Below are 228,288 nucleotides of genomic sequence, written 5' to 3' on the forward strand. Positions count from 1 at the left end.
TGACGGTGCGGACGCCGTAGCGATCGTTCCCGACCCGCGGCGCAGACTTCCCGGACGGGGTGCCTGGCTGCACCCCCTATCGGCTTGTCTGCGCACTGCGGTCCGGCGCCGAGCGATCGGCAGAGCACTACGAGTGTCCGGACATCTGGATATCTCAGCCGTGGAGCAACACCTCGAGAACAGGCACGAGCACTCATGAGCACACCGTGAAGTACCAACGATGAACGTCCATCGGAGTTAACCCGAGGTCGTGCGGGTCCCCGTCAGCAGACGGGAGGCACTGCTCGACCTCTCAGTGAGGAGAGCAGTGGCAGGCAAGGCCCGCGTGCACGAGTTGGCCAAAGAACTCGGTGTCACGAGCAAAGAACTACTCGCGAAGCTCAAGGAGCAGGGCGAGTTCGTGAAGTCGGCTTCGTCGACGGTGGAGGCACCCGTCGCGCGCCGGCTCCGCGAATCATTGGCGCCGAAATCCGCGCCGGCGAAATCCGACCGGTCCAACGGCGGTAAACCCGCGGCCCGTCCGGGCCCGGCGACCGCCGCCAAACCCGGCGTCCCGGGGCCGCGTCCCGGCCCCCGTACCCCGGCACCCGCGGAATCCGCTCCGGCCGCCGAGGCCGCCGCACCGGCGTCCGACGTCGCCAAATCCGCCGGTCCGCGCCCGGGTCCCGCGGCGAAGCCCGGTCCGGCCCCGGCCCCGGCCCGGGAAGCGGCGCAGGCGCCCGCGGCCAAACCGGCCACCCCCGGTGCGCGCCCCGGCCCCGGCGCCCCGCGTCCGGGTCAGCCCCGGGCGGGCGCACCCGGCCAGGCTCCGGCCCGTCCCGGTCCCAAGCCCGGTCCCAAGACCCCGCGCGTCGGTAACAACCCCTTCTCGTCGGCGCCCGAGCGTGAGCGGCCGAGCCCGCGCCCGCAGCCCGGCCCCCGTCCGACTCCCGGTCAGGGCGGTCCCCGCCCGGGTCCGGCCCAGGGCGGTCCCCGTCCCGGTCAGGGCGGTGCCCCGCGTCCCGGCCAGAACGCTCCGCGTCCCGGCCCGGGTGGTCCCCGGCCCGCGGCCGCGCAGGGCGGTCCCCGTCCCGGTGGCCCGCGGCCGAGCCCGAACTCGATGCCGCCGCGTCCGACCCCCGGCGCGATGCCGCAGCGTTCGGCCCGTCCGGGCCCGGCCGCCGGTGGCGGTCGTCCGGGTCGTCCCGGTGGCGGTCCCGGTGGCGGCGGTCGTCCCGGTGGCGGCGGTGGCGGCTACCGCGGTGGCGGTGGCGCACCCGCGGGTACCGGAGCTCCCGCCGGTGGCGGCGGTTTCCGGGGTCGTCCCGGTGGCGGCGGTCGTCCGGGTGGTCCCGGTGGCCGCGGTGGCGCGGCCGGTGCGTTCGGTCGTCCCGGTGGTGCGCCCCGGCGTGGTCGCAAGTCGAAGCGGCAGAAGCGCCAGGAATACGATTCGATGCAGGCCCCGTCGGTCGGCGGCGTGCGGCTGCCCCGCGGCAACGGTGAGGTGATCCGCCTCGCCCGTGGCGCGTCGCTGTCCGATTTCGCGGAGAAGATCGACGCGAACCCGGCCGCCTTGGTACAGGCCCTGTTCAACCTGGGTGAAATGGTCACCGCGACCCAGTCGGTCAACGACGAGACCCTGGAGCTGCTCGGCGGCGAGATGAACTACGTCGTGCACGTGGTCAGCCCCGAGGACGAGGACCGTGAGCTGCTGGAATCCTTCGACCTGACCTACGGTGAGGACGAGGGCGGCGAGGAAGACCTCGAACAGCGTCCGCCGGTGGTCACCGTCATGGGCCACGTCGACCACGGTAAGACCCGACTGCTGGACACCATCCGTAAGGCCAACGTCCGCGAGGGCGAGGCCGGCGGTATCACCCAGCACATCGGCGCCTACCAGGTGCCGACGCACCTCGGTGACCAGGAACGCCTGATCACCTTCATCGACACCCCGGGTCACGAGGCGTTCACCGCCATGCGTGCCCGTGGTGCGAAGGCCACCGATATCGCGATCCTGGTGGTCGCCGCCGACGACGGCGTCATGCCGCAGACGGTGGAGGCCATCAACCACGCGCAGGCGGCCGACGTGCCGATCGTGGTGGCGGTCAACAAGATCGACAAGGAAGGCGCGAACCCGGAGAAGATCCGGCAGCAGCTGACCGAATACAACCTGGTGGCCGAGGAGTACGGCGGCGACACCATGTTCGTCGACATCTCCGCCAAACAGGGCACCAATATCGACGCCCTGCTCGAGGCCGTGCTGCTCACCGCGGACGCCGCCCTGGACCTGCGGGCCAATCCGGAGCAGGACGCGCAGGGTGTGGCCATCGAAGCGCATCTGGACCGCGGTCGCGGCCCGGTCGCCACGGTGCTCATCCAGCGCGGCACGCTGCGGGTCGGCGATTCGATCGTGGCGGGCGACGCCTACGGTCGTGTCCGCCGGATGGTCGACGAGCACGGCGCCGATGTCGAGGCGGCACTGCCGTCGCGGCCGGTGCAGGTGATCGGTTTCACCTCGGTACCCGGTGCCGGTGACAACCTGCTCGTGGTCGACGAGGACCGGATCGCCCGTCAGATCGCAGACCGGCGCAACGCGCGCAAGCGCAACGCGCTGGCCGCGCGCAGCCGGAAGCGGATCAGCCTGGAAGATCTGGATGCCGCGCTCAAGGAGACCAGCGAACTCAACCTGATCCTCAAGGGCGACAACTCCGGTACCGTCGAGGCGCTGGAAGAGGCCCTGCTCGGAATCCAGGTCGACGACGAGGTGCGCCTGCGGGTCATCGACCGCGGTGTCGGTGGTGTCACCGAGACCAACGTCAACCTGGCCTCGGCCTCGAACGCGATCATCATCGGGTTCAACGTCCGCGCGGAGGGCAAGGCGACCGAGCTGGCCAACCGCGAAGGCGTGGACATCCGGTACTACTCGGTGATCTACCAGGCCATCGACGAGATCGAGAGCGCGCTCAAGGGCATGCTCAAGCCGGTCTACGAAGAGGTGGAGCTGGGCCGCGCCGAGATCCGGGCGATCTTCCGTTCGTCGAAGATCGGTCTCATCGCCGGTTGCATGGTGACCTCGGGCATCGTCAAACGCAATGCCAAGGCCCGCCTGCTGCGCGACAACGTGGTGGTCGCCGAATCCACGACGATCAACTCGCTGCGCCGGGAGAAGGACGACGCCACCGAGGTCCGCGAAGGCTTCGAATGCGGTATGACGCTGACCTACTCCGATATCAAGGAAGGCGACATCATCGAGGCCTACGAGTTGCGCGAGAAGCCGCGCGACTGATTCGTGCCCGGGCCGGGCGGATCACCGCCCGGCCCGATCAACGGTTCCGGGACGACCGGCCCCGGGTCGCCGTCAGCGGCGGCCCGGCCGGATCGTGCCGCCGTGCCAACTGGGAGGTTGCGTGTACCTGGGTGCACTCGAATTCGACATCCTGCTGGGTGACGTGCACTCGTTGAAGGAGAAGCGCTCGGTGATCAAGCCGATCCTGGCCGAACTCCAGCGCTTCGGGGTGAGCACCGCCGAGGCGGGTGATCACGACCGCTACCGCCGCACGCTGCTGGGTGTGGCCATGGTGTCGGCCGGAATGGACCATCTGACCACCGTGCTCGATCGATGCGAACGGCACGTCGCCGCGCGTCCGGAGTTACAGTTGCTGGCAGTACGCCGGCGCGTCTTCGGACCCGAGGACTGACCGGCCGCGAGTGATATCAGCGGTGGCCCGGTTCGCACTGCGCATGGATTCCGTGAACCGCCCACCGTCGCTGAACAGGGAAAGGAGCGGCCATGGTGGATCAAGCCAGGGCACGCCGGCTCGCCAAACGAATCTCGGCGATCGTGGCCACCGCGATCGAATACGAGATCAAGGATCCGCGGTTGCGTTTCGTCACCGTCACCGATGCGAAGGTGACCGGCGATCTGCACGACGCGACCATCTACTACACGGTGATGGGGGAAACCGTCGAAGCGGACCCCGACTACGCCGCCGCGGCCGCCGGTCTGGAGAAGGCCAAGGGGGTACTGCGGTCGAAGGTCGGGGCCGGGACGGGTGTGAAGTTCACCCCCACGCTGTCCTTCGTCCTCGATACCGTGCCCGACGCGGCCCGTCAGATGGAGGATCTGCTGGCCCGGGCCCGGGCCGCCGACGACGAGGTCGCCCGGGTGGCCGCCACCGCCACTCCGGCGGGCGAGGCGGATCCGTACAAGACCCGCGACGAAGACGACTGAGCCGCGGCCGCTATGACCACAACCGGTGCCGCGGTGGAGTACACCTCGGCTGTACGGGCGCTCGACGCTGCCCGCTCGGTGACCATCCTCTGCCACGTCCAGCCCGACGCCGACACCCTCGGTAGCGGGCTGGCCCTGGCTCAGGTTCTCCACCGGCGCGGCGTTCCGGTGCGGGTGTCGTTCGCCGACCCGGCCGAACCGGCCGCCGGGCTACGCACCTTGCCCGGAACGCACTATCTGGTGCCGCCGGATCGGGTGCCCGCCGAGGTCGATCTGCTGGTGACCGTGGATTGCGGCAGTACCGGCCGGCTGGGCGGGCTCGCCGACCGCCTCGCCGGGGCCGCGACCACTCTCGTGATCGACCACCATCGGTCCAACACCCGGTTCGGTGCGATCAACCTGATCGATCCGGACGCGGTGTCGACCGCCAGCGTGATCACCGCCCTGCTGGACGCGTGGGGGGAACCGATCGACGCCGATATCGCGCACTGCCTGTTCGCGGGCCTGGCCACCGACAGCGGATCCTTCCGCTGGGTCACTCCGGGTACGCACGCGCTGGCCGAGCGGCTGCTGGCCACCGGTATCGACGGCGCCGCCATCACCCGGACCCTGATGGACACCCATCCGTTCGCCTGGCTGCGGATGCTGTCGACGGTGCTGGCGTCGGCCCGGCTGGACCGGGAGGCACACGACGGCACCGGGCTGGTGGCCGCGTTCGTGCTGGCCAGCGATCTGGCCGGAGTGCGCCAGGAAGAGGCGGAAAGCGTCGTCGATATCGTGCGCGCGACCGCGGAGGCGGGTATCGCGGCGGTGTTCAAGGAGGCCAGGCCCACCGACGAGCGCCGGCGCTGGACGGTATCGCTGCGTTCCAAGGACAGCGGTCCGGGCACCGACGACGGCGCCGATGTCGCGGAGGTCGCGACGGGCCTGGGCGGTGGTGGGCATCGCTATGCGGCCGGGTACACCACGTTCGGGGAGCCGGAGGAAATCCTGGCGCAGTTGCGGGCGGCCCTCGGATAGCGTGCCGGCCGGGCGGGAGATCCGGCCGCGGTGGTGAGAACGGAGTGTACGGGGTGCCCACGAAGGTGACGGCGGCGCCGGCGGTCGAGGCGGGTCCGCGCCGGATTCTGGGTATCGCGCTACCGACGCTCGGCGTCCTGGTCGCCGAGCCCATCTATCTGCTGTTCGACCTCGCGGTGGTCGGCCGGCTCGGTGCGCTCGCGCTGGCCGGACTGGCCGTCGGCGGATTGATCCTGGCCCAGGTCAGCTCGCAACTGACGTTCCTCGCCTACGGCACCACCGCGCGTTCGTCGCGCCGCCACGGCGCGGGCGACGATGCGGCCGCGGTCGAGGAGGGGGTGCAGGCGAGCTGGCTCGCGGGCGGGATCGGGATCGTGATCGTCCTGGTCGTGCAGATCGCGGCGGTGCCGATCACGGGTGCGATCGCCGGTGACGCCGAGATCGCGGCGGAGGCGCTGGCCTGGGTCCGGATCGCGCTGTTCGGTGTGCCGTTGATCCTGCTGTCGATGGCGGGTAACGGCTGGATGCGCGGTGTGCAGCAGACGCGGCGGCCGCTGGCCTACGTGGTGGCCGGGCTGGCGCTGTCGGCGGTGCTGTGCCCGCTGCTGGTCCACGGCCTGGCCGGAATGCCGCGGATGGGTCTGCCGGGGTCGGCGGTGGCGAATGTGGTGGGTCAGGCGGTGACCGGGGCGCTCTTCCTGACCGCGCTGGTGCGGGCGCGGGTGCCGCTGGCACCGCGGCTGCCGGTGATGAAGGCGCAACTGGTGCTCGGCCGGGATCTGATCGTGCGCAGTCTCGCCTTCCAGACCTGTTTCGTTTCGGCCGCGGCGGTGGCGTCGCGGTTCGGCGCGCCGTCGGTGGCCGCGCATCAGCTGGTACTGCAGCTGTGGAACTTCCTCACACTCACACTGGATTCGCTGGCCATCGCGGCACAGACGCTGGTGGGAGCGGCGCTGGGCGCTCGCGACGGTACCGGGGCCCGGGCGCTGGCGCGCCGGGTGACGGCGTGGTCGGAGGTTTTCGCGCTGGGGCTGGCCGCGGTGTTCGCGGCCGGTGCGACGGTGATCCCGCCCCTGTTCACCCAGGACGCGGCCGTCCTCGACCGGACCGGGGTCGTGTGGTGGTTCTTCGTCGCGATGATCCCGGTGGCCGGTGTGGTTTTCGCGCTGGACGGGGTTCTGCTCGGCGCCGGTGACGCGGCCTATCTGCGGACCACCACGCTGGGCGCGGCGCTGCTGGGCTTCCTGCCCGCGATCTGGCTCTCGCTGGCCTTCGACTGGGGTATCGGCGGAATCTGGTGCGGGTTGATCGCGTTCATGCTGTTGCGCCTGGCGGCGGTGAGCGGCCGGGCGCTGTCGGGGCGCTGGGTCCGGACCGGGGCCGATATCCCGGCCTGACCGCGCCGGGTCCGGCGCCGCGCGGTACGTCCGTGCCGGATACGGCACACGATATGCGAAGGTGGGTGTGGTGATTCCCAAACTGATGGCGGTGAGCGATATCCACGTCGGTCACCAGGGCAACAAGCCGGTGGTCGAGGATATCCACCCCGATTCCCCGGAGGACTGGCTGATCGTGGCCGGTGACGTCGCCGAACGCAGCGACGATATCCGGTGGGCGCTGAAGCTGCTGCGCGAGCGGTTCGCCAATGTGATCTGGGTGCCCGGTAACCACGAGCTGTGGACCACGTCCAAGGATCCGGTGCAGATGCACGGGGTCGCGCGCTACGACTATCTGGTGTCGCTGTGCCGTGACCTCGATGTGGTGACACCCGAGGACCCGTTCCCGGTGTGGACCGGCGCGGGCGCCGAGGCGTACGGCGGCGCGGTGACCCTGGCCCCGCTGTTCCTGCTCTACGACTACACCTTCCGGCCGCCGGAGGCGCGGACCAAGGCCGAGGGCCTGGCCATCGCCCGCGACCGCAATGTCGTGGCGACCGACGAGTTCCTGCTGTCCCCGGACCCCTACCTGACCCGCGACGCCTGGTGCGAGGCGCGGCTGCGCTACACCCGGCGCCGGCTCGACAGTCTGCCCGAGAACACCCCGCTGGTCCTGATCAACCACTTCCCGCTGGTCCGCGAACCCACCGAGATGCTCTGGTACCCGGAGTTCGCGCTGTGGTGCGGTACCGAGCACACCGCCGATTGGCACACCCGCTACCGCACGGTCTGCGCCGTCTACGGTCATCTGCACATTCCGCGTACCACCTACTACGACGACGTCCGGTTCGAGGAGGTCTCGCTGGGCTATCCGCGTGAATGGCAGAAGCGTGGCAAACCCGACCGGCTGCTGCGCCAGATCCTGCCCGACCCCCAGTACGCGCCCGGCGACCTGAACGAATGGGGCGGGCATTTCGAGGTGACTCCCGAGATGGCCGCGGCCGCCGCCGAGATGCGCGCCAAGGCGGAGCGCCGCCGCGGGATCGGCTGAGGTCGCGTGCGTGGGCACCCAGTAGGCTCGGCGACGATGATCGAGACAATCCTGCCCGCCGACGTCGCCTCCGCCGAGTTGCTCGACTACCCGGAGGACTTGTTACCGCACCCCGCGGAGGAACACCTGATCGCGAAATCGGTGGAGAAGCGGCGGCGCGACTTCATCGGCGCCCGGCACTGCGCCCGGCAGGCGCTCACCCAGCTCGGGGAGCCGGTGGTGGCGATCGGCAAGGGCGAGCGGGGCGCACCGGTCTGGCCGCGCGGGATCGTCGGCAGCCTCACCCACTGCGACGGCTTCCGCGGCGCGGCGCTGGCGCACCGGCTGCGGTACCGGTCGATCGGAATCGACGCCGAACCGCACGACACGCTGCCGGAGGGGGTCCTGGATTCGGTGAGCCTGCCCGCCGAACGGGAATGGCTGCGCACCGGCGATTCCGGCCTGCATCTGGACCGGTTGCTGTTCTGTGCCAAGGAGGCCACCTACAAGGCGTGGTTCCCGTTGACCGCGCGCTGGCTCGGTTTCGAGGACGCGCACATCACCTTCACCGTCGAGGAGTCCGGTGCCGGAACCGGTGCGGGCACCTTCCGGTCCGAGCTGCTGGTGCCCGGGCACACCGAGGACGGCGGTCTCCCGCTGACCTCCTTCGACGGCCGCTGGCTGATCACCGGCGGATTCATCCTCACCGCGATCGCGCACGGCTGATGGGCGATATCCTGGGCGGTCTGCTGATCGTCGACAAACCGGGCGGCCCGACCAGCCACGATATGGTCTCGCGGGCCCGGAAACTGCTGCGTACGAAGAAGGTCGGCCATGCCGGAACCCTGGATCCGATGGCGACCGGGGTGCTGGTGCTCGGCGTGGAACGCGCCACCAAACTGCTGGGGCTGCTGACCCTGACCACCAAGTCCTATACCGCGACCATCCGGCTGGGCCGGTCCACCACCACCGACGACGCCGAGGGCGAGGAACTGGCCACCACCGCGGCCGGGCATATCACCGATACGGAGATCGCCGCCGGGGTCGCCGCGCTCACCGGTGAGATCCAGCAGGTACCGGCGACCGTGAGCGCCATCAAGGTCGACGGCGAACGCGCCTACGCCCGGCATCGCGCGGGCGAGGAAGTGAAACTCGCGGCGCGCCCGGTGACGGTGTCGCGGTTCGATGTCCTGGCCAGGCGGGATCTCCCCGAAGAGGGAATGGTCGACCTGGACGTGGTGGTCGAATGCTCCTCGGGGACCTATGTGCGCGCGCTGGCCCGGGATCTGGGCGCGGCGCTCGGGGTGGGCGGCCATCTGACCGCGCTGCGGCGGACCCGGGTGGGTCCCTTCACTCTCGACCATGCGCGCACGCTCGACGAACTCGCCGAAAATCCGGCGCCGAGCCTGGATATCGACAGCGCGATCCGGTTGTGCTTCCCGTCCCGGACCATCGATTCCGCCGAGGCCGCCGCACTCCGGGACGGACGCTGGCTGGAACCGGCCGGGTTCTCGGGTGTGTACGGGGCGCTGACCGAAGGCGGGCAGGCGATCGCCCTGTTACAGGAGAAGGGCAACCGCGCGGCGCCGGTGCTGGTGGTGCGGCCGCGCGGTCTCATCGACTGATCAGCCGGACACGGGTTCCTCCGCGAAACGGGCGCTCAGGCGCTGTACCGCGTCGGTCATATGGTCGCGCAGCAGGGTGTGTGCCCGATGCGGCGCGGCCGCGCCGATCGCTTCGCGCAGCGCGACGTGTTCGTCGGCCTGGACCCGCAGATCGGGATAGGTGGTCTGCAGGGCGCCCAGGCACATCCGGGTCTCGATCAGCAGGGTCCGCGCCGCCCGCACCAGCCGCGCGCTGCCCGCCGAGGCCACCAGGGCTTCGTGGAACTTCTGGTCGGCGTCGGAGACCCCGACCGCGTCACCCGCGAGGGCGTGTTCCTGCATCGCGGTGACGCCGGGACCCAGCGCCTCGTAGGCGATTTCGCGGCGGCCGTCGAGGATCAGCGCCAGCGCGCCGCCCTCGATCGCGGTCCGGGCGCGGTAGATATCGACGACATCGGCCAGGGTGAGCTCGATGACGAAGATGCCGCGATTGCGGATGCTGTGCAGCAGTCCTTCCGATACCAGCCGCTGCATGGCCTCGCGGACCGGGCCGCGCGAGACCCCGAACTGTGCCGCCAGATCCGCCTCACCCAGCTGGGCGCCGGGTTCCAGCCCACCGCGCATGATCGCCTCGCGCAGCGAATCCGCGATCATCTCGGCGGTGGAGCGTTGATTGACCGGTTCGAAATCAACTACCGACATGCTGGAACCTTTCCGCGAACAGCGCCCCCAGCGCCGGTACCGCCGGGGTGGCGCCGACCAGCCGCAACCCCTCCCAGATGGTGACCTGGTTGGCGGTGAGAACGGGTTTGCCCAGTGCCGCCTCCAGCCGGGGCAGTACCTCGAGGGTGTGCATGGCGGTATCGGGGATCAGCAGGGCCTCGGCATCGGGATGGTCGTTGGCGATCGCGAGTTCCAGCACCTGCTCGGGGTTCAGGGTGCCGACCTCGGCGGCCGTATCGATACCGGCGCTGCGGAACGCCACCACCGAGATACCGGCGTCGGTGAGGAAATCGGCGAACAGGCGGGCCACATCCTCGGGATAGCTGGCGGCCACGGCCACCCGCCGTACGCCCAGGGCACGAGCCGCGGCCACGAAGGCGAAACTCGTACTCGACGCCGGGACTCCGGCGGCCTCGGACAACCCCCGGACCTGTTCGCGGGCGCCCTCGGGGCCGTAGACGAAACTCCCCGAGGTACAGGCCCACACCACCGCGTCGGGGGACTGCGGGGCCAGTTGCGTGGCGCCCAGGCGCAGCTTCTCCGGGCTGCCCAGATCCAGGAGTTCCGGGACGGCGTGCAGATCGGTGCCGTAGATATGGGTCACCGGCAGCCGGGCGCCGAGCAGCGCCTCGGCCCGCGGGTAGTCGTCCTCGGCCGCGTGGTCGGGGTAGATGAAACCGATGGTCGGTACCGGCATGGGCGCTCCGTTTCCGTACTGGGTGTCGTTGGGGGACTTCATATCTCAGAACACCTCCAGCAGCCACCGGCCGGGGCCCATCATGGGCAGTTTCATCCGCCCCAGACAGGCCCACATGGTGAGCTGGTTGGCCGTCAGGATCGGTTTGCCCAGCATCTTCTCCAGCGGTTCGATGATGTCGTAGGTGGGCAGGTTGGTGCAGCTGACGAAGATCGCCTCGGCGCTGGGATCGTCGGCGCCCAGGATGCGTTCGGCGATGGTGCGGTAGTTCACCTTCCAGATACCGCCGCCCAGACCCAGATGCTCGGACCGGACCACCGTGCAGCCCGCTTCATCGAGGAAGTCGCGCAATTTGCCGGTGAGCAGTTCGTCGTAGGGCGTCATCACCGAGATGCGCTCGATATTGAGATGCCGGACCGCCTCGAGCAGTGCGCCGGAGGTGGTGACGGCGTTCGCGGCGCCGGCCCGGCAGATGGTGTCGCACAGCGATCGCTCGTACTCGATACCTTTGATGAAACTGCCGGAGTTGCAGAGATACGCGACGACCTCGGGTTCCACATGCAGCACATTGCGGGTCGCGGCGGTGAGGTGTACCGCATCGGAAACCAGTTCGGCCATGGCCAGCGATACCGGTACGGGCTCATAGGGTGTGCGCGCCAGATGCAGGCTCACCTCGAGCGGTACCCAGCGCCAGAGCTCGCGCTCCAGAGCCAGGTCGAACGGTGCGATGACACCGATGCCCCGTTGGGCTACCGGACCCTCCATATCGGGAAAATCGAACTCCACTGTGGCCCCTCTCGCACTCAGCCGGGAAGACCTCCGAGAACGATCGGATTGTTGACAATCATACGATGTGATCATACTGTGTCAATATGAAATCGGGCCCCATTGTCACCGTGCTGCACAGTGACCAGCTGCCCGATCCGGCGCTCATGTCGCCGGTCAGTGCGCGGGCCACGGTGCGGTATACGGATTCCGCCGGTCTGGCGGCAGCGCTCCCGGGCGCGGATGTGCTGTTCGTCTACGACTTCCACAGCGACGCGGTTCCCGGCGCCTGGTACGCCGCGGACTCGGTGCGCTGGGTGCATATCGGCGCCACCGGCGTGGATTCGGTGATGTTTCCCGAACTGCGCGCCGCCGAGGTGGTACTCACCAACACCCGCGGTGTCTTCGATACCGCCATCGCCGAATACGTCCTCGGCCAGATTTTGGATTTCGCCAAGGATTTCACCGGATCCACCCGGCTGCAACAGCAGCGGATCTGGCGGCACCGCGAATCCGAGCGGATCGCGGGCGCCACCGCGCTCATCGTCGGCACCGGATCGATCGGCCGTGCCGTCGCCGGTCTGCTGCGCGCCGCGGGTATGCAGGTCCGGGCGATCGGCCGCCGGGCCCGCACCGGCGACCCCGATTTCGGTACGGTCGCCACCGATCTGCACGCCGAACTCCCCGGCGCCGACTACGTGGTCGCGATCGCCCCGCTCACCGACCGGACCCGGCATATGTTCGGCGCCGAGGCATTCGGGGCCATGAAACCCCATGCCCGGTTCATCAATGTCGGCCGCGGTGAGCTGGTGGTCACCGACGATCTCGTCACCGCGCTGGAGTCCGGATCGATCGCGGGCGCGGCGCTCGATGTGGTGGATCCGGAACCGCTACCGCCCGGCCATCCGCTGTGGGGGCTGCCGAACGCGCATATCACCCCGCATAATTCGGGTGACTTCGCCGGCTGGCGGGCCGATATCGTCACCACATTCACCACCAATTTCGACCACTGGCTGGCCGGCCGGCCGCTGGACAACGTCGTCGACAAGACGCTGGGGTACGTGCCCCGCTGAAGGAGGGCCGCAGATGAACCAGCCAGAGACCCCGCAGACCACCGACCCGGCCGCCATGACCGCGGTCGAGCTCGTGTCCGCCTACGCCGCCGGGACGCTGTCCCCGGTCGAGGCGACCGAGGCGGTGCTCGAGGCCATCACCGCGCGCGACGGCGATGTCAACGCCTTCTGCCTGGTGGACCCCGATCGGGCACTGGTGCAGGCCAAGGATTCCGAGGCGCGCTGGCAGTCCGGTCATGTCCGCGGCCTGCTCGACGGTGTGCCGATCTCGATCAAGGACATCTTCCTCACCGAGGACTGGCCCACCCGGCGCGGTTCGCTCAGTATCGACCCCGACGGGCCCTGGCCGGTGGACAGCCCGGTCGCCGCCCGGGTCCGGGAGGACGGGATGGTGATGGTCGGTAAGACCACCACCCCCGAAATCGCCTGGAAGGCGGTCACCGACAGCCCGCTCACCGGGGTCACGCGCAATCCGGTCGACCCCACCCGGACGGCGGGCGGCTCCTCCGGCGGCAGTGCGGCGGCGGTGGCGGCCGGAATGGGCCCGGTATCGGTCGGAACCGACGGTGGCGGCAGTATCCGGATTCCCGCGTCCTTCTGCGGCATCGTCGGATTCAAGCCCACCCACGGCCGGATCCCGCTGTACCCGGCCAGCCCGTTCGGGCCGCTGGCGCATGCCGGGCCGATGACGCGGACCGTCGAGGACGCCGCGCTGCTGATGGATATCCTCGCCCTGCCCGATCCCCGCGACCCCACCTCGCTCGCGCCCACCCCGACCACCTTCCGGGGCGAGATGCAGCGCGAGGTCCGCGGCGTGACGGCGGCCTATTCGCCGACCCTGGGCTTCGTGACACCCGATCCCGAGGTCGAAGCCCTGGTGTCCGCGGCGGTGGAAGCCCTGGACGCGGCGGGGCTGCGGATCTCCGCCGCCGACCCGGGATTCGCCGATCCGCGTGCGGCCTTCGACGTCCTGTGGGCGGCCGGGGCGGCCGCCATGCTCGCGGCCTTCCCGCCCGGCTCCCGCGAAAAGGCCGATCCCGGGCTGCGGCAGGTCTGGGAGTACGGCGAGACGGTGAGCGCCACGGAATACCTCGACGCCCGTGCCGTCGCCGCCCAGGTCGGTATCACCATGGGCACCTTCCACACCGCCTACGACCTGCTCATCACCCCCACGGTCCCGATTCCCGCCTTCGCCGCCGGATATGACGTCCCGCCCGGCAGCGGGATGAGCGGCTGGCCGGAATGGACGCCCTACACCTACCCGTTCAACCTCACCCAGCAGCCGGCCCTGAGCATCCCGGCCGGAGTCACCGGCGAAGGGTTGCCGGTGGGGTTGCAGATCATCGGCCCGCGCCATTCCGACGACCTCGTCCTGGCGGTCGGTCGTTTCGCGGAGGCGGTCCTGGCCGCCCGCTGACCGGGACTGCGGCAGGCGGCCCGAAACCGGATCGCCGCCCCGTCGATTCCGGGTTACGGTGGGGCCGGATCGGTTCGATGGGGGAGCGATATGACCCGGCAGGGGCACCGCAGGGCTGCCGTCCTCACCTGCACGTCGGCGACGTTTCTGGTGAACGTCGACAACACCTCGTTCGGTGTCGCGCTACCGGCGGTCGCCCGGGACCTGAGCGCGACACCGGGCCGGGCCACATGGTTCGTCACCGCCTATGTCCTGACCCTCGCGGCCGGTGTGACGCTCGCCGGTGCGCTGGGCGACCGGTATTCGAAGAAATATGTGCTGCTCGGCGGCCTGGGTATCTACGTGGTGGGCAGTATCTGCACGGGCGCGTCCACTACCGCCGAACTCTTCATCGCCTCGCGGGTCCTCGCGGGTCTGGGCGCCGCCGCACTGGTTCCGATGGGGTTGGCACTTGTCCGGGAACTCTCCGCCACCCCGGAACGGTTACGCGCGAACACCGCGCTGTGGGGTGCGGTCGTCGGACTGGGAATGGCCTGCGGGCCGCTGATCGGCGGAGCGGCCGTCACCTTCGGAACGTGGCAGCTCATTCCCGTGCTCAGTGCCGCACTCGGCATCGTGTTCCTGGTCGCCGGTACCGCGCTGCTGCCCGCGGCGCGCGGCGACGGTACGGCGTCCGTCGATCTGCGTGGGCAACTGCTGCTCGGCGCCGCCATGGTGGGCTTCGTGTACGGGGCCACCGCGGGCGGTCGCGGGGATCCGGTCGGCTGTGCGGCCGGTTTCGCGGTCTTCGTGCCGACCGTGGTCGGTCTCGCCGTCCACCTGCGCCGATCCGCCGATCCGGTCGTGCCCACGGCGGCGCGGCGGTCGCCTCGCTACCGGCTCGGGCTGACCAGCGGCGTGGCCAACTACGCGTGCCTCGGCGCGATGATCCTCGCCGCCTCGATCCTGCTGCAGGATTACGGCGGCCTGTCCGCGGTCGCCGCCGGTTCGGTGATCGTCACGCTGGCAGTCGCCACCTCCGTGGGCGGCTGGTTGTCCACCCGGATCCTGGTCGTGGGCACGCCCGGCGGGGCCCTGGTCTTCGCCGGTGCCGCCATCACCGTGGGTGCTCTGACGGGCTGGACCGGGACCGTCCTGCTGGATCCCGGTGTGCTGCCGGTGATCACCGCCCTCGCGCTCGGCGTAGCCGGTGTCGGCATGGGTGTGGGCAACAGTGCCACCAACCTGATCTCCATGACCGGGCTCGCGCCGGCGCATTCCGGGCGGGCGGGCGCGTTCGCCTCGGCGGCCCGCCAGCTCGGTCAGGCGATAGGAATCAGCGCCGTCTCCGTGGCCGTCGCCGCCCATGCGCTCGACGCCCGGCTCTGGGCCGCGGCGCCCTGGCTGGTGGCGGTGGTGGGCGCGCTCGCTTTGATCGGCATCGGCGCCGGGATACGCGGTAACGAATCCGCCGGTACGGGCTGATCGGGTCGGCCGGTAGTCCGGAGCCGGGGAGGCGTCTCCACAGTGCGGGCCCGAGCCCCGGTGAGCAGGGGCGGGCGGGCGTGCCGCGACACGCGGATTTCGGTGGAGGGGCGGCCCGGGGTTCTGCAAGAGTTGGGTGCATGGCCCTGTTCACCAGTGAAGCGCCCGCGTCGTTCGTCTCGTTCGACGGAACCACGATCCGGTACCGGCGGGTCGGGGCGGGTGCTCCGGTGATCATGGTCCACGGGTCCGGCGGCGGACTGCATTCCTGGGAACCGGTCGCCGAGCGGCTCGCGGAGCGGTTCGAGTTGTGGTTGCCGGCGCGGCGCGGCTACGCGCCCAGCGGGCCCGGGCGCTCGCCCAAGCATTACTCCGACGAGGTCCGTGATCTCGGGGCGCTCATCGAGCTGATCGGGTTGCCGGCGCATCTGGTCGGGATGTCCTACGGCGCCACGGTCGCCCTGCACGCGGCCGCGAGCGGGGTGCCGGTCCGGTCGCTGGCGCTGTGGGAGCCGCCGCTGTACGCGGCGGGGACCGAGCTCGCGCCGGTGCTGAGGCGGTTCGAGGAACTGGCCGGGAACGGCGACCGGGGGCGGGCGACGCGGTTGCTGGCCGAGAAGGTGGCGCGGGTGCCGGCCGCGATGCTGGACGCGGCCGGCGACGCCGAACCGCCCGCGGACGAACCCGACGATTCCTACGGCTGGAGCCGCGACCTCGAATCCATGATCGCCGATACCACCTATCTCGACCGGTGGTCCGCGGTGACGACGCCGACGCTGCTCATGCGCGGCGCCGACACCTGGGAACCGATGCCGGAGACCGTCGAACGGCTCGCGACGGTGCTGCCGCGCGCGACCCTGCGCACCTTCCCCGGCCAGTCGCATTTCGCGCCGTCGCTGATACCCGCCGAGGTGGCCGCGGTGCTGGCCGGCTTCCTCGGCTGAGCGGATCAGGCGCGGGCGAAGGCCAGGGTCTCTCCGGCGACGCCGTGGATCCACAGCGTGTTGCAGGCGGTGGCGAGTTCGTCGAGACCGTCCTCGATGGTGGCGAAGACATTGCCGGGAACCCAGCCCACATCGCCGTTGAGAAGCAGGTTGTTGCGACCGTAGAACAGCGCCAGATCGGTGGCGCCCTGGGCGTGATGGGCGGCCGAGCCGGGTTCGTAGCCGTAGGCCGGGTTGCCGATCTCCCACGGTTCGAAATCGAACAGGCACACGTCGCCGGGGATCGGGGTCACGGTGGGGTTCTCCCGGTGCGGGGCGGCGGTGATCCGGGGTACGAGGGTGTAGAGCTCGTTGCGGGCGTATTTGGCGTGGAAGGCGTCGCCCTCCTGGGGGAGGGCGTCCCAGACCGCGGCGCAGGTGCCGGGGGCCTGCTCGTCGAGCAGGCGGGCCCGGCAGGTGATACCGGCCTTGGTGAGGGTGATCGTCATATAGCGGGCCATGTATCCGTCCTGGTGGTCGTACGGGGGCGACCGGCGTGATCCGCCGGTCGCCCGAGGGTGGCCGGGAGTCGCGGGGCCGGGATCACTGCCCCAGTTCCGCGAGCACCTCCGACCAGATGGCCAGGGCATCGGCGACCTGGGTTTCGGAGACGACGAGCGGCGGGATCATCCGCACCGTGTTCATATGCGCGCCGCAGGTCAGCAGCAGCAGACCCTTGGCGGCCGCGAGTTGCTGGGCCGCGGTGGCGGTCTCACGGTCGGCCTCGCCGTCCGGGGTGGTGAATTCGGCGCCGACCAGCAGTCCCAGGCCCCGGGTGTCGCCGATGGCCTTGGATTCCGCGGCCCGGACGCCGGCCAGCAGCTGCTCACCGCGGACCCGGGCGTTCTCGACCAGCCCCTCGGATTCGATGACGTCCAGTGTGGCGAGAGCGGCCGCGCAGGCCACGGCGTTACCGCCGTAGGTGCCGCCCTGCGAACCGGGCCAGGCGCGGCTCATCAGCTCGGCCGACGCCGCGATACCGGAGATCGGGAAACCGCTGGCCAAGCCCTTGGCCATGGTGATCACATCCGGCCGGACATCGAAATGCTGGTGGCCGAAGTACTTACCGGTGCGGCCGAATCCGGTCTGGATCTCGTCGAAGATCAGCACGATGCCGTGCCGGTCGGCGCGTTCGCGCAGGCCCTGGAAGAACGTCGTGTTGCCGGGGATGTAGCCGCCCTCGCCGAGCAGCGGTTCCACGATGAAGGCGGCGGTTTCCGCGGGGGAGGTGAGGGTGGCGAAGATGTAGTCCAGTTCGCGCAGCGCGAAGGAGGTCGCCTCGGCCTCGGTCCAGCCGTAGCGGTAGGCGGTGGGGAAGGGCGCCACGTGCACGCCGCCCATCAGCGGGCTGAAACCGGCCGAGAAACGGGTGCCGGACGTGGTCATGGTGGCGGCGGCGACGGTGCGTCCGTGGAATCCGCCGTGGAAGACGATCACATTGGGCCGTCCGGTGGCCTGCCGGGCCAGCCGCAGCGACGCCTCCACCGCCTCACTGCCGGAGTTGGCGTAGAACACCGAATCCAGCCCTTCGGGCAAGACCGTGCCGAGCCGTTCGGTCAGTTCCAGCATCGGCTTGTGCATCACCGTCGTGTACTGGCCGTGGATCAGTTTCGCGACCTGCGCCTGGGCGGCCTCGACCACCCGGGGATGGCAGTGACCGGTGCTGGTCACGCCGATGCCGGCGGTGAAGTCGAGGTACCGGCGGCCGTCGACGTCGTAGAGATAGCAGCCGGAGCCGTGATCCACGGTGACCGGGGTGGCCTGCTTCAGGAGCGGGGAAAGTTCGGCCATGGGGTGCGCCTCCCGGGACGGTCGGTGCGGCGATGCGGACCGACGAGTATGCGGAATCGAGCAATCAAATTGTCGGATTGTTGACAATATAGATAGCACGTCGGCCCGGGTCCGGGCAATGCCCCACACCGCTACTCCGGCGCGTCCGGCCGGGAATCGCCCGCGCGGGTCCGGCCGGTGCCGCGGGCGGACGGCTCAGTACCGCAGCCAGATGGCCTCGGCGGCGATACTGCCCAGATCCGTCGAGACGTCGTCACGGCCGATCCGGACCGCGATGGTGCCGGCGAAATCGCGGCGCTCCACCACCACGATCTGGGTGTCCAGGGCGATTCCCACCGAATCGAAATAGCGCAGCATCTCCGGATCGGAATCGGAGATCCGGGCCACCCGGCCGGTGTCCCCGGCATCGAAATCGATCAGCCGGCGCGCTTCCGGGGTGGGTACCGCGCCGTCCACCGAGGGGATCGGATCACCGTGCGGATCGCGATCCGGGAAGCCGAGTTTCGCGTCGATCCGCGCCATCAGCAGATCCGAGACCGCGTGTTCGAGGATCTCCGCCTCGTCGTGCACCTCGTCCCAGCCGTACCCGAGTTCGCTCACCAGGAACGTCTCGATCAGCCGGTGCCGGCGCACCATCGCGATCGCGGCGCGGCGGCCCTCCTCGGTCAAGGTGATCGAGCCGTAGCGAGCATGTTCCACCAGGCCCTGGTCCGACAGTTTGCGGACCGCCTCCGACACCGTGGAGGCCGAAACGCCGATCCGCTCGGCCAGGAGTTTGGTGCTCACCCGTTCCTGTGACCACTCCTGCGCTGTCCAGATGACCTTCAGATAGTCCTGGGCCACCGATGACAGGCCCGGAGCGGCGGATTCCCCGGGGTCGGCGAGTTCCCGTCGGGTGGTGACATCTCGTTTTCCGGGCACATCCACGAGCTTAGGCATTCGCGTGGCGATCCACATATCGCGCCACCTCGGGGAAACCCGGTGTTCTCCACTTCGTAGCGCCCCGGCTCACCGATCCCACCCGAATACGGTGCGGGCGCTTGTTTGCGTAGGCTTGTCGTCTGTGCAGAGGTGGCGAAGTCTCGACGACGTACCCGCGGACTGGGGGCGGTGCGTTCTCACGATCGGCGTGTTCGACGGTGTTCATCGCGGGCACGCGCAATTGATAAGCCGGGCGGTGAAGTCGGCTGCCGCGCGTGACGTCCCGGCCGTGCTGATGACCTTCGATCCGCATCCGATGGAGGTGATCCGGCCCGGTTCGCATCCCGCGCAGCTCACCACGCTCACCCGGCGCGCCGAGCTCGCCGAGCAACTCGGCGTCGATGTCTTCTGCGTGATGCCCTTCACCCACGATTTCATGAAGCTGACGCCTTCCGAGTACGTGCACAACCTCCTGGTGGAACGGCTGCACGTCTCCGAGGTGGTCGTCGGCGACAACTTCACCTTCGGCAAGAAGGCCGCGGGCACCGTGGCCACCATGCGGGAACTGGGCGGGCGATTCGGTTTCGAGGTCGACGCGGTGACCCTGCTCGGTGAGCACGCGGTCACGTTCTCCTCCACCTATATCCGGGCCTGTGTCGATGCCGGTGATATGGCCGCCGCGGCGGACGCGCTGGGCCGGCCGCACCGGGTCGAGGGTGTCGTGGTGCACGGCGACGGGCGCGGTAAGGCGCTGGGTTTCCCCACCGCCAACGTCGCGCCGCCGATGCATGCCGCGATCCCCGCCGACGGGGTCTACGCGGGCTGGTTCACCGTGCTCGGACCCGGGCCGAGTATCGGCACCGTCACCCCGGGCGAACCGGCCATGGCCGCGATATCGGTCGGCACCAATCCGACCTTCTCGGGCCGCGCCCGAACCGTGGAGGCCTACGTCCTGGACCGCGAGGCCGATCTGTACGGCCAGCACGTCGCGGTGGATTTCGTGGACCACCTGCGCGGAATGCAGAAGTTCGATTCGATCGACGATCTGATCGGCGCCATGGGCCGGGATGTGGACGCCGCCCGCAAGGTCCTCGATACCGGACGCTAGTTCCCCCGCCCGAGGGTGCGGGAACAGGTCGGGTAAGGTGTCTCCCCGGGTCTGCTGCGGTCCGCGGCGGCGCCCACCCCGGATCACCCGGCGTGATCATCGGATTTCCCCGCTGTTCGGCGAATCTCCGGTGTTCCCGGCCGTCCGGGCACCTTACGCGCGGAACTGAGAAACAGGAGTGGATGCCCCATGGCGCTGACCACCGATCAGAAGAAGACGATTCTCGCCGAATACGGTCTGCACGAGACCGACACCGGTTCGCCGGAGGCGCAGATCGCGCTGCTGACCAAGCGGATCTCCGATATCACCGAGCATCTCAAGCAGCACAAGCACGATCACCACACCCGTCACGGCCTGATGGCGCTGATCGGCCGCCGCAAGCGGCTGTCGAAGTACCTCGCGGCCAAGGACATCAACCGGTACCGCAGCCTGATCGAACGCCTGGGCCTGCGGCGCTGACATCGTGAACACGCCCGGTTCCGTGAGCCGGGCGGCAGGCATGCCGGCGGGGCGCATACAATCGCCTCGTCGGCATTTTCGTGTACGGGGGAGACCGGTGCACGAGGTCGACACAACAGCCGTAACCACCCGCGCTCGTGGCGTCGGTCTTCGGTAGTGGCTTTTCGGCCCGGACGACACCGCCGGAGAGCTTCGATCGATGACCGCCTCCGCGTCGTCGCCGGATCCAAGGGGATTCCGGCCGGGTGTACGCGCCGCAGCTCGAATACGGACACCGCTGACCCACGCCGGTCACCGCGGTTCCGCCCTCGCGCCGCGTCCATACCTGGTACGGCTGACGCAGCCGGATCGCGCCATCGTCGCGGCGGTCCGGCGAGACGAGAGGTTGAGAACAGAGAATGACAGAAACCACCGAACGCTCGAAGAGCTCGGCCATCGAGGTCGAACCGGGTGTTTTCGAATCCGTCGCGCTGATCGACAACGGCGCGTTCGGCACCCGCACCATTCGTTTCGAAACGGGCCGGCTCGCGAAACAGGCCGCGGGTTCGGTCGTCGCCTATCTGGACGACGAGACCATGCTGCTGTCGGCGACCACCGCCGGTAAGCACCCGAAGGACCAGTTCGACTTCTTCCCGCTCACCGTGGACGTGGAAGAGCGTATGTACGCCGCGGGCCGGATCCCGGGCTCCTTCTTCCGCCGGGAGGGCCGCCCCTCCACCGACGCCATCCTGACCTGCCGCCTGATCGACCGGCCGCTGCGTCCCTCGTTCGTCGACGGGCTGCGCAACGAGATCCAGGTCGTGGTGACGGTGCTGAGCCTGGATCCCAAGGATCTCTACGACGTGGTCGCGATCAACGCGGCCTCGGCCTCCACCCAGTTCGCCGGCCTGCCGTTCTCCGGCCCGGTCGGCGGTGTGCGGGTCGCGCTGATCAACGATCCGGCGGTCGGCACCCCGGCGGGTGGCCAGTGGGTCGCGTTCCCGACCAACGACCAGCTGGAGAAGGCCGTCTTCGATATGGTCGTGGCCGGCCGGGTCACCGACAGCGGTGACGTCGCGATCATGATGGTCGAGGCCGAGGCCACCGAGAACGTGCTCGAACACCTCGACGCCGGTGCGCAGGCGCCCACCGAGGCGGTCGTGGCCGAGGGCCTCGAGGCCGCCAAGCCGTTCATCGCCCGGCTCTGCCGCGCGCAGCAGGATCTGGCCGAACTGGCCGCCAAGCCCACCGAGGACTTCCCCCTCTTCCCGCCGTACGCCGAGGACGCCTACGCCGCCGTCGAGGAGGCCGCCAAGGCTCCGCTGTCGGAGGCGCTGAGCATCGCCGGTAAGCAGGAGCGCGAGGAGAAGATCGACGAGATCAAGCTCGATGTGCTCTCGCGTCTGGGCGCCTCGTTCGAAGGCCGCGAGAAGGAACTGGGCGCGGCGTTCCGGTCGGTCACCAAGAAGCTGGTCCGTCAGCGCATCCTCACCGACGGCTTCCGTATCGACGGTCGCGGGCTGGCCGATATCCGGGCCCTGTCCGCCGAGGTCGCCGTGGTGCCGCGGGCGCACGGTTCGGCGCTGTTCGAGCGTGGCGAAACCCAGATCATGGGCGTGACCACCCTCGATATGGTGAAGATGGCGCAGCAGGTCGACTCGCTCGGCCCGGAAACCTCCAAGCGCTATATGCACCACTACAACTTCCCGCCGTACTCGACCGGTGAGACCGGCCGGGTCGGTTCGCCCAAGCGCCGCGAGATCGGCCACGGCGCGCTGGCCGAGCGGGCGCTGGTTCCGGTGCTGCCGAGCCAGGAGGAGTTCCCCTACGCGATCCGCCAGGTGTCCGAGGCGTTGGGCTCCAACGGTTCCACCTCCATGGGGTCGGTCTGCGCGTCCACCCTGTCGCTGCTCAACGCCGGTGTGCCGCTGAAGGCGCCGGTCGCGGGTATCGCGATGGGCCTGGTGTCGGACACCGTCACCAACGAGGCGGGCGCCGAAGAGGTCCGCTACGTGGCGCTGACCGATATCCTCGGCGCCGAGGACGCGTTCGGCGATATGGACTTCAAGGTCGCCGGCACCCGTGAGTTCGTCACCGCGCTGCAGCTGGACACCAAGCTCGACGGTATTCCGTCGCAGGTGCTGGCGGGTGCGCTCGGCCAGGCCCACGACGCCCGGACCACCATCCTGGACGTGATGGCCGAGGCCATCGCCACCCCGGACGAGATGAGCCCGTACGCGCCGCGGGTCACCGCGATCAAGATCCCGGTCGACAAGATCGGCGAGGTGATCGGGCCCAAGGGCAAGGTCATCAACCAGATCACCGAGGACACCGGCGCCAATATCTCCATCGAGGACGACGGCACCGTGTTCGTCGGGGCCACCGACGGACCGTCCGCGCAGGCCGCGATCGACGCGATCAACGCCATCGCCAACCCGCAGCTGCCCAAGGTGGGCGAGCGTTTCCTGGGCACCGTGGTCAAGACCACCGCCTTCGGCGCGTTCGTCTCGCTGCTGCCGGGTCGCGACGGTCTGGTCCACATCTCCAAGCTCGGCAACGGCAAGCGCGTCGCCAAGGTGGAGGACGTGGTGAACGTCGGCGACAAACTGCGGGTCGAGATCGCCGATATCGACAACCGCGGCAAGATCTCGCTGGTTCCGGTCGACGAGAGCGCCGAAGAGAAGACCGACAACGCGCCCGCCGCTGCGGACGCCGCGGCGACCGAGTAGTACTGGTCTGTGTGACGGAGCAGAACACGACGGCCCCCCTGCGCCCGAGCGGCCAGGGGGGTTCGTCATCGCAGTGGCGGATCGGCGAAACCGTCGATATCGACAACGGGGTGCGGCGCACCGTCCTGCCCGGCGGTCTGCGCGTGGTGACCGAGCAGGTCCCGGGGGTGCGGTCGGCATCCGTGGGTGTGTGGGTCGGGGTCGGTTCTCGTGACGAGGGGCCGACCGTGGCCGGCGCGGCGCATTTCCTGGAGCATCTGCTGTTCAAGGCCACGCCGACCCGTTCGGCCCTGGATATCGCCGAGGCCATGGACGCCGTCGGCGGTGAACTCAACGCGTTCACCGCCAAGGAGCAGACCTGCTACTACGCACATGTGGTGGACGAGGATCTACCGCTGGCGGTGGACCTGGTCTCCGATGTGGTGCTCAACGGGCTGTGCCGCGCGGTGGACGTGGACGTCGAACGCCAGGTGGTGCTCGAGGAGATCGCGATGCGCGACGACGATCCGGAGGATCTGGTCGGCGACGCGTTCCTCACCGCCCTGTTCGGCGACCATCCGATCGGGCGACCCATCATCGGTTCCGTCGAATCCATCGAGGGGATGCGCGCGGGACAGTTGCGGTCGTTCCACCAGCGCCGCTACACGCCCGACCGGATGGTGGTGGCGGTCGCCGGGAACATCGAGCACGAGCACACCGTCGAACTCGTGCACCGGGCGGTCGCCGACCGGCTCGACCCCGTGGCCTTGCCCGCCCCGCGCCGGGAGGGCCGGTTCCGTACCCGGAGCGCTCCGGAGCTGAGCTGGAGCCACCGCGACAGCGAACAGGCGCATCTGGTCTTCGGGGTGCGCGCCTACGGCCGGCACGAGGGGCAGCGCCGCTGGCCGCTCTCGGTGCTGAACACGGTGATCGGCGGTGGGCTGAGTTCGCGGCTGTTCCAGCGGATCCGGGAGGAACGCGGACTGGCCTATTCGGTGTACTCGAGCGTGGACACCTTCGCCGATACCGGTGCCTTCTCGGTGTATCTGGGTTGCCAGCCGGAGAACCTCAACGAGGTGACGGAGCTGGCGCGCGGGGTGCTCGAGGAGGTCGCCGCCGACGGCATCACCGATGCCGAATGCGCCCGGGCCAAGGGCTCGTTACGCGGCGGACTCGTGCTGGGGCTCGAGGATTCGGCGTCCCGGATGAACCGGATCGGCCGCAGCGAACTCAGCTACGGCAACCACCGGTCGGTGTCGGAGACCCTGGCCCGGATCGACGCGGTCACCACCGACGAGGTCGGCGAGATCGCGCGCTCACTGCTGGCGCGCCCGTTCGCGGCCTCGGTCGCCGGACCGTACCGGCGTCGTCGTGATCTGCCCGCCGCGGTGGGCCGGCTGGTCGGCGCCTGATCCGGGACGCCGGGCCCGGCCGGGAGATGCTGTGGGCCGGGCGGGGCGCTCAGTCCCGGTGGGCCCGGTTCGCGGCGTCGACGATCGAGGGCAGCAGGCCGGGTAGCGCGTCGTCGAGTTCGGCGGCGCGCAGGCGCTGGCAGGTCTGGCCCTCGATCATCAGCCGCTCGGTGACGCCGGCCTCCCGCAGGATCTTGAAATGGTGGGTGGCCGTGGACTTGTTGACGCCGTCGTAGAGCGCGGCGCAGCGTACCGCGGTACCGGCGTTGCTCAGCCGGCGCACCATCTCCAGGCGTACGGGGTCGTGGAGCGCGGCGAGAACGGCGGGGAGTGCGGCCACGGGAAACACCTCGGTGGCGGTGGTGTCCGTCATAGTGCCTCGTTCGGGTTTGATGTTCGTCGTACCGTGCGATACCGTCGATCCGGTTGGATACTCATCAAACCTACCTGATCGGGGCGCGGATGACAGCGACTGTGGCAGTACCGGACCGAACCGTGCAGTCCTGGGCATACGCCTTGGTACTGGCGGCCACCGGCGTCGCGCTCGGGGTCTCGGGCGTCCCGGCCCCGCTGTACGGCATCTACGAACGAGAATGGCATCTCTCGCCGCTCACCACCACCGTCGTCTTCGCGGTCTACGCCGTCGCGGCGCTGGTGGCGGTGCTGGTCTCCGGCCGAATCTCCGACGTGGTCGGCCGTAAACCGGTGCTACTGGGCGCCTTCGCCACGATGATCGCGGGGCTGGTCGTCTTCGTCTTCGCCGAAACGGTGCCCATGCTGGTATTGGCGCGGGCCATGCACGGCCTGGCGGTCGGGGCCACCGTCGTGGCGGGCGCCGCGGCCCTGCTGGACCTGCGACCCGAACGGGGCGCGCGATCGGGTCAGCTCACCGGTGTCGCCTTCAATGTCGGGATGGCGGTGGCGATTCTGGGGTCGGCCCTGCTCGCCCAGTACGCGCCCGATCCGCTGCGCACGCCCTACGTCGTCATCAGCGTGATCTGCCTGATCGTGGGCGCCGCGGTCCTCGCCCTGCGGGAGCCGCACGCCGCCCGGGTCGCCGGCCGGATCAAGATCGCCCGACCGGCGGTCCCCGCCGAGATCCGCGGTGACTTCTGGTTCTCCGCCCTCGGCGTGATGGCGGCCTGGTCGGTCCTCGGTGTACTGCTCTCCCTCTATCCGTCGCTGGCCGCGGAGCAGACCGGTATCCACAACCTCGTCTTCGGCGGTGTGGTCGTCGCGTCCACGGCATTGTCGGCGGCGCTGGTGCAACTGTTCGCGACCCGGATCCCGGCCCGGACCGCCGCGATCCTCGGCGATATCGGGATGGCCATCGCCCTGCTGCTCACCATTCCGGCGCTGGCCACCCACAGCTGGATCGCTGTCGTGGGCATCGGTGTCGTCCTCGGCGCCACCTTCGGGCTCGGCTTCGGCGGATCGCTGCGCCACCTGTCGAATGTGGTCCCCGAACACAAGCGCGGGGAGACGATGTCGGCGTACTACCTGGCCGCCTACACGGCGATGGCGTTGCCCACGGTGATCGCCGGCTGGGCCGCCACGACCTGGGGCCTGAGCACGGTATTCCCGTGGTTCATCGGCGCGGTGGCGTTCTCGTGCCTCACTGCCGCCGGACTCGGCCTGCGCCGGGGCGCCCCGGCCGGTGCGGCCCGGGCCTGAACCGGGCCGGGTGGCGGATCGCTCCGCCACCCGGACGCGTCACTGCGGCCAACCCCCATAGGGGACGGTGATCAACTCCATGTAATGACCGCTGGGGTCGAGGAAGTACACCCCGCGGCCGCCGTCGTTGTGATTGATCTCGCCCGCGGCGCGCTGCTGCGGATCGGCCCAGTGCTCGATTCCGTAGCGCTGGATCTTGGCGTACGCGGCATCGAACTCGGCCTCCGAGACCAGGAAGGCGTAGTGCTGGCCCTGGATCTCGGTGATATGCGGGGGGACGTTCGCGAAATCGAAGGTGACCCCGTTCGCGGTGGGCAGCGGAATGAACGGTCCCCACGGGGCGCCCGGTTCCACGCCCAGGATATCGGCCCAGAACTCGGCCGATTCCCGGTTGTCACGACAGCCGACAATGGTGTGGTTGAACTGGATGGACAAAGGAATATCTCCTCGGATCGTGACGGTCCCGACCCCGGGCTCGGTACAAGGCGGCCAACGGGAGCACCGTCACGGCGAACCAGCATAGTCCGATCCGGATCATGCCCGCGTTCCGTGGTGGGCATAGCGTGGTCGGCATGAGAATCCGTGGAGCAGTCCTGGAACGGATCGGCGCGCCGGCGCCGTACGCCGAATCAGCGCCGATCACCATCGGTGAACTCGAACTCGCCGACCCCGGCCCCGGCGAACTGCTCGTACGGATCGAAGCCGCCGGACTGTGCCACTCCGACCTGTCCGTCGTCGACGGCAACCGGGTCCGGCCGGTGCCGATGCTGCTCGGCCACGAAGCCGCCGGGAGGGTCGAACAGGCCGGTCCGGGCACCGATCTGCCGGTCGGCCAACGCGTGGTGATGACCTTCCTGCCCCGGTGCGGCGACTGCCCCGGCTGCGCCTCGGGCGGCCGCACCCCCTGCGTACCCGGCAGCGCCGCCAACAACGAGGGCGAACTGCTCGGCGGCGGGCGCCGGCTGCGCCGCGACGGCGGCGAGGTCCATCACCACCTCGGAGTGTCCGGATTCGCCACCCACGCCGTCGTGGACCGGCGCTCGGTCGTCCCCGTCGACGACGATGTACCGCCGGAGATCGCGGCCGTGCTCGGCTGCGCCGTACTCACCGGCGGCGGGGCGCTGCTCAACTCGGCCCGGCCCGCCGCCACCGACCGGGTGATGGTCGTCGGCCTCGGCGGTGTGGGCATGGCGGCGGTGCTGGTGGCGGTGTCACTCGGTGTGCGCGAGGTGATCGCCGTCGATACCGTCCCCGAAAAGCTGACGCTCGCCCGGGAACTCGGCGCGACCGGCGCCTTCACCCCGGGTGATATCGCCGAGCACGGTATCGCGGCGGAGGTGGTGGTCGAGGCCGTGGGTTCGGCGCGCGCGTTCGAGAGCGCGGTGGCGGCCACGGCGCCGGGCGGGACCACGGTGACGGTCGGACTGCCCGCACCCGAGGCCCGGGCGAGTATCTCGCCACTCGGGCTGGTCGCGCAGGGCCGTTCGATCGTCGGGAGCTACCTCGGCTCGGCGGTTCCCTCGCGGGATATCCCCGAATATGTCCGGATGTGGCGGGACGGGCGATTGCCGGTGGAGAAGCTGATCTCGTCGCATATCGGGCTGGAGCAGATCAACGACGCGATGGATCGATTGGCGGCGGGGCACGCGCTACGGCAGGTCATCATCTTTTGAAATATTGGAGCAGCTCCGCTGCTCGAGGTTCGGCCCTCTTGTGCGTCTGCTGTCGGCCCTCGAGACTCGCGGCTGCGCGCATGCGCTTCGAGGGCCGACAGCAGACGCGGGCCGAACCCTTTCAGGTGCTTGTCCGGCCCTCGCGTGGTGATGGGGGTGCGGGGGTTAGGCTCGGTTCCGATCATCCGGCGACAGGTAGGAGTGGTGTGGTGACGGCGCCGATTCGGGTTGGTGTGCTGGGGGCGCGGGGCAAGGTCGGGCAGGCCATCTGCGCGGCGGTCGAGGCGGCTTCCGATCTGGAGTTGGTGGCGGCGGTGGACAAGGACGATCCGCTGACCGGTTTCACCGAGTCCGGAACCCAGGTGGTCGTCGATTTCACCCATCCGGATGTGGTGATGGGCAATCTGCGCTTCCTGGTGGAGAACGGGATCCACGCGGTCGTCGGTACCACCGGGTTCGACGATTCCCGGCTGGACCAGGTGCGGGGCTGGCTCGCGGACCGGCCGGAGGCCGGGGTGCTGATCGCGCCGAACTTCGCGATCGGCGCGGTGCTGTCGATGCGGTTCGCCGAACAGGCGGCGCGCTTCTTCGAATCGGTCGAGGTGATCGAGCTGCATCATCCGAACAAGGCCGACGCGCCGTCGGGTACCGCCTACCGGACGGCGGGCCTCATCGCCGAGGCGCGTAAGCAGGCCGGGGCCGGGCCGATCCCGGACGCCACCAGTACCGAACTCGAGGGGGCCCGCGGCGCCGAGGTCGACGGTGTGCGGGTGCATTCGATACGGCTGGCCGGACTGGTCGCCCATCAGGAGGTGCTGTTCGGCACCCAGGGCGAAACGCTCACCATCCGGCACGATTCGATCGACCGCTCGTCGTTCGCGCCGGGAGTTCTGCTCGGAGTGCGCCGCATCGGGCAGGTGCCGGGACTGACCGTCGGACTCGACCCGTTCCTCGATCTGTGAACGAATCCGCGGGCGGAGCGGGCGAGCCGGAGCAGGACCGGTCGTCGCTGAAGATCATCGCGCTGGTGGCCGCGCTGGTCCTGGCGCTGATCTTCTACTTTCTGTGGCTGGGCCGGATCGCCGTCGCCCTGATCATCTCCGGTGACCTCGCGGCGATCGGTCTCGGGATCGGGGTGCTGATCCTGCCGCTGCTCGGAGTGTGGATGGTGTGGTCCACCATCCGTTCGGCGCTGGACCATCAGCGGCTGTCCCGCCGGATCCGCGACGAGGGCCTGGAATTGGACGTTTCCGGGCTGCCTCGCCGGCCGTCCGGGCGGATCGAGCGGGCCGCGGCCGATGAGCTGTTCGCGACGGTGCGCGCGGAATGGGAGGCCGATCCGGACAACTGGCGGGTCTCCTACCGGCTGGCCCGCGCCTACGATTACGCGGGCGACCGGGGCCGGGCGCGGGAGACGATGCGTCGCGCGGTGGAGCTGGAGCGGCACGAGCGGGGTTAGGCTCGGCGCTGTGCCCAGGTTGCTGATCATCCATCACACGCCGTCGCCGTTCATGCAGGCGATGTTCGAGGCCGTGCTGTCCGGTGCGACCGACCCCGAGATCGAGGGTGTGGAGGTCGTGCGCCGCGCGGCGCTGGCCGTCACGCCGGCCGATGTGCTGGAGGCCGACGGGTACGTCCTCGGCTCCCCGGCGAATCTCGGGTACATGAGCGGCGCCCTCAAGCATGCGTTCGATCTCGTCTACTACCCCTGCCTCGATTCGACGCGCGGGCGTCCGTTCGGCCTGTACCTGCACGGTAACGAGGGCACCGAGGGCGCGGAGAAGGGCGTCACCGCCATTACGACCGGGCTGGGGTGGGTGAAGGCGGCCGACTACGTGACGGTTTCGGCCGGCCCGGCCAAGGACGACCTCGAAGCCTGCTGGGAACTCGGCGCGACCGTGGCCGCACAGCTGATGCCGTAGCGCGCGGCCGCGGTCGGCGGTACGGGTGAGCCGTCAGACCGGTCGTCGCTGCACGGCGTCGGCGACCACCGACGTCACGAACTTCTCGACTGCCGCCGCGGTCGGCGGCCCGGGGTCGCGGTCGGTGAACAGGAGATGCCCGCCACCGACCAGCGAGAGGGTGAGCGATTCGATATCCGCATCCGCGGCGAGGCGGCCGAGCTCGCGCTCGGTGGTCAGATAGGTCGAGATCGCGGTCGTCGCCTCGGCGAGGATCGCCATCCCGCCGCCGGGGCGGGCCTGCCGCAGCCGGGCGCGCAACTCGTCGCGGAAGGTGATGAGCGGGATGATCGCCAGCGGGACCGGACCGAACAACCCGGTGAGCGCGCGGGTCAGGTTGGCGGCCACCGTCTCGCTGCCGGCGGCGGCATCCAGCGCGCTCGCCTGCGCCGCGAGTTGCGCGGCCCGATCGAGTACGAGCTCGGCGAGGAAGGCGTCGAAATCGGTGAAATGCCGGTGCAGAACACCTTTGGCGCAGCCGGCCTCCTCGGTGACGGCCCGGCTGGTCAGCCCGTTCGGGCCGTCGCGCAGCAGGACGCGGTCGGCGGCGTCGAACAGCTGCTGCCGCGCGTCGTGCAGGTGTACACCGGTCGGCACTCGCACATCCTTTCCCGCGTGATCCACTGTGATCTTTGCGCAGTGGGCAAGCGCCCATTACAGTGGGCGCATGCCCATTTTACCGCGTGAGCAGTCGGATCCCACCCCCGCGCGTCCGGGGTCCGAGCAGATGGCCACGGCGTTCGGTGTGGACGCGCAGCGCTACGACCGGGCGCGACCCGGCTATCCCGACGCGCTGATCGCAGGGATCCTCGCCGGCGCTCCGGCGGCGGAGGTGCTCGACATCGGCTGCGGTACCGGTATCGCGGCCCGGCAGCTGCGGGCCGCGGGATGCGCGGTGCTCGGCGTCGAACCCGATGCGCGGATGGCCGGGTTCGCGCGGGACAGCGGCGTGGAGGTCGAGGTGGCGACCTTCGAGGCGTGGGAGCCGGGCGACCGGATGTTCGATGTGGTCGTCGCCGCCCAGTCGTGGCATTGGGTGGATCCGGTCGCCGGCACCGCGAAGGCGGCCGGACTGCTGCGCCCCGGGGGCCGGCTGGCGATCTTCGGCCACGTCTACGAGCCGCCGCCCGAGGTGGCGGAGCCGTTCGCGGCCGCCTTCGAGCGGGCGGCGCCGGACTCCCCGTTCAGCGGCCAACCGGCTCGGCGTCCACTCGCGCTCTACCGGGCGGGATACGAGAGATTCGCCGAGCGGATCCGCGAGACCGGGCTGTTCGACGAGCCCGAGCACCGGCGATTCGACTGGCAGCGGTCCTATACGCGCGACCGATGGCTCGAACTGCTTCCCACCACCGGCGGACTCACCCGCCTCCGGCCCGACCAGCTGGCCGAGATCCTGGACGCGACCGGGGACGCCATCGACGCGCTGGGCGGCTCCTTCTCGATGAGCTACACCACGCTGGCCGTTTCCGCCACCCGTCGCCACCCCGGAATCAGGGGCTGACCATCGCGTCCGCGGCCCGCCATACTCTGTGGGCAGAGATTGGTTGTGCCCGAGGGGAGTTGTGAGGTGACCGAGAGCGTCGCGGAGATGGGTGTGCCCCGCCGGATCGGGCTGGTGGAGGACCACGAATCGGTGGCGATGGGAGTGGCCGCGATGCTCGGGCCGCAGACCGACCTGAATCTGGTGGCGACCGCGGGGACGGTCGCCGAGCTACTGGCGCACCCGGATTGCCGTGTCGACGGTGTACCGGCCCTGGATCTGGCGGTGCTCGATCTTCGGCTCGCCGATGATTCCGCCCCCGAGGACAATGTGCGGACCCTGCGCGACAACGGGATCGAGGTCCTGGTGTTCACCGGCGCCGAGAACGCCTACCTGGTGCGTTCCGCGGCCCGGGCCGGCGTCCTGGGCGTGGTGCGGAAATCGGAGGATGTGGCCGCGGTGGTCGCCGCGGTGCGTTCCGCGGCATCCGGGGAACAGGTGGTGACCACCGATTGGGCCGCCGCGATCGACGGTGATCCCCAATTGTCCAGGGTGGGGCTGAGTCCGCGGCAGGAAGAGGTGCTCACCCTGTACGCGTCGGGGGAGAAGGCGTCGCGGGTCGCGCGGCTGACCGGTCTGTCCGAGCAGACCGTCAACGACTATCTGGGCCGGATCCGGCAGAAGTACTCCGATGCCGGACGCCCGGCGCCCACCAAAACCGATCTGTACAAGCGGGCGGTCGAGGACGGCTGGCTGCCCGTGCCCGAACATCGCCGGTCATGAACGCGACGTCTGTGGCGGGAGCCGCGGACACGGTGGCCGGGCCGGCGTCGCGGCTCGCCGCGGCCGTGCGGCGGCCGCTGCCGCGGTGGTCCCGGATCCGGGCCGTCCGGTACCGCGACTCCGGCCCCGAATCGGCCGCCGACCGGATCGTCCGCCGGTTCGGGCTGGTCATCGGGCTGGTGGGGACCAGCGCCGGGGTGCTGGAACTGCCGGAGATCGTCATCCAGCACCGCCATATCCCGTTGGTGTGGACACTGATCACCGTGCCGGTGGCCTTCGGCATGCTGCCGGTCCTGGCCGTCGTGTCGCTGGTCGCGGGGCCTCGGTTGATCCGGGCCGTCGCCGCGGCGGCCGCGCTGGGCTATCTCACCGCGATGGCGCTGGTGATGGTGTTCTACTACGAGGTGGCGGAGGCGCCCGGGCCGATCTGGGCGCATCGGCTGATCACCGTGGGGGTGCTGGCCGCGGCGCTGGGCTGGCGGCCGTGGCCGGCCGGTATCTATCTCGTGGTGGCCTGCGCGATTCCCGGCGCCGCCCTCTTCGTCATGTTCGATGACACCTCCCTGTTCCATGCCGTGGACAATTTCGCCCGGCACGCCGGACTGTGTGTGCTGTTCCTCTGGTGCGTCGTCTACGCCCGGGCGGCGGGCGTCCGGGTGGACCGGGAGTCGGCGATCGAGGGTGAACGCGCGGCGGCGGTGGCGGGAACGGCCGCGCGGGAACGGGAGCGGGCCCGTTTCGCCGCGCTCATCCACGACGCGGTGCTCTCGACACTGCTCGACGCCTCCCGGGGCGCCGCCGCCTCACCGGTCCTGCGCGAACAGGCCGGACGCACGCTGGACCGGCTGGACGCCACCCGGGTCGCCGACAGCGACACCGACCACCTGGACGCGCGTTCGGTGATCGGGTTCCTGCGGTCGGCGGTGCACGAGGTGAACACCGGTATCGAGTTCGCGGCCCGCCGCGACGGGAACGGCGGTGATCTCCGGATGCCGGTGGAAGCGGCCGGCACCCTGGCCGCGGCGCTGGCCGAGGCCGCCCGGAACAGCCTGCGCCACGCCTGCGTTCCGGGACGCCCGGTACGGCGGGTGGTGACGGTGACGGTGGGAGCGGGTGGTCTGCGGGTGGTGATGCGTGACGACGGCGCCGGATTCGACCGCGCGGCGGTGCCGGCCGACCGGCTCGGGATCGCGGTGAGCATTCTGGGCCGGATGCGGCAACTGCCCGGCGGCGCCGGTTTCGTGGAATCGGAACCGGGGGAGGGTACGACGGTCACGCTGATGTGGGGCAGTGCCGGGGGAGGTGGCCATGCCTGACGACGACGCCGATATCGAGCTGCGGGCGCTGCTGGGTATGCGTGGCCGGGCCGGCTGGGTGTTCATGGCGGGACTCGCCGCGACGATCACGCTGTACATGGTTCCGCCGTTCCACGATGTGCCGACCGCGCAGGCGGCCGTCGCGTTCGCGCTCGTCCTGGGCGCCGGTGCGATCCTGCTGCTGGTCCCGGGTGATCCGCTGCCCTGGCCCGCCACGGCGGCGGTGCTCGCGGCGGGACCGCTCTCGGTGGTGCTGACCCACCTGAACTTCGCCGACGACGCCCTGCGGCAGCCGTGGGCGGCCTTCGCCGCGTCGTATGTGCTGGGGGTGCTGGTCCTGCGCGGGCGGATCGGCGCGGCCTGGGCCGGGGCCGCGGCCGTCACCGCGACCCTCGCGGTCGTCGATATCGTCCTGGGGATCGCGCTGGGATCGGTATTCGTCTCGATCATCGCGCTGGCCACACTGGTCGGGGCCTCGGTGTGCGCGCTGATCCTGCGACCGACCCAGCGTTCCCTGCGCTGGCTGCACGACGAGGCCGCCATGCGCGCGGCCGCCGAGGCCACCATGGACGCCGAACATGCCGAGCGGATCCGTCAGCTGGCCCGGCTGGACAAGGTGGCCCGGCCGATGCTCGAACGGATCGCGCGCGGTGTCGAACTCACCCCGGCCGAACGGGAGGAGTGCCGGTTGCTCGAGGCCGAACTGCGGGACGGCCTGCGCGCGCCGCAACTGGTCACCGATCAGCTCGGCAGTGCGGCCCGCGGCGCACGCTCGCGGGGCGTGGAGGTGCTGCTGCTGGACGACGGTGGCTTCGCCGGGGCCACCGCCGCCGTTCGCGCGGAGGTGGTGCGGCTCGCCGCCCGCGAACTGGATGCCGCCAACGCCGGCGCGGTCACGGTGCGGGTGCTGCCTCCCGGCCGGCGGTATATCGCGACCGTGCTGGCCAGCGGTCCCGGCGGCGACCGGCGTATCGAGATCACCGCCACCGGTGAGGTTCTGGTGTCGGTCTGAGCCGGGGGAGCGGTCAGACCGACTCGTCGCCCTTCGCCGTGCCGCCGTGCTCGCCGCCCTTACCGCCGTAGCCGCCACTCCGGCCGCCGCTGTAGCCGCCGTAGCCGCCGCGCATCTGATCGCGCAGTGCCCCGGAGACGACGCCCGACATCCACGAGTTCAGCGATTGCCCGCTCTGCGCCGCGGCCTCCTCGGCCCGCGATTTCACCTGTTCGACCAATCGCAGGGTGACGCGGCTGATATCGCCGGTCATCTCCTCGAAACTGGGGGTGTCGCCGGAGGCGGCCCGGCTCACGTCGACGGTCGCCTCCGTCCCGTGCAGTGAGACACGCACGGTGCGGTCGCCGAGTTCGGCGGTGACGGCATCGGCGAGTTCGGTCAGTGCCGAGAGCAGGGCCAGCCGGGCCGAGTTCTCCACGGCGGTCGCGAGCGCCTCGGCCGTGGCCTGCGTTTTCTCGTCGCCGAGCGCTGCGGCGGACACCAGGTCGGCGCGGATCCGGTCGGTATAGCGGTTCAAGTCCATGGCATCAGTGTGGCGTCAGATCTGACGTCTTTCAAGGAATTGTTGACACCGGAATGAAGTAATCGTGACGTCTGGGCCGCTTCCGGCGGCGGAGAACACAGACGAGGGTGTCGAGGCACGCCCCGTGACCGGGTAGCCTTTCTGACCATGACGAACGGTGAATCGATGCCTCCGGTCTCGAGCGCGTCCGGCACAGTAGGTGTCGCGATGGTGACCCCCTTCAGCGCCGAGGGCAAGCTCGACATAGACACCGGCGTCGCCCTGGCACACCGTCTGGTCGACCGGGGAGTCGACCTGCTGGCGATCTCCGGCACCACCGGCGAATCGCCCACCACCACCGAATCGGAGAAGGCGGACCTGCTGCGCGCCGTCGTCGACGCGGTCGGCAACCGCGCCACCGTGATCGCCGGCGCCGGCACCTACGACACCGCCCACTCCATCGAACTGGCCCGCAACGCCCAGCGCGCGGGCGCGCACGGCCTGCTGGTCGTCACCCCGTACTACTCGCGGCCCACCCAGGAAGGGTTGTTCGCCCACTTCACGGCGGTCGCCGACGCCACCGACCTCCCGGTGACCCTCTACGACATCCCACCCAGATCGGTGGTCCCGATCGCCTCCGATACGATCCGGCGCCTCGCCGAGCATCCGCGCATCGTCGCCGTGAAGGACGCCAAAGGCGATCTGAACGCGGGCGCGGCGCTCATCGCCGAAACCGATCTCGCCTTCTACTCCGGCGACGATATGTTGAACCTGCCGTGGCTGGCGATGGGTGCCGTCGGATTCATCAGCGTGATCGGGCATCTGGTGCCCGAGCGGCTGCGCGAGATGGTCGACGCCTACACCGCCGGTGATGTGGTGCGCGCCCGCGATATCAACACCAGCCTGCTGTGGCTCAATGCCGCGATGGCCCGGCTCGGTGGCGTCGCGATGACGAAGGGCGGTCTGCGGTTGCTCGGTGTGGAGGTCGGCGAACCGCGGTTGCCGCAGGTGATGCCGAGTCCCGAACAACTCGAGGATCTGGCCGCCGATCTGCGTGCCGCCGGGGTTCTCGAATGAGCGAACCCACTGCCCGCCGTCCCCGCCGCTCCGCGCGCCGCGACGCCGGAGCTCCCGCTCCCGCACCCGAGCCGCAGGCCGAACCGGCACCGCCGCCGGCCGCCGAACCGGTGCGCCCCCCGGTCGAGGCCGCCGCGCCGCCCGCTCCGGAACCGGCCGTGGAAACCGCTGCCGCCCCGGAGAATCGCGCCGCCAAGGAACGTCCGCGCCGCGGCCGTGGTGGCCGTCAGGGCGGTCGTGGCCGGGCGGAATCCGCGCGCTCGGCGCCCGCGGTCACCCCGGAATCCGTGGCCCAGGACCGGCTCGGGCTACCGCCGAAACTCCCCCGCCAGGGTCTCCGGGTTTTCGCGCTCGGTGGTATCGGCGAAATCGGCCGCAATATGACCGTGTTCGAGTTCGGCGGGAAACTGCTCGTCGTCGACTGCGGGGTGCTGTTCCCGGAGGACCAGCAGCCCGGTGTGGACCTGATCCTGCCCGATTTCCGGCCGATCGAGGACCGCATCGACGATGTGGCCGCGGTGGTCCTCACCCACGGGCACGAGGACCATATCGGCGCCGTGCCGTTCCTGCTGCGGCTGCGCCCCGATATCCCCGTGGTCGGCTCCAAATTCACGCTCGCGCTGGTCGCCGCGAAATGCCGGGAACACCGGCTGCATCCGCGCCTGATCGAGGTCACCGAGGGGGAGCGCACCGAGCACGGTCCGTTCGACTGCGAGTACTTCGCGGTCAACCACTCGATTCCCGATGCGCTGGCGGTGGCCATCCGCACCCCGGCCGGAACCGTGCTGCACACCGGCGACATCAAACTCGACCAGCTGCCGCTCGACGGCCGCCTCACCGACCTCGCCGGTTTCTCGCGTCTCGGTGACGAGGGTGTGGACCTGTTCCTGGTGGACTCCACCAATGCCGAGGTACCCGGTTTCGTCACCCCGGAGCGGGAGATCGGCGGCGTCCTGGACACCGTGATCGGCAAGGCCCGCAACAGGGTCATCGTCGCCTCGTTCGCCAGCCATGTGCACCGGATCCAGCAGGTCGTGGATGTGGCGCAGAAGTACGGCCGCCGGGTGTGCTTCGTCGGCCGGTCCATGGTGCGCAATATGCAGATCGCCCAGGATCTGGGATACCTGACGGTGCCGGACGGGCTGGTGGTCGATCTCGACCAGGCCGCCACCCTGCCCGGCGACAAACTGGTGCTCATCTCCACCGGCTCGCAGGGCGAACCGCTCTCGGCGCTGTCGCGGATGGCGCGCGGCGATCACCGCCAGATCCATATCCGCGCCGACGATCTCGTGGTGCTGGCGTCCTCGCTCATCCCGGGTAACGAGAACTCGGTGTTCACCGTCGTCAACGGGCTCGCCCGGCTGGGCGCCACGGTGATCACCCAGCAGAACGCGAAGGTCCACGTCTCCGGGCACGCCTCGGCCGGGGAACTGCTCTACCTGTACAACGCGGTCCGCCCGACCAACGCCATGCCCGTCCACGGCGAATGGCGGCATCTGCGCGCCAACGCGGCCCTGGCGGTCGCCACCGGCGTGCCCGAGGACCGGGTGGTGCTCGCCGAAGACGGTGTGGTGGTGGATCTGGTCGACGGAATCGCCTCGATCGTCGGACGGGTGCCGGTCGGCCATGTGTATGTCGACGGTCTCTCGGTCGGCGATGTCGGCGAGTCCACGCTGTCGGACCGGCTGGTGCTGGGCGAGGGCGGGTTCATCGCCATCACCGTCGCCATCGACACCACCACCGGTAAGGCGGTGAGCCCGCCGGAGGTGAGCGGTCGTGGGTTCTCCGACGACCCCACCGCGCTGGCGGCGGCGGCCGAACTCGTGGAGGCCGAACTGCTGCGGCTGGCCGGCGAGGGCGTCACCGATACCCATCGCATCGCGCAGGCCGTCCGGCGCATGGTGGGCCGCTGGGTCGCCGAGACCTACCGTCGCCGGCCCATGATCGTGCCGACCGTGCTCGGCGTCTGACACCTGCCGGTCCGCGGGGGAAACCACTCGGCCCGGAGACGAAAAAGAACCGCCGGCGGGCCTTCGGGCCCGCCGGCGGTTCTCTCGGTGCCTACGCGTGGATCAGGAGTCGGCCTGGCAGGCCGCCGAATCCAGCTGCGCGGATTTCACGATATTGCAGGCGAATCCGTGCGCGATCTTCCACTGATCGCCCTCGGCCACGAAGTCGACCGTCGCGTTCTCCACCGGGGCGCCGCCGATGGTGACATCGGCGTCGGCGGTCACCTTGCCGTCGACGGGATCGCCGACATTGGTGATCTTGACGGTGACCTCGTTCTTCTTCGCCGCCTCGACCAGCTTGTCGACCAGCTGCGGATCCTGTTCGGCGTCTTCGATCCAGGCCAGCTTCTCGTCCTCGCCGACCGAGCCGTCGAGTGCCCGGTTGATCTTGTCGTTGAGTTCCTCGGCGGTGGGCTTGGGCAGGTTCGGCGCCGGAGTGGTGGTGGGCGCCTTGCCCTCTTCCCGGCCGTCCTGGGTCTTCCCCGATTCGAACTCCGCGGCCGCCTCGGTGGTGGTGGCGGAGCCGGTCGAGGTCTCCTCGGTGGACGAGCAGGCGGTGAAGGTGAGGGCGGCGGCGGCCATCGTCACGGCGGCCACGACCCGGATTGGACGGATTTTCACAGTTCTGATTCCCCTACGAGTGTTGTCGGCGAATTCGGCGCCGGCCGGTCGGTCTGGACGGTACGAACTCACAGGTCGTAGCCGGAAGTGCAGTTCCAGTGTTCGATGTAGGCGTTGCCCGGGTTGTTGGCCAGCGCCTCCGAACGCGCCGCCGACCGAGTGGCGCCGGAGCCGTAGCTGAGCCAGTTGTCCGAAACCGCCAGTGCGCCACAGCCGTTGCGCCAGGAGATCTTGGCGACGCAATCGCCCGCCGCGCAGCTGTCCACCGCGGCCTGCTCGGCCTCGGAGTAGCTGTCGTAGTCGTAGGACCACCCGTAGTTGCCGGTCGACACCGAGACCGCGATAGCGCCGTAGTAGCTGTTGTACTGGGCGTGCGCGGGTGTCACCGAGGCGGCGAGCAACGAACCGATGGTCGCCACCAGAACGGCGGCAACGGTGAGCATCTTCTTCAAAGGTGTTCCCATCTGTGATTTTAGGTCCACGACCCTATGGACCGAGTGACAAAGTACAGAGCACTTCTGTCGCAGAGCAACCGGTTCGGTGTTCGGCGCCTCCCCTGCGGCCGGGTCTCGGCTAGATTCATCGTGTGAACATGGCTCAGCGTGAACGCCGTGCACTGGTCGAATCGATGCGGGACGCCGGCCCCGAGGCCGGCACCCTGTGCGGGCAGTGGACGGTACGAGATCTGGCCGCGCATCTGGTGGTACGGGAGCGTCGTCCCGACGCCGCTCCGGGCATCATGGTGCGTGCGTTCGCCGGATATCTCGAGAGAGTGCAGAACAAGGCCGCGCAGCGGCCGTTTCCCGATCTGCTCGAACAGGTGCGCACCGGTCCACCGTGGTGGTCGCCGCTGCGTCCGGTGGACGCCGTCGCCAATCTGAGCGAGATGTTCGTCCACCACGAGGATGTGCGCCGCGCGCGGCCCGGCTGGGAGCCGCGGGAGCTGTCCGCCGAGGACCAGCGCAGCCTGTGGGCGACACTGCGGCGGATGGCCAAGCTGGCGTACCGCAAATCGCCGGTCCCGGTGGAACTCACGACACCGGACGGCGACAGCGTGCGGGTCGGCGGCGGCGACGGTCCGGCGGTGACCCTGACCGGGCCTCCCGCCGAATTACTGCTGCACGCCTTCGGACGCGAGCAGGTCCGGATCGAGAGCGCCGGCGATCCCGATGCGGTGCGCACGGTGCTCGAACTCGACCGTTCGATCTGAGCCCGGGCGGGCTCCGCCGGGCCGGTTCCGGACTCGTGGACGGCGGCGATTCGGGCCATCGTCACGGCCGGTACCAGTGTTGCGGATGGTCCTGATGGGGTTGTTGCGGCTAGCCTGAGCCCATGGCAGGTAAGTCCCGCGGCACGACCACACCGGGTGCGCGGGCGGGATCGGCTCGGGGGCGGACGACCGCGGCGCGTTCTCGTTCGGGCAGTTCGCGCCAGGCGGCGAGTTCGGCACGGGCAGGTGGTGCGCCCCGCAAGACCACCCGGAAAGCGGCCCCCGGGCCCGCGGCGGGGGCCCGGGCCCGGCGCCCGGCCCGGCGGCCCGCGCCGGCCCGGCGCTCCGATACCGCACCCCTGGCCGTCTTCGGCCGGATGGTCACCGGCGGCTGGACGATGGCCGCGCGCGGGCTCGGCGCCACCACCCGGGCCCTGAGCCGGGCCGGGGATATCGAGCACGGGCACCGGCGGGACGGGATCGCCCTCGGCCTGATCGCGGCGAGCGCGGTGATCGCGGCCGCGGTCTGGCTGTCGGCCGGGGGACCGATCGGGCACTGGGTGGAGGGCATCATCCGGGCGATCACCGGGTCGGCGTCGGCGGTGCTGCCGTTCGTGGCCTCCGGGATCGCGGTGGTGCTGATGCGCACCGAACCCGATCCCGAGATCAGGCCCCGGCTGGTGCTCGGCGGTCTGCTCATGGGCCTGCCCTTCCTCGGGCTCTGGCATATCGCCGACGGCGCGCCGTCGGATGCCGCGGGCCGCGCCGACGCCGCGGGTTTCACCGGTTTCGTGCTGGGCGGCCCACTCACCGACGGGCTCACGGCGTGGCTGTCGGTACCGATTCTGCTGTTGGCGATGGTGTTCGGTCTGCTGCTGGTCACCGGCACCACGGTGCGGGAGGCACCGCAGCGGCTGCGCGAGTTCTTCGGTGCGCCGCCCCTCGCCGACGATCCGGACTATCGCGACGGCTACGACCCCGTGGACGAATTCGATTCCGGGTCCGGTGCTTCGCCGACCAGGTCACGCCGGCGTAGACGGTCGCCGGCGGAGAACTACCCGGCCGACGAGTTCGGCGGGCCCGGCGCGGACGGCGGTCCGGGCGAGCCGCCCCTGCGCGAGGCCAAACCGATCGCCGCGGCGCCCGAACCCGAGGGCCCGCCGGCCCGGCGTGCCCGCAAATCCGCCGCTCCCGCGCCGATCGATCAGACTCCGCCGCCCCCGCCGGAACCGGAGTTCGTCGCCGACCGCGCCCCCGAGGGCGACTACACCTTGCCGCCGATGAACCTGCTCGTCGACGGCGATCCGCCGCGTAAACGCAGCGCCGCCAACGAATCGATGATCGAGGCGATCACCGAGGTCCTGGTGCAGTTCAAAATCGACGCGGCGGTGACCGGATTCGTGCGGGGCCCGACGGTCACCCGCTACGAGGTGGAGCTCGGGCCCGGGGTGAAGGTCGAGAAGATCACCGCGCTGACCCGCAATATCGCCTATGCCGTGGCCACCGAGAACGTGCGCTTGCTTGCGCCGATCCCGGGGAAATCCGCGGTCGGTATCGAGGTGCCCAACTCCGATCGCGAACTGGTGCGGCTGGCCGACGTACTCAAGGCTCCGGCCACTCGTAACGACCACCATCCGCTGGTGATCGGGCTCGGCAAGAACATCGAGGGCGAATTCGTCGCGGCGAATCTGGCCAAGATGCCGCATCTGCTGGTGGCCGGTTCCACCGGTTCCGGTAAATCGAGTTTCGTGAACTCGATGCTGGTCTCGCTGCTGCAGCGGGCCACGCCGGACGAGGTCCGGATGATCCTGATCGATCCGAAGATGGTGGAGCTGACCCCCTACGAGGGCATCCCGCATCTCATCACGCCCATCATCACCCAGCCGAAGAAGGCCGCCGCGGCGCTGTCCTGGCTGGTCGAGGAGATGGAACAGCGGTACCAGGACATGCAGGCCAGCAAGGTCCGCCATATCGACGATTTCAACCGGAAGGTGAAATCCGGGGCCATCACCACGCCGCTGGGCAGCGAGCGGGTCTACCGTCCCTATCCCTACATCCTGGCCATCGTCGACGAACTCGCCGATCTCATGATGACCGCGCCGCGCGATGTCGAGGACGCCATCGTCCGGATCACCCAGAAGGCGCGCGCCGCCGGTATCCACCTGGTGCTGGCGACCCAGCGGCCGTCGGTGGATGTGGTGACCGGGCTGATCAAGACCAATGTGCCCTCCCGCCTGGCCTTCGCGACCTCCTCGCTCACCGACTCCCGCGTGATCCTCGATCAGCCCGGCGCCGAGAAGCTCATCGGAATGGGCGACGGCCTCTTCCTGCCGATGGGCGCGGGTAAACCGACCCGGCTGCAGGGCGCGTTCATCGGCGACGACGAGATCCACGGAGTGGTCGAGTTCACCAAGAACCAGGCCGAACCGGACTACACCGAGGGTGTCACCGCCGCCAAGGCCGGGGAGAAGAAGGATGTCGATCCGGATATCGGCGAAGACCTGGACGTTTTCCTGCAGGCCGTGGAACTCGTGGTCACCTCGCAGTTCGGGTCGACCTCGATGCTGCAGCGCAAACTGCGGGTCGGGTTCGCCAAGGCCGGGAGGCTGATGGATCTGATGGAGACGCGCGGCGTCGTGGGGCCCAGCGAGGGGTCCAAGGCGCGCGATGTGCTGATCAAACCCGACGAGCTGGACGGTCTGCTGTGGTCGATCCGCGGCGGCGGGGACGAACCGCCGCCCGAATCCGGCGGAGCGTGACGCGCGGCACTCGGGAGGCGGCCGGGCGAGGCCCGGATATGCGACGATGTTCGGCGACCACCCCCGCGGCCCGAAGGAATCGGGCATATCGGGCATGATTAGGAGCATGACTCGTACTGCTGATCGGAACGCCGCATGCAGGTAAGCGCTCTCGTGTGGGGGATCACCATCGTGGTGATCCTCGGCCTGTTCGTTTTCGACTTCTTCGCCCATGTGCGGACACCGCACGAGCCCACGTTCCGTGAGTCCGGCTTCTGGTCCGCGGTGTACATCGGCCTGGCCCTGGCCTTCGGTGGTGTGATCGCCTGGAACTGGGGCGGAACCTTCGCCGGCGAGTACTACGCCGGTTTCGTCACCGAGAAAGCGCTCTCGGTGGACAACCTGTTCATCTTCCTGATCATCATGTCCACCTTCGCGGTGCCCCGGATCTACCAGCAGAAGGTGCTGCTGATCGGCATCGTGGTGGCGCTGGCGATGCGCGGCGTGTTCATCGCCGTGGGCGCCGCGGCGATCAGCGCCTTCAGCTGGGTGTTCTATCTGTTCGGCCTGTTCCTGGTCTACACCGCGGTGAAACTGCTGCGGGAGAGCGGCCACGAGGTCGAGGAGGAGCAGAAACGCGACAGTCGTATCGTCCGGCTCACCAAGCGGCTGGTGCCGACGACCGAGACCTACGACGGCGACAAACTGATCACCCGTATCGACGGCCGGCGCGCGGTGACCCCGATGCTGCTGGCCCTGCTGGCCATCGGCTTCGCCGATCTGCTGTTCGCGCTCGATTCGATTCCGGCGATCTACGGCCTCACCGAGGAGCCCTACATCGTCTTCACCGCCAACGCCTTCGCGTTGATGGGGCTGCGCCAGCTGTACTTCCTGATCGGCGGGCTGCTGGACCGCCTGGTGTACCTGTCCTACGGATTGGCCGCGATCCTGGCCTTCATCGGCGTGAAACTCGTCCTGCACGCCCTGCACGAGAACACCCTGCCGTTCATCAACGGCGGCGAACATGTGAGCGTCCCGGAGATCTCGACCGGTCTGTCGCTGTCGGTGATCCTCGGCATCCTGGTCGTCGCGACGGTGGCCAGCCTGCTGAAGACCCGCGGCCGCGCCAAGCCGGAGCCCGCGTCCGGCCCGCAGGAGTGAGCCGGCGGTACCGGCCGGGCCGCGCCCGGCCGGTACCCGCGCCGGTCAGTCGCTGAAGGCGCCCATCACGGGTTGCCACGCGACCGCCCGGACCGCGTCGATGAGGCCCTCTTCGGCGAACGGATCCCGGCGCAGCAGGTCGTCGAGATCCCCGGCGTCCGGGGCCCGGAAAAGCAGCAGGGCGCCGGAACCGTCCGGGTACGGTCCGCTACTGAGCAGTTGCCCGGCCGCGAGGCGCTCGGCCAGCCAGGCCCGATGCCGCGGGCGGTGGGCGTCGCGCTCGGTGATCGTGACGTCGGAATAGGTGTAGTGGACTGCGAAGATCGGCACGGGACGACTCTAGTGCGCGGATCGCCGCGGCCGGTGCGCCAGGGGACGGCCGCGATTCCCGGGATGGGATCAGAGGGTGAGCAGCATCCTGGTGTTGCCGAGAGTGTTCGGTTTCACATAACTGAGATCGAGGAACTCGGCGACACCGGTGTCGTAGGACCGGCACATCTCCGCGTACACCTCGGCGGTCACCGGGGTGCCGTCGATCTCGGCGAATCCGTGCCGGGCGAAGAACTCCACCTCGAAGGTCAGTACGAACAGCCGGCTCAGCTCCAGCTCCCGGGCCACTTCGACGAGATGCTCGACGATGAGCTTGCCCACACCGTGACCCTTCACATCCGGCAGCACCGCCACCGTGCGCACCTCGCCGAGGTCGGCCCACAGCACATGCAGCGCACCACAGCCCACGACCCGGTCGCCCAGTTCGGCGATCCAGAACTCCTGCACCGATTCGTACAGGTTGACGAGGTTCTTCTCCAGCAGGATGCGACCGGCGTACACGTCGACCAGCGATTTGATCGCCGGAACGTCGGAGGTGCGGGCGCGTCGCACCCGCACGGCGGCGGTCTGCGTACCGGGCGCTGCGCTGGTCGGACCACCCACTGGTCCCCGTGAGGTCATGGGGTGCACAGTAGTCGGCCGCGCTACCGATAGGCTGAGTGTGTGCCGCACATCCCGTTCTCCCGCTCGACCCCGCGCGCCCGTCGCCGCGCGTCGGCGCAGAGGCGGCCATGAGCGTGCACCCCGAGGAGATGGACCGGCGATTGGCCGCGCCCGCGTCGTTACGCGGCGGCCTGGCCCCGGCACCGGCGGAATCGGCGGTCCCGCTGCTCAATATCGCCAATATCCTCACCATGGTCCGGATCGCGCTGGTGCCGCTGTTCGTCCTGGCGCTCTTCGCCGGCGGCGGGCACCAGACCGGGTGGCGGATCGCCGCGACCGCGTTGTTCGCGGTCGCGGCCGTGACCGACCGGTTCGACGGTCAGCTCGCCCGCAAATACGGGCTGGTCACCGATTTCGGCAAACTGGCCGACCCCATCGCCGACAAGGCGCTGATCGGGTCCGCCCTGATCGGGCTATCGCTGCTCGGTGACCTGCCGTGGTGGATGACGGTGGTCATCTGTGCCCGCGAGATCGGTGTCACGCTGTTGCGGCTGGCGGTGGTGCGCCGCGGGGTGATCCCGGCCGGACGGGGCGGCAAGGTCAAGACACTGGTGCAGTCGGTGGCGATCGGTGTGCTGCTGCTCCCGTTGTCCGGCGGGTTCGCGACCGCGGGAATGGTGCTGATGTGGATCGCGTTGGTGCTCACCGTGGTCACCGGATTGGACTACGTGGGCCAGGCCGCCCGGCTCTGGCTCGCCGGACCACACCGCAACCGCGGATGACCGGCGACCACGCCGGCCCGCTGACCGCGCCGACGGCCGCGGCCGAACTGGTGGCCGCGCTGCGCGAATGCGGGCAGACGGTGGCGACCGCGGAATCGCTCACGGCGGGGCTGGTCTCGGCCACGATCGCCGGGGTGCCCGGCGCGAGCACGGTGTTGCGCGGGGGACTGGTCGTCTACGCGACCGATCTCAAACATCGCCTCGCCGGGGTCGACGAGCAGGTGCTGGCGGCCGAGGGCCCCGTGGCGGCGAGCACCGCCGAGCAGCTCGCGGTGGGAGCGCGGTCGCGCTGTATCGCCGACTGGGGTCTGGCGCTCACCGGGGTCGCCGGTCCCGATCCGCAGGACGGGATCGAGGTCGGCACGGTGTTCCTCGGGCTGGCCGGTCCCGGCCATACCGAGGTGATGCGGTTGAAACTCACCGGCGACCGGTGGAATATCAGGTTCACAGCGACGCGGACCGCGGTACAGGAACTGCTGCGGTGCGTGCGGGGCGTAACACCCACCGGGTGAGCGATTCCGCGTCCGGCCCGGGAACCTCCGGGGCGGGTTCCGACGTTGTGCGAAGAGAGAACCGCGTGCGTGCCGTGGGCTGCGGCATACCAGGGCGACGAGCCTACCGGGAGAAGGAGAACTCGATGACGCTGCTGCGAGAAGCGATCGGGGACAGTCTGCGGCGTGCGCGCCTCGCCCAGAGCCGGACCCTACGCGAAGTATCCACCTCGGCCCGGGTCAGCCTGGGTTACCTCTCCGAGGTCGAGCGGGGACGCAAGGAGGCCTCCAGCGAATTGCTGGCAGCCATCTGCGAAGCCCTCGATGTCCCGCTCGCGCGGGTGCTGTGGGATGTCGGCACCGCCATCGCCGCCGAGGATCCCGCGGTGACGGGCGCTCCCGCTCCCGCGGCCGCCGAACCCGCTCCCGCCCCGGCCGAACCGGCGGCGCCTGCCGAACCCGCCGCCGCCGTGGCGTCCGCGTCCGCGCGGACCCAGGTGGACGGGGATACGCGGATCGTCATCCCCGCGCCCAAGAACGGTCCGTTGGTGCTGGTCGAAGCGGCCTGATCGGTGATAGCCGGCGTATACCGGATCGTGACAATGCGCGTGACGCGCCGGAGCGGATAGATTCGTAGGAGGCGTACCTCCACGTCCGCTCCGGCCGTGCGTCGTGCGTCGGCGCGGGCCGCCCCCGGGCGAGACGCGGCGTCGTTCGGTAGCCGGTGCCGGGCGTCGCATGGTGGAGGATAGGCATATACGAGTGCGTGACGGTCGCGCACTCCGAGTCGCCCAGGCGGCACAGCAGATGGAGGCGGGATCAACCGATGGCTAATCCGTTTACGAAGGCCTGGAAATATCTGATGGCCCTCTTCGACTCCAAGATCGAGGAGCACGCGGATCCGAAGGTCCAGATTCAGCAGGCTATCGAAGAAGCTCAGCGCCAGCACCAGGCCCTGTCCCAGCAGGCCGCCTCGGTGATCGGGAACCAGCGTCAGCTGGAGATGAAACTCAACCGGCAACTCGACGAGGTCGAGAAGCTCAACGCCAACGCGCGCCAGGCCGTCGTCCTCGCCGACCAGGCCAACGCGGCCGGCGATACCGAGAAGGCGATCCAGTACACGAACGCCGCCGAGGCCTTCGCCGCGCAGCTGGTGACCGCCGAACAGTCGGTGGAAGACCTCAAGGTTCTGCACGACCAGTCGCTGCAGGCCGCCTCCCAGGCCAAGAAGGCGGTCGAGCAGAACGCCATGCTGCTGCAGCAGAAGGTCGCCGAGCGCACCAAACTGCTCAGCCAGCTCGAACAGGCCAAGATGCAGGAGCAGGTCAGCGCCTCCCTGCAGCAGATGGACAGCACCCTGTCCGCACCGGGCAGCGTCCCGAGCCTGGACGCGGTGCGGGAGAAGATCGAACGCCGCTACGCCACCGCGCTGGGATCGGCCGAACTCGCCCAGAACACCGTCCAGGGGCGCATGCTGGAGGTCCAGCAGGCCAGCGTCCAGATGGCCGGGCACAGCCGGCTCGAGCAGATCCGGGCCTCCATGCGCGGCGATTCGCTGCCCGCCGGTAGTGACAACTCCGCCATCGACGCCGGTAAATCCGCGGCCGAACCGGCCCAGCCCCAACCCCAGATGAACAAAGGCCAGACCGCACAGCAGTAGCGGCTCCACAAGAGTTCGGCGAGGACAGCGATGAAGTCTGACAGGCCCCGATTCCCGACCGGGTCCCGGGAATTCACCCAGGCCTGGACGGATCTGCCGCCCCAGGCGGCCGCCGTCGCCGGAACTCTGCGCGAAGCCGGGGAGAACGCCCTCGTCGCGGTCCGCCGGTGGGCGGACCCGCGCGAACGTGAACTCCGCAGGCGCCGTCGCGCCCGGCGGCGCAGTATCGGGCTGGGCACCGCCTCCGGGCTCACGACCGCCGGCGCCGTCGGCCTGGTGATCCTGTCCGCTCCCGCCTGGGCGGTACTGGTTCTCGGCGGGGGTGCGGTCGCCCTGGTCACCGGCGCGGCCCTGAGTACCCGGCGCTATCTGCAATTGCGCCGCGCCCCGCTGCCCATGGCCGGTCATATGCCCCGCAAACTCCCCGCCGCCCGGTCGGCCGCCCGTCCCGCCATGGCACGGCTGGCCCGGGCGGAACGCGCGCTGCACGAGGTGGCCGGTCAGATCGCGCGTTCGCGCCGGCTCCCCGCCGACGAACTCGAGGACCTGGTGGCCACCGCCGCGTCGGGCTCCGCCGCACTCACCGCCCTGGCCACCGATATCGCCACCATGGAGGGCGCCATCCGGGCGCTGAGCGGTGGCGCGGCCGATCTCGCCGATACCGCCGACGTCCACCGGCTCGATGAGAACCTGAGGTCGATCGTGGCCCGGCTCGACAGCGGCGTCACCGAATACGAACAGGTGGTGGCCGCGGCCACCCGGGTGCTGGCCGTCGACGAAACGGGTGCGCTGCGCTACCGGTTCGACGGTATCGTCGCCGATCTCCGCCATGCCGCGGATCGGATGGACGGCTGGGCCCAGGCGCTCACCGAACTCGCCGACCGCGCCCCCGAGGGGCTGCTCCCACCGGCCGCCGGCCGCACGCAGTGGCCGCAACCGATACCGGAGGCCGTGCGCCGTCAGGCTCGTTCCTGACGTCTCGGGGATAACCCTGATCTTCCCCGGATATCGCTTCTCACCTGGTGATTTCCCGATGCGGCGGTGTCATGCTCGAAGCAGGCACAACCGCTGGGAGGCAAAATGCTGTGGAAGATCATCGGCGTCGTCGCCGTCGTCTGGATCGCACTGGCAGTGATCGGCGCCCTGATCAAAGGCCTGTTCCCGATCCTCGTGATCAGTGCCGTCGTCTTCGGCCTGTATCTGCTCTACAAGGCGATTTCGGGTTCGGACGACAACACCGTCACCAAGGTCTGACCGCGCCGCGATGCGGGCATGCTTCCCCTCGGGCGCCGGGTGCGCCACGATGATCGCATGACGAGCATGCCGCATCTTCCCGAGGACTGGCAGCGCGCGCTGGTCATCGTCGCGCACCCCGACGATATCGAGTACGGGGTCGCCGCGGCGGTGGCCCGCTGGACCGGCCAGGGCAAAGACGTCCGGTACGTACTGGCCACCTCCGGGGAGGCCGGTATCGCCGGACTGCCGCCCGCCGAATCCGGGCCGCTGCGGGAAGCCGAGGAACGCGCGTCGGCGGCGGTCGTGGGCGTACGCGAGGTCGAATTCCTCGGCTATCCGGACGGGCGGATCGAAGCCGGCCTGCCACTGCGCCGCGATCTGGCCGCCGCGATCCGCCGGCATCGCCCGGAACTGGTGGTACTGGCCCATTTCGGGCCCACCTGGGCGCCCGGCTTCGTCAACAGTGCCGACCACCGCGCGGTCGGCCGGGCCGGGCTCGACGCGGTCTCCGACGCGGGCAACGAATGGATCTTCCCCGAGATCGCCGATCTCGCGCCGTGGACGGCGCGCTGGGCCGCCGTCGCGGTACCCACGGGAGCCACTCACGGCGTGGATGTCACCGATACCGTCGACCGGGCACAGGCGTCACTGGCCGAACATCGCCGATACCTGGAGGTCCTGAGCCCGGAACCCGTGGCGGACCAGGCGCGGGCGGTGGTCGAGATGACCACCGCGCCGGTCACCGGTTTCCCCGCCGCACGAGCGGTCGGATTCGAGCTCTTCACGTTCTGAGATTTTGGAGGCGCTCCGCGCCTCGAGGGTGGGGCCCTGACATCCCGGTTCTTCACTCCCGGCGGTCGGTCGCTGCGCTCCCTCCCTCTGGTCGCTCCAGAACCGGGCGGGCCCCACCGGGGCGGGATGCGACCATCGGGATAAGGACGCGGGATCCCCGCATGAGGCACCCGCAGGCCGTAGCCACGGTCCGGTGCCGGCGTCACCACCGGGTTCCGATCCGGACCGGGCGCATCCAGTGGATGGGCCACCCCTCGGTCCCGAGTCCCGCGAGGCCCGGAAAGGGTTCGGCCCGCGTCTGCTGTCAGCGCTCGAAGCGCATGTGGCGAAGCCACGAGTCTCGAGCGCTGACAGCAGACGCTCAGGAGGGCCGAACCTCGAGCAGCGGAGCTGCTCCAAGATTCGAGCCCGGTGTGCGCGTGCGTGCGGGGTGCGTGGCAGGCTGAGCGGATGCGAGTGGCTGTCGTCGCCGGTCCCGATCCGGGTCATGCCTTTCCCGCTATCGCGCTGTGCCTGCGGTTTCTGGAGGCGGGCGACGAGCCGGTCCTGTTCACCGGTCCCCGCTGGTTCGATGCCGCGCGGGCGGCGGGGATCGGGGTGCGCCGGCTGAAGGGGCTGGCGCCGCGGCCGATCGACGACGACGCCGACGCGGGAGCGCGGATTCATCAACGGGCCGCGTATATCTCGACCGAGATCCTTCCCGAACTCGGCGCGATGCTGCCGGAACTGGTTGTCTCGGATGTGCTCACCGCCGGTGGCGGGATGGCCGCCGAACGGTTGCGGGTGCCGTGGGTGGAGCTGTCTCCCCATCCGCTCTATCTCCCGTCGAAGGGCCTGCCGCCCATCGGGAGCGGGCTGGCGCCGGGGACCGGGGTGCGGGGCCGGGTCCGGGATTCGGTGCTGCGGACCTTCACCGCGCGGGCGGTGCGCACCGGGGAGCGGCAACGGGAGATGGCGCGGGCCGGTGTGGGTTTGCCCGCGGCGGATCCGGGACCGGCCGCCCGGCTCATCGCGACCCTGCCCGCATTGGAGGTGGACCGCCCGGATTGGCCGGTGGAGGCCGAGGTGATCGGGCCGCTGCTGTGGGAGCCCACCGATCGGCGGCTGGCATTGCCGCCCGGCGACGGACCGCTGGTGATGGTGGCGCCGTCCACCGCTCATACGGGGGTGGCGGGAATGGCCGAGACGGTGCTGACCGCCTTGGAGGGCACCGGGGTCCGGGCGGCGGTGTCGATGCTCGATGAACCGCCGGATCCTTTGCCGCCGTGGGCGACCGCGGGACTCGGGCGCCAGGACGAACTGCTGCGGCACGCCGCCGTGGTGGTCGGTGGCGGTGGGCACGGCCTGCTGGCGAAATCACTGTCCGCCGGGGTGCCGGTGGTCACTGTGCCCGGCGGTGGCGACCAGTGGGAACTGGCCAATCGCGCGGCCCGTCAGGGATCGTCGCTGCTGGTCCGCCCGCTGACCGCGGAGTCGGTTCGCGACGCGGTCCTGCGGGTGCTGGACGAGCCCGGGTTCACGGCGGCGGCGCGCTCGGCGGCCGCGGGGCTCGCGGGTTCGGCCGATCCGGTGGCGATCTGCCATCGTGTGCTGGACTCGGTGCGGGCGCACTGACCGCGCCGCCCCGGGTCACGGTGGGGCGGGTATCTTGTGCACGGTGCGGTTGACGGAATTCCAGGAACTCTTGCACACCGAATTCGGCGTGGCGCGGGGTGACACTCTGCTCAGCGATCACGTCATCCTCGCTCTCGACAGCCGGACCGGTGCTGCCGCAATCGAAGCCGGGGTGGATCCGCGCGAGGTCTGGCGCGCGCTGTGCGCCGAATTCGACGTCCCGCGTTCGCGGTGGTGAGCCGGGCGGTTCAGCCTCGGCGCTCCTGGTGGGGCGCGGCCTCGGCGACGCGCGGGCGCGTGGCTTGACTCGAACACCTGTTCGTCTAGGCTGAGGCCCGAACTTGTCGGTGCCGCCCTCTACTGTGGGCGCCAACCACACCAACCACCCACCCGGTGAAAAGGGGAGACACAATGGCGCCACAGCCCTACGACCGCGACAAGGCCCTCGAACTCGCGCTCGCGCAGGTCGAGAAGAGTTTCGGCAAGGGCGCGGTGATGCGCCTCGGGGAAGAGGCCCGCCAGCCGGTATCGGTGATCCCGACCGGTTCCATCGCCCTCGATGTCGCTCTCGGTATCGGCGGTCTGCCCCGCGGCCGGATCGTGGAGGTCTACGGCCCGGAATCCTCGGGTAAGACCACCGTCGCGCTGCACGCGGTCGCCAACGCGCAGGCGCTCGGCGGCGTGGCCGCGTTCATCGATGCCGAGCACGCCCTCGATCCCGACTACGCCGCCAAACTCGGTGTCGATACCGATGCCCTGCTGGTCTCCCAGCCGGATACCGGTGAGCAGGCCCTGGAGATCGCCGATATGCTCGTGCGCTCCGGCGCCATCGACATCATCGTCATCGACTCGGTTGCCGCCCTGGTGCCCCGCGCCGAGATCGAGGGCGAGATGGGCGACAGCCATGTCGGCCTGCAGGCCCGCCTGATGAGCCAGGCGCTGCGGAAGATGACCAGTGCCCTGAACAACTCCGGTACCACCGCCATCTTCATCAACCAGTTGCGCGAGAAGATCGGCGTCATGTTCGGTTCCCCCGAAACCACCACCGGTGGTAAGGCGCTGAAGTTCTACGCGTCCGTGCGGCTGGATGTGCGCCGGATCGAGACGCTGAAGGACGGCAGTGACGCGGTGGGCAACCGGACCCGGGTCAAGGTGGTGAAGAACAAGGTTTCGCCGCCGTTCAAACAGGCCGAGTTCGATATCCTCTACGGCCACGGCATCTCCAAGGAGGGGTCGCTGATCGATATGGGTGTGGAGCACGGGTTCATTCGCAAGTCCGGCTCCTGGTACACCTACGAGGGCGATCAGCTCGGGCAGGGTAAGGAGAACGCTCGCAAATTCCTGCTGGAGAACATCGATATCCGGGATGAGGTCGAGAAGAAGATCAAGGAGAAGCTGGGGATCGGCGCGGATGTGACCGCGACGGAGGAGACCCCGGCCGATTTCTGACCCGGTGAACGAACGCGCAGCCGCCCGCCCCGGCGAGCCCGATCCGGTGGCGCAGGTGCGGCGGCGTCTCGAGGAACTCCTGGCCGCCGGTGGGAGAGTTACCGGTACCGCCCGGGGTACCCGGCCGGACGAGTCCGATCCGCAGCGGACTCGTCCGGCCGGCGCCCGGGAAACGGATTCCGGTTCGGGAAGCGGACGGCCTGCCCGCCGGCAGCGGGGCGTGGGCGGTCCGAGTGGCGAGGAGCCGGGCGGAACCGTCGAGCAGGCCAAGGAGGCGTGCCTGCGGTTACTGGCGGTCCGGGCGCGGAGCCGGGCCGAGCTCGCCCAGCGGTTGGTCACGAAGGGCTACTCGGCCGATGTGGCCGAGGGGGCCCTCGAACGATTGGCCGAGGTCGGTCTGATCGACGACGCCGATTTCGCCCGGCAGTGGGTGCGGGAGCGGCACGGTTTCTCCGGGAAGGGTAAACGGGCGCTGGCCCAGGAGCTGCGCCGCAAAGGTGTGGCCCCTGAGGACGCCGAGGCCGCGCTGGACACCGTCACACCGGATGACGAGTACGACCGCGCCACCGAACTGGTCCGGCGCAAACTGCGGACCCTGCCCGCGGGCCTGGACCGGGAGAAGGCGCTGCGCCGGCTCGTCGGTATGCTCGCTCGCCGCGGCTACGGCCATCAGGTGGCGTATTCGGTGGTCACGACCGAGTGGGACGCGGCGAATCCCGGCGCCACCGTCGACGAACCTCCCCCCGTCGACTGACGGTATCTCTCCGGAAGACCTCGTCCGGCAGCCCCGGGGTGAGTGAGCAGCGCCTTCGGCCGTCGACTTTGCCCGGCACCGTCGATATCCGTGCGGCCGATCGCGTCGGCAGCCGGGAGCCCGGCGTCCGGACAGCACAGTGGCCCGGAGCGACTGCTCCGGGCCACCGTGCTGTGTGGACTACCCGCCGGACCTACTTGCGCAGATCCAGGCCGGGCGCGGCATCGGCGACGACCGAATCCGCCGCCACCACCGCACCGCCGCGTTTGCGGCGACCGGCGCGCAGCCGCTTCTCCAGCCAGGTGGCGGTCGTGGAGAGCAGCACGTTGAGCACGATCATGATGATCGCGACCACGATGAGCGCCGGGATGGTGTTCGATTCGGCGGCGCCGAGCTGCTGGGCACTGCGCACGACCTCCTCGTAGGTGATCACGTAACCGAGCGCCGAATCCTTCAGGGCCACCACCATCTGCGAGATGAGCGCCGGCAGCATGGCGGTGATCGCCTGGGGGAGCAGGATGAGCCGCATCAGCTGGCCCTTGCGCAACCCCAGCGCCACACCCGCCTCGGTCTGCCCTTTCGGCAGCGACAGGATCCCGGCACGCACGATCTCGGCGATCACCGATCCGTTGTAGATCGTCAGCGCGGTCACCACCGCGGCCAGCGCCAGATACTCCGAATCGAACAGGTCGTATTCGGAATACAGCGCGAACAGGAAGATCATCAGGATCAGCACCGGAATGGCGCGGGCGACCTCGACGACGGTACCGGCCGTCCAGCGCACCCACGCGTGGTCCGACAGCCGCGCGATACCGAAGGCCATACCCAGGATCAGCGCGAAGACGATCGACAGCACGGCCGCGACGATCGTGCCGCGCAGACCCGGCAGGATATAGGTGCTCCAGACCGCGCCGTCCAGGAAGGGTTCCCATTTCTCGGCGGTGAACTGGCCCTTGTCCGCGAACCCGCGGTAGACGAACCACCCGGCGGCGATCGCCGCGACCAGGATGACGACCGAGTAGATCAGATTGCGGATCTTGGCGACCGGGCCGGGCGCGTCGTAGAGAACAGATGCCTCGCGCGTCATCGTGCCACCTCGAATCGTTTGGCCAGGGAGCCGAACAGCAGTCCGGCCGGCAGCGTCAGGATCACGAAACCGAGCGTGAAGATGGCGCCGATGGACAGCAGCGCCGCCTCGGTCTCGATCATGTTCTTCATCAGGAACGAGGCCTCGGCCACGCTGATCGCGGAGGCGACCGTCGTGTTCTTGGTCAGCGCGATGAACACGCTGCCCAGCGGGGCGATCACGGAGCGGAATGCCTGGGGCAGCACGATGATCCGCAGGTTCTGCAGGAAGCTGAGACCCAGCGACCGTCCCGCCTCGGATTGTCCCAGCGGTACGGTGTTGATGCCGGCGCGTAGTGATTCACAGACGAAGGCCGCCGTGTACACGCTCAATCCGATGACCGCCCAGCGGAAGTTGTTGTCGGCCAGCGACGTCGGACCTTCGGAGGCCAGATTCATCCCGAGCGTGGAGTACAGACCCAGCGAGCAGAACACCAGGATCAGGGTGAGCGGGGTATTGCGGAACACGGTGACATAGGCCGTGCCGGCCCACCGCGCCACCGGAACCGGCGAGACCCGCATCCCTGCCACGATCGTGCCCAGCACGAGCGCCCCCAGCGTGGACAGCAGGGTGAGTTTGATGGTCATCCAGAATGCCTCGAGCAACTGGGTGTCGTATTCCGAGATCAAATCGAACACAGTGGTTACGCGCCTCCGATTGGCGGATTGGGCCGATCGCGGGTCCGGGCCGGTATCCGGCCCGGACCCGCGGTGCGGTGGGTCAGTACCGGTCCACCTTCGGGGCCTCCGGGGTCTCGTAGCTCGCGGCCTTGCCGACCACGTCCTGGAAGGCGGTCGCCCAGGCGCCCGAGGAGATCATCTCCTCGATCGCGTCGTTGATCTTGTCGCGGGTCTCCTTATCACCCTTCTTCACGCCGATGCCGTAGTTCTCCGTGGTGAACGGCTCGCCCACGACCTTGTACTTGCCGGGGGACTGCGAGGCGTAACCGGCGAGGATGATGTCGTCGGTCGTCACGGCCGCCACCGCGCCGCTGTTGAGGCCCTCGAGGCACAGCGAGTAGGTGTCGTAGGTCTGCAGCTGGGTGTCGGGGTACTTCTTCTGGATGTTCTGCGCGGGCGTCGAGCCGGTCACCGAGCAGACGGTCTTCCCGGCCAGATCGTCCGGACCCTTGATCTCGTTGTTGTCGGCACGGACGAGCAGGCTCTGCCCGGCGACGTAGTACGGCCCGGCGAAATCGACCTTCTCCTTACGGGAGTCGGTGATCGAATAGGTGGCGACGACGAAATCGACCTGACCGTTCTCGATCAGGGTTTCGCGCTGCGCGGACGGAGCTTCCTTGAAGGTGATGGCATCGGGCTGGACGCCGAGTTTGGAAGCCACGTATTTGGCCACCTCGACATCGAACCCGCTGTAGGTGTTGTCGGTGTTACGCAGGCCCAGCCCGGGCTGATCGTATTTGATGCCGATGGTGAGCTCGCCCTCCTGGGCGTTCTCCAGCGCGGTCTTATCGCTACCTCCGCCGCAGGCCGCGGTGGTGGCCACGGTGGCGACTACGGCGACCGCACCGACCGCGAGGCGGAATGCTCGGTTGATCCTCATCGATTTCCTTCCCTCATCTCGATGGCGCTGTGCCATCGCGTGTGCCTGTGCCCGGACGGGCGGATGCGCCGGCGCCCGACCGGGGGTCGCGGGCCGGGCGACGGCTCAGTGGCTCAGGATCTTGCCGAGGAAATCCTTGGCGCGATCGGATTCGGGCGCACTGAAGAACGTCTCCGGATCGGTGTCCTCCACGACCTGCCCGTCGGCCATGAACAGGACCCGGTCCCCGGCGCGCCGGGCGAAACCCATCTCGTGGGTGACCACCAGCATGGTCATCCCCTCCTTGGCGAGCGACACCATGACCTCGAGGACCTCGTTCACCATCTCGGGATCGAGGGCCGAGGTCGGCTCGTCGAACAGCATCACCTTCGGGCTCATCGCCAGCGCCCGGGCGATCGCCACGCGCTGCTGCTGGCCGCCCGAGAGCTGCGCCGGGTACTTGTCGGCCTGGTTCGCGATACCGACCCGGTCGAGCAACTCCATGGCCCGGGTCCGGGCCTCGTCCTTCTTGGTCCCGCGCACCTTGATCGGCGCGAGCATCACGTTCTCGACGATCGTCTTGTGGGCGAAGAGGTTGAACGATTGGAACACCATGCCGACATCGGCGCGCAGGGCGGCCAGTGCCTTGCCCTCGGCGGGCAGCTTGACGCCGTCGACCAGGATTTCCCCGGAGTCGATGGGTTCGAGACGGTTGATCGTGCGGCACAGCGTCGACTTGCCGGAGCCGGACGGGCCGAGCACGATGACGACCTGCCCGCGGGGCACCTCGAGATTGATATCGCGCAGTACATGCAGGGCACCGAAGTGTTTGTCGACGGCGCGTACAGAGATCATCGGTGGCACGGCGTTATTGCCGGCTGCTTCGGGCGCGTCGGCATCGGTGGCGTCGATCATGAACCAAACCTTATGCCGGTTTTCCCGGATTTGCGGACCTTCCGGCGACACGCCTATACGCCACACCGCACGGATATCCGGGTTTAACCCGATGATCATTTAGCGTAACGGGTTCGCTCCGATGCGATTTGCCCGCTTTCGGGGTATTCCCCGGCGGCGCCGGATCGCGGCACCGAAAACCGTAGGATAGCCGTTCGCCGAGTGACGGGGCGCACAGACACGACGCGGCCCAGGTCGCGGCGGGTACCCGGGAGCGCCGATCTGCCGGAACCGGTCCGGACGGCGGCCCGTACCCTGGACGCGTGGATTCGATCGGACAGGTAGCGTCGCCCATTCGGTTCGAGCCGGCCGGCGCGCGCAGTTACGAGGTCCGCACCTTCGGTTGCCAGATGAACGTGCACGATTCCGAACGCTTGTCCGGCCTGCTCGAGGATGCGGGCTATACGAGGGCCGCGCCCGGGGCGACGGCCGACCTGGTCGTCTTCAACACCTGCGCGGTGCGGGAGAACGCCGACAACAAGTTGTACGGCACCCTGGGCCACCTCGCGCCGGTCAAGGCGTCGCGGCCGGGTATGCAGATCGCTGTCGGCGGCTGCCTGGCGCAGAAGGACCGCGACACCGTGGTGCGCAAGGCGCCGTGGGTGGACGTGGTGTTCGGGACGCACAATCTCGGTGCGCTGCCGGTACTGCTGGAGCGGGCCCGTCACAACGACGAGGCGCAGGTCGAGATCCTCGAGTCGCTGGAGGCGTTCCCCTCGACCCTGCCCGCCCGGCGGGAGTCGGCGTACGCGGGCTGGGTGTCGATCTCGGTCGGCTGCAACAACACGTGCACCTTCTGCATCGTGCCGTCGCTGCGCGGAAAAGAGGTCGATCGGCGTCCCGGCGATATTCTCGCCGAGGTACAGGCCCTGGTGGAGCAGGGCGTTGTGGAGGTCACGCTGCTGGGGCAGAACGTCAACGCCTACGGGGCGTCGTTCGCCGATCCCGATCAGCCACGCGACCGCGGCGCCTTCGCGAAACTGCTGCGCGCCTGCGGCGGGATCGACGGGCTGGAACGGGTCCGCTTCACCTCGCCGCATCCGGCCGAGTTCACCGACGATGTCATCGAGGCGATGGCGCAGACCCCCAATGTCTGCCCGCAACTGCATATGCCGCTGCAGTCCGGTTCGGACCGGGTGCTGAAAGCGATGCGCCGCTCGTACCGCAAGGCCCGCTTCCTGGGCATCATCGAGAAGGTCCGGGCGGCCATGCCGCATGCGGCGATCACCACCGATATCATCGTCGGCTTTCCGGGCGAGACCGAGGAGGATTTCCAGGACACCCTGGACGTGGTGCGGCAGGCCCGGTTCACCAGCGCCTTCACCTTCCAGTACTCACCCCGGCCCGGGACACCGGCGGCCGAGATGGCCGATCAGGTGCCCAAGGAGGTCGTTCAGCAGCGCTACGACCGGCTGATCGCCCTGCAGGAGCAGATCTGCCTGGACGCCAACCACGATCTGGTGGGCGCCGAGGTGGAACTGCTGGTGGCCGCGGGCGCCGGGAAGAAGAACGCCGCCACGGCCCGGATGAGCGGGCGCGCCCGCGACGGCCGGCTGGTGCATTTCCGGCCCGAGGGCGCCGCCGAGGCGATCCGGCCCGGCGATCTGGTGACGGTGCGGGTGACCGGCGCCGCGCCGCATCACCTGGTCGCCGACTCCGGCGTCCGCGCGCACCGGCGTACCCGGGCCGGTGACGCGCACGAGGCCGGAACCACCCCGAAAACCGCTCCCATCGGCGTGGGGCTCGGTCTGCCGCGGATCGGAGCGCCCGAACCGGAGCCGGTCGCGGCCTCGGGGTGCGCTTCGGGATGCGGGATATGACGACCCCCGCGGGGGACAGTGCGGACCGCGAGCCCGAGCACGATCCGGAAGCCGAGAACGCGGCGGACCCGGGTGCGACAGACTCCCCCGCCGGTGGGCGCGCGGCCGCCGGTCCGGCATCGGCCGGCGGGAGCAGCGGTGCCGGATCAGCCGCGGGAGACCGCGCGAACGAATCAGCCGATGGAAACGAGGACGATGTGAACCCGGCCGAGGCCACCGAGAAATTCGAGGAGTTCCGCGACGATCTGGACGCGGTGGAGCGCCGGATCGCGGGTGAGATCGATCCCGGAGTGCGGGCCATGGTGGTGGCGGGTGCGGTGTTCGTGCTGCTGCTCTCGCTGGTCCTGCCCCATGCCGGCGGCGCCCGGGGATTCGACGTGCTGCTCGGATCGGAGGCGGCCACCGCCGAGCACATCGGTCTGCCGTCGCGGATATTCGTCTGGTTCGTACTGCTGTTCGGAATCGGGTTCTCGCTGCTGGCGCTGATGACCCGGCGCTGGGTACTGGCCTGGATCGCGGTCGCGGGCTCGGCGATCGCGAGCGCCTTCGGAGTCTTCTCGATCTGGCATCGGCAGACCCCCGGCCTCAACAACTACATCGGTGCGGGTCCGGGAATCGGTCTCGTACTCGGCACCCTCGCGATCATGGTGCTCACCTTCCACTGGGTGAAGGTGGTGTGGAGTCGTACCGCGGTCCAGCTGGCCGCCGAGGAACAGCGGCGAATCGCTGCCGCTCGGGAGGAAGAGCGACAGCGCCGCCATCGGCTCGGCGAGGACTGATCGGCGCCTGCCACCGGGGGCACCCGCGGCAGGCGGAACCGGCGCTCAGAGGTTGCTGACCGCGCCCTCCGCGGCCTCGGCCCACTCCCGCCACTGTTTCGCCTGTTCGAGGGCGCGTTCCGCGTCCCGGGTCTTCCCGGCCGCGGTGGCCTTGGCCGCCTGCTCCTCGAACTGGGCGACCCGTTCGCGGAACTGCGCGGCGCGGGCCAGCGCCTCGGGGTCGGTGCGGCGCCACTGGGCGTCGGCGGCCTGGCGCACCCGCTTCTCCACCGCGCGCAGCCGCGCCTCCAGGTCGTGCATCCGCTCGCGCGGGACCTTACCGATCGCGTCCCAGCGTTCCTGCAGGTCACGCAGTGCCGCGCGGGCGCCCTCGAGATCGGAATCCGGGTCGATGGCGGATTCGTAGCTGCCGAGCAGTTCCTCTTTGGCCGTCGCGTTATCGGCGAACTCCGCGTCGCGTTCGGAAGCGGCGGCGTTGCGGGCCGCGAAGAAGACGTCCTGGGCGCTCTTGAACCGGCGCCACAGCGCCTCGTCGGCTTCGCGCGGGGCGCGGCCGGCGTTCTTCCACTCGACCAGCAGTTCCCGGAACACCGCGGCGGTACCGGGCCAATCGGTGGATCCGGAGAGTTCCTCGGCCCGGACGCACAGTTCTTCCTTGCGGACCTTGGCGGCCGCGCGCTCCCGGTCGAGTTCGGCGAAATGGGCTCCGCGCCGCCGGTTGAAGGCCTCGCGGGCCTTGGAATAGCGCCGCCACAGGGCGTCGTCGACCTTCCGATCGACCCCGCGGATCGTCTTCCACTCGTCGAGGATCTCGCGCAACCGGTCGCCCGCGGCCTTCCACTGGGTGGATTCGGCGGCGATCTCCTCGGCTTCGGCGGCGAGCGTCTCCTTACGCTCGGTGTGCTCGTGCCGGGTGCGCTCCTTCTCCTCTTTCGCGTGCGCGGCCGCTTCGTCGGAATGTTCGGCGATGGCGCGCAGCCGGGTGGTCAGCCCATCGATATCGCCGATCACCGCCGCGGTGGGCAGCGTTTCGGCGAGCGCGACCGCGGCGGCCTTGGTCTTGCGGGCATCGGTCCCGGCGGCGAGCCGGGCCTCGAGCAGCGCGACCTCGGTGGCCAGATCGTCGAACCGGCGGCCGAAATGGGCCAGGCCCTCCGCGGCGTCCCCGGCCTGCCAGGATCCGACGACCCGTTCGCCGTCGGCCGTTTTCACCCAGGCCGTGCCGTCCTCGTCGACGCGGCCCCACCGAGCGGGGTCGGTGGCGGTGGGTACCACCACGGGATGCGGATGCTCGGTGGCCGGAGTCGCCGATTTCATCGCCGCGGGGGAGGGGTGCATATCGCCGGGTTTGGGACGGTTACGGGGTTTCGGAGCGGTGGACGGGCGACCGGGAGTCCCCGGGCCGGGTTTGGCGGTTCCGTTGCTGTGGGTCATTGCTCCTCGTCCCTGCCGCGCGTCACGGCTGCCTGGTTTACGCGCTGCGCATTCTGGCTATGCTCTGCTCATTCTGGCTACGCCCGCTCATTCTGGCTACGTCTGCCCGTTCTGACCAACCTGTTCACCGCCGTACCCGCCGAGCCGGCCGCCGCGAACGCCCTCCGGTGGCGGTACCGCCGCGATCCGGGCGTACCCGCTACCGAACGGGTGGCATAGGGCCGGACCTGCGGTTCCGGACCCGCTGCGACCTGGTCCGGGTACTTCGCACCCTAGCAATTGCGACCCGGTTTCCGGGAGAGACACTCGTAGCTCGTCCACGACGGCGACGCCGGCGGGCGTACCGGCCGGGTCCGGGCCGGGCGGTCACGGGCTACGGTTGACTGCGTGTTCTGTCTTGCGGCCCTCGTCCCCTCGCCGCCCGTTCTGGTTCCCGAGCTGTGCGGCTCGGCGGCGGGCGTGGATTCCGCGCCGGAGGCGACCCTCAGCGCGCTGCGGTCGGAGGTACTCGGGGTGGGCGCGGCGCTGGCCGAGGCGGCGTCGGAGTGGACCGTGCTGGGTGTCGGCGGGTCCGATCGGGTCTACGACGCCGATACCGTGGGCACCTTCCGGGGATTCGGCCGCGATGTGACGGTATCGCTGGGCGGTCCGGGGACCGGATCGAGACGTCCGGATCCGGAGGTACCGCTGGCGGTGCTGGTCGCGGGCTGGTTGCGGGGCGCGGTGGCGCCGCACGCGACGGCCCGTGCCCAGGTGATCGCGGCCGGCGGCCCGGCGCAGCACTGCGCCGAGATCGGCGCGAAACTGCGGGCCGAACTCGACGCGGTGGACGAACCCCAGGGTGTGCTCGTCGTCGCCGACGGCGCCGCGACCCTGTCGCAGGCCGCGCCGGGGTACTTCGACCCGCGAGCGGCGGCCACCCAGTCCGAACTCGAGCGGGCGCTCGCCGCCGGTGACCACGCCGCCCTGCTGGCACTCGATCCCGATCTCTGCGCCGATCTCATGGTGTCCGGCCGGGCCGCGTATCAGGCACTGGCCGGTTTCTTCGCCGCCGATACCGCGGCGCCCGCGGTGGTCGAGCGCTACCGCGACGCGCCGTTCGGTGTCGGCTACTACGCCGGGCTGTGGCGGCCCGGGGGCGGACAGCGGTGACCGGGCCGCTCCGCCCGGTCGCGGTGGTCGGGCCCACGGCCACCGGCAAATCGGATCTCGCCCTCGATCTGGCCGAGCATCTCGACGGCGAGATCGTGAACATCGACGCGATGCAGCTCTACCGGGGGATGGATATCGGGACCGCGAAGCTGGCGCCGGAGCAGCGGCGCGGGATCCCCCATCATCAGCTCGACGTCCTGGCGGTCACCGAGACCGCCACCGTCGCGGCCTATCAGGCCGCCGCCTCGCGGGATGTCGAGGCGATCATGGCCCGTGGGCGGGTACCGGTCGTGGTCGGCGGTTCGATGATGTACGTCCAGGCCCTCCTCGACGACTGGGAGTTCCCGGCGACCGATCCGCTGGTCCGGGCGCGCTGGGAGGAACTGCTGGCCGGTCGGGGTGTCGCGGCGGTGCACGAGGCGCTGCGCCGGGCCGATCCGGTCGCCGCGGCCACCATCCTGCCGACCGACGGCCGGCGGATGGTGCGGGCGCTGGAGGTCGTCGAACTCACCGGGAAACCCTTCGCCGCGTCCGCCCCGGTGATCGGTGAGCCGCGCTGGGGAACCCGTATTCTCGGCGTGGATCGCGATACCGACGACCTGGACCGGCGGATCGCCGCGCGCACCGAGGCGATGTTCGGCGCCGGGCTGGTGGGGGAGGTCCGCGCGCTGATCGACCAGGGGCTGCGCCGTGGGCAGACCGCGCGGCGGGCGATCGGGTACGCCCAGGTGCTCGCGCACCTCGACGACGAGTACGGTCTGCCGGAAGCACAGGAGCGGACATTCATCGGGACGCGCCGGTACGTGCGACGGCAGCGCTCCTGGTTCCGGCGCGACCGGCGGGTGCGCTGGGTCGACGGTGCCGCCCCGGACGCGGCCCGCATCGCGCTGTCGCTGCTCACCGACGAGTCCGGCCCGCTCCTGCCCGGTCCCGCAGCGAAGGAGCGAACCCGGCCGTGACCCGGCAGATCCACAGTCGCAATGCCGCCGTCCAGGTATGGACGGCCTATCTGGACAACCGCACCAAACGGCACCGCGACCGGCGGTTCCTGGTGCACGGAGTCCGCCCGATCACCCAGGCCCTGGCCCACGGATGGCCGCTGGAGACCCTGCTGTACCGGCTGGGTGAGCCGGAACTGTCCGGCTGGGCGCGCGAAATCCTCGATACGGCGGAGGTCCCGGCGGTCGGGCTGGCGCCGGAGTTGATGGCGGATCTGGGGGAGAAGACCGGCGGTGCGCCCGAACTGGTGGCGGTCGCCGAACACGGTGCCGCGGATCTGGCGGCCTACGAGGCCGGTGAGCCGGGAGAGGCTCCGGTCGTGGTGGTGTTCGATCGCCCGAATTCGCCGGGCAATCTGGGCACGCTGATCCGCTCCGCGGACGCGTTCGGCGCGTCGGCGGTGGTGGTCACCGGGCACGGGGCCGACCAGTACGACCCGCGGTGCGTGCGGGCCTCGACCGGATCGCTGTTCGCGGTACCGGTTCTGCGGGCGGCCGGACCCGACGAGGTGCTGGCCTTCCGCGACCGGCAGGTCGCCCGGGGTATTCCGACACAGGTGGTCGGTACCGACGAACGGGGCGCCCGGGCGATCTTCGATCATGATCTGATCGATGCCACGATTCTGGTGGTCGGCAACGAGACCGCCGGGATGAGTGCCGCGTGGCTCGCGGCCTGCGATGAGACGGTCACCGTCCCGATGGGAGGCAGCGCCAGTTCGCTGGGCGCGCCCTCGGCGGCGGCGGTGGCGCTCTACGAAATTTCCCGGCAGCGCCGGACGTTTGCCAGATGAGACGAGCCCGGCCGCGCCGCGCGGCCGGCCCCAGACGGAAGAGCGAGGACTTGGCGGGCACCAGTACCGAGACAGCGGTCGAATTCACCAAGGGTCACGGCACCCAGAACGATTTCGTGCTGCTTGCCGACCCCGGGGTCCGGCTCGAGCTGACCGCGTCCCGGGTGGCCGCGCTGTGTGACCGGCGCCGCGGCCTGGGCGCCGACGGTGTGCTGCGAGTGGCGCGGGCCGGTGCGCTGGTCGACGCCGGGGTCCTGCCCGGGCTGCCCGCGGGCGTGGGCTCCGGCGATTGGTTCATGGACTACCGCAACGCCGACGGGTCGATCGCCGAGATGTGCGGGAACGGTGTCCGCGTGTTCGCCCACTACCTGCGGGCCCGCGGTCTCACCGCCGAGGACCGGTTCGTGGTGGGCAGCCGCGCCGGCGGCCGCCCGGTCGTGGTGCACTCCGCCGGGCAGGTGCACGGGGAGGTCACCGTGGATATGGGACCGGTGCGGGTGCTGGGCGAATCCACCGCGACGCTGGCCGGATGGGGTCATCCGGGACTGGGGATCGATGTCGGCAATCCGCATCTGGCCTGTGTGGACAGCACGCTCACGGCGGAATCGCTGGGCAAACTCGATCTGACGGTCCCGCCCGGCTTCGACCCCGATATGTTCCCGCGTGGGGTCAACGTCGAGATCCTCACCGGTCTCGACGCCGACGGCGCGGTGGATATGCGGGTGTACGAACGCGGTGTCGGGGAGACCCGCTCGTGCGGGACCGGGACGGTCGCCGCGGCGGCCGCCGCGCTGGCCGCGACCGGTTTCCCGCTGGCGACGGGCACCGGTGAGGTGACGGTCCGGGTTCCCGGCGGACAGGTCCGGGTGGGGTTGAGCGCGGGCGCGGCCTGGTTGCGCGGCCCGTCCGAACTGGTGGCCGACGGCAGTCTCGCGGCCGACTGGTGGAACGCCGGATAAGGCCGCGAGCGGGAAATTCACATGCGCCGACCAGCGCATCGGTGGCAGCATGGATGGTGTATGAGAAAAACTGACATTTCCGGGACCGGCGAACGGTCCCCCGAATCGTTCGACGCCGAATCGTTCGATACGGAATCGTCCGATACCGATTCCTTCGACGGCGCCGACGATACCTTCGCGGCCACCGGGAGGCGCGCCGCGAACGGAACCGGCCCCCTCGTGCGCCGCGGCGGCTGGTCCTCCGATCCCACCACCGGTGAACTCCAGCTCGACGACCGCAGCGCACTGCGCCGTATCGCCGGTCTGTCCACCGAGCTCACCGATATCACCGAGGTCGAGTACCGGCAGCTGCGCCTGGAGCGGGTGGTACTCGTGGGCGTCTGGACCGAGGGCAGCGTGGCGCGCGCCGAGGCGAGTATGGCCGAATTGGCCCGGCTCGCCGAGACCGCGGGTTCGGAGGTGCTCGAGGCGCTCATCCAGCGCCGCGACCGCCCCGACCCGGCGACCTATATCGGGTCCGGCAAGGCCGAGGAGTTGCGTGCGGTGGTGCTGTCCACCGGTGCGGATACCGTCATCTGCGACGGTGAGCTCACACCCGCGCAGCTGACCGCGCTGGAGAAGGTCGTCAAGGTCAAGGTGGTCGACCGGACCGCGCTCATCCTCGATATCTTCGCCCAGCACGCCACCTCCCGTGAGGGCAAGGCGCAGGTCGCGCTGGCGCAGATGGAGTACATGCTGCCGCGGCTGCGCGGCTGGGGTGAGTCGATGTCGCGGCAGGCCGGTGGCCGGGCGGGCAGCAACGGCGGTGTGGGTCTGCGCGGACCGGGTGAGACCAAGATCGAGACCGACCGTCGCCGGATCCGCGAGCGGATGGCCAAACTGCGGCGTGAGATCCGCGAGATGAAAACCGCCCGCGACACCAAACGCGCGCGCCGCACCTCCAGCGGAGTGCCGGCGGTCGCGATCGTCGGGTACACCAACGCCGGTAAATCGAGCCTGATGAACGCGCTCACCGGCTCCGGGGTGCTGGTGCAGGACGCCCTGTTCGCCACCCTGGACCCCACCACCCGCCGGGCCGAACTCGAGGACGGCCGGGAAGTGGTGTTCACCGATACCGTCGGGTTCGTCCGGCATCTGCCGACGCAGCTGGTCGAGGCGTTCCGCTCCACCCTGGAGGAGGTCACCGGAGCCGATCTGCTGCTGCACGTGGTGGACGGCACCGATGCCCTGCCCGCCGAGCAGATCAAGGCGGTGCGCGAGGTGATCACCGATGTGGTGCGTGAATCCGGAGCCCCGGCGCCGCCCGAACTCCTGGTCGTCAACAAGATCGACGAGATCGATCCGGTGGAGCTGACCCGGTTGCGCGCGCTGCTGCCGGACGCGGAATTCGTCTCCGCCCACAAGGATCTCGGGATCGATCGGTTGCGCACGCGGCTCGACGAGGTGCTCGGCGGCCTGGACGTCGAGGTGAGCGTGCTGCTGCCGTACACCCGTGGCGATCTGCTCGCCCGTATCCACGCCGACGGCCGGATCTCGCAATCCGAGCACACCGAGAGCGGAACCCGGGTTCACGCGCGGGTGCCCCGGTCGCTGGCGGCGGCGCTGGCCGCATACGCCCACGCGGGAGCGGTCGAGGCGTAGCGGTTACCGGCACAATTCGGCGGGGCTAACACTGGTCGCAAAAGTGTGGGACTTCGCATAACCCGGTGTTGCATTCCTTCGGTTCGATTCACAATTGGAATGAATCGACTACAGGAGGGTTTTATGTCACATTCGGGCGACCGCCCCACCGTCGATCCCGATCGGCAGCGCAGGGATCTGCCGGATCGGATCGAGCTGAGCGACGGCGCACCCCTGGAGGTGCGGCTCGGCCCGGTCGATCTACGGGTCCTCGAAGCGGCGTTGGCCCCGCTCCGCACCTGGAGCGACCCCCGGTTCTTCGGTCTGGACAATATTCCGGACTCCGGCCCCGTGCTCCTGGTCGCGAACCACAATCTGCTCGGCCTGATCGACGCGCCCCTGTTGTTGCCGGAGGTCCTGCGCAGCCGCGGGCGGCTGATCCGCGGGCTGGCCGAGAACCTGCTCATCCGGGTTCCCGGGGTGCGGCATTTCCTGCACTACTACGGTTCGGTGCGCGGCACGCGCGAGAACTGCCGGACCCTGCTCGAGCGGGGTGAGGTGGTGCTGGTGTTCCCCGGCGGCGGCCGCGAGGCGATCCGCCGTAAGGGCGAGAAGTACGCGCTGCGCTGGGAGGGTCGCACGGGTTTCGCCAGGATGGCGATCGAATGCGGTGCCCCCGTCGTACCGGTGGCCATGATCGGCATCGACGACGCCTACGACATCGTCGCGGATAAGGACGATGTGCTGCTGCGCCCGCTGCGCGCGCTGGTCGAGGCGCTGGGGATCCACACCGAACTCACACCGCCGCTGGTGCGCGGCGTGGGTCTCACGCCGATCCCGCGACCCGAACGGTTCTATTTCTCGGCCGGAGCCCCGATCGACCCGGAGCCGTGGCGCGATACCACCGATATCGACGAGGCCTCGGGCCAGTTCGCGCAGGTGGTGGAGAAGGCGCTGCGCGAGGAACTGACCTATCTCTTCGCCGAACGGGACCGCGACCGCGGCCGCACGCTCTCGGGCCGGCTGCGCGAACTGCTCCCGGTCTGAGCGGGCCACCACGGCGACGGTGAATGGCCAGGCAGTGTCGATGCGTCGTCCAGAATAGGAACACCAGCCAATTCCCGGTGTGAAGTGAACAAGGATTCGCACGCCGGGTACGGTGGGTCACAGCGGCGGGCCGGCGCGGCCCCGTCCGAAGTGTTCACTAGGAGGTTGGTGTGGAGCGCACACTGTTCGAACCCGAGCACGAGCTGTTCCGGGAGTCGTACCGCAAGTTTCTCGCGACGAACGTGGCGCCGTTCCACGACCAGTGGGCGGAGCAGGGCGTCGTCGACCGTGCCGTCTGGACCGAGGCCGGTAAACAGGGCTTCCTCGGTATGCAGATGCCGGAGGAGTACGGCGGCGGCGGGGTGCGGGATTTCCGCTACAACGCCATCATCAACGAGGAGGCCGTGCGCGGTCAGTACTCGGGTCTGGGTTTCAGCCTGCACAACGATGTCATCGCGCCGTACCTGCTGGAACTGGCCAACGACGAGCAGAAGCAGCGCTGGCTCCCGAAGTTCTGTTCCGGTGAGCTCATCACCGCCATCGCGATGACCGAACCGGGGACCGGTTCGGATCTGCAGGGCATCAAGACCCGCGCGGTGCGCGACGGCGACGACTGGGTCCTCAACGGCGCCAAGACCTTCATCACCAACGGCATCAACTCCGATATCGTGATCGTGGTCGCCCAGACCGACCCCGATGCCGGCGCACTGGGTTTCAGCCTGCTGGTCGTCGAGCGGGGAATGCCCGGGTTCGAACGCGGCCGCAACCTCGACAAGCTGGGCCTGAAGGCGCAGGACACCGCCGAACTCAGCTTCACCGATGTCCGGGTGCCCGCCGCCAACCTGCTCGGCGAGGAGGGCAAGGGCTTCATCCACCTGATGCAGAACCTGCCGCAGGAGCGGCTGTCCATCGCCGTGATGGCCGCCGCCGCGATGGAGTCCTGCCTGGACACCACCTGTCAGTACGTGCGCGACCGCAAGGCTTTCGGCAAACCGATCGGCGCTCTGCAGAACACGCGTTTCGTGCTGGCCGAACTGGCCACCAAGACCACCGCCGTGCGGGTGCTGGTCGACCGCTGCATCTCCGAGCTCAACGCCGGCACCCTGACCGCCGAGGACGCGGCCATGGCCAAATGGTGGAGCACCGAGGAACAGGTCGACCTGATCGACCGCTGCCTGCAGCTGCACGGCGGCTACGGCTACATGCGTGAATACCCGATCGCGCAGGCCTATCTCGACGCGCGGGTGCAGACCATCTACGGCGGTACCACCGAGATCATGAAGGAGATCATCGGGCGCAGCCTGAAGCTGTCCTGATCGAGCATTCCGAGATCTCGCCACGGGCGGGGCATCCCGAGCGGATGTCCCGCCCGTGGTGTCCGCGGGGGAGCCGCAGTGTCCGGGTGCGGCCGGATGTGACCGAGTAGTGTTTCTTTCGACCGCCGCGGCGGCCCGGGCAGCGCTACTGTCTGCGCTATGGCAAGGGGACCCGACCGGTGGATCGTCGGTCGATCGGATGAGCTGAACCGGTTGCGCGGGCTGGTCGCGGGGGTCCGCAACGGGCTGGGCAAGGCGATGCTGCTGCAGGGCGATCCGGGTATCGGGAAAACAGTCCTCGTTCAGGCCACCGCCGGGGCGGCGCACGATTTCCGCGTGCTGCGGTCGCCCGGTTTCGAGGCGGAGCGGTCACTGCCGTACGCGGGTCTGCACCGGCTGCTGCGCCATTGCGAGGCCGAGTCGAAGCAACTGCCGGAGCCGCAGCAGGAGGCGTTGCGGGTCGCCGTCGGAGCACAGGCGGGGGCACCGCCGGATCTGTTCCTGGTCGGGCTCGCGGTCCTCGGGCTCCTGGCGGCGGTGAGCGCGGAGCAGCCGGTGCTGTGCGCGGTCGACGACGCGCAGTGGATGGACCGGGAGACGCTGACCGTGCTGGGATTCGTGGCGCGCAGGTTGCACGCCGAGGCGGTTCTCATGGTGTTCGCGGCCCGCGACGACGACGAGGTCGATGTGCACCTCGCCGGAATACCGGTGACCCGGGTCGAGGAACTCGAGCGTCCGGCCGCCATCGAACTGCTCACCACCCGGCTCGACGCGCCGCTGGATCCGCGCACGGCGGCCCAGGTCGTGGATATGATCGGCGGAAACCCGCTGGCTCTCGCGGATCTCGCGCACGAACTGGGCGCCCGCAAGCTCACCGATTCGTCGATGATCGCCACCCGCCTGCCCGCCGGCCGGCATCTGGAGCGACTGTACCGGCGCCGGGTGGACGCGTTACCCGACGACGCCCGGCAGTGGCTGTTGATCGCGGCCGCGGAGTCCACCGGTGACCTCACCCTGGTCGATCGCGCCGCGGCTGTTCTCGACGTGGAGGCCCGGGCCGGTGAGGCGGCGGATCTGGCGGGACTGGTGGTGGTCGAGGGCGGTGTCTCGTTCCGGCATCCGCTGGTACGGGCCGCGGTCTACGGGGCCGCGCCACCGGCGGCCCGGCGGCGGGTGCACGCGGCGCTGGCCCGGGCCGCCGATGCGCTGGCCCTGCCCGACCTCGAAGCGCTGCACGCGGCGCAGGCCATCACCCGTCCGGATTCGGCGGTGGCACAACGCCTCTACGACGCGGCGACCCGGGCCGGCCTGCGCGGCGGACTGCTGTCGCGGGCGGGCCTGCTGTCGCAATCGGCGACACTCACCGAGGAGCCCGCGGTGCGCGACAGCCGGCTGCTGGACGCGGCCGAGGACGCCGCCGAAGCCGGGGCCGGCCGGTTCGCGCTGGATCTGCTCGGCCGGATCTCCGAACCCGATCGGCTCGATCCCGTACCGGCCGGCCGGGCGCTGGCGTTGCGGGCCTCGCTGGCCGAGTTCCTCGCCGATGCCGAAGGCATACCGCTGGCGCCCGCGCAACTGGCCGCCGCGGCGGATCTGTTCCGTGGGCGCGACCCGGTCCGCGAAAAACTGGCGCTGGTGCGGGCTCTCGACGTGATGCAGAGCACCGAGCGGCTCATCCGCGGGATCACCGTGCCCGAACTCGGCCGGCGCGCGCGGCTGGCGGTGGGGCCGGGAGACGAGATCGCCGATCGCGTTCTCGCCGCCATGGCGGCGCTCGTACTCGATCCCTATCCGGATGCGGTGGCGCCGATGCGCGCGGCCGTCGAGGCCCTCGGCGCCCTCGACGACGCTCAGGTGCCACGGTTCGGGACATCCGGTGTGATCCTCGCGACCGCGCTCTGGGACGACCGGGCCCGCAACCGCTGGCTCGAGCGCTGCGCGCGCGTGGCCGTGCGGCTCGGGGCGCTCCGGACACTGGACAGCGTCCTGTGGGTGCGCTCGCTGACCGAGCTCGACGGTGGTGATGTGACCGCGGCCGGCCGGATGATCGAGTGGGTCCGCGAATCCCGGCAGGCCCTCGGCTACCCGGCCGAGCATGTGGTCAACGGGGCCTATCTGGCCTGGACCGGGGCAGCGGTCGATACCGTCGAATTCGTCGCCGAGGCCGGCTGGGCGGCCGGGTTCGCGGGAGTGCACACTTCCACGATCACCGCATTGGCGAGCCGGGACAACGCCGAGGGGCGCTACGACGCGGCGTTCGCGCGGCTCGTTCCGTTCGAGGCCGACGGCTGGCTGCAGGTCGGTCCGCATCAGCTCCCCGATTTCGTCGAGGCGGCGGTGCGCAGCGACCGGATGGCCGATGCCGAACGCGCCACCGCGCGGCTGGGCGTGATCGCCGCGGCGGGCGGCACCGGCTGGGCGGTGGGGGTGACGGCTCGCTGCCGGGCGCTGCTCGCACCCGATTCCGCCGCCGAATCCCACTACACCGCGGCCGTACAGACGCTCGCCGGCGCCGAATCGCCGATCGACCTCTACCGTGCCCATCTCCTGTACGGCGAATGGCTCCGCCGGCGCCGCAGGCGGCGTGACGCCCGCGAACAGTTGCATACCGCGCATCAGGGTTTCGTCCGCACCGGCGCCCTCGCCTTCGCCGAACGCGCCCGGCGCGAGCTGGCGGCGCTCGGTGAGACACCCGTGGAACCCGTGGCCGCCGGAGTATCGCTGACGCCGCAGGAAGCCGAGGTGGCCGCGCTGGCGGCGGCGGGGCGCACCAACGCCGAGATCGGCGCGGCGCTGTTCATCAGCCCCAACACCGTGGATTACCACCTGCGCAAGGTCTTCCGGAAGCTGGGGATCACCTCGCGGCGGCAGCTGCGGGACGGCCCCGCCGGAGGCGGCCCGGGAGATTCCGCCGGTGGCCGAGAGGTCCGGCGGTAGGGACTACGTGCCGCACGTGGTCCGCCGCGGGCCGGGATCGCGCACCGTAGAGGGTGCGAGCCCGGCGAGAGGAGACCACGGTGCCCTATGTGACCACCGAGGACGGCACCCGGATCCACTACAAGGACTGGGGTCCGGTCGGCGGTGCGCCAGTGCTGCTCAGCCACGGCTGGCCGCTCAACGCCGACGCCTGGGACGCGACCGCTCGCGCGCTGGCCGCCCGTGACCACCGCGTGGTCGCCCACGACCGCCGCGGGCACGGGCGATCGTCGCAACCCTGGCACGGCAACGAGATGGACACCTACGCCGACGACCTCGCCACCCTGATCGAAGCCCTGGACCTGACCGGCGTCACCCTGGTCGGGCACTCCACCGGTGGCGGCGAGATCGTGCGCTATCTGTCACGGCACGGCGGGGAGCGGGTGGCGGCGCTGGTGCTGGTGTCCGCGGTGCCACCGTTCATGCTTCGCACCGCCGACAATCCCGGCGGTCTGCCGGCGGCGGTCTTCGACGAATTGCGGGCCGGCGAAGCGGCCGACCGGGCCCAGCTGTACCGGGATCTGGCCGACGGCCCCTTCTTCGGACACAACCGGCGCGGCGATATCTCGCAGGGCGTGCGGGACGCGTTCTGGCAGCAGGGAATGGCCTGCGGGCATCACGCCGCGTTCGAATGTATCGCCGCGTTCTCCGCCACCGATTTCCACGCCGACCTCGCCGCGATCGACGTGCCGACCCTGGTGATCCACGGCGACGACGACCAGATCGTGCCCTTCGCCGTCGGCGGGCAGCGCACCGCCGCCCTGGTTCCGGGCGCGGCGCTCATCCGCTACGAGGGCGGAGCCCACGGCCTGCCCGATACCGAACGCCGGCGCCTGCACGCCGACCTGTTCGCCTTCATCGACTCCTGACCGCCCGCCGGACCCGACAACGAGGACAACACCATGAACCGGACTTCCGCCCCCGACACCATCGTTCTGGTCCACGGCCTGTGGGTCACTCCACGCAGCTGGGAGAACTGGGTGCGTTACTACACCGAGAAGGGCTTCACCGTGCTCGCCCCGGGATATCCGGGTTTCGAGATCGAGGTCGAGGAACTGCGCGCGCGGCCGGAGATCATCGCGAATCTCACCGTCCCGCAGACCGTCGACCACCTGGCGGCGGTGATCGAGGCGCTGCCGCGGCCGCCGATCATCATGGGACATTCCTTCGGCGGCACGCTGACCCAGTTGCTGCTGGCCCGCGGCCTCGGCGCGGCCGGAGTCGTGGTCGATTCCGCGCCCACCGAGGGCGTGCTGGTCAATCCGCCGTCGCAGCTGAAATCGCTGTTCCCCATTCTCAAACACTGGTCGAACCGGCACCGTGCGGCCGGGTTCACACCGGAGGAATGGCACTACTCGTTCACCAACACCCTCGACCGCGCCGAATCCGACCGGATCCACGACCGCTATCACATTCCCGCGCCCGGTAACTGGGTCTGGTCCTACGGCGTCTTCGCCAATTTCACTCCGGGACATCAAGAGACCTGGGTCGACTATTCGGCCGACCGCGCGCCGCTGCTGTTCGTGGCCGGCGGTGCGGACCACATCATGCCGCCCTCGGTCAACCGGGCCAACGCCAAGAAGTACCGGAAATCTCCGGCCCGCACGGATTTTCACGAGTTTCCCGGACGTTCGCACTGGACCTGCGCCGAACCGGGCTGGGAAGCCGTCGCCGACTACGCCCTGGAGTGGGCGCTGCGGGCCGCGGCCACGAGTTCCACCCCCGTCGATTGACCACCGACCATCACAACAGGAGACCTCCGATGTCGAAGAACCAGCCACGCTCCCGGCTGAATCGCGCTCTGGTGAGCGCGGCCCTCGCTTGCGGGATGCTCGTCCCGGCCGTGGCCGCCGCGGATCCGTCTTCGCCCACGATCGTGCTGGTGCACGGCGCGTTCGCCGATGCCACCAGCTGGGACGCGGTCGCCGCGGAGCTGCGCTCACGCGGTTACCCGGTGGTGGCGGTGGACAACCCGCTGCGCGGTCCACGCCACGACGCTGCCGCCGTGAGCAGCGCGCTGGGCGGAATCGACGGGCCCGTGGTGCTGGTCGGGCACAGTTACGGCGGTGTGGTGATCACCAACGTCCACGATGAGAAGGTTCGGGCCAACGTCTACATCGCCGCCTTCGCGCCCGATGAGGGCGAGTTCGTCCAGGGGCTGCTGAATCCGCTGCAGTTCCCCGGAAGCCGGCTGCTGCCGCCGGCACTGCAACTGCGGGTGGTCGACGAACCGGCCGGACCGGCCGGGCGGAATGTGGACGGCTACATCGCCGAACCCTATTTCCGCGATATCTTCGCTCAGGATGTCGACCCGGCGACAGCGGCGCAGATGTTCCGGCACCAGCGGTCGGCGGCGCTGGTCGCCAATCTGGAACCGTCGGGCCCGCCGTCCTGGGCGCGGCGACCGAGCTGGTACCTGGTCTCCGGTCAGGACAATGTCATTCCGGCCGCCGCCCAGCGGTTCATGGCGGCGCGGGCCGCGGCGGGGACCACCCGGGAGATCCCGGCCTCGCACGCCTCGCCGGTATCGCAGCCCGATCCGGTAGCCGACACCATCGTGGCAGCGGTGTCCGCGGTCGACTGAACCCGCCGAACAGCGCGCGGCGCCCGGCAACCGGGTCGCGCTACCGGCCGTCCGTGACCCGGAGACACGGACAGGGGCACGTTCCCGGTGGAACGTGCCCCTGTCCCGAGGTGGCGCGGTGCGCGCCGGATCAGGCGTTGACCCGGAAATCCTCGGTCTGCTTGCGATCGAAATACGCGCGCGTTTCGCGGTACACCAGCGGAGAAAGGATCAGCAGGCCGATGAGGTTCGGCAATGCCATGAGCCCGTTGGCGACATCGGAGAAGGTCCAGACGGTGTCGAGTTCGGTGGTGGCGCCCAGGTAGACGACGGCGATGAACACGATCCGGTACGGCAGCACCAGGGCGGTGCCGAACAGGAACTCGATACAGCGGTCGCCGTAGTAGGACCACCCCAGCACCGTCGAGAACGCGAAGAAGATGACGCTGATCGTGACGATGACGCTGCCCCAGGTGCCGGGGAGCGCCTCGGCGAAGGCGTTCGCGGTGTAGGTGGCCGGAGACGCGTCGGTTTTCCACACACCGGTGGTCACGATGACCAGGCCTGTGAACGACACCACCACCAGTGTGTCGATGAAGGTCTGGGTCATGGACACCAGCGCCTGCCGCACCGGATGGCTGGTGGACGCGGCCGCGGCGGCGATACCACCGGTGCCCAGGCCCGACTCGTTGGAGAAGATCCCGCGGGCCACACCGTACTGAATCGCCGCGGCCACGCCCGCGCCGACGAAACCGCCGGTTGCGGCGGTGCCGGTGAACGCGTCGCCCACGATCTCGCCGATCGCGGCGGGTAGATCATCGATCCGGAAGATCAGCACCGCGAGCGCGCCCAGGATGTAGAGCACGATCATGACCGGGACGAAGATACTGGCGACCCGGCCGATGCCCTTGATCCCACCGAGGATGACCGCCGCGGCCAGTACGGTGATGATGAGTCCGGTGATCCAGGTCTGCAGACCCCATTCGGATTCGACATTCATCGCCACGGTGTTGGCCTGCGTCATATTGCCGATACCGAACGACGCGATCACACCGGCGACGGCGAAGAAACCACCCAGGAAGATTCCGACCGGGCCCTTGATGCCCTGCCGCAGATAGTGCATGGGACCGCCGGCCTGCTTACCGTCGGCGTCGGTCTTGCGGAAGCGCACACCGAGGAAGGCCTCGCTGTACTTGGTGGCCATACCGACCAGGCCGGTCACCCACATCCAGAACACCGCGCCGGGTCCACCGAGTGAGATCGCGGTGGCGACACCGGCGATATTGCCGACACCCACGGTGGCGGCCAGCGCGGTGGACAGCGCCTGGTAGTGGGAGATATCGCCTTCGGCGTCGGCATCACTGCGATCGAGGAAGCCGAGCCGGAATGCCAGCGCGAATCTGCGGAACTGTATACCGCGCAGTAACGCGGTCAGATACAGACCGGTCAGCAGGAGCAACGGGATAAGCAACCAGGGGCCCCAGATGAAATCACTGGCGCTGCCGAGGAACTCGTCCATAGGGAAAAAACCGCCTCAGGTACGGACCGCAGCCGGCGCGGCCCCGCGGTCTCCGGGTCACCGGCGGGGGTGCCGGTGACATTCCGGTTGGCATTCAACCACCACCGCCGGGAACATGTGCGATGAGCCACCTCCGTAGATTCTGACGGATATGTCAGACCCTCCGGCACACCCCGTGGTGTGGTGAGACCGGGCAAACCGTCGGCGGGCGTCCGGCGGCCGGACGCCCGCGCCGGTCACACCGTGCCGGGACCGGTGACGAGCGGCAGGTCGAGGGTGGTCCGGATACCCGGCTTCGCCGCGATGACCGCGGGTACCGCGTTGACCACCCGCATCGCCGTGGCTACCAGTCCCGCGTGATTGTGATCCCCGTTATCGCTGGAAAGACACAGATCCAGGGCGTAGTTCGGTTCCCCGGTGATCTTCACCCGGTAGGACCCGCCCTCCTGGGCCGGTTGCGGCCAGTGCGGCGCCATATCGGCGCGCAGCCGGGTGATGTGCTCGAGGACGGTGACCACCCGGTCGCCGACCATCCCGCGCACCTCGAACCGCACCCCGGCGGTGGTCCCGGCCGCGATCGGGCCCGCCGCGATCTCGAAATCCTCCGGTGCCGGGATCCGTTCGTGGGTCTCGGTCACCGCGTCGAGCTCGATACCGAGCCCGGCCGCCAGCTGGCGCACCACACTGCCCCACGCGAGCGAGAGCACCCCGGGCTGTAGCAGCATCGGCGTCTCGTCCAGCGGTTTGCCGAAGCCCATGATGTCGAACATGACGGCCGCGTTGTCGTAGGTCGCGTAGTCGAGGATTTCCATACAGCGGATCTCGTCGACCCGCGCGCAGGTGCCCGCCAGCGCGAGCGGAAGCAGATCGTTGGCGAATCCGGGATCGATGCCGTTGACGAAAATCGACGCGCCGCCCGCCTCCGCGGCCTCCTCGATCGGGTCGAGGAGATCGGCCGGCAGCACCTGCCAGGGATACTGCAGGAACACCGGCGCGCTGGCCGCCACGTTCACCCCGGCGCCCAGGATCTCGCGCAGATCGGCGAGGGCCTCCATGAGCCGGTTGTCGGCCATCGCGGTGTACACCACACAGTCCGGTCGCAGCGCGAGCAGTGCGGCGCTGTCGGTGGTGGCGGCGATACCGGTCCGGGTATCGAGTCCGGCGAGTTCGCCCGCGTCGCGGCCTTCTTTGTCCGGGTTGGACACCTTCACGCCGACGAGTTCCAGCCGGGGATCGCCGATGATCCCGGCCAGGGCATGGACGCCGACATTGCCGGTGCCCCAGTGCACGACACGGTAGGTCATGGTTGTCTCCTCACAGATCCGGGATCGGGATATCGAGATTCGGAGCGATGAGGCCGCCGTCGACCTCGATCACCTTGCCGGTGAGGTAGCCCCCGGCGGGGGAGGCGAGGAACAGCGCGGCGGCCGCGATCTCGGCCGGGTCCCCGAGCCGGCGCAGCGGAGTCGCCTGTTCCACAGCGGTGCGCATGGCCTCGTCGCCGGCGACGATCTCGAGCGCGGAGGTCGCGATCGAGCCCGGCGCGATGGCGTTCACCCGGATCCGGGGCGAGAGATCCATGGCCGCCAGCCGGGTGTAGTGCGCCAGTGCCGCCTTGGCGGTGCCGTAGGCGGCGAACCCGCGGCCCGGCATCCGGCCCACGGCCGAGGTGATGTTGATGATCGAACCGCCGCCGGCGGTCTCCAGCATCAACGGCACCGCGGCGCGGATCAGCGCGTGCGCGTTGGCGACGTTGAAGCCGAACGCGTCGGTCAGGCGGCGGGGTGAGGCGTCCAGCAGCGGGGTGGGCATGGCGCCGCCCACATTGTTCACCACGATGTCGAGGCGGCCCAGTTCCGCGACCGCGGTCGCCGCCAGCGCGGCACAGGCCTCGGCGTCGGCGAGATCGGCGACCACGATATGGGCGCGCCGGCCCAGGTCCCGGATCTGCTGGGCGACCTTCTCGAGGTCGGATTCGGTGCGGGCCGCGATGAGGACATCCGCACCCGCCTCCGCGAATCCGACGGCGATCGCGGCGCCGAGGCCGCGTCCGGCGCCCGTGACCACGGCGACCCGGTCATCGAGGCGGAACCGGTCCAGAATCATGGTTCTCCTGACGTCGTCTATGCTCGTGTCGACTATTCGACGAGATTTCAACGAATAGTCGATGCAGTGTAGGTGCCGGTGGCGCGGCCGACAAGGGAGGTGCCGAAGATGACGAAATCGGGATCCCCGCCGACCCGCCGGGTCGTCTCGGTGGTCGAACTGATCGCGGGATCCGACCGGCCGCTGACCGTGTCGGAGATCGCGGACCGGCTGTCGCTGGCCCGGGCGACGGTAACCGCGGTACTCCACGAACTGTGCGCGACGGAATGGCTGGTCCGCGACGCCGGGCTCGGCTACGGACGCGGGCCGGCGCTGAACCGGCTCGCCGATATCGCCGCGTTCGGGGCCGTGCCGGCGGCGGGCGCCGAACTGTCCGCACTGGGCGAGGCCGCGGGCTGCGGCGCGACGCTGAGCAGGGTGGCCGACGGCAGACTCACGGTCGTCGCGAAGCACTACGCGAAAGAACGGATCATCCCCGGACTCCCGGTCGGCCAATCGATCCCGCTGTCCTATCCCGCCGGGGCCGCGGTCATGGCGTTCCGCGAACCCGCCGAGCGCGCACGCTGGCTGGGATCGGACGACCGGGGTGCCGGTGCGGAGGAGCTACTCGATTTCGTCGCCACGCGCGGTTTCGCCATGTTCCGGCCCGGGGACGACGATGCCGGCCTGGTCGATGTGCTCACCGAATTGCTGGGCGCACTGGGCGCCGAACTACTGCAACCCGCGTTGCGCGCCAAGGTGCTGCGTCAGCTGGGACGGCTCACCTCGCGCGCGTACACCGCGGCCGAGATCGAGGCACCGTATCCGCTGCCGGTCAGTTATGTGTCCGCGCCCGTGTTCGACGGGCCCGACGCACCCTATGAATTACAGCTCGGGCCGCTACGCGCGGAGGTCGGGCCCGCGGACCGGGCGCGCTATATCGAGATCGTCCGCACCGGTGCGCAGGCGATCTCGGCCGCCCTGCAGTCGGGGGTGAGGACCCGTCATTCCGATCCGGGTGCGCGGAGTTCGGCGGCCAGCGAATCGGGTGTCCAGTACCCGGACGCACCCGGACGACTGGCGAGGTAGCCCGCGACCTCCCGCAGCGAAAAGCCGTGGGCCCCGCGCAAACCTGTCGCGATCTGGCGGAGATAGGCGGGGGCGGGCGGATTCCCGCGCAGATCGCGCCACCCCCAGGGCGCGGTGAAGGTCAGGATGGGAATGTCCTCGAAGACTCCCGGGCAGATCAGGGTTTCGTAACGGCCGGGCCCCAGCCGGCTGCGGCCGGTGCGCACGGCCTCGGTGAGATCCGGATCCGCTCCCGGGGCGCGATACATCTCCTGCGCGAGGAGATCGCCGAACTGGGCACGGGTGAGCAGGTACCCGCGCACCGGGGTGCGGGCGGGAACGCCGGGATCGTAGAACGCGCGGCCGCCGGTCCAGATCGCGGATTCCGTGGCGAAATAGAGCAGCCCCGGCACAGTGAGCGCGACCGACCGGGCGGGCGGGGTCCGGTCCCGGAATCCGCTCGCGGCAGCCCCGCCGCCCGGTCCGGGCCGGGCGGCGTGTGGTGGCGGGGCCGGGTGGGTTCCCGCGGCCGTCGCGGGGACGGTGCCGTCGACGTAACAACGCAGGCGTTCGGGGTTCGCGTTGGAGCCGTACGCCGCGTACCACACCAGCTCCGGGCCCGCGGCGGTCGTGGACGTGCGCCGCGAGGATCTCCGCTCGTCGTAGGCGACCATGGTTTCCCCGTCCCGAACCGGAATCCGGCCGTGCCCGCGGGCACCGCTCAGATCTTGCGGATCACCGTGACGACCTTGCCGAGAATGCGCGCGTCGTTACCGGGGATCGGTTCGAAGAGCGGATTGTGCGGCATCAGCCAGACATCGCCGCCGCTGCGCTTGAACGTTTTCACGGTCGCCTCGCCGTCCAGCATGGCCGCCACGATATCGCCGTTGTCCGCCACATTCTGCTGGCGTACGACCACCCAGTCGCCGTCGCAGATCGCCGCGTCGACCATCGACTCGCCGACGACCTTCAACAGGAACAGTGATCCGTCGCCGACGAGTTCACGGGGGAGCGGGAACACATCCTCGACGGCCTGCTCGGCCAGGATCGGCCCACCGGCCGCGATCCGTCCCAGCACCGGCACATAGGTGGGTACGGGCTGATCGGTCTCGGGGGTGGCGTCACCGGCGTCGGCACCGTCGGCGGGGGCCAGGGTGGTGACCGAGCGCACCGCCTCGTCCATGCCCCGGACATCCACGGCGCGGGGCCGGTTGGGGTCACGGCGTAGATACCCCTTGCGCTCGAGAGTGCGCAATTGATGGGCCACCGACGAGGTGGAGTTCAGGCCCACCGCGTCGCCGATCTCACGGATGCTCGGCGGGTAGCCGCGCAGGCTCACCGACGACCGGATGACATCGAGCACCTTGCGCTGGCGCACGGTGAGATCCGCACCGCCTGCCACCGATTCGGTGCCGGGACCGGCCCCGTCACCCGTATCGTCTGATCGGCTCACCACATCCGCCTTTCTCGTCGGTATCCGGCCACGCCGCCCGGGCGATCCGGGCAGTGCCGTCCATTCGCCCGAAGGCGCCCTGACCTGCCCTGCCCGAACGTCGTGTCGTGCAGTGAATCTAGTCGGCCGTTCCCGATCTATCAAACATCTGTTCGAGGTATGTCCGGCGTTGCTACTGACATTATCCCTCTCGCGTGGTAGAAATCGAACATCAGTTCGTCGAACATTTGATCGAATACCGGAACGCCGAACGCCCCGGTATCGAAGCCGCCCTTGGTTTCCGCGACCGTCCATTACCGCGACCGACCAGCACGGAGGTCCCACCGATGAACACTGCGATCAGCCCGAACCGCACCGGCGCGTGGGAAGACGCCGCCGCCCGGACAACACCTGTTCCGATCCCGCCGGGGGAGACCGGAACGGGATGTCCGGGCGACGGCGGGCTGCCGGTGCCGGCCCCGCCGCGACGTCGCGCTCCCGGCCCCTGCACCGCCACGGTGTCGCGGGCCACCGAGCGCGGCGTCCGGCGGGCCGTACCGGTCCGGGATATCGCGCCGCGCCGGGGTCCGGCGGTCGATCCGCACTCGTACCGTCCGTCGCCCGACGAATGGGTCGAGCGGGCGCGGGTCGGGTGGGCGGCGGTCGCGTCCACCGCGGTCCTCACCGCGGCGGTGGTCGTGCTGTTCCTCGCCCTGGCCCACCTGCGAGCGCCCGAACCGCCGGCTCCGGTCCCGGTCCCGCCCGGAATTCCGGCCGCCGAGGTGCCGCCCGGAGCGGCCGGCGGACCCGGGAGCCGATGACGTGGCGGCCGCCGCCGCGCCCGGACCAGGGGTGAGGGCAACCACCGCACACCCCGTGCCGGTATCCTCGACGTGTTATGCACAGGAGCCGGTGCCCGCCGCCGGTTCATCCGGTACCGGCCCACCCGGTACCCGCGCTCGCCGGACCCGCGACCGGCGCAGGTTCGGCCGCGAGCGTTCGCAGCGACGAAGGACCCCGGATGCACTGCCCGTACTGCCGACACCCCGACTCGCGGGTCGTCGATTCGCGACTGGCCGACGAGGGCGCCGCCATTCGCCGCAGACGCGCCTGCCCGGAATGCGGGCGGCGGTTCACCACGGTGGAGACGGCCATTCTGTCGGTGGTCAAACGCAGCGGGGTGACCGAACCGTTCAGCCGGGAGAAGGTCATCCGTGGGGTCCGCCGGGCCTGTCAGGGCCGGGAGGTCGACGACGACGCGCTGAACCTGCTCGCGCAGCAGGTGGAGGACGCGGTCCGGGCGAAGGGGGCGCCCGAGGTGCCCAGCCATGAGGTCGGGCTGGCGATCCTCGGCCCGCTACGCGAACTGGACGAGGTGGCGTACCTGCGTTTCGCGTCGGTGTATCGATCGTTCACCTCGGCAGCGGATTTCGAACGCGAGATCCAGGATATGCGGCAGGCCCGCGCCGCCGTCGGCGCCGGCGACTGAGCGCGGATCCGGTCGCCTCCTCCGGACCCGGTGACCGGGCGCCCGATCCACTTCCGCCCGCCCCCGCGTGATCACCTGCGGATGGCGGCGATCGCCTTCTCGATCCGCTTCCGCGAGACGGGCTGCGGTGTGCCCAGCTTCTGGGCGAACAGGCTCACCCGTAATTCCTGCAGCATCCACCAGATCTCGGTGATATCCGGTGCCCGCCGCCGCGAGTCGGGCACAGCGGAGAGCAGCCGGTCGTAGGCGGCCGCCGCGGCGTCGACCTCGACCATGGCCTGCCGGTCACGGGTCGCCGAGCCGGGCAGGGCCGCGAGCCGGGCCGCCGCCGCGCGGAGATAGCGCGGTAGTTCGCGCAGACGCGCCGGTCCCCATGCGGAGACGAAACCGTCGAAGACGAGGTCCGTGATCTGCTCGCGTACGTCTTCGGCGATATCGGCTTCCCGGGTCCGTGTCAGCGCGGAGGACACCTCGTGGGCGGCGGCGAGGGCCGGCACCACCAGGCGCAGGATCCGGACGACCACGTCGTTGAATTTCGGTCGCACCTTCTCCACCAGGCGCGCGAACTCGGCGGGCTCGCGCACCGGCCCGCCCGCCGCGGTGATCAGCTGATCGGCGGCGGCGGCCCGGCAGTCCTCGATCAGCGCGTCCACCGAGCCGTACGGGTTCTGGCTCAGCACCAGCCGGTCGGCCGGGGACAAGGTCGCGGTGACCGCGCGTACCGAGGTGGGCACAGCCGCCAGCACGAGGGCGCGGGTGCCGGCCCGCATGGCGCGCGCCTGCTCGGCGGGTGATTTCAGCACCCGGACCGCCACACCGCCGCTCTCCGGGACCAGCGCCGGATAACCCGTGATGGTCTGTCCGCCGACCTCCCGGCGCACCGCCGGGGCCAGGCTGCCCAGAGATTCGGAGGTCCAGACCGTGGCCGGGGCCCGCTCGGCGCCCGCGGTGGCCGCCGCGACCGACGCCGAGACCTGGTCCGACAGCCGGGTTCGCAGCTGGGCGAGACTTTTGCCGGTGGCCAGCACCCGATCGTCCTCACCGATCACGGCGAAGGTCATCCGCAGATGGTCCGGGAGCGCGGCCGGATCCAGATCCCCGGGCGCGATCGGAGTGGCCGCGAGGCGGGTCAGTTCCCGGGCCAGCCCGGTTCGTAACGGTTCCGCCCGCGGGGTGAGCGTCCGCAGTGCCGCCGCCGCGAAGTCCGGTGCCGGGACCACCGCCCGCCGCACCTGCTTGGGCAGGGTCTTGATCAGGGCCGCCGCCAGTTCGGCGCGCAGACCGGGCACCAGCCAGTCGAATCCGACGGCTTTGACATGAGCGAGCTGGGCGACCGGAATACGCACCGTCACACCGTCGTCGGCCTGCCCGGGCTCGAACTGATAGGTGAGCGGGAACGAGAGTTCGCCCTGGCGCCAAGTATCGGGGAACGCCGCGGGATCCAGACCGCCCGCGCCGTCGTTGACGACGGTCTCGGTGGTGAAGTCGAGCTGGTGCGGGTCCTGGCGGCGGGCGGTCTTCCACCAGCTGTCGAAATGGCGGACCGAGACGATCCCGGCGGGCACCCGGCGGTCGTAGAACTCGAAGAGCACCTCGTCGTCGACCAGGATGTCGCGGCGGCGGGCACGATGCTCGAGGTCGGCGATATCGTCGAGCAGCGCGCGATTGTGGTGGAAGAAATCGTGCCGCGTCTGCCACTCGCCCTGTACCAGGGCATGCCGCAGAAACAACTCGCGCGACGTTTCCGGATCGATGGCGCCGTAGTCCACCGGCCGCCCGGTCACCAGCGGTACGCCGTAGAGCGTCACCCGCTCGTAGGCGCGCGCGGCGCCGCGCTTGGCCGACCAATGGGGTTCGGAGTACACGCGTTTGACCAGATCGCCGGCGAGCCGCTCCGCCCATTCGGGTTCGATCCGGGCCGCCATCCGGCCCCAGAGCCGCGAGGTCTCCACGAGTTCGGCCGCCATCACCCAGCGCGGCGGTTTCTTGGCCAGCGCGGAGCCCGGGAAGATCATGAACTTCGCGTTGCGCGCCCCCAGGAACTCACGGGATTCCGCCTCCCGGACCCCGATATGCGAGAGCATGCCCGAGAGCAGCGCCTGGTGGATCGCCGTGGCGTCCCACGGGTCGGTATCGGGGGTCATCTCCTCGACCGGCCGGGGGGTGGCGCGGCGCGGGGGCGTGCTGCCGCCGTCCGGCTGCGCACGGGCCGGACCGCGGCCCCGGCGGCGGCGCGGCGCGGGCGGCGCGGTATCGGAGCCGGTGTCCGGCGTGGAGGTGGGTCCCGCCCCGGCCTCGTGCAGCGACCAGCCCATGCCCTTGGTGATGGTGCGGAGCTGACCGTAGAGATCCTGCCATTCGCGGATCCGCAGGTAGTGCAGGAATTCCTCGCGGCACATCCGCCGGAAACGATTGGCCGACAGCGCCTGCCGCTGCCCGGACAGGTACTCCCACAATCGCAGATAGGCCAGGAAGTCCGAGTGGGGTACGACGAACCGGGCGTGCCGGGCGTCGGCCGCCTGTTGCTGATCGGCGGGGCGTTCCCGGACGTCCTGGATCGACAGGGCGGCCACGATCACCAGCACATCGGCCAGGCAGCCGGTGCGATGCGCTTCGACCAGCATCCGCCCCATCCGTGGATCCACCGGCAGCCGGGCCATCTCCCGGCCGGCAGGGGTGAGCGTATGCCCGGAATTCGCGCCCCGCCGCCTGCCCTGCCCGGGTGCCGGCGCCTGCTCCTCGCCCGCAGGCCCGTCCGTGCCGGGCTCGTCGGTTCCCGCCGGCCCGGGTTCCGCGGCGGCCGCGCGGCAGGCCAGTGCGCCCAGTTCCTCGAGCAATGCCACACCGTCGCGAACGGCCCGGTTGTCGGGCGCCTCGACGAAGGGGAACCGCTCGATCTCGCCCAGACCCAGCGCGGTCATCTGCAGGATCACCGCCGCGAGGTTGGTGCGCAGGATCTCGGGGTCGGTGAACGCCGGACGGCTGTCGAAGTCGTCCTCGGAGTAGAGGCGGATACAGATACCGTCCGCCACGCGGCCGCACCGGCCGGACCGCTGCCGGGCCGAGGCCTGCGAGATCGGTTCGATCGGCAGCCGCTGCACCTTGGTCCGCATGGAGTACCGGGAGATCCGGGCGGTGCCGGGATCGACGACGTAGCGGATACCCGGCACGGTGAGCGAGGTTTCGGCGACATTGGTGGCCAGCACCACGCGCCGACCGGTGTGCGGGGCGAACACCCGGTGCTGTTCGGCGGCCGAGAGCCGCGCGTACAGCGGCAGGATCTCGGTGCGCGGCAGTTTCAGGTCGGCGAGCGCGTCGGCGGTATCGCGGATCTCCCGCTCGCCGGACAGGAAGACCAGTACATCGCCGTCACCCTCGGCGAACAGTTCGGTCACCGCGGCGCAGATGGCGTCCACCGGATCCCGGTCCACGACGCGTTCGTCCTCGTCGTCCTCGTCGTCCTCGACGCCGGGCGCCGGGAGCGCCAGCGGGCGGTAGCGGAGTTCGACCGGATAGGACCGGCCCGATACCTCGACGATCGGCGCGGGCTCGCCCGCCGCGTCGGCGAAATGCCGGGCGAACAGTTCCGGGTCGATGGTCGCGGAGGTGATGACGATCTTGAGATCCGGCCGGCGCGGCAGCAACTGCCTGAGGTAGCCCAGCAGGAAGTCGATATTGAGACTGCGTTCGTGCGCCTCGTCGATGATGATCGTGTCGTAGGCGCGCAGCAGCCGGTCGCGCTGGATCTCGGCCAGCAGGATGCCGTCGGTCATCAGTTTGACCAGGGTGTGCTCGGCGGCATGATCGGTGAAGCGCACCGTGTATCCGACGGCGTCGCCCAGTTCGGTGTCCAGTTCCGTGGCGATCCGTTCCGCGACGGTGCGCGCGGCCAGCCGGCGCGGCTGGGTGTGGCCGATCGCGCCACGGATTCCCCGGCCCAGTTCGAGGCAGATCTTGGGAATCTGGGTGGTCTTACCCGATCCGGTCTCGCCGGCGACGATCACCACCTGGTGGGCAGCGATGGCCGCGGCGATATCGTCGCGGCGGCCCGTTACGGGCAGTTGCTCGGGGTAGGTGATCGCCGGTACCGCGGCGCGGCGTGCCGCGATACGGGCCTCGGCGGCGGTGATCTCGGATTCGATCCGGGTCAGGTCGCCACCGCGCTCCCGATCCAGCTGCCGGCCGAGCCGGTGTTCGTCGCGGAGGGTGAGAGAGGCCAGCCGGTCGCGGAGCTCCCGGTGGGTGACTGCGGTCCTGGTCATTGCGTCGACCAGCCTAACGAAAGCCGGACCTCATCCGGGTTCCGGCCTGGGCCGATCCGCGGAGGGGGACCTCGGCGCCACCGCGCCGCGGGGCGAAGCGACGGCGGCGCGGCACGACTCGTGCGAGGATGGTGGGGTTGCGTCCTTCCGCGAAAGGCTGTGTGGCATGGCCGGATTCGACGTGGACCAGGCGGCGGTCCGGGCTCTGGTCGCGGCCGCCTTCGTGGTCGCGGCAGTGGTTGTACTGACCCGGGTCGGAGTATCGCAGCCGGTCCCGGCGCCCGGGCGGGCCCGCGCAACGGCCTGCGCCGACAGCGGTGATCACGAATCCGACGCGGCGCATCTGCTCATGTGCGCGGTGATGGTGGTCATGCTTCTGTTCCCGCAGCAGATGAACGCGCATGCGATGCAGGGTGTGCTGCTCGCGATGACCCTGGTATTCGGGGTCCTGCTGCTCGACCGGGTGGCGCGCCGGTGCCGGGTGGGTGAACCGGGGGTCCGGATCGCGGCCCTGGGGTATCACCTGGTCGCCGTGCTGGTGATGCTGTCCGCCATGTCCGGCCACTCCGCGGCGGGGCACGGCGAAGGTCACGCCGCCGGGTGGCAGCTGATCTTCGTCGCTGTTTTCCTGATCGACGCGGTGCTCGTGGTCGTGGCGGCCCACGGTGACCGCGGATGGCCCGCCCATCCCGCCACCCGGGGCGGTTCGCCGGTCGCGGTGCTGCCGCATCTGGTGATGGACCTGGGGATGGCCTATATGGTTTTCGTCGCCGTCGCGGCCTGAGTCCGGGCGGTGGCGCCCGGGACCCGCCCGCGGTGCACCGTCGAGATCCGCACCTCGCGTGGGCCGAGAGCCGCACGCAGCGACTCGGCCACCGCGGCGGCGCTGTCGGCCGCGGCGCCGCAGGTGAACACATCGACGAAGATGTCACCGGATTCCGGATAGGTGTGCAGTGAGGCATGCGATTCGGCCAGCAGCGCCAGCACCGTGACCCCGTGCGGTTCGAACCGTTTGCTCACCATCTCGCACAGTGTCACCCCCGCGCCGGTCAGCGCCGTACGCAGCGCGGCCTCCAGGCGCTCGAGATCGTCGCACAGCGCACTGTCCACGCCGCCGAATTCGGCCAGCACATGCCGACCGGAGAACTCCGCTGTCACGACCCCACCCTCGCTCATCGCCGCGGCGCTCATCCCGAGATCACCGTGACTTCGTCGAACACCACTTCGCCGGCCGCATCGGATTCGGCGAGATCCACTGTCGCCAGTATCGCCCACCCGTGGTCACCGGCCGGATCGTCGAGGACCTGGCGGACCTGCCAGAAACCGGGACGCGGTTCCACCCGGAACAGTTGCGGTCCGCGGGCGTCGGGTCCGGTGCCGATCGTGTCGTATTCATCGAAGTACGGTGCGAGGTCGGCTTCCCAGTCCGGCCCCGGCGACAGCTCCGCCAGATCGTCCCAGCGGCGCCGCGCCGCCAGTTCCACCCGCCGGAACAGCGCATTGCGCACAGTGACCCGGAACGCGCGCTCGTTGGCGGTGATCGGCCGGACACTCTCGGCGCCGAAGGCGACCTGCTCCTGGTCGGATTCCGCGCCGGCCCCGGTGAGCTGCTCCCATTCGTCGAGCAGGCTGGAATCCACCTGCCGGACGAGTTCCCCGAGCCATTCGGTGAGATCGTCGAGTTCCTCGGTGCGGGCCGCCTCGGGCACGGTGCGACGCAGTGCCCGGTAGGCGTCGGCGAGGTAGCGCAGCACCACGCCCTCCGAGCGGGCCAGCTCGTAGTAGGAGATCAGCTCGGTGAAGGTCATCGCGCGTTCGACCATGTCGCGGACCACCGATTTCGGCGCGGGCGAGAACTCCGACAGCCAGGGGTGCCCGGCACGATAGGTTTCGTAGGCGCCCTCGATCAGCTCCGCCAGCGGTTTCGGCCAGGTGATCTCCTCGAGCCGTTCCATCCGCTCGTCGTATTCGATTCCCTCGGCCTTCATCTCGGCGACGGCCTCGCCGCGGGCCTTGTGCTGCTGGGCCATCAGCAGTTGCCGGGGATCCTCGAGGGTCGCCTCGATCAGCGACACCATATCGAGCGCGTAGCCGGGAGCGTCGATATCGAGCAGTTCGAACGCAGCCAGCGCGAACGGCGACAGCGGCTGATCCAGTGCGAAATCACGCTGGAGATCGACGGTCAGCCGGGCGTAGCGGCCCTGATCATCGGGTTCGGCCAGTTGCTGGACCACCCCGGCGTCACGGAGGGCGCGGTAGAGGCGGACCGCTCGCACGATGTGGCGGCGCTGGGCGGGGCGCGGTTCGTGGTTGTCCTCGAGCAGATGCCGCATCGCGGTGAAACAGTTGCCCGGGCGGGCGATCACATTGAGCAGCATGGCGTTGGTCACCGCGAATCGCGACACCATCGGCTCCGGTGCGGCGGTCACCAGCCGGTCGAAGGTCTCCTCGCTCCAGGAGACGAATCCCTCGGGTGGTTTGCGCCGCTGCACTTTCCGCTGCTTCTTCGGGTCGTCACCGGCCTTGGCCAGCAACCGGGCATTCTCGACCTCGTGCTCGGGCGCCTGCACCACCACGGTTCCCATGGTGTCGTAACCGGCCCGCCCGGCGCGTCCGGCGATCTGGTGGAACTCACGGGCCTTGAGCCGGCGGGTGCGCACACCGTCGAATTTGGTGAGCCCGGTCAGCAGCACGGTCCGGATCGGGACATTGATCCCGACACCGAGCGTATCGGTACCGCACACCACTTTCAGCAGGCCGTCCTGGGCGAGGCGCTCCACGAGCCGCCGGTATTTCGGCAGCATCCCGGCGTGGTGCACACCGATCCCGTGCCGGATCAGACGCGACAGGGTCCGGCCGAAGCCCGAGGTGAAACGGAATTCCCCGATGGCCTCGGCGATCGCGTCCTTCTCCGCGCGACTCGCGAAATTCGCGCTGGTGAGCGCCTGCGCTCGTTCCAGCGCCGCGGCCTGGGTGAAATGCACGACGTACACCGGGGCCTGATGGGTGGTCACCAGTTCGGTCAGAGTCTCGGTGATCGGCGTCCGCACGTAGGAGAAGTTCAGCGGCACCGGACGTTCGGTACCCGCCACCACCGCGGCGGCCCGGCCGGTGCGCCGCCGCAGATCCGCGGCGAAGAAGTCGACTTCGCCGAGAGTCGCCGACATGAGCAGGAATTGCGCCCCGGGCAGTTCGAGCAGGGGAACCTGCCAGGCCCAGCCGCGGTCGGGGTCGGCGTAGAAATGGAACTCGTCCATCACCACCTGCCCGATATCGGCCGCCGGGCCCTCGCGCAGGGCGAGGTTGGCCAGGATCTCGGCGGTGGCGCAGATGATCGGCGCGGTCGGATTCACCGCGGCGTCGCCGGTGACCATGCCGACCCGCTCGGCCCCGAACACATCGCAGAGAGCGAAGAACTTCTCACTGACCAGCGCCTTGATCGGCGCGGTGTAGTAGGTGCGGCGGCCCGAGGTGAGCGCGAACAGATGAGCCCCCACCGCGACCAGGGATTTTCCCGAACCGGTGGGGGTGGACAGGATGACGTGCGATCCGGAGGCCAGCTCCATGAGCGCCTCGTCCTGCGCCGGATACAGCGGCGTTCCCTGCTCGGCGGCCCATGCTCCGAACGACTCGTACAGTGCGTCGGCGTCGGTTCCCGGTATCTCGAGCAGTTCGGTCAGATCCACCCCGGACACCCTACGTCGTGCCCGGCGCGGAGCACCGGCACGGTGCGACCGCGCCGCGCGGGGACTCGCTCAGCCGCGCTCGTCGTCGTCGCCGGAGTAGCCGCCCTGTTCGGCCAGGAACCGTTCGAACTCGGCACCGAGTTCGTCGCCGCTGGGCAGTTCGCCCTCGCCGACCAGCAGGCTGGACTGGCGCTCCTGGGCGGTGACGAAGGTGTCGTACTGACGCTCCAGCGCATGCACCACGGTCTCGACCTCGGCATTGCCCGCGATGTGCTCGTTGACCTGCTCCCGGACCCGGGCAGCGGCCTCACCGAGCGCGGCCAGCGGCAGTTCGAGCCCGGCGTTCTCACCGAGATGTTCGAGCAGGGTCTGCGCGGCCTCCGGATACGAGGTCTGCGCCAGGTAGTGCGGGACGTGCACCGAGAATCCGAGTGATTCGTGACCGTGCTGCGCCATCCGGTATTCCAGCAGGGTCGAGGCGCTGGCGGGTACCTGCAGCTCACCCGGCCAGCGCTGATTGTCCGGGATCAGGTCACGATTCGAGGAATGGGCCGTCACCCCCAGCGGGCGGGTGTGCGGGATGGCCATGGGGATGGCGCTCAGGCCGATACTGCGGCGCACGCCGAGCTGTTCGGACAGCAACCGCACCGCGGTGGTGAATTTCTCCCAGCGCAGATCGGGTTCGGTCCCGGCGAGCAGCAGGAACGGCGTTCCCGCCGTATCGCGCAGCGCCCACAGGTTCAACTCGGGCTCGGCGTAGTCGGAGAAATGATCGGATTTGAACGTCATCAGCGGCCGGCGGGAGCGGTAGTCGAGCAGTTCGTCGACGTCGAACGAGGCGACCAGCTCGCCCTCCAGGCTTTCGCGCAGGTGCTCGGTGGCCAATCGCACGGCGTGCCCGGCATCGGAGTAGCCCTCCAGACCGTGTACCAGGACCGGCCCCGAGCCGTCGTCGGACGACAACTGCGGAGCGGGGAACTCCAGTTCGTACATTCGCGACTCGTAGTCCATCGCGTACTCCTTCCTGCGCGATCCGTCGGCGGGCCGATCGAGCAACACTGCTTGTCACTGCCGCGCCGCGAGCCGCGAATCACACTCCATTGTCCCCCATGACGAAGAACGGCCACACGCGGCCGCGCATCGGCTCTCTGTCGTGTCAACAGCGGTCACCGGTACCGAATTCCCGGTCCGGCCGGTCCGCGTACAGCGGCGGGGTGGTACGCGGTCCGTCGGTATGCACCGGGAGTCTGGCACAGGTATGGATCCGATGTACCGGAATTTCTCCGGCCGGGGGGCACGGTATCGGCCTCACCTTCCGGAGTACCCGATCCCATCCACAGTTTCACGGTTATCCACAGACTTGTCGCACGCCGGCGTTTGCCCTGTTCACCGCACAGCTGCGGGTGCCCCGGCAGCGCATGCTGGCGCCATGACACCCGCTGCGCCGTCCGCTCGCCCCGATCTCGCCGCCGACACCCGGTCCGGGTCCGGCGAAATCTCCTCTCCCGTACCCCGCCGGACCGCTCCCACCTCGGCGGGACGCCCCTGCCCGACCCTGCGGGCGCTGAGAGCCGGGACGTCGCCCCCGGCGGCGCCGCCCGTACCGTCCGGGACCGGAAGCAGGCCCGCGGCCGCCGCCCGCCCGGCGCTGCCGCGCTGCGCCGATCGGGCCGGGAGCGGCTACGAACGGCCGGGGTCCACCCGCCTCGACGATCCCGGTGATCTCATCGCCGCCGTGCCCGCCATGCTGGGATTCGAACCGCAACGTTCCCTCGTCGTGGCAGTCCTGTGCACCGCGCCGGGCTCTCCCGCGAATTCCGTCGTCGACCTCGTCGTGCGCTTCGATCTCCGGCACCCCGAACGGCCGGGCGAACCCTGTGACTCCGAGACCGTGGCCGCCGCGGCGGCCCGGGTCTGTGCCCGTCCCGGTGTGACCGGGGCGCTGGCCGTGGTCGTAGACGACCAGGTCGCGCCACCCGAGGCTGCGCGCCGGCACCGGATCGCGGTCCTCGACGAGCTGGAAGGGCGCCTGGCCGCCCACGCCGTGCCGATCCGGGGCTCCTGGGCGGTCCGGGCGATCCGTGCCGGTGAACCGTGGTGGAGTCTGACGGGACCGGACCGGGGCCGGGTCGCGGATCCGGCTACCTCGGTCCTCACCCTGGACCGGGTGTTCGGCGGGCGTCCCATCCGGGGCAGCCGGGCCGAACTCAGCGCGCTGATCAGTGCGGACGCCGTATTGCGGGAACTGGTCTCGGTGGAACTTCCCGGGGCCAGGTCACGTGCCAAGGACCGGTTCGCGGCGGCGGCGCGGCGCGAGGATCCGGCGGGTTTCCTGCGCGGTGAACTGAGCACGGTCCTGTGGTTGATCTCCCAGGCCGAGTCCGGGGAGCAACCGGATGCCCGGGAGCTCGCGGATATCGCGGTGGCGTTGCGGGACACCCGGATACGCGACTGCATGTTCGCCCTCGCCGCAACCGTCCACGCCGATGCGGCCGAACAGGTGTGGATCCGGTTGACGCGGGGCCTCGAAAGCGCCGACCGCGCCGAATCGGCCACCCTGCTGGGGTATTTCGCCTACGTGCGCGGGGACGGGCCGTTCGCCGGGATAGCCCTCGACGCCGCCGTGGACGCCGATCCCCGCCATCCGATGGCGACGCTGCTGCATACCGCGCTGGAAGCGGGTATGCGGCCGCAGCGATTGCGCGATCTCGCGCGCTGCGGCCGCGATACCGCCGCCGATCTCGGTGTGGATCTGGAGTCGCTGTGGTGAGCTCCGATGCCGCCGGGTCAGCGGGCGCTGTGCGCGCGGGACCCGAGACCCTGCAGATAGCTCCAGGCCGTGGAGACGATCTCGTCGAGATCGTTGTGCTTGGGTCGCCAGCCGAGGTCGTCGACGGCGCGCCGGCTGGACGCGATCAGCACGGCCGGATCACCCGCACGGCGTGGCGCGTCCACCGCGGCGATGGGCCCGCCGGTGACCCGTTCGCACGCCGAGATCACCTCGCGTACCGAGAAGCCCGTACCGCTGCCGAGGTTGAACACCCGGTGGGTGCCCGCCTCCGCGGATTCCAGCGCCAGCAGATGAGCCTGGGCGAGATCCAGGATATGGATGTAGTCGCGCACCGCGGTGCCGTCCGGGGTCGGCCAATCGGTGCCGAATACCGAGATGGAATCCCGATGTCCGGCGGCGACCTGGAGTACCAGCGGGATCAGATGGGTTTCCACCACCCGGTTCTCACCGAGCCCGCCGTAGGCGCCCGCGACGTTGAAGTACCGCAGGCTGGTGGCCGCCAGGCCGTGCGCGACCGAATACGACGTGATCGCGTGGTCGATCGCCAGTTTCGAGGCGCCGTAGGGGTTGGTGGGGCGCGCCGGCGCGTCCTCGGTGATCGGGACCTGTTCCGGTTCGCCGTAGACCGCCGCGGTGGAGGAGAACACGAGCCGTGGCGTCCCGGTCTCGCGCATCGCCTCGAGCAGCGTGAGTGTTTTCACCACATTGCCGTGCCAGTATTTCTCGGGCCGCTGGACGGATTCACCGACCAGCGATTGCGCGGCGAAATGCAGAACGCCGTCGAATTTCCGCCCGCGCAACAGGCCCGGTGCGGTATCGGCGATATCGCCTTCGACGAATTCGACGCCCGCGGGCACTCCGTCGGCGTTGCCGGTCGAGAGGTCGTCGAGGACCACCACCTCATGGCCCTGCTCACGCAGCACCAGCGCGCATACCCCGCCGACATATCCGGCTCCGCCGGTCACCAGAAGTTTCACGGCTCAGACCAGCTTGACCTGGACGGCGTGGGCCATTTCGTCGGGCAGTTCGAAACCCCCCGAGTGGCCCGGCACGGTGATGACCACGGTGCCCGGTTTGCTCTCCACGGTCACCCTGGCGTCCGGCACCACACCGGCCTCCCGCAGCCGCCCGATCACCTCGGGATCGGTCTGGATATGTTCCGCCAGCCGGCGGACGACCACCGCGTGGGTGCGGCCCTGGGGCAGCTCGGACAACCGCTTCAACGGCTCCTCGAGCAGACCGGAGGCGGAGATCCCCAGTTCGTCGAGGCCGGGGATGGGGTTGCCGTAGGGGGAGGTGGTGGGGTGGTTGAGCACCTCGACCAGGCGCCGCTCCACATCCTCGCTCATCACATGTTCCCAGCGGCAGGCCTCGGCGTGCACGTTCTGCCAGTCCAGCCCGATGATATCGACCAGCAGCCGCTCGGCCAGGCGATGTTTGCGCATCACCGCCACCGCCATGCTGCGGCCCTTCTCGGTGAGTTCGAGGTGCCGGTCGCCCGCAACCAGCAGCAGGCCGTCGCGCTCCATCCGTGCCACGGTCTGGCTGACAGTGGGCCCGCTCTGCTCGAGACGCTCGGCGATCCGGGCGCGCAGGGGCACCACGCCCTCCTCCTCGAGGTCGTAGATGGTACGGAGATACATCTCCGTGGTGTCGACCAGATCCTTCACTGTTGCCCCTTCGTCGGCACGAATTCTACCTGCGCACCAGCGACCCCGGTCGGACGGAGCGAGTCGCGTGACGCGTTGGGAATACTGTTGGCGCGCGGCCCGGCGCCGCTTCGCACATACATGTATTTCTACTGCATGACAACGTCCGATGGGGTGTCACCCTTCCCGTTACGGTTGCGATCATGGCCACTTCACCACCGGAGCGAAATCCCGATTCCGGACACGCGGGCAGCGTTGTGTGGACGGAACGGTTCCTGGACTACTCCTGGACCCCCGAGCATCCGATGAAACCGGTGCGGCTGAGCTACACCATGGCCCTGGCGAATGCGCTGGGGGTACTCGACGGCGTGGAGCCGCTGCGGCCCGATCCCGCCGGCGATGCCGAGTTGCTGCGCGTGCACACCGCCGACTACATCGACGCGGTCCGGCACGCCGAACCGCCGCGTCTTCCGGGCGAGCCGCCCGCCGACCCGCCCTACGGGCTGGGGTCCGCGGACAATCCGGTGTTCCCGCGGATGCACGAGGCCGCGTCGGTGATCGTGGGCGGCACCCTGGCCGGGGCGCGGGCCATCGCCTCCGGAGCGACCCGCCGGGCGGTGAGTATCGGCGGTGGTATGCATCACGCCATGCCCGGACGGGCCGCCGGTTTCTGCGTGTACAACGACGTCGCGGTGGCCATCTCGTGGCTGCTGGACCACGGTTTCGACCGGATTGCCTATATCGACGTGGATGTCCACCACGGCGACGGTGTCCAGCACGCCTTCTACCGTGACCCGCGGGTCCTGACCGTTTCGATTCACCAGCATCCGGCGACGTTGTGGCCGAACACCGGATGGCCCGAGGAGACCGGCAGCGGGCCCGGCGACGGGACGGCGATCAATCTGCCGGTATTGCCCGGCACCCGGGACCCGCAGTGGCTGCGCGCCTTCCACGCGGTGGTGCCCGGTGCGGTCGAGGCGTTCCGGCCGCAGGTGGTGATCAGCCAGTGCGGGGTGGACACCCATCGCGAGGATCCGCTCGCCGATCTCGAACTCGGGATCGAGGGGCAGCGGGCCGCGTTCGCGGCGATGCGCGATCTGGCCGACCGCTGTGCCGAGGGCCGGTGGCTGGCCGTGGGCGGCGGCGGGTACGGGCTGGTCCGGGTGGTGCCCAGAGCCTGGACCCATCTGCTGGCCGTCGCCCTGGACCGCCCGGTGGACCCGGCGACCCCGATACCGCAGGATTGGATCGATCTCGTGCAGACCGACAGACCGCGGGTATCGCCACCACGCACGATGGGCGACGGTGTGGACATCACGTTCCGGCGCTGGGACGGTCCGGGCGGCACCGCGGACACCGGGGATGCCCGATTCGACCGTGCCCAGCGCGCGATCGATACGGCCGTTCTCGCCACCCGCCGGGCATGCTTCGGCCCGCTCGGCCTCGACTCGGAGGACCCGCGTGACTGAACCGGCCGACAGCGTCCCCGACGATCCGGCGCCCGCGCCCCAGCACTGGCACGCCGATGTCCTGGCCTCCGATGGCGGCGTGGTCCGGTTGCGCCCCCTCACTCCGGCCGACGCCGACGAACTGCAGCGGTTCCACACCGCCCTGTCCGAGCGCACCCGGTATCTCCGCTATTTCGGCCCCTACCCGCGGATATCGCCCAAGGATCTGTACCGCACCACCCATCTCGACTATCGCGACCGGGTGGGCCTGGCGATCGTGCTGGGGGATTCGATCATCGCCGTGGGCCGCTACGAACTGCTCGACCGGACCGGTTCCCGCGCGGCCGAGGTCGCCTTCGTGGTCGCCGACGAACACCAGGGCCGCGGGCTGGGCTCGATCCTGCTCGAACATCTGGCCGGCGCCGCGGCGGAGAACCGGATCGAGACCTTCGTCGCGGAGGTGCTGGCCGAGAACGTCGTCATGGTGACGGTGTTCCGGGAGGCCGGTTACCAGGTGGAACGCAGCCGGGACGGATCGGTGCTGCACCTGGAGTTCGCCATCGATCCGACCGAGGCGCTGCGTTCGGTCCGCGATGCCCGCGAACGTGCCTCCGAGGCGCGCAGCGTGGGGAACCTGCTGGCTCCCGATTCGGTGGCGGTGATCGGTGCCACGCCCAGCACCGGCCGGGTCGGCGGTGTGGTGCTGGCCAATCTGCTGGACGGGTCGTTCCAGGGTGCGGTGTACCCGGTGAACCCGGGTCGCCGCTCGGTTCGCGGAGTGCACGCCTACTCCACCGTGCGCGATATCCCCGACGAGGTGGATCTGGCGGTGGTCGCCGTACCCGCGGACGCGATCGGATCGGTTCTCGACGATTGCATGGCCAAAGGCGTCAAGGGCCTGCTCGTACTGTCGGCCGGATTCGGTGAGACCGGGGAACCCGGGCTGGTGGCCGAGGCCGATCTCGTCGCCGCGGCCCGGGGGCACGGGATGCGGGTCGTGGGGCCCAGTGCGCTGGGAATCGCCAACACCGATCCGGCGGTCGGGCTCAACGCGACCCTGGCCACGCTGCTGCCGGGCCGCGGACGGATCGGCTTCTTCTGCCAGTCGGGCCCGCTCGGGGTGGCGATCCTGGCGGAGGCGGCGGCCCGCAACCTGGGACTGTCGACGTTCGTCTCCGCCGGTAACCGTGCCGATGTCTCCGGTAACGACCTGCTGCAGTACTGGGATACCGATCCGGCCACCGATGTGATCCTGCTGTACCTGGAGAGCTTCGGTAACCCGCGGAAATTCTCGCGTATCGCTCGCCGGGTGGCCCGGCACAAGCCGATCGTCGCGGTCAGCCCGAGCCGGCTCGCCGCCCGCGGGGTCTCGGCCGGTGAACTGGATCGGTCCATCGTCCGGGATCTGTTCGCCCAATCCGGCATCGTCCAGGCGGATTCGATCTCGGAGATGTTCGACTGCGCGGCGCTGCTGGGTTATCAGCCGCTGCCCCGGGGCCCGCGGCCCGCGGTGGTCGGCAACAGCACGGCACTAAACTGGCTCACCTCGGACGCCGCGCGCAGCGAAGGCCTGAGCGTGCTGGAACCGGTTGATCTGGGCCCGCAGGCCACGCCCGCGGACTACCTCACCGCGGTGACGGCCGCGCTGCGGTCCGAGGACAGCGACGCGGTGATCGTCATCTTCGCGCCACCCATCCCGCTCCCGCAGACGGGGTACGCGGAAGCGATCCGGGCGGCCGTGGCCTCGGTCGAGGAGCCCAAACCGGTACTCACCACCTTCGCCAGCGGCGACGGTATCCCGAACCTGCTGGCCGTGCGCGGGCCGGGCGCGGCGGCCGTCCGCGGGTCCATCCCGTCGTTTCCCGATCCGGCCCGCGCGGTCCGGGCACTGGCCCGGGTGCACCGGTACGCCCGCTGGCGGGACCTTCCGGTATCCGTGACCGGCGACGGGGCGCAGGAACACGGGCGGCCCGCGGGTATCGATACGGCTCGCGCGGTCGCGCTGATGGGGCAGTGGTCGTCCGATCCGGCCGGTCGCCGCCTCAGTGACGACGAAACCGTCGCCCTGCTCGGCTGCTACGGCATCTCGGTGGTGGAGTTCCGCGCGGTCCACGATGCCGAGGCCGCGGTGGCCGCGGCCGAGGAACTCGGATACCCGGTGGCGGCGAAGGCGACGAACGAAGCCTGGCGGCGCCGCCCGGATATGAGCTGGGTACGCCTGGATCTGTGGCGACCCGAGGCGGTACGGCAGGCCTACCGGGATCTGGTGGAGCTGTGCGGGGATCCGCTGCTGCATATCCAGCGGATGGCGCCGAAAGGCGTCGGTTGTGTGGTGAAGGTGCAGGACGATCCGGCGTTCGGCTCGGTGATCGAATTCGGGCTCTCCGGGCCGATCATCGAATTGCTCGGCGACCGCGCCTATCGAGCGCTACCGCTCTCGCGGCGTGAGGCCGCCGCGCTGATCGACGCGCCCCGCGCCGCGCCGCTGCTGAGCGGTACCCCGGCGAGCCCGCGGGTGGACAAGGACGCCCTCATCGAACTGACGCAACGTATTTCGGCCATGTTCGACGATCTGCCCGATTTGCGGGAACTGGCCTGTGAACCCGTCCTGGCGGCACCGGAATCGGCCGCGATCCTGTACGCACGAGCCCGGATAGGCCCGCAGCCGAGCCGTTTCGACACCGGGCCGCGCCGCCTCGGGTGAGCGGCGGCGCGCGCCTCCGGAGCCTGTCGGGTGGGCAAGGCCGGAAACGGTGTCGCACAGGGGTGCCGAGACGTGGACGCCGGCCGGCGGCGCTGCCCGGATGAGGGACGGGCGCGCCGGCCGACCGGCGAGGGTGACCCGGAAAGGTCACCGGTTCAGGGGGTTTCGGATGATGCGGCGGCCGGGCGAAGCTCCTGCCGCCGATGCCCACCCGGGGCATGGCCGATATCGGCGCGATCCGCGGTCGTGGCGGACAGCGCGCCGCCCGCTCGGCGACGGGCGGCTCTCGGGGTAGCGGGTGGGATCAGCTGGCGTAGGCGCGCAGGCGGTCGGCCCGCTCGCCCTTGCGGAGCTTGGACATGACCTCGCGCTCGATCTGGCGGACTCGTTCGCGGGACAGACCGAACAGCTTGCCGATCTGGTCCAGTGTGCGCGGCTGCCCGTCGTCGAGTCCGAACCGCAGCCGGATGACCTGCTGTTCGCGCTCGTCGAGGGTGTTCAGCACACTGCGCACATCGTGGTGCAGCAGGCCGGCGATCACGGCGCTCTCGGCCGAGGTGGCCTCGGAGTCCTCGATGAAATCGCCCAGCGGGGCCTCTTCGTCGTTGCCCACCGGCATATCCAGGCTCACCGGATCGCGGCTGTGGTCCAAGAGGTCGGCGATCTTCTCCACCGCGATACCGGATTCCCGCGCGAGTTCCTCGTCGGTGGCTTCCCGGCCCAGCTGCTGATGCAGCTCCCGCTTGATCCGGGCCAGCTTGTTCACCTGCTCCACGAGGTGGACGGGGAGCCGGATGGTGCGGCTCTGATCGGCCATACCGCGGGTGATCGCCTGGCGGATCCACCAGGTGGCATAGGTGGAGAACTTGAAGCCCTTGGCGTAGTCGAACTTCTCCATCGCCCGGATGAGACCCAGATTTCCCTCCTGGATGAGATCCAGCAGGGGCATACCGCGGCCCGTGTACCGCTTGGCGAGCGAGACGACCAGGCGCAGGTTGGCCTCCAGCAGGTGCGATCGCGCCGCTTGGCCCTCGCGGACGACGATCGCCAGATCACGCTTGCGGGTCGCCGACAGTCGCTTGCCGGTTTCCAGCAGGTGCTGGGCATAGAGACCCGCCTCGATGCGCTTGGCCAGTTCGACTTCGTCGGCAGCCGTGAGCAGTGCGGTCCGTCCGATCCCGTTCAGGTACACGCGTACCAGGTCGGCGGCGGGGCTCTGAGCGTCGAGGTCCGTATCACTGGGGCGCACACGAGTGGTGGCGGGGCTTGTCATGACTTGCCTCCTGTCGGTGGTGTCTCACTCCGAACAACGGACCCGACATAGGGAAAGTTCCCTCGCCGGGCGCGGATAAACCGCTCTGAACTGCGGTTATCGCCATGGCGTTCTGAGAAGTTCCTGAGAACGAGAACCCATCCACCGACCCGGAAACCCGGGTGTCGCGCGGTCGGCTCCTAGGCGGGACGCACCAGCCCGTGCCGTACGAGACCGGTGACCACCCCCAGCGCCGCCTCGGCGAACTCCGGATCCGCCTCGTCGGATCCCTGGGACAGTGCCAGCAGTTCGATCAGTTCGTACAACGGCAGCCCGTCCGGCCGCATTCCCGCCAGCAGGGAGACGGTGGTCTCGTCCACCTCGTGCTGCCAGCGCGGTCCGTCACCGCGGTGGAGGCGGGCGATCCGCTGGTCCCAGCCCCGCTCGCCCGGCAGCGAGACCCGTTCGAGCGCGGTCGCCGGATCCACCCGGTAGCGGGAGCCGAAGGCCACCGACGGATCCGCCGCGACCCGGCGTAACCAGGCGGAACGCTCGAAATAGTCGAGGGCCTCCGCGCCGAGCGGATCGTCGAAACCGTGGGTGAGGTCTTCGGCCAGCAGTTCCGTGGGCCCGTCGTGGGCGCGCAGGTACACGAACCCGAACCCGATACCGGTGACCCCTTCCTCGTCGAAGGCCCGTAACCAGGTTTCCGCCCGGTCCTGGGAGTCCGGACTGCGCGGATCGGCGCCGGCGTCGCGCAGCCAGGTGCCGACATAGAGCGCGGGGTCGGCGACATCACGCTGGACGACCCAGGCGTCCACCCCGTGGTCCGGCAGCCATCCCGAGACCCGCTGCCGCCAGTCCTGGTCCTCCAGGTGCACCCACGCGGCGAGCATCGCGGCGGTGCCGCCGGGGGCCAGCAGCTCCGGTGTGCGCGAGATCACGAGCTCGCTGGCGCCGTCGAGGGCCAGGCCGGAATCGCGGTAGGTGTGTTCGATACGGGCCGGTCCGACGACGAACGGCGGGTTGGCCACCACTCGATCGAAACGGCGCCCGGCCACCGGCTCGAACCACGATCCTTCGACCAGTTCGATCTCCAGGTCGTTGAGGGCGGCGGTGGCCTGCGCCAGCCACAGAGCCCGGGGATTGACGTCCGTGGCGGTCACCGTATCGGCGTAGGACGCGGCGTGCACGGCCTGGACACCGCAGCCGGTGCCGAGATCCAGCACCGAACCGGTCCGGCCGGTGGGGGTCGCGCGCAACAGCGAGAGGGACGCGTGCCCCACACCGAGCACATGGTCCTCGGTCAATACTCGCCGCTGCATCGAATCGTCGAGGTCGGACAGGATCCAGCGGGTACCGGCGCCGATATCGACGGGTCGCAGATCGAGCGCGGCGCGGAGCCGGCCGCCGTCGCGGGCGAGCAGCCCGGCGGCCACCGCGTCGTCGATCTCTACCGGGGCGAGTGCCGCGGTGACCTCGGATTCGCCGAGGGCGTCGCCGAGGAGCAGCAGGCGGATCAGGATTCCGAGATCGCCGGCCGAACGGGCGGCCCGGCGGGCGGGGACCGGTTCGCCGCGGCCCAGTGCGCTGTGCGCGTCGGGACCGAGCGCCTCGAGCAGGGAGTCGGTGTCGTAGCCCACCCTGGTCAGCGCGGTGCGCAGCGCCGGGCAGAGTGCGGTGAGCGGGGAGACGGTGGTCGATCCGTAGGCGGGCACAGCCGTACTCTGCCACCTCGTGGCCGGGGGTCCGCTGTCCCGTACCGGTGGCAGGGGCGCTGCGCCCCGTACGCCCGTGGGTGGATCGGAGCCCTCAACCGTCGATGGTGTCGTTGCGGCGTTGCTCGAGTGCGGGACGTGGCCGGTCCCAGCGGCTGGGCTCGTTCTTGTCACGCGGTGGGCGGTCGTTGGCGATGAGGACCGCGACCCAGGGCAGCGGTACCGACGCCGCCATGATCAGGAGGGCGACCAGGCCGTTCCCGAACACCGAATAGGCCACGCCGGCCAGGATCAGCGCCGGGATGCGGAAGGCCATGATGATCGTGTACCGCCGCACCCGGGCCCGGTGCTGATCTTGGAACGACGGGGCGGCCTCGGTGATGAGGGCCGCGTGCCTGGCGTCGTCACCGGGGAAATAACCGCGCGCGGAGGAGCGGGCCGGCCGCGGTGTTCGCTGCTGTGCACCGAGATCGCTCGCACCGGCGTCGAGGTGCTCCGGGCCGCGCCCGGAGTCTTCGCCGTGCTGCTGCATACCTTCGAGTCTTGCACTCCCCGGTCCCCGGCGCACACCCCGGTCCGGGCTCGCGGGCGGGTGATCTCGCGGGCGCGACGGCGCGATGGGGCATCATGGAACGCGTGAGTACCGATACTCTGGTTCGCCCCGATACGACCACCGACGAGACGACCGGTGACGACACCCCGAAGTTCTTCCACTATGTGAAGAAGGACAAGATCGCCGAGAGTGCCGTGATGGGCACGATGGTGGTCGCGCTGTGCGGTGAGGTCTTCCCGGTGACCCGCTCGGCCAAACCGGGTTCGCCGGTGTGCCCGGAGTGCAAGAAGGTCTACGAGCAGCTCCGCAAGGGCGACTGAACACCCCGCCCCCGCCGGGCGGTCAATTCCGGGGTAGCGGCACCGGCGTACCACCGGTGCCGTCGCCGCGTGTGCCCATACCGCGGGTCCTGCCGTGGCGATGCGGAGGGATCCGGTGCGCGCCGCTCTCGGGCGGCTCGCCGTCCTCGTCGCTCTCCGGTGTGCTGCGGCGTTTCGCCAGCCAGGCCTTGAACTGCTCGAACCGGGTGGCCCGGGCCGGCCAGAACTCCTGCACCGCGGCGTTGAACTCGGCGCCCAGGATCACCGCGAAGCCCAGGAAGAACGTGAACAGCAGAAATGCGATCGGCGTGGCCAGCGCGCCGTAACCGACGCCCGTCCGGGTCACCAGCGCCAGATACCGCCGCAGGATCTCGCTGGCCGCCATGAAGAACACGCCCGCCAGCAGCGCCCCCCAGAACAGCCGGTGGTAGGGCAGCGAACTGTGCAGCGCCAGCTTGTACAGCATCGCCAGCGCGACGATGAGCAGCAGACCCACGGCCGGGTAGTAGAACGTATCGATCAACCGCAGCCCGGGTTCGCGCCAGCCTTCCGGGAGGATCCGGCCGATGAGCACCGGACCCAGCGCGACCAGCGGCAGGATGAACACCGCCGCGATCAGGAACTGGATGTAGAGCAGTAACGCGAACACCCGCTGCCAGACCGGATTGCGCGCGTCCTGCTGATCGTGGGCCTCCACGATCGCGTCCACGAAGGTCGCCATCGCCGAGGAACCGGCCCACAGCGACAAGACGAAACCCACCGAGACGATCGCGGCGCGGCCCTGCCCGAGGACGTCCTGGACCGTCGGCTGGATGAGATCGGTGACCACGCTGGAACTGAACAGGTTCCGGCTGAAGGTCAGGGTTTTCGCTTCGACGATCTCGACGGTGTCGGGCCCGAACAGCCGCCCGGCGTAGCCGAGCCCGCCGAGCAATCCGAAAAGTAGCGGTACCAGCGACAATGTCTGCCAGAACGCGGCTGCCGCGGATTTGCCGAAAATCGAGTCGCCCCAGGATTTGACGGCGACCCGGACGATCAGGGCCCAGGTCCGTCGCAGGGCGCGCCGGGGCCACGCCGAACCCGACGGGTCCGTGCCGGGTTCACGTCCGTAGCTGTGCATGATGTGTCCAGCATCGCGCACCCGGGCACCGAGCGCCGAGGCAAGGGGCAACGTGTCGGCGGGCGACAGGTGAATCCCGGGTTATCCGGCCGCCCACGCCGGGGGTGTGACACCCGTCGCGACGGCCGCGCCGGTTTGGCGCGAGCGCCGCCACGGCCGCTAGTGTTTGTCTCCGTGACCGATGCGAGCGGTGCCATTGCGACGGAGGTTCCGGGCGCTGCGCTGCGCGCCTGGCAGCGCCGCGCGATCACCCGTTACCTGGCGACCAAACCCCGCGATTTCCTCGCTGTGGCGACCCCTGGCGCCGGTAAGACCACCTTCGCGCTGCGGGTGGCCGCGGAATTGCTGGCCGACCGCACCGTCGATCAGATCACCGTGGTGGCCCCCACCGAACACCTGAAACACCAGTGGGCGCAGTCGGGGGCGCGGTCGGGTATCGCGCTGGACTCCAACTTCTCCAACAGCACCGGGGGGACCTCCGGTGATTATCACGGTGTGGTCGTCACCTACGCCCAGGTGGCCGCGCATCCGTTCAAACACCGGGTGCGGACCGAGAACCGGCGCACCCTGGTGATCCTGGACGAGATCCATCACGCCGGCGATGCCAAGAGCTGGGGCGACGCCGTGGCGGAGGCGTTCGGCGACGCCACCCGGCGCCTCGCGCTGACCGGTACGCCGTTCCGCAGCGACGACAGCCAGATACCGTTCATCACCTACGAACCGGACGAAGCCGGTCTGCCGCGTTCGCGCGCCGATCACAGCTACGGCTATTCCGAGGCACTCGCCGACGGTGTGGTGCGGCCGGTGGTGTTCCTGGCGTATTCGGGTGAGGCGCACTGGCGCGACAGCGCGGGCGAGGAGTACACCGCCCGCCTGGGTGAGCCGCTGAACGCCGAACAGACGGCGCGGGCCTGGCGCACCGCGCTCGACCCGGCGGGGGACTGGATCTACGCGGTACTGCGCGCGGCCGATATGCGGCTGGCGCAGTTGCGTGAGGCCGGTATGCCCGATGCCGGAGGGCTGGTGATCGCCTCCGATCAGGAGCGCGCCCGTGCCTACGCGGAGTTGATCGAACATCTGACCGGGAACAAACCGGTGGTGGTGTTGTCCGACGATCCCACCTCCTCGGCGCGGATCGCGGAGTTCAGCACCGGGAACCAGCCGTGGATGGTCGCGGTGCGGATGGTCTCCGAGGGCGTGGACGTGCCGCGGCTGGCGGTCGGGGTGTACGCCACCAGCGCCTCGACGCCGCTGTATTTCGCCCAGGTCATCGGCCGTTTCGTGCGCGCGCGGCGGCCCGGGGAGACCGCCAGCGTATTCCTGCCGTCGGTTCCGGTGCTGCTGGATCTGGCCGCTCAGCTCGAACTGCAGCGCGATCATGTGATCGGTAAACCGCACCGGGAGAAGGACGGGCTCGACGACGAGCTGCTGAACGAGGCCAACAAACAGCAGGACGAGCCCGGCGAGGAGGAGAAGCGGTTCGTCCCGCTGGCCGCCGACGCCGAACTGGATCAGGTGATCTACGACGGTTCGTCCTTCGGTACCGCGACCTTCGCCGGTAGTGCGGAAGAGGCCGACTACCTCGGCATTCCCGGTCTGCTCGATGCCGAGCAGATGCGCGCGCTGCTGCGGGAACGGCAGGCCCGCCAGATCGCCGACCGGTCCGCCCCGGATCCGGCTCCCGTACCGCCCCCGGCGGCGGCCGGCGGTGCCGCCGAGCGGGTCGCGGCCGCCGATAAGCTCGGCGAGTTGCGCCGCGAACTGAACAGCCTGGTCGCCATGCACCACCACCGCACGGGTAAACCGCACGGGGTGATCCACGGGGAGTTGCGCCGGCAGTGCGGAGGTCCGCCCACCGCGCTGGCCACGGCCGATCAGCTGGGCGACCGGATCGCGGCCCTGCGCCGGATGTAGCCGTCCGGACGAATACCATGGGACCGGCCACGATCCGGCGCTTCCGGTGCGGTGTGCGCCGCCCCGCAGGGTTACCCGCCGCTATCGGGGCGGCCGGTTCGCGACGCCCGGCGCCGGGCTCGGGAGCGGGCGCGCTCGTAGGCGCCGCGCAGCAGGCCCCGCACCGTCTCCGCCGTCCGTGGCCCGGGTTCCACCACCGCGAGCCAGCCCAGGCTCCCGTACACCGGGTGGGCCAGCACCGTATCGATCCGAGCGAAATCGTCGTCGCCCGCCTCCCGGGGCGCCCGGCCCGTCCATTCGGTGAAGACCTCGGCGCCTGCGGCGATGTTCACCCGGAAGGCGCCCGGCCGGTCCAGGTCCGATCGTTCGTCGCCGGGGTAGTTCTTGGTGACGACGGTGGCGAAGGGCTGGGTGCCGGCGGGGATCGCGCCGCCGGGGGAGTAGTAGCAGAACACGTCACCCCAGGCGAGTTCCGGGGTGCCGTCGCCGGGGCCGGGACGCTGGACGAGTACGCCGTCGAGGCCGTCGAGGTATTCGATGATTTCGTCGATGGTCATGGGTTCCAGCGTTACATTGAAGTGCTTGTGGAGACTTCTACCCATTCCGGCCCCGATGAGGCTTCTAGAAGTCGCAACTCGGCGGTACTGCGGACCGCGGAGGTGGCGCGGCTGAGCGGGTACTCGGTGCAGCAGATCCGCAATCTCGAACGCGACGGTGTCCTGCCCCAGGCGCCGCGGACGGACTCGGGCTACCGCGTCTACCGGCAGGCGCATGTGTGGGCGGCCCGCGCGTACCGGGCCCTGGCGGCCGGTACCGATCCGGTGCGGGCCAAGACGATCATGCGTGCGGTCTGGGCCGAGGACCCGTCCCTGCTACCGGCGCTGTTCGACGCCGCCCACGCCGGACTGGACCGGGAACGTCGCGATACCGCGGCCGCCCGCGCCGCGGCCCGGGCCATCGCCGGCGAACAGGTCGGCGCGATCCGGGCCGCGGATTCGATGACCATCTCCGAGCTGGCGCAGGCCCTCGGGGTACGTACCTCGACGCTGCGGCACTGGGACGCCGTGGGCCTGGTCGTCGCCCGGCGCGCCGCCCCGGGCCGGGCACGCCACTATCTGCCCGGCGAGGTCCGGCTCGCCCGTCTGGTCCGCGCGCTGCGGCAGGCGGGCTACGGGATCGAGACCCTGCGCGATCTGATCCCGCAACTCGCCGGCGCGCCCGGCTGGGCCGGGATCGAGGCCGCCCTGACCGCCCGCGACGCCGGGATCGACGCCCGGTCCCGGGCGCTGCTGCAGGCGGCGGCCGCTCTCGGCGCCTTGTTCGCGGCGCAGACCTAGCGCCGGTCAGATCTCGAAATACCAGGCGGGGTCGACGGCTTCGAGCGGTATCCAGCGCGGCGCTTCGGCCGGGTCATCCACCGCGGCGGCCGGGCGCGATCGATAGCCCTGGAGATCGAGCCCGAAGTGCGGATTCTCGTCGACCCGGCGCGCGAGTTCGTAGAAGGTGGCCAGCACGTGGACGCAGTGCGCGCTGCGCGCGGTGCACGAGCAGTCGATCGCGCCGGGGCGCGGCGCCACCGGTATCCCCTCGGCCACTGCCGCGGCGTGCATCTCGTCGGTGAGTGCGGCCGGATCGCCGCCGAGGAGTGTGGTGAGCGCGGTGACCACCGTCCGGTCGAAGGGCGTGAATTCGATATGGGTCACCGAGGCGTGCCCGCCGCGGTGGATATGCGCCTTCACGATCGTGCCCTCCGTCTCGGCCCGGACACCGTTGTTGCGGGCGATACTGCGCGCCCGGGGCAGTAGTGGTTCGGGGCGGGTGCGGCGGATCGGCTCGGCCAGCCGGACCCAATCCATACCCCACCGGGTGTAACCGAATTCGTTGTCCGCCATCAGTTCCCCCTCTTGCGGCGCAGGACCTCCAGCAGCCGCTCGTCGTCCAGGCGGGCCAGTTCGGCGATCCCGTTGCCGTCGCCGAGATCGGTGAGCGCCGATTTCCGCCGCTGCATGGCGGCGATATGTTCCTCCACGGTGGTGGCCGAGGTGAGGGTGGTGACCGTGACGGTCCGGGTCTGCCCGATCCGGTGCACCCGGTCGGAGGCCTGCGCTTCGACGGCCGGGTTCCACCAGCGATCGAAATGGATCACATCCGCGGCGCGGGTGAGTGTGAGCCCGGTTCCGGCGGCACGCAGGCTGAGCACCAGTACCGGGGGGCCGCCGGGGGATTGGAAATCGTCGACGATCGCCGTGCGTTCGGTGGGAGTGAGCCCGCCGTGGAAGAACGGGGTGGTGAGCCCGAACCGTTCGGAGAGATGGCGTACGAGCAGTTCACCGGTGGCCCGGTACTGGGTGAAGATCAGGGTCGGCGATTCGTTGTCGAGGTTGCCGGCCACGATATCGGCGCACAGATCGAGTTTGCCGGAGCGACCGGCGAGTTCGCCGAGGTCCTCCCCGTCGATGAGACCCGGGTGATTGCACACCTGTTTGAGCGCGGTCAGCGCCGCCAGCACGCGGGCCTGGCGTTGCGCGCCGGAACCGAAGCCCTCCTGCGCCGGCCGCTCGAGCAGCCGGTCGTAGAGCCGCTCCTGCTCCGTGGTGAGATCGCACAGCAGATCGGTGTGGATCTTCGGCGGAAGCGAGGCGGCGACCTGGGTTTTACGGCGTGCCAGCAGAACCGGTTCGACGGCGTCGCGCAGCCGGGCCGCCGCCGCGGCCGAGCCCTGTTCGATGGGTTTGACGAAGCGGCGGCGGAATTGGGCGCGGTGCCCGAAGATCGCGGGCGCCACGAAGTGCAGCAACGCCCACAGCTCGTCGAGATGGTTCTCCACCGGTGTCCCGGTGAGCGCGACCACGGCATTCGCGGACAACGCTCGCGCCGCCGCCGAGACCTGGGTGCGCGGATTCTTCAGCGCCTGTGCTTCGTCGCAGACCACGGTGGTCCAGGTGGTGTCCTTCAGCAGCGCGCCGTGCAGTCGCAGGGTCGGATAGCCGGTGACGACCACCGTCGCGGGGCCGGTGTCGAGGTCGCCGCCGCGCCACGCCACCGCGCGCAGGCCCGGAGCGAAGCGGGAGATCTCGCGAACCCAGTTGCCCACCAGCGAGGTCGGGCACACCACGAGTTGCGGCCCGTGCTCCGCTCTGCCGAGCAGCAGTCCGATGGCCTGCACCGTTTTACCCAGACCCATCTCATCGGCCAGTACGGCGCCGCCGTGCCGTGCCACTGTCGCGCGCAGCCAGCCGATCCCGCGAGCCTGGTAGGGGCGCAGGTCGGCGTGTAACCCGGTGCGCAGGCCGGCCGCGACCTCGGTGGTGTCCCCGAGCACCGAGAGCACGTGGTCGCCGGCGAGCACCGCCGTGCCCTGGGCGTTCGGGACCGCGTGGGCGGCCACCGGCAACGGTCCCGGTTCGCCGTCGAGCACCCGGCGCCAAGCGAGGGTGGAGTTTCCGGGATCGGCCACCGGCAGCCCGGCGAAATCGTCGGGCGTCACCAGCGCGCAGGCGACATCGGCGACTCGCAGGCCGGCACTGCCGGTACGGAGTTGGGCGAGTGTGCCGCCCGGTACGACGAGTGGCACGGTGGCCGGGACACCGGCCCCGTGCGGCGCCGGGCCCGGTTCCCGGCCGGACCAGGTCCACAATGCGAACATATGCCGGTCGGGCAGATAGGTGGTCTCGGTGGTCGGCAGGGTGCACCCCTCAGGAATATCGTATGGCGTACGGAGTAATATTCGAACGCGTACGGTACCGGATTTGTTCCGGGCCGTCTCACGCGGAACCGGAGGGAGACCCATGATCGACGGCCGATATCGCCGCGGCCGGTTGCTTCCGAGGTCGTCGGACCCCGATACAACCCGGATCGAGCGGCCGGGATCGGATCCCGCCGTCCGCGGGGACGGCGCGGTCTCCGGTGGCCTCCGGTGAGCCGGGACGGCGATCCCGCGCGCGCACTCCTCGAACTGCTGTGGCGCCACGAACTGCCCCCGCGCCGCCCTGCGCGCGGCCCGCGGCAGACGGTGAGCGTGGACGCGGTGGTCGCGGCCGCGATCGGGCTGGCCGACCGCGAGGGCTACGCGGGAGTCTCGGTGCGCGCGGTCGCCGCCGAACTCGGTTTGCGGCCGATGAGCCTCTACACCTATGTCCCCACCAAGGAGGCCCTCACGGCCCTGATGGTGGATGCCGTGGCCGAGGACGACGCCGCGTTGCCCACGGCGCCCGCACCTGCCCGGGACCGCCTGGCGGCCGTGGCGCGGCAGGTCCGCGACGAGTACCTGACCCATCCCTGGCTGTTCGAGGTGCCCGCCTGGCGGATGGTGCTCGGACCCGGCCGGATGCGCCGCTACGAACGCCAGCTGGCGGCCGTCGAGGGGATCGGCCTCGACGATCCGGATATGGACCGGGCGCTCGCCGTACTGACGCAGTTCGCGACCGGTAACGCGCGCACCGCGCTCGCCGCCGCGCGCAGCGCCCGGGAACAGTCCGACGCCGAATGGTGGGAGACCTACGGCCCGCTGCTGACCCGTGTCATGCCCGCCGCCGATTTCCCGCTCGCCTCCCGGGTGGGGGCCGTGGTGGGAGAGCTCTACCAGGCGCCGGGCGATCCCGACGGTGAGTTCGAGTACGGCCTCGAACGCCTGATCGCGGCGATTCTGCCCGGTCCGCCGCCGACCGGTCACTGAGGCGCCGGGCGCGACGAAAGTGGCGGGCGACCGGAGACCGGTCGCCCGCCAGAAAGCGGATTCAGTTGTTCGATTCTGTTGTGTCGGACGCCTGGACGGGTCAGAGGGCGGGAGCGGACTCCGTATCGATGACGGCGTCGAGCTCACGCAGTCGGTCCATATGTTCGTTCGCGTGATGCTGGCAGAAGAGCAACTCGCCACCTGCGGGCAGAACAGCACGAACACGCGCAGCCGCCCCGCAACGATCGCAGCGATCGACCGCGGTCAGTGGGGTGCTGGTCAGGGTTCCTGGCATGACTCCTCCGTCCTGGCTTCCGGCACAAGACCGTTCACCTGGTGTGAGGCCCGTGGTCACTCCGCGGGCTCGCTTCCGCTACTTCCCAGCAGTGGTGTAACTACTCTGTCAGACGTTCGGAGCATCGGCTTTGTTCCCGTTGGGGAATCGGTGTGTTTTCCCTAACACGACCAGCGGTTTCCGCCTGTGGCGAACACCGCGGGCCGGGTGGGGGATACCACCGCCTCCGCTACCGAACCGGCTGTCGAGTTGTGTATCGGAGGTTACCCGTGCCCAGTGACACTCACACCCTTGTTCACCTCTGTACTCCCGGTGAGTGGGCTACAGCACAACAACTGGGCGCCCATCGCCCGTCGTCGCTGGTATCGCAGGGGTTCGTGCACCTGTCGACCCCGCGGCAGGTGCACCTGCCCGCCAACCGGCTGTACGCGGACCGCGACGATATGGTGCTGCTGCGCCTGGACCCCACCCGGCTCGGTGCGCCGGTCCGGTGGGAGCCCGGGGTGCCGGGCGACGATCCCGATATGCGTTTTCCCCATCTGTACGGCCCGCTGCCGGTCGCGGCCGTCCTGGCCGTGCACGACTACCGGCCGGGCCCCGACGGGCGCTACGCCGCGCTTGCGGACTGAACCGAGCCTATCGCCCGCCGGGCGTCTCCTCGCGCCGGTCCTCCAGTTCGCGGGCGAGGATGGCGGCCTGGACGCGGGACCGGATGCCGAGTTTCGTCAGCACCCGCGAGACGTGTGTTTTCACCGTGGTCTCGCTGATGAACAGGCGGCCGGCGATCTGGGCGTTGGACAGGCCGCCGCCCAGGCAGTCGAATACCTCTCGTTCCCGGGCGGTGAGGTCGGCCAGGCCGCTGGGCGGCGCGGGCCGGGCGGTCGCGCCGGTTCCGGCGAATGCGTCGATCACCGCGCGGGTGACTTCCGGGGCGAGCACCCCCTCGCCGGCGGCCACCGCGCGGACCGCGGCGATCAGGGCCGGTCCGGAGGCCGATTTCAGCACGAATCCGGCGGCTCCGGCCCGGAGGCTGCCGAAAACGTATTCATCGAGGTCGAATGTGGTGAGCACCAGCACCCGGGCCAGATCGCCGCCGGTGATCCGCCCGGTGGCGGTGATACCGTCGACGCCGGGCATCCGGACATCCATCAGGACCACATCCGGCCGCAGGGCCCGCGTCTGGGCCAGGGCGACCTCGCCGTCGGCCGCCTCACCGACGACCTCGATATCGCCGGTGGTTTCCAGGATCATCCGCAGTCCGGCCCTGATGGCGGCGTGATCGTCGGCGATCAGCACCCGTATCGTCATCGCGTCTCTCCCGCGGCGACGGCGAGCGGCAGTCGCGCCCGCACCCACCAGGTGCCCGATTCCGGCCCGGCCCGGAAAGTGCCGCCCAATGCCGCCGCCCGTTCGCCCATATTGGCCAGCCCCCGGCGGGAACCGGCGCCGGGATCGGGCGCGGCCGGGGTGGCCGGGAGCGTATTGCGTACCGCGAGAACGAGTTCCCCGGCCTCGGTGGTCACATCGATCCCCACCTCCGCACCCGGCGCGTGCTTCATCGCGTTGGTCACCGCCTCCTGGATGATCCGGTAGGCGGCCTGATCGATGGCTCCCGGTGGGGCGCCGGGGCCGGTGTCCTGATGGAACCGGACCTGGACGCCGGCCTGGCGGGCGGCGGTGACCAGCCGGGACAGCTGGGCGAGCCGCCCGGGTGCGGTGGTGTCGGCGGCATCGTCGTCGCGGCGCAGCAGGCCGATCATGGTGCGCATCTCCTGGAGGGCGTCGACGCTGTTGGCGCGGATCGAGGTGAGGATCCCGGTGAGACGCGGATCGGTGCCCGAGCCGTCGACCCCGGCCAGGGCCGCCTCCGACTGCAGGGCGATGGCGGACAGATGCCCGGCGATGACATCGTGCAGATCGCGGGCCATGGCCTTGCGTTCGTCGGCCACCGCCGCCCGGCGGTCCAGCTGTGCCACCAGGGACAGGGCCCGGCCACGGGCCCGTTCGGCCTCCGCGGTCTCCTTGTGGGCGCGCACCGTCAGACCCCACCACAGCGACGTGCCGACGAAGGCCGCGGCCATGACGAGCGCCAGGATCATCACGCGCCAGCTACCGGTGATCGCCAGTGCCACTCCGGCCACGATCGCGGACAGCGTCAACCAGGCGACCACCGCCCCCTGCATCTGCCGCCGGGTGCCGTAGACGACGGCGGCATAGATCAGATCGGTGTAGACGAGCCAGACCGGCAGGGTGGGCCCCAGCGACAGATCCAGTGCCAGCGGCAGCAGACCGGCGAGCATGGCCGCCACCGGGGCGCGGCGGCGGATGAACAGCACCGCGCAGGCCAGCGCGAGCACCACCAGCCGGACCGGGATCGGGACCGACGGCGTGTCGTCGGAGACGAACAGCATATGGAACCCGGCCAGGTACAGCAGCGTGCCGAACAGGAACCATCCGGCCGCGACGACGGCATCGCGCGCCGTCGCCGATAACGCCGACCACCGCTGCATCACCCCATCTCAGCACACGTCCGGCGGGCCGGCGTCCATCGAAATGATGAGGCCGCCGCCCGGATTCCGGTCCGGCGCCGCGGCCGCTGCCGGTGGGGCCCGGCCGGACGCGCCACGGCCCCTGCACACCTCGGGATCCGCGGGGATCCGGATATGTGCAGGGGCCGTGGCGCGAACGCGGGACCTCTAGTCGAGATAGTCGCGCAGAACCTGCGACCGGCTGGGATGGCGCAGTTTGCTCATCGTCTTGGATTCGATCTGGCGGATCCGTTCGCGGGTGACCCCGTACACCTGGCCGATCTCGTCCAGGGTGCGCGGCTGGCCGTCGGTGAGCCCGAACCGCAGCCGCACCACGCCCGCCTCACGTTCGGACAGGGTCTCCAGCACCGACTGCAACTGATCCTGCAGCAGGGTGAAGCTCACCGCGTCGACCGCGACGACGGCCTCGGAATCCTCGATGAAATCGCCGAGCTGGCTGTCGCCCTCGTCGCCGATGGTCTGATCCAGCGAAATGGGCTCCCGGGCGTACTGCTGGATCTCCAGCACCTTCTCCGGGGTGATGTCCATTTCCTTGGCCAGCTCTTCCGGGGTGGGCTCACGGCCCAGGTCCTGGAGCAGCTCACGCTGTATCCGGCCCAGCTTGTTGATGACCTCGACCATATGCACCGGGATCCGGATGGTGCGGGCCTGGTCGGCCATGGCCCGGGTGATGGCCTGCCGGATCCACCAGGTGGCGTAGGTGGAGAACTTGTAGCCCTTGGTGTAGTCGAACTTCTCGACCGCGCGGATCAGGCCGAGGTTGCCTTCCTGGATGAGGTCCAGGAACGCCATTCCGCGGCCGGTGTAGCGCTTGGCCAGCGACACCACGAGCCGCAGGTTCGCCTCGAGCAGATGATTCTTGGCGCGGTTGCCGTCGCGGATGATCCAGTTGAAATCGCGGCGGGTGGCGACCGGAAGCTTCTCGCCGGCCTCGGTGAACTCACGCATCTTCTCGGCGGCGTAGAGCCCGGCCTCGATCCGCTTGGCGAGCTCCACCTCCTCCTCGGCGTTGAGCAGCGCGACCTTGCCGATCTGCTTGAGGTAGGCGCGCACCGAATCGGCGGAGGCGGTGAGTTCGGCGTCCTTACGGGCCTGCCGCAGCGCCTCGGACTCTTCTTCGTCCCAGACGAAATCGCCGGAGGCCTTGTCCGCCGCGGTCGGCTCGGAGGTGCCGTCGGCGGCCTCGCCCTCGGCCTCTGGCTCCTCGGCGACCTCGGCGTCGGCGACCAGTTCGTCGCCTTCGTCGGTGAGATCGTCCTCGGAGACCTCCAGATCGCCGAGGTCCGCGACATCCAGCGAATCCTCGTCGAGCTGCTCTTCGCCCGAACCTGGGGCGCCGGCGCTGCCCGCCTTCTTGGCCGGAGCTTTCTTGGCCGGGGCCTTTTTGGCGGTGGCCTTCTTGGCCGGAGCCTTTTTGGCAGCGGCCTTCTTCGCCGGAGCCTTTTTGGCAGCGGCTTTCCGGGCCGGGCGTGCCGCGGGAACTTCCGTGGCCTCGGCGTCGGCCGATTCGGCTGTCTGACGGGTATTCGTGGCTACCACGTACGCCCTTTCGTGACGGTCTCGTGCGGCGTCACGCCAGAGTAGTATTCCGGCGGAGCGGTCTGTCGGGTTTACCGGCTAAAACGCCGGTCGGGTGTCCGGCTCACCGCCGGGTCCTTCCATTGTAACGATCCGACCAGTGTGCCCTTGCCCGTGGCGCGGAGAACCTCAGGGGGTGATTCCGGCGTCGACAGCCATGGCGGCGCCCACGATACCCGCCGTGTTCTTCAAGGTCGCGGGGACCACGCGGGTGCGGTTGGTGAGCAGCGGAATCCACTGGTCGGCGTCGCGGCTGATCCCGCCGCCGGCGACGAACACGGTCGGCCAGAACAGGTCCTCCAGGCCCGAGAGCACGGTGCTGACCCGGGCCGCCCACTCCGGATAGGTCAGATCCTCGCGTTCCTTGATCGAGGCGGCCGCGCGGTGCTCGGTCTCCATTCCGCCGATCTCGAGATGCCCGAGTTCGGTGTTGGGTACCAGCGAGCCGTTGTTGAGCAGCGCCGATCCGATACCGGTCCCGAAGGTCAGCAGCAGCACCAGCCCGTGGATATGGGCCGCCGCCCCGTACCGGTCCTCGGCCAGCCCGGCCGCGTCGGCGTCGTTGAGCACGGTGACGTCCCGGCCGCCCAGCGCCGCGGCGAACAGCGCCCGGGCGTCGGTGCCGATCCAGGATTTGTCGACGTTGGCCGCGGTATGGGCGACCCCGTCCAGGACCACGCACGGCAGGGTGACGCCCACGGGCCCGTCCCACCCCGCCTGCGTCACGAGCTCCGCCGCCGCCGCGGCGACCGCGTCCGGTGTGGACGGTCGCGGGGTCGCGATCTTGATGCGCTCGTAGACGAGCTCTCCGGTGTCCAGATCGACCGCGGCGCCCTTGACGCCGCTGCCGCCGATATCGATACCGAACGCGTGCCGTCCACCGGACATGCGGGTTCCCTCGTTCCCTGTGCTGGCCTGATGTCGTCGTACGCCGGTTCGCCGGGTCGCGGCGGCCGGGGCCGCGCGAGATGTGCCGAAACGACGCTGTTGCCTCCCACCCGGTTTCGCGCGGCCGGCCCGGGGCACGGCCCGCCGGTGTGGTGTGCACGACAAGCGTAATGGCCGGGCCCGGCCACCCCGATCGCAGGATCTGTGCTGCGATGGGAGATGTGCCGGAATCGACGTGGTCCCTCACCGCTGCCTCTGAACCCGCTCCCGCCGACGCCGCGCTGCTGCGCCGCATCTCGACCCATCTGGCCGGAACAGCCGCCGCCCATGTGCGGGCGCGGCGCCCCGAGGTGTTCGGCCCGGACGGCGCCGGCGACCGGGCGGTCCGCACCAAGAGCACCCCGACCGATCCGGTGACCGTGGTCGATACCGAGACCGAGCAGATGATCCGCGACGAACTGGCCCGGCTGCGGCCCGGTGATCACATCCTCGGCGAGGAGGGCGGCGGCGATCTCACCGCGGCCGGCGACGACGAGGTGGTGTGGGTGGTGGACCCCATCGACGGCACGGTGAATTTCCTCTACGGGATCCCCGCCTACGCGGTGTCGGTGGCCGCGGTGCGCGGTGGACGGCCGGTGGCGGGCGCGGTGGCCGATGTGGCCGCCTCGACGCTGTACGCCGCGGGTTCCGGTCTCGGGGCCGCCCGTATCGGCCCGTCGGGCCGGGATGTGGCGCTGCGGTGCAATCCCGTGCGGGACGCGGGCCTGGCCCTGGTCGCCACCGGTTTCGGGTACGGCGTGCAGCGCCGCACCCGGCAGGCGGCGTGTGTCGCCGAGCTGCTGCCGCATATCCGCGATATCCGCCGTATCGGCGCGGCGGCGCTGGATCTCTGCATGGTCGCCGAGGGCCGGGTGGACGCCCACTACGAGCACGGTCTCAACCCCTGGGACTGGGCGGCCGGGGCGCTGATCGCCGCCGAGGCGGGCGCGATGGTGCGGCTACCGCCGATGTCGGATACCGGCGCCGCGGGCACGCTCGTGGTGGCGGCGGCGCCGGGGATCGGGGCGGAGCTGTTCGCGCTCCTGGACCGCCTCGGCGTGTCGGAGCCGATCCCCGAGCCCTGAGCCCTGAGACCCGGTCCCCGGGTCCGGTGCGCCGGGAACTCGCGTCAGCAGCGGGCGACGCGGGCGGCCTCGAGCATATCGATGTCGATATCGGGGTTCTCCCCGCTCACCGGGTTGCGCAGCGACCGCAGGACTTCTTCGCCGTCGTTGTTGGGCGCCAGATCGCCGCCGAACAGCGAACCGAGCACCAGGTCGACGGTGTCGTCCTCGCGTTTGTCCTCGACGAGCTCCGCGCACGGCATGGCCAGCTGGACGGCGGCGGCGACCGAGCGCCCGTTCTCGCCGAACCGGATCTGCCCGGTGCATTCGAGATCGCCGTTGGCGTATACCGGATCGTTACCGAACGGTTCGCCGGGCGCACTGCCGAAACCGAGGTCGCCGAGCTGCGCCGCCACATGTGCGGCCTGCCCGCGCTGGCCGTTGGCGTTGAGCACCCGGACCGCGGTATCGGCCATCGCCGCGGGCTCCACATCCTCGAACCGGCTCGATCCCACCCGCTGGCCCGGCAGCGGCTGCGGGCCCGCCTTCGGATCGGTGGCCGGGCTCGGCGAATTGCAGGCCATCGGCGTGTAATCGTCGTCGTTGGTGGTCAGCGCCTTGATCCAGAGCCCGCCACAGAGCACGGCGAGCACAACGACCAAGATCAGCCAGGGGCGCATCCGTCGGCGCGGAAAGGGACGGCCGTTGTCGTCCGTCCGGCTGCCTTCGGTGATCAGAGAAACCACGTCGACACTGTACGGAACCGAGCCGGTGGCGCGCGCATTACCCGGTCGGCTCCGGCCGCGTTGTCCGGGCGGTTGCGGTGGGTGGGACGACACGTATCGATTTGCGGGCGGTTTCGACACGGGCGGGTTTCGATTGCGACATTTTCCACACCGTCCGCTATTGTCTGCCCGCCCAGACCGAAACATCCATGAGTAAATCGGCGTTCGGTCGCGGGAACAAGCAGGGCAACTCACGCGTTGTCCGGACGCTAACGGCGATGAGTCCCCAGGATTCGCGCTGATAGAGGACCGGTGCGGGTGTGAAGTGCACCACCGGCGGGGCGGCGGCCGCGGTCGAACCAGACGGCGTGCGCCGATCCGGATATACGGAGTAAGGACGAGGGGAAGACGACATGGCAACCGACTATGACGCACCGAGGCGTACCGAATCCGACGATGTGTCGGAGGATTCGCTGGAGGAGCTGAAGGCGCGTCGCAACGAAGCCCAGTCCGCCGTCGTGGATGTCGACGAATCCGATACCGCGGAGTCGTTCGAACTCCCCGGCGCGGACCTGTCCGAGGAAGTGCTCAGCGTTCGGGTGATCCCGAAACAGGCCGACGAGTTCACCTGTTCGAGCTGCTTCCTCGTACATCACCGCAGCCGTCTGGCCAGTGAGGCCGGCGGTCGGATGATCTGCATGGACTGCGCGGCCTGAGCGGCGCGTGAGGTCATTCCGCGCTCGGGATCCCGAGCGCGGCCAGGACCTCCCTGGGCCGGCGCGTACTGACCAGCCAGTACGGCGTCGGGTCATCGGGATCGTCGAGCACCAGCAGCACCATGGTCCCGATCCACGGCCGATGCTGGACGTAGGCCGCGGGATCGAGCTGGCGGCCCAGCGCCGCGCTCTTGGCGCCCCGGCCGACGACCGTCGCCCGGGCGACGAACGACACCGGTAGATGGGCGCGGTCCACCCGCAGTTCGGGAGTGCCGGAGGTATCCGGCGCGACCTCGACGCGGTGCCGGCTCATCCAGAACAGCACCCAGACCGGCACCGGGAACAGCAGCACATAGGGCAGCCAGGCCCGCAGCCCCGGAGCTCCCATATGGATCTCCGCGGCGAGCAGACCGGCGAGCGCGAAACCCACCGGCCACCACCACAGCGGCACCCAGAGGCGCTCGCGATACGCGGTCGGCTCGGGCCGGACGCGGGACTCGGTTTCGCTGTTTCGGGGCTGGTCGGACACGACTCAACACTAAGCGACACCCGGCTCGCGCCTGCGCGTAGGCTGGTCGGACGTGAACGCACTCTCACCGATACCACTGCTCCGGCTGGACCCCGGAATCCCCGTGCCGACGCGCGCCCACGACGGCGATGCGGGCGTGGATCTGTGCACCGCCGAGGACGTGGTCCTGGAACCGGGGGAACGAGTCCTGGTCGGCACCGGTATCGCGGTCGCGCTGCCGGTCGGCACCGTCGGTCTCGTCCATCCACGGTCCGGGCTGGCCGCGAAGGCCGGCCTCTCCGTGGTGAACGCACCGGGAACCATCGACGCCGGGTACCGGGGTGAGATCAAGGTCTGCCTGATCAACCACGATCCGCGCACGGCGATCGAACTGCGCCGCGGCGACCGGATCGCGCAGCTGCTGGTGCAGCGGGTGGAGCTGGTCGATTTCGTGGAGGTGGACCGGCTCGACGATTCGGACCGCGGCGCCGGCGGTCACGGATCCAGTGGGGGACACGCGAGTTTGACGCCGGGCGGTGCGGACACCGCGGACGGCAAGGAGGCCTGACATGTTCGGACGACGGAAATCGGGCGGGCGCAGATCCGACGAGGATCGGTACGACACCGGTGAGTACCGCACCGGTGAGTACGAGGAATACGACGAGGGCGGATATCACCGGGCGGAATACGACGAGTCCTACGAGGACCAGGCGTATGCCGTCGACTACGACGAGAGCTACGACGACGGATACGGCGGCGCGGCCTACAGCGACGCCTACGACGCGGCCATCGACGATCCCGATACCGAACCGCATCGGCGCGGTCCCTACGACTACGACGATGTGGCCGAGGTCCTGGAGAATTTCACCGATACCCGCCTCGATCTGGGCTCGGTGATCGTCCCGGTGCCGCCGGGTGGGCAGCTGCAGGTGGAGATGACCCCGCAGGGCACCCCGCAGGCGGTCCATCTGGCCACCGAGCACGGGCGGATCACCGTCGCCGCCTACGCCGCGCCGAAATCCAAGGGACAGTGGCGCACCGTCGCCGCCGACCTCGCGGAATCGCTGCGCAAGGACAACGCCCGGGTCTCGGTCGAGAAGGGTCCGTGGGGCCGGGAACTGGTGGCGGCCACCGAGGGCGCCGATCTGCGTTTCATCGGGGTGGACGGCTATCGCTGGATGATCCGGCTGGTCGCGGCGGGGCCTTCGGGTTCCACGGCGGCGGGCAGCCCGCTGGTCGCCGCGGCGCGCCAGGTCCTGAGCGAGACGATCATCCGCCGCGGTACCGACGCGCTCCCGGTACGGGAACCGTTGCCGGTGGTGCTGCCCCAGCAGTTGGCCGATCAGCTGACCGCCGCGCACCAGCAGCAGCAACAACAGCAGGCCCAGCAGCAGGCCACCGCCTCGCAGCCGCCCCGGCCGATGCAGACGCCCGCGGTGCTGCCGCCCCAGCAGCCGCAGCAGCCCCGCCGTGGTGCCGAGGGGTCGGCGATGCAGCAACTGGGCCGGGGCTGAGCCCCCGGGCGGGGCGATATCGGTCACGGACCGCGACCGTGGTCGCCCGCCATCCGGGTGGGCGACCACGGTGGCCGGTCTAGCGCAGCCCCAGCCGTCCTATGACGCCCGGATCGGCGCCGAGCTCGTCGAGCGTGATCTCGGTGAGCACCGAGTGCGGCGCCCGCCCCGCCCATTCCCGTCCCACCGCGACCGGATGCACCGGATCGTCGATGGCCGCGATGACGGCGAGCGGGGCCGCCAGCGACTCCAGCACCGCCGCGTCGGGCCATTTGTACTGCGCGGCCTCCTCCAGGGCGGCCGGCAGTCCCGGCCACTGTCCGCGCCAGGACCTGGTCAGCGCGTCGGCGAGCCAGCCCGGGCTGCTGCCGCGCATCCGCTCGATCACCGGTTCCAGGCCCTCCGCGCGCAGCTGCGCCGCCGTCACCGAGGCGCTGAGGGTCGCGGGGCAGTGCGCGATATCGGGACCCGTCCAGGCCGGTAGCGCGGCGACCACGCCGCTCACCTCGGACCGATCCCGGCCGGCCGCCCATTCGACGGCCACCGCGGCGCCCAGGGAGATCCCGGCAGCCAGTACCGGCCCCCGTGCCAGGGCCGCGTCCAGCGCCGCGCGGCAGCTGTCGATCACCCCGGCGGGATCGGGGTCCACGGCGATCAGATCCAGCTCCAGCGCGGTACAGGCGGGGCCGAACGCGCGGCGGGCGAAATGCGCATCCGAGCCGGTCCCGGGCAGGGCGACGACAACGGCCGGGGGTGGGGAATCGAACACCGGACCGAGCGTAGCGGTGCCGCCGGTACCCATCTACAGTGGCGGGTACGGCCACAGCCGGGTCGTGGCAAGGAACTTCGGACGGTATGTGATCCATATCGTCCGCGCACAGGAGAGCAAGCGATGTCTTCCTCGGCAGGAAGAAAAGCGGGCGACAAGTCCGCAACCGGATATTTTCGCCGGCTCGGTCGCAGGCTGACCGAGGATATCGATCAGCTCGACGCCGAGGAGCTGGCGGAGAAGGCCGACGCCTCGGGCGCCTGCCGGGTCTCGGACTGCCGTCGCGGCGAAGAAGCGACGATGCTGGGCCGGTTGCGCAGTGTCGACTCGTGTACGCAGTCGGCGGGCGCGAGCGTGCAGGCGGAGTTCTTCGACGGGACCGACGCCATCACACTGGTGTGGATCGGCCGGCGGCGGATTCCCGGTATCGAATCGGGACGGCGCATCATGGTTCGCGGGCGCATCGGTGAGCGCGAAGGCCGTAAGGTGATCTTCAACCCCTACTACGAATTGCGCGGAAACAGCTGACGTATGCCATCGAGCGACGAGTACGTAACCCGGCCGCTGCCGCGCGCCGCGACCGTTCCGGAGCGGACGGCCGGTGACGCCCCCGCCGACCCCGATACCGCCGACGAGGAACGCCCCGAACCCGCCGAGCGGACCATGCTGGAACAACTGGGTGGTTTCTCGGGGCTGATCTACTCGACGCTGCCCGTCCTGGTCTTCGTGCCCGTCAACACCCTGTTCGGCCTGGCGGCCGCGATCTGGTCGGCGCTCGGCGTGGCGGCCGCGATCCTGCTCTGGCGCCTGGTGCGGCGCGAACCCATCCAGCCGGCCGTCTCCGGGTTCGTGGGTGTGGGGATCTGCGCGCTCATCGCCTGGCGGGTCGGCGAGGCCAAGGGTTTCTTCCTGTTCGGGATCTACACGAGCCTGATCTACGGGGCCGCGTTCCTCATCTCCATCCTGGTCCGGCGGCCGCTGGTCGGTGTGGTGTGGGGATTCCTCAACGGGCACGGCGGCGACTGGCGTGAGGACCCCCGGGTGGTCCGTCTCTACGATGTGGCCACCGTGGCCTGGGTGCTGGTCTTCGGCGCCCGCTACCTGGTCCAGAATCATCTCTACGACACCGACAGCACCGGCTGGCTGGCCGCCGCCCGTATCGGGATGGGCTGGCCGCTCACCGCGCTGGCGCTGGTGGTGACGGTCTGGGCGGTGCGCCGGGCGGGGCATCTGCCGGCCCGTTCCGGCGGCCGGCACTCCGCCGAATCCGCCTGACCCCGTGGGCGCCAGGGTGGGAAATGACCCACCCTTTGGTGTCTATCACCGCGCCGCCGTTCATCGGACGATCGTTGTACGAAGACGATCTTCCGAGAGGACTGGCGAATGCGAACCGATACCCACACCCACGCCCGGGCCGAGCGGGGCCGTGACAACCCGGTGTTGTCCCAGAGCCGCCGCGTCTGCGCCGAACTCGACACCCTGGTGGGCCCGGCGGCCGCGGGTGATCGCGCGGCGGTGTCCGAAATCCTGCGGCTGGTGCAGCCGCTGGTCCAGCGGTACTGCCGCACCCGGCTCGGGAACACCGCCCATCTGCACGTCACCGCCGACGATGTCGCGCAGGAGGTGCTGATCGCGACCGTGAACGCCATTCCGCGCTATCGCGATCAGGGCAAATCGTTCCTGGCGTTCGTGTACGGGATCGCGGCCAACAAGGTCTCCGACGCCTTCCGCGGCGCGCAGGCCGATTTCGCGTACCCGATGGCCGAGGTCCCGGAACCGGTCAGCACCGCGGCGGGCCCGGAGGAGTGGGCGCTGGCCGCGGAACGGGGGGCCGTGGCCCGCGAACTGATGCAGCAGCTGAACCCGGTGCACCGCGAGGTCCTGGTGATGCGGATCGTGCTCGGCTGGAGCGCCGCCGAAACCGCGGCCGCGATCGGCACCAGTGCCGGCGTCGTCCGGGTCATGCAGTACCGGGCGCTGAACAAGCTGCGGGCGCGGGCGCGGGCCGAGCAGCCCGTCGCCGCGTGAGCGCACCGGGTGACGGATCTGCCGGGTGCTGTCGGAGGGTCAGTATTCGGCGTCCTGTGACGGCGTGAGCCCCGGAGTGGGCGCCGCCGGCGGGACCGTACCGTGCCGGGCGAGGATCACGCGGAGTTCCTCCTCGGCTTCGCTGGACGCGACGAACAGCAGTTCGTCGTCGCCTTCGAACGGGTCGTCGGGCTGCGGCACGATGACCCGGCCGCCGCGCAGGATGGTGACCAGCGCCGTATCGCGGGGGAGGGTGAGGTTGCGGACGGGTTTTCCGGCCAGCGTGGTGTCCGGCGGCAGGGTGACCTCGACCAGATTCGCCTGGCCCTGCCGCAGCGTCATCAGCCGCACCAGGTCGCCCACCGTGACGGCTTCCTCCACCAGTGAGGCGAGCAGGCGCGGGGTGGAGACCGCCACATCGACACCCCAGGATTCGTCGAACAGCCATTCGTTGCGGGGATCGTTCACCCGGGCCACCACCCGCCGGACCCCGAACTCGGTTTTCGCCAGCAGGCTGTGCACCAGGTTGGCCTTGTCGTCGCCGGTGGCGGCGATGACGACCTCGTAGTCCTGCAGACCGGCGTCCTCGAGCAACTGCAGCTCGCACGCGTCGGCATGCACCCAGATCGCGTCCGGCACCGAATCGCGGTCGATATGGTCGAGCTGGCGTTCGAGGAGCATGATGTCGTGCCCGGACCGCAACAGTTCGCGGGCGATGGAGCGGCCGACGGCCCCGGCTCCGGCGATGGCCACTTTCATGATCAGTCCTTGCTCGCGGGGGGTTTGGCGGCCAGCGCGACCGCTTCGCCGGCCGAACCCGAGGTCGCGGCCACATAGACGATGTCGTCGGCCTGCACCACGGTTCGGGCATCGGGTAATACGCCCTGCCCGAATCTGATGACAAATGCCACACGGGCGCCGGTGGCGCTCTCGAGGTCTTCGACCGTGCGCCCGTACCAGTCCTCGTGCAGGATCAACTGGGCGACCGCGACCGTTCCGGTGGGATCGCGCCAGGTGGTGGTACCGGCATCGCCGATGAGGGTGTGCAGGAACCGGTCGGTGGTCCAGGGCACGGTGGCGATGGTGGGGATGCCCAGCCGCTCGTAGACGGCGGCGCGTTTGGCGTCGTAGATACGCGCCACGACCCGCTCGATCCCGAACATCTCCCGGGCCACCCGGGCGGAGATGATGTTGGAGTTGTCCCCGGACGACACCGCCGCGAAGGCCCCGGCCCGCTCGATTCCCGCCCGGCGCAGCACATCGCGGTCGAATCCGACGCCCACGACCTTCGTACCGGGGAAATCGGTACCCAACCGCCGGAACGCGTCCGGATTCCGGTCGATCACGGCGACCTCATGACCTATCCGGACCAGGGCGCGGGCCAGCGACGCGCCCACGCGCCCGCATCCCATGATCACCACGTACACCGCGAACCTCGCTCCTGACTCGGTGTGCCCTAGGGCAAGTGAAACAGCCGTGTGGCCGTCGCGAAAGCGAACCGTACCCGCTGGTCCTCGCCCTCAGCCACGTTCCCCCCAGTAGGTGCGGTCAAACCCCGGCTCGAGGTGACGCCTCGCAGCGCGGCGGGACCCGGGGGCTTATGCTCCGTCCGGTGTCGAAGTTGACGACCGCCACCAAGCGCCTGGTGCTGGGGCGGCCATTCCGTAGTGATTCGCTGGGCCACACTCTGCTGCCCAAGCGGATCGCCCTGCCGGTGTTCGCATCGGATGCGATGTCCTCGGTCGCCTACGCGCCCGAGGAGATCTTCCTCGTGCTGTCGGTATCGGGATTGGCCGGTTACGCCTACGCCCCCTGGCTCGGCCTGGCCGTCGCGGTCGTCCTGGTCATCGTGGTCACGAGCTACCGGCAGAACGTGCACGCCTATCCGTCGGGCGGCGGCGATTTCGAGGTGGTCACCACGAACCTCGGCCCCACCGCCGGGTTGACGGTGGGCAGCGCGCTGCTGGTCGACTACGTGCTCACGGTGGCGGTCTCGATCTCGTCGGCCGCGTCCACCATCGGCTCCGCGATCCCGTTCATCGCCACCCACAAGGTGCTGTTCGCGGTCGCCGCGATCGCGCTCATCACCGCGATGAACCTGCGCGGGGTGCGGGAGTCGGGCCGGATGTTCGCGCTGCTGTCCTACGCCTTCCTGTTCGGCATGTTCACCATGCTCGCGTGGGGTCTCATCCGGATCTTCGTGCTGGGCGACGAGGTGCGCGCGGAATCGGCGTCCTTCGAACTGCGCGCCGAGGAGGAGCATCTGGCGGGGCTGGCGCTGATCTTCCTGCTCGCCCGCGCCTTCTCCTCCGGCTGCGCGGCGCTCACCGGCGTCGAGGCGATAAGCAACGGCGTCCCGGCCTTCCGCAAACCCAAATCACGCAATGCCGCGACGACGCTGCTGATGCTGGGCGCGATCGCCATCGTGCTGCTGCTCGGCATGATCGTGCTCGCCCGGCAGGCGCACGTGGTGTTCGCCGAACATCCCGAACAGCTCGTCGGCGCGCCCGAGGGATATCACCAGAAAACCCTCATCGCCCAGATTGCGCACGCCGTGTTCAGCGGATTCACGCCCGGGTTCTACTTCGTCGCGGTCGTGACCGCGGTAATCCTCGTGCTCGCCGCCAACACCGCGTTCAACGGCTTCCCGGTGCTGGGCTCGGTGCTGGCCCAGGCGCGGTTCCTGCCCCGGCAGCTGCACACCCGCGGCGACCGGCTCGCGTTCAGCAACGGGATCCTGTTCCTGGCCGTCGGCGCGATCGCCTTCGTGGTGGCGTTCGACGCCGAGGTGACCCGGCTGATCCAGCTCTACATCATCGGCGTGTTCGTCTCGTTCACCCTGAGCCAGACCGGCATGCTGCGGCATTGGAGCCGGCTGCTGCGGCAGGAGACCGATCCGGGCGAACGGCGGCGGATGATGCGCTCGCGCGCGATCAACGCGCTCGGACTGGTGGCCACCGGGGCGGTGCTGGTGATCGTGCTGATCACGAAATTCTTCGCGGGCGCCTGGATCGCCATCGTCACCATGGCGGTGATCTTCGTGATCATGAAGATGATCCACCACCACTACAACTCGGTGGCCCGGGAGCTGGAAGAGCACGAATGGGACGGGGTGCTGCCGAGCCGGACCCATTCGATCGTGCTGGTGTCGAAGCTGCATCTGCCGACCCGGCGGGCGCTGGCCTACGCGCGGGCGGGCCGCCCGGACACGCTGGAGGCGATCACTGTGAACGTCGACGAGGACGATACCCGCGCCCTGGTCCGGGACTGGGAGAACAGTGACACCCCGGTTCCGTTGAAGGTGATCGAATCGCCCTACCGCGAGATCACCAAACCGGTGCTCGACTACGTGAAACGGGTGCGCAAGGACGCCCCCCGCGATGTGGTGACCGTGTTCATTCCCGAATACGTGGTCGGTCACTGGTGGGAGCAGGTCCTGCACAATCAGAGCGCGCTGCGGCTGAAGGGCCGGTTGCTGTTCGAACCGGGGGTCATGGTGACCAGCGTGCCGTGGCAGCTGAGTTCCTCGGCCGGGGCCCGCGCGGCGGGTGAGCCCGCGGCTCCGGGCGCGGTACGCCGTGGGTACGGCGACAATGGGTAGCGCCGGATTGCCCGCCCGCCGGTGTGCCCGAGGCGGCCGCCGATGACGTCGTGGCGGGACCGGACGCTCGAGGTCCGGCTGGGTGCTCCGGGCCACGGTGGCTTCTGTGTGGCCCGGTACGAGGGGCGGGTGGTGTTCGTCCGCCACGGTCTGCCCGGTGAGCTGGTCCTGGCCCGGGTGACCGAGGATCGCGGCGGAGCCTTCTGCCGTGCGGACGCGGTGGAGATCGTGGAGGCGTCACCGGACCGGGTGCCGTCGGCGTGCCCCGTCTCGGGGCCCGGCGGGGCGGGTTGCTGTGATTTCGCCTTCGCCACTCCCGCGGCGCAACGGAATATGAAGGCCCTGGTGGTCGCGGAGCAACTGCGGCGTATCGCCGGGATCGAGCGCGAGGTCGAGGTCGAGCCCATTCCGGGGTCCGACGGCGCCGCCGGTGGCTGGCGGACCAGGATCCGGCTGGTCGTGGACGCCGACGGCCGGGCCGGCGTGCACCGCTACCGCAGTGCCGGGATCGTGGCCGATCTGCGTTGCCCGCAACCGGTGGCCGGCGCGCTGGACGGTATCGCGCAGCGTCGCTGGACCCCCGGCGCCGATCTGGTGATCGCGGTCGACGACGAGGGCACCCGGCATATCGTCGAACTCGCGCCCCCGGTCGCCGGCACCACGCCGCGCGCGGACCGTTCCGGCGGCGGCCGCCGCCGCGGGCCCGACGGGCGTCCCGGAGGCCGGCCCACCGCCGCCCGCGGACCGCGCGCGACGGCCGGCGCCGGCGTGGACCGCGACGAGAACGAAGCCCGGGGCGCCGATACCCAGCGCCGCCGTACCGCGGCGCGCCGCGCGGCGTCGCATACCGCCCGCGACGAATGGGTGATCGAGGGCAGCGGCCGCGCGGTGCAGACCGTGGCCGGTCGTCGCTGGGAGGTCTCGGCCGCGGGGTTCTGGCAGGCGCATCGCGGCGCCGCGCAATGCTATTCGGATCTGGTCGCGCACTGGGCGCGGCCCGACGCGGGCGCCTCCGCCTGGGATCTGTACGCCGGTGCCGGGGTGTTCGCCGCCCGCCTGGCCGAGCGGACCGGCCCCGCGGGCTCGGTCCTGGCCGTCGAATCCGCGGCCGGCGCGGTGGCCGACGGTCATGCCGCGCTGACCGATCTGCCCTGGCTGACTCTGCGCGGTGGCCGCGTGGAGCGCTGGACGGCGCAGCAGCACGGTCCGCGGCCCCAGGTCGTGGTGCTCGACCCGCCTCGCGCGGGTGCCGGAAAGCCCGTGGTCGGGGCGGTGACGGCCGCCGGGCCGGATCGGATCGTGCATATCGGCTGCGATCCGGCCGCCTTCGCCCGCGATCTGCGGTTATACCTCGACGCCGGCTATCACCTGGGCGGATTACGGGCCTTCGACGCGTTCCCGGCGACCCATCACGTCGAATGTGTGGCGCTGCTGCAACGCTGAGCCGTGAGGCGCCCCGGATCAGTCCAGTTGCCAGGTGACCCGCAGGGTCGCTGCGACTTCCTGTTCGCCTGGTTCGACCGGTACCGCCGCGGGCGCCGACGCCGCCACCATCCGGACGCCGCCCGATTCCGGGGGCCGGTACGCGGGTCCGGCGGTGTTCTCCGTGATCTCCAGCACGGGACCGAGGTCGCGGGCGGCCCGGCGGGCGTACTGGCGGGCCTTGTCCAGGGCGTGGTCCCAGGCCGCGTCGCGGGCCCGGGTCAGCACGCGTTCCCGGTCGGCGAAGGTGTGGCGCAACCCGCCGAGGCGGGCGTCGTCGCCCCCGGCGGCCACGGCGTGCGCGATCACCTCGGCGGGGTCGGTGCCCGCGGTGTCCGGTGTGCCGGGCGGTCGCTGGGGGAGCGTGAGGTCGAGGGCGGTGGTCGCGATATAGCCGGTGATCCGGGAGACGCCGTCCTGCCACGCCGTATCCGAGCGCACCGACAGCACGCCGGTGGCGATATCGGTATCGGGCACCCCGTCGCCGCGCAGGGCGGCCGTGATCGCCACCACCCGCCGCCCGGCCTGTTCGTAGGCCAGTCCGACCGTGCTCGCCCGGCATTCCACCCCGATGGACACCACCAGCCTGTCCGGGGTCGCACGTACCGTACCCTCGCCGAACACGGTCACCGTCGCGGTCTGCTGCCCGCCCATCCGGACCTCCTCGCGTCGTTGTCACGGCGTGCGCCGATGCGCCGCCGCGCCGGGCGGCCGGGGAACACGGTTCGCGCGGCGCCCGCCACTCACCTTAGGCTGGAGCGATACACCGGACCGCGGATCCGGCCCGCGGCGGCGGTATCCATCGCACACCACTCGGGTGGTGTCCATCGCACGCCGCCCGGGTGGTGCAGTCGGCCGCGGCTCATAGACTGGTCGGATCAACTGCGCTATCCGGAGGGAGCGAATCAGGTGGGAGTGCTTTCCCGGGTCGATACGCCCGAAGACGTGCGTCGGCTGTCGGTACCGCAACTGCGGGAACTGGCGGCCGAGATCCGCGAGTTCCTGGTGCACAAGGTGGCCGTCACCGGTGGGCACCTGGGACCCAACCTCGGAGTGGTGGAACTCACCCTGGCGTTGCACCGGGTTTTCGATTCACCCGCCGACCCGTTGATCTTCGACACCGGGCACCAGGCCTATGTCCACAAGATCGTGACCGGTCGCAAGGACCAGTTCGACACCCTGCGCCGCAAGGACGGGCTGTCCGGTTATCCCAGCCGTGCCGAGAGCGAGCACGACTGGGTCGAATCCTCACACGCGTCGGCGTCGCTGTCCTATGCCGACGGCCTGGCCAAGGCTTTCGCGCTGACCGGGCAGGACCGCCATGTCGTCGCGGTGGTCGGCGACGGCGCGCTCACCGGTGGGATGTGCTGGGAGGCGCTGAACAATATCGCCGCCGGTCCCGACCGGTCGGTGGTGATCGTGGTCAACGACAACGGCCGCTCCTACGCGCCGACCATCGGTGGCCTGGCCGAGCGGCTCACCGCGCTGCGGACCCAGCCCGCCTACGAACATATGCTCGACACCGGCCGCCGGATCCTGAAAAGCATTCCGCGCGTCGGCGATTCCGCGTATTCGATGGTCCACGCCGTGAAGGCGGGCATCAAGGACGCGGTGAGCCCGCAGGAACTGTTCAGCGATCTCGGGCTCAAATACGTCGGGCCGGTGGACGGCCACGATCCGGTGGCCCTGGAATCGGCACTGCGCCACGCCAAGGATTTCGGCGGGCCGGTGGTGGTGCACGCGGTCACGCAGAAGGGCCACGGCTACGAACCGGCCGAGAACCATGTGGCCGATCAGATGCACGCCTGCGGCCCCATCGACCCTCTCACCGGTGAATCCGTGAGCAAGGGCGGTGCGGCGAGCTGGACCTCGGTGTTCTCCGCCGAGCTCATCGCCCACGCCGAACGCCGCGACGATATCGTCGCGATCACCGCCGCCATGCCCGGGCCCACCGGGCTGTCCGCCTTCGGCGAGCGATTCCCGGACCGGTTGTTCGATGTGGGTATCGCCGAACAGCACGCCCTGGCCTCGGCGTCCGGGCTGGCGCTGGGCGGGCTGCATCCCGTGGTGGCGATCTACTCGACCTTCCTCAACCGCGCGTTCGACCAGCTGCTGATGGATGTGGCGCTGCTGAAGCAGCCGGTCACCCTGGTCCTGGACCGCGCCGGGATCACGGGCGCCGACGGCGCCAGCCACAACGGTATGTGGGATCTGTCGCTGCTCGGCATCGTGCCCGGGATGCGGGTGGCCGCCCCCCGGGACGCGACCACGCTCGCCGAGGAACTGTCCGAGGCGCTCGCGGTGAACGACGGGCCGACGGCCCTGCGGTTCCCGAAGGACAGTGTGGGCGCGGATATCCGGGCGCTGGAACGGCTGGACGGGGTGGATGTCCTGTGGCTGCCGGACCGCGAGGGTCCGTCGGCGCGTACGCAGCACGGGGATGTGCTGATCGTGGCGGTCGGCGCGCTCGTGCCGGCCGCGCTGCAGGCCGCGGAACTACTGGAGGCCGAACAGATCACCGCCACCGTCATCGATCCGCGCTGGGTGCTGCCGGTTTCGGACACCATCGTCAAACTGGCGGAGAACTACCGGCTGGTGGTCACGCTCGAGGACAGCGGTCTGCACGGCGGGATCGGCTCCTCGGTCTCGGCCCGGCTGCGCGGCGCCGGACTGGATACGCCGACCCGGGATATCGGTATCCCGCAGGAGTTCCTCGACCACGGCAGTATTCCGCAGGTCCGCCAGGAACTCGGGCTGACGGCCCCCGATATCGCCCGCCGCATCACCGGCTGGCTCGACGCCCGCTGACCGTCGCGGCGCTATCCGGCCGGAGGGTCGGGTAGCGCCGCGGCCAGCGGACCGGCGGTGAGTTCGCGCTGCCAGGGCCGGGCTCCGTGCGCTTCGAGGAATGTCTCCACCGCGGCGGCCGATTCCGGCGCGTCGTCCGGTCCGGGGCCGTAGTCGGGCAGGCCGTCCCAGCACAGGCGGCGTACCAGGTCGGGCGCGAGCAGATTCTCCACCGGGATGTTCACCTTCTCGGAGATCTGCGCCATCACCGCGCGCGCTCGCGACAGCCGGGCCGCGGCCACCGGATCCCGCCGTTCCCAGCGGTTCACCGGCGGCGGCCCGTCATAGGGCTGGCTCATCCGCGGCAGCTCGTCATCGGGCAGAGCGCGGGCGCGTTCCACCGCGCCGAGCCATTCCCGCGAGTACCGGCGCTGGCGAGGTCCCCCGAACACCGGTAACTCGCGCAGTTGTCCGAGGGATTTCGGATCGGCGCCGGCGGCGGCGACGATCGCGGAATCGGGCAGGATGCGGGACGGGGCGATATCCCGGCTGCGGGCCAGGGCGTCGCGGGTGGTCCACAGTTCCCGCACGGTCGCCAGCTGACGGGCCTTGCGCAGCGTGTGGATCCCGGAGGTGCGCCGCCAGCGGTCCGGTTTCGGCGCCGACGGCTCGGCGCGGCGGATATGTTCGAATTCCTGGGCGGCCCATTCGGTTTTGCCCTGGTCGGCCAGCGAGGCGGCGACGGCGTCGCGTAGCTCGGGCAGGAGTTCGACATCCAGCGCCGCGTAGTTGAGCCAGGCCTCGGGTAGCGGCCGGGTGGACCAGTCGGCGGCGCCGTGCCCCTTGCGCAGCGCCCGGCCGAGCAGTTGCTCCACCATCGCGGCCAGGCCGACCCGGGGGAAGCCGGCGAGCCGGCCGCCCAGTTCGGTATCGAACAGGGTCGCCGGACGCAGCCCGAGTTCGGCCAGCCCGGGCAGATCCTGATCCGCGGAATGCAGAATCCATTCGAGGGAATTGATCACGGCCGCCAGCGGTTCCAGGGCATCGGTCACCGGGATCGGGTCGATCAGGACGGTTCCGGCGCCCACCCGCCGCAGCTGGATCAGATAGGCCCGGGGCGAATACCGGAAACCCGACGCCCGTTCGGCGTCGACAGCGAGTGGGCCGGTACCGGCCGCCAGCCGCGCCGCGGCGGCGGCCACCTCGTCCGGCGTCCGGCAGACCGGGGGAATGCCCTCGGCCGGAGCCAGCAGCGGGACCGCGTCGGGTACCGCGGGGTCGCCGGTATCGGGCACGGGGTCCGCCTGCGCGCCCCGTGTGCCCTGGTCGGCCGCGGCGGTGCCGCGGTCCGGGTGACCACCGGACAGGTGGTCGGGCTCCTCTACTACCGGCATAAAGGGCCACTCTACGTGGCCGGAGCTAGCGCCGACGGTCAACCACGGTCGGTCCTGGTGGACTCCGAGGGTCGTAGATCGGTGATACCCGCAGGTGGCAGGCCCGCCGCATAGGCCAGCACTTCGCCGAACGCCTCCACATGGGGACCCATCTCGGTGCTGCGGGCCGTCCAGGAGGCGCGCAACTCCAGCTGGTGCGCCCGGGGCGGACCCGCGATATCGCCGTAGCGCACCGAACTGGTGGAGGTCACCGTGCCGCCGAGTGCCGTGAACGGCACCTCCCGCGACTCCAGCGCGTCGGCCAGCCAGCTCCACGCGACCTCCGGCAGCAGCGGATCGGCCGCCAGCGCACCGTCGATATCGGCCTGGATATAGGCGACCAGGCGGAACACCCCGTGCCAGGCCTCGTCGCCGTTGGGGTCGTGTAAGAGGATCAGCCGTCCGAACGCGTCACCGTCGGAATCGATCGGCACCACCGAGGAGTCCTCGTGGATCACCTCGGCGCCGAGTGCGTACGAGTAGGGCGCGAGGCGCTGCGGCGGCCGGATCGGGGCCAGCTCGATCCGCGGGTGCACAGACGCGGCGCCCATCGCCGAAACGGCGGCACGAAACGATGCGGGTTCGTCGCCGGGCCCATCGTCCGGTGCGCCGTCGCGGATATCGAGCGGTGTCACGGGGAATGACGGTAGACCTGTCGCACCCGGGGAGCGCGGAGGCGCGCCGGGCGACCGTTGTTGCTGGATGATCGGGTCCCGTCGTGGTAAACACCGCGCAACCCGCCGCCGGCGGCCGCCGGATCGCCCGTGAGGTGGCGCCGGGCGTGCGCGCCGTGCCCGCCGGCGCCGCATACGATGGCTGGTGATGAGCACTTATACGCGCCGCCGGTTGTCCGATGCCCCGTTCCTGGCCGCCGCCTCCGGCGCCACCCCGGCCCGGCGGCCGGTGTGGTTCATGCGCCAGGCCGGGCGGTCGTTGCCGGAGTACCGGGAGCTCCGGGCCGGGATCGGCATGCTGCAGTCGTGTTTCGATCCGGAACTGCTCTGTGAGATCACGCTGCAACCCGTGCGCCGCCACGGTGTCGACGCCGCGATCCTGTTCTCCGATATCGTCGTCCCGCTCAAGGCGGCCGGGATCGATCTCGATATCGCTCCCGGGGTGGGGCCGGTGATCGCCTCCCCGATCCGTACCGCCGCCGATGTCGCCGCGCTGCCGCGGCTGCGCCCCGAGGAAGTGGGCGCGGTGACCGACGGGGTGCGGCTGCTGGTGGACGAACTCGGGCAGACGCCGCTCATCGGATTCGCGGGCGCGCCGTTCACGCTGGCGTCCTATCTGGTCGAAGGCGGGCCCAGTAAGCACCACGAGCGCACCAAGGCCATGATGTACGGCGATCCGGACGCCTGGCACGCGCTGCTCGGTGCGCTCACCGATATCACCATCGTCTTCCTGCGCGCGCAGCTCGAGGCCGGCGTGGACGCCGTCCAGCTGTTCGATTCCTGGGCAGGTGCGCTGTCGCTGGCCGATTACCGGCGCTACGTGCTGCCCCATTCCGAGCGGGTATTCGCCGAGGTCGCCGATTCCGGAGTTCCCCGCATCCATTTCGGGGTCGGCACCGGGGAACTGCTGGGCGCGATGGGCGAGGCCGGCGCCGATGTGGTCGGGGTGGACTGGCGGGTACCGCTCACCGAGGCCGTCCGCCGGGTCGGTCCCGGAAAGGCGTTGCAGGGCAATCTCGATCCCGCCGTACTCTTCGCGGGGAGCGCGGTGGTGGAGGCCGAGGCGCGGCGGATCGCCGGGGAGGCCGACGACGCACTCACCCTGGGAGCGACCGGGCATATCTTCAACCTCGGGCACGGAGTCCTGCCCGAGACCGATCCGGGTGTGCTCACGGCCCTGGTGGAACTCATCCACGAACTCTGAGCGCACTCCCGCGGCCGCGCCCCGGCCGGCCGGGGATACGGTCGGGGTATGAGAATCGCGGTGGTCGGCGGGGGTATCAGCGGACTCGTCACGGCGTACCGGCTGCGCCGGCTGCTCGGCGAACGGGTCCGCCCGACGGTGATCGAGGGCCGCGACCGGGTCGGCGGTGTCCTGCACACGGTGCCGATCGCGGGGGAGCCGGTCGATCTGGGCGCCGAGGCGTTCGTCGGGCGGCGGCCCGAGGTTCCGGCGCTGCTGCGCGAACTCGGAATCGCCGATCAACTCGTGCATCCCGCCGGATTGCGCCCGCTGCTCTGGGCCGGCGGCCGGGCGCATCCGCTGCCGGAGCGGACGCTGATGGGTATCCCCACCGGACCCGATTCGGTCGCCGGGCTGGTCGACGCGGACACTCTCGCGCGGATCGCGGCCGAACCCACCCGGCCCCTGGACTGGCGGCCCGGCGCCGATATCGACGTCCAATCCCTGGTCGCCGACCGGTTCGGGGCCCAGACGGTGGCGCGCAGCGTCGATCCGCTGCTGGGCGGCGTGTACGCGAGCAGCGCCCGGTCGATCGGTCTGCGGGCGGCCCTGCCCACGGTGGCGGCGGCCCTGGACCGGGGCGCCACCAGCCTCACCGCCGCGGTATCGGCCGTACTGCCACCGCCCTCGGACGCCCCGGTGTTCGGCGCGCTCCGGGACGGCTACGGTGCCCTGCTGCGCGCACTGGCCGCGGGTGCGGAGGCCGAGACCGTGCGCGATACCCCGGTGACCGCCCTGCACCGGATCCCCGGCGGGTGGCGAGTCGATCCGGTCGGCGAATTCGACGCCGTGGTCCTGGCCACTCCGGCGCCGGTGACGGCCCGGCTGCTGGCCGATATCGCGCCCGCCGCGGCGGCCGCGGCCGGGGCGATCGAACTCTCGTCCTCGGCGCTGGTCGCCCTGGAACTGCCGAAGGATACGGCGTTGCCGGAGAACTCCGGGATCCTGGTGGCCACCGGAGAGGAGTTGCGCGCCAAGGCGTTCACGCTGTCCAGCCGTAAATGGACGCATCTGGCGGCGCGCGGGACGGCATTGGTACGGGTGTCGTTCGGGCGGTTCGGCGACGATTCCACGCTGCGCCGGGCCGACGCCGAACTCGTCGCCGCGGCCACCGCCGATCTGGCCACCGTCACCGATACGCCGATCGAGCCGTTGTCGGCCGTGGTCCAGCGCTGGCCGGGCGGTCTGGCCCAGTACGCCCCGGGCCATACCGAGCGGGTCGCCGCCATCGAGACCGCGCTGGGCGATATCGAGGACCTCGCGGTCACCGGCGCGTACCTCCACGGTGTCGGGGTGCCGGCCTGCGTCGCGTCGGCGAGTGCGGCCGCCGGCCGGATCGCGGCCGCGGCCACGACGCGGGCCTGAGCCGCACCGGCCCGGTTTCCCGCGCACCGGGTTGCCCGACCTCCGGATCGGTCGCACCGGGCGAGTGGCACGATGGGAGCATGGCGCGACTCGATTACCAGGCTCTCAACTCCACCATTCGCTATCTGATGTTCTCGGTCTACCGGGTGCGGCCCGGTGTGCTCGGTGACGACCGGGCGGCGGCGATCAAGGAGGCGAAGGCGTTCTTCGACGGGCTCGCCGACCGGGACGTGGTGGTGCGCGGCGTCTACGACGTGGCGGGGATGCGGGCCGACGCCGATTTCATGGTGTGGACCCACGCGGAACGGGTGGAGGATCTGCAGGCCGCGTACGCCGATTTCCGGCGGACCACCGAACTGGGCCGGGCGACCGAACCGGTGTGGAGCAATGTGGCGCTGCACCGTCCGGCGGAGTTCAACAAGAGCCATGTCCCGGCGTTCCTGGCGGGGGAGGACCCCGGCAACTACATCTGCGTGTATCCGTTCGTGCGGTCCTACGAGTGGTATCTGCTGCCCGACGACGAGCGGCGCAAGATGCTCGCCGACCACGGCAAGCAGGCGCGCGGCTATGCGGATGTCCGCGCCAACACCGTCGCCTCCTTCGCCCTCGGCGACTACGAGTGGATTCTCGCGTTCGAGGCGCCGGAACTGCACCGGATCGTGGATCTGATGCGTGATCTGCGTGCCACCGAGGCCCGGATGCACGTCCGGGAGGAGACGCCGTTCTACACCGGCCCGCGGGTCGATATCGATCAGCTGGTCGCCGCGCTGCCCTGAGAAACGGGAACAGGTATCCGCCCGGTAGGCAACCCCCGGAAATCGGGGCATGCATACCGGGCGGTCTTTATGTAACGTACCGCTCGGCGAACGGAGGACTCACTCCGCTGAGCTGGTCGAGGGGTGCAGCCGCAGTGAGATCGAGTTGATGCAGTACCGCTTGTCCGTGGGCGTCGGATACCCCTCGCCCTCGAAGACGTGGCCGAGGTGGCTGTGGCAATTCGCGCACAGCACTTCGACCCGCCGCATCCCCAGCGAATCGTCGGCACGCAGGATCACCGCGTCCGAGTCCGCCGGGTCGAAGAACGACGGCCACCCGCAGTGCGATTCGAACTTCTCCGAACTGCGGAACAGTTCCGCGCCGCAGGCCCGGCAGCTGTAGACGCCCTCGGTCTTCGTATCGGTGTACTCGCCGGTGAACGGCCGCTCGGTGCCCGCTTCACGGAGCACCGCGTATTCCCGGGGGTCCAGTTTCGCCCGCCATTCCTGCGGGGTGAGCTGGATCTTCGGGGCAGGCAGGGAGGTATGGGTCGCGTCCGTCTCGGAACTCATGCCTCCACGCTAATACGTTCCGGGTGTTCCGTCGCGTATCAGCTACGCACCACCTGCGTCTCGGCGATGCGGGCGCCGGCGGGTTCCGGGGTGCGATCGGGTTCGGGCGCGGGCGGCGGGACGGGCGTGGTCGCGGGTTCCGCGATACCGGTGCCGGTATCGCGCGAGTCCGGCGCCGAGGCCATCCAGACCGGGTCCAGATTCGGCAGCCGGCCCTCGCGCCGGGCGCTCAGGTACCGGTCGCCCAGGACACAGAACACCACGATCAGCAGCAGACCCCAGCCGAAGGTGATGCGCAGGTATTCCAGGTTGCGCCCGATATCGGGCCAGCGGTCCGACAGCCATTTGTCGTAGGACAGGAACCCGAATATCGCCAGCCAGGCCGGCCAGTTGCGCAGCACGGAGTTGCGCAGCACCACCGACATCAGGAACGGGAACAGCATCATCGAGTAGTACATCTGGCCCAGCGAGGCCAGCAGCCACGACGCGGTGAGCAGGATGCCCGAGGCGGTGGTCACGAAGAACAGCTCGTCCTCGCGGTAGTACCGGTACAGGATCCACAGCGACACCAGCACCAGCACCGCCATCGAGAGCCGGATCCCCCAGGTGAGCCAGGGCGGCAGGCCGTAGTACTCGGCGTTACCGGGAATCGCGCTGTTGAAGTAGTCGCGCGTTTCGAACAGGTACGGCAGGGTCCGGGTGAAGAACCGTTCCGGATCCTTCGACAGCGGCCAGGCGGCCGCGGTGAGCAGGACGGGCACGGCGACCGCCGTGGTGACCACGTTCCACTGCTTACGGACCAGCGCGATCAATATCAGCGGGGCCAGTGTCGGTTTGACCGCGATACTCAGGCCCAGCACCACACCGGCCCACAGGTCTCTTCGTTGCAGTAGCAGGATCAGGAACAGCATCTCCGCGAGCAACAGGCAGCCGTTGACATTGGTGAACACCAGTGTGTTTATCACCGTCTCGGACATGAACATCGCCAGCAGCAGCACCGGGGCCGCGATCGAACGCAGCGTGTAGTTGAACAACCGCAGCAGCAGATACCAGGCGAGCAGGATCGCCACCGCGTTGAGCAGGATGAACAGCCAGCGCGACTTCTCGTAGTCGATCACCGCGATCGGAGCGATCAGCAGGGTCCCGCTGGGCGGGTACAGATAGTGCGGATCGACCGATTCGAAATTCGCCGTGTACACCTCGCGCCCGTTGAGGAAATCCAGCGAGGCCTGGTAGACGGGCTTGTAGTCGTCGGTCACGAAACCGTTGACAGCCTTGATGAACACCCGGTTCAGCACGGTCATGACCGCCAGCGGCCAGAGCGCGAACCGGATCACGTCGGCGGTGGTTCGAGCGGTGCGGGGCTCGAGCTGTCGAAGGAACACCACGGCACGGTACACCGGATGGTGCCGTGGTGTTGCCGGGACCCACCCTCGACGCGCCGGTCAGACGCCCCTCCGGGGCCGCCGTGACCGCCGCGCGGCCGGCCCGGATCACGCCGGGCAGGCGGTCCCGTCACCGGGCAGCCGGCCGTCGGCGAAGTAGTCGACGAGTGCGGTCTGGGCGCAACCGGAATGGGTGCTGACCGGATGTCCCCACCCCTGCCAGGTCATGGTCGCCGTCCGCGCACCGGCTTTGCCCAGAGCGCCGGTGACCGAGGCCTGGGCGGCCCCCGTGACCGGGTCTCCGGCGCCGGTCAGCACCAGAACGGGCAGTTCCAGTTTCTCCAGCGCGGGCGGCGCCTCGGTCACCGGCCACGCCGAGCAGACCAGCATGGACAGGGCGGCGGCCCGGCCGAACGCGGGATATTTCTGCGCCCAGATACCGGTGAGGTCGGTGACCTGCGGTCCGGGCGGCGGCTGCGGTGCGTCGGTGCAGCCGTTGACGAACTGCCCGTCGCCGGCGGTGGCCGTCTCCTGCGCGTCGGCGAGCGCCTTCAACCGGCCCGTATCGCCGCGCCCGGCCGCGGCGAGGGCGTCGGACAGCTCGGCGATCCGGGTGGACTGATCGGCGCGCGGGCTGCCGAGGAACCCGGTGACGGCGGTACGGACGGCGTTTGCCGAGAGGTCGCCCAGCTGCCCGTCGGAGGCCTTCTGCATCAGCTGCGTCACGGCCGTGCGCGGATCCGGTCCGAGTGAACAGGCGGTGCCGGCGCACTGCTGGGCGAAGGCCGTCAGTGCGGCCTCCGCGCCCTGGACCGCGGTCTCACCGCGGGTGACCGCGTCCACGCCGACCGGGGCCGGGGCGTCCAGTGCCAGCCGGGCGAGCCGGTCGCCGTATTTGCGGGCGTATTCCATCGCGACCGCGGAGCCGCTGCCGGTGCCCAGCAGGGAGATGTGGTCGACGTCCCATTCCCGGCGCAGCTGCTCGATATCGTCGGCGGCGTGCGGGGCGTCGAAGGTGCCGTCGTAGGGCTGCAGGAAATCGCGGCACGCGATGGTGCCGTTGCGCGACAGATCCGCCATGGCGGTCACGGGGTTGCCCCCGGGGGCGAATTGGCCGTTGTCCTGGAGACCGGTGCGGATATCGGCGGGCAGGCAGTCGATCGCCTGGGAACTGCCGATACCGCGCCGATCCACCGCGACCAGCGGATGCGCGGTGAGCAGCGCACTCGCCGGTCCGGTGACCAGGCCCGCGAGGGTGGCGGTGGAGGAGCGGTCGACCCCGGAGGTCAGCACGACCGGGGGCGCGTCCGCCGGGGTCTGCGGCAGGCGCGCGCGCAGCGCGCCGGTCCGGAAGTTGCCGAGAACCGTACCGGCGGTGTCGATCGGCGTGGAGAAATCCGCGCATTCGAGAACCAGGCCCGCTGGTCCCGGACCCAGGCCCAGCGCGTCGAAGGTCTCCCGGGCGCATTCGCGCCAGGGCAGATCCTTTTTCGGTACCTGCGCCGCCGGGGGCGGCGGGACCTGGGCCGAGGTGGCGGAATCGCCTGGTACAGGCGGACGTTCGACGGCGACGTGCGGGCGGTCCGAGGGACCCGCGCCGCATCCGGCGATCATGATCAAGAGTGCCGAGGCCGGCACCACTGCCCGAGTCCAGCGCATGCGATACACCCTGCCAGGTCCGGATCGGCTTCGCCTGAGCGGGACGCCGTCGCGGGCCGCCGCCCGGGGCGCGGGCTCCTCGCCGCGGCCGGTGATCACGATTTCACCCAGCGGGTCAGCACCGTTCCGTCGGTGTCGAACAGCACGTGCGCGGGTGTCATCCGCCAGGCGAATTCCTCGTGCGATACCGAGATCCGCCGTGCCGCGCCACCGGTGAGCAGCGGCGCGGTGGTCAGGCACAACTCGTCGACCAGCCCCGCGCCGGCCAGCGACCCGAACAGCTGCGGTCCGCCCTCGCACAGTATCCGGCGCAGTCCGCGGCGGGCCAGGGCCTCCGGAACGGCCCGCGGGTCGATCACGGTCTCGCCCACTTCGATCACCTCCGCGCCGGCGGCGGCGAGGGCTTCCCGGCGTTCGGCGGGCGCCGCCGCGGTGGTCAGGACGAGGGTGGGTGTGCGTGCGGTGGTGAGCACCCGATGACCCGGGTCCACCGCGGCCGTGGCGGTCACGATCGCGATCGGAGGCGGCGTGCCGTCGGGGTGGCCGCCGATTCCGCGCTCCGACAGCGCGCGGCGGCGCGCCGGATCGGTCTGCGCGCCGCCGTAGTTCTCCGCGCGTACGGTGCCCGCGCCGACCAGCACCACATCGGCGAGATCGCGCAGCAGATGGAAGACCTGTTTGTCCGCCGGCGACCCCAGCGCCTCGGTGACACCCCCGGACCCGGTGGCCGCGCCGTCGATGGTGGATACGAAATTCACCCGTAGCCAACCGGCTTCCCGGCCGGTGGGATAGGCGTACAGGGCGGCGAGGGCGTCGGGATCGAGGTCTGTGAGCTGGATCGCATCGGGGCTACGCTGCATAACAGAAGCTCATATCACGTCATTAGGCTGCTTCCATGCCAGATCGCCTCGTCGACCGCCGCCCGGAGGTCCCCGCCGACCAGTTGGTCGCCCAGATGGTGCCCCCGCCCATGTTCGACGAGGTCGGCTTCGACACCTACATCCCCGACCCCAACGAGCCCAGCCAGGCCGCGGCGGTCGGCTCCGCCCGCACCTTCGCCGAGAAGGTCGCGGCCATCCACAAGGCGACGCACAAGAAGTCGTTCTTCGGCAAGAAGAAACCCACCCAGGGCGCGGGCCTGTACCTCGACGGCGGGTTCGGCGTCGGCAAGACCCACCTGCTCGCCTCGATCTTCCACGGAGCGCCCGCGCCGAAATCCTTCGGCACCTTCGGGGAGCTCACCAACCTGGTCGGGGCGCTGGGCTTCGCCAACGCCGTCGAGCGGCTGTCGGCCAACAGCGTGCTGTGCATCGACGAGTTCGAGCTCGACGATCCCGGTGACACCATGCTGGTCTCCCGGTTGCTGACCGAACTGTCCGCCCACGGCGTCTCCGTCGCGGCCACTTCCAACACCCTGCCCGGACAGCTCGGGGAGGGCCGGTTCGCCGCCCAGGACTTCCTGCGCGAGATCAAGAAACTCGGCTCGATCTTCGACACCGTGCGCGTCGACGGCCCGGACTACCGGCACCGCGATCTGCCTCCGGCGCCGGAACCCAGCAGTCCCGAACAGCTCACCGAACGCGCGGCGGCGACCCCCGGCGCGACCCTGGACCATTTCGACGCCCTGCTCACGCATCTGGCCACGCTGCATCCATCGAAATACGGTTCCCTCATCGACGGGGTCCGCGCGGTGTTCGTCTCCGATGTGCACCCCGTCACCGACCAGGCCGTCGCGCTGCGCCTGGTCGTCCTGGCCGACCGCCTCTACGACGCCGGGACCCCGGTCACCGTATCGGGCGCCAAACTCGACGAGATCTTCTCGCGGGAGATGCTCGACGGTGGCTACCGCAAGAAGTACCTGCGCGCCATCTCCCGCCTGCTGGCGCTGTCGCGGTTCGAGGTTCCGGCATGAGGAGTGCCCGGTGGTAGCCACCGTCGCGCCGCGGCGCGCTTTCCGGGTTGACCGGGCGGGCGCGGATTGGTTTGCTGGACCGGGCACGCCACGGTCGCGGTGCCGTCGAACACCGAGGGGAGTCCGGTCATGATCCATCGTTCGGCGCGCGTTCCCGCCGCGGTCCTCACCGGGGTGCTGGTGGCGCTCGGTCCTGTCACCGCGGCCGCACCCGCCGCGCCACCGGCCGCCACGGACGCACCGGCGGTCGACCGGTCCCTGCATCTCACCGGGGCGCCCAATGCCCGCGACGTCGGCGGCTATCGCACCGTCGACGGGCGCACCGTCCGTACCGGTGTCGTCTACCGCACCGATCAGCTGATGAATCTCACCCCCGCGGATCTGGACGAACTGAACCGGCGCGGCGTCCGCGTGGTCGACGATCTGCGGACCGTGTACGAGCGCGCGCTCGGCCCCGACCGCCTGCCGGCCGGCGCCCGCGCCAACTGGTACGACGTGATCGGCGCGGCCCCGCTGCCGGAACTGATGTCCACCCTCGCCGGCGGTACCGACCTGTACCGCGCGTTCATCACCGCGCCCGGCGCCGACCGCGCGGTGGCCGCGGTGCTGCGCGATATCGCCACGATTCCCGACGGCCAGGCGGTGGTCTTCCACTGCACGGCGGGTAAGGACCGCACGGGCTGGGTCGCGGCGGTGCTGCTCACCCTCCTGGGCGTCGATCGCGACACCGTCACCGAGGACTATCTGCTGTCCAACCACTATCGCGCCGCCGCCCCCGGTGATCCGATGGCCGGTGTGCAGCGCGAATGGCTGGACGGTGCGTTCGATCAGGTGACGGCGAGCTACGGCACCTTCGACCGCTACGTGAGCGAGGGGCTGGGCCTGAGCGCCGACGAGGTGCAGACCCTGCGCCAGCGGATGCTGGGCTGATCCCCGCCGCCGGGCCGATCCGCCGGAGTCAGAACGCCAGGCGCATCACGTAGTCGTGGTGCACTTGGCGGCCGACGGTGAAGGTCCGCGTGCCCACCTGTTCGAGGCCGAATTTCGCGTAGAAGCGCTGCGCGCGCACGTTCTCCTGGTTGACGCCCAGCCAGATCCCGGCGTAGCCCGCGCCCTGGGCCCGTTCCAGGGCGGCCTGCATGAGCGCGTTGGCCACACCCGTTCCGTGGTGGCCGGGGAGCACGTACATCTTGCTGATCTCGAGTACCGGGTCCAGCGCGACCGCGGCGGCGATCGCCGGATCGCCGGGTGTATCCCCGTGCAGGATCGCATAGCCCACGATCTCGCCGTCGGCGACGGCCTTGAGCACCGTCCGGGACGGATCGGACAGATACTCGCCGAACCGTTCCCCGGACAGGACGTCCGCCAGGAACACCTCGATATCGTCGAGATCGGCGTCCGGTGGGCAGGCCAGCGGAAATGTGGCCGCGGCGACATCGCTGAGCGCCTCGGCGTCCCACAGCCCGGCCCGGTCCACGGTGACAGTGGTCATAGCACCAATGAGACCACAGCGGCCCGCACGGCAGTGCCGCAGATGCGCCATCGCCCGGTGATGTCCGCAGGTCGGGCCACCGCCGCGGTGGTGTCCGCGCCGAACCCGCGGGCCGCTACCGGGTTTCACCCGACCTGCGCCGATGCAGTCGAGAAGGGCTCCGGCTTTGCCTCCGGACGCATCCGACGTAATCTCTCGCCCATGAGGAGCGGGAACCGCATCGCAATCGTCGGTGCGGGTATCGCGGGTCTTGTCTGCGCGAAGGTCCTGACTGAGGATGGGTTCGCGGTCGAGGTGTTCGATCGTGCCCCCGATATCGGCGGCGTGTGGAGCGAGACCCGCCGTTACCCGGGCTTACGGGCGCAGAGCAGCAAGAACACCTACCACTTCTCCGACCATCCGATGCCGGCCGACTACCCCCGGGTGCTCGACGGTGCGCGGATGCAGGAGTATCTGGCGAGCTATGTGCGCGCCTTCGGCCTGACCGACAAGCTCCGGCTGCGTACCGAAGTGGTGGCGGCCGATCCGGTCGAGGGCGGCTGGCTGCTGGAGATCCGCGATATCGACGGCGTGCACCGGACATCCTGCGATCACCTGGTGATCGCCAACGGCGTCTTCAGCGACCCCGAGGTCCCGGAGTTCGCCGGCGCCGCCGAATTCGCGCGCGCCGGTGGCCAGCTGGGTCATTCGACCCAGTTCCTGGACGTCGAGGCGGTGCGGGACCGGTCGGTCGTGGTGGTCGGGTACGGTGTCGCGGCCTGTGATCTGGCCACCGAGATCAGCCGGGTGGCCGCGGGGACCACCGTGGTGGCCCGGCGGCTGATGTGGAAGATGCCGCGCCGGCCGGCGGCCGGTCTCGATGCCGAGCGGCTGCTGCTCACCCGGACCGGCGCCGCCCATTTCCGCCATCCCGAACCCGGCCGGTTCGAACGGCTGCTGAACGGGCCCGGACGCTCCTTCCGGGACAGCAATCTGGATCTCGTCGAGGCACTGGTCGCCGAACGGTCCGGGGCGGCGGAGCTGGGCCTGGTGCCCGGCAGCCGGTTCGAGCAGGCGCCCGAGGCCGCGTTCGGCCTGGCCACCGACGGTTTCGCCCAGCAGGTGCGCGACGGTCGCATCACCGTCCGGGGGCAGACCCGGGTGGCCGGCCTGGGCGGCGACGCCTCCGGGCCGTACGCCGAACTCTCCGACGGGCAGCGGGTGCGCGCGGATATCGTCGTCTGCGCCACCGGTTTCCAGCAACGGGTGCCGTTCCTGACACCGTATGTGCAGCGGCAACTCACCGACGACCACGGCAATTTCCGGCTGTACCGGCAGATCCTGCCGTTGGACGTACCGCATCTGACCTTCGCCGGATACAACTCGTCGCTGCTCAGCGCGGTCGGCGCGGAGGTCGGGGCGCACTGGACCGCCGCGCTGCTCACCGGCGCGCTGACCCTGCCGCCCGACGAGACGATGACCGAGCGCATCGACGCCCGGCTGCGCTGGCTCGACGAACACACCGGCGGCCATCACGCGCACGGGTGCGCGGTGACCCCGTACGCCATCCGTGAGATCGACGAACTGCTGGCCGACCTCGGGGTCCGGCTGTCCGCCGGCGCCCGGGCCGCGCAATGGGTGCGGCCGGTGCGGCCGGGCGACTACAAGGTGCTGTCCCGCCGCAAACGGGGTCCGGTCGGTCCCGCCTACCGGCGGGCCGCCGCCCCCGCGAAAACCGCGGAGGCGAACACCCCCGAGACCGCGCAGCCCGCGCCGGCGGGGGAGCAGCGGCCGGCGGTCGAGGTGCCCGCGGATTCGCCCACGGTGCAGATACCGGGTGCGATCGCCGCGAATGCCGCCGTGCAGACCAAGATCCTGCCCGCCCCCGGCGCCACTGCCGAGACCCGCCCGGTGGAACAGGCACCACGTCCCGCCGGGCCGCCCGCGCAGCCCATCCGGCCGCCGGCGCCACCGGCCGCTCCGCCGGCCCCCCACGCGGCCACACCACCCGCTCCCGCGAGCGCGGGCCGCGCGGCCGCGGAATCGGCCGCCGCCGCCGCGGAGGCCGCCCGCCGGGCCGCGGCCGAGCAGCGGGCCGCCGGTATCGCCGCGCGGTCCAACAGCCCGACCGTGCGTATCGATATGCGTTCGGGAGTGCCGGAGATGCCGCCGACCGAACCGCTCCCGGAAGCCGGACCGTCCGCGAGCCCCGAGCCGGGCACCGCACCGGCCGGGAACGGGCCCGCCGCGCAGGGGGAACAAAAGCCCGCCCCGGGCACCCCGGTGAACGATCCGGGCGCGGTCACCGAACCGGAACTGTCGGCGGCGCCTTCCGGCGCCGTCACGGAGCCCGCGGAATCGCCGGACGGTACCGCCGAAGAAGCTCCGGGTAGCTCGGACACCTCGGGTCGTGCCGAAACGGCTGTCGATACAGCGGACTCCACGGACGACCCGAACCGGGTACCGGCCGAGCCGTCCTCCCGGAACGGGACGAACGGGACACCGGACCCCGCCGGGAATGCCGACCCCGCGCCGGCCGGCACACCCGATCCCGCGTCGTCGTCACCGTCGAGCGCTTCGGGAGCCGAATCTTCGGCAGCCGAGTCCATCACGGCGCCTACGCCGGAATCCCAGAGCTCGCCGGGGTCCGCCACGGAACGGTCCGCCGACTCCGCGGGGGACTCCGATTCCGGATCCGCGCAGGACGCCGAGGGACAGGGCACCGGCACGGCACGGCCGGATACCGGCGCGGACGCGGCGTCCGAGGAGTCGGCCGAGACCACCGGCGCCGCCCGGCGAACCTGATTCCGGCGTGCCGGATCTGGACCTGAACCTGCTGGTCGCCCTGCACGCGTTACTGGAGACCAACAGCGTCACCCTCGCCGCCGAACGGCTCAACACCTCGCCGCCCGCCATGAGCCGCACCCTGGGCCGGCTGCGGCGCGTGTACGACGATCCGCTGCTGGTTCGCGCCGGTCGGCAGCTGGTGCCCACGCCGCGCGCTCTCGAACTCCGATTCGAGGTGGGCGCGCTGGTCGAGCAGGGGCGGGCGCTGCTGGCGAAACCCGACACCGTCGACCCGACCGCCCTGGTGCGCGGTTTCGCCCTGCAGGTGGACGACGCGGTGCTACCCGAACTCGCGGCCCGGCTGCTCGCCGAGGTCCGCACCCGGGCCCCCGGGGTGACCCTGCGCTTCGTTCCGCCCGATCCGGCCGGTTCGGTGAGCGGGCTGCGGGACGGACGCGTGGACGTCGAGGTGGGTGTGATCGCGCGCGCGGACCCGCAGACCCGGGTGGAACGCGTTCGCGGCGACCGGCTCCTCGGCGTGGCCGCCCCGGGCCATCCGCTGGTCACCGAGCGCGTCACCGTCGCCGCCTACGCCGCCGCCGCGCATATCAGCGTCTCGGCGCGCGGGATCGCCCGCGGGCCCATCGACGACCGGCTCGCCCTGCACGGCCGGACCCGGCGGGTGGTGGCCACCGTCCCGGACCTCACCACGGCGTTGCTCGCGGCGCGGTCCGGGGAGGTCGTATGCCCGGCGCCGGCGGTCGTCGCAAAGACGACGCTGCCCGCGCTCGGCCTGTGTTCGTTCGAGATCCCGCTGCCGCTGCCGGAGGTGACCATTTCGCTGGCCTGGCATCCCCGCAATACGCCCGATCCGGGTCATGCCTGGCTGCGCACACTCCTGCGGGGCGCGCTCGCGGTGCCGGATCCGGTGACCGGGACAGTCGGCGGCGAGAAGGTTCGGCGGGTCCCACTTGGGTAACTGCTGGGCAGATTCCTGGCGGTGACCGGTGTCTGTGGCGCACCCTGGAATGTGTCGGTCGGTGCCGGGGCCGACATGGTGTACGGGTTAGATGGGTGGTCGCATGCAGACGAAGCGGCGGGCTGAAATACGGTGTGGGCGCCGGACGATGCTGTCCGATCTGGGGATTTCCGATGCTCCGGTGACCACGGATCCGGTCGAGGAGGAAGCCACCCCCGGCTACGGTTGCCGCTGTACCCGCTGTGTCGATTCGCAGTGGAACGCACAGCGACTGAAGTACTGGCTGGCGAGCCGGCTGCTCGCCTTCGGGGCGGACGAGGCCGTCGTGGATCACCGCGTGGGCCCGATGACCGTGGACGTCTGGTGGCGGCGCGGCGGTGAACAATTCGCCATCGAGGTGCGCACCGGCCCACTGACCCAGCAACTCGCGCAAGACCATACCGATCGGCTGAAAGCGCTGGGCTGTTCCACGGTGCTGTGGTTGTGCGCACCGGGTTTCTGGGTGTCCCAGTTGCCGGCGCTCGGTATCGCGGATCTGTCGCCCGAGTCGTGTGAGTACCGGGCGGTGCACGGGATATTGGAACAGGGGCCGACCGGGCTGGTGGTGCCGGACGAGCGCCCCTACGAGCTGCGGGAATTCCTGCGGCAGTGGGTTGCGGGTGAGGTCGCGTGGGGTTATCGCGACCATTTCAGGAAGGGATGGGCAGCGGTGACCGACTGGGAGAAGCACACCCGGACCCAGGCGCTGATGCTCGAACAGCAGCGCCAGGAGTTGATGCAGCAGCGGACCGCGCTGGCGGTGGCCCGGCAATCGGTGCGGGAGAAGAAACGCCAGCTCGCCAAGGCGCATGCGCGGGTGGAGCGCACCGCGCAGCGGGCGCGGGAGCAGGCGGAGTCGGTGGCCGAGGTGGGCCGCCGGATCGCGGATCAGGAGCGGGTGCACCGCGCGTTGGAGGACACCATCCGCCGGTTGCACAAGACGATCGACAATTGGCAGGTGATCACGGTTTTCGTCATGCTGCTGCTGGCCACGTTCATCGCCGCCACCATGTTCGTCAAACCCTGATCGCGGGGCCGGCCGCCGTCAGGAGGCGGCGGTCAGCCGGAACGGCGCACGGTCCCAGCGCCATTCGTTGCGGACCGTGAGCGCGATCAGGTCGAGCAGGTCGAGCCCGGTGTCGTCGCGCAGGCTCCGGATGTCCGGGCGCCGGACCGGGCCTTTGGCGAGCAGTGTGGTCAGCCGTGTCTCGATCGCGGCGGGGACCGGGTGCGCGGCGAGTTCCCGTTCCCCGACGGCGCTGCCGGTCCACAGCAGCCAGCCCCACCCGTTCTCGTGTGCCCAGGCCCGCGCGGCGGCCGATTTCGCCCGGTTGACGTGGAAACCGAGATGTCCCAGCGGCTGCACATCGATCAATACCCGGCGGCCGTCGCCCAGTTCGGCGACCAGGGTGGGGAAATGCAGGCGTTCCTCACCGTCGACCCGATAGCCGACGGCGTCGGGATATTCCTGGAAGGTGTGAATCCGGTCGTCGGTGTCGAGCAGCCGCATCAGCCGCGCCTCGAGCCCGGAATCGAAGCCGATATCGCGGCCGGGCTTGTGCAGATAGAACCGGCCGCGGCCGTCGTCGTCGAGGTCGAAGGCCCGGGCCGCGACCGTGGGAATCGGCGCCGCCGTCCCGGCTCCCGGCCAGTCGATCTTGTGCGGCCACGGGGCCGGCGGCCCGGCCGGTGTGTCCTCGCGCAACCGGGACAGCAGATGGTTGGTCTTCTTGCGCCATGCCACCACCCGCTGGGTGACGAAACCCGCCACCCGTTTGGCATCGGCCGCGGAATGCCCCGCCAGCCGCAATTTCAAGTACGAAAGGTCGTTGACCGCGAGATCGGTATCGGTGGCGTAGGTTTCGGCCAGCAGCGCGCGGGTGAGCACCGTATCCCGGGTGCCGACGGCGTAGCGCCGGGCGAACTCCGGCACCGGCAACCGCCCCGCCTGCGCGGTATGCCGCAGGAGTTCGCCCACCGCCTTGGTATGCAGCTGACGGGCCCGGTCGCGGGAGAAATCCCAGCGCGCGCCGATCCGGGTGAGGGTTTCGGGCCGGTCACCGGAGACTCCCAGCCGCAGCCGGAGAATCGTCGCGGCCCGTTCCCGGTCCACGGCGTAGTCGTCGATCAGCTCCGCCAGCACCTGCGCGCAATCCTCGGGACCGAACGACAGATGGTCGCGCAGATCGTCGGGGAAGGAATCGGCGGACGGCTCGTCGTACGCGGTGTCACGCGCTGGCTCCGTCTGCACTCATACCCCCTGTCGGGACCCGGATGCTGGATCGGCTCGAGTTCGTGTCGGCCAGCATAGCCGGGGCACCCGACAGGTTTTCCCCGCACGCGGGCCCGGTCCGCGCGACCCCCACCCGGGGCGGACCCCGCGGCGCTCCCCGTGTGCTCTAATGAACATTGCCGAGAGTTTGCTGATGTGGGGATCGGCCGGATCGACGCCGGCCGAAGCCCCGGCCAGGGCAGCCGCCGGACACGGAGGAACCGGGTCCGGCGGTATGTCGTCGAGATCGACCGAGGTGGAGGCGGCGTGCTGCATACCGATATCCCGACCCGGGATGAGATCAAAACCCTCGCGGAAGCCGGCGGCGACTGGTGTGTCTCGATCTACACACCCACCGAGTCCGACCTCGCCGACCCCGATCAGGACCGGATCGCCTTCTCGAATCAGGCCCGGCAGGTTCTCGAATCGGTCACCGACCCCGAGGCGCGCGCCGCCCTGGACGAGGAGTTCGACGTCCATATCGACGACGCCATGTTCTGGCGGTTCCAGTCGCGCACGCTGGTGGTACTGGCCACCCCGGGCCGCATTCGCACCTATCGGGTGCCCAACCGGCTGCCCGCCTCCGAGACGGTGGGCGACCGGTTCGATCTCACGCCGCTGCTGCGTGCCGTGACCTTCCCCCAGACCGCCTTCGTCCTCGCGCTGGCCGAGGGCGGGGTGCGGCTGGTGGAGATCACCCCCGACCGCCCGGCCCGGACAGTGCCGGTTCCCGGGTTGCCCACCAGTGCCGCCGATCACGCCGGGAAGGCGCGCCTGGGCGACCGCGCCCCCAAACGCCGCGTCCAAGGCGACGAAGGCCGGAAGATGCGCCAGCGGCAGTACGCCCGGGCCATCGACGCCGAACTGCGTGACCTGCTCACCGGCCGCGATGTTCCACTGATCCTGGCCGCGACCGAGCCGATCGACGCATTGTTCCGGAGCGTGAACAGCTACCCCAACCTGCTCGGCGAGAGCATCCCCGGAAATCCCGAGCAGGTCTCCGACGCCGAACTCGCCGCCCGCTCCCGGGAGATCCTGGACCGCCACTACGCGGCCCAGCTGGCCGAACTGGTGGAGTTGCTGGAACTGCGCCGCGGGGAGGGCCGGGCCGCCACCGACCTCTCCGACCTCGCGCGCGCCGCGTCCGCGGGCGCCGTCGATACGCTGCTGGTCGATATGGAGGCCTCGGTCCCCGGCACGGTCTCCGCCGCCGGAGCGGTCGCGTTCGGTGAACCCGCGACCGACGGGCAAACCGGCGTCCTCGACGAGATCACCCGCCGGGTCCTGCTGACCGGCGGTCGCGTGCTCGCCGTCCGCGCCACCGATCTCCCCGGCGACGCGCAGGCGGCGGGCCTGCTCCGCTACGCGCTGTAGGTCAGGGTCGGCCACTCGCTGTCATCAACACACACGACGTCCGGGCCCTGCGAATCTCATCGGGTCAACGCTGTTGCGCGATAACGAGATCGAACCGGTAGTCGCGTCCCTGCCCGATTACCCTTGTCGAGTGCCCGACGATCGACCGCCCGACCGCTCGTTACGCCTCATGTCCGATTACTGCTGCGTCTGGCCGCTGTGGCGCACCGACGGGCCCACGGACAGTAGGTCGCTCGGCCTGTCCGGGGAACTGGACCGAGATTTGCGCGCGTGGCAGGAGCATTTCGAAAGGTTGTTCCGGTATGACACCGGCTGGTCGTCGCCGGCAGCGGCCCGCGCCTACGAGCAGAGTGGCCGGGCTCTCCTGGGACGGCTGAGTACCGAACTGCCGGATCATTACATCGAACTCGATCTGTGGCCGGTGGACGGAGGCTTCGTGCCGGGCCGGGAAGAAGTTCCCGAGGTGCCGCGGACAGAGAACTCGACGGAACATCGCACGTGACCCGGCGCTGTCGGTGACCGCGTTCATCCCGTGATGCGCCGGGCCGGGACGAGCACCTACCTGCTACGCGAGCTCGTCGAGTTCGCCGGGTAGGTGTCGCGGAAGGCTTCGCGGACCGTTGCGGCGTCGACCCGGTCGCGGTCCTCGATCCGGGCGACGACTTCGGACACGCGCCAGTAGTTCGAGGGCACCAACCGACCCGAGGTCACGGCGGCGAGCGCTACGTCTGCCGCCTCCTCCGGCTTATCGGCGGCGGTGAGCGCCAGACCCAGGTCCAGGTTCGCCGACGCGATCCGGCGCGGCCTGACAGACGTCGAACCGGTGAGGTCCGCGAGCACGTTCCGGGCGTAGGATTCGGCGGCCGGGTCACCGAGCCATGACAACGTCGTCGCGACATAGGCGTCCGACTTCGCCGGGTCATACCGAAAGTGATGTTCCGGCCGGTCCGGGGTGTGCAGGCCCGACACCAGTCCGGCGACCTTGCGCAGCGCGCCGTATGTGCCCGTGCTGTCTCCCAGTCGCGCCAGCGCGCGCCCCTCCTGCGCGGTGGCCTGTATGTACGCGGAACCGTCCTCGGGCGCGATGGCTTGCGCGGCGCGCGACAGTTCGGCCGCCACGGCGAAACGACCGTCCGTGAGTTGCTGCCACGCTCGCGTCTCCAAGCACCACGCCGATATTTCGCGGTGCTCCGTTTCCTCGGCGAGGTTCCATGCGAGGTGTCCGCGTGCTGCTGCTGCGGGTAGCTCGCCGATGTCGATATGGCACGTACTTGCCAGCAGCGACAGCCACCCCACCGTGACGAGTAACCGGCGGTGCTGGGTCAGTGTCTTCTTACCGTCCATCAACCGCGCGGCATAGCCGAGATGCCGGCGAATCCTCACCAGTAGCTCACCCGGTGGTGTGGTCGGATAGCTCGCCGCGAGATCATCGACCGCCATTTCCAGACGGTCGAGGGTGTCGCCACCTACGTCGGACGCGGCGACGCGCTGAAACCATTCCGTCGCCGCCTGCTTGCCGTCCTCCTGTTCGGTGAACATGAGCGAACCCGGTCCGAGAACCGCGACATCGGCGGCGATATGTTCGGGACGTATCCGGCGCTGTCCGGTCTCCAGCATTGTGGGGCTCCCGCTGTTCGTGCTGGTGCCGGCCGTTGTTCTGCCAGTTCCCGGCGAGCGACCCGCCGGGCGAGATAGCCACAGCGGCAACGACTGCCGGACCCGGCGCGGCTCCCGCCCTCGGTGACTCGCCACTCACAAGGACTTCCCTCGCGTCTCCAGGCGCGACCGCCGCGCGACCGGGGCCGACCTCAGACGGTGACGTCGAGTCGTGCGGCGAGTGCCCGTGATTCGCGCTCGTTGAGCCTGCCACCGTGAGTGATCAGTTCGGCCGCGAGCGAGCGGGCCAGCGGGTGGCATTTCATGGATTCTTCGCTGATAACGGTGCCGGTGCGCAGTGCGCCGAGGGTGCCGAGCCAGTCCCGCTGCTGGGCGTACGCGCGGGAAAGTTCCAGCCATAGCCGGGCCCGGCGGTCGATCGATGGCACCGCATCCGGGTCCACAGCGCCCGCCGCGTCCAAGGCGTTGCCGGATTTACGGAGGTCGACCTGTACGGATACGGCGCTGATCTCGGTGTTCGCGACGCCGAACAGTGTCCAGGGGTGAGTCGATCCGGTGGGCAGTGCCCGGGCCATCCCCATCGCCTGATCGATGGCGCGTAGTGCATCGCCTTCGCGGCCGATACGGGCCGCCGTGATCGCGCCGTGCAGTTGGCAGGCACCCCAGAGCGCTTGTGCGTCTCGGTCGCCGTCCATATGCGGTTCGAGTAGCGCGGCGGCTTCGGATGCGAGGCGATACGCGTCTTCCTCGCGGCCTGTCGAGCGCCAGACGTTGCCGAGTACCCATGAAGCGGATGCGAGCGTTATCGGGTCGTCGGCGATCTCGGCGGCCGACATGCACCGATCGGCGGCGAGCCACAACAGCGGCGCGTCCGCCACCCACGCGAGTACTTGCTCGGAGAGCGCGTAGGCACCCGACAGCGCGGCCGCGGCGGCGCGTCGGTCGGGTCCATCGAGGGTACGTAGCGCGCGGCGGCCGTCGCGGATCAGTTCGGGCAGCATCGCGCCCGCATCGGCACGCGGCGTCACCGATGTGTGCCACAACCGCCACGCGCGTTCGACCCGTGCGGCGAGTTCGGCGGTGTCGACCGGTGACGGCGACGGGGTGAGATCGACCCCCTCGATCGCCTCGCGGATAGCCGGGACGACGGGATGCCCGGCGCGGCGGGACACGCCCACCAGCAACTCGTGGTCGCCGGTGATCTCGGTCAGGTCTCGCACACCGAGGGCCTGCCCGATCCGCAGCAGCATATCCAGTGCCGGCGGACGTTGGAGGCGACCCTTTTCGACATCGCGTAGCCAGTCTTCGGAACGGCCGACCAGACCGGCGACGACCGCGCGGGTTCGTCCGGTGCGGGTGCGGATGTTCTGGATGCGCTCGCCTATCACGCGTGCGGCGAGTTCGTCAGGGGTCGGCATAGCGGCCTGCCTTCTTCGCGGGATCGGTCCACTCCGTGGATGAACTCGGGCCTGTCGGCCGGGCGACGTTCTCCGCGAAGGGGTCATCCCAGGATAGAGCCGCTGGTGAGGTCCCACCAGCGCCTCCGGTAGGGGGAATCCCCCTACCTCGCAAGGTGGTTCGCTTCCACCGGTATCGCAGGTGCGCAGGGTTCAGGATCCTCTCCGCCACCGCCGCCGGGTCGACGCGATTGTCCTCGGCGGCGGTGGCAACCACATGAACGCAGGGGACAGAGGCAGGGGACACTCGATGCGACAGCGGCCAACCGCACTCGGATACGTCGATCTGGATGCCAGTACCTCGGTGATATGGGACCGGGCGCAGGTCCAGCGCTTGGCGCGCCATCTCGGTTACCTCGTGATCTGGCCCGACCTCGCGTCTGTGCTCCCGCTGTTCGACCAGGTCCGTGCGGCCGATGTGGACGCGGTGGTCATGCCCGGCCCGCACCACCTCGGTCCGGTCGAGTTGAACCGGGTCATGAGCGTCGCCGATGTGGAAACGGTGCTACCGCGGTTGTCCTTTGCCCGATGGTTCATCGCAGGGGTGGGCGATTGATCACCCTGGGGTTCGTGGTGGCGGCCGGACTGCCGCTGGCCGTCCTGGTAGCTGCGATCGTGTGGCCGGAACCTACGGCTCCGCAGGCGGAGGCCGAGCGAGATACCAACGAGGAGGGGCCTTATCATTCTCGCGTTGGCGTAGACCCGATCGACTCGCTATGAGTGCGGCGCTGTCAGAACAGAAAAGGCGCTTCCCGAGATTTCTCGAAAAGCGCCTTCGAACTGTATTGCCGTGGTGCGCGATACTGGGATTGAACCAGTGACCTCTTCCGTGTCAGGGAAGCGCTCTCCCGCTGAGCTAATCGCGCGAGGTGGAGACGGGAATCGAACCCGTGTGCACGGCTTTGCAGGCCGTTGCCTCACCACTCGGCCACTCCACCGCGCAAAGGGGGGAAGGCATACAATGCGCCTGGCCCTACCTCTCGAGCGGATGACGGGATTCGAACCCGCGACCCTCACCTTGGCAAGGTGATGCGCTACCAGCTGCGCTACATCCGCATTTCGCATCCCCGGGGGCTGTTGTGTCCTCCGTGGTGCGAGACAGAACATTAGCCCACCTTCGGCGAAACCTACAAATCGCCTGGTAGTGGCGGGTAAACAACACGCTTGTCATTTGCGGTCGCCGATGTGGGCGCAAGTGACGGTGATCGTCGCCATGTTGGGTAGCGGGCGAGCCGCACCCTCGAGGCGGGGCCCCGAAGTCCGTATCGGCTGCGACGGGATTCGGAGACTGCGCTCCCGGGAAGAGATGACAAGAGGGTGATTTGGTGGCGGATGGGTGGTGCGTGTTAAGGTTCCTACTCGTTCGGAGGGTATCGAAGAAGCCTCCCGGACGGTTCACCTCGGTCCCATAGCTCAGCGGGAGAGCGTCCGCCTCACACGCGGAAGGTCGCTGGTTCGAAACCAGCTGGGACCACGCCGATCCCCCTGACATATCACCTGGTCAGGGGGATTTTTGATGCCGGGTCCGATTGTGTGGAAGGTCCGGAATCGACCGCCGCGTACCGCCGAGATCCGGTGCGAGTTGCACGTATCTTGCACGGGGAGGTGCCACGGGATGGCCCTGCCGGGTGGTGGCATGCGCATTGGTGGGGCCGGCTACCCGCCTGCCCCGATTGGGCTGCTCTTCCCGCGTAGGGGCTCCGCGGTCAAGGGTGGCGAAGCTATCAGCGGAGCGACGCCGTAGGTGCCCTCGAGGGCGGAGGGGGCGTGGGAACATAATGCAGGCCAGTACTCGGCGGGGCCGGCGACCGGTAGGTCGCTATTTGTTGCCCTCGGGCCACACCGAGACGCCGTCGCGTTTCAGGTGGTCGGGAAAGAGTTGTGTTCGGTGCTCTAGATCGGCATGAACCCACAGCTCTGAGAGTCCTTCGGAGAACAGACTCACTTCGATGACAACGTCTGTGGCGTGCTCGAAGTCGACCGTCATGGTCTCGTGCGGTTTGAGAGTCACATCGTCCCCGTAGGGCTCGACTCGCCACTGCCGGTCCTGCTCGTCGTAGTTGTGCACCTCGTACCGGATCATCGGCGTAGCCGGTTTGCGCTGAAGCCTCGTTCGGGCTGGTCGATCATGTCGAGATTCTTGCAGACCGTCGGTGGTGTCGTGGTTCGACCGATGCTCGGTACACCGGATTCTGGAATTCGGCCGGGCGACTATCCGCGCAATCGGATCGGCTACCGGAATTCCCGGACCACTTCGATGCGGCCCACGAGGTGGCGGTTGAACTCTTCGAGTTCTTCGGCGGGCACCCACAGTTCGAGGATTGTCTGCCCGCCTGCCTGGCGTATGGGATACCTCGCCGCGAATTCGGCATCGATCAGGAACCGGGTCACGTAGCCGACGCCCGAGGCCGCGACATTCCAGTCTCGGGCGATACGTATCGCGTAGTCCTCGTTCAGCACCGGGTAGAAGATCGGCTGATCGGGCAGCCGGGGCGGCCACGCGGTCCACCCCGATGCCTCCACCAGCGCCAGCTCCTCCGGGCCGGTGGGGCGCCACAGGGTCAGTGTCTCGCGTTCATCCATCGCTGTTCCTCGGCAGTTCGGCTCGGCGAATCATGCCCTGTCCGAGTAGCGAGCGGCCAGTCCTTATTCGCGGGCTGCCGGGCGGTCGTGTTCTCGGCGGCCGCGCGGCGGGTGAACGTCTGCGAGACGCTAGAGGCGTCCGTCCAGCCGGAGTCCGGGATGGACCCAATCGGGTGATCGGCGTTCTTTGAAGGCCCGGAAGCCTTCGACCGATTCCGGTGCGCCGAGGCTCGACTGCATGCCGATGCGGTCGTAGAGGCCGAGGTAGTTGTCCAGGCCGGCTTTGACCACCGCGCGCGCGTTCGGTGCGGTGCGGGCGCATTGGGCGAGGACTTCGCGGGCGGTGTCGGCCAGCGCGTCGTGGGCGACGACGCGGGCGATCATGCCCCAGTCCAGTGCCTCGTGCGCGGTCAATGTGCGGCCGGTGAACATGAGGTCGCGGGTGCGCACCGGTCCGATCAGCCGGGCGAGCATCTGGCTGTAGTAGGTGTCGGCGATCCCGCGGTAGAGCTCCGGCACCCGGAACGTGGCGCGTTCGCTCACCACCGACATATCGGAGCACAGCGCGATCTGCAGTCCGCCGCCCTGGCACAACCCGTTCACGGCCGCCACCACCGGTTTCGCGGACTGGCGCAGGGTATCGAACGGGAGTGCGTCCATGCCCAGCGCCGAGCCGAAGGTCATCCAGTTGTCCGTGCCGCCGCCGCCCATATCGCCGCCGGGTGCGAACACATCGCCGGTGCCGGTGATCAGCAGGCCCGCCAGATCGGGGTCGCGCCCGACCAGGGTGACCGCGTATCTGATGCCGAAATACATGGCCGGTGTCATCGCGTTACGTGCCTCGGGCCGGTCGAGCGTGCAGATACCGAGCGGGCCTTCGCGGGTGAACCGGAGGTAGGGCGTTCCCAGCCAGTCTCCGTCCGGTGGGCGCGGGCCGGGTGGTGGGGTCGGGGTGTCGGTCATCGGATCTCTTTCGTGCGAGGCTTTTCGGAGCGGCCGGAAGCGGGCTACTACATCCCGGCCAGGATGTCTTCGGCGAACCGTTCGATGGGCTCGCGGTATCGGTCGGCGGACTCGCCGGTGCCTGTCGAGACGGCTCCGGCTCCGGCCCACGGACTGCACATCATCGCGGTGACGCCGAGGTCCTCGGCGCGTTTGAACAGATCGACCGATGGCGGTTCGCGCAGCGCCAGCATGATCTCGAACGGCTCGTTCTCGCGGCCGTATTCGCGGCGCAGCGCGCGCAGCGTCGCCACCCTTTCTGTCGCTTCCTCCCAGGTGTAGGCACTGCCGACCCACCCGTCACACAAACGGGTCGCGCGCCGCAGGGCCGCCTCCGATTCGCCGCCGCACATGATCGGTACCGGTGCCGGCGGATGCGGTTCGATCATCAATTCCGGTATCCGGTAGTGCTCCCCGCTCCACTGCACCCAGCCTCCGCGCCACAGCGCGGGCAGCGCTTCGATCATCTCGTCGAGCCGCCGGCCGCGAGTGGTGAAATCCTGGCCCAGCAATTCGAACTCTTCTCGCATCCACCCGGCGCCGACCGTCAGCGCCACTCGGCCGCCGGCGATGACCGCGGCCGTGGCCACCTGTTTGGCGACCTCCAGCAGGGGGCGGGCCGGGGCGATGTAGACGGCATTGGTGAACCGGATGCGGTCCGTCACCGCCGCCATCGCCCCGATCTGTATCCAGGAGTCGGGCCACGCGGTCTCGGGTGCCCACATCGGCACGCCCGTCGGTGAGGGATACGGGGAAGTCAGCGCGCGCGGATAGATCAGGTGATCGGAGACCACGATCCCGTCGAATCCGGCCTCGTCCAGCATTCCGGCCACTCGAATCGAATCCGCGGTCGGCATGAAGGCCGTACCGGTCCAGAACTCCACGGCGGCGCCTACCGCGGCCGGTTCCGCGGCGGATCGGTGAACCAGATGTCCACGGCGGGGGCGTATCGGTGCAGCAGCCCGGTGATCTCGAGTTCGTCGCCGAGGCGTTGCAGGTACATGATCGATCCCGTCCCGAGCGTCCGTCCGGGACCGGCGGATACGTCGACCCGATTCGCCCGCTGTCCGTTCGGCGCGGCCGTCCGCGGGACCGAGCCGATGGTGAAAATGTGGTTTCTCCTTTGGAGAATATCCCTCTCTTCGGGAGTTGGTGGTAGTTCCGCGGGACTGTCGCCGGTTCCCCGGTCAGCCCGGGCAGGTGCCGGGTGGGCGCCGGCCGGCCAGTACCGCGGTGACGAATTCGCGGGTGTCGGCCAGTGCGGCGGGAATGGTCGCGCGGTGGTCCTGCCCTTCGTAGACCCGGTAACCGAGGTCGGTTCCTTTTCGGCACAGGGTGTCCACGAGTGCGTCCGTGCTCGGTTTGCCGACCAAGGTGTCGGCTGTGCCCTGGGCGATCATCACCGGGACCTCGGGGGCGGTGCCGGACGGATCCTGGGCCTTCAGGTAGGTGGTCAGCGGGGCGAAATCGGCGCCGGGAGCGAAGATCTCGGTGGGCGGGACCGGGGGCACCTCGCGGATCTGGGCCAGGCAGCCGGTGCGGGCGGCCTGCACCAGGGGTTCGGCGGCGGGAGTGAAGAGCCGGGCGGGGTCGACGGCGGGTTCGGCGGCTTGGGCGCCCAGGACGATCAGCGGGACGAACGCCGCGGCCGCCTCGGCGCCGGGGCTGCCGCTGTCGACGAATTCGACCATCCGGGCCAGGTCGATACCGCCGGGGGCGATGGCCACCGCGCCTTTCAAAGACAACTCGGGCTGCCGGGCGCGGGCGTATTGCGCGGTGAACAGTGCCGCCTGGCCGCCCTGGCTGTGGCCGGCGACGACCCAGTCGCGGCCGATGCCACGGTCGGCGGAGCGGGCCGCGCGCACGATATCGGTGACCGTGTTCGCCTCGCTTATCCCGTGGATATAGGGGTGCCCGCCGGGGGTTCCCAGGCCCTGATAGTCGGTCTGGGCCACGGCGTAGCCGCGCTGGACCCAGGTGTCGAGAATCTCGGTGACCTGGCCCAGATAGTCGTGGACCGGGCCGGTGGCGGTATCCCGTGACGGGGCGCACGGATCGGCGTAGCCGGTGGTTCCGTGGGCCCAGCTGAGCACCGGCCATCCACCGGGAGGTGGTGGCGTCGCGGGAATCGCGACCGTGCCCGAGACCACGATGGGGCGGCCGTGCGCGTCGCTGGACGTATAGGTGATCAGGTCGGTCCGGGCGGCGCTCGGCAGTGCCGCGGCGGTTGTCAGCGGTTGTGCGGTGAGCAGTTTGCCACCGGCCGCGGGACCGGGATGCGGGGGACCGGCGGCCGAGGTGCCGGACGCGCCGGCGGCGCACAGGACCGCGGTCGCGAGGGCGGTGACGGCCGCGCGCAGGCGGCGGGAGGGGCGGCGTTCGAACATGTTCGGCTCCTGGTCAGGCGGTTACCCGGGCGGCCGCGCCGGCATCGACCGGGACGACGGTGCCGGTGATATGAGCGCTCTTCTCGTCGGCGAGGAACAGCACCGCGCGGGTGACCTCCTCCGGCTCGAGGAATGCCACCGGCTGGGCATGGAGTGCGGCGAATACGGGCTCGACGTCCGCGCGGCCCGGACGTTCGAGGTCGGGGCGCATCCGCGCGTAGAGCGCCTCGTTGTGCACCATCGGAGTCGAGATATTGCCGGGCGCCACGACATTCGCGGTGACGCCGTGCGGCGCGAACTCGAGTGCGGCGGCCTTCGTCATACCGATCACGCCCCATTTGGTCGCGCTGTAGGCGGCCATCCCGGGGGCCGCCGAACGTCCCATCATCGAGCTGACGGTGACCACCCGCCCGTAGCCCGCGGCGATCATGGCGGGGGCCACCGCGGCGACGGTGTTGAAGACGCCGGTCAGATTGGTCGAGATCACTTCGTCCCAGAGTTCCGCGGAGATCTGCGGCACGGCCGCCGCCGCCGACACTCCGGCGTTCGCGATGGCGATATCGATGCGACCGAACTCGTCGATACCCCGGGCGACCAGCGCTTCCATCGCCGCGCGGTCCCCGGTATCGGCCTGCAGGGCCAGGCATCGCCGGCCGCGCTCTTCGACCAGGCGGACCGTTTCCGCCATATCCGCCGGTGTCGCGAGTGGGTAGGCGACGACCGGGCTGTCCGCGCAGCGGTCGCAGAGCACGATATCGGCGCCCTGTTCGGCGAGCGCCACCGCGTGGGCCCGGCCTTGACCGCGCGCACCTCCGGTGATCAGGGCGATGCGGCCGGCGAATGCGTTCACGAGAGATCACTCATTTCGAGGTCGGCGGGATCGGTCCAATATTCGACCGATGCGGTAGATTGTGGTGGCGGTCACGGTACCGCCGGCGCTGCCGTGGGGTCAACGGCGGCGGTGGTGTCGCAGCGGAGCGGCCCACATGAGGTGGTCGATATTTCAACCGACGCGGTAGAGGCGCATCGGCGATCCGCTAGGGTGGCCGGAATGGCCGATCACGCAGTGGACCGATCGGGCGGCGGCCGGAGCGCCTCGCCGCCCACCGCCCGCGTGGTCGAGCTCCTGGATTTCCTGGTGCGGTACGAGGGTGAGCCGCTGGGCCTGTCGGAATTGGCGCGGCGCTGTGCCATGAGCAAGCCGACCTGCCTCGGGATTCTCACCGAGCTCACCGCCCGCGACTACCTGCGCTGCGACTCCGGGACGAAGACCTACCGGCTGGGGCCGGCGCTGGTCACCGCGGGCCGCGCCGCGCAACGTGATTTCGCCCCCGAGCCCGTCGTCTCCGAACGGCTCACGCGGCTGAGCCGGCGGTTCGGCGTCATGTGCGTGGCGTCGGGGCGGGTCGGCGACGAATTCATGGTTCTCGATGTCGCCACCCCGCAGGGGGTCCGCGCGCCGGTCGGCGTCGGGCAGATCTTCCCCTTCGCGCTGCCCACCGCACTGATGTACGCGCTGTGGCAGTCCGACGACGCACTGGAACGGCAGGCGCGCGACGGGCACGCGTGGCTGGCGGGTATCGAATTCGGCGAACTGCGGAGGATGGCGGTCGAATGCCGCACCACCGGGTATCTGGCCGAGAATCTGACACCCCAGCTCGAACGGGTTTATCGCCTGCTGGGCGGGGCCGGCGCCCGCGAGGTCTCCCCCGAACTGCGCGCCCTGATCACCGAACTGCTGGCCGGAATGGGGAGCCGGCGGCTGCTGCTGCACGACGAAGTGCAGGGCGGCGGACCGGATTCGGTGCATCGGGTCGGTGTGGTCGCCGCCCCCACCTTCGGGGCCGACGGGCAGCAATCGCTGCTGCTCGCCCTGAGCGTCCAGTCGGACCTCACGGCATCCGAGATCGCCGAGCGTGGGACGGCCCTGAAAACCGCCGCGGGAGAGCTCACCGCCGAACTCGGAGGTCGCAACCCGCGCGGTTGAGTCGCGCCGGGCGGTCCGGCGCGCACTGGCCCGCCGCCCGCGGGATGGTTAGGGTGCCCGGTATGGCCACCTCGACCACGCCCGCTGTTCCGCCCTTTCATCTGGCGATCCCGGTCGTCGATATCGAGGCCGCCCGGGATTTCTACGGAAATGTGCTCGGCTTCCCCCGGGGCCGTTCCGCGCAGAAGTGGACCGATTGGAACGTGCGGGGTCACCAGGTCGTGACCCATGAGGTCGGCGGTGATTCCGGAACCGCCGTCCGCGGCACCAGCCCCGTCGACGGGCACGAGGTCCCGGTGCCGCACTTCGGGCTGGTCCTGTCCGTGGACGAGTTCCAGGAGCTGGCCGCGCGGCTGCGCGACGCCGGAACCGAATTCGTGATCGAGCCCTATGTCCGTTTCGCGGGCGAGCCGGGCGAGCAGTGGACGATGTTCTTCCTCGATCCGTCGGGAAACGCGCTGGAATTCAAGGCATTCCGCGATATCGGCCAACTGTTCGCCGGCTGACCGGCGCGGCCGGCCGGGGTGTGACCCCGCGGGCGGCCGGGTCGCGCGCCCGATCGGTCCTACTGGTGAGTAGGGGCCGGTTCCGGACGCGGATCCGGGGGATAGGCTCGGATCCGCACCGGATAGCGCCCGGGCCGGTGTGCCGAACACGGCGTGCAGGGCAGAGGAGTTGTCATGACCGAGGCCCGCGCGCTGCCGGAGACCGCCGTATCGGCACCGAGCGCAGATCCCGAATCCCCCACGGTCCGGATGCGCCGGCGGCTGGAGCGACTCATCGGCATCGCCGCCACCGAGGGAAACGCGCTGGTGGCACTGCGCAACGGCGACGAGATCTTCCCGGCGATGCTGGAAGCGGTGCACGGCGCGCGCCACACCATCGACATGATGACCTTCGTGTACTGGCAGGGCGATATCGCCCGCACGTTCGCCCACGCCCTCGCGGAGAGGGCCGAGGCCGGAGTGCGGGTGCGGCTGCTGCTGGACGGATTCGGCAGCCGCTCGATCGAGAAGGATCTGCTGGTGCGGATGGAACGCGCCGGTGTCCAGGTGGTCTGGTTTCGCAAACCCCTGTACCTGTCTCCCCTGAAACAGAATCATCGATGCCACCGCAAGGCGCTGGTGGTCGATGAGCGGACCGCCTTCACCGGTGGGGTGGGAATCGCCGAGGAGTGGTGCGGGGACGCGCGTAACGAGCGGGAATGGCGCGATACCCATGTGCGGGTCGAAGGCCCGGCCGTGGACGGGATCGCGGCGGCGTTCGCGCAGAACTGGGCCGAATGCCACGACGAACTGTTCGACGAACGCGACCGTTTCACTCCGCAGCGCAACCGCGGCTCGGCGATCGTCCAGGTGGTCCGGGGGTCGGCGAGTTTCGGCTGGCAGGATATGCAGACCCTGCTGCGGGTGGTCATCGAATCCGCCGAGCAGCGGCTGCGGCTGACCACGGCCTATTTCGCACCGGACGCCTACTTCATCGACCTGATCTGCGCGGCCGCCCGGCGCGGGGTGCGGGTCGAGATCATGCTTCCCGGCCCTCACACCGACCAGCGGGTGTGTCAGCTGGCCGGACAGCATTTCTACAACGACCTGCTCGCGTGCGGGGTGCGGATCTACCAGTACCAGCCGACGATGATGCACGCGAAGGTCATCACCGTGGACGGTATGGCGGCCCTGGTGGGTTCGACCAACTTCAACCGGCGGTCGCTGGATCACGACGAAGAGGTCATGCTCGCGGTACTGGACGAACGGTTCACCGCCTCGCTCGACGCGCACTTCGACGACGACAGGGCGTCCGCCGAGGCCATCGTGGAGTCGCGCTGGCACCGTCGCCCGGTCACCCAGCGGCTCCGGGAACTCGTCGTCCGCCCGATCCGTCGCTTCCTCTGACCTCGGCGGAGACTCCCGCGGCGGCGGCCGCTGCCCGCTCGCGCGACCCGGTGACCGTGTCGGCGGCGGACACGCCGGGCCCGATGTGCGAGACGCGGATGGTCTGGGTAACAATGCCGCTCGGTCGTCGATACGACGATGTTCGTGTTCGTGTTCGTGCACAGATGGGATAACTCTCGCCTGGCCGAGTGACGGGGCCGCGGGCGAGCGTCGACTGAAGGCGGTCCGATGCTCTACCGAAATATCGTGCTCGTATTCATGATCTGCGTGGCGTCGGTCTCCGTATCCGCGGTCCGATCCGCGCCCGCCCGCGCCGAGGGGCCGGAACTACCGGCGCCGACCGGGCAGTACGCGGTCGGCCGCACGGATACCACCGTGGCGGCGCCGGACCGGGAAATCCCTGTCTCGGTGTGGTATCCGGCCGCCGAGGCGGGACGTCCCGCTCCCTATATTCCCGCGTCCCGGGTGAACGTGGCCGGTATCGCCGGGCGCGCCGCGCAGTGGCTCTACACCCCGGCCGCGGCCGGGCCGATGGTCACCGCGACGGTCCCCGCCGCGCTGGACGCCACTCCCGCCGCGCTGCCGTCGCTGCCGGTGGTGGTCTGGTCGCCGGGGCTCGGGACGCCGCGCTGGCTGGCATCGGGTCTGGCCAGCGATCTCGCGTCCCACGGGTACGCCGTGGTGGCGCTGGATCATCCGGGCGAGACACCCGGAGCCGAGGCGTCCGGGCGGGTGGTCCGCGGTGAGATTCCCAGCGGGGATCCGGCGTATCTGCGTACCGCGCTGGCGCACCGGGTGGAGGAGGTGCGGCTGGTCCTCGACGGCCTCGGCGCGCTCCCGCTGATCGGCGCCCATCTGGATACCACGCGCATCGCCCTGGCCGGGCATTCCTACGGCGGCCAGACCGCGGTATCGGTGGCCGCCGACGATCCGCGGATCCGCACCGCGATCGTGCTGGACGGCAGCGCCGGCTGGGACGAGGTGGCCGAGGTGCCGCCCATGCCGCATCCGGTGCTGCTGCTGGCATCGGGAAATATGGTGCACGCCAGCTGGACCGGCACCGACGCGGTGATCGGCACCATCGCCGGGGCCGGCCACTACACGGCGACGGATCTGCCGGTGTTCGGCGGCAGCGAGGAACTGTGCGGGCGGATCGACGCCGCGCACGCGGCGACGCTCACCCGTTCGGTGGTGTCGGCGTGGCTGGATCGTCATCTGCTCGGCGGTGATTCGGCGATGCCGGAGGACGATCCGCTGTTGCGCTGGCGGGTTCGCTGAGCGCGGTGGTGAAGGGCGGGGGCGTGCGTACCCGCAGTGGTGGCAGCGCGCCCTCGAACCGTTCGATCTCCACCAGGCAGCTGTTCGCGGAGGGACCCTGGGTCAGGGAACTGGTCCCGATATCGTTGGTGACGGTATTCGGGTTGCCGTGGACATCCAGTGACAGCGGATCGGCGGGGTCCAGAGGGTCGTACCAGGCTCCGGTCGCTATCTGCGCGACACCCGGCCGGAGGGCGTCGGAGATCCGCAGGCCGGCCAGCAGCGCCCCGCGGTCGTTGAAGACCCGCACGATATCGCCGTCGCGCAGCCCGCGTGCCGCGGCGTCGGCGGGATTCATCCGCAGCGGTTCGCGGCCCCGGATCTTCGACTCCTGGCTGGTGACGCCGAAATCGAGCTGGCTGTGCAGCCGGGTCGCCGGCTGATGCGAGAGCAGGTGGAGCGGAAAGCGTCGCGTGAGTGCCGCGCCGAGCCACTCGCGGGGCGGATACCAGGCCGGATGCCCGGCGCAGTCGGCGAGGCCGAAACCGGCGACGGTGGCGGAGAACAGTTCGATCCGGCCCGACGGGGTGGCCAGCGGATAGCGGTCGGGGTCGGCGCGGAACCGGTCCAGCACATGGGTGCTTTCCCGCAGGTACGGCCCGAGGTCGATCGGGGGACCGTCGCGGAAGGTCGCGTAATCGGGCAGCGTGACTCCGGCGGCGGCCGCGTCGGCGACCGTGGTGTCCCAGAGGTGCGCGACCCATTCGCGTTCGTCGCGGCCTTCGGTGAAACGCGGTCCGAAACCGAGCCGTCCGGCCAGGCCGGCGAACACGGCGTGATCGGAACGGGCCTGTCCGTAGGGCGGCAGGGCGCGGCGCATCGGCGTCAGCCACTGGTCCTGGCGGGCGGCGGCGAAATCCTCGCGTTCCTGGGCCGCCGTGACGGGCAGCACGATATCGGCGAACCGGGCGGTGGAGGTCCAGCCGATCTCGTGCACGATCACCGTGCGGGGCCGTGACCAGGCCCGCCGCAACCGGTTGAGATCCTGATGGTGGTGGAAGGGATTGCCGCCCGCCCAATAGATCAGGTCGATCTCGGGATAGGTGAGCGTGCGGCCGTTGTAATCGAAACTCGCGCCGGGGTTTTCGAGCATCTCGGTGAGACGCGCCACCGGAACGATATCGGTGACCGGGTTTCCCGGTTGCGGGACCGCGGCGACCTCGAAGGGCGGGTAGCCGCGCTGCGTCTCGTTGGTCAGGCCCACACCCGAGCCCATGAGCACGCCGCCGCCGGGCAGCCCGATATAGCCGAGAGCGCAGGCCAGGGCCCAGCCGGCCCAATAGGTCTGTTCGCCGTGCTCGGCGCGCTGCAGGGCGTACGGCAGTCCGATGAGGCAGCGTTGCCGCGCCAGCTGCCGGGCCAGGGCGCGGATCTCGTCCGCGGGAACCTCCGACAGCGCGGCGGCCCACTCGGGAGTTTTGGGTTCACCGTCCACCCGTCCGGTCAGGTAGTCGGCGAACCGGTCGAATCCGGTGCAGTACCGATCGAGGAACGCGCGGTCGTGCAGATCCTCGGTGACCAGGGTGTGGGTCAGGGCCAGCATGATCGCGACATCGCTGTGCGGGCGGCAGGGGATCCAGCGGGCCTCCAGATCCGCGTGCGCGTCGTCGCGGACGGGTCCGATATGGACGAACTCGACTCCGGCGCGGCGCAGCGCGGACAGCCGCTCCCGGCGCGGATGCGCGCCGATCCCACCGGGATTGACCTGGGTGTTGCGCTGGGCGCCGCCGCCGAAGAGAACGACCCGGGCGCAGTGCCGCGCGATATCCTCGGTACCGGGAGTCTGGCGCGCCGCGAAATAGGCGTTCATGCCGAGGATATGGGGAACGAGGACCTCGGCCGCGGCGAACGAATAGGTGTCGACCGAGGCGGTGTAGCCCCCGAACATCTGCAGGAAACGGTGGATCTGCCCCTGCGCGTGGTGGAAACGGCCCGCGCTGGCCCAGCCGTAGGACCCGCCGTAGATCGCGCGGTTCCCGCCGGTGGCCCGCGCCGCGCGCAGGGCTTCGGCGGCGATATCGAGCGCCTCGTCCCATTCGACCTCGACGAACGGTTCGCGGCCGCGCAGGCGGGGGTCGGCGGCGGCGCGGTCGCGGTAATAGCCGAGGCGGACGGCGGGCCGGGCGATGCGGTGGTCGGGGTCCTGGACCGCGGCCAGCGACCGGCCGATGGGGGAGGGATGCGGGTCGCGTGGGTCGGGAGTGACCGAGAGACGGCCGTCGGCGGCGGTACCCAGATGGAAATTTCCCCAGTGCGTGGCGGTGGGCCGCGTTGTCGTCATCGTCGTTCCTTTCCGGCGGCCCGGCGTCGATGGGTGGCCGGTGCGCGGGGGCGCGGACCGGCAGCCCGCCGGGCGTACCCGACCATTCTCCTGATCGGAACCGTAGGCGGCGGCCGAGTCGGCCGCGTCACCCCGCCGGGGGTGGGGCGTCCACGCGGCCGCGGGCGTTGCTATCTTGAACGACGTTCAAGCCGGTTGTTGCGAAGGATGGCGTCATGAACGGTGTCGAGGATTCGCGGGCGCCGAGGACCCGCATCACGGCGCGGGATATGGCGCAGATCGCGGTCTTCGCCGCGCTGATCGCCGCGCTGGGATTGCCGGGCGCGATCACAGTGGGCTTCAGCGGGGTGCCGATCACCGTGCAGACGCTCGGGGTGATCCTCGCGGGAGCGGTGCTGGGACCGCGTAAGGGCACGGCGGCCGTCGCGGTGTTCATCGCGCTCACACTCATCGGCCTGCCGCTGCTGTCCGGCGGGCGCACCGGGCTCACCGCGCTGGCGGGTCCGAGCGCCGGATACCTGGTCGGGTGGATTCCGGCCGCCTTCGTCATCGGCCTGCTGACCGCCCGGATCCTGCCGAAGTATCCGCCGGCGCCCGCGCTGGCGATCAACGCACTCGGCGGTCTGGTGATCATCTACCTCTTCGGGACCCTGGGCCTGATACTGCGCACCGACCTCGGACTGTGGGAGGCGATCAGCGCGAACGGCGCCTTCGTCCCGGGTGATCTGCTGAAGGTCGTCGTGGCCACCGTGGTCGCCAAGGGCGTGCATCGCGCGTATCCGGGGTTGATCGGTGGTTAGCCGGGAACTCGGCGGCGCCGCCGACGACCCGGCCCTCGACCTGGACGACCGCACCCTCACCTACCGCGAACTCGATCGCGAGATCGCCCGCGCCGAACCCACCGGCGGCCGCTACGACGTCTCCGAGCTGCCCCCGGGCGAAGCGCTGATCCGGGTCTGCGCCGCCGCGCGCCGGGGCCTGGCGGTGACCGTCGAGAACCCGGCGGCCCGCCCGCACCGGCCCGATACCCCGCCGGCCGGGGCGTTCCTGCTGGTCGCCACCTCCGGTTCCACCGGCCGCCCCCGGCCGCTCGCCCGGACCGCCGCCTCCTGGTACGACAGCTTCCCCGAGTTCACCGAGATCACCGGAGTGACCGGTACCGACCGGGTCCTGCTGACGGGCCCGCTGCACGCCACCATGCATCTGTTCGGCGCGCTGCACGCGCTGTGGCGCGGCGCCTGCGTCACCGACGACCCGTCCCGGGCCACCGTGGTCCACGCGGTACCGGCCGTACTCCGCGAGATCGTCGACAGCGCCCCGTTCCTGCGCACCGCCGTGCTGGCGGGGATCGCCCCCGATCCGGGGGCGCTGCGGGCGGCCCGTCACCTCCGGGTGGTCGAGTACTACGGATCCTCCGAGGTCTCACTGGTCGCCGCGCGGCTGGTCCCGGAACCGCTACGGCTGCTGAACGGAGTGGAGGCGCGGATCCGCGCGGGACTGCTCGAGGTCCGCTCCCCGTACACGGTGCTCGGCGCGCCCGAATGGTTCGGCGTGGGCGATCTCGCCGAACTCGGTGACCGCGGCGAGTTGCGGGTGCACGGCCGGGGCGAAGCGGTGATCAATGTCGGCGGCACCACCGTCGTCGCCGAGGACGTGGAACGCACGATCGCCGGGATCGACGGGGTGGTCGCGGTGGCCGTGATCGGGTCCGCGCACGCCGTATTCGGTGAAACGGTGACGGCGGCAGTACATCTGGACGGTATCGAGGTGGCCGAGGTACGGCGCCGGGCCCGCCGGATCCTGGCGAAGGAGGCGATGCCGCGGCGCTGGGTGACCGTCGGCGAACTGCCGGTCACGGCCGCCGGGAAACTCGCGCGCGGCCGGTTGAGAGAGTTGCTGGCATGACCCCGGTTCCCGTATTCGTCGCCGCCCGGCGGACCCCTGTCGGCACCGCCGGTCACGGGCTCGCCGCGCTCACCGTCCCGGATCTGGCGGCGCCCGTGCTGCGGACCGTCGCCGCGACGCTGCGTGAGGCGGGAGTAGAGGCCCCGGTCGACGATGTGGTTCTGGGCAACTGCCTGGGTCCCGGTGGCGACCCGGCCCGCATCGCGGCATTGCAGGCGGGGCTGGGAACCGCGGTGCCCGGAGTGACCGTCGACCGGCAGTGCGGTTCCGGGCTGGACGCGGTGATGCAGGCGGCCCTGCGGATCCGCAGCGGCTGGGACGATCTGATCCTGGCGGGCGGCGCCGAATCGGCCAGTACCGCGCCCTGGCGTTTCTGGCCGCCGGCCGGCGACGCCGAACCGGTGCGCTACACCCGCGCCCCTTTCGCGCCGGACGGTTTTCCCGACCCCGATATGGGGGTGGCCGCGGACGATCTCGCCCGGATCCGCGGTATCGGGCGGGACCGGCAGGACGAGTACGCGGCGCGTTCGCACTCCCGCGCGGCGGCCGCCGATTTCGCGGCGGAGATCGTACCCGTGGGCGGGCTGACGCGGGATCAGCGCATCCGGCCGGGAATGACGGCGGCGCGCCTGGCGCGCCTGCGGCCGAGTTTCGGCGCCGGCGGCACGGCGACGGCCGGTAATTCCTGCGGGATCTCCGACGGTGCCGCCTTCGTCGCGGTGACCACCGAGCGGGCGGCCGCCGCGGCCGGGCTACCGGCCCTGCGCATCGCCGGCTGCGCGGTGGCGGGTTCGGATCCGGCGCTGCCCGGACTGGGGCCCGTGCCCGCGATCCGCGCGGTACTGCGCCAGGCGGACCGCCGGGTGGACGATCTCGGCGTCGTGGAGATCACCGAGGCGTTCGCGTCGGTGGTGCTGGCGGTCGCCGACGAACTCGGCCTGGACGAGGACCTGATCTGCCCCGACGGCGGGGCGATCGCGATGGGTCATCCGTGGGGCGCCTCGGGGGCGGTGCTGCTGGTGCGGCTGGCCGCCCGGATGCTGCGCCCGGACGGTCCGGAGCTGGGGCTGGCGGCCTGCGCCATCGGCGGCGGGCAGGGTATCGCGGTACTGGTGGAGCGGGTGCGATGAGCGAAATCGTCTTCGACGGCGTGAATCACGCGTTCGGCGCCCGGCGGGTGCTGCGCGATATCGATCTGCGGATCACCGAACGCCGGGTCGGGATCATCGGCGCCAACGGGTCGGGGAAATCCACGCTGGCCCGGATGATCAACGGGCTGCTGACCCCGGCTTCGGGCACCGTCACCGTGGACGGCCTGGATGTGGCCCGTAAGGGCGGCCGGGTGCGCCGCAAGGTGGGCTTCGTGTTCACCGACCCCGACACCCAGATCGTCATGCCGACCGTCGCCGAGGATCTGGCCTTCTCGTTGCGCCGCAGCGGATTGGGCAAACCGGAGATCGCGGGCCGCGTCCAGGAGATCCTGGATCGCTTCGGACTGGCCGGGCACGCCGACCACCCCTCCCACCTGCTGTCGGGCGGTCAGAAGCAGTTGCTGGCGCTCGGCGCGGTGCTCATCCGGCGACCCGAAGTGATCGTCGCCGACGAGCCCACCACGCTGCTGGACCTGCGCAACGCGCGCCGGATCGCCGATGCGCTGGATTCGGTCGACCAGCAGGTCATCGTGGTGACCCACCAGCTGCCGCTGCTGGACGGTTTCGAACGGGTCATCGTGATCGACGACGGGGCAGTGGCCTTCGACGGTGCGCCGGCCGCGGCGGTACCCGCCTACCGGGAGCTGATCGAGTGATCGGTCTCTACCGCGCCGGGAATTCGCCCGTGCACCGGATACCGGCGGGCGGGAAACTGCTGCTGCTCCTGGTGAGCATCGTGGCGGCGACAGTGTTCGTCCGGACGCCGGCGCAGCTGGGAGTCGTCGCCGCGGTGGCGGCCGGGCTGTTCGCGCTGGCCCGGATCCCGTGGCGCGTCGCCCTGGCCCAGCTCCGCCCGGTGGTGTGGATGCTGGCGTTCATCGCGGTGTTCCAGGTACTGACGACGTCCCCGGCCCGGGCGGTCGTGGTGTGCGGTCTGCTGCTGGTCTCGGTGGCGCTGGCGGCGCTGGTCACCCTCACGACCCGGGTCACCGAGCTGCTCGACGCGGTGACCCGCGCGCTCGGCCCGCTGCGGCGGATCGGCGTGAACCCGGAGCGGGTGGGGTTGCTGCTGACGCTGGCGATCCGCTGTGTGCCGTTACTCGCCGAGATCGTGCGGGAGGTCGCCGACGCCCGGCGGGCCCGCGGCGTGCAGTGGTCGATGACCGCGCTGGTGACCCCCGTGCTCGTGCGGTCGCTGCGGACCGCCGACGCGATGGGCGAGGCGCTGGTGGCCCGCGGGGTCGACGATGAGTGAGCTGCTCGCCGAGCGCATCGCGCGCGGCGCCGCCAGCCATCCCGGCCTGACGGCGGTGCTCGCGACCGGCGCCGAGATCGACTATCGCCGGTTCTGGGACCGGGTCACGCGGGCCGCCGCGGGGCTGTCCGGGATGACCCGGGTGGCGGTACTGCCCTCCTCCGATATCGGCTCACTGATCGCTGTGGTCGCGGCGATGCGGGCCGGGGTGAGCGTCGTCCTGCTGCACCGGCACCTGGTGCCGGACCAGTTGCGCCTGGTGCTGGCACGGACCCGGCCCGGGGCCGTGGTCGGCGCGCCCGGCGGGCAGCGCCGGCTCCGCCATCTGGGCTTCTCCGGGGCGCTGCGCACCGCCGCGGACCTGGAGGCGGCGGGCACGCCCGGCCGCGCCGGCCCGGACTCCGAACTGCTGGTCGGGGTCACCTCCGGGACCACCGGCGAACCCAAACTCTTCGTCCGCGATCAGGCTTCCTGGGCCGCGACCCTGGATCGTTCCGACGCCACCTTCGATATCGCCGCCGGCGACCGGGTCGCGGTGCCCGGTGTCCTCGACCACACCCATTTCCTCTACGGCGCCCTGCACGCCCTCACCCGGGGCGCGACCGCCGATCTACGGCCGGCCACCGAATCGCTGCGCGACGGCGCGACCCACCTGTATTCGGTGCCCACCATCGCCTGGGACGTGGTGCGGTCGGCGACCGGACCGATCCCCGGGGTGCGAGAGGTGCTGTCCTCGGCCGCGCGCTGGCCCGCGAACGGCCGCGCCGCGCTCCAGGAGGTGCTGCCGGATGCCCGGCTGACCCATTTCTACGGCGCCTCGGAGCTGAGTTTCGTCTCCTTCGACCGGGGGCCGGGCGCGGGCGGCCCGGACGCGGCGGGGGAACTGTTCGACGGGGTGGACGTGCGGATCCGCGACGGGCTGGTGCATGTGCGCAGCGATATGGTCTTCCGCGGTTATCTCGGCGCGGAAGGGGTGGTGGACGGGCCGGTCGGCGGATGGGTGACGGTGGGTGACCGCGGTGCGCTCGACGGCCGGAGCCTGCGGCTGTTCGGCCGGGAGAGCGAAGTACTCATCCGCGGCGGGCTCAATGTCGAACCGGCCGCGGTGGAAGCCGCGCTCACCGCGATTCCGGGTGTGACCGAAGCCGCCTGTGTGGGGATCGCCGACGACCGGTGGGGGCAGATTCCGGTGGCGGCCGTCGTGGTGGGGCCCGGCGCGCCGGATACCGACGAGATACGGCGGCGGTTGCGCGCGACCTTGCCGGCGCCCAGCGTCCCGGCCCGGATCCGGCTGCTGGACCGGCTCCCGCGTACCGCGCGCGGCAAACTCGATCGCCCCGCGCTGATCGAGCGGATCGGCGGGGAGAACCTCCCGGACCGGTGAGAATGCCGCGGAGCTACTCGCCGCGCCGGTCGGTGGGTTCGCTCGCCGCGGCGGATCGGCCGGGCAGTGGATGGGCGAGGAAACCGTCGGCGAAGTACTGCATGGAACCGCAACCGTCACAACGGTATGCGTGCTGATGGAACAGTTCCTGACCCCACTCCGCGGGGTGGTCGGTGAGAATACCGGCCACCCCGGTGATGAAGCCGTGGGCGCCGAGGTAGGTGCGCTCCCGGGAGCACCAGGGACAGGTGAGATCGACCGCCGCGCGCCGGCGGCGGATCTCGTTGTCCTGCCGGTCGATTCGTTCGCGTGCCCGATCGATGTACTGCCGGGCCTGCTCCAGTGTCAGCTGTTCGGATCTCCCGAGATGATCGTCGTATCCGCCCGCGGAGGTCCGCAGCCGGGCGAATTCCGCGGCCGACCGTCGCACCTCCCGGGTACCGCCGAGTCCACCGTGGCTCCGGAAGCTGATCTCGGCGCGGGAAATGCCTTCCGGCAGACCGGCCGTCAATTTCACGCGTTTGGGATCGTCGGCGTCCGGCCGCGACTCGATTCCCCGTTCCGACACACCCGGAACAATACCGCCGCCGAACGTTTCCGGGGCGGTTGCCGAGGCGGCGTCCGGGCGCCGGGTGCGCCTGTGACGCAGCCCGGATCCGGCACTGCGTGGTGGCCGCGGTCCCGTCGCCGACCGTGGTGGGTGTGCGATGACATGGGCCACATTTTCGGTGTGCGGGTTATCGAATCCGCTGGTCAATGACCATATCTGTCGGATGACCGGTCACCGCCGCGCGGAAGGTCCGGACCAGTGGGAACTGTGCGTGCGCCCGTTCGGCGGGCGCGCGCGGCCGCCGGTGTTATCCGGCAGTGACACGTTGCGGTTATGTAGCGATTGTCGTTTTCGTCTCAGAACACCTGTTGCCAAGTTTGGGTAGTTCTTTACTATAAGAGGAGTTGACGATCGACGTTCCGGGCAGTCGGAACACAGCTGGCCACCGGGTTCCGGCCATGCGTTCAGATGTCGGTCGTCGGCTCGTAATCTTTTGCTCTGCAGCGTTTTCCAGCGGTGTTCGAGCTCTACCCAACCGGACGGCGTGGTTCCGGACCGGCTATCACCAGCAGTGGAGGTGCCCTCTCAGGTTTTGCTTATCCTTTACCAATACTATGGCGAAGGTTTAATGCTCGGCCCGTTGCCGTGCCGAGGACCTACTTCACCGCGAGATGCCGGTTCGCGGTCTGTGCCCGACTGGACATATTGATCGTCAACCGACCTCGGCCCCGCCGAGTCGGCGAAGGAGAACGATGGCAACCAAGAGTCCGAATGCCCCTGTGTCACAACCTGGTTCGGACCCCGCTGAAAACCCGGCCGGGTCCGGATCCAGAACACGTCTGACCTCGATCCTGCGCCACGACGTGCCGGCATCGATCGTGGTCTTCCTCGTCGCCCTACCGCTGTCGATCGGTATCGCGATCGCCTCCGGCGCCCCCGTGGCGGCCGGTCTCATCGCCGCCGTCATCGGCGGTATCGTCGCCGGTTCCCTCGGCGGCTCCGTCCTCCAGGTCAGCGGTCCGGCCGCTGGCCTCACCGTGATCGTCGCCGAATCGATCAACCAATTCGGCTGGCGGGTCACCTGTTTCATCGTGGTGGCCGCGGGCGTCCTGCAGATCCTGTTCGGATTGAGCCGCATCGCGCGCGCCGCGCTCGCGGTGGCGCCGGTGGTGGTGCACGCGATGCTCGCGGGTATCGGTGTCACCATCGCGCTGCAGCAGCTGCACGTACTGCTCGGCGGCGAATCCAACAGCACCGCCTGGTCCAACATCACCGAACTGCCCGCCCAGATCATGGCCGTGCACGGTCCCGCCGCGGTGCTGGGCGTCCTGGTCATCGCCATCATGCTGGGCTGGAAATACCTGCCCGAACGGGTGAAGGTGGTGCCGGGAGCGCTCGCCGCGATCGTGGCGGCCACCCTGGTCTCCCTGCTGTTCTCGATGGACGTCAAACGGGTCACCATCGACGGTTCGCTGTTCGACGCCATCGGCCTGCCCGAACTGCCCCGCAGCGACTGGGCCGGCGTGGCGATCATGATCCTGACCTTCGCGCTCATCGCCAGCGTCGAGAGTCTGCTGTCGGCGGTGGCCATCGACAAGATGCACACCGGCCCGCGGGCCGATTTCGACCGCGAGATGATCGGCCAGGGCTCGGCGAATGTGCTGTCGGGTCTGCTCGGCGGACTTCCGGTGACCGGTGTCATCGTGCGGAGTTCCACCAATGTGGCGGCGGGTGCGCGCAGCCGTGCCTCGGCCGTCCTGCACGGTGTCTGGCTGCTGGTCTTCTCGGTCGCCCTGGTCTCGCTCGTGGAGCAGATCCCGCTGGCGGCCCTCGCCGGTCTGCTGATCGTCATCGGTGTCCAGCTGGTGAAGATCGCCCATATCCGGCTCGCCCACCGCACCGGCGATCTCCTGGTCTACGCGGTGACCCTGGCCGCGGTGGTGTTCCTCAACCTGCTCGAGGGTGTTCTCATCGGTCTCGCGCTGGCCTTCGCCCTGCTGATCTGGCGGGTGGTGCGGGTCACGGTCGATGCCGAACAGCTCGGTGGCACCGATCGCTGGCTGGTGCGGATCGACGGTTCGTGCACCTTCCTGTCGCTGCCGAAACTGTCGACCACCTTCGCGAAGGTGCCGCAGGGTGCGCCGGTGACGGTGGAGATGACTGTGGATTTCCTCGATCACGCCGCCTTCGACGCCATCACCGACTGGACCCGCCAGCACGAGAGCAACGGGGGGACGGTCGATTTCGTGGAGATCGGCACCGCCCGGATGGAGCACGCCGAAACGGCTCCGCCGTCCCGCAGTACCGGCCGGGTGGTGCTCGACGATGTCCTCGGCCCGTGGCGGTTCGGGCGCAACGGTTCCGACGAGCGCACCGAATCCGGTGGCGATCCGCTGGTGAGCGGTATCGCGGCCTACCACCGCAGCCACGCCCATGTGATGCGCCCGCATCTGGACGAGCTGCGGAACGGGCAGGACCCCGATTCGTTCTTCCTGACCTGCTCGGATTCGCGGATCGTGCCCAATGTGATCACCAACAGCGGCCCGGGCGACCTGTTCACCGTGCGCAACGTCGGCAACCTGGTGCCCGAACACGGTGACGCGTCGGTCGAGGCGGCGCTGGTGTTCGCGCTGGAGAAGCTGAACGTCCGCTCGGTGGTGGTGTGCGGGCATTCGTCCTGCGGGGCGATGGGCGCGCTGCACTCCGGTGAATCGGCCGGGCCGGGAATCGACCGCTGGCTCGAACACGGCCGGCCCAGCCTGGCGCGCTACCGGGCCGGGCACGCGGTCGGGCGGGCCGCCGAAGCCGCCGGCTACGGCGCGGTGGAGCAGCTGAGCATGGTCAATATCGCGGTGCAGCTGGAGAACCTGCGGCGCCATCCGGCGGTGGCGCGGGCCATCGAGGAACGCGGGATCACCGTCTCCGGTCTGTTCTTCGATATCGCCAGTGCCCGGGTCCTCGAGGTGCGCGTCGACGGTATCGCGCCCATCGAGGAGAACGAGGGCCTGATGGAGCAGCTGCAGCAGCGGGAAACGGCATCCGCGGGGAAGTGACCGCCCGGCCGCTGTGGCCGGCGCCCGCCGGTCACAGCGGCCGGAACGGTGTCTGCTCGTAGGCTGGTTCTCGTGGAGAACCGTTCCGATACCGTCGACGACAGCCCCGGTGCGCAGACCGCCGGAGGTGATGAGTCCGGAGAGGGCAGTACGGAGGGCCGGTCGGCGCCGCATTTCTGGCGCGCCTACCGGGACCGGATCGCGCGCCGCCCTACGCTCGAACTCGTCTACCGGGTCGGGGTGGCGGTGATCGGCACCGCGGTATTCGTCGTGGGTGTGATCACCATTCCGTTCCCCGGCCCCGGCTGGGCCCTGGTATTCGCCGGTATCGGCATTCTGGCCACCGAATTCGCGGTGGCCAGACGCGCGCTGGTGTGGTTGCGGGACAAATACCGCCGCGGGATGGCCTGGTACATCTCGCGCGGGCCGCTGATGCAGGTCCTGGCGTTCCTGGCGACCTGCGCGGTGGTCGTGGCCACGCTGTGGGTGCTCGGAACGTTCGGATTGGTCGGCGACTGGATCGGAGTCGAATGGCAGTTGTTGCGCAGTCCCCTGATGTCGTGAACGTACGGGGGCGGATGCTCGTCGACGACGCGTGGCTGGCCGCGCGGATCGCGGATCTCAACGCCTCCTGGCGGACCGATTCGACGCGGGTGGGCGCCACGCTGTGGTGGTGTATGACGGCCTCCGCACTGGTCGAACAGGTGGTGGGGGCGCTGGCGCGCCGGCGGCCCATCCCGGAACCCACGCTGGACCGGCTGGAGTTGCGGCTGCGCGCGGACGGGTCGGTCGAGCGGGTCGCCCTGCGACCCGGCGCGGACGGAGTGGGGCACACCGAAGGGTCCGCCGGGACCGGGGCCGAAACGGCGGAGGTCGCGGTGGCGCTGCGGGCGACCCTCGGCGCGGTGATCGACCGGCTCGCCGCCGTCTCCGGGGTGCGCGAACCCGCGCTGTGGGCGGTGGTCACCGATGTGATCGCCAGCTGGGCGGTCGATGCCGGGGAGCCCGCGGTCGGGCGGCGGCTGGCCGACGCGATGGGTTCCGGACTCCCCGAGCCCCGGTTCGTCGAGGTCGCCGGGCGGACCTTCGTCCGGCGGGCATCCTGCTGCCTGGTCTACGAGGCCCCCGGTTGCGAGAAATGCGTGAGCTGCCCCAAACGCCGGCCCGAGGAGCGCGAAGCACTGCTGGCCGACTACGCGCGCCGGGGGTGACGACCTCGCCCGGTCCATCGACACGGGTTCGGGGCCGTGCCGATAGCATGGTCGCGGCCGGGCCGTGCCCGGTCACCGATCGACGGCACAGGCCGTCACACACCGGAGCGAGCCGGAACGATACCGGCCGCGTAGAGCCGAGGAGAGCGCCACCGTGACCACCACAGCCCCCCGCAGCCCAGTCACCCCCGTCCGGGTGCCTGCCGGGACTACGGCGGGCGCCGCGGTGCGGGAGGCGGGCCTGCCGACCAAGGGCCCGGACACGGTGGTCGTGGTCCGGGACGCCGCCGGCACCCTCAAGGATCTGTCCTGGATCCCCGAGGTGGACACCGAGGTCACCCCGGTCGCCGCGAACACCGAGGACGGCCGCAGCGTGATCCGGCATTCGGCCGCGCATGTGCTGGCCCAGGCGGTGCAGCAGGAGTTCCCCGAGGCGGTGCTCGGTATCGGCCCGCCCATCAAGGACGGTTTCTACTACGACTTCCGGGTCGACCGGCCCTTCACTCCCGAGGATCTGGTGAAACTGGAATCCCGGATGAAGAAGATCGTCAAGGGCGCGCAGCGGTTCTCCCGCCGGGTGGTCGAGGTGGACCAGGCGCGGATCGAACTGGCCAAGGAGCCGTTCAAACTCGAGCTGATCGGCGACAAATCCGGAATCGACGATCCGGAGATCATGGAGGTCGGCGGTAACGAGCTGACCATCTACGACAATCTCGACCCGCGCACCGGCGAACGGGTGTGGGGCGATCTGTGCCGGGGCCCGCATATCCCCACCACCAAGTTCATCCCGGCCTTCACCCTGACCCGCAGTTCGGCGGCGTACTGGCGGGGTGACCAGAACCGCGAGGGTCTGCAGCGCATCTACGGCACCGCCTGGGAATCGGCCGAGGCGCAGGACGAATACCTGCACATGCTGGCCGAGGCGGAGAAGCGCGACCACCGCAAACTCGGCCTGGAACTGGATCTGTTCTCCTTCCCCGACGAACTGGGGTCGGGCCTGCCGGTCTTCCATCCCAAGGGCGGCATCATCCGCAAGGAGATGGAGGACTACTCGCGTCAGCAGCATGTGGAGGCGGGCTACGAGTTCGTCAACACCCCGCATATCACCAAGGCGCATCTGTTCGAGACCTCCAAGCACCTCGAGTGGTACGCCGACGGGATGTACCCGCCCATGCACCTGGACGCCGAACTCGACGAGGACGGCGCCGTCCGCAAACCGGGGCAGGACTACTACCTCAAACCCATGAACTGCCCGATGCACAACCTGATCTACCGGTCCCGCGGCCGGTCGTACCGGGAACTGCCGCTGCGGCTGTTCGAATTCGGGTCGGTGTACCGCTACGAGAAGTCCGGGGTGGTGCACGGCCTGACCCGGGCCCGCGGTTTCACCCAGGACGACGCGCACCTCTACTGCACCCAGGACCAGGTCGTCGAGGAACTCACCACGACCCTGCGGTTCGTGCTGGACCTGCTGAAGGCCTACGGCCTGGACGACTTCTACCTCGAGTTGTCCACCAAGGATCCCGATAAGTACGTCGGCTCCGACGACCTGTGGGACGAGGCCACCGCGACCCTGCGCCAGGTGGGGGAGGCCTCCGGGCTGGAACTGGTGCCGGATCCGGGCGGCGCCGCCTTCTACGGCCCGAAGATCTCCGTGCAGACCCGCGACGCGCTCGGCCGCAACTGGCAGATGTCGACCATCCAGCTCGATTTCTTCGAACCGGATCTGTTCGAACTCGAATACACCGCCTCCGACGGCACCAAGAAACGCCCGGTGATGATTCATCGTGCGCTGTTCGGTTCGATCGAACGCTTCTTCGGCGTGCTCACCGAGCACTACGCGGGGGCCTTCCCGGCCTGGCTGGCGCCGGTGCAGGTGGTGGGGATCCCGGTGGCCGACACCTTCGTGCCGCATCTCGACGGGGTGGTGGGCCGGTTGCGAGCCGCCGGAGTCCGCGCCGAGGTGGACCGGGGCGACGACCGGATGCAGAAGAAGATCTTCAACCACACCGCCCAGAAGGTGCCGTTCATGCTGCTGGCGGGGGCCCGGGATGTCGAAGCGGGTGCGGTGAGCTTCCGGTTCCGGGACGGGACACAGGTCAACGGGGTGGCGGTGGACGAGGCGGTGCGCGTGATCACGGACTGGGTCCGGCGACGCGACAACACCTCGCCGACCGCCGATACGGTCCGCCCCCTGGTGGACGGCGCCGGCGGTGCGCCCGAGTGATGCCGGGGCGGCCCGGGCGGGAAAGGGAATGGAGTATGAGTGAGCGTACGGCGCCGGACGGGCTGACCGGATCGGCCGAAACCGGCGCGGCCGCGGGGCACGGCGATATCGTCGATCGCGGTGCGGGCGAACCGGATCGGCTGCAGCGGCTGTGGACGCCCTACCGGATGTCCTATATCGCCGAAGCCGCGACCACCGCGCCCAAGGGCGCGACCGGGCATCCGTTCACCGATATCCCCACGATGTCCGATGAGGACGGCCTGGTGGTCGCCCGCGGCGAACAGGTGTACGCGGTACTGAACCTGTACCCCTACAACCCGGGCCACATGATGGTGGTCCCGTACCGCCGGGTCGCGAATCTCGAGGATCTCACCGTCGCCGAAGCCGGCGAACTGATGGAGTTCACGCAGCGCGCGATCCGCACGATGAAGAAGGTGTCGCGCCCGCACGGTTTCAACGTCGGACTCAACCTGGGCGGGGTCGCGGGCGGATCCCTGGCCGACCACCTGCACCAGCACATCGTGCCGCGCTGGGGCGGGGACGCGAACTTCATCACGGTGATCGGCGGGGCCAAAGTGATGCCGCAGCTGCTGCGGGAGACGCGGGCGCTGCTGGCCTCGGCCTGGGAGGACGTGTAGGTGCTGAGCATCTTCGGGCGGGCGACCTTCGCCAAGGCCACCGCCCCACTGGGTAGGGCCCTGGTCGGCACGGGCCTCACTCCGGACGCCGTCACCCTCATCGGCACCGCCGCCTCGATCGCGGCCGCGGTCACCCTGTTCCCCACCGGGCATCTGTTCTGGGGAACCATGCTGATCTGGCTGTTCGTCATGTTCGACATGCTCGACGGCGCCATGGCCCGGGCCCGGGGTGGCGGCACGCGCTACGGCGCGGTGCTCGACGCCACCTGCGACCGCGTCGCCGACGGCTCCATCTTCGGCAGCCTGGCCTGGTGGGCGGTGTACCACGAGCAGAGCAAACCGCTGTTCGTCGCCACCCTCGTGGTGCTGGTGACCTCGCAGGTGATCTCGTACGCCAAGGCGCGGGCCGAGGCCAGCGGGCTCTCCGCGGACGGCGGGCTCATCGAACGCCCGGACCGCCTGGTGATCGTGCTGGTCGGCGCCGGGCTGACCGGTATCGGGGGACACTGGGGTATCGGCTGGCTCACCTGGGCGGTGCATGTGGCCATGTGGATTCTGGCGGTGCTCAGCATCGTGACGGTGGGCCAGCGAGTACTGGCGGTGCGCAATTCACCGGGCGCCCGGGAGATCCTGGGTGGCCCGCGTGCGGATACGGAGCAGTCGAAGTGAGTGGTTGGCGGTCCGAGCTCAGCGATCGCGGTTACGCGGCGGGCTGGCGGCTGGTGCGCGCCCTGCCGGAACCCGCGGCGCGGGCGCTGTTCGACCGCGGCGGTGATTTCGCCGCGCGCAAGGGCGGCCCGATCCAGTTGCGGCGCAACCTCGCCCGGGTACTCGGCACGACCCCCGACGAGGTGCCCGCCGACCTGATCCGGGCGAGTATGCGGTCCTACGCCCGGTATTGGCGGGAAGCGTTCCGCCTGCCGGCGATGGACCACGCCGAACTCGTGGCATCCGGTCGTATCAGGGTCGACGGGCGCGAGCATCTCGACGCCGCGCTGGCCCGGGGCCGCGGAATAGTGTTCGTGCTGCCACATTCGGGCAACTGGGATATGGCCGGGACCTGGCTGGCCCAGAACTACGGCACCTTCACCACCGTGATGGAACGGCTGCAGCCGGAATCGCTGTTCGAGCGTTTCGTGGCCTACCGGGAGAGCCTGGGCTTCGAGGTCTTCCCGCTGACCGGTGGTGAACAGCCACCCTTCGCGACGCTGGCGCGACGGTTGCGGGAGAACAGGATCGTCTGCCTGATGGGTGAGCGCGACCTCACCGGTCGCGGGGTCCCGGTGACCTTCTTCGGCGAGCGCACCTGGATGCCGGCGGGCGCGGCGAAACTGGCCCTCGAGACCGGCGCCGCGCTGATGCCGGTCCATGTGTGGTTCACCGCCGACGCCGGACGCGAGAGCTGGGTGGTGCACACCCGGGAACCACTCGACGTCTCGTCCGGGGTCGCCGCCGCCACCCAGGACCTGGCCGATTGTTTCGCCGAGGGAATCGCCGCCCATCCCGCCGACTGGCATATGTTGCAGCCGCTGTGGGAGACCGATCTGTCCGAGGCCCGGCTGGACCGGATCGCCGCCGAACAGGCGCGTCGCGATCCGCAGTCGCTCGAGGCCGGTGGAGACCGCGCGCCATGAGAATCGGGATGGTGTGCCCGTACAGTTTCGACGTTCCCGGCGGCGTCCAGGCACATGTGGTGGAACTGGCGCAGGTGTTCCTGGAGCGCGGCCACAAGGTGAGCGTGCTCGCGCCGGCCTCGGAGACCACGGAACTCCCCGATTTCGTGGTGTCGGCCGGGCGCGCGGTCGCGATCCCCTACAACGGGTCGGTGGCGCGGTTGTCCTTCGGCCCGACCGCCTACACCCGGATCCGCCGCTGGATCGAGAGCAACGATTTCGACGTCCTGCATATCCACGAACCCAACGCGCCCAGTCTGTCGATGCTGGCGCTGAAGATCGCCGAGGGCCCGATCGTGGCCACCTTCCACACCTCCACCACCAAATCGCTGGTGCTCGCGACCTTCCAGGGCGTCCTGCGGCCCTATCACGAGAAGATCAGCGGCCGGATCGCGGTATCGGAGCTGGCGCGGCGCTGGCAGGTGGAGGCGCTGGGCTCGGACGCGGTGGAGATTCCCAACGGCGTCGACGTGCAGGCGTTCCGCCGGGCGCCGCTGCTGGACGGCTATCCGCGCCCCGGTGGCACCGTGCTGTTCCTGGGCCGCTACGACGAACCCCGGAAGGGGATGCAGGTCCTGCTGGCGGCCCTGCCCACTCTGGTGGCACGGCACCTGGATGTCGAAGTGCTGATCGTGGGCCGCGGCGACGAGGAGCGGCTGCGCCGCGAAGCCGGCCCGCTGGCCCGGCACCTGCGGTTCCTCGGCCAGGTCTCCGACGCGGAGAAGGCCTCGGCCATGCGCAGCGCCGATGTCTACGTCGCCCCGAATCTGGGCGGCGAGAGCTTCGGGATCATTCTGATCGAGGCCATGGCCGCGGGCACCGCCGTGGTGGCGGGTGAACTCGACGCGTTCCGGCGGGTGCTGCGCGACGGCACCGCGGGTCTGCTGGTCCCCGTCGGCGATTCGGGAGCTCTCGCCGAAGCCCTCGATACCGTGCTCACCGACGATATGCGCCGCGCCGAACTGGTACGGACCGCGACCCAGGTGGTCGGCTCCTACGACTGGCCCGTGGTGGCCGAACAGATCCTGCGGGTCTACGAAACCGTGGTGGTCGGCGATGTGCGGGTGCGGGTGGCCGGATGATCACCTTCTCCGCGACCACCGTTCTCGTCCTCGCCCTGATCGCCGCGGTGGTCGTGGCATCCGGTGTCCTGGCCTACTCCACCGCCAACCGCCTCGACCGGCTGCACGTGCGCACCGACCTCGCCTGGCACGCCCTCGAGGCCGCGCTGGCGCGCCGCGCGGTGGTGGCCCGGGCCGTGGCGGTCTCCTTGGCCGGCCCCGCCGCCACCGACCCCGCCGCGGACCGGCATCCCGCCGACCTGGCCCGGCGTCTCACCGTGCTCGCCGACCGCGCCGAACGCGCGGACCGCGAAGAGCGCGAGACCGTCGAGAACCAGCTGGCCACGGCCCTGTCCGCGGTCGACATCGCGCGGCTTCCGCCGCAGCAGGTCGCCGAACTCGCCGACGCCGAGGCCCGGGTGCTGATCGCGCGCCGCTTCCACAACGACGCGGTCCGCGACACCCTGGCGCTACGCACCCGCCGTCCGGTGCGCTGGCTGCGCCTGGGCGGTACCGCACCCATGCCCACCTATTTCGAGATCGCCGAACGCGCCACCCCCGCCGCCGCCACCGGCCTGGAGGTCGACACCGTCCGGGTATCGGCACGAGTGGCCCTGCTGGACGAGGCGGGCCGCATCCTGCTCATGCGCGGCCGCGACCCGATGATCCCCGAGGTCTCCTTCTGGTTCACCGTCGGCGGAGGAGTGGAACCCGGCGAAACCCTGCGCGCGGCCGCCGTCCGCGAACTGCACGAGGAAACCGGCTACACCGCTGACCCCGACGACCTCCGCGGCCCGCTGTGGCGCCGCGTGGCGGTGTTCCCGTTCAACGGCGACCTCATCCGCTCCGAGGAGCTGTTCTTCGCCCTGCGCGTGCAGAACTTCGCTCCGCAGGCCGCCGACCTGACCTACGTCGAACAACGCTCGATCACCGGCAACCGCTGGTGCGATCCCCACGAGATCCGCGCCCTGGACACCTCCGGCGAAACGGTCTACCCGTACCACTTGGACGAACTCCTGGCCGAGGCCGCCACCGCCGCCGACAGCGACACCGACCCGGAAGTGCGGAGTATCAGATAATCGGGTGAGGGATTGACGGCCGGATCCGGCCCCGATATATTTCATCGCCTCATGGGTACTTTGTTGTTCTTCCTGTAGTCACACGCCCGACGCGTCGAGCGCCACTTCGGTAGGCCTCCGCGTTCTCGCACCCACCACGTCCTCCGGTTCCGTCCGGCTGATCCGACGTGTGGGTTCTTGTGATCCCGGCCCTGTGCCGAGACAGGAGGAATTCATGCTCACCGCTGCTCGAATCACCCTCTCCGAGGTCGGTAAACGCTACGGCGACCGCACCGTCCTCGACCGGGTGTCGTTCGCGATCCGGCCGGGTGAAACGGTCGGAGTCGTCGGCGACAACGGGTCCGGCAAGTCGACTCTGCTGAGATTGCTCGCCGGACAGGAGTCGCCGGACAACGGCGAGGTCTGCGTTTCCGTGCCCGGCGGGATCGCCTACCTTCCGCAATCGCTCGCCCTGCCGCCGACAGCGACCGTCGCCGAGGCAATCGATCTGGCCCTGGCCGATATCCGTGAGCTGGAGAGTCGGCTGCGCGGTGTGGAAATCGAGCTGGAGGCCGGGGGACAACCGGACGCGGCGCTCTGTCGCTACGCGGAGTTGCTGGCGCGGTTCGAGGCGCGCGACGGCTACCGGGCCGATCAGCGCGTGGACACCGCGCTGGCGGGACTGGGGCTGGCGGGTCTGGCACGGGACCGCACGCTGGGCACGTTGTCGGGAGGGCAGCGGTCCAGACTCGCGCTGGCGGCCACCCTCGCGGCCGGACCGGAGCTGTTGCTGCTCGACGAACCCACCAACGATCTCGACGACGAGGCGGTGGACTGGCTCGAGCGGCACCTGCGGGGTCATCGCGGCACCATCGTGGCGGTAACCCACGATCGGGTGTTTCTCGAGCGCATCACCGACGTGGTGCTCGAGGTCGCCGACGGCCGGGTCTCCCGGTTCGGCAACGGATACGGCGGCTACCTGCGCGCCAAAGCGGCGCAACGGCAGCGGATGGCCGAGGACCACCAGCTCTGGAAACGGGAGCTCGCCCGCAACCGACGGCTGGCGGAGTCGAATGTGGCGCGTCTGGACGCCATTCCGCGCAAGCTCCCGCTGGCCGTATTCGCGGCCGGACCCTTCCGTCCACGCGGCCGGGACCACGGGGCACGGGCGCGAATCCGCAACGCGAAGGAACGCCTCGAGCGGCTGACCGGCAACCCGGTGGCCGCGCCACCGGAGCCGCTGACCTTCACACCGGATCTGGCCGCCCACCCGCAGAATGCGGATGGGCCGGTGGCCGAACTGGCCGGCGTGCGGGTACCGGGCCGGTTGGAGGCCGTCGAGATGACCCTCGCGGCGGGTGAACGCCTGCTGGTCACCGGCCCGAACGGCGCCGGTAAGACCACGCTGCTGCGGCTACTGGCCGGGGAACTGGAACCCGGCAGCGGTTCGATACGGGTGCGGGGCCGCGTGGGCCACCTACGGCAGCAGGAGGTGAGGTGGCCCGCGGATATGACCGTATTGCAGGCCTTCGCCTCCGATCGGCCGTGGCATCCGCAGGAGCATGCCGACGAGCTGCTGCGCCTGGGTTTGTTCCACCCCGATGATCTGAGGCTGCGGATCGGCGATCTCTCCTATGGCCAGCGGCGGCGCATCGAACTGGCCCGGCTGGTCACCGGTCCGCTCGACCTGCTGCTGCTCGACGAACCGACCAATCACCTGTCTCCGGCGCTGGTGGAGCAACTCGAGAACGCGCTGACCGGCTTTCGGGGCACACTCGTGATCGTCACCCACGATCGCCGGCTACGCGAGCGCATGCGCGGCGCCCGCACCGAGATACGAGACGGAAGGTGCGCGTTCACGAGCGAGCCGCCCGCGCGCACAGCATGACCCGAACACCACCGACTCACGGCCGCCCCGCCCCCGGGCGGCCATCCTCGAGGGGGTGACAAACGGTTCGGCCCGCGTCTGCTGTCGGTGCTCGAAGCGCATGTGGCGAAGCCACGAGTCTCGAGTGCCGACAGCAGACGCTCAGGAGGGCCGAACCTCGAGCGGCGGAGCCGCTCCGACAACACTGTGACACAGCTCACTGGCGTGATAGGGTCGCGGACGGTTTGACACACCGGGATTGTGTCGATTCGGTGTGCGGAGGTGAAGACGTTGTCCTACATCCTGTTCGATTACCTGCTCCCGATTCTGGGCCCCGGAGCCGCGGAGTACTGGGCGAAGCTACTCGTGGTCAATCCGATCTGAGTCGGTTTCGCTGTCTGCCCGCCGGGCCGGTTTCTACCGGTCCGGCGGTCGTGTTTTCCGGTCCAGTCTTCTGCGGTTATCGGAAAAGCCCAGGTGGTTAGCAGTCCAGTGTGCTCCCACTGGCTATGAAGGTCGTTTTCCGGCCCACCTAGAATCGTGGTGTTCATCGAGGATCCACCAAGGCAACAGACACAGGAGCTGCCGTGACCACGCCCCAGACCAACCCGACCGACGCCACCCGCGAGGCGGGTACCGCCCGCGTGAAGCGCGGTATGGCCGAGATGCTCAAGGGCGGGGTGATCATGGATGTCGTCACCCCGGACCAGGCGAAGATCGCCGAGGACGCCGGAGCCGTCGCGGTGATGGCGCTGGAGCGGGTGCCCGCCGATATCCGCGCACAGGGCGGTGTGTCCCGGATGAGCGATCCGGACATGATCGACGGGATCATCGAGGCGGTATCCATCCCGGTGATGGCGAAGGCCCGGATCGGGCATTTCGTGGAGGCCCAGGTGCTGCAGAGCCTCGGCGTCGACTACATCGACGAGTCCGAGGTGCTGACCCCCGCCGACTACGCCAATCACATCGACAAATGGAATTTCACGGTGCCGTTCGTGTGCGGCGCCACCAATCTCGGTGAGGCGCTGCGCCGGATCACCGAGGGCGCGGCCATGATCCGGTCCAAGGGTGAGGCCGGTACCGGTGACGTCTCCAACGCCACCACCCATATGCGCAAGATCCGGCAGGAGATCCGCCGGCTGACCACGCTGCCCGCCGACGAACTCTATGTCGCGGCCAAGGAACTACAGGCGCCCTACGAACTGGTCAAGGAGATCGCCGAGACCGGGAAACTGCCCGTCGTGCTGTTCACCGCCGGTGGTATCGCCACCCCGGCCGACGCGGCCATGATGATGCAGCTGGGCGCGGAAGGCGTATTCGTGGGTTCGGGCATCTTCAAATCCGGGAACCCCGAACAGCGCGCGAGCGCCATCGTGAAGGCCACCACCTTCTACGACGATCCCGATGTGCTGGCCAAGGTGTCGCGCGGGCTCGGCGAGGCGATGGTCGGGATCAACGTCGACGAGATCCCGCAGCCGCACCGGCTCGCCGAACGCGGCTGGTGATCGCTGCGGCGCCGGGCGCGGGCCGGTGAATAGGTAGCCGCCGGATGGAACTGCGGCAGCTGCGGTACTTCGTCGTGCTCGCCGAGGAACTGCATTTCGGCCGTGCCGCCGAGCGGTTGTTCATCACCGCGTCCACGCTCAGTCAGCAAGTGAAGGTGCTCGAGCGTGCGCTGGGCACCCCGCTGGTGTCGCGCGGCCGCCGGGTCGAACTGACCCCGGCCGGTGCGGCGCTGCTGGAATCGGGCCGCGAAGTGCTGCGGGCGGCCGACGACGCGGTCCGGTCGGCCCGCCGGGCGGGCGGGGTCGAGGATCCGCGGTTGCGGCTGGGACTGGTGAACGGGGCGCCGCCCTGGTTGCCCGCCCGCTTCGGTGCGCTGGCGGAGGCCGCCGTGCCCGGTGCCCGTACCGTCCTGATCGGCGGCCCGACCGCCGATCAGGCCCAGTTGCTGGCGTCCGGCGCGGTCGATCTGGCGTTGCTGCGGGCCCCGGCCCCGCTGCCCGCGGCGTTCGCGCAACGGCCGGTGGCCACCGAGGAGCTCGGAATTCTGCTGGCCGCTACCCATCCGCTGGCCGGTCTGCCGGATCCGGGCCCCGGCGAGCTGGCGGATCAGGAGCTGATCCTGTTTCCCCGGGAGGTGGCCCCGGGGCTACACGACCGGCTGCTCGGTGAACTGCGGGCCCGGGGTCTGCGGCTGCGGTTGAGCGAGACCGTGCTCGGGCATGCCCAGATGCTGTCGGTGCTGCCGTCCCGCGACGACGCGGTGGGGCTGGGCTCGGTCCGCGCGCGGCGTCCCGATCTGGTCTGGCGGCCGTTCCCGGGTGGTCCGCTGATCGTCACCTACATTGCCGCGTGGGCTCGCGATACCCGTCATCCGGTACTGCGCGGCCTGCTGGAATCGCTACCCGCCGGGGCGTTCACCGCACCCACCGGCGCCTGACCGCCGACCCCGCGACCGGGTCCACCAGCGGTATCAGCGGGTGACGAACGGTGATCAGCGATTACCACATGGACTCGCGGCCGCCCCGATGGTCGGCTGGTGTCATGACAGCAGAAACGACAGCGACCGAACGGGTCGTCATCATCGGCGGCAGCTCCGGAATGGGACTCGCGCTCGCCCGCTCGCTGGTGGGCGCGGGGGCCGAGGTGGTGATCGCGGGACGGTCGGCGGACCGTTTGGACTCCGCCGCCGCGACCCTCACCGCCGGCCCCGGAAAGGCCCACACCCGGCAGGTCGACATCACCCGGGAAGCCGAGGTCGAGGCGGTGTTCGCCGAACTCGGCCCGGTCGACCACGTGGTGGTCACCGCCGCCGACGTCCGGGGCATGTACGCGCCGATCCGCGCCTTCGATCCGGCCGTGACCCGCACCCTCGTCGACACCAAACTGTTCGGTCCCGCGCTCGTGGCCAAACACGCTGTCCTCAATGCGGGCGGGTCGCTCGTGTTCACCTCGGGTATCGCGGCCTACCGGCCCGGACCAGGGTCGGCGATGGTCGCCGCCGTCAACGGCAGCCTGGCCTCGCTCGCCTACGCCTTGGCGCTCGAACTCGCGCCCACCCGCGTCAATGTCATCTCACCGGGCTGGGTGGACACTCCGATCTGGCAGTCGATCGGAGGCGGCGACCCCGTGCAGCGGCACCGGGACATGGCGGCCAGGCTGCCGGTGGGGCGGATCGGGCGTCCGGAGGATATCGCCGCCGCGGTCCTGTCCCTGATCCACAACCCGTTCATCACCGGGACCGTCCTGCACGCCGACGGCGGCCACCGGTTGTGTTGAGAATTTGGAGCAGCTCCGCTGCTCGAGGTTCGGGCTGTGTCCATGGAGCAGCTCCGCTGCTCGAGGTTCGGGCTGTGTCCATGGAGCAGCTCCGCTGCTCGAGGTTCGGCCCTCCTGAGCGTCGGCTGTCAGCACTCGAGACTCGCGGCTGCGCCGCATGCGCTTCGAGTGCTGACAGCCGACGCGGGCCGAACCGTTTTCCGGGGGTGTTGGGCTCGGCTCGGTGTGGGGTGGTCAGGTGGTGTCGGTGCGCAGGGCCGGGCGGTGGGGGTGGTCCCAGCGGGCGAAGTAGTCGGGGGGCTCGGGGTGGTCGCGGTCGTGGGTCAGGAGGGCGGGGACGGTCCAGGCGTCCTCGCGGGGGGTGCGGCGGGTGAGGGCGGCGGGGGTGAGGTCGAGCTTGACGGTGAGGTCGAAGGGCAGGGCGCGGCCCAGCAGCATGGGGCCCGCGACGAACAGGACGGTGGCGGGCAGTGCCGTGCGTGGGCGGGCCCGTGCGGATCGGTCGGCGGCTTCGTCCCACAGGGCGGGCAGCCAGGTGCCGTCGCGGTGGATCGGATCGAGTACTTCGCGCCGCAGGGCCGGGTAGTCGAACCAGCCGGTGCGATAGGAGATCTCGTCGCGGCCGAACTCCATGCGCAGTGAGGCGGGCCGGACGAAATCGTGCATCGCGACCACGTCGGCGGGCCGGCCGTCGGCGTGGACCCGGCGTGCCACCCGGCGCGCGAAATCCAGTGGGGCGGCGGCATCGGCGCCGTCCACGGCGACCACCCGATGGCCGTCCCGCGGCCGCAGCCGTTCGGTCAGCAGATCGGCGAGGGCATCCGGAGTTATCGGTGTGAAGCGCGGCACCGGACCATCACAGCAGGTCCCGCCGGGCAGCGGTGACAGGGATTACCCGCGACCGAATCAGGGAAACCGGACCGCTCGGGATAATCTCAGCGGATGGCGACTATCGAAGAGGCGCTGGAGATCGAACGCCTCGAGCGCGATATCTTCCGCGGCGCGTACCCCAAGACCCAGCTGCCCCGCACCTTCGGCGGGCAGGTGGCGGGGCAGGCGCTCGTCTCGGCGGTGCGCACGGTGGAGCCCCGATTCCAGGTGCATTCGCTGCACGGATACTTCCTGCGGCCGGGTAACCCCGAGGCGCCGACCGTCTACATGGTGGACCGGATCCGCGACGGCCGTTCCTTCTGCACCCGCCGGGTCACCGGTGTGCAGGACGGTGACGCCATCTTCACCATGTCGGCGTCCTTCCACATCGGCGACGAGGGCCCCTCGCATCAGGACGAAATGGCCGAGGTGGCGCCGCCCGGCGATCTACCCGACGCCAAGACCTCCATGGATCCGGAGCGGTTGTGGGCCATGCGGGAATGGGAGCACTGGGATATCCGCCCGGTGCCGCAGGAGCAGGTCACCCAGCGGCCCGGGGTCGTCTCCCCGCAGCAGGTGTGGTTCCGGTACCGGCACCCGCTGCCCGACGATCCGCTGTTCCATGTCTGCACGCTGGCCTATATGAGCGATATGACGTTGCTCGGCTCGTCCAAGGTCACCCACCCCGACGAGCCCACCCAGAACGCGTCCCTGGATCACGCGATGTGGTTCCTGCGGCCGTTCCGCACCGACGACTGGCTGCTCTACGACCAGTCCTCGCCCTCGGCCGGGTTCGGCCGCGGGCTGACCGGCGGCAAGATCTTCGATCGCGGCGGCCGGCTGGTGGCGGCGGTGGTCCAGGAAGGACTGATCCGCACGCTGCGGTCCTGACTCCGGAGTGCGGGTGACCGGTGCGTGAGCCCGCGCACACCGGACGGGATCGTAAGCTCGCCAGGGTGAACGAGTCTGTGGAGAGCCCGCGTCCGGCGGCCGGACCCGATTCCGGCGCGCCCGCCGGACCGACCATCGGCGTGCTGGCCCTGCAGGGCGATGTCCGGGAACATCTCGCGGTCCTCGCGGCCTGCGGGGCGCGTCCGGTGCTGGTGCGCCGGCCGGCCGAACTGGCCGCCGTGGACGGGCTGGTGCTGCCCGGCGGCGAGTCCACGGCCATCAGCAAACTGCTCGAGATCTTCGATCTGCTGGAACCGCTGCGGGCCCGGCTGCGGGCCGGGATGCCGGCGTTCGGGTCCTGTGCCGGGATGATCCTGCTGGCGAGCGAGATCCTCGATACCCGCCCCGACGCCCACCATCTCGACGGTATCGATATGACCGTGCGGCGCAACGCGTTCGGCCGTCAGGTCGATTCGTTCGAAACCGATCTGGACTTCTCCGGCGTCGATGGCGGGCCGATGCGGGCGGTGTTCATCCGGGCGCCGTGGGTGGAGCGCGCGGGCGCCGACGTCGAAGTGCTGGCCCGGGTGCCCGGCGGTCCCGCGGCGGGCCGGATCGTCGCGGTGCGGCAGGGGCGGGTGGTGGCGACCGCCTTCCATCCGGAAGTGACCGGCGACCACCGTGTACACCGATTGTTCGTCGATCTCGTGCGTGGCGTAGCGTTGTCGTCCGATAGCGTGCCATCGACCTGAAGGAAGTAGGGAATGAGCGGCCACTCCAAATGGGCCACCACCAAGCACAAGAAGGCGGCGATCGATGCCAAGCGCGGCAAGCTGTTCGCCAAGCTGATCAAGAACATCGAGGTGGCGGCCCGGACCGGTGGTGGCGATCCGGAAGGTAATCCGACCCTCTTCGACGCCATTCAGAAGGCGAAGAAATCCTCGGTCCCCAATGACAATATCGAGCGGGCGCGTAAGCGCGGCGGCGGCGAGGAAGCCGGCGGCGCCGACTGGCAGACCATCATGTACGAGGGTTACGGCCCCAACGGTGTCGCCGTGCTGATCGAATGTCTCACCGACAACCGCAACCGAGCGGCCGGGGAGGTCCGGGTGGCCATGACCCGCAACGGCGGCAATATGGCCGACCCGGGTTCGGTGTCCTACCTGTTCCACCGCAAGGGTGTTGTCACCCTGGAGAAGAACGGCCTGTCCGAGGACGATGTCCTGATGGCGGTTCTGGACGCCGGCGCCGAAGAGGTCAGCGACCTCGGTGAATCGTTCGAGGTCATCAGCGAACCCGGCGATCTGATCGCGGTGCGGTCGGCCCTGCAGTCCGCCGGTATCGACTACGACTCGGCCGAATCCGGGTTCCAGCCCTCGGTGAGCGTGGCGGTGGACGTCGACGGCGCCCGCAAGGTGTTCAAGCTGGTCGATGCGCTGGAGGACAGCGACGACGTGCAGAACGTCTACACGAATGTCGATATCTCCGACGAGGTCCTCGCCGAACTCGACGACTGAACCGGTTCCCGCGAGCGACGGGGTGGCACCGCGCGGCGGTGCCACCCCGTCGCCGTACCCGGAGTCTGTTGCGTGATGCCCCGGTTCAGGACTCCAGATTCGCGTAGTGATCCCGCATAGCGGGGTAGTAGTCGTCGAACTCGGGCAGCGCCGTGCCCGCGCGGGCCGCTCCGAGCGCGTCCAGGTAGTACTCCCAGCCCGGTCCCACCTCGGCGATCTTCTCGGCCGAATCGAGGTGGTGGGTGAACACCAGTTCGGTCTGCCCGTCGTTCTCGGTCAGGGTGGCCTCGAGATGCCAGCTGCCGTATTCGTCGACGGTGCGCAGGGCGAGGTGGCGCGGGGGGACGCAGGTGTCGATGGTGTAGTCGGCCCAGGGCCGGTCGTCCTCCAGCACCATCTGCACGCGGATGGTGCGGCCCGGGCCCGCTTCGCCCTCCCAGGGGCCGAACCAGCGGGCGGTGCGATCGGATTCGGTGATACTGGCCCAGACGTCCTCGATCGGCGCCCGGTAGGTGCGGGTGAGGATCAGATCGCGGCCGTGCGCGGTGGTTTCCAGGCGGCCGGTGGGTTGCTTGCTCATGCCGAGTTCTCCTCGGGGGTCGGTGGTGCGGTTCGGTGATCCGGGGCGGCGGTGTTCGTATCGCGTTCCCGGCGGGTGCGGTGGACTTCGGTGGCCAGTGCGTCCAGCCGGTGCTCCCATCCGGTGGGGCGATCGAGTGCGGCGATCCAGCCGCCGAGGGCGCGCAGCGGGGTGGTGTCGAGCGTGTAGTACCGCTCCCGCCCGCGTAGCTCGTCGCGTACCAGGCCGCTGTCGCGCAGCACCCGCAGATGCCGGCTGACCGCCGGCCGGCTGACCGGGAACCGGGCGGCGATGGCGCCCGCGGTCAGCCGGCCGGCGCGCAGCATCTCCAGGATCTCGCGCCGAATCGGATCGGCTATCGCGCTCGCCACCTCGTCCACCCCGAAAGCGTAACTACTTGGTTACGTGTTTGTCCAGAGGCGGCGCCGGAGCGGGGACGCGGGGTTGTGCGGTGTGCCGTCGCGGTCGCGCGGGACGGCGGCGGCACAATGGCCGCATGGTTGCTGTGACGCTCGTTCTCGGGGATATCACCGAGCAGCAGGTGGATGTGGTGGTGAACGCCGCGAATTCCGAACTGCTGGGCGGCGGGGGCGTGGACGGCGCCATTCACCGCCGCGGCGGGCCCGCGATCCTGGCCGAATGCCGGCGGCTGCGCGAGACCGACTATCCCCGCGGGCTGCCGACCGGGGCCGCGGTGGCGACGACCGCGGGTGAACTTCCGGCCCGCTGGGTGGTGCACACCGTCGGGCCGGTGTGGTCGGCGCGCGGGGACCGCGCTGCGCAACTCGCGCCGCTGCTCGCGTCCTGCTACCGCGAATCGCTGCGGGTCGCGGAGAACCTCGGTGCGCGATCGGTGGCGTTCCCGGCCATCTCCACCGGCGTCTATCGCTGGCCGCTGGAGGACGCCGCGCGGATCGCCGTCGGCACCGTGCGCGACTATCCCGCCGAGATCGACGAAGCGCGTTTCGTCCTGTACGACTCCGCCGCCTACGACGCCTTCGCCGCGGAACTCGGCGCCTGAGCCCGGCCTTCGCGGGGCCGTGTCCCTGGCGCCGGGACATCCACGCCTGCACTATAGTTCGAACAACTGTTCGTTCTGGGAAAGGTGCGCGGTGCGGGTGATGGGCGTCGACCCCGGGCTCACCCGGTGCGGGGTGAGCATGGTCGAAGGCGGAGCGGGGCGTACCGTCCGGGCGATCGCGGTGGATGTCGTGCGGACCCCGGCGGAGATGGAGCTGGCCCAGCGGTTGCTGCGGATCTCCGATGCCGCCGAGGAATGGATGCGTACCCACCGGCCCGATGTGGTGGCCATCGAGCGGGTGTTCGCCCAGCACAACGTGCGCACCGCGATGGGGACCGCCCAGGCCGGCGGGGTGATCGCCCTGGCCGCCGCCCGCCGCGATATCCCGGTGATGTTCCATACGCCGAGCGAGGTCAAGGCCGCGGTCACCGGGAACGGCGGGGCGGACAAGAAGCAGGTGACCGCTATGGTCACCCGTATCCTCGGGCTCGCGGCGCCGCCGAAACCCGCCGACGCCGCCGATGCGCTGGCGCTGGCCATCTGCCACTGCTGGCGGGCGCCGCTGCTGGAACGGATGGCCCGGGCCGAGGCGCTGGCCGACCGGGCCCGGCGGCAGTACACCCAACGACTCGAGGAACAGCGGAAGGCGGTGCGCGGGTGATCGCGTCCATCCGGGGCGAGGTGATCGAACTCGCCCTCGACCACGCGGTGATCGAAACCGCCGGGGTCGGATACCAGTTGAACGCCACCCCCGCGACGCTGGCCCGCCTCACCCGCGGCGACCAGGCCCGGCTGTACACCGCGCTCATCGTGCGCGAGGACTCGATGACCCTCTACGGGTTCGCCGATACCGAGACCCGGGACCTGTTCGGCCTGCTGCAGACCGTCTCCGGAGTCGGGCCGCGGCTGGCCATGGCGGTGCTGGCGGTCCTCGAACCCGAAACCTTGCGCAAAGCGCTCGCCGCCGGTGATCTCGCGGCACTCACCCGGGTGCCGGGGATCGGTAAGCGCGGCGCCGAACGGATGGTCGTGGAACTGCGGGACAAGGTGAACCTGGTACCCACGCCGGATACCCCCGGCGCCGCGCCGGTGCCGGTGAGCACCCCGGTGCGGGAACAGGTCGTGGAGGCGCTCACCGGCCTCGGATTCCCGCTCAAACAGGCCGAACCGGCCGTGGACGCGGTCCTCGCCGAACAACCCGGCGCCGGGAACTCGACCGCGCTGCGGGCCGCCCTCGGAATGCTCGGCAAGAACCGCTAGGCCGCGATGGACTACGACGATTTCCCGGAACCGGAGGATTCCCCGGTCAGCGCCGGATACCTGGCCTCCGACGGCGATGCCGATTCCGGGCTGCGGCCCACCTCGCTGGACGGATTCATCGGCCAGCCCCGGGTCCGGGAACAGCTGGCACTGGTATTGCGCGGCGCCACGGCGCGCGGCGGCACCCCCGACCACATCCTGCTGTCCGGTCCGCCCGGGCTGGGCAAGACCAGCCTGGCGATGATCGTGGCCGGAGAGCTGGGTTCCGCGCTGCGGATCACCTCCGGTCCCGCCCTGGAACGCGCCGGCGACCTGGCGGCCATGCTCAGCAACCTGGTGCACGGCGATGTGCTGTTCATCGACGAGATCCACCGGATGGCCCGGCCGGCCGAGGAGATGCTGTACCTGGCGATGGAGGACTTCCGGGTCGACGTCGTGGTCGGCAAAGGTCCGGGTGCCACCTCCATCCCGCTCGATATCGCCCCGTTCACCCTGGTGGGCGCGACCACCCGCTCCGGCGCGCTCACCGGGCCGCTGCGCGACCGGTTCGGCTTCACCGGGCATATGGACTTCTACGAACCCGGCGAACTGCTGCTGATCCTGCGGCGTTCGGCGCAGATCCTCGGCGTGGAGATCGATACCGACGCCGCCGCCGAGATCGCCGGCCGCTCCCGCGGCACCCCGCGTATCGCCAACCGGTTGCTGCGGCGGGTCCGCGACTACGCCGAGGTCCGGGCCGACGGCCGGATCACCGTCCCGGTGGCCCGCGCCGCGCTCGAGGTCTACGACGTCGACCCGCTGGGCCTCGACCGTCTCGACCGGGCCGTGCTCGGTGCGCTGGTCCGCGGATTCGGGGGCGGACCGGTGGGGGTGTCGACCCTCGCCGTCGCGGTGGGCGAGGAACCGGCGACCGTGGAAGAGGTCTGCGAACCGTTCCTGGTCCGCGCCGGAATGGTCGCCCGCACCCCGCGCGGCCGGGTGGCCACCGCCGCCGCGTGGGCCCATCTGGGTCTCACTCCGCCTCCCGACCTGGCCTTCGGGGCGCTCGAGGTCCGGGGCCGGGAACCCCATCCGACCCTCGACCTGTTCGACTGACACGCGCCGCCGGGGCGGTATGGGTCAGATTCCGAACTCGGCGCGGATCCGCCGGACGAAGGCGTCCACCTGATCGGGGTGGTATCCGCGGGACAGCGGCGGCGCGGCCGGGAACTCCCGGTCCAGGTGCGCCGCGGTGAGTACGGCCCGGCCGGCGAGGGCTTCGGCGACGACGTCCAGGAGATCGTCGACCTCTCGTTCGCGATAGCCGCGCCGGCCGAACGGCGCACGGCCGAAAGTGATCTGGTGCACATCCTCCGGTGTCATACCTCGAGTATGGCGGCGTGCCGGGCCCGGGGAGTGATCGAACAGGCGGAGATCCGAATCGGACGAAGCGGGTGCGCCGGAGTTCCGGGTGCGGCGTCCCGGGCCCGGCGATCGGCGTGTTCGGGTGTGCGGGTGTGGCGCCGGACGGGCGAACTGGCAGACTGTGTGCGTACCTGTCCCTCTCCTCACCCAGATCAGGACTGACTTCGACCATGGATCTGCTGTTTCCGCTCATACTGGTCGCGCTGCTGGTGCCGATGTTCCTCGGTATGCGCCGCCAGAAGAAAGAGGCCGACAAGGTCGCCCAGATGCAGGACAGCCTGAAGGTCGGTGACCGGGTCGTCACCACCTCCGGCCTGTACGGCACCGTGATCGAGGCCGATGACACCAGCGTCGATCTGGAGATCGCCGAGGATGTCGTCACCACCTGGCTGCGTCAGGCGATCCGCGAGGTGCGCGTCGACGACGACACCGCCGGCGACGACACCGCCGGCGACGAGACCCCCGGTGACGATGCCGCCGAGTCCACCGACTCGCCGTCGGCTCCTGCCGCCGAGGAGACCCCTGAGCAGACCGAAACCCGGCTGACCAAGGACTGAATCCACGGCCCGGCCACCGGACCGGTTCACACCCGGGCGACCGGTGGCTTCGGCATGTGCCGTGGCCGTTCCACCCAGAACTTCCGCCTAGGAGATGACGACCTGTGCCACCGTCCCAGGGATCGGCGCACCAACTCCGCTGGCTCGCCTTGTTCGGCGTGCTGGTGGCCGCGATCTACGCGCTGGTGTTCTTTACCGGTGACAAATCACCGACACCCAAGCTCGGCATCGACCTACAGGGCGGTACCCGGGTCACCCTGACGGCCCGGACTCCCGACGGGAACCGGCCGAGCCAGGACAGCCTCACCAAGGCACAGCAGATCATCGAGAACCGGGTGAACGGGCTCGGCGTCTCCGGCTCGGAAGTGGTGATCGACGGCGACAATCTCGTCATCACCGTGCCGGGCGACGACAGCCAGCAGGCCCGCACCCTCGCCACCACCGCGAAGCTGTACATCCGCCCGGTGCTGCAGGCCGCGCCCGCGCCCAACACCCAGCAGGGTCAGCCGGCGCCGGGCCAGCAGCCCACCGCGCCGACCGTCCCCGGCGAGCCCACCGCGCCCGCTCCGGCCGACGGATCCGTGCCCCAGGGCGTGGTGCCCGAGGGCGCCGCCCCGGACGCGACCGTGCCCGAAGGGACGGCGGGTGAGGCGCCCGCCGACGGCGCCGGTGATCAGTCCGCCCCCGCCGAGCAGACCCCGAGCGCGGCCGCCCCGATCTCCGCCGAGGATCTCGACGTCCGTCCGGCGCAGGCGCCCGGCACCCCCATTCCGGATACCCCCGCGCCCGGCGAGCCCGCTCCCGCGCCCGGTGAGGCGACACCCGCCCCGGCGCCCGGTGAACCGGCTCCGGGCGAGACGCCGTCCGACCCATCGCTGAGCCCCCAGGAACAGGTCCAGCAGGAGATCGAGGCCGCCAAGACCATCCGGCAGAGCACCGATCCGACCATGCAGCAACTGGCCATGCAGGCGATGGACTGTTCCGCGCCGGACCCGCTGGCCGGTAACGACGACCCGAACCTGCCGCTGGTGACCTGCTCCACCGACGGGACCGAGGTCTTCCTGCTCGACAAGAGCCGGATCGACGGCCAGGAGATCGCGAACGCGACCTCCGGTTTCAACACCGAGCAGTCGCGGCACGAGATCAACCTGGAGTTCAAGGGCGGCGGCAGCGACGCGTGGGCGTCGCTGACCGGCGAATACATCCAGCAGCGCGTCGCGTTCGTGCTCGACTCCCAGGTGGTCAGCGCACCGGTCGTCCAGCAGGGCCCCCAGCTCGGCGGACGCACCCAGATCTCCGGCAATTTCAACGCCTCGAGCGCCCAGGACCTGGCGAATACGCTCAAATACGGTTCGCTGCCGCTGTCGTTCCAGACCTCCGAGGCCGAGACCGTTTCCGCGACGCTGGGCCTGACCTCGCTGCGTGCCGGACTGATCGCCGGTGGGGTCGGCCTGGCCGTGGTGCTGCTGTACTGCCTGGTCTACTACCGCATGCTCGGCTTCCTCACCGCGCTGTCGCTGATCGGGTCCGGTATCGCGGTGTACGGGATCATGGTGCTGCTCGGGCGCTGGATCGGGTTCACCCTCGATCTCGCCGGTATCGCCGGTCTCATCATCGGTATCGGTATGACGGCCGACTCGTTCGTGGTGTTCTTCGAACGCATCAAGGACGAGATACGCGAGGGCCGAAGCTTCCGGTCCGCCGTGCCCCGGGGCTGGCAGCGGGCCCGCAAGACGATCCTGTCCGGTAACGCGGTGAGCTTCATCGCCGCCGCGGTGCTGTACGTCCTGGCCGTCGGGCAGGTGCGTGGATTCGCCTTCACCCTCGGGCTGACCACCATCCTCGACGTGGTGGTGGTGTTCCTGGTGACGGCGCCGCTGGTGCATATCGCCTCCCGTTCCGCCTTCTGGGCCAAACCCTCGGTGAACGGGCTCGGCGCGATGCAGCAGCTCGCCCGCGAACGCAAGGCGGCCGAAGCCGCGGTCGGGAAGGCGTGACGATGAACAGCCCCGTGACGATGGACAAGACCCAGCCGTCCGCCGGCGCCCGGCACAGCTGGATGAACCGCCTCTACACCGGCACCGGTGTGCTCGATGTGGTGGGCAACCGCCGCCGCTGGTATCTGATCACCGCGGCGATCGTGCTGATCTGCCTGGCCAGCATCGCGGTGCGCGGATTCACCTTCGGTATCGATTTCGTCGGCGGATCACGGATCCAGCTCCCGGCGGCCGGCGCGACCACCGAACAGGTCGAGCAGGTGTACACGGATACGATCGGCGCCGACCCCGAATCGGTGCAGACCGTGGGCACCGGCGACGGCGCGACGATCCTGATCCGCTCCGAGACCCTGAACGCCGATCAGCTGAACTCGCTGCAGACCGCCCTGTTCGAGGAGTTCCAGCCGCGCGATTCGAGCGGCAATCCGAGCCGTAACGCGATCAGCGCCTCCGATGTCAGTGAGACCTGGGGCGGTCAGATCACCCGGCAGGCGCTGATCGCGCTGGCGGTGTTCCTGGTCCTGGTCAGCGTCTACATCGGAATCCGCTACGAGCGCGATATGGCGCTGGCGGCGCTGGCCGCCCTCGTCTTCGACCTGCTGGTCACCGCCGGGGTGTATTCGCTCGTCGGGTTCGAGGTGACGCCCGCGATGGTGATCGGCATGCTGACCATCCTCGGGTTCTCGCTCTACGACTCGGTGGTGGTGTTCGACAAGGTCGAGGAGAACACCCGCGGTGTCCTGCACACCAACCGGCGCACCTACGCGGAACAGGCCAATCTGGCGATCAACCAGACCCTGATGCGTTCGATCAACACCACGATCATCGGCGCGCTGCCGATCATCGGCCTGATGGTGATCGCGGTGTGGATGCTCGGCGTCGGCACCCTGCAGGATCTGGCGCTGGTCCAGCTGGTCGGTACGGTGGTCGGCGCCTACTCGTCGATCTTCTTCGCCACTCCGCTGCTGGTGTCCATCAAGGAACGCTGGGGTCCGGTGGCGGCGCACACCAAGAAGGTCCACTCCCGGCGGGCCGCCGCGGCCGCGGGGCGCCCGGCGCCGGGACGCCCGGGCCCCGGACCGGAGCGGAACGGCGGCCCGGGGAGCCGGCCCGGGCCGGGTGAGCCCGGCGATCCGGCGCGGCAGGCGCCGCGCAGGACCGGTGCGGCCGGGCCCCGGCCCGGTACGCGCCCGACCGGAAAACGACAGAGGCGGCACTGACAGACGAGGGGTAGGGATCGATGCGACAGTCCTATCTGCGCCGTACGATCGCGCTGCTCGCGGCCACCGCCGCGGCCGCCGCACTGGCGTCGGGATGTTCCGGCGCCGACCAGGTCCCGTCGATCGGCTATGCCGTCGACACCACCGTCACCAGCTACAACGGCGGTACCACCGCGGGCTCGGCGTCGGCCCAGGCCGTATTCGGCCGGGTGCTGACCGGGTTCTTCTACACCGGGCCCGACGGGCAACCGGTGGCCGACTCCGATACCGGCACCGCCAAAGAGGTGCCGGGTGAGGCGCAGACCATCCAGTACCGGCTGAACCCGAAGGGGGTCTACTCCGACGGGGTGCCCACCTCCTGCGACGATCTGGTGTTCACCTGGGCCGCGCGCAGCGGCCGCGTTCCCGGTTTCGATTCGGCGAGCACCGCCGGATACGAGGATATCGAGCGGGTGGAATGCCAGCCCGGCTCCAAGGACGGCACCGTGGTCTTCCGGCCCGGCCGCCGCTATATGCCCTGGCGCACGCTCTTCGGCGCCGGAGAGCTGATGCCGGCGCATATCGCCGCGCAGGCCGCGAACGTGCCCGATATCGTCGGGGCGGTCCAGCGCGACGATCGCGACGCGCTGGGCCGGCTGGCGGAGTTCTGGAACAAGGGCTGGGATCTGGCGCCCGGCGATCTCGATGCCACCCGGTTCCCGGCGTCCGGGCCGTACCGCATCGAATCCTTCGACGCCGACGACGGTTTGGTCCTGGTCGCCAACGAACGCTGGTGGGGCCGCCCGCCGGCCACCGGTCGTATCGTGGTCTACCCGAAACCGGCCGATCTCGCCGACAAGATCGGAAGCGGTGCGGTGGCCGTCGCCGATATCGGGGCCGGTTCGCTGCCCGATCTCGATCTGAGCGCCTATGCCGTGCAGCAGCTGCCCAGCCGGGGCGTCGAGCAGTTGGTGCTGGGCACCCGCGGGGTGTTCGAACAGGCCGCGGCCCGGCGGGCGCTGGCCCTGTGCGTCCCGCGCCAGGCGCTGTTCGACCAGGTGGGCCGGGTGACCGAGGCGCCGGAGGCGGGGCTGGGTTCCGGAATGTCGAATTCGCGTACCGTGCAGCAGGATTCGCTGTTCTATCCGGCCGTGACCGGTGCGGCGAACCCTTACGCCGGCGGCGATATCCCCGGTGCGAAGGCGGCACTGGCCGAAACCGGGCAGAAATCGCTCACCGTCCGGGTCGGCTATCTCGCCCCGGACGCCAGGCGCGCGCAGACCGTGTCGATGATCGCCGAGGCCTGCCGGGGCGCGGGGATCACGGTGCAGGACGCCGGTACTCCCGATTTCACCCCGGCGCAGCTCAGCGGTGGCGCGGTGGACGCGGTGCTCGGCGGCCCGGGTGGCGCGCCGGGGCCCGCGGGCTCGCTCGACGGCCGGGAGGACATCGGCGGTCTGCGGAGCGGCAGCGGCCTCAATATCGGGCAGTTCCGCAACGGTCGCTACGACGCGATCACCGATCAGCTCGCGGGTGACGACGATTCGACCGATCAGCTGAACCTGCTCACCGAGGCCGAGAACCTGCTGTGGGCACAACTGCCGAGCGTGCCGCTGTTCGCGACGCCGCGCACCATCGCGTTCGGCGGCGGGCTGCAGAACGCCATACCCGGCCCCAGCCGGGCCGGTTCGGGCTGGAATATGGATCAGTGGGTCCTGGAGCGGTGATCCGGCGCGCGTGACCGCGCCGACGACGGAGGTGTGTGGATGAGCAAGCATTCGGCGGCCGAACCCGCCGCCGGGGTGAGCGGGGGGACCGATCGGGCGGCCGATCTGGTCCGGCGCCACACCCGCTGGGCCGACGATTTCCCCGAGCCCGGTGTGCGGTTCGCCGATCTCACCCCGGTTTTCGCCGATCCCGAGGGTTTCCGGACCGTCGTCGACTGCCTGGCCACACTCGTACCGGATGTGGACCTGGTCGCCGGTGTCGATGCCCGGGGTTTCCTGCTGGGCGCCGGCGTGGCCGCGACCCTGGGGACCGGCGTCCTCGCGGTGCGCAAGCGCGGGAAGCTCCCACCGCCGGTCGTCACCCGCGAGTACGAACTCGAATACGGCACGGCGGCCCTGGAGGTCCCGGCGACGGGTGTGGCGCTGGCGGGCCGCCGGGTGCTGCTGCTGGACGATGTCCTGGCCACCGGCGGGACCCTGGCCGCCGCGGCGGATCTCTTCGAGGAAGTGGGCGCCCACGTGGTGGCGGCGGCGGTCGTCCTGGAGATCGAGGCGCTGGGCGGACGGGCCCGGCAGGGGGAGTACCCGGTCACCGCGATCGTCACCGTCTAGGACCCGTCCCGAAGGAGAGTGACGCGGGCGATAATCGCTGGCGCCGATCCGCGCCCCGGAGTACGTTGTCAGTCGTCTTGTTCCCGGTGATCGGAGCTGCCGTTGCTCTCATGAGGTAGTCGTTCGTGCGGCCCGCGTTCTGCGCGTCGCGTTCGTATCGATACCTCGAGGGGCGGCCATGGCCACTATCTCCTTTTCCGATCTCACTTTCTCCTGGCCGGATGGCACACCGGTGTTCGACGGCCTCCACGCGACGCTGGGCCCGGGCCGTATCGGGCTGGTCGGATCCAACGGCGCCGGGAAGTCCACCGTGCTGCGGGTGATCGCCGGCGACTGCCGGCCCGCGCGCGGTTCGGTCACCGTCACCGGTGCACTCGGTTATCTCCGGCAGGATCTCGGACTGTCGGTGGGGCAGCGGGTGGACGAGGTGCTCGGAATCGCCGGTGTGCGAGACGCCCTGCACCGGATCGAAGCCGGGACCGCCACCGCCGCCGATTTCGAGACCGTCGGCGCCCGATGGGATGTCGAGGAGCGCGCGGTGGCACTGCTGGGCCGGCTGGGGTTGGACCATCTGGCGGGATCCACGCGACACCTGGACCGGCGGCTGGAAACCCTGTCGGGCGGTGAGACCGTGCTGCTCGGCCTGGTGGCCGAACTGCTCGCCGATCCGGACGTGCTCCTGCTGGACGAGCCCACCAACAACCTGGACGGCGCGGCGCGAAATCGGTTGTCCGAGGTCCTCGCCCAGTTCGCGGGCACGGTAGTGGTGGCCGGCCACGACCGGGAACTGCTGGAGCATATGGACACCGTCGCCGAACTGCGCGCCGGACGGTTGCGTGTGTTCGGCGGGCGGTTCAGCGACTACGAGCGGATCATCGAACAGGAACAGGACAGTGCCCGGGCGGCCATCCGCGATGCGCGCAGCGATGTCCGCAAACAATCCCGCGAACTGGTGGCGGCCCGGATCAAACTCGACCGGCGGCGGCGCTACGGGCAGAAGATGTACGAGAACAAGCGCGAACCCAAGATCATCATGGGGCAGCGCAAGAGACAGGCCGAGGTATCGGCGGGCAAGTTGCGTAACAACCACCTCGACAAGGTGGAGGCGGCCGAAGCGCGGCTGGACACCGCGGCGGAGCGACTCCGCGACGACCGGGAGATCCGCATCGACCTTCCCGATACCAGGCTCTATCCGGGACAGCAGGTGATCGCGCTGGACGAGGTGAGGCTGGCCAACGGCCCGGTCGTCTCACTGGCGGTCGACGGTCCGCAGCGGCTGGCGATCACCGGCCGCAACGGCGCCGGGAAGACGACCCTGCTGCGCCGGATCGTCGACGAGGGACCCCGGGTGCCCTGGCGGATGCTGCCGCAGCGGCTGGATCTGTTCGACGAGAGTGCCACGGTCTACCAGAACGTGGCGGCCGGCGCACCGCACGCCGATCCGGAGCTGATCCGCGGCCGGCTCGCGCGGTTCCTCTTCCGCGGTGCCGCCGCGGATGTACCGGTCGCTGCGCTGTCGGGCGGTGAGCGGTTACGTGCCGCTCTGGCCGTGTTGCTGCTCGCCGACCCCGCACCCGGACTGCTGATCCTCGACGAACCGACCAACAACCTGGATCTGGTGAGTCTCGCGCACCTGATCCAGGCGCTGGCGGCCTTCCGGGGAGCGCTGATCGTGGTGAGTCACGACCCGCGGTTCCTGGACGAGATCGGCGTCACCCGGCGCGCCGAACTGACCCCGGAGGGACTGCGGGAATGAGTACGAACCCGGCCACGCCGCAACGGCCGGACTCGAATACCGTGTCCATACGGGTGGGTGGCGATATCGATAGGTGTCGATGCTGTTGCTGCGGGGTTTCCCGTGGTGCTGTGGGGGCTAGAGTTGGTGGTCTGGAACGTTGCGGTGATCGGCCGTGGCAGGGAGAGGTGGTGGCATGACTCAGCATCTGGGCGAGACGAATGTCGAGCAGACGTCCGGCTCACCGGCCAAGGGTGCTTCCACTCCCGCTCCCGCCGCCGGTGCGCGCCGTGACACCGAACCGGAGCCCGGCCGGCAGTCCGGTGCGGTCCCGAGTTCGGCGTCCCGCCGGGTGCGGGCCAGGCTCGCCCGGCGGATGACCGGTCAGCGCGGTATTCCCGCGGTGAAGCCGGTGCTCGAACCGCTGGCCACGGTGCACCGGGATCTGTATCCGAAGGCGAATCTCACCCAGTTGCAGCGGGCGTTCGACGTCGCCGACGAACGGCACGCCACCCAGTTCCGGAAATCGGGTGATCCCTACATCACCCATCCGCTGGCCGTCGCGAATATCCTCGCCGAACTGGGGATGGACACCACGACCCTGGTCGCCGCGCTACTGCACGACACGGTCGAGGACACCGGATACACCCTCGAACAGCTGACCGCCGATTTCGGCCCCGAGGTCGCCCACCTCGTCGACGGCGTCACCAAACTGGACAAGGTGAACCTGGGCGCGGCCGCCGAGGCCGAGACCATCCGCAAGATGATCATCGCGATGGCCCGCGACCCGCGGGTCCTGGTGATCAAGGTCGCCGACCGGCTGCACAATATGCGGACCATGCGCTTCCTGCCGCCGGAGAAGCAGGCCAAGAAGGCCCGGGAAACGCTCGAGGTGATCGCCCCGCTGGCGCACCGGCTCGGAATGGCGACGGTCAAATGGGAACTCGAGGATCTCGCGTTCGCGATCCTGCATCCCAAGAAGTACGACGAGATCGTCCGGCTCGTCGCGGATCGGGCCCCGTCACGTGACACCTACCTGGCCAAAGTGCGCGCGGAGATCGTCAACACCCTGGCGGCGTCCCGGATCCCCGCGACCGTCGAGGGCCGTCCCAAGCACTACTGGTCGATCTATCAGAAGATGATCGTCAAGGGAAAGGATTTCGACGATATCCACGATCTGGTGGGTATCCGGATCCTGTGCGACGAGGTCCGCGACTGCTACGCCGCCGTCGGTGTGGTGCACTCGCTGTGGCAGCCGATGGCCGGCCGGTTCAAGGACTACATCGCCCAGCCCCGGTACGGGGTGTACCAGTCGCTGCACACCACGGTGGTCGGCCCGGACGGTAAACCGCTCGAGGTGCAGATCCGCACCCACGATATGCACCGGACGGCCGAGTTCGGCATCGCCGCGCACTGGCGCTACAAGGAGACCAAGGGCCGCCATTCCGGTGATTCCGCCGAGGTCGACGATATGGCCTGGATGCGGCAGCTGCTCGACTGGCAGCGGGAGGCCGCGGATCCGGCCGAGTTCCTGGAATCGCTGCGGTTCGATCTCAAGGCGCCGGAGATCTTCGTCTTCACGCCCAAGGGTGATGTGATCACCCTGCCGCAGAAGTCGACTCCGGTGGATTTCGCCTACGCGGTGCATACCGAGGTCGGGCACAAATGCATCGGCGCGCGGGTGAACGGGCGGCTGGTCGCACTGGAGCGCCAGCTCGAGAACGGTGAGGTCGTCGAGGTCTTCACCTCCAAGGCGCCCAATGCCGGGCCGAGCCGCGACTGGCAGAGTTTCGTGGTCTCGCCGCGCGCCAAGGCCAAGATCCGCCAGTGGTTCGCCAAGGAACGCCGCGAAGAGGCGCTGGAGAACGGCAAGGAGCAGATCAACAAGGAGGTCAAGCGCGTCGGGCTGCCGCTGCAGCGGCTGATGAACGTCGACGCCATGACCGCCGTCGCGCACGAGTTGCACTACGGCGATATCTCCATGCTCTACACCGCGGTCGGTGAGCACCAGGTCTCGGCCCGCCATGTCGTACAGCGCCTGATGGCGCAGCTCGGCGGGATCGGCGATGTGGAGAACGAACTCGCCGAACGGTCCACACCCTCCACCACGCCACCGCGGCAGCGGCTCAGCGGCGATGCGGGCGTGCTGATTCCCGGTGCCGAGGGCACCGTGGCGAAACTGGCCAAATGCTGTACACCGGTCCCGGGCGACGAGATCATGGGTTTCGTCACCCGCGGCGGTTCGGTCAGCGTGCACCGGGTGGACTGCACCAACGCCGATTCGCTGCGGGACCAGTCCGAACGCATCATCGATGTGGAATGGGCGCCGTCACCGCATTCGGTGTTCCTGGTGGCCATCCAGATCGAGGCCCTGGATCGCACGCGTCTACTCTCCGATGTCACGAAGGTGCTGGCCGACGAGAAGGTCAATATCCTGTCCGCGTCGGTAACCACCCACGGCGACCGGGTCGCGATCAGCAAGTTCACCTTCGAGATGGGTGATCCGAAGCATCTGGGGCACTTGCTGAATGTGGTCCGCAACGTCGAGGGTGTCTACGACGTCTACCGGGTCACCTCCGCCGCCTGAGGCGTAGCTCCCGGTTCGCCCGGGCGGGCCGGGGCCCGTGGACGCGGTGACGCCGCACGCGGGCCCGGCCGGCGTTTCGGGGTCTTGGCACCGCTGCCCCGATTGCCGGAAATTCATAACGTTCGGGCCTCGACGCGCCGCGTCGTGTGCAGTTCCGCCTGGCGGGTTGCGTAAACTCTTCGCCGCGTCTGCGGTCATAGCCGGAATCTGTTACCGTCTATTGCGTTTCGTCGCGCTCGGTAACTGCGTAGGACTGATTGCGGGTCGCTATGGCTGGATACACAAGATTCTCGGGGATGCTGATCGCACTCACCGTCGCTGTGGCGACCGTGACGGCAGGTGGCCACAGCCCCGCTCACGCTCAACCGCCGAATCCGGCGGGACCCGCGACGGAACTCTCGGTTTCCTCGTGTCCGGCGCTGTACGCGCTGGGAATCCAGGGAACCGGTGAATCCTCGCCGGACGCCGCGCCCACCACCGATACCGGCATGCTGTCGACGGTGTTCCGGCCGCTGCTGGCCGCCGCGCCCGAGCAGGGCCTGGTGGATCGCGCCTACGTGCCCTACGAGTCCAGTTTCGGGGGTGTCGACGGGGGCAGCGCCACACCGTATTCGGATTCGGTGACCGGCGGGCTGATGCGGTTGCGCAGTATGGCCGGCTCGGTGGCGCAGCGCTGCCCCGAAACCCGCTTCGCCGTCGTGGGGTACTCCCAGGGCGCCCATGTGGCCTCCGTGTTCGCGCAGGAGGTCGGGCAGGGGCAGGGCTCGTTGCCGCCGGAGAAGATCGCGGCGGTGGCGCTGATCGGCGATCCCACCCGAAATCCGGGCGCCCCCTTGTTTCCCGGCGCTCCGGGCAAGGCGAACCCGGATCCGGCGCCGGGGACCGAGGGCACGCTGATCGCGGATATCGCGGCGCTGCCGCAATCACCGGCCACCGGTGGCGGTATCGCCCCGAACCGGGACTCCGCGGAGAATTTCGGCGCCCTCACCGGCCGGGTCGCGAGTTTCTGCGCGGCGGGCGATCTCGCCTGCGACGCCCCCGAGGGCGCGCCGATCCTCAAGGCGGTCGCCGGGGTGGTCGGCCAGATGAAGCTCAGCGGCGGCGATCCGATCGCCTCGCTCACCTCGATCGCCCAGGCGCTCGCCTTCACCTCGATCAAAACGGCCACCAAGGTGGTCAACGAGGATATCTCGGGCACCTCGCTGGCGAATCTGAACATCTCACCGAAGAAGTCGATCTCACAGCGGCTCGCCGACGCCGCCGATCCGCGGACCCCGCTGGATATTCCGGGCGCCATGCGGGCGCTGCTGAAAGTGGGCATGATCGGCCTGAACGCGGTGGTGACGGTGGTGCGCACGGTGCTGAATCCGGCCGCGATCGCCGAACTCGCCACCGCCGGGCTGGCGAACCCGCCGGCGGCGCTGCTGCTGCTGGGAACCAAACTCCTCGGCGCGATTCCGCAGCTGATTCCGCCGACCACCGGTATCCGGCTGGTGAGCCAGGCATTCGATTCGGTGATCGAGAACATCACCGACAACAGCGAACTGCTCAACACCACCACCTGGGTGCGGTACTGGGACACCATCCAGCGGCATCAGGCCTATGGCAACGCGGCCATTTCGGCCACCGGCGACGCGCCGACGCGGTTCATCGCGGACTGGTTCGCCGCTGCCGCGCGAGATCTCGCGGCAGTGCACGGAAGTGGGCACGAACCGGTTTCCGGCGAGGTCACGCCCCCGGCGGGAAGCGCTCCGAATGCCGGTGTACCGCCTTCCGGCGGATTCTTCGGGGCCGAACCCGGCGCGTCTCCCGCGCCTGCTCCGTCCGGTACGGGACAATTCCCATTTGGGACAGGAGCCGACGGTGCCTCCTCGGATGAGCCGTCGGTTGCCCCGCCCCTGGCACCCCCGACAACCGAAACCGACTCGTTCTCCGTGAACTGATCGCCGAGAGGGATCGATGATGCGACATCACGTGCCCGGCGCCACGGGAATGGGGGAATGTTGAAGCCCTACAAAAAGCTAGACAGATGGTATGGTCCGCTCGAACCCGAGGGGGAGGGTCACGCGGGCGACGCGGCCCGGGCGGCGCAGCGTGATATCGCCGCCGGGCCCGGCGAAGACGGCCCTGCCCGCTATCCCGACTACATTCCCGCGGCCGGTAGCGCCTCGGCGGCACCCGACCCCGCGCCCGCCGAGCTCTCGGGCCGGCGCAGTGATTTCACCGGCGGCTGGTCCGATTGGGTGGACGCGCCGGGTCAGGACCGTGACGGCGACGTGGTGCGGTTCCCGTGGCCCGACGACGAACTCGACGAACCCGCCCGTATCGGCCGGACCCCGGCGCGGCTGCGGGACGCGGGGCCGGGCCGCCGGGCCCGCCGGCTGCGCACCTTCGGCGTCCTGGTCGCCGCGGTGGTCCTGCTCGCGATCGCGGCGGCGGTGGTGCTCTACCTGCTGGCCCCCGGCGCGCCCCGGGCGGCCGGTCCCGACGACGGTGCGGGCCTGCGCTTCACCGCCGGTGATACCGGGGTGGTTCCGGTCGCCGCGCGCTGCCCCGACGAACGATCCGGGGCCGTGGTGCGCGGCGCCGGCCCGGGTAGCACCGATTCCGGGCCGGACGCCATTCTGCGCTTCCAATACGCCTACTACGTGCAGCGTTCCGGTACCGAGGCATACGCCGTGGTCGCCCCCGGGGCGCCGGTGCCGCCGGTCGAGGTGATCCAGGCCGGAATCGACAGTGTCGCCACCGGAACCGGGCACTGTGTCCGGATTGTGACGGGGGCGGCCGGCGAGCATACGGTCGAGGTCACCGAGTACCGGCCCGGTGACGACGCGCCGGTCACCTACAGCAGGCAAACGGTCACCACCGCGGTGATCGACGGTCGCACCCTCATCACGGGTATTTCGGCCGGATAGAGGAGAGTGCAGCGATGGGAGAGGATTGGAGCCGCTGGCTCGACACCGCACCGGATTCCGGTGCGGCGGACGAGGCGGACGGAACCGGCAGGGCATCGGTGGTGCGGTTGCGTGGCGAGGGCCGCGCACGCGCCGCGGGCGCGGCCCGTCCGATCCTGGTGGTGGGCGGCTGCGGCGGCGCCGGAACCACGACCACCACGCTGGGACTGGCCGGTGAACTCGGGCTCTCGGGCACCCATACCGTAGCCGTCGACGCGACCCCCGCGGGCGGCGATCTGGCGCTGCGCGGCGCCGACGAGCATCTGCATCCGATCAGCCTGCAGCAGTGGCTGTACGGCCGCGGTGACGACGAAGCCGCCCCGCTGAAGGAATGTATGTCGCGGGCGACGTCCGGAATCGGGCTGCTGTGGCGCGATGCCGCGCCGCTGCGCCGCCGGGCCAGCTACCTCACCGTGGCCCGCGCGGTGGATCAGGCCGGGTACACCGGCGTCTACGACGGCGGTAACCCCATCGCGAGCCGCCAGTTGCGGCCGCTGCTCGACGACGCGGATGTGGCGCTGGTCCTGGCCATCCCGGCCCGCACCGACGCGGCCAACCGCCTGCGGGTGACGCTGGAATGGCTGGACGACGAATACGACGACGCCGCCGAACCCATGGGCGGCGGTATCGTCGGCGACACCACGATCGTCATCTCGCATCAGCAGCCGGGTGCCGATTCCCGGGTGGCCGAGCATCTGCGAGAGCATCTGTCCGGGTGGGTCCGCGAAATCGTCGAGGTGCCCTACGACCCGCTGCTCGCGCGCGGCGAACTGGTCCGTCATCTCGACCTGGCCTTGGAGACCCGGCAGGCGTACGAAACGCTACTGGCGGGGATGACGTCATGAGGCGGCACCTCGGCCGGGTCCGCGCCCCGCGCGGACTGTATGCGGCGACTCCGAGCGAGGCATCATGTCTGTTGCTATGAATCTTCCTCGCCGACCGGACCGTTCCGCCACCGCCGGAGTGGTGCCACCGCCGGAATCCCGCCGCGCCGCCATCTGGGATCGTCCCGTACCCGGCGCGGGCCGGGCGCCACTGGTGTGGTTGCTGGGTGTGCACGGCGGCGCGGGCGCCAGCAGCCTGGCCCATGTCCTGGCGCCCGCCGCGGATTCCGGCCGCCGCTGGCCCGGCGTGTACGAGCGGGAATCGCCGTTCGTCGTGCTGGTCGCCCGGGAGACCATCGCCGGGCTGACCCACGCCCACGACCTGCTGCGCCAGCACCACTCCGGAATCGCCGGGCCCAGCCAGGTCCTCGGGTTGATCACGGTCGCGGCGCGCCCGGGCCGGATGGCTCCGGAGATCCGCCGCTACCGCGAGGTGGTGGCCTCCCTGGCCGGGCAGGTGTGGCAGGTGCCCTGGTACGAGGAGTGGACCCTGGTCGAACCGGAGAAACTCCCGGTCTGGACACCGGGTATGGCGCTACCCACCCAGCGGCGGCGCCGGATGGATCCACTCGACGAAGTTCCCCTCGACATCCGGGAACTCGGTTCGGAGATCGTCGCGGCCGCCCGTGCCGCGCTGGAAGAATCGGAGGCCGCCCCCACCCGGGGCCGATCGAGATTCGTAGAGGAGTGATGCCGTGATCGCCGTCGAGCACGCCACCCGGTACGTGCTCCCCGCGCTCGCGCGGACCGAATGTTGCACCTCAGCTATCGAGAAAGGCACCCGATGAGCACCGTATTCCTCGCGGTTCACCAGGCCTACGACGCGGTGGTGGTGGCCCAGGTCGGCAATCCGACCCCGGAGGCCCCGCCCGGTTCGGAGAAGATCCTGCAGTTGGTCCGCTACCTCACCTGGTTCGTACTCCTGTCCGGAATCTGCGGAATCATCTACGCGGGAGGTAAATTCGCGTGGGAGAAGTGGACGGGCGGCGGTCTGGAATCCCCGAAGATGGTGGCGGGAGCCATGATCGGTGGTGTGGTCGCCACCAGCGCGGGCACCATCATGAACGCCGTGATCGGAACGTGAGGTAGTAATGGATCTGGTCGGGGCGGCCGGGGTATTGGCCTACAAGCAGATGCCGGCCGAAGTGCTGGAACCGCTGATGCAGTTGCTGAACTGGCTGTTGTGGTTCGTGCTCATGGGCTGTCTGGCGTGGATGATCGTCTCCGCCGGCAAGCTGTGGCTCACCTTCAAGGGCGATCTGGCGATGAACGACGCCTCGCACGGTGTGCTCATGAGCCTGCTCGGCGCGGCCGTCGCGAGCACCGCCTCCGGTATCGCCCTGGCGTTCCTGCCCGGATGAACCGGGGCGAGGCGAGGGGAACGACCTGCGGATGAATTCGACCGTGTCACCGGCCGCCGGCCGGACCGGCCGGCCCGCCGCGACGCGGGCCGCCGGGCTGGTGTCGGCGGCCCTGCTGGCGGGTGTCGTCGGCTGCGGTTCCGGCGACGCCGCGGCGCCGCCGGATCTCTCGGCGCCGCCGACGAATGTGCGCTGGCAGCCCTTCCAAGGGGTACCGTTACCCCGGACGGATCAGGGTCCGCGTGCCGAAACCGAAGGCGCGGCAACGGGTTTCGATCACTCGCCGCCCGGGGCGGGGGTCGCCGCCATGGTGCACGCCGTGCGCCTGGCGATCGCCGACGACGGGCAGTGGTCGAATATCGTTGCCCGGGAAGTGGTTCCGGGTGCGGCGAAGGACGAATGGGCGGTGAACCGGGTGCAGGTGTCGATCAGCGGCCCGGCCGACCCGGTGTACGCGCCGCGGCTGCTCGGCTACCGGATCACCGAGTACACCGAGCAGCGGGCGCAGGTGGACGTGTACAGCGAGTATTCGGACAGCTCGAAGGCGGTGAACCATACGACCGTGGAGTGGTTCGCGCAGGATTGGAGATTACGGCTGCCCGATCCCGCGGCGACCACCAGACCGATCGACCCTGTCGACGAATTACCGAGTGACACTGTGAAATTGGAGGCACCGAAGTGAGCGGGAAGGAGACCTACCAGCGTGACCGCGTCTCCTTCGGTGTCGTGGCGTCCGCGGCGGTCCTGGCACTGATCGTGGTCGTCGGCGTCGTGATGTGGACCGGACGGGACTCCGAGCCCGAATCCGGTCCCGCGCCCGCGGCCGCCGTGGGCGAGGGTTTCGCCGATCCGGAGGTGGACATCTTCAATCGCCGTGTCGATATTCCCAACAATCCCGCGGGGCAGGCCCTGCCGCAGGACCCGTCACCGCAGCGCAATCCGGCCGATCCCGACTGGCTGACCGCGGCGCCCGCCGGCACCACGCAACCGCGCGGCTGGCAGCGGGTCTACGGTGCCTCGGTGCCGTTCTCGACCTCCGACGGTCCGCATCGGATCGAGGACGGTCTGGCGGTCGGGTATTCGCATACGCCGCAGGGCGCGGCGCTGGCCGCCGCGCAGATCACCTACCGCCTCAATGCCCGGCCGGCGCACCGCGACCTGTACGTGCGGCAGGTGCGGGTGTCGGCGCAGCAGATCGCGGCCTACGACCAGGCACTGGATTCCGAGCGGCTGCCCGAGCAGCAGCCGGTATCGGTGACCAAGTACCTGGTGGCCTCCGACGCGTTCAAGGTCGACGACTACGCCGACGATATGGCGATCGTGCGGCTGGCGTTGCGGGCTCCGGCGCTGGACGGCAAGCCGGTGTGGGTGACCTTGCGGCTGATCATGGTGTGGGACGCGGGCGATTGGCGGCTCAAGCCGACCACGTCGCCGAATACGCAGACCGAGTACGTCGAATCGCTCGAGGGGTGGACTCGATGGTGATTCCAGTGTTGGGACGGAATGTGGAAGCTCAGCTAGTGCGCGAAGAAAGCCCGCCCGCCGCGGCGCGGCAGGCCCCTGCGATCTCTCGCCGGGTATCGCTGGCCAGACGGTTCCTCACGATCTTCGCGGTGATCTTCACCGTGATGGTCGCGACGCCGACGGTGGCCTACGGCCAGACCTACGGATTCGACGAGACCTGTAACGAGATCCACGACACCCTCGACGACCTCGGCATTCCGGGGATCTCGCTCGGTGACGCCGCCTCGGCGGTCTGTAAGGCCGGCAACGCGGGCTCGCATCCCGGGCAGGCGGCCGACGCGATCAAGGACAAGGCGTGGGATTCGACCTTCGGCAAGGTGGTCGATTCGCTGATGAACGGTCTCGGCGAGGCCATCATCCTGGCCCTCACCTTCTGGATGAAGGTCCCCAACGAGGTGGCCAGTGATTCCGGCAGTCTGTTCACCAAGATCAACGACTACACCTATCAGGTGCAGATACTGCTGCTGATGGCCTCGATCATCATCACAGGTCTGCGATTGGCCGAGGCCAGACGCGGCGGAGCGATGGACGAGGCGGCCGAATCGTTCCGCATGTTCACCCGGGTGGTGTTCAGTTCCTGGATGCTCGGCGCGGTGATCGTGGCCGGGACCCAGGCCTCGGACCGGTTCGCCGAATGGATCATCCAGGACTCCACCGACGGCAATGCCCGCAATCTCGCCGAACTGATGGTGAAAACCAGTGCGCTCCAGGCATTCTCGCCCGGCTTGGTGCTGATCATCGCGATCGTCGGTCTGCTCGGCGCACTGGCGCAGATCGTGCTGGCCATCGTCCGGCAGGGGTTGCTGGTGATCGCGGCGGGCGTACTTCCGCTGGCGGCGGCCTCGTCGGGGATGAGTATCGGCAAACAGTCGTATCAGAAACTGGTCGGCTGGATCATCGCGTTCATGTTGTGGAAACCGGTGGCGGCGATCGTCTACATGATCGCGTTCACCACCGCGGGGCATGTAGACGAGATGACCCCGGCCGGCGGCCTTCCCGAGGCCGAGCAGGCGCAGCGGATGCTGGTGGCCATCGTGCTGCTGTGCAGCGTGGCGTTTGTACTGCCCGCGCTCATGCGCCTGGTGACCCCCGCGGTCGCGATCGTCGGCAGCGGCGGATCGGGTCTCACCGCGGCCGGCGGCACCCTGATCGCCGCGGCGGGTCTGGGCGCCATGGGTACCAAGGCGGTCGGCGCGCGTGGCGCGGCGGCGCCGGGCCGGGCCGGATACGTCGGGGGCGCGGCCGGTCCGCCGCCGCCCGGCGGTGGCCGCGGCGGCGGAGCGCCCCGGCCCGTGCCGCCACCACGCGGCGGGGGCGGCGGCGGGGGAGCGCCACCGCAAAGGTCCGGTACGCCCGCGGGATCCGGCGGTGTACCGTCCGGAGCGTCCGGCATGGCCAACCGCATCGCTGCCGCGCGGTCCGCGAACACCGGTATGACTCGCGCGGATCAAGCGATGGGCGAGGTCGCGGGTGACGGCTGGACGAATCGTTCCCCCGACCTCGGCAGGAGCACCATCCCCCGATGACCAGCACCGAAACCTACGAACGCCGCTCCTACGGGTTGTGGCAGAAACCGCGCAGCGCCGGCCTTTTCGGCCTGCGCTGGGAAGAGACCGTTCTCGGGTTCGTCGTGGTCATCACCGCGCTGTTCACCGCGATGGTCGGCGGTTTCCAGTGGGGTGCCATCGTGGGCGGGGTCGGTGTGGTGATCATGGCGCCCCTGGTCATGCGACGCGGAGGGCGCTCCGGCTACGAGACGGGATTGATGATGTTCCACTGGATGCGTTCGCGCAGCCGCGGCGAGCACGTGTACCGCGGCGGCCGGTTCTCCCGGGTGCCGGGTGGTTTCACCCGGCTCCCGGGGTTGCTCGCGCCCTCGAAACTGTACGAGGGGATCGACGCCGGCGGTTACAGCTTCGGCATGATCCACCTACCGCAGTTCGCCCAGTACACGGTGGTCCTGCGCGCATGGCCGCAGGGCCACGAGGCGGTGGACCAGCCGGTGATCGACCGCTGGGTCTCGGCCTGGGGCACCTTCCTCGCCTCGGTCGGCCAGACCAGCGATATCGTCGCGGTGGTACCGGTGATCGACACCGTGCCCGAGACCGGGAACCGGTTGCTCACCGAGGTCTCCACCATCACCCGGCCGGAATCGCCCGATCTGGCCCAGCAGGTGATGTACGAACTGGCCACCGAACTCCCGCAGGAGCGGGTGCAGCTGCTGCCCCGGGTGGCGATCACCTTCAAGGCCACCACCGCGGAGCGGCGCAAGAACCCGGCCGAGGAAGCGGTCGAGATCGGCCGCCGGCTGCCCGGGATCTGCGCCGCGCTGGCCGAGGCCGGGGTCCGGGCGCAGCCGATGTCGGCCGACGAGGTGATCGCGTTCATCCGGCGCAGCTACGATCCGGCCTCCCAGGCCGACCTCGAGGTCGCGGCCGGGGAACCCGAAGGCCACGGCCTGGATTGGGCCGATGCCGGCCCTGTGTCGAACGACGAGAAATGGGACCATCTGCTCCACGACGGCGCCCGGTCGGTCACCTGGGAGATGGACACCGCCCCCGAGGGCGCGGTGGACGAACGGGTCCTGCAGCGGCTGCTGGCACCGAATCCCGAGGTCCCGCGGAAACGGATCGCCATCGTGTACCGCCCGCATTCGGCGGCCGACGCCGCCGAGATCGTGGACGACGATTTCAAGAACGCCCTGGTCGCCCAGCAGAGCGAACGCGGCGTGGTCTCGGCGTCGGCCACACTGCGGGTCGGCGCGACCCAGCAGGCGCGCGAAGAACAGGCGCGCGGCCACGGTGTCACCCGATTCGGCGCCCTGGTGACCATTACCGAACCGCTGCGCGGCGACCTGCCGCGTATCGAGGCCATCACCCGCGACCTGTCCACGCAGGCCCGGTTGAAGATCCGCCGCTGCTACCGCTACCAGGCGGCGGCGTTCGCGGCCTCGCTCGGCTGCGGGGTGATCCTGCCCGAGCACGCGACCATTCCTAAAGCATTGGCGGGGTGAACGACTGATGGCACGCGAGCACGAGCCTCCCGTCCGGGAACGGAACCGGGTCCGGACCGCCACCGGCGAACGGATCCGATCCGGCCGCGACGAGGAACGCCGCATCCGGGCCGAACGGGACGGACAGCACGGTCCGCCCGCCGGAGAGCGGCGGGAGGCCGAACGCTCGCGTACCGAACGCCGCACCCGGACACCGCGCGACGGCGCCGCCGGCGGGGCCGGCCGGGACCGGGCTCGCCGGGCGCGGGTGGACACCACCGCCGACCGGGCGATGGGTACACCGGAATTCGACAAGGCGGCCCGCCGGGCCAAGGTGCGGGCGGAGAGGAAACGGCAGCAGGGGCCGCCGTTGCTGGACGCCGCCACCCGGTCGCGGCTGGAGGAACTCAGCCGGGAGGGCGCCGGGCTGCGCGCGGCCTGGGCGAGTTTCCGGGTGCGCACCGACGATATCCGCCGCCGCAACTACGCCGCGCGCGCCGAACAGGAGTTCCAGGACGGTTTCGACCGGCAGACGGCACAACTCACCGACCGCGGTTTCGCCGGCGCGGGCGGCGGCCGGATGAACGTGGTGGGCCGGCCGGTGGAGTACCGGGCCACCACCGCGCAGGTCGCCGGTCTGTGGCCGTGGTCGGTCGGCGCCGGCGCGCCGCTGATCGGGACTCCGCTGGGATCGCATCTGCACACCGGCGCGCCGGTATGTTTCGACCCGATGAACTGGTTCATGCGAGGCAGCTTCATCACCGCGCCGAGCCTGTTCGTGCTGGGGCTCAACGGTTTCGGTAAATCCTCGCTGGTCCGCCGGATCGTGCTCGGCGGGGTCGCGCAGAACATCACCCCGCTGATCCTGGCCGACGTCAAACCGGACTACCGGAAACTGGTGGAGCTGGTGGGCGGTCAGGTGATCGACCTCGGTTACGGTCACGGCAAACTCAATCCGCTCGCCGGTGGCGTTCTCGGCGAAATCGTTCCACTGCTCGAGGAGCATCCCGAACTCCAGCAGCAGGTACTGCAGGACCTGCGGGCCCGGCAGGTGACCTTGATCGCGGGTCTCGTCGAGCTGGTGCGCGGGGCGCGGGTGCGCGACTACGAGGAGACGCTGATCTCCACCGCGCTGCGGATCCTGTACCGGCCGGGCAGCGGTTACACCCCCGATTCGCCGCCGATCATGGAGAACCTGCTGGAGGTCATCGTGGCGGGCGGCGAGCAGATGATGCTCGACGCCGGCGCCGACGATCCGGCCGAATACCACGAGGCCATCCGCGGATTGCGGCGTTCCATGCGCGCGCTCACCCAGGGCCCGTTCGGCGCGGTCTTCAACGGACAGACCACGGTGCCCATCGACACCGATTCGGTGGCCGTCTGCATCGATGTCTCCCATATCCCCAACGGCGACAAGAAACTCAAGGCCGCGGTCATGCTGGCCTGCTGGGCCGACGGGTTCGCCGCGGTGGAGGCCGCGCACACCCTCACCGATGCCGGGATGGCGCCGCAGCGCTATTTCCAGGTGGTGATGGACGAGCTGTGGCAGGTGCTGGGTCTCGGCGATTTCATGGTCGACCGCGTCGACGAACTCACCCGCCTGCAGCGCGGTATCGCCACGTCGCTGATCATGATCAGCCATACGATCAAGGATCTGCAGGCGCTGGGCTCGGAGGCCGCGATCGCCAAGGCGCTCGGATTCCTGGAACGGGCGCGGGCCAAGATCTTCGGCGCGCTACCCGCCGAGGAGATCAAACGGCTGGACAGCACGGTCCCGTTCACCTCGGCCGAGGAGGAGATGGTGACCAGCTGGTCGGCACCCCAGGCGCTCACGGGCGAGGCCCTCAAACCCGGTCAGCAGCGGCCGTCGCCGCCCGGCACCGGTAAGTTCCTGCTGAAGATCGGTGAGGACCGGCGTCCCGGGATTCCCTTCCACATGGAATTCACACCGGCCGAGAAGCTCAGCGGTATCCACGACACCAACCAGCGGTTCGAGGAGTTCACCTCCTATCCGGGCAGGTCGGCCGGCGGTCAGGGGACGCCGGACGGCACCCCCACGGTGGGTGGGAGACCGTCATGATGCCGCACCGCTCGTATCGCCGGGTGTCCCCCGAGGTCCGGGCCGCCGCGGTGGAACAGGTCCTGGCGCTGACCGGGAAATTGCGCAGCGAATCGGAGGCCTGCCGGGTGGTCGCCGAACAGATCGGCGTGCACACCAATTCGGTACGCAACTGGGTACGGGCGGCGGAGGGGCCGAGTCTGGAACGGATGGACGCCGCGGCGTTGCGGCGCAAGGTCACCCTGCTGCAGCAGCAACTGGCCGCCGCGGCCGAGGTGAACCGGGCTCTCGCCGACACCCTGAACGAATCCCGGCGTCACACGTGAACCCTGCGAGGGCGCGGCCGTGAACGCGAAATCGGTGCTGTGGTCGACTCTCGGCCTGGTGATCGGGCTGCTGACGGTGGTGCTGGTCATCGTGATGCCCGCGGTCGACGACCCCTGTGAAGGGGGTTCGGTGCTGAACCCGGGCCAATCGACGCTGCCGCCGCTGGGTGGTTACGCGCCGGGCGATCCGCGCGCCGCCGGACCCGCCGCGACCGGTATCCCCGCGCCGTCCACGGCCAACCCGGCCGCCACCGCCACCCCGTCGCTGGCCGCCGGCGCGGGTCCGCTGGATCGCACCTGGCCGATGGCCGCCGGAACCTATTCGGTATCCGATGTCTTCGGCTCCCGCGGCGGCGGGCACAAGGGCGTCGACCTGGCCGCGCCCGACGGCACCCCCATCTTCGCGGTCTCCGACGGAGTGGTGGTGGCCGCGGGCCCGGCGTCCGGATTCGGGAACTGGATCGTGGTCGACTCGGTGGATCCGGGCAACGGGCGCGCGTTCTCCACCGTGTACGGGCATATGTGGGATCACGGTGTGCTGGTGCGGGTGGGGGAGACCGTGCGAGCGGGTCAGCATATCGGCGCGGTCGGATCGGCCGGCGAATCCAGCGGTCCGCATCTGCATTTCGAGGTGGTGCCCGGTGGCCGGTTCACCGGCGGCCGGCAGATCGATCCGATGCCGTGGCTGGACGGTTCGCCGACCCCCGATCTGGGTGGCGCCCGCGCCTTCTCGGTCGACCCGCAGTGCGTCCGCGGTTTCGGCACTCCCGGCGGCGCGCTGGCCGGTGGGAAGGTGCCGCCGGAACTCGAGATCTGGTACCGGCGGGCGGGCTCGCTGTGCCCGGAGGTCACGCCGTCGCTGCTGGCCGCGCAGGGACGCCAGGAATCGGGATTCCGGCGCGGTCTCACCTCACCGGCGGGGGCGCAGGGTCTCGCGCAGTTCCTGCCCGGGACCGCCGCGAGTATCAACCCGGACGACGGACAGCCCTATGTCATCGATGCCGACGGCAATGGAATCGCCAGCGTATGGGACGACGGTGACGCGATCGTCGGCCAGGGCCGGTACATGTGCGCCATCGCGGGGAAGGTGAGCGGATGGATCGCCGAGGGCCGGGTCCAGGGTGATGTGGTCGCGCTGACCCTGGCCGCCTACAACGCCGGTGAGGGCGCCGTTCTCGCCTCGGGCGGTATGCCGAATCAGGTGGCCGCGCACTATTCCGAGACCCAGCCCTACGTCACGAACATCCTGTCGATGGAGGCGGAGTACCGGGATCCCGGCGCCGCGGGACGATTCAGCCCCGACGCGGAGGGCGCCGCGGGCGACCAGGTGGTGCAGGCCGCGCACGAATGGCTCGGTACCCCGTATGTCTGGGGCGGCGGCGGCCCGCAGGGGCCCAGCGCCGGCGGCCTGGACGGTCCGGGCCTGACCTCGGCGGCGGTGTTCGCCGCGTCGTCGGGGGCGGTCACCCTGCCGCGGACCGCCGAACAGCAGTGGGAGGCCGGCGCCGAGGTCCCGGTGGCCCAGATGCGGCCGGGCGATCTGGTATTCACCGATTTCGGCCCGCGGGGGCCCGCCCACGTGGGCATCTATGCCGGCGACGGGCAGATGATCCACGCGGCGCCCGCGGAGACCGCCGAGGCCGCCGGTGGCGTGGCGCAGACGGCGGTACCCGGCGACGCCCGGGCGAGGAGGGTGCTGTGAACACGCGCGGATCGGCGCCGGACCGGTCGTCCGGGCGGTTAGCCTGGAATGAGAAGACGAGTGCGGGTGCGGGACTGGTGGTGGCGCTGATGCTGGGCATCACGGTGCTGAGTGGCTGCGGTGGCGGCGATCCGGGTACGGCGACCGGGCCGGCCACCTCCACGGTCCGGCGGCTGGAGGCCGTTCCGGCTCCGGATCCGGCGACCGCCGACGGGGTCGCGGTGGCGGCATTGCGGGAGATCTACCGCTGGGATCCCGCCACGGAGGTGCCGGGCGCGTCGCTGGAGCGGGCCCGGAGATGGCTGGGGCCCAGCCTGGTCCGGGTTCTGGACGCGCCCACGGATACCGCGGGTACGCCGGGAGTGTCGCTGCGCTGGGGCGAATGGGCGGCCGCCGGCGCGCGGGTCGAATCCTTCGCATTCGCCTCCGGCGACCGGCCGCCGGCGGGACCGGATCCGGCAGTGCAGCAGTTCAAGATAGGAATCGAACAGACCGTCGTCTATCCGGACGGCCGCGAGGAGCCCCTGGCGCCCTCCACGGTGATCGCGACCGTGGTGCGCACGCCGCAGGGCTGGCGGCTCGACGGGTACCGGTGAGTACCGGCAGGGATCACTCAGGAGGCAGGTATGGCGAAGAAGAAACCGGTGAAGGATCCGGCCGTAGTCGGGCCGGATCTCAGCCTCATCGCGATCTACGTCGGCGGCGCCCTCCTGGGAACCCTCTGGGTGGCGCTGCATCTCGGCAATATGCTCTCGCTGCAGAAGCAGGATATGCCGGTCAATCCCATCGATATCATCGCGCGGATGGCCAAGGGTGAGCTGCGCTGGCCCACCGGCACCACGGTGATCCTGATCGTCGTGGTGCTCGCGCTGGTCGCGTTCGTACTGTACCGGCGGCGCGCGACCACGATCCGCACCCGCGGCCGGCTCGCCGTCGACGACAAGGCCGATGTGATGGGCAACGGGGGCGCCATCTCGGCGCTCACCGAGGCGGGGGTCCGGGAGAAGGCGCAGCAACTCGGGGTGAAGCTCGGCTACGACGACGCGCCCGGTGTGCCGATCGGGGTGGCCGTCGCCGACGGGACCATGCTCTACGGCTCCTACGAGGATCTGCACCTGGATATCTGGGGCCCGCGACAGGGGAAATCCTCCTCGCGGGTCATCCCGGCCATCCTCAACGCCATCGGCCCGGTGCTGGCCACCTCCAACAAGCGCGATGTGGTCGACGCGACCCGTGAGGTCCGGGAGGCCAAGGGCAGCCGCACCTTCGTCTTCGACCCGCAGGGCGTGGCCGGTGAGCCGGCGCGGTGGTACTGGGACCCGCTGGCGTGGGTGGATGCGGAGAAGGACGGCTGCGAAATGCGGGCGGCGCGGCTGGCCGGGCATTTCGCGGACAGCGACAGCGGTTCGGATTCGCGTAACGACGCCTTCTTCGATCCGGAGGCCGAGGATCTGCTGGCCGGTCTCTTCCTCGCGGCCGCCATCGCCGGAAAACCCATCACCCAGATCTGGGAGTGGGTCACCGATCCGGGCAATATCGAGCCCATCCAGTTCCTGCGCGACGCGGGACACGATTTCTCCGCCTCGGGTCTGGCCGCCCAGTACAACGCCGACCCGCGGACCCGAAGCGGGATCTTCGGCACCGCCAAGAAGATGGTGCGGTGCCTGAAGCTCCGCAATGTGCACAAGTGGGTGACTCCGAACGATCCGGACGACAACGCCGAACTGGTCCGGGTGAAATTCATCGAAGACGAGTTCGTCGAGAACAACGGCACCCTCTACAGTCTCTCGCTGGAAGGCCGGGGATCGGCGGCTCCGCTGGTGAGCGCGCTCACCGAGGCCGTGATCGATGTGGCCATGCAGCGGGCCTCCCGTTCGGCCTTCGGACGCCTGCCCATTCCGCTGCTCGCGGTGCTGGACGAGGCCGCGAACGTCGTCCGCTGGAAGGATCTGCCCAAGCAGTACAGCCATTTCGGTTCCCGCGGCATCGTGGTGATGACCGTGCTGCAATCCTGGGCGCAGGGCGCGCGGTGCTGGGGCGAGGACGGTATGAACGCGCTGTGGTCGGCGGCCAATATCAAGATCCTCGGCAGCGGTGTCGACGACGCGAACTTCCTGCGCGAGCGGTCGGAGGCGATCGGCGAGCATTCGGCCATCTCGGCGTCGGTCTCCGAATCCAAGGGCGGGAAGAGTTATTCGCGGTCCCTGGGCTCCTCGAAAACCTTCACCGTCCAGGCCCTGTCCACGCTTCCGCGGGGGCGCGCCATCGTTTTCTCGTCGGGCGCGCCGCCGGTTCTGGTACGGACCGTGCCGTGGTGGGAGAGCGAATACGAGGCGGCGGTACGGAAATCCATCGCGGAGCACGATCCGGGGCGCAAGATCCGGGTCTCCGAATCCGTCCTGGGTTCGTCTTCCGACATGATCAAGGAATCCACTCCGGCGCCCGCGCCGGTGAATACGCCGGTGGTGGCCGCTTCCGCACCGACGGAGCCGGGTCAGGGCGGGAAAGCCCCCATACTGGACAAGAACATGGGAAACATTCCCCCACCGCCGGGGCTGGTTCCCGGTGATACGCCGCCGGGACCGGGTAACGGGCCGGACGAGAGGCAGGAGGTACGACCGCAGTGACCGAGACTCCCGAAGAGCAGCAGGACATGGTCTACGAGAACGTCGGGGAGTTCGTCCAGGAGTACCTCATCAGCGTCTATCGCCGGCAGGTCAGCGATCTCAGCGATACTGTGTGGTGCCCCGAATGGTGGAAGCATCCGGAGGCGTTCGCCCGGCTGGATGCGCTGTGGCGCGCATGGGAGCACTACCGCCAGGATCCTGCCACCGGAATGAGCGTGTGGTTCCTCGACCACGCCGACAAACATATGAAGGTACTGCTCGATCCGAAGGGGCCCTTCAAGTACTGCAGCGTGCGTAACGGGCACAAGGACATGCTCATCCCGCTACCGGTGGGTGAGCCTCCCGAAGGCTTGTTCAGCAATCCTCCCGACGATCCCGGAGCCGTCCCCCGGATCGACCAGGTCGACAGGGATCTGTGGGTTCCTCGCTGACCATCGGTCGATATCGAGAACGCCCGTCCGCGGACGGGCGTTCTCGATATCGGACCACGGGACTCTAGCGGCTGCGCTCCAGACCCCGAGCCAGCTCTTCCTGCTCGCGGGCCCGCACCACCGCGGGTGCGCGTTCGGGCTTGGTTCGCACCGCCTCGCTCGGTGGCGTGGCCTGACCCATATCCACCAGCATCCGCGCGGCGGCCAGTTCGGGTGCGATTCCGATCTTGGCAAGGTGGGCGGCCAGCGCTTGGCGCCGCTGCGCCGAGTCGTGGCGTACCGCCTCGGCCGCACCGCCCGCCGCCGATCCCGTGGAGAACGAACTCATGGAGAAGCGGTCCTTCTCCAGCTGTACCCCGCGATACGGGGTCTCTCGGTGCTGGGTGACGGTGGGTGGTTTGACCTCCGCCACCGACCGCGAAATGGTCTGGGCCAGTGCCAGGTTGCGCGGGTCCTTCGATTTGGCGTCGCGGGCCTCGCGGATCTGCAGCTCCCGGGCCTCTTTCTGCCGGGCCTCGGTCATCTTGACCCGCATCTCGGCTTCCCGCTGACCGCGTTCCCGGGCCTTGAGCGCGACGAGCGTCGCGATCTGCAACATCGTCTTCATCATGGCCGCGGTCTCCCGGCCGATGTCGTCCAGTTCCTCGGACATGGCTGCTCCCGATACTGCGGTGGTCCCTATTGGCTGCCTGTGCTGACCCCGGGACGGCGAACCGGACCCGGGCCGATCGGGGCCCGCCACGCGACCCGCGGACCGTTCCCCGGCCGGATGTGTTCGGCCGGAGCATCCCGCAAACCGCGCCCGGGCCCCGGAACGCGACGGGCGCCCGCGACTTCGTCACGCGCACGCCCTGTTTCGAGGTTACCCGAGAAGTAGGGGCACGGTCTCGGCAACGTATCGCCGACCAGCATATATCGCGTAAATACGGTGTGCGGGAAACGCGCCGCGACCCCGGCCGGTGCGTCGGCCGGGGTCGCGGGGGTACCACGTAGCGGGTCGTACCCGGTTCAGTCGATACGGACCGAGTTCAGGGTCACCGGCTGGGTCGGTTTACCGTCGCCGGGACCGTTGGACTCGTCCTGGCCCGCACCGGCGATCTTGTCCAGCGTGCCCAGTCCGGCCTCGTCCACGGTGCCGAAGATGGTGTAGTTCGGCGGCAGCATCGAATCGCCGTAGACGATGAAGAACTGGCTGCCGTTCGTCCCGGGGCCGGCATTGGCCATCGCCAGCACTCCGCGCTGGTAGCCGATGGGCTGCTGCAGGGCCGGGTCCTCGGGGGCGTACTGGTCGGTGGGGTACTCGTTGTCGAACTCGTAGCCCGGCCCGCCGGTGCCGGTACCGGTCGGATCGCCGCACTGCAGGACCTTCAGGCCCTCGCCCTGGGTGAGACGGTGGCAGGTGGTGCCGTCGAAATACCCCTGGCCCGCCAGGCTGGCGAAGCTGTTCACGGTGCAGGGCGATTCCGCGTTGTTCAGCGTCAGCCCCATCGGGCCCTGCGAGCTGTCCACGCTGATGCTCAGCGAGGAATTGCCGTCGCCGGTCTGGATTCCCTCGGCGCGCGGTTTCTGCACCGGTTTGGCCGCCGGTTCGGCGCTGTCACGATAGGCGCAGTTCACCGTGGCCGGTTTGGCGGCCGGAGGCGGGGGCGGCGCGGCGCCCGGAGTGCTGGACAGCGAGGCGTCCGGCGTCTGCGAGGCGTTCTGCGCCGACGAATCGGAGTCGTCACCGCGGGTCAGGAAATACACACCGGTCACGGCGGCGATCACCACGACCACGCCCAGAGCGGATCCGGCGATGGTGAGTTGCTTACGCTTACGCGCGCGTTCGGCCCGGTTGGCGAGCTGACGTTCCAGCTTGCGTTTCGCCGCCTCTCGGCGTTGTTCGTTGCTCGGCACTGCCACATTCCTCCCGTGCGGCGTCCGGGTCGGAGCCCGGCCGCTCGCTGCTGGTCTGTTGCTTCCGGGACTAGAGTCTGCCATCTCCGGTCCGGCGGTCCCGGATATCGGACTCTGTCGACCGTCGCGCGGTGCGCCACCTGGCCTCCGTACCCCGGAACCGGTTGGACTCGACCGGGCCGGGTGGGGGAAACTGGTTCACCGTGACCAAGACCAGCAGCTTCTCCGCCCCGAAGGGGGTGCCGGATTACGTCCCGCCCGGTTCGGCCGAGTTCGTCGCGGTGCGCGACGGCCTGCTCCGCGCCGCCCGACTCGCCGGGTACGGGCATATCGAGCTGCCGGTCTTCGAGGACACCGAACTTTTCGCCCGGGGTGTCGGTGAGTCCACCGATGTCGTGAGCAAGGAGATGTTCACCTTCTCCGATCGCAGCGAACGCAGTGTCACGCTGCGCCCGGAGGGCACCGCCGGGGTGATGCGCGCGGTGATCGAGCACGGACTCGATCGCGGCCAGCTACCGGTGAAACTGAGTTACGCGGGACCCTTCTTCCGCTACGAGCGGCCGCAGAAGGGCCGCTACCGGCAGCTGCAGCAGGTGGGTGTGGAAGCCATCGGGGTCGACGACCCGGCGCTCGACGCCGAGGTCATCGCGGTCGCCGACGCCGGGTTCCGGAGTCTGGGTCTGACCGGGTTCCGGCTCGAGCTCACTTCGCTGGGTGATGAGACCTGCCGTCCGCAATACCGTGAACGGCTGCAGGAATTCCTGTTCGGCCTGGATCTGGACGCCGAGACGCGGCGCCGGGCCGAGATCAACCCGCTGCGGGTGCTCGACGACAAACGTCCCGAGGTCCGGGAGATGACCGCCGGTGCCCCGCTGATGATCGATCACCTGTCGGAATCCGCGAAAACCCACTTCGACCAGGTGCTGGCCCACCTCGACGCGCTCGGCGTGCCCTACGTCCTCAACCCCCGGATGGTGCGCGGGCTGGACTACTACACGAAGACGACGTTCGAATTCGTGCACGACGGTCTGGGCGCGCAGTCCGGGATCGGCGGCGGCGGTCGCTACGACGGCCTGATGGCGGAACTGGGCGGGCAGCAACTGTCCGGTATCGGATTCGGGCTCGGGGTGGACCGCACCGTGCTGGCGCTGGCGGCCGAAGGCGTGACAGCGGGTGATCCGGCGCGCTGTGAGGTGTTCGGGGTGCCGCTGGGCGAGGCCGCGAAACAGCGGCTCGTGGTGCTGGCCGGTGAATTGCGGGCGGCGGGCGTGCGCGTGGATCTGGTCTACGGCGACCGGGGCGTCAAGGGGGCCATGAAGGCCGCCGACCGGTCCGGCGCCCGGTTCACCCTGATCCTCGGTGACCGTGACCTGGCCGAGGAGACCATCGGGTTGAAGGATATGAGTACCGGTGACCAGCGGCAGGTACCGCTCACCGAGATCGTTTCCACTCTCACGGCGGCCTCTGCCCGAGCCTGAGAGCGGCCGGCTCGGCGGGCTATCGCCCGCCGGGCCGGCCGGTGCCGTACTGTCCCTGTCACCTCTGCTCCTGGAACGAAACGCTGCCGTGACCGATACCCCGCCGCCCGACACCGACCAGCCGATCGGGCTGGATCTGGTGGCCCCCGAGATGTACGCGCCTGTACTGCGGCGAGTGGCGGCGGCCGCGCTCGGTCTCGCGGTGGTGATCGGTGTGATCGTCGCGTTGCTGTTCGGACCGGTGGTGGGGCTGGTGACCGCGCTGGTGGTGGCGGTGCCCACGGCCGGGCAGATGCTGATCCCGCCCCGGCGCCGCCTGCTGCTGCGGGGGAATATCGTCGAGGCCCGCCGCCTGTTCCGGACGCGGC

The 228,288-nt window shown here is 70.0% G+C and carries 215 protein-coding genes and 4 tRNA genes (2 of these 219 only partly in view); 144 read left to right on the forward strand and 75 right to left on the reverse strand.

Going from position 1 to position 228,288, the window contains the following annotated elements; all coding sequences use genetic code 11:
* The 9 genes from ACZ6SF_RS00510 to truB form a co-directional block, all read left to right on the forward strand.
* Positions 1–199, forward strand: partial view of a YlxR family protein gene (locus ACZ6SF_RS00510; RefSeq protein ID WP_466059391.1) — the 3' portion only. 86 nt of this gene lie to the left of the window's left edge; only the last 199 of its 285 coding nucleotides appear in the window; its start codon lies off the left edge, out of view; its stop codon occupies positions 197–199.
* Between the two features lie 108 nt (positions 200–307).
* The gene (infB, locus tag ACZ6SF_RS00515) at positions 308–3,265 is read left to right on the forward strand and encodes a translation initiation factor IF-2 (RefSeq protein ID WP_466059393.1); all 2,958 of its coding nucleotides are present in this window, start codon (positions 308–310) and stop codon (positions 3,263–3,265) included.
* Between the two features lie 121 nt (positions 3,266–3,386).
* Entirely contained in the window at positions 3,387–3,677 is a 291-nt protein-coding gene (locus ACZ6SF_RS00520) for a DUF503 domain-containing protein (protein ID WP_449997478.1), read from the forward strand.
* 92 nt (positions 3,678–3,769) lie between these two features.
* Positions 3,770–4,210: a 30S ribosome-binding factor RbfA gene (gene rbfA / locus ACZ6SF_RS00525; RefSeq protein ID WP_466059395.1), complete on the forward strand. Its 441-nt coding sequence runs from the start codon at positions 3,770–3,772 to the stop codon at positions 4,208–4,210.
* 12 nt (positions 4,211–4,222) lie between these two features.
* Positions 4,223–5,230 (forward strand): DHH family phosphoesterase, encoded by a 1,008-nt coding sequence (locus ACZ6SF_RS00530; RefSeq protein WP_466059397.1) that lies wholly within the window; start codon positions 4,223–4,225, stop codon positions 5,228–5,230.
* Positions 5,231–5,283: 53 nt separating this feature from the next.
* Entirely contained in the window at positions 5,284–6,627 is a 1,344-nt protein-coding gene (locus ACZ6SF_RS00535) for an MATE family efflux transporter (protein WP_466059399.1), read from the forward strand.
* 70 nt (positions 6,628–6,697) lie between these two features.
* Entirely contained in the window at positions 6,698–7,657 is a 960-nt protein-coding gene (locus tag ACZ6SF_RS00540; protein ID WP_466059400.1) for a metallophosphoesterase family protein, read from the forward strand.
* A 36-nt stretch (positions 7,658–7,693) separates the two neighbouring features.
* Positions 7,694–8,362: a 4'-phosphopantetheinyl transferase Npt gene (gene npt / locus ACZ6SF_RS00545; RefSeq protein ID WP_466059402.1), complete on the forward strand. Its 669-nt coding sequence runs from the start codon at positions 7,694–7,696 to the stop codon at positions 8,360–8,362.
* A complete protein-coding gene (gene truB / locus ACZ6SF_RS00550; protein ID WP_466059404.1) occupies positions 8,362–9,261 on the forward strand; it encodes a tRNA pseudouridine(55) synthase TruB in 900 nt (299 codons plus the stop codon). The genes npt and truB overlap by 1 nt, the downstream gene beginning before the upstream one ends.
* Here truB and ACZ6SF_RS00555 read toward each other — a convergent pair whose 3' ends face one another.
* Genes ACZ6SF_RS00555 through ACZ6SF_RS00565 form a run of 3 tightly spaced genes read right to left on the reverse strand, consistent with a single transcriptional unit; the run spans position 9,262 to position 11,425 of the window.
* Complete coding sequence (locus tag ACZ6SF_RS00555; protein ID WP_466059406.1) at positions 9,262–9,942, reverse strand: GntR family transcriptional regulator; 681 nt, start codon at positions 9,940–9,942, stop codon at positions 9,262–9,264.
* Positions 9,929–10,660 (reverse strand): maleate cis-trans isomerase family protein, encoded by a 732-nt coding sequence (locus ACZ6SF_RS00560; RefSeq protein ID WP_466061290.1) that lies wholly within the window; start codon positions 10,658–10,660, stop codon positions 9,929–9,931. The genes ACZ6SF_RS00555 and ACZ6SF_RS00560 overlap by 14 nt, the downstream gene beginning before the upstream one ends.
* A 45-nt stretch (positions 10,661–10,705) precedes the next feature.
* Positions 10,706–11,425 (reverse strand): maleate cis-trans isomerase family protein, encoded by a 720-nt coding sequence (locus ACZ6SF_RS00565; RefSeq protein WP_466061291.1) that lies wholly within the window; start codon positions 11,423–11,425, stop codon positions 10,706–10,708.
* Positions 11,426–11,532: 107 nt separating this feature from the next.
* Here ACZ6SF_RS00565 and ACZ6SF_RS00570 point away from each other — a divergent pair, with 107 nt between their 5' ends.
* From ACZ6SF_RS00570 to ACZ6SF_RS00585, 4 genes are all read left to right on the forward strand, one after another.
* The gene (locus ACZ6SF_RS00570) at positions 11,533–12,498 is read left to right on the forward strand and encodes a D-2-hydroxyacid dehydrogenase (RefSeq protein WP_466059408.1); all 966 of its coding nucleotides are present in this window, start codon (positions 11,533–11,535) and stop codon (positions 12,496–12,498) included.
* 13 nt (positions 12,499–12,511) lie between these two features.
* On the forward strand, positions 12,512–13,915 hold the full coding sequence (locus ACZ6SF_RS00575) for an amidase (protein ID WP_466059410.1): 1,404 nt from the start codon (positions 12,512–12,514) through the stop codon (positions 13,913–13,915).
* A 90-nt stretch (positions 13,916–14,005) separates the two neighbouring features.
* The gene (locus ACZ6SF_RS00580; protein WP_466059411.1) at positions 14,006–15,379 is read left to right on the forward strand and encodes an MFS transporter; all 1,374 of its coding nucleotides are present in this window, start codon (positions 14,006–14,008) and stop codon (positions 15,377–15,379) included.
* Between the two features lie 140 nt (positions 15,380–15,519).
* On the forward strand, positions 15,520–16,323 hold the full coding sequence (locus ACZ6SF_RS00585) for an alpha/beta fold hydrolase (RefSeq protein ID WP_466059413.1): 804 nt from the start codon (positions 15,520–15,522) through the stop codon (positions 16,321–16,323).
* Between the two features lie 5 nt (positions 16,324–16,328).
* On the opposite strand, the gene ACZ6SF_RS00590 is transcribed toward ACZ6SF_RS00585, so the two are convergent.
* The 3 genes from ACZ6SF_RS00590 to ACZ6SF_RS00600 form a co-directional block, all read right to left on the reverse strand.
* Positions 16,329–16,823, reverse strand: a complete 495-nt coding sequence (locus ACZ6SF_RS00590) for a DUF3830 family protein (RefSeq protein ID WP_466059415.1) — start codon at positions 16,821–16,823, stop codon at positions 16,329–16,331.
* Positions 16,824–16,905: 82 nt separating this feature from the next.
* The gene (locus tag ACZ6SF_RS00595) at positions 16,906–18,153 is read right to left on the reverse strand and encodes an aspartate aminotransferase family protein (protein ID WP_466059417.1); all 1,248 of its coding nucleotides are present in this window, start codon (positions 18,151–18,153) and stop codon (positions 16,906–16,908) included.
* Positions 18,154–18,348: 195 nt separating this feature from the next.
* Entirely contained in the window at positions 18,349–19,092 is a 744-nt protein-coding gene (locus ACZ6SF_RS00600) for a metal-dependent transcriptional regulator (protein ID WP_466059419.1), read from the reverse strand.
* 124 nt (positions 19,093–19,216) lie between these two features.
* Here ACZ6SF_RS00600 and ACZ6SF_RS00605 point away from each other — a divergent pair, with 124 nt between their 5' ends.
* The 4 genes from ACZ6SF_RS00605 (at position 19,217) to ACZ6SF_RS00620 (ending at position 24,740) form a co-directional block, all read left to right on the forward strand.
* Positions 19,217–20,182, forward strand: coding sequence for a bifunctional riboflavin kinase/FAD synthetase (locus ACZ6SF_RS00605; protein ID WP_466059421.1), 966 nt, complete (start codon positions 19,217–19,219; stop codon positions 20,180–20,182).
* Positions 20,183–20,371: 189 nt separating this feature from the next.
* Positions 20,372–20,641 carry a 30S ribosomal protein S15 gene (gene rpsO, locus ACZ6SF_RS00610; protein WP_449997502.1) on the forward strand — a complete coding sequence of 90 codons (270 nt, stop codon included), beginning with the start codon at positions 20,372–20,374 and terminating at the stop codon, positions 20,639–20,641.
* A gap of 398 nt (positions 20,642–21,039) precedes the next feature.
* The gene (locus ACZ6SF_RS00615) at positions 21,040–23,349 is read left to right on the forward strand and encodes a polyribonucleotide nucleotidyltransferase (protein WP_466059423.1); all 2,310 of its coding nucleotides are present in this window, start codon (positions 21,040–21,042) and stop codon (positions 23,347–23,349) included.
* Positions 23,350–23,429: 80 nt separating this feature from the next.
* The gene (locus tag ACZ6SF_RS00620; RefSeq protein ID WP_466061292.1) at positions 23,430–24,740 is read left to right on the forward strand and encodes a M16 family metallopeptidase; all 1,311 of its coding nucleotides are present in this window, start codon (positions 23,430–23,432) and stop codon (positions 24,738–24,740) included.
* A 49-nt stretch (positions 24,741–24,789) separates the two neighbouring features.
* Here the strand turns inward: ACZ6SF_RS00620 and ACZ6SF_RS00625 are convergent, their stop codons facing one another.
* On the reverse strand, positions 24,790–25,113 hold the full coding sequence (locus tag ACZ6SF_RS00625) for an ArsR/SmtB family transcription factor (RefSeq protein ID WP_466059425.1): 324 nt from the start codon (positions 25,111–25,113) through the stop codon (positions 24,790–24,792).
* 89 nt (positions 25,114–25,202) lie between these two features.
* Here ACZ6SF_RS00625 and ACZ6SF_RS00630 point away from each other — a divergent pair, with 89 nt between their 5' ends.
* Positions 25,203–26,414: an MFS transporter gene (locus ACZ6SF_RS00630; protein ID WP_466061293.1), complete on the forward strand. Its 1,212-nt coding sequence runs from the start codon at positions 25,203–25,205 to the stop codon at positions 26,412–26,414.
* A 39-nt stretch (positions 26,415–26,453) separates the two neighbouring features.
* On the opposite strand, the gene ACZ6SF_RS00635 is transcribed toward ACZ6SF_RS00630, so the two are convergent.
* Positions 26,454–26,849: a VOC family protein gene (locus ACZ6SF_RS00635; protein WP_466059428.1), complete on the reverse strand. Its 396-nt coding sequence runs from the start codon at positions 26,847–26,849 to the stop codon at positions 26,454–26,456.
* Positions 26,850–26,986: 137 nt separating this feature from the next.
* Here ACZ6SF_RS00635 and ACZ6SF_RS00640 point away from each other — a divergent pair, with 137 nt between their 5' ends.
* The 4 genes from ACZ6SF_RS00640 to ACZ6SF_RS00655 all read left to right on the forward strand — a co-directional run bounded on the left by ACZ6SF_RS00640 (position 26,987) and on the right by ACZ6SF_RS00655 (position 30,009).
* On the forward strand, positions 26,987–28,087 hold the full coding sequence (locus ACZ6SF_RS00640) for an alcohol dehydrogenase catalytic domain-containing protein (protein WP_466059430.1): 1,101 nt from the start codon (positions 26,987–26,989) through the stop codon (positions 28,085–28,087).
* 209 nt (positions 28,088–28,296) lie between these two features.
* Positions 28,297–29,049, forward strand: a complete 753-nt coding sequence (gene dapB, locus ACZ6SF_RS00645; protein ID WP_466059432.1) for a 4-hydroxy-tetrahydrodipicolinate reductase — start codon at positions 28,297–28,299, stop codon at positions 29,047–29,049.
* 47 nt (positions 29,050–29,096) lie between these two features.
* The gene (locus ACZ6SF_RS00650) at positions 29,097–29,546 is read left to right on the forward strand and encodes a hypothetical protein (protein ID WP_466061294.1); all 450 of its coding nucleotides are present in this window, start codon (positions 29,097–29,099) and stop codon (positions 29,544–29,546) included.
* A 10-nt stretch (positions 29,547–29,556) separates the two neighbouring features.
* Positions 29,557–30,009 (forward strand): flavodoxin family protein, encoded by a 453-nt coding sequence (locus ACZ6SF_RS00655; protein ID WP_466059433.1) that lies wholly within the window; start codon positions 29,557–29,559, stop codon positions 30,007–30,009.
* A 33-nt stretch (positions 30,010–30,042) separates the two neighbouring features.
* Here ACZ6SF_RS00655 and ACZ6SF_RS00660 read toward each other — a convergent pair whose 3' ends face one another.
* Positions 30,043–30,645, reverse strand: coding sequence for a TetR/AcrR family transcriptional regulator (locus ACZ6SF_RS00660; RefSeq protein WP_466059435.1), 603 nt, complete (start codon positions 30,643–30,645; stop codon positions 30,043–30,045).
* Between the two features lie 70 nt (positions 30,646–30,715).
* Between ACZ6SF_RS00660 and ACZ6SF_RS00665 the strand changes: the two genes are divergently transcribed.
* The 4 genes from ACZ6SF_RS00665 to ACZ6SF_RS00680 all read left to right on the forward strand — a co-directional run bounded on the left by ACZ6SF_RS00665 (position 30,716) and on the right by ACZ6SF_RS00680 (position 34,639).
* Positions 30,716–31,549 (forward strand): class I SAM-dependent methyltransferase, encoded by an 834-nt coding sequence (locus ACZ6SF_RS00665; RefSeq protein WP_466059437.1) that lies wholly within the window; start codon positions 30,716–30,718, stop codon positions 31,547–31,549.
* Between the two features lie 87 nt (positions 31,550–31,636).
* Positions 31,637–32,311: a response regulator transcription factor gene (locus ACZ6SF_RS00670; RefSeq protein ID WP_466061295.1), complete on the forward strand. Its 675-nt coding sequence runs from the start codon at positions 31,637–31,639 to the stop codon at positions 32,309–32,311.
* Positions 32,308–33,627, forward strand: a complete 1,320-nt coding sequence (locus tag ACZ6SF_RS00675; RefSeq protein WP_466059439.1) for an ATP-binding protein — start codon at positions 32,308–32,310, stop codon at positions 33,625–33,627. Before ACZ6SF_RS00670 ends, ACZ6SF_RS00675 begins: the two co-directional genes overlap by 4 nt.
* Positions 33,620–34,639: a hypothetical protein gene (locus tag ACZ6SF_RS00680; protein ID WP_466059441.1), complete on the forward strand. Its 1,020-nt coding sequence runs from the start codon at positions 33,620–33,622 to the stop codon at positions 34,637–34,639. The genes ACZ6SF_RS00675 and ACZ6SF_RS00680 overlap by 8 nt, the downstream gene beginning before the upstream one ends.
* A 13-nt stretch (positions 34,640–34,652) precedes the next feature.
* On the opposite strand, the gene ACZ6SF_RS00685 is transcribed toward ACZ6SF_RS00680, so the two are convergent.
* Positions 34,653–35,162: a hypothetical protein gene (locus tag ACZ6SF_RS00685; RefSeq protein WP_466059443.1), complete on the reverse strand. Its 510-nt coding sequence runs from the start codon at positions 35,160–35,162 to the stop codon at positions 34,653–34,655.
* A 147-nt stretch (positions 35,163–35,309) separates the two neighbouring features.
* Between ACZ6SF_RS00685 and dapA the strand changes: the two genes are divergently transcribed.
* Together dapA and ACZ6SF_RS00695 are read left to right on the forward strand one after the other, a co-directional pair.
* The gene (dapA, locus tag ACZ6SF_RS00690; RefSeq protein ID WP_466059445.1) at positions 35,310–36,218 is read left to right on the forward strand and encodes a 4-hydroxy-tetrahydrodipicolinate synthase; all 909 of its coding nucleotides are present in this window, start codon (positions 35,310–35,312) and stop codon (positions 36,216–36,218) included.
* Positions 36,215–38,188 carry a ribonuclease J gene (locus ACZ6SF_RS00695; protein ID WP_466059447.1) on the forward strand — a complete coding sequence of 658 codons (1,974 nt, stop codon included), beginning with the start codon at positions 36,215–36,217 and terminating at the stop codon, positions 38,186–38,188. The genes dapA and ACZ6SF_RS00695 overlap by 4 nt, the downstream gene beginning before the upstream one ends.
* A gap of 102 nt (positions 38,189–38,290) precedes the next feature.
* On the opposite strand, the gene ACZ6SF_RS00700 is transcribed toward ACZ6SF_RS00695, so the two are convergent.
* Positions 38,291–38,848 carry a WKL family lipoprotein gene (locus ACZ6SF_RS00700; RefSeq protein ID WP_466059449.1) on the reverse strand — a complete coding sequence of 186 codons (558 nt, stop codon included), beginning with the start codon at positions 38,846–38,848 and terminating at the stop codon, positions 38,291–38,293.
* Positions 38,849–38,916: 68 nt separating this feature from the next.
* Positions 38,917–39,312 (reverse strand): DUF4189 domain-containing protein, encoded by a 396-nt coding sequence (locus tag ACZ6SF_RS00705; protein WP_466059451.1) that lies wholly within the window; start codon positions 39,310–39,312, stop codon positions 38,917–38,919.
* Positions 39,313–39,434: 122 nt separating this feature from the next.
* Between ACZ6SF_RS00705 and ACZ6SF_RS00710 the strand changes: the two genes are divergently transcribed.
* The 3 genes from ACZ6SF_RS00710 (at position 39,435) to ACZ6SF_RS00720 (ending at position 43,957) form a co-directional block, all read left to right on the forward strand.
* The gene (locus ACZ6SF_RS00710) at positions 39,435–40,058 is read left to right on the forward strand and encodes a TIGR03085 family metal-binding protein (RefSeq protein WP_466059452.1); all 624 of its coding nucleotides are present in this window, start codon (positions 39,435–39,437) and stop codon (positions 40,056–40,058) included.
* A 122-nt stretch (positions 40,059–40,180) separates the two neighbouring features.
* The gene (locus ACZ6SF_RS00715) at positions 40,181–42,817 is read left to right on the forward strand and encodes a DNA translocase FtsK (RefSeq protein ID WP_466059454.1); all 2,637 of its coding nucleotides are present in this window, start codon (positions 40,181–40,183) and stop codon (positions 42,815–42,817) included.
* Positions 42,818–42,952: 135 nt separating this feature from the next.
* Positions 42,953–43,957, forward strand: a complete 1,005-nt coding sequence (locus ACZ6SF_RS00720) for a TerC family protein (RefSeq protein WP_466059456.1) — start codon at positions 42,953–42,955, stop codon at positions 43,955–43,957.
* Positions 43,958–44,002: 45 nt separating this feature from the next.
* Here the strand turns inward: ACZ6SF_RS00720 and ACZ6SF_RS00725 are convergent, their stop codons facing one another.
* Positions 44,003–44,287: a YciI family protein gene (locus ACZ6SF_RS00725; protein WP_466059458.1), complete on the reverse strand. Its 285-nt coding sequence runs from the start codon at positions 44,285–44,287 to the stop codon at positions 44,003–44,005.
* A 69-nt stretch (positions 44,288–44,356) separates the two neighbouring features.
* Positions 44,357–44,908 carry an amino-acid N-acetyltransferase gene (locus tag ACZ6SF_RS00730; RefSeq protein ID WP_466059460.1) on the reverse strand — a complete coding sequence of 184 codons (552 nt, stop codon included), beginning with the start codon at positions 44,906–44,908 and terminating at the stop codon, positions 44,357–44,359.
* Positions 44,909–45,039: 131 nt separating this feature from the next.
* Here ACZ6SF_RS00730 and pgsA (ACZ6SF_RS00735) point away from each other — a divergent pair, with 131 nt between their 5' ends.
* The 11 genes from pgsA (ACZ6SF_RS00735) (at position 45,040) to recX (ending at position 53,668) form a co-directional block, all read left to right on the forward strand.
* Positions 45,040–45,672, forward strand: a complete 633-nt coding sequence (gene pgsA, locus ACZ6SF_RS00735; protein WP_466061296.1) for a CDP-diacylglycerol--glycerol-3-phosphate 3-phosphatidyltransferase — start codon at positions 45,040–45,042, stop codon at positions 45,670–45,672.
* Complete coding sequence (locus tag ACZ6SF_RS00740; protein WP_466059462.1) at positions 45,669–46,184, forward strand: CinA family protein; 516 nt, start codon at positions 45,669–45,671, stop codon at positions 46,182–46,184. The genes pgsA (ACZ6SF_RS00735) and ACZ6SF_RS00740 overlap by 4 nt, the downstream gene beginning before the upstream one ends.
* 125 nt (positions 46,185–46,309) lie before the next feature.
* Positions 46,310–46,732: a helix-turn-helix domain-containing protein gene (locus ACZ6SF_RS00745; protein ID WP_466059464.1), complete on the forward strand. Its 423-nt coding sequence runs from the start codon at positions 46,310–46,312 to the stop codon at positions 46,730–46,732.
* A gap of 257 nt (positions 46,733–46,989) precedes the next feature.
* A complete protein-coding gene (gene pspA / locus ACZ6SF_RS00750; protein ID WP_466059466.1) occupies positions 46,990–47,823 on the forward strand; it encodes a phage shock protein PspA in 834 nt (277 codons plus the stop codon).
* Between the two features lie 30 nt (positions 47,824–47,853).
* Entirely contained in the window at positions 47,854–48,798 is a 945-nt protein-coding gene (gene pspM, locus ACZ6SF_RS00755; protein ID WP_466059467.1) for a phage shock envelope stress response protein PspM, read from the forward strand.
* 105 nt (positions 48,799–48,903) lie between these two features.
* Positions 48,904–49,077 carry a hypothetical protein gene (locus ACZ6SF_RS00760; protein ID WP_168443547.1) on the forward strand — a complete coding sequence of 58 codons (174 nt, stop codon included), beginning with the start codon at positions 48,904–48,906 and terminating at the stop codon, positions 49,075–49,077.
* Positions 49,078–49,143: 66 nt separating this feature from the next.
* A complete protein-coding gene (locus ACZ6SF_RS00765; protein WP_466061297.1) occupies positions 49,144–49,851 on the forward strand; it encodes a PIG-L deacetylase family protein in 708 nt (235 codons plus the stop codon).
* A 450-nt stretch (positions 49,852–50,301) separates the two neighbouring features.
* The gene (locus ACZ6SF_RS00770) at positions 50,302–51,465 is read left to right on the forward strand and encodes a glycosyltransferase (RefSeq protein WP_466059469.1); all 1,164 of its coding nucleotides are present in this window, start codon (positions 50,302–50,304) and stop codon (positions 51,463–51,465) included.
* 43 nt (positions 51,466–51,508) lie between these two features.
* Complete coding sequence (locus ACZ6SF_RS00775; protein ID WP_466059470.1) at positions 51,509–51,703, forward strand: DUF3046 domain-containing protein; 195 nt, start codon at positions 51,509–51,511, stop codon at positions 51,701–51,703.
* A 173-nt stretch (positions 51,704–51,876) separates the two neighbouring features.
* On the forward strand, positions 51,877–52,914 hold the full coding sequence (gene recA, locus ACZ6SF_RS00780; protein ID WP_466059471.1) for a recombinase RecA: 1,038 nt from the start codon (positions 51,877–51,879) through the stop codon (positions 52,912–52,914).
* A 220-nt stretch (positions 52,915–53,134) separates the two neighbouring features.
* Positions 53,135–53,668, forward strand: a complete 534-nt coding sequence (gene recX, locus ACZ6SF_RS00785; protein WP_466061298.1) for a recombination regulator RecX — start codon at positions 53,135–53,137, stop codon at positions 53,666–53,668.
* A gap of 193 nt (positions 53,669–53,861) precedes the next feature.
* Here the strand turns inward: recX and ACZ6SF_RS00790 are convergent, their stop codons facing one another.
* The 4 genes from ACZ6SF_RS00790 to ACZ6SF_RS00805 form a co-directional block, all read right to left on the reverse strand.
* The gene (locus ACZ6SF_RS00790; protein WP_466059473.1) at positions 53,862–54,755 is read right to left on the reverse strand and encodes an amino acid ABC transporter permease; all 894 of its coding nucleotides are present in this window, start codon (positions 54,753–54,755) and stop codon (positions 53,862–53,864) included.
* A complete protein-coding gene (locus tag ACZ6SF_RS00795) occupies positions 54,752–55,381 on the reverse strand; it encodes an amino acid ABC transporter permease (RefSeq protein ID WP_466061299.1) in 630 nt (209 codons plus the stop codon). Before ACZ6SF_RS00795 ends, ACZ6SF_RS00790 begins: the two co-directional genes overlap by 4 nt.
* A 133-nt stretch (positions 55,382–55,514) precedes the next feature.
* On the reverse strand, positions 55,515–56,354 hold the full coding sequence (locus ACZ6SF_RS00800) for a glutamate ABC transporter substrate-binding protein (protein WP_466059475.1): 840 nt from the start codon (positions 56,352–56,354) through the stop codon (positions 55,515–55,517).
* 105 nt (positions 56,355–56,459) lie between these two features.
* On the reverse strand, positions 56,460–57,188 hold the full coding sequence (locus ACZ6SF_RS00805; RefSeq protein ID WP_466061300.1) for an amino acid ABC transporter ATP-binding protein: 729 nt from the start codon (positions 57,186–57,188) through the stop codon (positions 56,460–56,462).
* Positions 57,189–57,550: 362 nt separating this feature from the next.
* Here ACZ6SF_RS00805 and miaB point away from each other — a divergent pair, with 362 nt between their 5' ends.
* Positions 57,551–59,107, forward strand: coding sequence for a tRNA (N6-isopentenyl adenosine(37)-C2)-methylthiotransferase MiaB (miaB, locus tag ACZ6SF_RS00810; protein WP_466059477.1), 1,557 nt, complete (start codon positions 57,551–57,553; stop codon positions 59,105–59,107).
* Positions 59,108–59,304: 197 nt separating this feature from the next.
* On the forward strand, positions 59,305–59,886 hold the full coding sequence (locus ACZ6SF_RS00815) for an Rv2732c family membrane protein (protein ID WP_466061301.1): 582 nt from the start codon (positions 59,305–59,307) through the stop codon (positions 59,884–59,886).
* Between the two features lie 45 nt (positions 59,887–59,931).
* On the opposite strand, the gene ACZ6SF_RS00820 is transcribed toward ACZ6SF_RS00815, so the two are convergent.
* Positions 59,932–61,320 carry a DUF349 domain-containing protein gene (locus tag ACZ6SF_RS00820; RefSeq protein WP_466059479.1) on the reverse strand — a complete coding sequence of 463 codons (1,389 nt, stop codon included), beginning with the start codon at positions 61,318–61,320 and terminating at the stop codon, positions 59,932–59,934.
* A 387-nt stretch (positions 61,321–61,707) separates the two neighbouring features.
* Here ACZ6SF_RS00820 and ACZ6SF_RS00825 point away from each other — a divergent pair, with 387 nt between their 5' ends.
* The 11 genes from ACZ6SF_RS00825 (at position 61,708) to ACZ6SF_RS00875 (ending at position 74,763) form a co-directional block, all read left to right on the forward strand.
* Positions 61,708–62,472: a class III extradiol ring-cleavage dioxygenase family protein gene (locus tag ACZ6SF_RS00825; protein ID WP_466059481.1), complete on the forward strand. Its 765-nt coding sequence runs from the start codon at positions 61,708–61,710 to the stop codon at positions 62,470–62,472.
* Positions 62,469–63,431, forward strand: coding sequence for a tRNA (adenosine(37)-N6)-dimethylallyltransferase MiaA (gene miaA, locus ACZ6SF_RS00830; protein ID WP_466059483.1), 963 nt, complete (start codon positions 62,469–62,471; stop codon positions 63,429–63,431). The genes ACZ6SF_RS00825 and miaA overlap by 4 nt, the downstream gene beginning before the upstream one ends.
* Complete coding sequence (locus ACZ6SF_RS00835) at positions 63,428–64,261, forward strand: TrmH family RNA methyltransferase (RefSeq protein ID WP_466059485.1); 834 nt, start codon at positions 63,428–63,430, stop codon at positions 64,259–64,261. The genes miaA and ACZ6SF_RS00835 overlap by 4 nt, the downstream gene beginning before the upstream one ends.
* A 50-nt stretch (positions 64,262–64,311) precedes the next feature.
* A complete protein-coding gene (gene dapF / locus ACZ6SF_RS00840; protein ID WP_466059487.1) occupies positions 64,312–65,220 on the forward strand; it encodes a diaminopimelate epimerase in 909 nt (302 codons plus the stop codon).
* A 60-nt stretch (positions 65,221–65,280) separates the two neighbouring features.
* Positions 65,281–66,861 carry a GTPase HflX gene (gene hflX, locus ACZ6SF_RS00845; protein ID WP_466059489.1) on the forward strand — a complete coding sequence of 527 codons (1,581 nt, stop codon included), beginning with the start codon at positions 65,281–65,283 and terminating at the stop codon, positions 66,859–66,861.
* A 123-nt stretch (positions 66,862–66,984) separates the two neighbouring features.
* Positions 66,985–67,887: a lysophospholipid acyltransferase family protein gene (locus tag ACZ6SF_RS00850; RefSeq protein WP_466059491.1), complete on the forward strand. Its 903-nt coding sequence runs from the start codon at positions 66,985–66,987 to the stop codon at positions 67,885–67,887.
* A 170-nt stretch (positions 67,888–68,057) separates the two neighbouring features.
* Positions 68,058–69,203 (forward strand): acyl-CoA dehydrogenase family protein, encoded by a 1,146-nt coding sequence (locus tag ACZ6SF_RS00855; RefSeq protein WP_466059493.1) that lies wholly within the window; start codon positions 68,058–68,060, stop codon positions 69,201–69,203.
* A 159-nt stretch (positions 69,204–69,362) separates the two neighbouring features.
* The gene (locus ACZ6SF_RS00860; protein ID WP_466059495.1) at positions 69,363–72,140 is read left to right on the forward strand and encodes a helix-turn-helix transcriptional regulator; all 2,778 of its coding nucleotides are present in this window, start codon (positions 69,363–69,365) and stop codon (positions 72,138–72,140) included.
* A gap of 80 nt (positions 72,141–72,220) precedes the next feature.
* Positions 72,221–73,048, forward strand: a complete 828-nt coding sequence (locus ACZ6SF_RS00865; protein WP_466059497.1) for an alpha/beta fold hydrolase — start codon at positions 72,221–72,223, stop codon at positions 73,046–73,048.
* A 33-nt stretch (positions 73,049–73,081) separates the two neighbouring features.
* A complete protein-coding gene (locus ACZ6SF_RS00870) occupies positions 73,082–73,912 on the forward strand; it encodes an alpha/beta hydrolase (RefSeq protein WP_466059499.1) in 831 nt (276 codons plus the stop codon).
* A gap of 29 nt (positions 73,913–73,941) precedes the next feature.
* The gene (locus ACZ6SF_RS00875; protein ID WP_466059501.1) at positions 73,942–74,763 is read left to right on the forward strand and encodes an alpha/beta fold hydrolase; all 822 of its coding nucleotides are present in this window, start codon (positions 73,942–73,944) and stop codon (positions 74,761–74,763) included.
* A gap of 130 nt (positions 74,764–74,893) precedes the next feature.
* On the opposite strand, the gene ACZ6SF_RS00880 is transcribed toward ACZ6SF_RS00875, so the two are convergent.
* The 3 genes from ACZ6SF_RS00880 to ACZ6SF_RS00890 form a co-directional block, all read right to left on the reverse strand.
* Positions 74,894–76,261, reverse strand: coding sequence for an alanine/glycine:cation symporter family protein (locus tag ACZ6SF_RS00880; protein ID WP_466059503.1), 1,368 nt, complete (start codon positions 76,259–76,261; stop codon positions 74,894–74,896).
* A 236-nt stretch (positions 76,262–76,497) separates the two neighbouring features.
* On the reverse strand, positions 76,498–77,565 hold the full coding sequence (locus tag ACZ6SF_RS00885) for an NAD(P)H-dependent amine dehydrogenase family protein (protein WP_466059505.1): 1,068 nt from the start codon (positions 77,563–77,565) through the stop codon (positions 76,498–76,500).
* Positions 77,566–77,575: 10 nt separating this feature from the next.
* Positions 77,576–78,367, reverse strand: coding sequence for an SDR family oxidoreductase (locus ACZ6SF_RS00890; protein ID WP_466059507.1), 792 nt, complete (start codon positions 78,365–78,367; stop codon positions 77,576–77,578).
* A gap of 108 nt (positions 78,368–78,475) precedes the next feature.
* Here ACZ6SF_RS00890 and ACZ6SF_RS00895 point away from each other — a divergent pair, with 108 nt between their 5' ends.
* Positions 78,476–79,435, forward strand: coding sequence for a helix-turn-helix domain-containing protein (locus ACZ6SF_RS00895; RefSeq protein ID WP_466059509.1), 960 nt, complete (start codon positions 78,476–78,478; stop codon positions 79,433–79,435).
* On the opposite strand, the gene ACZ6SF_RS00900 is transcribed toward ACZ6SF_RS00895, so the two are convergent.
* Positions 79,351–80,088, reverse strand: coding sequence for a histone deacetylase (locus tag ACZ6SF_RS00900; protein ID WP_466059511.1), 738 nt, complete (start codon positions 80,086–80,088; stop codon positions 79,351–79,353). The genes ACZ6SF_RS00895 and ACZ6SF_RS00900 overlap by 85 nt on opposite strands.
* 47 nt (positions 80,089–80,135) lie before the next feature.
* On the reverse strand, positions 80,136–80,867 hold the full coding sequence (lexA, locus tag ACZ6SF_RS00905) for a transcriptional repressor LexA (RefSeq protein WP_466059513.1): 732 nt from the start codon (positions 80,865–80,867) through the stop codon (positions 80,136–80,138).
* 326 nt (positions 80,868–81,193) lie between these two features.
* Between lexA and ACZ6SF_RS00910 the strand changes: the two genes are divergently transcribed.
* Positions 81,194–81,667 (forward strand): hypothetical protein, encoded by a 474-nt coding sequence (locus ACZ6SF_RS00910; protein ID WP_466059515.1) that lies wholly within the window; start codon positions 81,194–81,196, stop codon positions 81,665–81,667.
* A gap of 200 nt (positions 81,668–81,867) precedes the next feature.
* Positions 81,868–82,335, forward strand: a complete 468-nt coding sequence (gene nrdR / locus ACZ6SF_RS00915) for a transcriptional regulator NrdR (protein WP_466059517.1) — start codon at positions 81,868–81,870, stop codon at positions 82,333–82,335.
* Positions 82,336–82,406: 71 nt separating this feature from the next.
* Here nrdR and hrpA read toward each other — a convergent pair whose 3' ends face one another.
* Positions 82,407–86,597, reverse strand: coding sequence for an ATP-dependent RNA helicase HrpA (hrpA, locus tag ACZ6SF_RS00920; protein WP_466059519.1), 4,191 nt, complete (start codon positions 86,595–86,597; stop codon positions 82,407–82,409).
* Between the two features lie 166 nt (positions 86,598–86,763).
* On the opposite strand from hrpA, the gene ACZ6SF_RS00925 reads away from it, so the two are divergent.
* Complete coding sequence (locus tag ACZ6SF_RS00925) at positions 86,764–87,381, forward strand: DUF5134 domain-containing protein (RefSeq protein WP_466059521.1); 618 nt, start codon at positions 86,764–86,766, stop codon at positions 87,379–87,381.
* On the opposite strand, the gene speD is transcribed toward ACZ6SF_RS00925, so the two are convergent.
* The 3 genes from speD to ACZ6SF_RS00940 all read right to left on the reverse strand — a co-directional run bounded on the left by speD (position 87,351) and on the right by ACZ6SF_RS00940 (position 91,294).
* Positions 87,351–87,788 (reverse strand): adenosylmethionine decarboxylase, encoded by a 438-nt coding sequence (gene speD, locus ACZ6SF_RS00930; RefSeq protein ID WP_466059523.1) that lies wholly within the window; start codon positions 87,786–87,788, stop codon positions 87,351–87,353. The two genes, ACZ6SF_RS00925 and speD, sit on opposite strands and share 31 nt — an antisense overlap.
* Positions 87,785–90,283, reverse strand: coding sequence for a DEAD/DEAH box helicase (locus tag ACZ6SF_RS00935; protein WP_466059525.1), 2,499 nt, complete (start codon positions 90,281–90,283; stop codon positions 87,785–87,787). The genes speD and ACZ6SF_RS00935 overlap by 4 nt, the downstream gene beginning before the upstream one ends.
* Positions 90,284–90,352: 69 nt before the next feature.
* Complete coding sequence (locus tag ACZ6SF_RS00940) at positions 90,353–91,294, reverse strand: PAC2 family protein (protein ID WP_466059527.1); 942 nt, start codon at positions 91,292–91,294, stop codon at positions 90,353–90,355.
* Positions 91,295–91,712: 418 nt separating this feature from the next.
* On the opposite strand from ACZ6SF_RS00940, the gene ACZ6SF_RS00945 reads away from it, so the two are divergent.
* Positions 91,713–93,053, forward strand: coding sequence for a DUF4192 domain-containing protein (locus ACZ6SF_RS00945; protein WP_466059529.1), 1,341 nt, complete (start codon positions 91,713–91,715; stop codon positions 93,051–93,053).
* Positions 93,054–93,070: 17 nt separating this feature from the next.
* Here ACZ6SF_RS00945 and galE read toward each other — a convergent pair whose 3' ends face one another.
* Positions 93,071–94,051 carry a UDP-glucose 4-epimerase GalE gene (gene galE / locus ACZ6SF_RS00950; RefSeq protein WP_466059531.1) on the reverse strand — a complete coding sequence of 327 codons (981 nt, stop codon included), beginning with the start codon at positions 94,049–94,051 and terminating at the stop codon, positions 93,071–93,073.
* Positions 94,052–94,054: 3 nt separating this feature from the next.
* A complete protein-coding gene (locus tag ACZ6SF_RS00955; RefSeq protein WP_466059533.1) occupies positions 94,055–94,744 on the reverse strand; it encodes a metal-dependent transcriptional regulator in 690 nt (229 codons plus the stop codon).
* A 182-nt stretch (positions 94,745–94,926) separates the two neighbouring features.
* On the opposite strand from ACZ6SF_RS00955, the gene ACZ6SF_RS00960 reads away from it, so the two are divergent.
* Entirely contained in the window at positions 94,927–96,192 is a 1,266-nt protein-coding gene (locus ACZ6SF_RS00960; protein WP_466059535.1) for an acetoin utilization protein AcuC, read from the forward strand.
* The gene (locus ACZ6SF_RS00965) at positions 96,185–98,875 is read left to right on the forward strand and encodes a GNAT family N-acetyltransferase (protein ID WP_466059537.1); all 2,691 of its coding nucleotides are present in this window, start codon (positions 96,185–96,187) and stop codon (positions 98,873–98,875) included. Before ACZ6SF_RS00960 ends, ACZ6SF_RS00965 begins: the two co-directional genes overlap by 8 nt.
* Before the next feature lie 304 nt (positions 98,876–99,179).
* On the opposite strand, the gene ACZ6SF_RS00970 is transcribed toward ACZ6SF_RS00965, so the two are convergent.
* From ACZ6SF_RS00970 to ACZ6SF_RS00980, 3 genes are all read right to left on the reverse strand, one after another.
* Entirely contained in the window at positions 99,180–100,148 is a 969-nt protein-coding gene (locus ACZ6SF_RS00970) for a sigma-70 family RNA polymerase sigma factor (protein ID WP_466059539.1), read from the reverse strand.
* Positions 100,149–100,327: 179 nt separating this feature from the next.
* Entirely contained in the window at positions 100,328–101,845 is a 1,518-nt protein-coding gene (locus tag ACZ6SF_RS00975; RefSeq protein ID WP_466059541.1) for a DUF7782 domain-containing protein, read from the reverse strand.
* Positions 101,846–101,939: 94 nt separating this feature from the next.
* Positions 101,940–102,377: a DUF3099 domain-containing protein gene (locus ACZ6SF_RS00980; RefSeq protein ID WP_466059543.1), complete on the reverse strand. Its 438-nt coding sequence runs from the start codon at positions 102,375–102,377 to the stop codon at positions 101,940–101,942.
* 104 nt (positions 102,378–102,481) lie between these two features.
* Here ACZ6SF_RS00980 and ACZ6SF_RS00985 point away from each other — a divergent pair, with 104 nt between their 5' ends.
* Complete coding sequence (locus tag ACZ6SF_RS00985) at positions 102,482–102,718, forward strand: DUF3039 domain-containing protein (protein WP_357423542.1); 237 nt, start codon at positions 102,482–102,484, stop codon at positions 102,716–102,718.
* A 22-nt stretch (positions 102,719–102,740) separates the two neighbouring features.
* Here the strand turns inward: ACZ6SF_RS00985 and ACZ6SF_RS00990 are convergent, their stop codons facing one another.
* A complete protein-coding gene (locus ACZ6SF_RS00990) occupies positions 102,741–103,838 on the reverse strand; it encodes a YihY/virulence factor BrkB family protein (protein ID WP_466061302.1) in 1,098 nt (365 codons plus the stop codon).
* A gap of 174 nt (positions 103,839–104,012) precedes the next feature.
* Between ACZ6SF_RS00990 and ACZ6SF_RS00995 the strand changes: the two genes are divergently transcribed.
* Positions 104,013–105,752 carry a DEAD/DEAH box helicase gene (locus ACZ6SF_RS00995; RefSeq protein WP_466059546.1) on the forward strand — a complete coding sequence of 580 codons (1,740 nt, stop codon included), beginning with the start codon at positions 104,013–104,015 and terminating at the stop codon, positions 105,750–105,752.
* 71 nt (positions 105,753–105,823) lie between these two features.
* Here the strand turns inward: ACZ6SF_RS00995 and ACZ6SF_RS01000 are convergent, their stop codons facing one another.
* Entirely contained in the window at positions 105,824–106,309 is a 486-nt protein-coding gene (locus ACZ6SF_RS01000; protein WP_466059548.1) for a DUF6194 family protein, read from the reverse strand.
* Positions 106,310–106,411: 102 nt separating this feature from the next.
* On the opposite strand from ACZ6SF_RS01000, the gene ACZ6SF_RS01005 reads away from it, so the two are divergent.
* Positions 106,412–107,089 (forward strand): MerR family transcriptional regulator, encoded by a 678-nt coding sequence (locus tag ACZ6SF_RS01005; protein WP_466059550.1) that lies wholly within the window; start codon positions 106,412–106,414, stop codon positions 107,087–107,089.
* Between the two features lie 6 nt (positions 107,090–107,095).
* On the opposite strand, the gene ACZ6SF_RS01010 is transcribed toward ACZ6SF_RS01005, so the two are convergent.
* On the reverse strand, positions 107,096–107,644 hold the full coding sequence (locus ACZ6SF_RS01010) for a hypothetical protein (protein WP_466059552.1): 549 nt from the start codon (positions 107,642–107,644) through the stop codon (positions 107,096–107,098).
* A complete protein-coding gene (locus ACZ6SF_RS01015) occupies positions 107,644–109,398 on the reverse strand; it encodes a DEAD/DEAH box helicase (RefSeq protein ID WP_466059554.1) in 1,755 nt (584 codons plus the stop codon). The genes ACZ6SF_RS01010 and ACZ6SF_RS01015 overlap by 1 nt, the downstream gene beginning before the upstream one ends.
* Positions 109,399–109,668: 270 nt before the next feature.
* On the opposite strand from ACZ6SF_RS01015, the gene ACZ6SF_RS01020 reads away from it, so the two are divergent.
* Entirely contained in the window at positions 109,669–110,427 is a 759-nt protein-coding gene (locus ACZ6SF_RS01020) for a TetR/AcrR family transcriptional regulator C-terminal domain-containing protein (RefSeq protein ID WP_466059555.1), read from the forward strand.
* Positions 110,428–110,527: 100 nt separating this feature from the next.
* On the opposite strand, the gene ACZ6SF_RS01025 is transcribed toward ACZ6SF_RS01020, so the two are convergent.
* Entirely contained in the window at positions 110,528–110,722 is a 195-nt protein-coding gene (locus tag ACZ6SF_RS01025) for a DUF7455 domain-containing protein (RefSeq protein WP_036538000.1), read from the reverse strand.
* A gap of 269 nt (positions 110,723–110,991) precedes the next feature.
* Here ACZ6SF_RS01025 and ACZ6SF_RS01030 point away from each other — a divergent pair, with 269 nt between their 5' ends.
* Positions 110,992–111,351 (forward strand): DUF952 domain-containing protein, encoded by a 360-nt coding sequence (locus ACZ6SF_RS01030; RefSeq protein ID WP_466059557.1) that lies wholly within the window; start codon positions 110,992–110,994, stop codon positions 111,349–111,351.
* A gap of 7 nt (positions 111,352–111,358) precedes the next feature.
* Here the strand turns inward: ACZ6SF_RS01030 and ACZ6SF_RS01035 are convergent, their stop codons facing one another.
* The 4 genes from ACZ6SF_RS01035 to ppgK form a co-directional block, all read right to left on the reverse strand.
* Entirely contained in the window at positions 111,359–112,030 is a 672-nt protein-coding gene (locus ACZ6SF_RS01035) for a response regulator (protein WP_466059559.1), read from the reverse strand.
* Complete coding sequence (locus tag ACZ6SF_RS01040) at positions 112,027–113,232, reverse strand: sensor histidine kinase (RefSeq protein WP_466059561.1); 1,206 nt, start codon at positions 113,230–113,232, stop codon at positions 112,027–112,029. The genes ACZ6SF_RS01035 and ACZ6SF_RS01040 overlap by 4 nt, the downstream gene beginning before the upstream one ends.
* A gap of 186 nt (positions 113,233–113,418) precedes the next feature.
* Positions 113,419–114,810, reverse strand: coding sequence for an RNA polymerase sigma factor (locus tag ACZ6SF_RS01045; RefSeq protein WP_466059563.1), 1,392 nt, complete (start codon positions 114,808–114,810; stop codon positions 113,419–113,421).
* Positions 114,811–114,978: 168 nt separating this feature from the next.
* A complete protein-coding gene (ppgK, locus tag ACZ6SF_RS01050) occupies positions 114,979–115,737 on the reverse strand; it encodes a polyphosphate--glucose phosphotransferase (protein ID WP_466059565.1) in 759 nt (252 codons plus the stop codon).
* A gap of 212 nt (positions 115,738–115,949) precedes the next feature.
* Here ppgK and ACZ6SF_RS01055 point away from each other — a divergent pair, with 212 nt between their 5' ends.
* Positions 115,950–116,861 carry an inositol monophosphatase family protein gene (locus ACZ6SF_RS01055; protein ID WP_466059567.1) on the forward strand — a complete coding sequence of 304 codons (912 nt, stop codon included), beginning with the start codon at positions 115,950–115,952 and terminating at the stop codon, positions 116,859–116,861.
* A gap of 44 nt (positions 116,862–116,905) precedes the next feature.
* Here the strand turns inward: ACZ6SF_RS01055 and cei are convergent, their stop codons facing one another.
* Positions 116,906–117,586 (reverse strand): envelope integrity protein Cei, encoded by a 681-nt coding sequence (gene cei, locus ACZ6SF_RS01060; RefSeq protein ID WP_466059569.1) that lies wholly within the window; start codon positions 117,584–117,586, stop codon positions 116,906–116,908.
* A 392-nt stretch (positions 117,587–117,978) separates the two neighbouring features.
* Here cei and ACZ6SF_RS01065 point away from each other — a divergent pair, with 392 nt between their 5' ends.
* Positions 117,979–118,281 carry a DUF4193 domain-containing protein gene (locus ACZ6SF_RS01065; protein WP_466059571.1) on the forward strand — a complete coding sequence of 101 codons (303 nt, stop codon included), beginning with the start codon at positions 117,979–117,981 and terminating at the stop codon, positions 118,279–118,281.
* A gap of 13 nt (positions 118,282–118,294) precedes the next feature.
* On the opposite strand, the gene ACZ6SF_RS01070 is transcribed toward ACZ6SF_RS01065, so the two are convergent.
* A complete protein-coding gene (locus tag ACZ6SF_RS01070) occupies positions 118,295–118,810 on the reverse strand; it encodes a DUF3093 domain-containing protein (RefSeq protein ID WP_466059573.1) in 516 nt (171 codons plus the stop codon).
* 52 nt (positions 118,811–118,862) lie between these two features.
* Between ACZ6SF_RS01070 and dut the strand changes: the two genes are divergently transcribed.
* Together dut and ACZ6SF_RS01080 are read left to right on the forward strand one after the other, a co-directional pair.
* The gene (dut, locus tag ACZ6SF_RS01075; protein ID WP_466059575.1) at positions 118,863–119,357 is read left to right on the forward strand and encodes a dUTP diphosphatase; all 495 of its coding nucleotides are present in this window, start codon (positions 118,863–118,865) and stop codon (positions 119,355–119,357) included.
* A 1-nt stretch (position 119,358) separates the two neighbouring features.
* Positions 119,359–120,303, forward strand: a complete 945-nt coding sequence (locus ACZ6SF_RS01080; protein WP_466059577.1) for a DUF3710 domain-containing protein — start codon at positions 119,359–119,361, stop codon at positions 120,301–120,303.
* Between the two features lie 79 nt (positions 120,304–120,382).
* Here the strand turns inward: ACZ6SF_RS01080 and ACZ6SF_RS01085 are convergent, their stop codons facing one another.
* Positions 120,383–121,072 carry an alpha/beta fold hydrolase gene (locus ACZ6SF_RS01085; protein WP_466059579.1) on the reverse strand — a complete coding sequence of 230 codons (690 nt, stop codon included), beginning with the start codon at positions 121,070–121,072 and terminating at the stop codon, positions 120,383–120,385.
* A gap of 123 nt (positions 121,073–121,195) precedes the next feature.
* Between ACZ6SF_RS01085 and ACZ6SF_RS01090 the strand changes: the two genes are divergently transcribed.
* The 3 genes from ACZ6SF_RS01090 (at position 121,196) to shbA (ending at position 123,100) form a co-directional block, all read left to right on the forward strand.
* Complete coding sequence (locus ACZ6SF_RS01090; protein WP_357423583.1) at positions 121,196–121,600, forward strand: OB-fold nucleic acid binding domain-containing protein; 405 nt, start codon at positions 121,196–121,198, stop codon at positions 121,598–121,600.
* 3 nt (positions 121,601–121,603) lie between these two features.
* Entirely contained in the window at positions 121,604–122,347 is a 744-nt protein-coding gene (locus ACZ6SF_RS01095; protein ID WP_466059582.1) for a DUF3159 domain-containing protein, read from the forward strand.
* Positions 122,348–122,455: 108 nt separating this feature from the next.
* On the forward strand, positions 122,456–123,100 hold the full coding sequence (gene shbA / locus ACZ6SF_RS01100) for an RNA polymerase sigma factor ShbA (RefSeq protein WP_466059584.1): 645 nt from the start codon (positions 122,456–122,458) through the stop codon (positions 123,098–123,100).
* A gap of 39 nt (positions 123,101–123,139) precedes the next feature.
* On the opposite strand, the gene ACZ6SF_RS01105 is transcribed toward shbA, so the two are convergent.
* Together ACZ6SF_RS01105 and ACZ6SF_RS01110 are read right to left on the reverse strand one after the other, a co-directional pair.
* Positions 123,140–123,859, reverse strand: coding sequence for a potassium channel family protein (locus ACZ6SF_RS01105; RefSeq protein ID WP_466059585.1), 720 nt, complete (start codon positions 123,857–123,859; stop codon positions 123,140–123,142).
* 2 nt (positions 123,860–123,861) lie between these two features.
* Positions 123,862–124,527, reverse strand: coding sequence for a potassium channel family protein (locus ACZ6SF_RS01110; RefSeq protein WP_466059587.1), 666 nt, complete (start codon positions 124,525–124,527; stop codon positions 123,862–123,864).
* 185 nt (positions 124,528–124,712) lie between these two features.
* Between ACZ6SF_RS01110 and ACZ6SF_RS01115 the strand changes: the two genes are divergently transcribed.
* Positions 124,713–126,701: an APC family permease gene (locus ACZ6SF_RS01115; RefSeq protein WP_466059589.1), complete on the forward strand. Its 1,989-nt coding sequence runs from the start codon at positions 124,713–124,715 to the stop codon at positions 126,699–126,701.
* A 42-nt stretch (positions 126,702–126,743) separates the two neighbouring features.
* Positions 126,744–128,144 (forward strand): class I SAM-dependent RNA methyltransferase, encoded by a 1,401-nt coding sequence (locus ACZ6SF_RS01120; protein WP_466059591.1) that lies wholly within the window; start codon positions 126,744–126,746, stop codon positions 128,142–128,144.
* Between the two features lie 18 nt (positions 128,145–128,162).
* Here ACZ6SF_RS01120 and ACZ6SF_RS01125 read toward each other — a convergent pair whose 3' ends face one another.
* The gene (locus ACZ6SF_RS01125) at positions 128,163–128,837 is read right to left on the reverse strand and encodes an SIMPL domain-containing protein (RefSeq protein ID WP_466059593.1); all 675 of its coding nucleotides are present in this window, start codon (positions 128,835–128,837) and stop codon (positions 128,163–128,165) included.
* A 255-nt stretch (positions 128,838–129,092) separates the two neighbouring features.
* Between ACZ6SF_RS01125 and dxs the strand changes: the two genes are divergently transcribed.
* On the forward strand, positions 129,093–130,991 hold the full coding sequence (gene dxs, locus ACZ6SF_RS01130; RefSeq protein WP_466059595.1) for a 1-deoxy-D-xylulose-5-phosphate synthase: 1,899 nt from the start codon (positions 129,093–129,095) through the stop codon (positions 130,989–130,991).
* Positions 130,992–131,002: 11 nt separating this feature from the next.
* Here dxs and ACZ6SF_RS01135 read toward each other — a convergent pair whose 3' ends face one another.
* Both ACZ6SF_RS01135 and ACZ6SF_RS01140 read right to left on the reverse strand, forming a co-directional pair.
* Positions 131,003–132,364, reverse strand: a complete 1,362-nt coding sequence (locus ACZ6SF_RS01135; RefSeq protein ID WP_466059597.1) for an HRDC domain-containing protein — start codon at positions 132,362–132,364, stop codon at positions 131,003–131,005.
* 38 nt (positions 132,365–132,402) lie between these two features.
* Positions 132,403–133,038, reverse strand: a complete 636-nt coding sequence (locus ACZ6SF_RS01140) for a DUF3000 domain-containing protein (protein WP_466059599.1) — start codon at positions 133,036–133,038, stop codon at positions 132,403–132,405.
* A gap of 187 nt (positions 133,039–133,225) precedes the next feature.
* Here ACZ6SF_RS01140 and hemE point away from each other — a divergent pair, with 187 nt between their 5' ends.
* From hemE to hemQ, 3 genes are all read left to right on the forward strand, one after another.
* Positions 133,226–134,281: a uroporphyrinogen decarboxylase gene (gene hemE / locus ACZ6SF_RS01145; protein ID WP_466059601.1), complete on the forward strand. Its 1,056-nt coding sequence runs from the start codon at positions 133,226–133,228 to the stop codon at positions 134,279–134,281.
* 48 nt (positions 134,282–134,329) lie between these two features.
* Positions 134,330–135,685 (forward strand): protoporphyrinogen oxidase, encoded by a 1,356-nt coding sequence (locus ACZ6SF_RS01150; RefSeq protein ID WP_466059602.1) that lies wholly within the window; start codon positions 134,330–134,332, stop codon positions 135,683–135,685.
* Between the two features lie 80 nt (positions 135,686–135,765).
* Complete coding sequence (hemQ, locus tag ACZ6SF_RS01155) at positions 135,766–136,461, forward strand: hydrogen peroxide-dependent heme synthase (protein WP_466059604.1); 696 nt, start codon at positions 135,766–135,768, stop codon at positions 136,459–136,461.
* Between the two features lie 99 nt (positions 136,462–136,560).
* Here hemQ and msrB read toward each other — a convergent pair whose 3' ends face one another.
* The 4 genes from msrB to ACZ6SF_RS01175 all read right to left on the reverse strand — a co-directional run bounded on the left by msrB (position 136,561) and on the right by ACZ6SF_RS01175 (position 140,917).
* The gene (msrB, locus tag ACZ6SF_RS01160) at positions 136,561–137,013 is read right to left on the reverse strand and encodes a peptide-methionine (R)-S-oxide reductase MsrB (protein WP_466059606.1); all 453 of its coding nucleotides are present in this window, start codon (positions 137,011–137,013) and stop codon (positions 136,561–136,563) included.
* A 38-nt stretch (positions 137,014–137,051) separates the two neighbouring features.
* Positions 137,052–138,398 (reverse strand): glycosyltransferase family 87 protein, encoded by a 1,347-nt coding sequence (locus ACZ6SF_RS01165; RefSeq protein ID WP_466059608.1) that lies wholly within the window; start codon positions 138,396–138,398, stop codon positions 137,052–137,054.
* Between the two features lie 108 nt (positions 138,399–138,506).
* Complete coding sequence (locus tag ACZ6SF_RS01170; protein ID WP_466059610.1) at positions 138,507–140,057, reverse strand: alpha/beta hydrolase; 1,551 nt, start codon at positions 140,055–140,057, stop codon at positions 138,507–138,509.
* A 95-nt stretch (positions 140,058–140,152) separates the two neighbouring features.
* A complete protein-coding gene (locus tag ACZ6SF_RS01175; RefSeq protein WP_466059612.1) occupies positions 140,153–140,917 on the reverse strand; it encodes a pyrimidine reductase family protein in 765 nt (254 codons plus the stop codon).
* A gap of 35 nt (positions 140,918–140,952) precedes the next feature.
* On the opposite strand from ACZ6SF_RS01175, the gene zapE reads away from it, so the two are divergent.
* Both zapE and ACZ6SF_RS01185 read left to right on the forward strand, forming a co-directional pair.
* Complete coding sequence (gene zapE / locus ACZ6SF_RS01180) at positions 140,953–141,969, forward strand: cell division protein ZapE (RefSeq protein ID WP_466059614.1); 1,017 nt, start codon at positions 140,953–140,955, stop codon at positions 141,967–141,969.
* A gap of 129 nt (positions 141,970–142,098) precedes the next feature.
* Positions 142,099–142,899 (forward strand): tyrosine-protein phosphatase, encoded by an 801-nt coding sequence (locus tag ACZ6SF_RS01185; RefSeq protein ID WP_466059616.1) that lies wholly within the window; start codon positions 142,099–142,101, stop codon positions 142,897–142,899.
* A 28-nt stretch (positions 142,900–142,927) separates the two neighbouring features.
* Here ACZ6SF_RS01185 and ACZ6SF_RS01190 read toward each other — a convergent pair whose 3' ends face one another.
* On the reverse strand, positions 142,928–143,461 hold the full coding sequence (locus ACZ6SF_RS01190; protein ID WP_466059617.1) for a GNAT family N-acetyltransferase: 534 nt from the start codon (positions 143,459–143,461) through the stop codon (positions 142,928–142,930).
* A 201-nt stretch (positions 143,462–143,662) separates the two neighbouring features.
* On the opposite strand from ACZ6SF_RS01190, the gene ACZ6SF_RS01195 reads away from it, so the two are divergent.
* The 3 genes from ACZ6SF_RS01195 to ACZ6SF_RS01205 all read left to right on the forward strand — a co-directional run bounded on the left by ACZ6SF_RS01195 (position 143,663) and on the right by ACZ6SF_RS01205 (position 148,272).
* The gene (locus ACZ6SF_RS01195) at positions 143,663–146,245 is read left to right on the forward strand and encodes a flavin-containing monooxygenase (RefSeq protein WP_466059619.1); all 2,583 of its coding nucleotides are present in this window, start codon (positions 143,663–143,665) and stop codon (positions 146,243–146,245) included.
* Positions 146,246–146,252: 7 nt separating this feature from the next.
* Positions 146,253–147,206, forward strand: a complete 954-nt coding sequence (locus tag ACZ6SF_RS01200) for a LysR family transcriptional regulator (protein ID WP_466059621.1) — start codon at positions 146,253–146,255, stop codon at positions 147,204–147,206.
* A gap of 181 nt (positions 147,207–147,387) precedes the next feature.
* Entirely contained in the window at positions 147,388–148,272 is an 885-nt protein-coding gene (locus ACZ6SF_RS01205; protein ID WP_466059622.1) for a hypothetical protein, read from the forward strand.
* Between the two features lie 18 nt (positions 148,273–148,290).
* On the opposite strand, the gene ACZ6SF_RS01210 is transcribed toward ACZ6SF_RS01205, so the two are convergent.
* A complete protein-coding gene (locus ACZ6SF_RS01210; protein ID WP_466059624.1) occupies positions 148,291–149,496 on the reverse strand; it encodes a hypothetical protein in 1,206 nt (401 codons plus the stop codon).
* A 288-nt stretch (positions 149,497–149,784) separates the two neighbouring features.
* On the opposite strand from ACZ6SF_RS01210, the gene ACZ6SF_RS01215 reads away from it, so the two are divergent.
* A complete protein-coding gene (locus tag ACZ6SF_RS01215; protein ID WP_466059626.1) occupies positions 149,785–150,891 on the forward strand; it encodes a baeRF11 domain-containing protein in 1,107 nt (368 codons plus the stop codon).
* Between the two features lie 130 nt (positions 150,892–151,021).
* Entirely contained in the window at positions 151,022–151,393 is a 372-nt protein-coding gene (locus ACZ6SF_RS01220; RefSeq protein ID WP_466059628.1) for a hypothetical protein, read from the forward strand.
* Between the two features lie 56 nt (positions 151,394–151,449).
* Here ACZ6SF_RS01220 and ACZ6SF_RS01225 read toward each other — a convergent pair whose 3' ends face one another.
* Positions 151,450–152,430: an XRE family transcriptional regulator gene (locus tag ACZ6SF_RS01225; RefSeq protein WP_466059630.1), complete on the reverse strand. Its 981-nt coding sequence runs from the start codon at positions 152,428–152,430 to the stop codon at positions 151,450–151,452.
* Positions 152,431–152,699: 269 nt separating this feature from the next.
* A complete protein-coding gene (locus ACZ6SF_RS01230) occupies positions 152,700–153,926 on the reverse strand; it encodes a helix-turn-helix domain-containing protein (RefSeq protein ID WP_466059632.1) in 1,227 nt (408 codons plus the stop codon).
* A 289-nt stretch (positions 153,927–154,215) separates the two neighbouring features.
* Between ACZ6SF_RS01230 and ACZ6SF_RS01235 the strand changes: the two genes are divergently transcribed.
* Positions 154,216–154,521, forward strand: coding sequence for a hypothetical protein (locus ACZ6SF_RS01235; protein WP_466059634.1), 306 nt, complete (start codon positions 154,216–154,218; stop codon positions 154,519–154,521).
* A 235-nt stretch (positions 154,522–154,756) separates the two neighbouring features.
* On the opposite strand, the gene ACZ6SF_RS01240 is transcribed toward ACZ6SF_RS01235, so the two are convergent.
* The 3 genes from ACZ6SF_RS01240 to ACZ6SF_RS01250 all read right to left on the reverse strand — a co-directional run bounded on the left by ACZ6SF_RS01240 (position 154,757) and on the right by ACZ6SF_RS01250 (position 155,021).
* A tRNA-Val gene (locus ACZ6SF_RS01240) sits at positions 154,757–154,831 on the reverse strand.
* A 1-nt stretch (position 154,832) separates the two neighbouring features.
* Positions 154,833–154,903: transfer RNA gene (locus ACZ6SF_RS01245), tRNA-Cys, on the reverse strand.
* A gap of 45 nt (positions 154,904–154,948) precedes the next feature.
* Positions 154,949–155,021: transfer RNA gene (locus tag ACZ6SF_RS01250), tRNA-Gly, on the reverse strand.
* Between the two features lie 346 nt (positions 155,022–155,367).
* On the opposite strand from ACZ6SF_RS01250, the gene ACZ6SF_RS01255 reads away from it, so the two are divergent.
* Positions 155,368–155,439 (forward strand) — tRNA-Val (locus ACZ6SF_RS01255).
* A 345-nt stretch (positions 155,440–155,784) separates the two neighbouring features.
* On the opposite strand, the gene ACZ6SF_RS01260 is transcribed toward ACZ6SF_RS01255, so the two are convergent.
* From ACZ6SF_RS01260 to ACZ6SF_RS01285, 6 genes are all read right to left on the reverse strand, one after another.
* Positions 155,785–156,048 (reverse strand): hypothetical protein, encoded by a 264-nt coding sequence (locus ACZ6SF_RS01260; RefSeq protein ID WP_466059635.1) that lies wholly within the window; start codon positions 156,046–156,048, stop codon positions 155,785–155,787.
* Between the two features lie 149 nt (positions 156,049–156,197).
* Positions 156,198–156,548, reverse strand: coding sequence for an ADP-ribosylation/crystallin J1 (locus ACZ6SF_RS01265; RefSeq protein WP_466059637.1), 351 nt, complete (start codon positions 156,546–156,548; stop codon positions 156,198–156,200).
* Between the two features lie 129 nt (positions 156,549–156,677).
* Positions 156,678–157,511: an enoyl-CoA hydratase/isomerase family protein gene (locus ACZ6SF_RS01270; protein WP_466059639.1), complete on the reverse strand. Its 834-nt coding sequence runs from the start codon at positions 157,509–157,511 to the stop codon at positions 156,678–156,680.
* Between the two features lie 47 nt (positions 157,512–157,558).
* Positions 157,559–158,434, reverse strand: a complete 876-nt coding sequence (locus ACZ6SF_RS01275; protein ID WP_466059640.1) for a TIGR03619 family F420-dependent LLM class oxidoreductase — start codon at positions 158,432–158,434, stop codon at positions 157,559–157,561.
* A gap of 303 nt (positions 158,435–158,737) precedes the next feature.
* Positions 158,738–159,937 carry an alpha/beta hydrolase family protein gene (locus tag ACZ6SF_RS01280; RefSeq protein WP_466059642.1) on the reverse strand — a complete coding sequence of 400 codons (1,200 nt, stop codon included), beginning with the start codon at positions 159,935–159,937 and terminating at the stop codon, positions 158,738–158,740.
* A 13-nt stretch (positions 159,938–159,950) separates the two neighbouring features.
* Positions 159,951–160,787, reverse strand: a complete 837-nt coding sequence (locus ACZ6SF_RS01285; RefSeq protein WP_466059644.1) for a mycofactocin-coupled SDR family oxidoreductase — start codon at positions 160,785–160,787, stop codon at positions 159,951–159,953.
* 201 nt (positions 160,788–160,988) lie between these two features.
* Here ACZ6SF_RS01285 and ACZ6SF_RS01290 point away from each other — a divergent pair, with 201 nt between their 5' ends.
* The 4 genes from ACZ6SF_RS01290 (at position 160,989) to ACZ6SF_RS01305 (ending at position 165,094) form a co-directional block, all read left to right on the forward strand.
* Positions 160,989–161,924 carry a helix-turn-helix domain-containing protein gene (locus ACZ6SF_RS01290; RefSeq protein WP_466059646.1) on the forward strand — a complete coding sequence of 312 codons (936 nt, stop codon included), beginning with the start codon at positions 160,989–160,991 and terminating at the stop codon, positions 161,922–161,924.
* Between the two features lie 62 nt (positions 161,925–161,986).
* On the forward strand, positions 161,987–162,430 hold the full coding sequence (locus ACZ6SF_RS01295; RefSeq protein WP_466059648.1) for a VOC family protein: 444 nt from the start codon (positions 161,987–161,989) through the stop codon (positions 162,428–162,430).
* Between the two features lie 174 nt (positions 162,431–162,604).
* The gene (locus ACZ6SF_RS01300; RefSeq protein WP_466059650.1) at positions 162,605–163,816 is read left to right on the forward strand and encodes a phospholipase D-like domain-containing protein; all 1,212 of its coding nucleotides are present in this window, start codon (positions 162,605–162,607) and stop codon (positions 163,814–163,816) included.
* 228 nt (positions 163,817–164,044) lie between these two features.
* Positions 164,045–165,094 (forward strand): alpha/beta hydrolase family protein, encoded by a 1,050-nt coding sequence (locus tag ACZ6SF_RS01305; protein ID WP_466059652.1) that lies wholly within the window; start codon positions 164,045–164,047, stop codon positions 165,092–165,094.
* Here the strand turns inward: ACZ6SF_RS01305 and ACZ6SF_RS01310 are convergent.
* On the reverse strand, positions 164,994–167,414 hold the full coding sequence (locus tag ACZ6SF_RS01310) for a molybdopterin-dependent oxidoreductase (RefSeq protein ID WP_466059654.1): 2,421 nt from the start codon (positions 167,412–167,414) through the stop codon (positions 164,994–164,996). The two genes, ACZ6SF_RS01305 and ACZ6SF_RS01310, sit on opposite strands and share 101 nt — an antisense overlap.
* A gap of 215 nt (positions 167,415–167,629) precedes the next feature.
* On the opposite strand from ACZ6SF_RS01310, the gene ACZ6SF_RS01315 reads away from it, so the two are divergent.
* From ACZ6SF_RS01315 to ACZ6SF_RS01340, 6 genes are read left to right on the forward strand one after another with little or no spacing between them, the layout of a single operon-like run.
* On the forward strand, positions 167,630–168,214 hold the full coding sequence (locus ACZ6SF_RS01315) for a biotin transporter BioY (protein WP_466059656.1): 585 nt from the start codon (positions 167,630–167,632) through the stop codon (positions 168,212–168,214).
* The gene (locus tag ACZ6SF_RS01320; protein ID WP_466059657.1) at positions 168,207–169,319 is read left to right on the forward strand and encodes an AMP-binding protein; all 1,113 of its coding nucleotides are present in this window, start codon (positions 168,207–168,209) and stop codon (positions 169,317–169,319) included. Before ACZ6SF_RS01315 ends, ACZ6SF_RS01320 begins: the two co-directional genes overlap by 8 nt.
* A complete protein-coding gene (locus ACZ6SF_RS01325) occupies positions 169,316–170,449 on the forward strand; it encodes a thiolase family protein (RefSeq protein ID WP_466059659.1) in 1,134 nt (377 codons plus the stop codon). Before ACZ6SF_RS01320 ends, ACZ6SF_RS01325 begins: the two co-directional genes overlap by 4 nt.
* The gene (locus ACZ6SF_RS01330) at positions 170,446–171,126 is read left to right on the forward strand and encodes an energy-coupling factor ABC transporter ATP-binding protein (protein WP_466059661.1); all 681 of its coding nucleotides are present in this window, start codon (positions 170,446–170,448) and stop codon (positions 171,124–171,126) included. The genes ACZ6SF_RS01325 and ACZ6SF_RS01330 overlap by 4 nt, the downstream gene beginning before the upstream one ends.
* Positions 171,123–171,725, forward strand: coding sequence for an energy-coupling factor transporter transmembrane component T family protein (locus ACZ6SF_RS01335; RefSeq protein WP_466059663.1), 603 nt, complete (start codon positions 171,123–171,125; stop codon positions 171,723–171,725). Before ACZ6SF_RS01330 ends, ACZ6SF_RS01335 begins: the two co-directional genes overlap by 4 nt.
* Complete coding sequence (locus ACZ6SF_RS01340; protein WP_466059665.1) at positions 171,718–173,109, forward strand: AMP-binding protein; 1,392 nt, start codon at positions 171,718–171,720, stop codon at positions 173,107–173,109. Before ACZ6SF_RS01335 ends, ACZ6SF_RS01340 begins: the two co-directional genes overlap by 8 nt.
* A gap of 13 nt (positions 173,110–173,122) precedes the next feature.
* Here ACZ6SF_RS01340 and ACZ6SF_RS01345 read toward each other — a convergent pair whose 3' ends face one another.
* Positions 173,123–173,677 carry a hypothetical protein gene (locus ACZ6SF_RS01345; protein WP_466059666.1) on the reverse strand — a complete coding sequence of 185 codons (555 nt, stop codon included), beginning with the start codon at positions 173,675–173,677 and terminating at the stop codon, positions 173,123–173,125.
* A gap of 734 nt (positions 173,678–174,411) precedes the next feature.
* On the opposite strand from ACZ6SF_RS01345, the gene ACZ6SF_RS01350 reads away from it, so the two are divergent.
* From ACZ6SF_RS01350 to ACZ6SF_RS01410, 13 genes are all read left to right on the forward strand, one after another.
* Positions 174,412–176,712: a SulP family inorganic anion transporter gene (locus ACZ6SF_RS01350; protein ID WP_466059668.1), complete on the forward strand. Its 2,301-nt coding sequence runs from the start codon at positions 174,412–174,414 to the stop codon at positions 176,710–176,712.
* Positions 176,713–176,784: 72 nt separating this feature from the next.
* Positions 176,785–177,276, forward strand: a complete 492-nt coding sequence (locus ACZ6SF_RS01355) for a TIGR02611 family protein (RefSeq protein WP_466059670.1) — start codon at positions 176,785–176,787, stop codon at positions 177,274–177,276.
* Positions 177,273–177,923 (forward strand): (2Fe-2S)-binding protein, encoded by a 651-nt coding sequence (locus ACZ6SF_RS01360; protein ID WP_466059672.1) that lies wholly within the window; start codon positions 177,273–177,275, stop codon positions 177,921–177,923. The genes ACZ6SF_RS01355 and ACZ6SF_RS01360 overlap by 4 nt, the downstream gene beginning before the upstream one ends.
* Positions 177,924–178,077: 154 nt before the next feature.
* The gene (gene thrS, locus ACZ6SF_RS01365; RefSeq protein ID WP_466059674.1) at positions 178,078–180,150 is read left to right on the forward strand and encodes a threonine--tRNA ligase; all 2,073 of its coding nucleotides are present in this window, start codon (positions 178,078–178,080) and stop codon (positions 180,148–180,150) included.
* 35 nt (positions 180,151–180,185) lie between these two features.
* The gene (locus ACZ6SF_RS01370; protein ID WP_466059676.1) at positions 180,186–180,788 is read left to right on the forward strand and encodes an ATP adenylyltransferase; all 603 of its coding nucleotides are present in this window, start codon (positions 180,186–180,188) and stop codon (positions 180,786–180,788) included.
* The gene (pgsA, locus tag ACZ6SF_RS01375) at positions 180,789–181,457 is read left to right on the forward strand and encodes a phosphatidylinositol phosphate synthase (protein WP_466059678.1); all 669 of its coding nucleotides are present in this window, start codon (positions 180,789–180,791) and stop codon (positions 181,455–181,457) included.
* Positions 181,454–182,422, forward strand: a complete 969-nt coding sequence (locus tag ACZ6SF_RS01380; protein ID WP_466059680.1) for a phosphatidylinositol mannoside acyltransferase — start codon at positions 181,454–181,456, stop codon at positions 182,420–182,422. The genes pgsA (ACZ6SF_RS01375) and ACZ6SF_RS01380 overlap by 4 nt, the downstream gene beginning before the upstream one ends.
* Positions 182,419–183,543, forward strand: coding sequence for a glycosyltransferase family 4 protein (locus ACZ6SF_RS01385; protein WP_466059682.1), 1,125 nt, complete (start codon positions 182,419–182,421; stop codon positions 183,541–183,543). The genes ACZ6SF_RS01380 and ACZ6SF_RS01385 overlap by 4 nt, the downstream gene beginning before the upstream one ends.
* Positions 183,543–184,601 (forward strand): NUDIX domain-containing protein, encoded by a 1,059-nt coding sequence (locus ACZ6SF_RS01390; RefSeq protein WP_466061303.1) that lies wholly within the window; start codon positions 183,543–183,545, stop codon positions 184,599–184,601. Before ACZ6SF_RS01385 ends, ACZ6SF_RS01390 begins: the two co-directional genes overlap by 1 nt.
* 214 nt (positions 184,602–184,815) lie before the next feature.
* The gene (locus ACZ6SF_RS01395) at positions 184,816–186,468 is read left to right on the forward strand and encodes a TlrC/CarA/OleB/SrmB family ABC-F type ribosomal protection protein (RefSeq protein WP_466059684.1); all 1,653 of its coding nucleotides are present in this window, start codon (positions 184,816–184,818) and stop codon (positions 186,466–186,468) included.
* 566 nt (positions 186,469–187,034) lie between these two features.
* Entirely contained in the window at positions 187,035–187,952 is a 918-nt protein-coding gene (pdxS, locus tag ACZ6SF_RS01400; RefSeq protein WP_466059686.1) for a pyridoxal 5'-phosphate synthase lyase subunit PdxS, read from the forward strand.
* 44 nt (positions 187,953–187,996) lie between these two features.
* The gene (locus tag ACZ6SF_RS01405) at positions 187,997–188,890 is read left to right on the forward strand and encodes a LysR family transcriptional regulator (RefSeq protein ID WP_466059688.1); all 894 of its coding nucleotides are present in this window, start codon (positions 187,997–187,999) and stop codon (positions 188,888–188,890) included.
* A 104-nt stretch (positions 188,891–188,994) separates the two neighbouring features.
* Positions 188,995–189,729 carry an SDR family oxidoreductase gene (locus ACZ6SF_RS01410; RefSeq protein WP_466059690.1) on the forward strand — a complete coding sequence of 245 codons (735 nt, stop codon included), beginning with the start codon at positions 188,995–188,997 and terminating at the stop codon, positions 189,727–189,729.
* A 234-nt stretch (positions 189,730–189,963) separates the two neighbouring features.
* Here ACZ6SF_RS01410 and ACZ6SF_RS01415 read toward each other — a convergent pair whose 3' ends face one another.
* On the reverse strand, positions 189,964–190,578 hold the full coding sequence (locus ACZ6SF_RS01415) for a nucleoside/nucleotide kinase family protein (protein WP_466059692.1): 615 nt from the start codon (positions 190,576–190,578) through the stop codon (positions 189,964–189,966).
* Between the two features lie 93 nt (positions 190,579–190,671).
* Here ACZ6SF_RS01415 and ACZ6SF_RS01420 point away from each other — a divergent pair, with 93 nt between their 5' ends.
* From ACZ6SF_RS01420 to ACZ6SF_RS01430, 3 genes are all read left to right on the forward strand, one after another.
* Positions 190,672–191,490: an acyl-CoA thioesterase gene (locus ACZ6SF_RS01420; RefSeq protein WP_466059694.1), complete on the forward strand. Its 819-nt coding sequence runs from the start codon at positions 190,672–190,674 to the stop codon at positions 191,488–191,490.
* 77 nt (positions 191,491–191,567) lie between these two features.
* Positions 191,568–192,242 (forward strand): pyridoxal 5'-phosphate synthase glutaminase subunit PdxT, encoded by a 675-nt coding sequence (pdxT, locus tag ACZ6SF_RS01425; protein WP_466061304.1) that lies wholly within the window; start codon positions 191,568–191,570, stop codon positions 192,240–192,242.
* A 12-nt stretch (positions 192,243–192,254) separates the two neighbouring features.
* Positions 192,255–193,007, forward strand: coding sequence for a YebC/PmpR family DNA-binding transcriptional regulator (locus tag ACZ6SF_RS01430; RefSeq protein ID WP_466059696.1), 753 nt, complete (start codon positions 192,255–192,257; stop codon positions 193,005–193,007).
* A gap of 85 nt (positions 193,008–193,092) precedes the next feature.
* On the opposite strand, the gene ACZ6SF_RS01435 is transcribed toward ACZ6SF_RS01430, so the two are convergent.
* Together ACZ6SF_RS01435 and ACZ6SF_RS01440 are read right to left on the reverse strand one after the other, a co-directional pair.
* A complete protein-coding gene (locus ACZ6SF_RS01435) occupies positions 193,093–193,587 on the reverse strand; it encodes an SRPBCC family protein (RefSeq protein ID WP_466059698.1) in 495 nt (164 codons plus the stop codon).
* Positions 193,584–193,967 carry a metalloregulator ArsR/SmtB family transcription factor gene (locus ACZ6SF_RS01440; protein ID WP_466059701.1) on the reverse strand — a complete coding sequence of 128 codons (384 nt, stop codon included), beginning with the start codon at positions 193,965–193,967 and terminating at the stop codon, positions 193,584–193,586. Before ACZ6SF_RS01440 ends, ACZ6SF_RS01435 begins: the two co-directional genes overlap by 4 nt.
* Before the next feature lie 116 nt (positions 193,968–194,083).
* Between ACZ6SF_RS01440 and ACZ6SF_RS01445 the strand changes: the two genes are divergently transcribed.
* The 4 genes from ACZ6SF_RS01445 to ruvB all read left to right on the forward strand — a co-directional run bounded on the left by ACZ6SF_RS01445 (position 194,084) and on the right by ruvB (position 196,963).
* Positions 194,084–194,608, forward strand: a complete 525-nt coding sequence (locus ACZ6SF_RS01445; RefSeq protein ID WP_466059702.1) for an O-acetyl-ADP-ribose deacetylase — start codon at positions 194,084–194,086, stop codon at positions 194,606–194,608.
* Positions 194,609–194,699: 91 nt separating this feature from the next.
* The gene (gene ruvC / locus ACZ6SF_RS01450) at positions 194,700–195,269 is read left to right on the forward strand and encodes a crossover junction endodeoxyribonuclease RuvC (protein WP_466059704.1); all 570 of its coding nucleotides are present in this window, start codon (positions 194,700–194,702) and stop codon (positions 195,267–195,269) included.
* Positions 195,266–195,868: a Holliday junction branch migration protein RuvA gene (ruvA, locus tag ACZ6SF_RS01455; RefSeq protein ID WP_466059706.1), complete on the forward strand. Its 603-nt coding sequence runs from the start codon at positions 195,266–195,268 to the stop codon at positions 195,866–195,868. The genes ruvC and ruvA overlap by 4 nt, the downstream gene beginning before the upstream one ends.
* A gap of 6 nt (positions 195,869–195,874) precedes the next feature.
* Positions 195,875–196,963, forward strand: coding sequence for a Holliday junction branch migration DNA helicase RuvB (ruvB, locus tag ACZ6SF_RS01460; RefSeq protein WP_466059708.1), 1,089 nt, complete (start codon positions 195,875–195,877; stop codon positions 196,961–196,963).
* 24 nt (positions 196,964–196,987) lie between these two features.
* Here the strand turns inward: ruvB and ACZ6SF_RS01465 are convergent, their stop codons facing one another.
* Positions 196,988–197,230 (reverse strand): DivIVA domain-containing protein, encoded by a 243-nt coding sequence (locus ACZ6SF_RS01465; protein WP_466059710.1) that lies wholly within the window; start codon positions 197,228–197,230, stop codon positions 196,988–196,990.
* Between the two features lie 212 nt (positions 197,231–197,442).
* On the opposite strand from ACZ6SF_RS01465, the gene yajC reads away from it, so the two are divergent.
* The 23 genes from yajC (at position 197,443) to ACZ6SF_RS01580 (ending at position 224,546) form a co-directional block, all read left to right on the forward strand.
* Entirely contained in the window at positions 197,443–197,829 is a 387-nt protein-coding gene (gene yajC, locus ACZ6SF_RS01470; RefSeq protein WP_466059712.1) for a preprotein translocase subunit YajC, read from the forward strand.
* A gap of 104 nt (positions 197,830–197,933) precedes the next feature.
* Positions 197,934–199,826: a protein translocase subunit SecD gene (gene secD / locus ACZ6SF_RS01475; RefSeq protein ID WP_466059714.1), complete on the forward strand. Its 1,893-nt coding sequence runs from the start codon at positions 197,934–197,936 to the stop codon at positions 199,824–199,826.
* A 2-nt stretch (positions 199,827–199,828) separates the two neighbouring features.
* Positions 199,829–201,046 (forward strand): protein translocase subunit SecF, encoded by a 1,218-nt coding sequence (gene secF, locus ACZ6SF_RS01480; protein WP_466059716.1) that lies wholly within the window; start codon positions 199,829–199,831, stop codon positions 201,044–201,046.
* 20 nt (positions 201,047–201,066) lie between these two features.
* Positions 201,067–202,752: an ABC transporter substrate-binding protein gene (locus ACZ6SF_RS01485; protein ID WP_466059718.1), complete on the forward strand. Its 1,686-nt coding sequence runs from the start codon at positions 201,067–201,069 to the stop codon at positions 202,750–202,752.
* Between the two features lie 39 nt (positions 202,753–202,791).
* Positions 202,792–203,364 (forward strand): adenine phosphoribosyltransferase, encoded by a 573-nt coding sequence (locus tag ACZ6SF_RS01490; protein ID WP_466059720.1) that lies wholly within the window; start codon positions 202,792–202,794, stop codon positions 203,362–203,364.
* A 178-nt stretch (positions 203,365–203,542) separates the two neighbouring features.
* Complete coding sequence (locus tag ACZ6SF_RS01495; protein WP_466059721.1) at positions 203,543–205,120, forward strand: ABC-F family ATP-binding cassette domain-containing protein; 1,578 nt, start codon at positions 203,543–203,545, stop codon at positions 205,118–205,120.
* A 175-nt stretch (positions 205,121–205,295) separates the two neighbouring features.
* A complete protein-coding gene (locus tag ACZ6SF_RS01500) occupies positions 205,296–207,686 on the forward strand; it encodes a RelA/SpoT family protein (RefSeq protein ID WP_466059723.1) in 2,391 nt (796 codons plus the stop codon).
* A gap of 296 nt (positions 207,687–207,982) precedes the next feature.
* Positions 207,983–209,629 (forward strand): cutinase family protein, encoded by a 1,647-nt coding sequence (locus ACZ6SF_RS01505; protein WP_466059724.1) that lies wholly within the window; start codon positions 207,983–207,985, stop codon positions 209,627–209,629.
* 57 nt (positions 209,630–209,686) lie between these two features.
* Complete coding sequence (locus ACZ6SF_RS01510; protein WP_466059725.1) at positions 209,687–210,601, forward strand: DUF8176 domain-containing protein; 915 nt, start codon at positions 209,687–209,689, stop codon at positions 210,599–210,601.
* A gap of 14 nt (positions 210,602–210,615) precedes the next feature.
* Complete coding sequence (locus ACZ6SF_RS01515; protein WP_466059727.1) at positions 210,616–211,485, forward strand: MinD/ParA family ATP-binding protein; 870 nt, start codon at positions 210,616–210,618, stop codon at positions 211,483–211,485.
* 76 nt (positions 211,486–211,561) lie between these two features.
* The gene (locus tag ACZ6SF_RS01520; protein WP_466059729.1) at positions 211,562–212,215 is read left to right on the forward strand and encodes a hypothetical protein; all 654 of its coding nucleotides are present in this window, start codon (positions 211,562–211,564) and stop codon (positions 212,213–212,215) included.
* Between the two features lie 93 nt (positions 212,216–212,308).
* Positions 212,309–212,608, forward strand: a complete 300-nt coding sequence (locus tag ACZ6SF_RS01525; protein WP_449996789.1) for a hypothetical protein — start codon at positions 212,309–212,311, stop codon at positions 212,606–212,608.
* Positions 212,609–212,615: 7 nt separating this feature from the next.
* The gene (locus ACZ6SF_RS01530; protein ID WP_357426861.1) at positions 212,616–212,885 is read left to right on the forward strand and encodes a hypothetical protein; all 270 of its coding nucleotides are present in this window, start codon (positions 212,616–212,618) and stop codon (positions 212,883–212,885) included.
* 31 nt (positions 212,886–212,916) lie between these two features.
* The gene (locus tag ACZ6SF_RS01535) at positions 212,917–213,567 is read left to right on the forward strand and encodes a DUF8175 domain-containg protein (RefSeq protein ID WP_466059731.1); all 651 of its coding nucleotides are present in this window, start codon (positions 212,917–212,919) and stop codon (positions 213,565–213,567) included.
* Positions 213,564–214,370 (forward strand): DUF8175 domain-containg protein, encoded by an 807-nt coding sequence (locus ACZ6SF_RS01540; RefSeq protein ID WP_466059733.1) that lies wholly within the window; start codon positions 213,564–213,566, stop codon positions 214,368–214,370. The genes ACZ6SF_RS01535 and ACZ6SF_RS01540 overlap by 4 nt, the downstream gene beginning before the upstream one ends.
* Before the next feature lie 20 nt (positions 214,371–214,390).
* Positions 214,391–215,935: a hypothetical protein gene (locus ACZ6SF_RS01545; RefSeq protein WP_466059734.1), complete on the forward strand. Its 1,545-nt coding sequence runs from the start codon at positions 214,391–214,393 to the stop codon at positions 215,933–215,935.
* Complete coding sequence (locus ACZ6SF_RS01550; RefSeq protein WP_466059736.1) at positions 215,932–217,422, forward strand: SCO6880 family protein; 1,491 nt, start codon at positions 215,932–215,934, stop codon at positions 217,420–217,422. Before ACZ6SF_RS01545 ends, ACZ6SF_RS01550 begins: the two co-directional genes overlap by 4 nt.
* Before the next feature lie 7 nt (positions 217,423–217,429).
* Positions 217,430–219,481, forward strand: coding sequence for a hypothetical protein (locus ACZ6SF_RS01555; protein ID WP_466059738.1), 2,052 nt, complete (start codon positions 217,430–217,432; stop codon positions 219,479–219,481).
* Complete coding sequence (locus ACZ6SF_RS01560) at positions 219,478–219,786, forward strand: transposase (RefSeq protein ID WP_466059740.1); 309 nt, start codon at positions 219,478–219,480, stop codon at positions 219,784–219,786. Before ACZ6SF_RS01555 ends, ACZ6SF_RS01560 begins: the two co-directional genes overlap by 4 nt.
* Positions 219,787–219,805: 19 nt before the next feature.
* Positions 219,806–221,488, forward strand: a complete 1,683-nt coding sequence (locus ACZ6SF_RS01565; RefSeq protein WP_466059742.1) for a peptidoglycan DD-metalloendopeptidase family protein — start codon at positions 219,806–219,808, stop codon at positions 221,486–221,488.
* An 89-nt stretch (positions 221,489–221,577) separates the two neighbouring features.
* Complete coding sequence (locus tag ACZ6SF_RS01570; RefSeq protein ID WP_466059744.1) at positions 221,578–222,084, forward strand: hypothetical protein; 507 nt, start codon at positions 221,578–221,580, stop codon at positions 222,082–222,084.
* A gap of 30 nt (positions 222,085–222,114) precedes the next feature.
* Complete coding sequence (locus ACZ6SF_RS01575) at positions 222,115–224,115, forward strand: type IV secretory system conjugative DNA transfer family protein (RefSeq protein WP_466059746.1); 2,001 nt, start codon at positions 222,115–222,117, stop codon at positions 224,113–224,115.
* Positions 224,112–224,546 carry a DUF4913 domain-containing protein gene (locus ACZ6SF_RS01580; RefSeq protein WP_466059748.1) on the forward strand — a complete coding sequence of 145 codons (435 nt, stop codon included), beginning with the start codon at positions 224,112–224,114 and terminating at the stop codon, positions 224,544–224,546. The genes ACZ6SF_RS01575 and ACZ6SF_RS01580 overlap by 4 nt, the downstream gene beginning before the upstream one ends.
* A 64-nt stretch (positions 224,547–224,610) precedes the next feature.
* Here the strand turns inward: ACZ6SF_RS01580 and ACZ6SF_RS01585 are convergent, their stop codons facing one another.
* Both ACZ6SF_RS01585 and ACZ6SF_RS01590 read right to left on the reverse strand, forming a co-directional pair.
* Positions 224,611–225,198: a hypothetical protein gene (locus tag ACZ6SF_RS01585; RefSeq protein ID WP_466059750.1), complete on the reverse strand. Its 588-nt coding sequence runs from the start codon at positions 225,196–225,198 to the stop codon at positions 224,611–224,613.
* A 356-nt stretch (positions 225,199–225,554) separates the two neighbouring features.
* A complete protein-coding gene (locus ACZ6SF_RS01590; RefSeq protein ID WP_466059752.1) occupies positions 225,555–226,442 on the reverse strand; it encodes a peptidylprolyl isomerase in 888 nt (295 codons plus the stop codon).
* 203 nt (positions 226,443–226,645) lie between these two features.
* Here ACZ6SF_RS01590 and hisS point away from each other — a divergent pair, with 203 nt between their 5' ends.
* A complete protein-coding gene (gene hisS, locus ACZ6SF_RS01595; protein ID WP_466059754.1) occupies positions 226,646–227,920 on the forward strand; it encodes a histidine--tRNA ligase in 1,275 nt (424 codons plus the stop codon).
* Between the two features lie 88 nt (positions 227,921–228,008).
* Positions 228,009–228,288, forward strand: partial view of a hypothetical protein gene (locus ACZ6SF_RS01600; protein WP_466059756.1) — the 5' end (the start) only. 365 nt of this gene lie beyond the right edge of the window; only the first 280 of its 645 coding nucleotides appear in the window; it begins with the start codon at positions 228,009–228,011; its stop codon lies beyond the right edge, outside the window.

Source organism: Nocardia sp. NPDC049935 (assembly GCF_055586645.1).

Bases quoted from the DNA above. Each gene is read 5' to 3' on its own strand.
- ACZ6SF_RS01150 (WP_466059602.1), top strand. From the start codon at position 134,330: ATGAGAATCGCGGTGGTCGGCGGGGGTATCAGCGGACTCGTCACGGCG.
- ACZ6SF_RS01435 (WP_466059698.1), bottom strand. From the start codon at position 193,587: ATGAGCAAGCAACCCACCGGCCGCCTGGAAACCACCGCGCACGGCCGC.
- ACZ6SF_RS01385 (WP_466059682.1), top strand. From the start codon at position 182,419: ATGAGAATCGGGATGGTGTGCCCGTACAGTTTCGACGTTCCCGGCGGC.
- ACZ6SF_RS00765 (WP_466061297.1), top strand. From the start codon at position 49,144: ATGCCGCATCTTCCCGAGGACTGGCAGCGCGCGCTGGTCATCGTCGCG.
- shbA (WP_466059584.1), top strand. From the start codon at position 122,456: ATGCGAACCGATACCCACACCCACGCCCGGGCCGAGCGGGGCCGTGAC.
- ACZ6SF_RS00885 (WP_466059505.1), bottom strand. From the start codon at position 77,565: ATGACCTACCGTGTCGTGCACTGGGGCACCGGCAATGTCGGCGTCCAT.
- ACZ6SF_RS00670 (WP_466061295.1), top strand. From the start codon at position 31,637: ATGGGTGTGCCCCGCCGGATCGGGCTGGTGGAGGACCACGAATCGGTG.
- rbfA (WP_466059395.1), top strand. From the start codon at position 3,770: ATGGTGGATCAAGCCAGGGCACGCCGGCTCGCCAAACGAATCTCGGCG.
- ACZ6SF_RS00860 (WP_466059495.1), top strand. From the start codon at position 69,363: ATGGCAAGGGGACCCGACCGGTGGATCGTCGGTCGATCGGATGAGCTG.
- ACZ6SF_RS01495 (WP_466059721.1), top strand. From the start codon at position 203,543: ATGGCCACTATCTCCTTTTCCGATCTCACTTTCTCCTGGCCGGATGGC.
- ACZ6SF_RS01125 (WP_466059593.1), bottom strand. From the start codon at position 128,837: ATGGGCGGGCAGCAGACCGCGACGGTGACCGTGTTCGGCGAGGGTACG.
- msrB (WP_466059606.1), bottom strand. From the start codon at position 137,013: ATGAGTTCCGAGACGGACGCGACCCATACCTCCCTGCCTGCCCCGAAG.
- ACZ6SF_RS01370 (WP_466059676.1), top strand. From the start codon at position 180,186: ATGAGTGAGCGTACGGCGCCGGACGGGCTGACCGGATCGGCCGAAACC.
- ACZ6SF_RS00560 (WP_466061290.1), bottom strand. From the start codon at position 10,660: ATGCCGGTACCGACCATCGGTTTCATCTACCCCGACCACGCGGCCGAG.
- dapA (WP_466059445.1), top strand. From the start codon at position 35,310: ATGACGAACGGTGAATCGATGCCTCCGGTCTCGAGCGCGTCCGGCACA.
- ACZ6SF_RS01550 (WP_466059736.1), top strand. From the start codon at position 215,932: ATGACCAGCACCGAAACCTACGAACGCCGCTCCTACGGGTTGTGGCAG.
- secF (WP_466059716.1), top strand. From the start codon at position 199,829: ATGAACAGCCCCGTGACGATGGACAAGACCCAGCCGTCCGCCGGCGCC.
- ACZ6SF_RS01120 (WP_466059591.1), top strand. From the start codon at position 126,744: ATGACGTCGTGGCGGGACCGGACGCTCGAGGTCCGGCTGGGTGCTCCG.
- nrdR (WP_466059517.1), top strand. From the start codon at position 81,868: ATGCACTGCCCGTACTGCCGACACCCCGACTCGCGGGTCGTCGATTCG.
- ACZ6SF_RS01300 (WP_466059650.1), top strand. From the start codon at position 162,605: ATGACCGAGGCCCGCGCGCTGCCGGAGACCGCCGTATCGGCACCGAGC.
- ACZ6SF_RS00730 (WP_466059460.1), bottom strand. From the start codon at position 44,908: ATGACCTCACGGGGACCAGTGGGTGGTCCGACCAGCGCAGCGCCCGGT.
- ACZ6SF_RS01490 (WP_466059720.1), top strand. From the start codon at position 202,792: ATGAGCAAGCATTCGGCGGCCGAACCCGCCGCCGGGGTGAGCGGGGGG.
- ACZ6SF_RS00625 (WP_466059425.1), bottom strand. From the start codon at position 25,113: ATGACGGACACCACCGCCACCGAGGTGTTTCCCGTGGCCGCACTCCCC.
- ACZ6SF_RS01500 (WP_466059723.1), top strand. From the start codon at position 205,296: ATGACTCAGCATCTGGGCGAGACGAATGTCGAGCAGACGTCCGGCTCA.
- ACZ6SF_RS00570 (WP_466059408.1), top strand. From the start codon at position 11,533: ATGAAATCGGGCCCCATTGTCACCGTGCTGCACAGTGACCAGCTGCCC.
- ACZ6SF_RS00890 (WP_466059507.1), bottom strand. From the start codon at position 78,367: ATGATTCTGGACCGGTTCCGCCTCGATGACCGGGTCGCCGTGGTCACG.
- ACZ6SF_RS01260 (WP_466059635.1), bottom strand. From the start codon at position 156,048: ATGATCCGGTACGAGGTGCACAACTACGACGAGCAGGACCGGCAGTGG.
- ACZ6SF_RS00630 (WP_466061293.1), top strand. From the start codon at position 25,203: ATGACAGCGACTGTGGCAGTACCGGACCGAACCGTGCAGTCCTGGGCA.
- ACZ6SF_RS00705 (WP_466059451.1), bottom strand. From the start codon at position 39,312: ATGGGAACACCTTTGAAGAAGATGCTCACCGTTGCCGCCGTTCTGGTG.
- ACZ6SF_RS01520 (WP_466059729.1), top strand. From the start codon at position 211,562: ATGAATCTTCCTCGCCGACCGGACCGTTCCGCCACCGCCGGAGTGGTG.
- ACZ6SF_RS00600 (WP_466059419.1), bottom strand. From the start codon at position 19,092: ATGCCTAAGCTCGTGGATGTGCCCGGAAAACGAGATGTCACCACCCGA.
- ACZ6SF_RS01305 (WP_466059652.1), top strand. From the start codon at position 164,045: ATGCTCTACCGAAATATCGTGCTCGTATTCATGATCTGCGTGGCGTCG.
- ACZ6SF_RS01405 (WP_466059688.1), top strand. From the start codon at position 187,997: ATGGAACTGCGGCAGCTGCGGTACTTCGTCGTGCTCGCCGAGGAACTG.
- ACZ6SF_RS01280 (WP_466059642.1), bottom strand. From the start codon at position 159,937: ATGTTCGAACGCCGCCCCTCCCGCCGCCTGCGCGCGGCCGTCACCGCC.
- ACZ6SF_RS00895 (WP_466059509.1), top strand. From the start codon at position 78,476: ATGACGAAATCGGGATCCCCGCCGACCCGCCGGGTCGTCTCGGTGGTC.
- ACZ6SF_RS01290 (WP_466059646.1), top strand. From the start codon at position 160,989: ATGGCCGATCACGCAGTGGACCGATCGGGCGGCGGCCGGAGCGCCTCG.
- ACZ6SF_RS00615 (WP_466059423.1), top strand. From the start codon at position 21,040: ATGACAGAAACCACCGAACGCTCGAAGAGCTCGGCCATCGAGGTCGAA.
- ACZ6SF_RS00595 (WP_466059417.1), bottom strand. From the start codon at position 18,153: ATGGCCGAACTTTCCCCGCTCCTGAAGCAGGCCACCCCGGTCACCGTG.
- ACZ6SF_RS01035 (WP_466059559.1), bottom strand. From the start codon at position 112,030: ATGACGATACGGGTGCTGATCGCCGACGATCACGCCGCCATCAGGGCC.
- ACZ6SF_RS01420 (WP_466059694.1), top strand. From the start codon at position 190,672: ATGGCGACTATCGAAGAGGCGCTGGAGATCGAACGCCTCGAGCGCGAT.
- ppgK (WP_466059565.1), bottom strand. From the start codon at position 115,737: ATGTCCGGTGGACGGCACGCGTTCGGTATCGATATCGGCGGCAGCGGC.
- ACZ6SF_RS00680 (WP_466059441.1), top strand. From the start codon at position 33,620: ATGCCTGACGACGACGCCGATATCGAGCTGCGGGCGCTGCTGGGTATG.
- ACZ6SF_RS01570 (WP_466059744.1), top strand. From the start codon at position 221,578: ATGCTGGGCATCACGGTGCTGAGTGGCTGCGGTGGCGGCGATCCGGGT.
- pspA (WP_466059466.1), top strand. From the start codon at position 46,990: ATGGCTAATCCGTTTACGAAGGCCTGGAAATATCTGATGGCCCTCTTC.
- ACZ6SF_RS01065 (WP_466059571.1), top strand. From the start codon at position 117,979: ATGGCAACCGACTATGACGCACCGAGGCGTACCGAATCCGACGATGTG.
- ACZ6SF_RS01575 (WP_466059746.1), top strand. From the start codon at position 222,115: ATGGCGAAGAAGAAACCGGTGAAGGATCCGGCCGTAGTCGGGCCGGAT.
- ACZ6SF_RS00990 (WP_466061302.1), bottom strand. From the start codon at position 103,838: ATGCACAGCTACGGACGTGAACCCGGCACGGACCCGTCGGGTTCGGCG.
- hemQ (WP_466059604.1), top strand. From the start codon at position 135,766: ATGGCGCGACTCGATTACCAGGCTCTCAACTCCACCATTCGCTATCTG.
- ACZ6SF_RS01485 (WP_466059718.1), top strand. From the start codon at position 201,067: ATGCGACAGTCCTATCTGCGCCGTACGATCGCGCTGCTCGCGGCCACC.
- ACZ6SF_RS00745 (WP_466059464.1), top strand. From the start codon at position 46,310: ATGACGCTGCTGCGAGAAGCGATCGGGGACAGTCTGCGGCGTGCGCGC.
- ACZ6SF_RS00760 (WP_168443547.1), top strand. From the start codon at position 48,904: ATGCTGTGGAAGATCATCGGCGTCGTCGCCGTCGTCTGGATCGCACTG.
- ACZ6SF_RS01505 (WP_466059724.1), top strand. From the start codon at position 207,983: ATGCTGATCGCACTCACCGTCGCTGTGGCGACCGTGACGGCAGGTGGC.
- ACZ6SF_RS00875 (WP_466059501.1), top strand. From the start codon at position 73,942: ATGTCGAAGAACCAGCCACGCTCCCGGCTGAATCGCGCTCTGGTGAGC.
- ACZ6SF_RS01535 (WP_466059731.1), top strand. From the start codon at position 212,917: ATGAATTCGACCGTGTCACCGGCCGCCGGCCGGACCGGCCGGCCCGCC.
- ACZ6SF_RS01090 (WP_357423583.1), top strand. From the start codon at position 121,196: ATGTCTTCCTCGGCAGGAAGAAAAGCGGGCGACAAGTCCGCAACCGGA.
- pspM (WP_466059467.1), top strand. From the start codon at position 47,854: ATGAAGTCTGACAGGCCCCGATTCCCGACCGGGTCCCGGGAATTCACC.
- ACZ6SF_RS01230 (WP_466059632.1), bottom strand. From the start codon at position 153,926: ATGCCGACCCCTGACGAACTCGCCGCACGCGTGATAGGCGAGCGCATC.
- ACZ6SF_RS00790 (WP_466059473.1), bottom strand. From the start codon at position 54,755: ATGACGCGCGAGGCATCTGTTCTCTACGACGCGCCCGGCCCGGTCGCC.
- ACZ6SF_RS00585 (WP_466059413.1), top strand. From the start codon at position 15,520: ATGGCCCTGTTCACCAGTGAAGCGCCCGCGTCGTTCGTCTCGTTCGAC.
- ACZ6SF_RS00850 (WP_466059491.1), top strand. From the start codon at position 66,985: ATGTCACATTCGGGCGACCGCCCCACCGTCGATCCCGATCGGCAGCGC.
- ACZ6SF_RS00640 (WP_466059430.1), top strand. From the start codon at position 26,987: ATGAGAATCCGTGGAGCAGTCCTGGAACGGATCGGCGCGCCGGCGCCG.
- pgsA (WP_466061296.1), top strand. From the start codon at position 45,040: ATGGACCGGCGATTGGCCGCGCCCGCGTCGTTACGCGGCGGCCTGGCC.
- ACZ6SF_RS01430 (WP_466059696.1), top strand. From the start codon at position 192,255: ATGAGCGGCCACTCCAAATGGGCCACCACCAAGCACAAGAAGGCGGCG.
- ACZ6SF_RS00675 (WP_466059439.1), top strand. From the start codon at position 32,308: ATGAACGCGACGTCTGTGGCGGGAGCCGCGGACACGGTGGCCGGGCCG.
- ACZ6SF_RS00880 (WP_466059503.1), bottom strand. From the start codon at position 76,261: ATGGACGAGTTCCTCGGCAGCGCCAGTGATTTCATCTGGGGCCCCTGG.
- ACZ6SF_RS01010 (WP_466059552.1), bottom strand. From the start codon at position 107,644: ATGGCGGACAACGAATTCGGTTACACCCGGTGGGGTATGGATTGGGTC.
- ACZ6SF_RS00575 (WP_466059410.1), top strand. From the start codon at position 12,512: ATGAACCAGCCAGAGACCCCGCAGACCACCGACCCGGCCGCCATGACC.
- ACZ6SF_RS00900 (WP_466059511.1), bottom strand. From the start codon at position 80,088: ATGGTCGCCTACGACGAGCGGAGATCCTCGCGGCGCACGTCCACGACC.
- ACZ6SF_RS01270 (WP_466059639.1), bottom strand. From the start codon at position 157,511: ATGACCGACACCCCGACCCCACCACCCGGCCCGCGCCCACCGGACGGA.
- speD (WP_466059523.1), bottom strand. From the start codon at position 87,788: ATGAGCGCCGCGGCGATGAGCGAGGGTGGGGTCGTGACAGCGGAGTTC.
- ACZ6SF_RS00795 (WP_466061299.1), bottom strand. From the start codon at position 55,381: ATGACCATCAAACTCACCCTGCTGTCCACGCTGGGGGCGCTCGTGCTG.
- ACZ6SF_RS01515 (WP_466059727.1), top strand. From the start codon at position 210,616: ATGGGAGAGGATTGGAGCCGCTGGCTCGACACCGCACCGGATTCCGGT.
- ACZ6SF_RS01225 (WP_466059630.1), bottom strand. From the start codon at position 152,430: ATGTTCACCGAACAGGAGGACGGCAAGCAGGCGGCGACGGAATGGTTT.
- ACZ6SF_RS01340 (WP_466059665.1), top strand. From the start codon at position 171,718: ATGAGTGAGCTGCTCGCCGAGCGCATCGCGCGCGGCGCCGCCAGCCAT.
- ACZ6SF_RS01585 (WP_466059750.1), bottom strand. From the start codon at position 225,198: ATGTCCGAGGAACTGGACGACATCGGCCGGGAGACCGCGGCCATGATG.
- truB (WP_466059404.1), top strand. From the start codon at position 8,362: ATGGGCGATATCCTGGGCGGTCTGCTGATCGTCGACAAACCGGGCGGC.
- npt (WP_466059402.1), top strand. From the start codon at position 7,694: ATGATCGAGACAATCCTGCCCGCCGACGTCGCCTCCGCCGAGTTGCTC.
- ACZ6SF_RS01510 (WP_466059725.1), top strand. From the start codon at position 209,687: ATGTTGAAGCCCTACAAAAAGCTAGACAGATGGTATGGTCCGCTCGAA.
- ACZ6SF_RS01170 (WP_466059610.1), bottom strand. From the start codon at position 140,057: ATGCGCTGGACTCGGGCAGTGGTGCCGGCCTCGGCACTCTTGATCATG.
- ACZ6SF_RS01265 (WP_466059637.1), bottom strand. From the start codon at position 156,548: ATGGATGAACGCGAGACACTGACCCTGTGGCGCCCCACCGGCCCGGAG.
- hrpA (WP_466059519.1), bottom strand. From the start codon at position 86,597: ATGACCAGGACCGCAGTCACCCACCGGGAGCTCCGCGACCGGCTGGCC.
- ACZ6SF_RS00940 (WP_466059527.1), bottom strand. From the start codon at position 91,294: ATGGACTACGAGTCGCGAATGTACGAACTGGAGTTCCCCGCTCCGCAG.
- ACZ6SF_RS01445 (WP_466059702.1), top strand. From the start codon at position 194,084: ATGGTTGCTGTGACGCTCGTTCTCGGGGATATCACCGAGCAGCAGGTG.
- ACZ6SF_RS00970 (WP_466059539.1), bottom strand. From the start codon at position 100,148: ATGACAAGCCCCGCCACCACTCGTGTGCGCCCCAGTGATACGGACCTC.
- ACZ6SF_RS00910 (WP_466059515.1), top strand. From the start codon at position 81,194: ATGAACACTGCGATCAGCCCGAACCGCACCGGCGCGTGGGAAGACGCC.
- ACZ6SF_RS01330 (WP_466059661.1), top strand. From the start codon at position 170,446: ATGAGCGAAATCGTCTTCGACGGCGTGAATCACGCGTTCGGCGCCCGG.
- ACZ6SF_RS01040 (WP_466059561.1), bottom strand. From the start codon at position 113,232: ATGCAGCGGTGGTCGGCGTTATCGGCGACGGCGCGCGATGCCGTCGTC.
- ACZ6SF_RS01530 (WP_357426861.1), top strand. From the start codon at position 212,616: ATGGATCTGGTCGGGGCGGCCGGGGTATTGGCCTACAAGCAGATGCCG.
- ACZ6SF_RS01235 (WP_466059634.1), top strand. From the start codon at position 154,216: ATGCGACAGCGGCCAACCGCACTCGGATACGTCGATCTGGATGCCAGT.
- ACZ6SF_RS01465 (WP_466059710.1), bottom strand. From the start codon at position 197,230: ATGACACCGGAGGATGTGCACCAGATCACTTTCGGCCGTGCGCCGTTC.
- ACZ6SF_RS00590 (WP_466059415.1), bottom strand. From the start codon at position 16,823: ATGGCCCGCTATATGACGATCACCCTCACCAAGGCCGGTATCACCTGC.
- ACZ6SF_RS00960 (WP_466059535.1), top strand. From the start codon at position 94,927: ATGGCCACTTCACCACCGGAGCGAAATCCCGATTCCGGACACGCGGGC.
- ACZ6SF_RS00980 (WP_466059543.1), bottom strand. From the start codon at position 102,377: ATGCAGCAGCACGGCGAAGACTCCGGGCGCGGCCCGGAGCACCTCGAC.
- ACZ6SF_RS01175 (WP_466059612.1), bottom strand. From the start codon at position 140,917: ATGCAGCGTAGCCCCGATGCGATCCAGCTCACAGACCTCGATCCCGAC.
- ACZ6SF_RS00945 (WP_466059529.1), top strand. From the start codon at position 91,713: ATGACACCCGCTGCGCCGTCCGCTCGCCCCGATCTCGCCGCCGACACC.
- ACZ6SF_RS01000 (WP_466059548.1), bottom strand. From the start codon at position 106,309: ATGACCATCGACGAAATCATCGAATACCTCGACGGCCTCGACGGCGTA.
- hflX (WP_466059489.1), top strand. From the start codon at position 65,281: ATGAGAAAAACTGACATTTCCGGGACCGGCGAACGGTCCCCCGAATCG.
- ACZ6SF_RS00820 (WP_466059479.1), bottom strand. From the start codon at position 61,320: ATGACCCACAGCAACGGAACCGCCAAACCCGGCCCGGGGACTCCCGGT.
- ACZ6SF_RS01025 (WP_036538000.1), bottom strand. From the start codon at position 110,722: ATGCCAGGAACCCTGACCAGCACCCCACTGACCGCGGTCGATCGCTGC.
- ACZ6SF_RS01525 (WP_449996789.1), top strand. From the start codon at position 212,309: ATGAGCACCGTATTCCTCGCGGTTCACCAGGCCTACGACGCGGTGGTG.
- yajC (WP_466059712.1), top strand. From the start codon at position 197,443: ATGGATCTGCTGTTTCCGCTCATACTGGTCGCGCTGCTGGTGCCGATG.
- recA (WP_466059471.1), top strand. From the start codon at position 51,877: ATGGCGCCACAGCCCTACGACCGCGACAAGGCCCTCGAACTCGCGCTC.
- ACZ6SF_RS00530 (WP_466059397.1), top strand. From the start codon at position 4,223: ATGACCACAACCGGTGCCGCGGTGGAGTACACCTCGGCTGTACGGGCG.
- ACZ6SF_RS01295 (WP_466059648.1), top strand. From the start codon at position 161,987: ATGGCCACCTCGACCACGCCCGCTGTTCCGCCCTTTCATCTGGCGATC.
- ACZ6SF_RS00555 (WP_466059406.1), bottom strand. From the start codon at position 9,942: ATGTCGGTAGTTGATTTCGAACCGGTCAATCAACGCTCCACCGCCGAG.
- ACZ6SF_RS01095 (WP_466059582.1), top strand. From the start codon at position 121,604: ATGCCATCGAGCGACGAGTACGTAACCCGGCCGCTGCCGCGCGCCGCG.
- ACZ6SF_RS01555 (WP_466059738.1), top strand. From the start codon at position 217,430: ATGGCACGCGAGCACGAGCCTCCCGTCCGGGAACGGAACCGGGTCCGG.
- ACZ6SF_RS00580 (WP_466059411.1), top strand. From the start codon at position 14,006: ATGACCCGGCAGGGGCACCGCAGGGCTGCCGTCCTCACCTGCACGTCG.
- ACZ6SF_RS00565 (WP_466061291.1), bottom strand. From the start codon at position 11,425: ATGGAGGGTCCGGTAGCCCAACGGGGCATCGGTGTCATCGCACCGTTC.
- ACZ6SF_RS00720 (WP_466059456.1), top strand. From the start codon at position 42,953: ATGCAGGTAAGCGCTCTCGTGTGGGGGATCACCATCGTGGTGATCCTC.
- ACZ6SF_RS01395 (WP_466059684.1), top strand. From the start codon at position 184,816: ATGCTCACCGCTGCTCGAATCACCCTCTCCGAGGTCGGTAAACGCTAC.
- ACZ6SF_RS00770 (WP_466059469.1), top strand. From the start codon at position 50,302: ATGCGAGTGGCTGTCGTCGCCGGTCCCGATCCGGGTCATGCCTTTCCC.
- ACZ6SF_RS01195 (WP_466059619.1), top strand. From the start codon at position 143,663: ATGAGGAGCGGGAACCGCATCGCAATCGTCGGTGCGGGTATCGCGGGT.
- hemE (WP_466059601.1), top strand. From the start codon at position 133,226: ATGAGCACTTATACGCGCCGCCGGTTGTCCGATGCCCCGTTCCTGGCC.
- ACZ6SF_RS01135 (WP_466059597.1), bottom strand. From the start codon at position 132,364: ATGCCGGTAGTAGAGGAGCCCGACCACCTGTCCGGTGGTCACCCGGAC.
- rpsO (WP_449997502.1), top strand. From the start codon at position 20,372: ATGGCGCTGACCACCGATCAGAAGAAGACGATTCTCGCCGAATACGGT.
- ACZ6SF_RS00870 (WP_466059499.1), top strand. From the start codon at position 73,082: ATGAACCGGACTTCCGCCCCCGACACCATCGTTCTGGTCCACGGCCTG.
- ACZ6SF_RS00715 (WP_466059454.1), top strand. From the start codon at position 40,181: ATGGCAGGTAAGTCCCGCGGCACGACCACACCGGGTGCGCGGGCGGGA.
- ACZ6SF_RS01315 (WP_466059656.1), top strand. From the start codon at position 167,630: ATGAACGGTGTCGAGGATTCGCGGGCGCCGAGGACCCGCATCACGGCG.
- ACZ6SF_RS00800 (WP_466059475.1), bottom strand. From the start codon at position 56,354: ATGAGGATCAACCGAGCATTCCGCCTCGCGGTCGGTGCGGTCGCCGTA.
- ruvB (WP_466059708.1), top strand. From the start codon at position 195,875: ATGGACTACGACGATTTCCCGGAACCGGAGGATTCCCCGGTCAGCGCC.
- zapE (WP_466059614.1), top strand. From the start codon at position 140,953: ATGCCAGATCGCCTCGTCGACCGCCGCCCGGAGGTCCCCGCCGACCAG.
- ACZ6SF_RS00805 (WP_466061300.1), bottom strand. From the start codon at position 57,188: ATGATCTCTGTACGCGCCGTCGACAAACACTTCGGTGCCCTGCATGTA.
- ACZ6SF_RS00695 (WP_466059447.1), top strand. From the start codon at position 36,215: ATGAGCGAACCCACTGCCCGCCGTCCCCGCCGCTCCGCGCGCCGCGAC.
- ACZ6SF_RS00665 (WP_466059437.1), top strand. From the start codon at position 30,716: ATGCCCATTTTACCGCGTGAGCAGTCGGATCCCACCCCCGCGCGTCCG.
- ACZ6SF_RS01055 (WP_466059567.1), top strand. From the start codon at position 115,950: ATGGGAGATGTGCCGGAATCGACGTGGTCCCTCACCGCTGCCTCTGAA.
- ACZ6SF_RS01310 (WP_466059654.1), bottom strand. From the start codon at position 167,414: ATGACGACAACGCGGCCCACCGCCACGCACTGGGGAAATTTCCATCTG.
- ACZ6SF_RS01190 (WP_466059617.1), bottom strand. From the start codon at position 143,461: ATGACCACTGTCACCGTGGACCGGGCCGGGCTGTGGGACGCCGAGGCG.
- ACZ6SF_RS01560 (WP_466059740.1), top strand. From the start codon at position 219,478: ATGATGCCGCACCGCTCGTATCGCCGGGTGTCCCCCGAGGTCCGGGCC.
- ACZ6SF_RS01080 (WP_466059577.1), top strand. From the start codon at position 119,359: ATGTTCGGACGACGGAAATCGGGCGGGCGCAGATCCGACGAGGATCGG.
- ACZ6SF_RS01105 (WP_466059585.1), bottom strand. From the start codon at position 123,859: ATGAAAGTGGCCATCGCCGGAGCCGGGGCCGTCGGCCGCTCCATCGCC.
- ACZ6SF_RS00740 (WP_466059462.1), top strand. From the start codon at position 45,669: ATGACCGGCGACCACGCCGGCCCGCTGACCGCGCCGACGGCCGCGGCC.
- ACZ6SF_RS00925 (WP_466059521.1), top strand. From the start codon at position 86,764: ATGGCCGGATTCGACGTGGACCAGGCGGCGGTCCGGGCTCTGGTCGCG.
- ACZ6SF_RS01410 (WP_466059690.1), top strand. From the start codon at position 188,995: ATGACAGCAGAAACGACAGCGACCGAACGGGTCGTCATCATCGGCGGC.
- ACZ6SF_RS01325 (WP_466059659.1), top strand. From the start codon at position 169,316: ATGACCCCGGTTCCCGTATTCGTCGCCGCCCGGCGGACCCCTGTCGGC.
- ACZ6SF_RS01185 (WP_466059616.1), top strand. From the start codon at position 142,099: ATGATCCATCGTTCGGCGCGCGTTCCCGCCGCGGTCCTCACCGGGGTG.
- ACZ6SF_RS01015 (WP_466059554.1), bottom strand. From the start codon at position 109,398: ATGTTCGCATTGTGGACCTGGTCCGGCCGGGAACCGGGCCCGGCGCCG.
- ACZ6SF_RS01350 (WP_466059668.1), top strand. From the start codon at position 174,412: ATGGCAACCAAGAGTCCGAATGCCCCTGTGTCACAACCTGGTTCGGAC.
- ACZ6SF_RS00685 (WP_466059443.1), bottom strand. From the start codon at position 35,162: ATGGACTTGAACCGCTATACCGACCGGATCCGCGCCGACCTGGTGTCC.